We start from the raw sequence: 214,895 nt of genomic DNA, 5'->3' as shown, positions 1-214,895 counted from the left end.
GGGGGACAAGGAAGACAAGGGGGACAAGGAAGAGAGTTAGGATGTATGAACGGAACCTGGTAGTATCGCTCAACATCTCAAACAAAGGAGTTTATTTATGGTTGACGCAGCAAACGTCACTGACATCAAACAAGCCATTATTCAACAACTTGAAACAGCTTCTGTTGAAACTCTTAAAGAAATTCTGGAATTACTTCAAATTCGCTCTTCTGAAGATGAGGAAGACATTATTGAATCTCGTAAAGCGCTAGAAGAAGCAAGGGTAATTGGTACAATTCCTTGGTCTGAAGTCAAGAGACAAGCTGGGTTGTAAGCGTTGTGGCTTATCAGATTGAATTCACGCCCGCAGCGAACAGGCAGTTTAAGAAACTCCCTAAGGAAGTTCAACAACGAATAGAACGAAAAGTTAATCAGTTGGCCATTGAACCACTTCCCGATGGTGTTAAAAAATTAAAAGGCACTGATTCTCTTTATCGGGTTCCTGTAGGAAGCTATCGCATTATTTACCAAATTCTGGATGCAGTTTTACTGGTGACTGTTGTTAGAGTTGCCCATAGAAAAGAGGTTTACCGCTCGCGATTTTATATTGGTGGGCTTTAGCCCACCCTACGAACATCTCTTCTCTAAACTGCTGCCGACTCTTGAGGATTAACAATGCTCTTATTTTCTTCTGCATTGGCATCTGGAACAGCAGGCACACGCTCAATTTTAGCTCCCACTTGCTGCAACTTCATATCGAGCCTGTCATAACCCCGATCTAAGTGTCGCAATCCTTGAACGATAGTTTTTCCTTGTGCTGCAAGTCCGGCGATAACTAATGCTGCTGATGCTCGTAAATCCGTACCCAGTACAGGTGCGCCTGACAGCATGGGAACTCCCCGAACAAATGCAGTATTTCCTTTGACGCGGATGTCAGCCCCCAAGCGATTTAACTCCGAGGCATGGCGCAAGCGATTCTCAAACACGGATTCGTTAATGACACTGTCCCCCTCAGCAAGTGTGAGCAATGCCATAAAGGGCGCTTGCATATCTGTGGGAAAACCAGGATGCGGTAAAGTTTCGATGTCAGTTGCTCTCAGAGTTTCTGCTGGCAAAGTCCGCAGGCAATTGGGGGCTTCCTCAACAATTGTGACTCCGATCTCTTTCAGTTTGGCAATCACAGGAGTGAGATGCTCTGGAACGACTGGCGAGAGAAGAAGCTCCGAACGGGTAATGGCTGCTGCTACTAAAAAAGTACCCGCTTCAATGCGATCGGGAATAATATCGTACTCCGTAGAGTGCAACTCAGGCACGCCAACGATCGTAATTGTGCTGGTTCCCGCACCCTGTATTTTTGCTCCCATTGCAATACAGAAGTTTGCCAAATCGATAACTTCCGGTTCCCGTGCAGCATTTTCAATGATGGTTTCGCCATCTGCAAGAGTCGCAGCCATCATTAATGTTTCTGTAGCACCTACGCTAGGAATGTCTAAGTATATCTTTGCTCCCTTCAATCGGGGGTTCCTGCCAGGAACATAAGCATTACAAATACCATGTTCAATCTGAACTTCAGCCCCCATTGCTTGGAGTCCTCGAACATGGAGATCTACCGGTCTTGCTCCGATCGCACAGCCACCCGGTAACGGAACTTGTGCAACTCCCAACCGTGCCAGAATTGGTCCGATGGCAAAAAAACTTGCCCTCAATTGTGTCACCAGTTCATAGGGAGCCTTAGATGTTGTAATTTCTCTGGCGTTAATCTTTAAGATTTCTCCGTCTTGCGTCAAGCCAACGCCCAAAGCTGACAAAACTTGACCCATCCGTGCAACATCTGCCAGTAGCGGCACGTTGCGAATACGACATTCACCCGAACAAAGCAATGCACCAGCCATTATGACTAGTGCTGAATTTTTCGCCCCACTAATTTTTACATGACCGTGCAAACGATTTCCGCCCCATATTTGCAAGACTGAGGAGTCTGTTTCAGAAGATTTGGTATCTGGTAAACCAGTAGAAGGAATAATAAGCATGCTCTCCGTAAATAACTATTTTAATACGATATAAGTTGGTTTCGATTCTACACGATAGATTCTGATTGTCCACTATTATCTTGAAAATGGGAGTGGGTAGGGAGTAGGGGTAGGGAGTAGGGGTAGGGAGTAGGGGTAGGGAGTAGGGGGTAGGGAGTAGGGGTAGGGGTAGGGAGTAGGGAGTAGGGAGTAGGGGGTAGGGGTTGACAATTAGAAATAATTGAGTAATAATAAGCAATTGTGAGTAAAATAACAACAAACAAAACTACACGCGGAACTGCGGAATTGGCAGACGCGCTAGATTCAGGTTCTAGTGCCGCAAGGCTTCCGGGTTCAAGTCCCGGGTTCCGCATGAAATTATGAATGGTGAATGATGAATTATGAATTGCAAGTTCAACATTCATAATTCAACATTCATAATTCATCATTCATTAGATGTTAACGAGTTTACAAAACACCCTGGTAAAGCAAATTCGCAAACTTCACTCCTCTAAGGAGAGACACAAGCAAAATCTATTTTTAATAGAGGGAACGCATTTAGTAGAAGAAGCTGTAAGTGTGAATTATCCTCTTGATGTGGTGTGTTGTACTTCAGAATGGCAAGCAGCAAATTCTTCTCTATGGCAGCAGGCTTGCACTCTCAGCGCAAGAGCAGAAACTGTCAGCGAAGACGTTTTGAAAGCGATCGCGACTACAGTACAACCAGATGGTATCGTGGCAACAGCAAAAAGGGGCGATCGTACTCTGAAAGTTCCATTTACCAATGTGGTGTTAGCATTAGAAACAATACAAGATCCCGGCAACTTAGGCACAATCATTCGTACTGCGGCAGCCGCTGGTGTATCTGGATTGTGGCTGAGTGAAGATAGTGTGGATTTAGATAATCCAAAAGTTTTACGTGCTTCTGCAGGGCAGTGGTTCCGCTTGGCAATGGCGGTTAGCCCCGATTTAAAGACAACAGTACAGCAAAGTCAAAAAGAGGGGATGCAAGTTGTAGCCACTTTGCCAAACGCGACTTTAACTTACTGGGAGGTAGACTGGTGCAAACCCAGTTTGATTTTGTTAGGAAATGAAGGTGCTGGTTTATCAACAGAATTGACTGCAATGGCAGATGTACAAGTCAAAATCCCCTTACAGCCCGGTGTAGAGTCGTTAAACGTTGCGATCTGTGCTGCGTTAATGCTTTACGAAGCTCAAAGGCAGAGGAATTATAAATTATGAATGATGAATGATGAATGATGAATTATGAAAATAATATTCATAATTTATAATTCATCATTCATAATTTTTCTTTGCCATGTATTGCTCGATATCGGCAACGGCATCTTCAAAAGCTTCTAAATCAATCCCTAATGAATTGTTAGCTTCCTGTATTTCACCAATACTAGCACTGGGCAACTCTGTGGTTTCTTCATTTTCAACAGTGTCCTTATGGAGCATATCTTCCAACTGGTTGAGAGATTGAAGAAACTCCTTAGCAGCAGCACGACGGTGTTTTTGCTCATTTTGATCCATATCTGTTTACAATCCCCTTTGTTTCTACTCCTATACTGTTACAGCAACTGCACCTCCCCATAAAGTCAGACCTTTACAGGCTAAAGGTAGATCATACTCTATACCTACTGGTTCTGCTACCTCATGTATGATAGGTGGTATTTTTTCTGCGTCTACAGAGAAAGAAATGTACCAACCATCTGCTTGACGACTATTTGTAAAAGTCTGAGTGATGTATGATTCTGTTAACGCCTCTTGTAAGCGCAACGTACCAATCGTGGGAACTTTGATAGTTTTAAGTGCCGATACCAGAACAATACCATTGGAGTCGTAAACAGTAAAAGATTGACCGTTTGGAGTCTGATGCAATGCAAAGAGCGTTTACACTTTGCCAGAATAAGTCTAACCCGTAGTTGTAAACCCAGCGAGAGAAACCTGCGTGTTGAGCCATTAACGCTTCTTCTGACTTATTCAGTTTTAGTTTTCTCTTAATGGCAAACACAACAAGTTCTCCTTAGGTTGTTTACTTATTGTAATGCAAATAGAATTACACGACAAGTCTTATATGCCAAAACATATTTTAAACGTCAGAATTAATGATGAAGAAAGACAAATCCTGATTGAGTATTGCAATGCTCAGGAAAGAATACAGTCGGATGTGATTCGGGAGTTTATTCGTTCTCTAAAAAAGAAAACCAAGACGGAGCTAGATGTCACTTAATGTCTAATTTTGTCTGGTTAATTATGTACTAGGAGTCTCCTCTTTCATAAATAAAACCGCCATGCATAAGTGATGGACGGTCAATTTTTATTAATATTTTTTACAATTCAAATACGTATCTGCAAGAATTTTTCTTGCACAAGATTGGGGATTGGTCGGGGACGCATTGTTTTAACATCAACCCATACCCACAAAACTTCAGCAGTAACCAATAAATCTTCCTGGCTCTGCTTGCGAATTTCATACCGCCGATAGGTACGAGTCCCCCGCATTTCCTTTAACCAAGTTGTTACCTCAAGGGTATCACCTGCGATCGCCGGACGTAGGTAGTCAATTTCCACCCGTCGCATAACAAACACGCCACCCAGTTCTCGATACACATCCAACGTCAAACCTAAATATTCTGAATGTTCTATCGCGGCTTGTTCCAAGTAATTTTGGTAAACGGCATTATTAACGTGTCCCAAGGCATCCATTTCGTAGTGCCGAACCCGCAGTAATGTTTTAAATGGTTGCATGAGTGTTATGAGTTGCAGAAAGCAGATGATATTGTAGCAGCATCAATCCAATAATTGCCGTCACTTTTTGTTTATATTTTTACCACGAACAATAATCAGCATTAAGTTTTTTCTCAAAAAAGAGCGCTCGTGCAAGTGTAAAGCTTTACTTGTGAGAAAATAAAAAGATATACAGATAAGAAATATCTTTTCTGTAAATCGTGTTTATTTAACTAAGAAACTGGGTGAAAAAACCCATACCTTGTTCTCGTTCCCAGGCGGAGCCACCGGATCGAGGTGGGGGATGAAGTCGGGGAGCTTGGAGCCTCTCAGAATCAATGTGTTGACTTTGAAATTGGGTTAGTGGCGTCTGGTAAGAGCTACTAAAAATCGGAGGGAATCGATATGGCTACTCGTGAGAATTTAATAAATAATTTGTGGCATAAAGTACAGCAAGACTCCGTAGGTTGGGGTTCGTTAATGCTTTGGGTGGTTGGAATGTTTATGCTACTACTTATGATTGTTATGTTTTCTACTACCTAGTAGTACTTTGAACCTATGAATTTCTTGAGAGTTGTAGCAGCAACCATACTAGTGTTAACCACTACCAACGTAACTGCTCCTGTGAATGCACAAGATTCACCTGTGAATCAACCTACTCAAAGGAGCCAAGTTCCTGATGCTTGTGTCCGCAACCAAGCAGAAACCTTACCTATACCTTTTAGCGATGTGTCACCCGATCATTGGGCGTTTAAAGCAGTAATGACAATGTATTACTGTGGGGCATTTCGTCAAGCTACCCCACCCTCATTGCTGCAAGAACCTCAACCCTCTCAAAGCGAGCAGTTACCTCAAAAAAAACCTCAGTCGCAAACAGAGCAGCCTTAAAGGAACACTTATATTGAAATTCGTAAAAAGAGCCTGGTTTTGAAAAACTGGGTTTCTTTTTGTCAGTAAAAAAATATAAGCCGATCGCTAGAGCAAAAAAAACGGATTCGCAGCTAGTATGTAAGCACTCGTGTATCATACAACTGTGGAAAATCATGTTAAAATGAATTAGGAAAGAAGAATGTTTAGTTTCTAGGCTGTAGTCAGGGAATGCACGCAGCAAGGTTTAGCCTTGCCTATTAGATAGAGTATAGAAGGCAGCAAACCCACTAGAAGCCATTGCCAGCCAGAGGTTGGAAACAGAAGTGAAGCAATACCCCAAAATCGATCGTGAAAACACTTGTATCTTCTTATCAAGAAGGAAAACAAAAACTCAAAACTCAACTAGAGAATGTAGAGAAATCCGAGCAAGTCGTTCAGCTAATACAAAACGAGATTAACAGACTTGCAGACTTTAACAGTGAATACATCAACGGATTAACTCCACAACAAGCGCGTCTTGCAACAGTGATGTTAAAAATGCTCAATCAATATACAAGTATTTTGATATTGGTTGAAATGCAAAGCTCTACTCACAAGACTCCGGAAATTAGCAATGATGAGGTGCGATCGCAAAACCAGGAAGGCTTAACCAAGTTTAGCTTGAGTACTATACTGCCATTGCACAACATTGCTCATGTAGAGAAAAACTTGAGCGATCGCTTGCAAGCCATCTTGCAACAAATTCAACATAACCGTGAAGTCATCAGCAGCTTACTAGCTGGGGGTGTAGCAGGAACTTTAGCAGGAGATTCTTGGTGGGGATTAATAGGAGCAGTCACAGGAGGAATCATAGGAAAGATAGTTCAGGAAATCAAGTTACCTGAAAATTCAAACAACATACCACAGGTAGAATCTCAGAACGAGGTAAAAATAAATATAAACATTGAGAAGTTACTAGACAACCTTTATCAAGCTTTTCAGTCAATAGATTTGACTGTTGCTGCTTATGGAGTCAGAGAAGAAAAAGCATCCAAACTGGGGTTAGAAAATAATTTAGACTTATTAGAGTACTTACAAGACTTAATGGCAGAAGCCTTAGATAAACAAACTCAACTTCCAACTGCTGTACGCAGGCGCATTGAACAAGCAGCAACAATTTTAAGACACTATGGAATTGAGACTAGAGTTTATCAACCCTTGCAGGAAGAGAACTTAGGGATGGAAGCTTTCTCAATGTTTTACTTTGAGCCAAGCCTCGATCCACAAGTTACAGATTATATTACACTAAAACACGCCTTTGTTAAAGATAACCAAGTCCTGTTACCAGGAGCTGTTATTGAACCGGTTAGTGGTTAGTGGTTAGTAGTTAGTAGATAGTGGTTAGTAGTTAGTAGATAGTGGTTAGTAGTTAGTAGAAAATAATCAACAACCAACCACTAACCACTAACCACTAACAACCAACAACCAACAACCAACAACTAATAACCAACAACCAACAACTAACTACAATGCAAGATTATCAAGGAATTAAAATTATCGGGTTTGATTTGGGACACGGAGAAACAGCGCTGACTTGGGTGAGAGCCGATAATTCTGAGTCAGAACCTCAAAGCTTACTCATTAATAATAGAAAAAGCCAAATTACCGCTATTGCTCATCATCCAAAGAAAGGAATCATTATTGGTGAATTGGCTTGTCTAATGTCTGATGCGACTATCTTTGAAATAGCTTTTAAAAGTAGAAAATTTAATGTCATAGAGTACAAAAAAAGTCTTCAAGAGTTTGTCAAAGCTATCTACCAACATCTTATTGATACAAAACAAATTCAGTTAGATGACATCAATCACTTTTTTATAGGTTGTCCGTCAGGATGGTGGCAAGAAGAAATTGAAACATACAAGCAAATTCTTTCGGAAGAGGGATTGCCAAATCTAACAATCGTGAAAGAGTCACGAGCAGCTTTAATGCATTCTAAAGAAAGTGGCATATTCACTATCAAAGAATTGCAAAAGTCAGTTTTGATTGTCGATATTGGCTCTTCTACGACAGATTACACCCTCGTGAAAGGAATGTCTGATACTCCCATAGATTTCGGACACGATTTAGGTGCATCTTTGATAGATAAAGAAATTCTCAAGACAAGCCTGAAATGCCACAGACAATACAGAGAGGGACGTGAAGAAATTTTACAACTGGGAGAACTTCTCAGAGATGAGGAAATTTTACAACTAGAAGAGATTTCACAACTTGAAAGAATCTTTGAGCAAAGTCCGTTATACAAAAATCGCTGCGAACTCCGATGCCGAAAAGCTAAAGAAGAATATTTCACGTATGAGGAGTCTTATGAAAAGAATCTAGTGAATGTAGGTATTGAGGATATTCAAAGGAAATTTAAATTTTTGCCCATCGTGAATGGCAAAACTATGCACGCTATCCTCAATGAACCTTTGTCAGCACTTGGGAATAAAAGTTGGCATGATGCTTTCCGCACCCAATTGCAAGAAGTCAAAGAAAAATTGGAGCAAATCGGCATTCAACCTAGTTCGATTCTCCTAACAGGTAGTGCGTCTAAAATGGGCTTCATAGTAGAAATATGTCAGGAAGTCTTTCCCGACATATCTTGCAAGCGAGATGGAGAACCAGAACTTTCTATTGCCAGAGGATTATCGCGTTGGGGACGAGTTTATATTCGTACAGCAGGGTTTTTGGAAGAAATCGGTCAATTTCTTGACCGAGAATTGACAGGAATTGTGGGAAATCACATACCTGCTTTTCTGGAGAAGTTAGCAGAAGACTTGGCAGATGGTTTGGTAGACAAGGTGATTGGGCCTAGCGTAAAATTGTGGCGCGATCGCAAAATTGTTACTCTCTCTGCTCTTGAGTCGGAAATACAGCAGAAAGCCAAAACTTGGTTAACGGGAAGTGATGCCAATGACAAAATGGCTGCTAGTTTAGTTGAGTGGCTGTTAGATGTTCAAAACGAGGTGAGGGAAAAGACAGATTCCATTTGTCTCAAGTATGGTTTACCTATTGGTACATTTGGAAATAAAAGCATCGATTTGGGCGATCGCGCTGAAAAAGTCCCGACTTCCATATCGTTTAATGATTTTACAGGGCTTTCGGTCTTTGTTGGTCACCTTGTAGGTATTATTGTCGGAGTTATCCTAGCTGGCTTGTTTCATATCCTGTTTTTTACGGGAATCATTGCGCCGATTGTTGGAGTCTTAGCTTACTTTGTGGGTGAGTCCTTAATTAAGGATACAGACATACCCGCTTGGATACGCCAATTTGTTTCAGACGCTAGAATCGATGAACTTGCACGTCAGAAGAAACCAGAGTTACAGCAAAAAATTCAACAAACTTTCATACAAGATCCAACAATTGCTGTCAAACTTGGTAGAGAGCTCGGTGAATGGCTCAAAGAAAGCGTTCAAGAACAAGCTGATAAAGCTAGGTTGCTTATTGCATAATAATGAGAGTTGTTGGTTGTTGGTTGTTAGTTGTTAGTTGTTAGTTGTTAGTTGTTAATTGTGCCACTAACCACTAACCACTAACCACTAACCACTAACCACTAACCACTAATCAATTAATCAAACAGCCCAATACATTCATGCGTATCTCACTTAAATGGTTACAGGAACTAGTCGAGTTAAAACTTAGCCCAGAAGAGCTAGCAGAAACACTGACATTAGCTGGGTTTGAAGTAGAAGATATTGAAGATCGCCGCACTTGGGCAAATGGTGTTGTTGTGGGGAGAGTACTGGAGCGTCAACCCCATCCCAATGCTGATAAGTTGAGTGTTTGCCAAGTCGATATCGGTAAGGGCGAAAATCTCAATATCGTTTGTGGTGCATCTAATGTCCGAGCAGATATTTACGTGCCGGTAGCCACTGTGGGAACTTACTTACCCAACATCGATCTGAAAATTAAACCAGCAAAATTACGCGGTGTCCCATCTGAGGGTATGATTTGTTCTTTGAAGGAACTGGGTTTGCCTAACGATGTGGACGGAATTCACATTTTTACTCAAGATAACCTGCCCTTGGGTAGCGATGTGCGTCCGCTCTTGGGTTTGGATGATGTTATTTTGGATGTGACTGCTACTGCTAACCGTGCTGATGCTTTATGTATGGTTGGTATAGCTCGTGAAGTTGCAGCTCTAACTAATGCAAAGTTATTGCTAAGGGAACCGGGTGAAATATCTAGTTCTGAGGGTAAGTTTAATTTATCTCTCCAAATTGCAGATACGCAAGTTTGTCCGGCATACATTGGGACGGTTGTTGAAAATGTCAAAATTACAACATCACCGGATTGGCTGCAACAGCGATTGCGTGCTGCTGGAGTACGACCCATAAATAATGTTGTAGATATTACTAACTATGTAATGTTAGAATGGGGACAACCTCTGCACGCTTTTGACCGCGAACGTCTCTTGAGTGTTGCAGGTACACCGACGCGCCCCGGTACTTCTCTAGAAATTGGCGTCCGTTTTGCCAATGCTGGTGAAACTATAAAAACTCTGGATGGGCAAACTCGCACTCTATCAACTCAAAATTTATTGATTACTGCGGGTGATAAACCGGTTGCGATCGCAGGAGTTATGGGTGGAGAAGAGACTGAAGTTTATGATGAAACTCAGAATCTGATACTGGAAGCTGCACTGTTTGATTCCGTGGCAATTCGCCGTTCTTCTCGTAGCGTGGGTTTGAGAAGTGAGTCTTCCACTAGATACGAGCGGGGCGTAAACCGTGCTGAATTGGAGATGGCGACACGTCGCGCTTTGTCACTTCTCTTGGAACTGGCTAATGGTGCAATTGCACATCAAGAAATTTCTGACTCCCGCCCCGATCCTTCCACTTGGATGCGATCGATAGAATTGCGTTTGGACAGAGTGAACCAGGTTCTCGGTCCTACCGATTTAGGGGAAGATACAGGAGAACTACAAAGCCAAGATGTTGAACGTACACTCACAGCACTTGGATGCAAGTTAACTCCTATTGATGAGAATCGGTGGATGGTTTCCGTTCCTCCCTATCGTTACCGTGACTTGGAAAGGGAAATTGATTTAATAGAAGAAGTTGCCCGTCTCTACGGATACGATAAGTTCTGCGACACTCTACCAGAAACTGCAGAAGCAGGTTACTTGCCTGTTGATTGGGAATTAACGCGCAAGTTGCGATCTTCCCTTCGTGCTGCAGGATTGACCGAACTGATGCATTATTCCCTAGTAAAACCAGGGGAAAACAGGCAAATCGTTCTGAGCAATCCTTTGTTTGTAGAATATTCTGCGTTGCGAACTGACCTCATAGCTGGATTGATTGATGCGTTTCAGTACAATATAGAGCAAGGGAACGGTTCCCTCAATGGCTATGAAATTGGACGTATTTTTTGGCAAGACGAAGACGGGTTGAGCGAAGCAGAGACGGTTGCGGGGATTCTTGGAGGTGATATAACTTCCAGCAAGTGGGTAAGAAGCGGACGCGAGCAACCCATGACTTGGTTTGAAGCCAAAGGGATTTTGAATGGTGTCTTTCAGCACATGGGTTTGAATGTGGAATATCAACCCGATTGTAAAGATTCCCGCCTGCATCCAGGGCGGACTGCTTCTTTATGGATTGGGGGTAATAGATTGGGTGTCTTTGGACAACTGCATCCCCAGCTACGGAGAGAAAAAGGTTTACCTGATTCTGTGTACGTGTTCCAGTTAGATCTGGGTGTGCTGTTGACTTCTTTAGACGCTCATGAAATCCTCGTACCGCCCTTTAAGCCCTATTCCACTTACCCAGCTTCTGACCGAGATATCGCCTTCTTTGCACCCGTGAAGGTATCAGTTGCTGAAATTGAAAAAGCAATTACCAAAGCAGGTAAAGAGTTGTTAGATGGTGTAGAACTGTTTGACGAGTATCGTGGCGAACACGTACCTCAGGGACAACGGAGTTTGGCTTTCCGCTTACTGTATAGGGCGAGCGATCGCACTTTGACTGATGCTGAAGTGCAATCCGTTCATAATAAAGTACGCGAAGCTTTGGTTGAGAAATTTGGGGTAACTTTGAGAAGTTAATTGGAATTATTGAACCGCAGATGAACGCTGATGGACACTGATATGATCGTTATTATCTGCTTGCATCTGCGTGCATTTGCGGTTGTTACTAATTCTAAAAAAAATAACCATGCCTAAATATGTGATGTGGGGAAGTTACTGCGAAGATGTTCTAGAAAAACGTGCGCCTTACCGTGAAGCACATCTAGAAGGACTCGCAAAACAAAAAGAATCTGGTGTATTAATTACTATCGGACCTACCAAAGATATCACTAAAGTTTTTGGTATTTACGAAGCTGAAGACGAAGCCACAGTGCGTCAGTTAGTTGAAGCCGATCCCTATTGGCAAAACCGTATTTGGACTGAGTACACAGTTAAAGAATGGATTCAGGCTTTGTAAGTAGTTAGTTGTTAGGTGTTAGTTGTTAGTTGTTAGTTGTTAGTTGTTAGTTGTTAGTTGTTAGTTGTTAAGAGTAGTTACTAACCACTAACTACCAACCACCAACCATTACCCACTAACCACCAACCACTAACCACCAACCACTAAGAATGTGCCAATTATTAAAATGGCATACGACATATGGAATAATTAGCTAACTAATAGTAAGCCAAAAGATACATTTTGCTTTACGAATAAAAATTACGGTAATCATGAAAGCATTTTCATGCAAAAAAGTTTGCTTTTGTCTAGACTAGAGAAAGGAAAGAATGAAACTCAAATAATATCGTTCAACGTTTGAGGAGTAAATTATGAATTGGATTTTGAAGCGTACATTACTATCAAGCTTGATGGCGACTGGTTTAATTGGTGCCAGTTTTCTACCATTTCAATCTGCACTAGCTGACAGAAACGTGGGACGCGATGCTGCTGTTGGCGCTGGTGTTGGTGCAGCTTCCGGAGCTATTAGAGGTCGTGGTTCTGTCATCAATAACGCTGTTAAGTGTGGTGCTGCTGGTGCTGCTGTTAACGGTGCTAACGGTTTGAGAAAGAATCCTAGCAACCGTAGTTTAGCTCAAGATGTAGCCGTTGGTGCAGCAGCTGGTGTAGCTGTTGGTGCTATCACTCGTCCCGGTAAAGATACCCTTGGTAATGCTGTTGATTGTGGGGCTGCAGGTGCAGTTATTCACTTCATCAATAGAGGCAAAAAGTAGAGCCATAAGTTAGTCCTACTCTTGTAAAAGTATGATAATCAGAAGAAGGGGGAGAGGTATCTGAAGGCTGCTTCTCCCCCTCCTATTTCGATGATGATTTTGGGTTGACAGCTCTTTTTAGGTCAATGAACTACATCTTTTTTATCTCACGCAAAGGCGAGGCAGCGCGTTGCGGGGGTTTCCCCCGTTGAAGCGCCTGCCGTCGCAAAGGCGCAAAAGAATTAAGAGTATGGTCTTTAAGGAGCGCTCTCAAAATATCAGTAATCTCAATCCATATTAAAAGCGACTGGGATCGTCATCAAGTGCGAGCATGAAATTAACTAGATCTGCTTGCTGCTGTGGACTAAACCCAGCTTGTTCATCCACGTAAAAGTTATGACCTGTACCATCAAGGTTATTACTGACTAAAGCAGGGTTAGCCTTGTTAGCGGTGATAACTAAAGCGCGAAGTTCCCTATCGACTAAAGCACGCAAGCTGCTAGCTGCATCAGCACCTTTGGCTTGGCTGAGGGTGCCAGTTAGTCCCAACCCACTGTTGTCAACAACGGTAAAACTGCCATCCTGAGCAAAATCTAAACTTCCCTCACGCACGGCTACACCACCATCATGTAAATAGGGCGCACTTAAATAAAGACCTCGTAAAGAAGTGGTTTTGTAACCACCATTTGGTAATATGCCTTCGGGTAGGGTTGTGGGAGTATCGGAAATCCCTTCTGTTGGGACATCCAGTACTTGGGCGTTAGCAGGTATGGGAACAGGAGTATCAAGGGTATAGATTTTGGGTGGTACCAATAACTGATTCAGCCCCAAGCGAGACCGAGCACGGGCTGGGTTAGTACCGATTTCTTCAACAGAATGAATTTTGTTGTCGGTGAAGAAAGGTGGAATGTGGCAAGTTGCACAGTTTGCTTGCTGAAAGACTTTTGCTCCCCGTATAACAGAACCGCTCTTCAAGGCTCGCAAGTTTTCAGGAGTGCGGTTGGCTGGCGGAACTAAACTATTTTGGAAAGCAGACATGGCGTTGTTGGCGAATAGGAAATTGCCACTGGCAATATCATCTGGATTTCCGCTATTTGGGCTGAAAACCAAACCGTTGTAAGTAAACAAACTAGGTTGCAGGTTTGAATAGTTTCCTGTACCTGGAGCACCCACTTGATCTTCTAATTCTGCTTGTGTGACTTCTGGTGCAACCTTACGAAGCCATTGTGAGGGTTGTACAGGTTCTCCTGGTGGTAAACGGAGTTTGGGGTCGGCAGCATTCTGAAGAACTGTACCAAGATAAACTTCTGAGTCGATGTTGAGAGCTTTTTCGCTCAGTTGATAAGCTGCTAACAAGTTAATTTCCGAAGAGTGAACTGCATTATTAACCGAAGTGAGTCCAGCAAACGGACCGACTGCAAACTGACCATCCGCTAAATAAGGATTTGTTTTAAATGTGAAGATACTGGGAATTTGGGTCGTGTTGTTAATGCTATCTGGTGAACTCTCGAAGTGACCAAAAGGTACATCCAACACGGCTTCGTCGAAGGCTTGTTCAAACTTCTGAGGATCTGGTAGTTGTACTAATCGACCTTGGCTGTCAATGATAGTTTTGCCATTACCTTGATATTGCAGGTCTAAGGGGTTGAAGTTTAATCGCGCAAACCCTGCGGCTGTATTTGGTGATAAAGCAATCAATAGGGAAGTCCCTAGTAAGCCATTTGGTACTCCCGTGAGGCGATCGCCCCGATCGTTCAAGGTTACATGACACGCTGCACAAGTTACGTTACCATTGGGTGTGAGCCCTAAGGGAATAGTTCCTTTCTTTTCTACTTGTAAACCTGTATTAATGACAGTTCCTTGGGGAAAAGTCCTACTACCTATGGCTAAATCTTTCTGAAGGGTAATTTGTAAGTTTGTTGTTGGCTGACCGTCTAAATTAGCGATCGCTGCATTTATTTCTGGCAAGATCCGAGCCAAACCTTGTCCAAAACCAAACACTCCTTGTAAACCAAATGTATCGCCTATTTTTCGGTTGAAAAATATCTCTTCACCTTTGGCGATTAAGTCCTGAGTGATTTCAACCGCTCCTACTTGTTGATAGGAAGTTGGATGATTAGGATTGAGTCCCTGCTGTGCAACCAGTTCTGCTGCTTGTCGAGGATTCAGCAGTTTGCCAAAATAGTCATAATAACCTATTGGCTGAGTTGGTGCAGGTCTCAGTATATCCATGTGAGCGAAAGCTCTTTGGTCTACTGTCAACCAATGTGATAGTAAAATCCCAAAAAAACTCACGAAAAAAACGAATATTAAAAAGAGAAATCGTGCTTTAAAAGCAGACAATTTCCTCAAGAAAGCATTTTTAGAGTTTGCCGTTTGAGGTTTCATATCAGGTGAATTGAAACTTGTAGATTAGGTATATCACATAGAGAAGTGAACGGATAAAAAGTCGAATATTTTTTACATTTATTGATATGTTTCAAAGATGATATTTGGTGCTCAGCTATTTTGCTATTTCAACTGACTTTTTAATTGAATTCGCGATTTGCCACTTAACTTTTTTATGGCATCATGAAACCACAACTTAACTATAATTAGTAAGCTGTTGCGTTGATAAGAATATACGCTAGGACTAGCGAGGACGTAATGATGATTTGCACCAACTGACTTACTTAACGCTCGTATAACTAAGCTTTCTGAAAAAGGATATTTTTATTTACAAAAATAAATTTTTTGACATCAATTTCCCTATTTGAAGATATCATGGGAACAATAGCTCATACCAATTTAATATGAAGCTGCACATTATTTTTACCCCTCCTAACCTCCCCTTAAAAAGGGGAGGAAAATAAATTTCCTTAATCTTCCGTTTATAAGGGGGGATTAAGGGGGGTAAGGAGAGATGCCACAGATGGTGGAGTTTTTTCTATGCATCTTCATCTGAAAACGGTATTAGACGATTCTTAAGAAAATCTAGATTTTTTAGAAAATTTCTGTCTCAAGAGAGGGCTAATAAATTCTGGCTTATATAGACAAGCCACCCACCGTCCCTTCGATACTGACGGGTGTAAGCCTGAATATCCGCGTCACATCTGTCATTCCGTGCCAGATCCTTGTTGTGCTCTCCACTCTCCTTGTACCATACGGTAAAAACCTTAACTGAGGACACTTCTTCACTTAGGTCATTTAAGCATCAAGACATAAAGTGCTTCAATTTCCAATTCTTAATTAAGATGTGCGATGCTAATTCTAAGTAGAAATTTTCCTCAACGTAAAATTATCTACCTTTCCTTGTGAATTCATCAACCCCCCTGTAACGTATTCCATCGTGTCTAGCCATGAATTCTATTGCCAAACCCCATGCCAAGCGGAAACGCGGGCTTGTACTTAGCCCAGGTGGATTAAGACGGCTGAATCAGGCAATTCAGGTAATTGAAGCTGAAGAAAATGCCGGAAAGCGGTTTACATCTGAAGAATTGAGCATACGCACAGGTATTTCTACGAGTACCCTCAGCCGTCTCTGGGCATCCAAGTCAGGGATCGATCGCCGCACAATTAATTTATTATTTAACGCATTTCATCTCGATCTGCTAAGCAGCGATATTCAACCATTGACTGATGAGGTTGAAGCAATTCCTCCATCAACCAGGGTAGATTCGTCTAGAACCGTTTCCCAAATTCCCTACCCTAGTGGTCCTATTCCAGTCGATTCACCCCGTTATATCAGTAGACCTGGGATGGACAATCTCGCCTTCCAAGAAATCCTCCAACCTAGTTGCACGATCCGGATTAAAGCCCCTAGTGGATTTGGGAAAAGCTCACTCATGTTGCGACTCTTGCAGTCTGCCAATCAGCAAGGATACGCAACCGCCGCGATTAATCTACAGCAGGTAGATACAGAAACGCTGGCAGACCCCCGTTCCTTTTTGCGCTGGTTTAGCACGGTGTTGTCCCGCAAGTTAAAGCTAGATTCTAAACTGGATCAATATTGGGATGATCTGTTGGGGAGTAAAATCAGTACAACATTGTATCTACGAGAGGCGATTCTGCCACAATTGCACCGTCCGCTGGTGCTGGTCATTAACGAAGTTGAGCGGGCGTTTGAATGCTTCCACACGGCAAAGAATTTGTTGCCACTACTGCGATCGTGGCATGAGGAATCCCAGCATGATGACGTGTGGAAAGGACTGCGCCTCGTGCTTTCCTACTCAACCGATGCTTATTTACCGCTTGATATCAATCAATCCCCGTTTAATATTGGATTGCCCTTGTCCCTGCCAGAATTTAATCAGGAGCAGATACAAAAATTAGCTGAACTCTATTTGGTCAGTTGGAGCGATGCGGCGTGCGATCGCCTCTTTGCTCTAATTGGCGGCAAACCCTCTCTGGTGGGTTTCGCCCTCTACCACCTCCACCAAGGCATGGAATTAGATGAGCTACTGCAATCTGCCCCTACCCTGGAGGGCATTTACCGCAACCATCTACAACGACTGCTGGCTCAGATTAACACCTATTCCCACTTGATAGATCGATTAAAATTACTGGTACGGGATAAAAGCCCAACCTTCCTCGATCCCGTTCTCGCCTATAAATTAGAAGGGATGGGACTCATTAAATCCATGAGCGGCGGATGGCAACTCAGTTGCGAACTTTATCGGATAACGTTCCAAACCTATTTGTTTAACTTATAGTTATTTGTTGCCAGACGTTTCAGCAAGCAAAGCGATGATTTTGTCATTCTATGGTAAATTCATTTCGATATAAAGTCGGTGGATGTTTGCAGGCGGATGCGCCCAACTATGTGGTGCGGCAAGCCGATCGCGAACTTTACCAAGCGCTTCAATCCGGCGAATTCTGCTATGTCTTTAATGCACGGCAGATGGGGAAATCCTCATTGCTACTGCGGGTGAAGCAACAACTCCAGCGGGAAGGAGCACAGTGCGCCTATCTAGATATGACCCGCTTGGGCAGCGATCGTCTCACGCCTCAGCAATGGTATCGTGGCATCATGGTCAGCCTGCTGCAAAGTTTTCAACTGCTTAGTACTATCAATTATGGGGAATGGTTTTCGACTCGTGCTGAGCTACCATCGATTCAGTGCTTAACTGTATTTATTGAAGAAATTTTGTTTGTTCAATTTCCAAATAAACCTATTTACATCTTCATTGATGAAATTGATAGTGTGTTAAGTCTGGAATTTCCCGTTGATGATTTCTTTGCCTGGATACGCTCCTGTTACAACCAGCGATCGCACGATGCTCGGTATCAACGTTTCAACATTGCCTTATTTGGTGTCACCACTCCTTCTGATTTAATTGCAGATAAGCAACGGACTCCCTTCAACATTGGTCGTGCTATCGAGTTAAATGGGTTTACCATTGAAGAAGCAACCCCGCTTGCGATTGGACTCAACCGTGTTGTCGAACATCCCCTCACCATTCTACAGGCAATTTTGCATTGGACAGGGGGACAACCCTTTCTCACCCAAAAGTTCTGCCAACTGGTGGTTTATGTAGTTGAGCAGACCGGGGCAACCTCGCTGCATATTCCTCCTAATATGGAGATGTGCTGGGTAGATGAGTTGGTGAAAACCCATGTGCTTGATAACTGGGAGGTACGCGATGAGCCTACGCATTTGCGAACTATTCGTGACCGTCTGTTACGGAATGAAACCTGCACTGGGCGACTCATAGGCATTTATCAACAACTGTTGCAGGGAAAAGCGGTGTCTCTAGACGACAGTCGAGATCAAATCGAACTCCTGCTGACAGGATTGGTGGTGCGGCAGGAGAATAAAGTGGCGATCAAAAATCCTCTGTATCAACAGGTCTTCAACCAAGAGTGGGTCAACCAGCAATTAAGTTATTTACGTCCCTATGCCGCAGCCTTGGAAAATTGGATCGCCGCCAACCAAAAGGATGACTCCCGTTTATTGCGAGGTCAGGCATTACAGGATGCGCTGCTCTGGTCCCAGAGTAAGAGTCTGAGCACCATTGATTATCAATTTTTAGCGGCGAGTGAAGAGTTCAATCACCGGGAAATCCAAAGCCGCCTGGAAACAGAGCGCCTAAAAGCGATCGAGAAAACGGTCAAGACTCAGCGGCTGTTGCTCGGCGTATTCAGTCTGACGTTGGTCACCTTTACGGTGCTGGGAATTACTATATTCTACCAGTTTCGCCACGCGCTCAAGAGTGAGCACGAAGCCAGGATTAACGAACTACGAGCTAGGCTATCCTCCTCAACTGCCTTGTTTGCTTCCGATCGACGACTGGATGCCCTGCTTGATGCTCTGCAAGCGCAAACCCTACGGCAAAAGGTGGGGACGATAGATGCTGAACTGCAAAACCAGATCGATCAAACGCTGAAGCAAGCCGTCTTTGGGGCGATCGAATCCAACCGATTGCTTGGTTTCAATCAGGGAGTACATACGGTTACCTTCAGTCCCGATGGTCAACACATTGCCACGGGTGGCTTGGATGGAGTTGTCAAAATCTGGTACCGCAATGGTCAAGCCCTATTCACCCTAACGGGTCATAGCGATCGCATTTGGAGTCTAGCATATAGTCCTGATGGTGCGCTGCTAGCATCTGCCAGTGCTGATGGCACGATAAAACTCTGGCAAGCAGACGGCACTGTGCTAAGAACCCTTAAAGGTCATACCTGGGGTGTCTGGCAAATCCGCTTCAGTCCTGATGGCAAACTGATTGCTTCGGCAGGGTTAGATGGTAAAATCAATCTCTGGGGGAGTGATGGCACGTTGTTGAAAACCTTTACCGAAAAAGTTGCAATGTCTGGTGTCGCGTTCAGTCCTGATGGACAAATTCTGGCGTCTGGAGGAAACGATGGCATCATTCGACTGCGGCAGTTAAATGGTACATTGCTGGCGACATTTCCCACTATTGGGAGAACAGCGATCCAGCGTCTGGTCTTTAGCCCCGACGGTCAGATTATAGCTGCCGCCAAAGATAACGGTGACTTGGAGCTTTGGCAACCTGACGGCAAGTTACTGGCGATCCTCATCGGGCATACCGATTACTGTTTTGATGTTGTGTTTAGTCCCGATGGCCAGACCCTTGCCTCCGCCAGTCTTGATGGCACGGTCAAACTTTGGCAGCGGGACGGCTCGCAGCTGACTACCTTAGCGGCACACAATGGAGAAGTCAGAGGAGTGGCGTTCAGCCCGGATGGTCAAACTCTGGCATCCGCCAGTGTCGATAATACGGTTAGGCTATGGCGACCGAGAGGGATACCATTTTTGACGATTGTGCGACAAGCGGCAGGTGCGTCAGGACTTGCTATCACACCAGATGGCAATCACTTTGCAACTGGTAACCAGGATGGCTCGATTTACCTGTGGAATCGACAGGGAAACCTAGTGCATCATCTGACGGGACATAAAGCTGAGGTAAAGGGATTAGCCTTTAGTCCCAATGGTAAAACCTTAGCATCAGCCAGTCGAGACAAAACTGTGAAACTCTGGGATATGAATGGAAGACTGCTGAAGACGCTGGCTGGTCATATCGATAGAGTAGATGCAGTGGCATTTAGTCCAGACGGGAAAATCCTGGCAACTGCAAGTTGGGACGGCACCGTTAAATTATGGGATCGAAACGGCAGCCTGCTCAAAACTATTCAGACTTGCAGTGTAAACTTAAGCTTTGCCTTCAGTCCTAATGGGTTAATTATAGCGACGGGCTGTATTGACCACAGTGTTGTCAAGCTATGGCAGCGGTCAGGTCAATTCCTGACATCTCTGAAAGGGCATAAGGCTGCTGTTTTAAGCGTCAACTTCAGCCCGGATGGACAGACTATCGCATCAGCGTCTAACGATCGCAGTGTCAAGCTCTGGCGAAGAGACGGGACATTGCTGACTACATTGATGGGGCATAACTCAGGCATTTTAGATGTCGCCTTCAGTCCCAACGGTCAACTGCTGGCAACGGCCTCCACCGATCGCCAGGTAAAACTCTGGCAACTTTCCCGCAGTGGGGATCGAGAGGTTGTCATCCTGCTCACCACCCTCAATGGTCACAGGGACGCAGTTCAGCAGCTCGCTTTTAGCCCTGATGGAAAAACCTTGATTACCACCAGTAAAGATCGTACTACCCTCCTTTGGGATTTAGAGGTTGTTCTGGATAACCACAAGCTGCTGCAAGCTGCTTGCGATTGGGTCAGAGATTATTTTCAAAGCCATCCAACGATGAAAGCGGATGGAAAACATTTCTGCAATTCTCTTTAAAGTTCACTAGCCTTACGTGCCTCTATGAAACACATTCACCAATTTTTTATGACCTTTTTAATTGCGATCGCCATCTCTGTGCCCCTTCTATATTCCCCTATAAGAAACCTGTTTTTACGAGCGTGGTGACCTCAAAAATACCAATGGATTTTATGGCAATGAGAAATATTATTTAAATCAGTTAAGCAAAGAATGACATTCAGTAAAAATATCATATACGTCAGTTAAGGGATTTCTCAGAAATATTTGAAAGCATCTTACTAACAGAGTCAATTGAACAAATTTACGTTTAATGTGAATTAGAAACGCCTTCAATTTTATTCAGTTTTCTATAGCAATCCCAAATAATTTGTTAAAAAAAATAATTTTATAAATTCAAGAGACTTTCTATAGTAGAATACTTAATCAATACCTTCGCCAAAATAGAAGCCTAGACCAATTTTGCCATTTTTGCCTCGTACACAAACTTTTGCCATAAGAAGACGAAAATTTCTTATCTATGTGTATTCTTGAGGTTAAATGCTAGAATCTCAATGTCTTGGTGTGCAGGCTATTGAATAAAAAATTCCTTCCGGAAAACCTGAGGCTGTTTTTCAAGACTAATGATTTTTGCCTTGTCACAGAAGAATGGGCTTTCATGGTTAAAGCACTACCACTTTACCCTTCAAAAATGGCGAAGGTATTGATAATAAAATTCCACTTCTAAACATGATTATGTCTAAGAAATTTACAACCTTAAACTCTGTAATGACAGCGAGTTTGTTGATAACTACTCAGGGGCTGATAATGATGTCTAGCGCTTCTGCTGAAACTCTTGTCAGAGCACAAGGTCGCTGTAAGCTAACAAGCTCCAATTATAGAGTATTCGACGGTCACTGCATAGTGAAGCAGAAACAGCAGGGTAATACAATGGCGTTTGTCGTTGAACTAGACAACGATTCTAAATACCGTTTTTATGGACCGAACAAAGACTCACTTCAGGTTGAAGCCTATGACGGGATTCACAACGTCCGCTTTGATGAACAACCTGATAAGGGTGTATTTACTTGGCAAGTAGATCGAGAGACAAATCGCTTATCCGTCAGGCTTGACAGCCAACAGCCTGCTAATGTTACCCACGATGATCAAAAAACATCGGCAGGTACAGTGCTTGCTGGTGCAGCTGTCGGTGCGCTGATCGGAGCAATGCTAGGAACGCATCGTACTTCGTCATCCTCTTCAAATTCACCATTTGGTCGGCCTGTCAATGTTTCTTCAACAAACGTGCGAATTGGTGAACCCGTGGACAATTTAGCGGATTTTGTGGGTGCAAGAGCTGGACAAGCAGAGTCCGATCTCAGAGATCGGGGTTATGAATATCGCCGTGCCAATCAACAGGCTGACAGTGCTATCAGTTATTGGTTAGAAACCAGAACTAGAAATTGCGTTGCTATCAGAACAACAGATGGACGATATGCGGCGATTATTTACGCAGAAAAATTTAATTGCCGCTAGTCATAGTAAATTGAAAATTGTAAGGGAAAGACAATGCCTTCCCCTTACATATCACAAAACTATGCAGTTTCAAACATTAATTTTTTCTAGCACTATATTTCTTTAGTATAGGACTCCTATTTGATTTTTGAACTACACGTAGGGTGGGCAATGCCCACCAAAAGCTTTATATGGAAAAACTTCAGCAGCTACAACAATTTTTACAGTGGTTTTGGCAAGTAGCTAAACGCTACTGGGGATCTCAGGAGAGGTTTCGAGCATGGGGATTGTTAGCAGCAGCCGTTCTTTTTATCATCCTCGCTAACAACGCTAGTGCTTTACTGAATCGTTATCAGGGAGAGTTTACCACTGCACTAAGCAATAAGCAATTAGAGAGTTTCCAGAATTCTCTGCTCCTGTTCGGGGGAACGTTACTGGCGTTAATTATTTTCTCGTTTTTTGAGAATTTTATTCAAAATAAACTGCAACTCTACTGGCGAGAGTGGTTGACCAAAGATTTCCTCGATCGCTATTTTGCCGATCGGGCTTTTTATCAAGTTAATGCCAATAAAGCCATCGACAACCCCGATCAGCGTATTTCCGAAGATATCGAGTCTTTTATCAGTAGTTCCCTCACATATTCTCTTTCCCTCGGCAGTAATGTTCTGAGTGGTTTTCTCTTTATCAATATTCTCTGGAGTATCAACAAAAACCTCGTTTTTGTCGCTATTCTAACGGCACTGGTTCAAACCTTGGTCAGTTTTTTTATTGGTCGGATTCTCACACCGCTAAACTTCAAAAACCTGCAATATCAAGCAGACTTTCGTTATAGTTTAGTCCACGTGCGTAATAATAGCGAATCAATCGCTTTTTACAAAGGAGAGGAACAGGAAGAAGGAATAGTTCAATCGAAATTCTCCCGATTACTTGCCGTTCTTCATGCCAAAATCTTTCCTAGTAGTCTCTTAGATGCAATCAATATTAGTTTAGGTTTTACTGTTTTGATTATTGCCTATCTCATTCTTGCCCCACAATATTTTGCGGGACAAATTACCTTTGGCGATGTGACTCGTTCTATTCCCGCTTTTTTAACAATCGTGAATGTTTTTAGTTGGTTCGCCAGATCTTTTGAAGGATTAGCTCTTTTCGCTGCAGTCATCAAACGGCTAGGAACTTTTTCCGATTATTTGCACCAAAATCAAAAACCTGCGCCTTCGCAATCTGTTATCAATACCTTAATTGAACCTCGTTTTGCTCTCAGTCATGTTACGGTAAAAACTCCCGATCGAAAACGGGTGCTAGTGGAAGATTTCTCAGTAGAAGTTCCTCATAGTGAGGGAATTTTAGTGATGGGGGCTTCTGGGTCAGGAAAAAGTTCGATATTGCGAGCAGTTGCCGGTTTATGGAACACGGGCGAAGGCCATATTTACCGTCCCAACACCGCCGAGATTTTATTTATTCCTCAACGTCCTTATATAGTCTTAGGTTCATTGAGAAATCAAATTCTATATCCCTATACCAAGCGAGAAGTGAGTGATACAAAGCTACAGGAGGTTCTAGAACAGGTAAATTTGACTGATTTAGTTGCCCGTGTGGAGGGTCTTGACGTAGAACTCAATTGGGCAGATGTTTTGTCCTTAGGGGAACAGCAACGATTGGGGTTTGCTCGACTTTTCTTACATAATCCTCACTATGCAGTGTTAGATGAATCTACCAGTGCTTTAGATGTAGCCAATGAAAAACATCTTTATCATAAATTAAGAGAGGCGAATATTACCTATATTAGTGTCGGTCATCGTCCTACTTTAATTCCTTATCATCAATTAATTGTGGAGATTTTAGGACAAGGAAAATGGCGATTTTTATCTCCTGATGATTCCAAGGGAGCGGAAGCATTTTGATAGCCTTACAAAACACCTTAAGTGTAGATAAATTAGTTAAGCAAATTACAGCCAATTTGCTTTAGTGTACACCTAGATTTATCAGTAGCTCATGTGCGATCGATTTTTTAGCCTAGACACGCTACTACGGCATATCAAGCATTGAAATTGTAGAAGTCGATCCCTCTCAGATTCCCGCTCCCCCTGATGCCAATGTCGCGCTGGCATACGGCTTCAAAGCCTCAATTAATCACTTTTTAGCCAATACTCCTGGTGTACCAGTAGACAACCTGGCGACCATCATTGATATCAACAATGGCGATCCAATCAATCGGATTCCTTATGGTCAGGAATATTTAAAAATCTCTCAGCAGACGGATAGCAACTCTGAAGAGTATGCCACTCTACGTTCTAATAACCAAAGCACGACGCAGTCGGCTCTGAACCAACTCTTTGAAACCGCCAACATTGATGTCCTCATTAGCGATACTCAGGCGTTAATGACTGGTGTTATTCACCATGAATATAATCAGTTAAGAGCTGCGGTCCACCGATCTGAATATTATTTACTTCAAATGCCAACCGCACCCGCAGACGAAATTCTCGCCCCACGCTCCACTGCTGCATAGGTGTCGTCTGAATCCAGACTCGCATTAGCATTCCAGTTTGGGACATTTGATCGATGCCCAGGACTTCCGGTGGACTGGGCATACGCTCGCGCCATTCTGGTTCGCTGTAGAGTTGCTCTGCCACCTGATGCAGAACTGCGAGCACCTGTTTGGGATCGTTCTTATAGGCAACCTCGATCGAGAAATCTACCCGCGACCAGAGACGCGTCAAATTCTTTACCGCAATAATAGAACTATTAGGGATGGTAATCAGTTTTCCTTCCCCATTTCGCAGTTGGGTAACGCGCAGGTTGAGGGTTTCAACCAATCCGCTTTCATCTCCCACCTGAATCACATCGCCTACGGCAAACTGATCCTCTATCAAAATCAAGCAACCGTTGACCAGATCTTTAATCAGACTTTGGGAGCCAAAGGAAATTGCCAGACCGATGACAGCACTGCCTGCCAGAATTGAGCCAGTCGGAACATCAAACAAGCCCAGAGACCACAAGATACCCAAAGTAATGAAAACAAAGGTGATTAATCCTTTTAATGCCCCGGCAACTGTCGCTGCTCGCAGGGCAATCCGTTGGGTTTCACTCAACGGGAAATAGGGATGCTTTATCCAGGCATGGGTGAGGCGGTCTATTACGCTTTGGCTAATACGAATAGCAAGACTGATAAAAAACCAAAGAATGAGTAATGCGAGGGGAACAGCTAAAGCCTCTGTGTACCATCTCATGAGGAAAGGAACGCGAGACAAGATGGCGACAATTCCGATGTACCACATGAGAATAAGTGTCCAGAGCAGTAACCACTTGAGGAAGGAATAGATTTCCAGTTGGCGCTTGAGACTGAATTGCTGCCGGACTACTGCTAAAAACCGCGATCGCACATCAGCAATTGCTTCTGCCTCAGCCTCCTCTTCGTCGATCTCCATTGCCCGAGCATCAGTGGATGTTTCTGTCTTAGGGTGGGTGGCAGCCGCCGCTTCTGCCGCAGCTATCGCCGCCTGATGACGGTCTTGCAATGCTATCTTTTTGCGGGTTAGAGTTCGCCGCAGAAACCAGAGCACACCACTGCCCAACAATAATCCAATGCAGATTTGCAGTGCTTGCCCAAGACGTTGCAACAACATCTTAGGTGCGAAGAGTCGATCGATGCGATCCACTTCTGCTTGCAGTATTTTCTGCCACTCCTGGGTCAATTCCTCCAGCGTTTTCCCATGGTAGTCAGCATCTAGCTCTGTCACCGTCACCAGTTTTAACGGACGGCTCGTTCGATCGTCATTGAGCTCGAGGATTGGACCTTTATTTAGGGTGGCAATAGAAACGATGGGAGTTTGTTTAGTTTTGGAGACTCGATAGAGCACTCGCATCAACCGTTGCGTAATTTCTTCAGCACGCACCTCAACCGGAAGAGCTCCATCTGGGATCTTGTCGCGATTAAAAACAGTGGGAGAGACAACATCAAACAAACTATGGTTGTCCAAGGGTGACTTTACCGATGCAATTTCATATACACCCAGCCGGGTAACACTGCTAGGTGACTTGTGCGGATCGTTGGAAGTTCCGGTGGGTAACGAAGGTAGTTGACTGTGGGCGATCGTACCCCAGTTAAGCACCAGCGCGAGCGTTACCAGAGCGATCGACACAAACCGAATCGTGAGACGAAGGTATCGAATAAAAGAGAACATAACTCCATTAGTCACAGTGCAGCCCAAAGACCTCAAAAAGAGCCTTTCACCTTCTCTTAGCGAGATAGCAACTACTCATTACAATCAACTGGAGTTGCATAGACGATTGACTGGTAGCGTCCTTGCTCTGTTCGGATTGTTACACAGTAGTTAGTTTTGGCTTCCTGCCAATAGCTGTAGATAGCATCGCCTGAAGGAGAATCCGTCTTCACGAATCGATAGCCCCGTTTTTTCACCAAGTTTTCTGCCTGTCCTGCCCTAGCACCCACCAAATCACTCAAGCGTGAGACAGAAGTCCCAGCATCAGGGTAGGAACTAGAAGCAGAAGAACTTCCACCAGTCGTATTATCTGGATTTTGTCCCAACGGAGCGGTATCCCAGTAGACATAGATTGACTCATTGGCGAGGCGATAAATTTGCCCCTTGTCGCCCAGTCCAGACTGCCGATAAGCAGCACGACCATTTTGATCGCGATAATTACCTGGTTGATTCCCAACGGGGCGTAAGTCATAGCGTTTCCCGTTCTCTAACTGAATCCCGACGACCCCTTGTCGTTGCGAAAAGGTACAAAGACTGGAAGACTTGGCGCGATCTTCTCCTTTAGGATAGACATCGCAGCGAGCTTTGACTGTATCTGCTAAAGCCGCTACGGCAAACCCAACAGATGCGATCGCAACGCTGCCGAATACTGTCAGAGTATAGTTCAAATTTCGTTTCATAAAACCTCGTAGGAAGTCTGGAAACCCAGTGGTTGGTTGAAGCCCTGGGAGAAAACACGGCGCAAGTTCTTCTAGACAGTCAATATTTTTGAAATCCATTACATTGAAGTTGCTATGAACCCAGCTATTCCCGAATGTCCGTACTGACTAACCTGAGAATAGTGAGTAGAGGGTAGGGACTAGGGGTTAGAGAGTAGCGCTTTTCATTTTCTCATCACAGACGATCGCCTGTGAGAGTGTATCTTGAAAAGACTTAGAACTACTGCCATTAAACTCAAGGATAATACTACCATCAAACCAATTTCATTACTATAATGTGAGTGATAAATTTATTTACAAAATTTATTAGCTACTTGATGTAGCTAGATTATTCATTATATAAACATATTTAGCACCATAAAGCACTACAAAAACTATATGACTGTTTCACAGTCGTCTTTGACAGTTCTTCGCATATTGGTATGTATAGCTCAAGTAAGTAACGACTTACAGCCATTACAATATGCGATGCTGGCTCAAATATTACAGCAAATCTCTCCACATCCAGAAGGACTAACTGTGGAGAGATTGCTGGTTGAAAAAATTTCTTTGTCACCACTTTTAGAGGAGATTCAGAATCGAGATACTCAAATAGAAGTCTATAATACAGCTTGTTCTTTTGCCCACATCGCTCGAATTACTCCCAAACAACAGCGACTTTTAGAACAAATTCGGACTACATTCCAGTTACCTTCAGTAAGTGCTTTGCAAGAAAATGCTGATGCTGACAGAGAATTACTGACTGATAGTTTTTTGCTAAAACCTGCCGTTACTGGTATACGGATTATTATTCATTACAACCGCAAGATTCGGAATCTGATTCTAGACTATGCTATTGGTGCTGCCATTATTGGAGCGATCCCCATATCCGGCTTTTTAATATTGCAATTGCTAGCGACTAGCGTTTTGATTGGCAAAATGGTGTGGGATATTGATGCTATGTGGGGTTTTCCCAAAGGCTGGGATTTTTTAGCAACTGTTGGTAAGTTCTTTGGTAGCTTAGGGGCATTAGCAATCGCATTTATGTCGTGGTTAACAGTGTTTTGTATTGGGCTAATTATACCTTATGTTGGCAGACTAGCACTAGCAGCAGCCTTGTTTACTCTAACTTGGGTTGTGGGTCAAATCAACAATCAATACCACATTAGTAGTTATCGGCTAGACACAGCTGCTCTTTCAAAAGCATTGCACAGGTCAGCAAAACAACGCAAAAGACATTGGAGAGCGAGATAAACTATGGTTAGAATCAATCGTCGTCAAGTGTTATTAGCAGGACTCGCCACAGGAGTAGCCACAAATGTAACTACAGATTATTTACGCACTCAAGCAGCACGCGATCGCCAAGCCAAGTTAGAAACGTTAGCAGATGCACAGCTCAACTCTGAAGATTTATTAAAAGCCTCATTTGCTAGTGATTTGAAAACCATTAATGAGGGACGCGAAATTCGTGCTGCTCTCAAACTTCAACCGCCAAAAATTAACTACGATCGCGGAATGTCTAAGTTAATCATTCAGTGCAGTAAGTTAGCTACTCAGCAATACTTAAAGGGGAACTTAGAAAAAAATTATGATGGTTCCCTCGAATCTTTACCAGCTTATAGCGACAAGTTAAAAGTATATTCCCTATTTTCTACATTTAAAGGTAAAGAAGATGTGGTGGAAGAAACAGTTGCAGTTCGGGTTCCCGTTGACGAGATCTCTTCAACAACTTCTTACGACCAATTAAAACAGAAAACAGATATAGCTAAAAATAACGTTATCAAAACTGTCCAAGAATTTGTAAAACGTAAACGTCAAGTACCCGTTTATCTAGGATTTACTCTACTGGCTAAAACTCACAGCATCATCGTCTTTCGAGGAACGCAAAAAACCGTAGAGTGGATTCATGATTTTACTGCTTTTCAAGACGACTATCCGATCTCTAATTCCAATCAGACCTACGGTAAAGTTCACAGAGGCTTTGCAACTTTTTACCGAAACAACTTACAATCTCTTGTACGTGAAGTCATCAAAAGACTAAATCCATTTCTTCCTTGTTATATTTGTGGACATAGTTTAGGAGCCGCTTTAGCAACATTAGCAGCAATAGATATTGCTTTAAACTTTCCCCAACATAAACCTAATTTACGATTGTACACCTACGCGAGTCCCAGAGTTGGCGATCCTGTGTTTGCACAAACGCACAGTCAACTAATTCCCAACAGTTACCGTATAGTTAACCTAGCTGATACTATACCACTTGTACCTCCGACTAAAATCGGTGGAGTATATGTCCATGTTGGACAAGAGTGGTCATTTTTATCACAAAATGGGGACTTGTTACCTAACCATATTGTAGAAACATATCGAGTCGCGGTTGATGGAGAAGCAGAAAATCAATCTTCTAATAATTATACGAATTTAGGTGTAGTGTAAAAGAAGGCAAAAGTAAACAAGGTCAAGCGCTTTCCATGTTGCCACCCGTCGTTAAGCCGGATGTGAACATGGTCAATTGAGGATGCTTTATGTTGCCAAATGTCCGACGGTTTATCAAGATTTACAAGGGCTATGAGTGGTCTTTTTGGGTGTCACAAATTTTGCAGGCGATCGCGACGATTTTTACTCTGCTCATTCCCCTGATGACTCAGAGTTTGATCGATCGGGGCTTATCCCAGGGCGATCGGGATGCCACAGTGCAAAGTGTGCTTTGGATGGTGCTATTTGCCGTGTTGGCGGCGGTTTTTACCCTTGCTAATTCCTTTTATGCTGTCACGTTCGCCGAAAATACAGCCCATGCTGTGCGAATGTTTCTGTACCGCAAAATTCAAACTTTTTCCTTTGGCAACCTAGATCGTTTCCCCACCAGCGATCTCATGGTACGAATGACCAACGATGTCAATGCAATCAAAACGACCATTCAACTGATAATCCTATCTATAGCCCAAGTTCCAGTCATGTTTGTCGGCGCATTGGCACTGATTTATCTAAACAGTCCCAGTTTGATGTGGATTCTGTTCGTTGTTATCCCCGTGATTGTGGCGCTCCTCCTTGTCTTAGTGGTGAAAATAGGACCACTTTTTGAAATTCAGCAACAGAAGTTAGATGCTCTTAACAATGTGTTGCAGGAAAACCTGGCAGGGGTGCGGGTGGTTAAAGCTTTTGTGCAAAGTGACTTTGAAAATCGTCGGTACGATCGCGTCAACCGAGACTTACGCAGAGCCACCCTGCGTCCGATGCAATATGTGGCATTTCTGCCTCCGGGCTTGTATTTGGTCATCAACTTAGCATCAGCAACCGTCCTTTGGGTTGGAGGGTATAGTTTCGAACGGGGCGCTGTGACTGTGGGTGAAATGCTAGCCTTTATCCAGTACCTCGTGACCATTCTAGTGCCTCTAGTGATACTGGCAGCGATCGCGCCTCAGTTGACGGCAGCAGAAGCCTCTGCCCAACGGATGTTTGAAGTTCTCGATACCATCCCCACCATCCCCGAACCTACCACTCCCGCCAGATTAACCCCAGAGACTGTTAAAGGACGGATTGTATTTGAGGATGTTAGTTTCTGTTACCCCAGTCACAATGAGCGGGTGGGGCGACCCGTGTTACAAAACATCAATTTGACAATCGAACCGGGACAGACGGTGGCATTCCTGGGGACGACAGGTTCCGGCAAATCCACCTTGGTGAACCTGATTCCTCGTTTTTACGATGTGACGGCGGGACGAATTACCATCGATGGCATTGACGTGCGGGATATTCCCCTGAAAACCCTGCACCAAATCGTGGGTGTAGCCCTCCAAGAGTCGGTACTGTTTAGTGGCAAAGTGCGGGAAAACATTTGCTATGGCAAACCAGATGCGACTGAAGACGAGATGATTGAGGCAGCAAAGGCGGCAGATGCCCACGGGTTTGTGTCAGCCATTCCCGAAGGCTATGATGCCACAGTGGCACGACGGGGAGCCAACTTTTCAGGCGGACAGCGGCAACGCCTCTCGATCGCTCGTGCGGTGACCGTCAAACCTAAAATTCTCATCCTGGATGATAGCACCAGTGCTCTGGACATGGCCACAGAGGCGCGAGTGCAAGATGCTTTGAAAAGCCTAATGGCAGACACCACCATGTTGTTTGTCGCTCAACGAATCAGTACGGTCATCACTGCAGACACTATTTTCCTGCTGGAAGGTGGACAAATTGTTGACCGGGGAAACCACGAGCAACTCCTTCACAGCAGTTCCCTGTATCGAGAAATCTACAATTCGCAATTGGGAGGTGTCGCCGCGTGAACAAGCCTTTGCTGCACCGAAAGGTGAAATTCAAAGCTGGAGACCCGCCCCCAGCCCAGCCACGTCTGAAGGTGTTGGGACGGTTGCTCGGTTACGTCACTCGGTATGCCTTAGAGGTTGCCGCAGTTATTGCGTTACTGTTGTTGAGTACAGTGTTAAACCTGCTTATTCCCTATTGGCTGGGGGTAGGGCTGAACAATTTAAGCAGCACTCCCGATCTCAGGGTCATCACTCAACTGGCAATCGGGATAGCGATCGCAGCTATTTGCAGTTCCGGTACCATGCTCTGGCAAACTCTGATGCTGAATCGCGTGGTACAAAGGGCTCTCTATCGTTTGCGGCAGGATTTGTTTGAGCAGATGCAAACCCTGTCGCTGAACTTCTTCGATCGCCAACCGATTGGTGACTTAATGAGCCGTGTTACCAATGATACGGATGCGGTTGCCCAATTTTTTCGTAACAGCTTGAATTCAGTTGTTAGCGAAACATTGCAATTGGTCTTCCTTGTTTTAGCCATGTTCCTACTGAACTGGAAACTGGCGATCGCAACTTTGACAATTGCCCCACTGATTGTGCTGTTTTTGGGCTTCATCAGTCAGATTGCGGGACCTGTGTTTGCCAATCTTCAACAACAGATTGGTGAACTCAACGGCTTATTGGAAGAAACTGTCAGCGGGCAGAAGGTGGTAATTGCTTACGGTCGGCAGGAAGAGGCGATCGCAACCTTTGAGGATATCAGTCATCTAGTTCGGGTAGCAGGTGTAAAGGCACGCTTGCTGGCATTAGTAAGCGGTCCGGTTACCCTCGTGTTGACGAACCTGGATGTGGCGCTAGTAGCACTGGTGGGGGGACTACTGACCTTGCGAGGAGAGGCTAATGTCGGGGTTGTTGCAACTTTCTTGCAATACACTCGTCAGTTCTCGATTCCAATCGCGAGTCTTGCCAATAACCTGGATACTTTGCTGGCTGCAAGCGCGGCAGCTGAACGCATTTTTAGCATTTTGGATGAACGACCCGCCATTGTAGACCAGCCCAACGCTCCAGAAATGCCACCAATTCAGGGTCATGTAGTGGCTCGCGATGTAGACTTTAGCTATATTCAAGGCAGACCTATCCTGAAGCACAACAGCTTTGAAGCCAGACCGGGCGAAAAAATTGGCTTGTGCGGACCGACTGGAGCAGGGAAGAGTACCATCATCAACCTGATTACTCGGTACTACGATCTTGATGGGGGCGAAATTTTGATTGATGGGCATAACATTGCCACCGTCCAACAGGACAGTCTGCGGCGGCAAATTGGCATTGTGTTACAGGAAGCATTTTTGTTCTCTGACACAGTTATGAACAATCTGCGCTATGCCCGTTTAGATGCCACCGAGCATGACTGTATTGAGGCGACCAAACAAGCCAATGCTCATGAGTTCATTTTGCATCTGCCGGATGGTTACAATACAATGTTGACGGAACGGGGCAGTAATTTAAGCCAAGGACAACGGCAATTACTGACCATTGCTCGCATGATGGTTCAAAATCCCCGCATGGTCATTCTGGATGAAGCGACTAGCAATGTGGACACCCGAACGGAACAGAAGATCCAAGAAGCCTTAGATCGATTAATGCAAGGACGTACTAGCTTTGTGATTGCCCACCGTTTGAGTACAATTCGCAATGCCGATCGGATTCTGGTGCTTAATGCAGGTGAAATTATTGAGACTGGTTCTCACGACGAACTGATGCAAAAACAAGGATTCTACTATGACTTATTTATGAGTCAGTTCAAAGGTAAGAGATGATTTATAAAGTAAAACCCATCAATGAATTGATGGGCTTGAAATTGGAATATATTTTTTTAATGTTATTAATAAATTGAAGAGGCTCAATCCATATATCAACCTATTTTTCATCCTTTATCCTCTATCCTTTAAATAAGGGACGCACCCTGTTGCACATCTTGTACAAATAAATTCGCCAGACAGCATACTAAGTATCAACAAAAGTGACAATTAGCCGATTTGCGTCCAATGATTTGGTAGATCGACGTTTTCTGGTAGGCGAGTTGTCACATCACCAGAAGCTGCTGTAATCTGATGCGGTTCCAAATTTTTAACACCTGTGAGGATAGCTCCTTCAAGTTTGACATCACTTAAGTTTGTCATACTGAGATTGGCTCCTATAAGGTTTGCCCCACAAAGATTAGCTTCATCCAGAATGGCCATTTGTAAGTTTGTCCCCATGAGATTCGCGCCATAGAGATCGGCTTCCCGGAGACTCGCTTCCGATAGATTGGCAAAAAAGACTTCTGCGTGCTGTAGTTTCGCTGCATTCAAATTTGCTTGTTGCAAGTTCGCGCCATTTAAGTTTGCTTGTTGCAGGTTCGCGCCAATCAATCCCGTTCCCTGTAAGTTGGCTTTTCCAAGTTTTGCCCCTTGTAAATTAGCAAGAAATAGCTTTGCCCCTTGTAGGTTAGCAACTTTTAAATTGGAACCGCACAAATTAGCTTTATACAGATTCGCTCCTTGTAGGTTCGAGCCACGCAAACTGGTTCCTGAAAGATTGGCTGCGCGTAAGTTTGCCCCACATACCCAAGCACGATTTAAATTTGCCCCGGAAAGATTGGCTTCTGCCAAATTTGTTGATTGCAGGTTGGCTTCGTACAAAACAGAGCCGCAGAGTTTTGCATTCTCCAAATCTGCCTCGGCTAAATCCGCGCAGCGTAAGTCTGCTTCACTTAAATCGGCTCCCCGCAAGTCTGCTTGTTGCAAGTTCGCTTTGTGCAGATCGGCTCTTTTAATATCCGCATTCCGTAAATCAATTTTTTGGTTGGGAAGGTCTCTTTCTGCTTCCCGCCTACTTATAACAGTAAGCGCTGCTTGAATATCTGTACGAAGGTTTAATCTTTTCTCAAAAATTACTTTTTGGTGTTGCTCGACGGAATTTTCTCGCACAAAAGCAGTCAGTATCTCCATAATTGTCCAGTATTCTTTGGGACAATCCCGAGCCACTCTTTCTAAGGTATAAATAGCACCTGTTCTTGTGGCAACACTTTCATGCCCAAGCTGGGTGATTGCAGTCATAAATTTTTCCGCAATCAGCTTTTCTTTGGCTAGTTGAGTGTTTTGTGTCTCAATTTCATTACTTTTTTCTGCGGCGATCGCTCCTCTTCGGCTTGCTTCTAGGCGTTTTGCGGCAAAGTAAGCATTTACCATCACTGCCAATCCTAGAAAGAAGGTGGCAGTTGTTGATATTGCTTGTGTTCTGGTTTCTATTTTTTGTTCTGTTGACAAGCCCTCCATTTTGGTGAATGCCAAGCAAATAAGGATTGGCGATAAACTAAACGTCACTGCGATCGCTATCAACCAAATTTTTAAAGGGTCTGTTTTCCTGGCAGACATAGCGGTGGTATTTCTCACAACACGAATATTTACGTAGATTATAGGCGAAAAGAGTATACTATTTGTCTCAAAATTGCAAGATATTCTCCTTAAAAAAAAGTTACGCTGATTCTTCTTGACTCAATAATATAAAAACTCTCATTACTGAATAAAATAAATAAATTAGAAAATCATAAGTTAGCATAAGGTTTGGGGCATTGGGCATTGGGCATTGGGCATTGAAAAAGAATTATTTTCATACCCTCGTTGTGGGCAACCGTCTGTAAGAGTCTACAAGCTAGACACTCATGTGACTTATGAGACGTTTATTGACCAGCTAATGTTGCCTTCGCAAATTAAGAAGCTAGAAGTCCGAAGGCAAAGGGATTAACCTGCATTTCTCACAAGCTTGAACGAGGGGATCTGAGGGGCTGAGGAGCTGAGGAGAAAGAACTTGTACAAGAACTTTCCCATGCACCCCTGCACAAGTTTTGACAGATGTGGTGAGAAATCCGGGTTCAGTGCTGAATGATTTGGCGGATCTGAGTGGCTTCCTGTAAACTTTTTTCTACTCCTCCTTCTGCAATTCCTTTAACGTAATTAATTTTGATTTCTTCTAGTAAATCAATTAGTAGAGAGCGAATTTCCTGAACGTTCTGTTTGTTCTGAATTTCTATCTCTAATACAGCGCTGAAATTATCAATCAAACGATTAGATATTGCTGCTACCTCAGGGTCTTCTAATAAGATTGTCATAGTAGCGTATGCTGTTTGAGAAATATCTGTCACTAACTTCTCTGTTAACTGATTGGGTAATTGATTGAATCCTGGCACCTTTTGTAATTGTTGATAAGTAGGAGATTGACTGAGCATTGTGTGAATGCTACGATGCAGTAATGTTTCTAAGTCTGGCTGAATTTTCGGAACAACTTGATAGACTGATATCTGAAGGAGGCGTCTTGCGATCGCCTTGATTTCATTGGTATTATTAATATCAATATAATTATGGCGTGTTTGTGGTCGTAAGAACCAATTAATAATATTACCTTGTTGAATTGACTCTTGAATCTGAGTAATCAACCGGATGGCGATAATTTCAGTTAACTCCTCTGCAAAATTAGCGACAAGTTCGTGGTTGATTTGCTGGCGAACCTCATCGAGATTCAATAAATGAGCTTGGTTGAGGCGAACTATAACAGGAATAACTCGTAACCACTGCCAAAACGGTAGTAATAAGAAAATATCGTACCAACGCCTTACCATTGCTTGCTGCCAAGTTAATCCAATTGCTTGGCGACTCCTTAGGAAAGTTCGACCCAAAAAATCTAGGAAAAATAAAGCAACAAATGGTAAATCAATCTGCCAGAACCGATTAATAAACTTACCATTAATTCCAATTTTCCGATAGTAGTTTGTTTGAATTAAAGGTTGAATATGAGTCTTAAAAAATTGAATTTCTGGTTGCCAACCTGCTGTCTCAAAATGCGCCTCACTCCAAAATAACCTAAAGGCTTGATGTGCAGATTCAATCCCCATGCGATCGCGCATCAAATTCTTAATCCTTTCTAGAGTACCACTTTTATTAGCCCCAGCAAAAGGATTATCCTTAATCATCTCATCGCTCTTAACTCGTAATTCTTCTAATAAATTTTCTGTATTAGGCGAGCGCAGTCCTATATGAAAAACCTGCTCTTCTAATTGGTATACTTTATTGAGATAATTCTGCGTATCTCGATGAGGTTCAATGCCTTTAATTGGATCGTACAACTGAGTCAAGCTCGGAATTTCTAGTACGTATAAGTTACGCCAAGGGACGTAACTCAAATCAAAAAAGACTAAAAATAAATTCATTACAGCAATGATTGCTATTAGTCGATTAAACCAAGGGTTTTGACGGGTTACAGTTTGTTTAAGAGCAAGTTCTTCAGTGGATAGCATAGTTGAGTCATCAAGTTTCTTCCTTTAGAATAATTGAAAGTGCTATAATCAAGGGATTAATTTTCACTTCATAATGTCCGGTAGCATAACCATGCGGAAAAGTTTCTTAATTTCTTAGCGCCTTTGCGTCTTTGCGTGAGTATTATTCAGAGTATATAAGCGGACATGATATCACTACTTGTTCGTATCTTTTACCAGCAGTTTCCCAAGTAAATTCTGTTTCTACAAGTTGTCTGCCGTTCTGAGATAATTCTGCTCGTAACTGCGGGTTTTCAAATAATTGGCAGATGGCGTTCACATACTCGGCTGGTTGATTGGCGCGTAATGCTCTGAGTGGTAAACCAGCTTCATCGACAGCCAGCCCTTCTAAACCGCGATCGCTTGCAACAACAGGTACACCAGCTGCCATTGCTTCTAAGGTTTTATTCTTAATCCCAAAGCCAGTTCGCAGTGGCACTACGCAAACGGTAGATTGATGTAGATACTCTGCCATTGAAGGAACGCGACCTGTCACCACGACTCCAGGAAGATTCTTCAGTTCCAAAACGGATGCTGTAGGTCTGGCACCGGCAATAATAAAGGTGGCATCGGGATACCGTTTTTGCAGTTCTGGTAGCACTGTTAAAGCAAAAAAACGTGCTGCATCAATATTATGAGACGCATCCATTGCTCCCACAAAAATTAACTGATGTCCCCCTGGATCGTGGGAACGATAGGGAAATAAATCTAAATCAACCCCATTGGGAATTACCTTAATGTCAATATCTGGACGGAGTTTCAGGAATTCTTGTCGGTCGTCTTCAGTGGTGACGACAATGTTAGAAAATTTAGTACAGTAGCGTTTTTCGTAACGTTTTAGGACGAAAGAGAGATACAGGCGATCGCGTAAAGCATTCTGTGAAGCCCCCATCTCTAAATGGTCGCGTATCCAACCATAGACTGAACTGTGGACATCGACCACAGTATTTACACGGTTACGGAATTCAGGGCGAATATATATTTCGTTAACACTATGCTCGCAAGTGATGGCGTCACACTTTTGTTCCCGGACATAACCATCTACCAAAGCTTGAATTTCTGGTGAATAGCGGTATAAAACATTCGCTGGGATCGCCTTTGCCACTGAATTTGCGAAGCGTTTCGCTTTCGCCAACAAACCAGTTATGCCACTTCTGTTCTGGAGTTCTGGCGGTAGGGGAAAAACCACGAGTTCGCTAACCCATTTGCGTAGTTCTTCTACTTCTGCATCAGTGACTGCCTGATGACGTTGAGTCACAAGAGTTACCTCATGATTCTTCTGATGTAGATATTTAAGTAAGTTAAATGTTCTAATTTCTGTTCCACCGCGACTCGGAGGGTAGGGAAATGTGGACGATAGCATTAAGATACGCATATAATTTCTGTTATCCGTCTGGTTATTGGTATATTGTTATTGCAGTATAACCGGGCTATATTTGCATACATTAGAATGCAAAGGATTGTTGAGCCCAGGCTACAGTATTAGTTTTAACATCTTATTTTCAATTGTCTAATGACCCAAGTTGCGGGTTATAGCCTTTCTCAGTCTCATGAGGTACACCCCCCTTTCATCCCCCCTTGGTAAGGGGGACAGAGGGGGGGAATTTTTGTACCTCACCAGATTGAAATTTGCTGTATTAAGCTGTGGGTACTTTGCACTTGAAGAGTCGTGCGATACGGCTTAAGCCCCTCCTCATTTTTTCTGTGGAGAGGATTTTATTAATTATCCAATGCCATCCAAACACTTGCAAACATAAATAGCAATTTGGGTTAATATTTAATTGCCTTGAGTCTTTGTAGAAATAGAGTTAACACTGCAAGAACACAAAATGAGCAAACAACCATTCTTGACAATAGTGACTGCAACCAGAGGTAATTTTGATGATTACTGGTTAGAACAGTTATTAAAAATTAAGGGAGATATACAATTTATTTTAGTTTATCCTCCCAACGCGATTTTTAAAAAAATTGATGACTCAAGAGTAGAGTTTTTAACTAGTCCCTTTAAGGGTGAAGTTCTGCAAAGGTTTACAGGATTAATCAATGCTAAAGGCAATTATGTCATGGCATTAGATGACGATGACTTTGCACACCCCGATATTTTAGAATTAACAGTCAAGTATTTTCAGCGATTTCCTGATAGCTGGGTTTTAAGACTTAAGATACAAAATATCAATTATGATGAAAAATCACGTATCAAACAAAATTGGGAACCGATTCCTAAAGTAGAGCAATTAGAGATTTGTAAAAAAACTCCAGAGAACCCTTATCCTTTTAAACAAGGAAATTACAAAGGTTTACTAGAAGTTCCCATTGCTCCCCTAGATAAACCATTAGACATTCGCCATATTGTCTTTCCCTGGAAGCAAAGAACAGACCAAAATGGCATTCATTTTGAAAACTTTAATAACAGAGTCTGGAAAACAGAGCAGGTTAAAGCAGCACTTCACGAACTCTCAGAAGCCATGAAATTGGTGGGTGCTTTAACCTGGCTACCTGCATGGAGTTTAGATAGATTGTTAGGCTTGTTTGTGCAATCAAAGTTTTATCGAAAGGATACTATCATTGGTCACGCTCCGCCCAAGCCCGAACAAATTAGATATATTGTGAGAGACTCTTCTTTAAAAGAGACTAGGCTATATTTGATGGCAGACATACTATTAGTTAAATGTTATCCTCAATATGGATACTTGTGGAATTTAATATTTTGGCAATTATACACTATACCTAGGATAATAGGTAAGTCAGTAAAACTAAGATTGTTAAAATTGAAAAAGAATAAGACTAAAAATACTATAGCAATAGAGGGATAGTCTGGCTGCTAGTAGTTCATCGCATTAATTCTGATGGGCACCAGGCTATCTCGTTCCCAGGCTCCGCCTGGGAATGCCTTACGGGAGGCTCTGCCTCCTGTACTATACCTGGAGTGCGAAGCGGAGCCTCGTGACCTGCATTGCCAGGTATACTGTGAACGGCTAACAACTGTTCTTTTTTGAAAGGTTCCATGGCATTTGTAGGGGCGCAATGCCGCCGCGCCCCTACGATTTCAATACTACGTAGGTTTTGGGAAATAGTAGGTTGGGTTGAGCGAAGCGCGAAACCCAACAAATGCTGATAAATGTTGGGTTTCGTTCCTCAACCCAACCTACGTAATTTCGTATTTTTATGCAAAACCTACGCAGTATTGCCTACGATTTGGCAATTTTTGAAAAGTCAGATTTTAAACCGTTTTTAGTATACACTCATTTTTGGGTCAAATAGTACACTTGCACAAGTCACGCCTGATACTACGTTGGGGTCTGAAAGTTCTGTGGTGACACCGAATGTAGAGGAGCGGGGTGTGATGAGCGATCGCGTAAATGGAGGAGCAATTCGCGGGGCTAACCTGTTTCACAGTTTTCAAGAATTTAACGTGAGGGAAGGAAGCGGGATTTATTTTAGCAACCCCCAAGGAATTGAGAATATTCTCAGCCGGGTAACGGGGGCTAACCGTTCTGAGATATTGGGTAGGCTGGGTGTATTGGGGAATGCCAACTTGTTTCTGATAAATCCCAATGGGATCGTCTTTGGGCAAAATGCCAGCTTGGATGTTGAGGGTTCGTTTGTTGCAACAACAGCCAATGCCATTAGGTTGGGTGAGACAGGACTGTTCAGTGCCTCTGAGCCTGCATCTGGTAATCTACTAAGTATTAATCCATCTGCACTTTTCTATAACGTTCTTGCTAAAGAAGCAGCAATTGTCAATCGCTCTCAGGAGGGGCTAAGTGTTCGAGATGGGCGGAGTTTATTGTTGGTAGGGGGTAAAGTAAACCTAGAAAGCGGAGTTATTAAGGCTCCTAGTGGTCGAGTTGAGTTGGGAGGACTAGACGCTCCTGGAACTGTTGCATTCAATAAAGATGGTAATAATTTAGGGTTAAGTTTTCCTGAGGGTGTGGGGAGAGCAGATGTATTGTTGACTAAGTCCAGTAGTAGTAGCAATGGATCTGAGGTAAGTGTGCGTGCGGGTGGTAACGGGAGCATTGCCATTAACGCCAGAAATGTAGAAATTTCTGGAGGAAGCTCCCTGCGGGGTGGGATAGGAGAGGGGTTGGATCTGTTGGTGCTGTTGCGGGGGATATTACACTCAATGCTACCGGAACAATCGAGGTCAAACAACAAAGAAGTGTTATTGAAAATAGTGTTGGTACTGGAGCTACAGGCAAAGCGGGGAATATTTTCATTATAACAGGAGCATTATCAGTCAAGGATCGCGCCCTATTATCTTCCCAAAGTCAAGGCATAGGTAGAGCAGGTAATATCAGCATCAATGCACGCCGAACCTTCAATGCGAACAACAGCAATATTACTACATCTGCGACACAATCGAATGGAGGTGCGATCGCAATCACAGCAGGTAACATTCGCCTTTACGGTGATAGTGACATCACAACCAATGTCGAAACTGGGACAGGTGGCGGTGGTGACATCACGCTAACAGCTAATTCTATCATTGCTTTTAATGACAGCGACATCCTGGCGTTTGCGCGAGATGGCAAAGGCGGTAACATTAATCTTAATACCCCTGCGTTCTTTGGTCAAAATTACCGAAAAGCTCCTTTTGGTACCGATCCCAACACCTTAGATGGGAACAACCGTGTTGATATCAATGCTAGTGGTGCGATTTCCTCTGGTGTGGTTACCGTACCCGACACCAGTTTCATTCAAGATAGCTTGAGTGAGCTACCTGAGAATGCCATTGACACGGGTAGCTTGATTGCTAATAGTTGCATTGAACGCGGTTCTCGCCAGCAAGAGGGAACTTTCGTTATCACGGGTTCTGGTGGTTTGCCTACAGGTCCGGGAAACGTTTTGATGTCACAATATACTTTTGGCACTGCACGTACTGTATCTATTGCCTATTGGGATAAAGCGATCGCTTACTACCGCCAAGTAGGAGACGTACAGCAGGTAGGACGCATGCTTATAGAACAGTCTCAAGTATACAATAGCTTGGGGCAACCCAGAAAGGCGATCGCTCTGTTGTGTGGTGTCCTTCAGGGCGAACTGGAAGAGGAGCCATCAAAGGGGGTGGAAAAAAATTCAGATTGTCGCCAAGAAAGCGCATTGCTCCTGACTCGATTCTCGAAAGATCGAACGGGTGAAGCAGGTGCATTGGGAAGTCTTGGAGAAGCTTACCGTCTGGTGGGTTATTATAACCGAGCTATTCAGTATCTTGAAAGTGCTGAAAAAATTGCTCCCAAAGGTTTTGATTCTTTAGTACTCAATAGTTTGGGTAATGCTTATGTGAGTCGGGCGGAACTTTGGAATCTGCGTGCTGAGTCTGCAGAAAAAAGCCGCGTGCAAAAAGTTGATGAATTTAAACAGCAATCTAAAAGTGATTACCGGAAAGCGTTGAACAAGTTTCAGTCTAGTTTTGAAAAAGCAGGCTCTCAAGGTAACCAAGTTGCTCAAATACGAGTGTTGATGAATTTAATTCAGTTTTACTACCGCACTCAAGCCGAACCAACTCAGTTTGATAAAGCAGTGCAAAAAGCTTTAGCCTTGCGGGAGAAATTACCAGATTCTACAAGTAAAGTTTATATAACAGTCGATTTAGCCAATCTTCCAGTTGTGGCTAAACCCGTGAGTTCGCCTTTAACTCAGTGTCCTCTTCAGCGACAGCTATCAGATGAGCAAGCGATCGCACTCCTTCAAGATGCAGTAAAAGTTGCTGACAATATTCAAGACCCGCGATCGCAATCTTTTGCAAATGGAGCTATTTACTGAGAGATGGAGATAAAACAATAAGTGATGATAAGATTAAAAAAGCATCTCAAGAATTATACAGTAAAACTTTTCAAAAAATTGAAAAAAAAGCTAATTTAGCTGCTGAAAATATCAAAACTCTTGTTTTTATTCAAGATGGGTTCTTTCGTAGTATTCCAATGGCAGCGCTTTATGATGGAAAGCAATACTTAATTGAGAAGTATGCTATTGCTACAACTCCCAGTTTGCGTTTGACAGCATCTCAAAAACTAAACCGTCAACAAAGTCGAGCTTTAATCTTAGGCGTAACGACAAAAGTAAAAGTTGATGAAATAGATTATCCTGTTTTACCAAAAGTAAAGTCAGAGATTAATAACGTTCAACAACTCTTCCCAAATAGTAAAGTTTTAGTAGATAGCAGTTTTAACCGCGATAATTTAGGAAAAGAACTCAATAAAACTGCTTATCCGATTATTCACATTGCGACTCACGCTCAGTTTGGCATTATTGCAGAGGATACTTTTCTCGTTGCAGGAGATAACGACAAACTCACAATTAAGGAGTTAGAAAATACTCTGCGCCAAGTTAATGGTGGTCTTAACTCAGTGGAATTACTGACGCTGACTGCTTGTCAAACAGCTGTAGGAGATGACCGTGCGACTCTTGGTTTGGCTGGTGTCGCCTTGCAAGTTGGCGTCAAAAGTGCGCTGGCAACTCTATGGTCTGTTAACGACGACTCTACGTTTCACTTAATATCTGAGTTTTACGATCGCTTCCGCAAATCGGGAGTAAGTAAGGCAGAGGCTTTGCGTCAAGCTCAATTGAAACTAATTAACGCTAAGAAAATAGATAATCTTAATGACCAATATGATAACCCTGCTTACTGGGCACCGTTTATTTTAAGCGGTAACTGGCTTTAAATCGTAAGCTTAACCTCAATTGGTGAAGTTTCTTATGTGTTACATAAGAAATACATGAAGAGGGGGAATGTTGCCATGTATTACCCGGAAGCATCTAATTTCTCTTCTTCCAAGTATTACACGGTTAACCTAACTCAGCTTTTTCCAAGTATTACACGGGTTGGCTTTTAGCAGATCCACAATCCTGTTGAAACCTTACCCTGTCAGACATTAATTCCTCTTCCCCTTCAATCAGGAGCGAACGTACAGAGTTGAGCGGCAAAACTCCGAGTTCATACGCTTCACAGATACTAGCTGCGAGAATAGCCGCCAACTTTGACGAGATAAACAAGCAATTAGAAGATTTGGCGAACGCTGAAGGTGTTACCGTTGAGGAACTTACTCGTACCTGGGATGGAGATAATACAGGTGATTAATTTTTAAAAATTTATCAAACTATAAGTATGTTAGAAAAATTGGTAAATTACTATGACTCAAGCACAACCCCTTCAACGCTTATTTACCTACGATGAATTTATTGAATGGTATCCAAACGACGGCAAAAATTACGAGTTACACAAAGGAGTGATATTTGAAATGCCCCCTGCCAGTGGCTCACATACCGAGGTGATAGGTTTTTTAGTTATAGCACTAATCGAAGCTATTAAATTACAACAACTCTCTTACCGAACGTCTGAATCAACTTTAGTAAAAATAAACTCATCAACTACTTATAAGCCCGATTTAATAGTAATCAATCGCGAAAATCTTATCAATGAACCATTGTGGGAAAAAGAATCAACACTAAGTTGTCCTGACTCAATCCCATTGGTCGTTGAGATTGTGAGTACCAATTGGCAAGATGATTACGATGGTAAATTTAATGATTATGCTGCTATGGGTATTCGCGAGTACTGGATTGTAGATTATAAAGCCCTAGGCGGACGTAGGTACATTGGTAATCCCAAACAGCGTACAATTTTTGTGTGTGAATTGATAGACGGAGAATACCAAATGAATCCATTTAGAGGTAGCGACCGTATTGTATCGCCTACTTTCCCGCAATTAAACCTTACTGCTCAACAAATTTTTGACTCTGTAGCATAATTTTTTACCCGGTACATTCCGGGTAACTATTCATAACGGTATTTTCTCACTCAATCCATCTATATCAAGCGTTTCAGCAACTTCTTTTAATTCTTTTACAAGTTTCGGAATTGGTAAATATGTTTGCCTACCAATCTCTTTCGGTTCATCAAATTTATCACTAGCAAATAGATTATAAATTCTGTCTACTTGTTCTTTATTTTCAGTATTTACAATAGTATCAATGTAACCCCCATTCCGCACCCCCTACTGTCACAATCGGTTTTTTCGGATTTTTCTTTACCAGAAGGCTACATTTTATACATTTTTAGCGTTATTTGGGTTAGCGACGCCAACTCCAAATCCTCAAACGTCCAAAATTCGTATTGTGACACTTTAGGGTGCGGAAGGTGGGATGTAAATAAGTAATTTTACAACAGGCTTAACTCCAAATTCACCGAACATAACTGTTAGCACTGTTGGTAACATCTCAGACATTTCTAACGTTGTATATTCAGAGTTGTTAATACCTTTTTCTATTTGCTTAAATGTCCATCTTTCTCTTAAGATGTGAAACATCTTGTCTAAACTCCAGTAAGCGGTAACTGGCTTTAACACTGTACGTTCGCTCCCTCCTATTTTTTTTAGGAGGGAATTTTTGCTGTTTATTATGGTGCGGTTGTAGGCGGACTGCTACCACCATTAAGATAGAGAGGAAAGAATTGAGTAGCAAATAAAATCAATTAAATCCAACTTTCTACAGGAAATTCCCTGACTTGACGCATTCAAAGAAAATCGCTATCTGATGTAACGAGAATTAATGAATGGCGTATAGCTGTAGCAGCAATCCATAGGTCATTTTCACCAATACCAATTTCTTGTATTTGAGTTGTTTTGCGTTTACTCTTTTCTTTTGCAGCAAATCTTTTAATAATTTCAGACTTGAAATCGCCATAAATTTTGGCTGTTTCATCATCAATTGGATAAATATCTATTCTGTTGAGAAATGCCCGAACTCTGATAAGATTTGCAGTTTTTTGTTGGGAGTTTTGTGCCATGAATCTGAGTTCACCTGCGACGATGACACTAGTGGCGAGTGTAACCTTACCTAGTTCCCGAAAGTGATTGACAACTTTTGACTCACCTTCTATCAAAAAAGTGCAATGATTTGTGTCAAGCAAATACATTCTTAAAATTCCAGTGGCATACGAGTATCATGAACAAGCTGAAGACATTCTCTAATATCATCACCAGACCAAGTTCCTGCAAATTCTAGTAAATCTTCAGCTGTAGAACCGCGTAAGTTATTTTTATTGGACTGCTTTGCTATATGACTGGTTTTAATGTTTCGAACAAAATTAAGGGCTTCTGTTAGTAACTCTGGTGGTAAAGTTTCTATTTCTTGGATTAATAATTCTTTAATAGTCATATTTTATCCTTCTCACAGCTTTTTCATTTTCTATTTTACAAGCTGATGACTAACATAGCACGGCGGAAACTTTTTGTCCAAAGTCCAATAAAAAGATTTATGCACTATTAGTTGGCATTAATGAGTATCATCCTGACTCAAATCCAAGCTTGCGATCGCTTACAGGTTGTCTCAACGATATTAAAGCAATAGAATCATACTCGGAAAAAGAGTCCAAAATCCGATACTCTTGTAGAATTTTAATAAACTCATCGAAAGAAACCCAGAACGACACCAACAACTAAACCGATGAATTGACATACGATTTTAAAATTTTTCTCGAAAGCCTGAACGTTTACGTTATTCCAAGGAAGCTCAATCCAAGGAAGAAGCACAAAAGACGTCTCCGAAAAGTGTCAAAGGCTTGCTGTGCCTAGCTTACAAAGCACAAATGCAAGCATTGCTTTCTAGCTAGTCAATACTAATAAGAGTGAAGGCAGACCAGTCTTTTTGGTTTGGGTGTTTCTCCTTTATCACTCATGATTAAATTCCAACTCGCGCATCAGAAGCCGTAGCCAACACTAAAGTAAAACCCTTCGTCTTGGGCGTTGTCGCCGCGATCGCTCAAATCCACGAAAGGATATGCATAGTCAAGCCGTATTAAGAAGTGGGTGAGGGGTTCCCAAATCAATCCCAAACCTACGGATGCAAGAAAGGTTTGAGTTGACACTTTATTAGGATTGCCAGATGCATTCCAAACCTCACCTATATCAATAAAAGGTGCCAGTTGCAGGTTTGGCTGTCCGGTTGCATTTCGTTGTAGGGCGATGCGGTTCTCCACAGACAAGCGAAAGCCATTGTCGCCAGCACGGGCATTTTGCCGATAACCGCGTAAAGATTGACCGCCACCAATCACAAATTGTTGAGACGGTAGCAGGCTATCTGGTGTTAGTTGTACATCAGCTTGAGCAACTAATAAGTGATCTCTGCCCAAAAGTTGCACTCGCTGAATTTGTCCCAACCAACTGAAGAAGCGCCCATCAGGAGTCGGGTCGGAGTTAATAGTAGCATCTAACACGTCAAGACCAAAACTGAATTGAGAACGTATAGCCCAAGCGCCTTTTGAGTCGCGTTTGATGTAATCTTGCCCAAACTTCAGTACCCGTGTTTTGCTGTTACCTTGTTCATCAGGACCCTGACTAAAGGGTGTGGGGACCCCTTCCAAAAAGTTTTGCCCATCCTGCACGGCAAACCCCAAAGATAAAGCAAATTCATCACGGGGTGTCCTTATCAAAGGTTGACGATAACTAATTTCATACAATTCACTATCGCTAGTAATGTTAAATCTAGAAAATGAAGGTTCGGTGATTTTGCTATCAGTAGGAGCATATCGTAACTGCAATGTGCCATTCATTGCATTCACTGGTACCCTGTAGATGAAATCGAAAGAATTAGAACCACCAGTGGTAGAACGATAATAGGAAGCGCTCAATTCATCGCCAATTCCAGTTAAGTTACGGTAGCTAATAACACCACCAAAACGTTCTGAACCCACAGATGGGGGTGAGTAGTTGTCAACTCCTACAAATCCATTGATAGCTTTGGCTTCTGTAACTCTGACTGAGAGAATGCTTTGTCCTAAGTCCGTTCCGGGTTTTAAAGTTGCCTCAACGTTAGTCAATAGGGGATCGGCTTTGAGCAATCTTAGCTGGTCTTCCAGTTTACTTGCTCTTAGAGGTTTACCTGCACCAAGTTTGATACGGCGGCGAATGTAAGAAGAATTCAGTCTTCGATTGCCTTGCACCTCAATTTTTTCTAGAGAACCTTCTATTACCAAGATTTTTACGACACCGTTGGTTATTTCCTGGTCTACCAAAACGGCTCTAGAAGTAATGTATCCTTGATTTAAGTAAATTTGTGTGATAGAGTCTGCTACGCCTCTGAGGTCTTTAAGGGTGACGGAACGTCCTTCAAATGGTTTGGTAATAGTAGCAATTTCATCTTGGCTGAGAACAGTACTGCCAGTGACTTCGATTTGACGGACAGGAATGCTGATAGGTGGTTGTTCGGGTATGGGTGCTGGAGGTGATGGAGTAGGGATGATAGGTTGGCTGTCCCTAGGTGGTAGAGGTTGCGGTGTGGGTAAGGGTTGAGGAAAACGGTCAATGTTAGGATTTGGTTTGTCACCAGGTGGGACGGGTAATGTTTGAGCCTGGGCTGGTGAGGCAACTAGCAGCAATAGGTTGGCACTGCTTAGATTGGCATTTTTTAACAGAAATTTTGGAAGTTCAGCATCGCGCAGGAAGTATACAACTCTTGCTTGGTCACTTGACCCCAGTACTATAGTGCTAGCAATGACGATCCCCAAGCCTGACAACCAGTTTCTACGCACAGACACTCCAGCCATTGTACCTCCTAGGTTAAATTAATTTAGGTAGCGCATCCTCCATTAGATATATTGTTGCCATTCAAAGCAACTTATTCACTTGACTCAAAATTTCGCATAGCGGTCTTCTGTTGCCACTTTTTGCTGGTAGTATTGTAGTATTTTTGTACCGTTACTGTAGGGAGTCTTTGTTTTCCCGTATGAATCTCAGTCTGCCTCACCAATGAGAGTAAAAGCAGCCCAGTCTTTTGGGTTTGGGTGTTTCTCCTTAGTCTTGAGCATGGCGATGCGTAGCGCCTGCGCCTTGTCGGGATTGTGCTGCAGTTGACGGTAAAACTCGGTCATCAATAAAGCAGTAGGGCTATCTGGCACCGCCCACAAAGAGACAATGATGCTGGGGACTCCCGCACTGATGAATGAGCGGGATAACCCAATGACGCCATCGCCTGTAATTTCTCCTCGCCCTGTATCGCAGGCACTTAAGACGACCAGGAAAGCGTTGAGTTTGAGATTGGCAATTTCGCTAGCACTGAGCAGACCGTTATCCTGGGAAGAGGGAGCAAGTGCGATCGCACCCGGTACACCTGAAGATTGAACGTCGTTTAATAACCCGTGGGTGGCCAGATGAATCAGGCGGGCTTTGGGCATCTGTCGTAGGATGTCTGCTTTGGTGGCTTTGTCGCCGACAATGGCTTGGGTATTGAGAAGATTTGCGATCGCAATTGCTTCGTTTTCGGCATTTGGTAGAGGCGGTAACTGCTGGAGTGGTTTGCCTGGGTCAAGGGCAACTTTGGGCATGGTAGGATTACCAACTATCAGCACATCCTGGGCTTTGCCTTGAAGGCGTTGCTGTTGCAATTGTGTGAAATCTAATAACTCAATTGCTGGAGATGTGAGTATGGTATGCTTCTCAACTAAGTATTGACCCGTTGCATCTTGCAAAGCGGCAAAGGGAACTAGGAACAGAGATTCTTGTGGGATAAAGATGACACGCTCAAGAGGGTTTTTTGGCAAATCTGAAGCAATGGGTTTAATCAGGAGGTTGTAAAGTTGTTGTTGGCGTTGTTTTTGGTCTGTTGTTGGTGCCGTCAGGACTTCCACGGAGAACAAACCTCTGACACCAATGGACTCACGACTATTGGTAACGAGTTGTGCTATCGAAGTCTTTTGTTGCCAGAGAGGTTTGAGGTCAACTTGACGAAACACGACTTCACCTGTAGGTTTGACTACCCAAATAAACAGTTTTGATTCTCGACCTCGTAATTTGCCTTGAAACTTAAAACTGTCGTCAGGAACGATGGAATATTCAACAAATGTCGCCTTTTGCGCTTGGGCAAGTTGTTTAATTTTTGCAATTGTAATTGATTCTGTGTGAACGCTATTAATTCCGTTTTTCCGTTGCTTTTTTAAGTTTTCTGATAATCCCTTATCTAATAATGCCACAAAAGCTCTTGCACGTCCCTGCTCAGAAATTTCCAGGGCTGCTTCTGGTTTATTTTGAGCAATTAGGACTTGTTGCAACAGGTTGTAAGTGGAAATTTGCGTATCAAAAACCGATACATTGTAATTATCAGTTAAGCCAAATCTTAGAGATTTTAAAACCTCGATTGCAAGGCGTAGTTGTTTCTCTGCTTCTACAAGATTACTAGATACAAATAAGGTATGTCCTAGGTTGTTGAGAGCCAGTGCTTCTGCCTGTGGATTGCTAATCGCTCTGGCAATTGCTAAACTCTGCTGATGCAGTTCAATTGCACCTGTAAAGTTACCTCGATCCTCGTAAGCCATTGCTAAACTTGTCAAGGCTTCCCCCTCTAGCTGGCGGTTGCTGATAGTTCGAGCGATCGCTAAACTCTGATTGTAGTAATTCGTTGCCTGTGTTAAATTGTCCTCGATATGATAAGCTACTCCTAGATTGTTGAGGATATATCCCTCACCTTCGCGATTGTTAAGGGAGCGTACAATCTCTAAACTCTGCTTGTAAGACTCAATGGCTTTGTTATAATCTCCCAAACTGGAGTAAATGCCTCCCAAATTTCCTAAAGTTGTGCCTTCCCCAATGCGGTCATTGGTTTTCTGTGCAATTAGCAAGCTTTGCTGGTGGGACTCAATCGCTTGGTCATATTTGCCCAAAGATGCGTAAGCATTCCCTAAAATTCCTAGAATCTGCCCCTCTGCTTGGTGGTCTTTGATTATCCGCATAATCTCCAAAGCTTGAAGATTTAATTCAACCGCCTTGGCATATTTGCCTAAACCTCTGTGAGCAATTCCTAGATTTCCAAGAGTTTGCGCCTCAGCTTTGCGGTTCCCAATGGTTTGGGCGATAGTCAACAACGGCTGCAAATATTCAACTGCTTTGCTATAGTTTTGTTGAGCTAGATGGACAGCAGCAAGTTTCTCCAAGGTAGATCCCTTGCCCTGGATATCGCGAAGCGTTCGATAAATTGTGAGTGCTTGTTCCCAGGATTCAATGGCAGCTTCTAACTGTTTGCTTTGATATTGTTTAATTCCTTGTTGGAATAATTGGTCTGCTTGTAATTTGCGGTTATCTTGAATTTGCGCCCTTGCTAGTGCTGTTCCTAATGGCGCTGGCAAGCCTTCAGCAAAGAGAACTAAGAAAATAACCAGCAGGTTTATCAGTAGATGTGCTGCACGACGCAATCGTATTGAGCTGATTTTAAAAGGTTTCATTATTTAGAAGGTAACTGACTAGAATTCCCTGTTGCTTTGGGCACGCAAGAACCGATCAATTCTATTCTTCCATCACTATTGGCTTTCATCTCAGTAGCATTACATTGCTGAGAACTACTTGTTAGATTTTCATCAAGGGTGAGGTCAGCAGAGCCAGAGTTAGAGGAAGGTGAGGAAGAAGAGCGATTAACTTGGGCATTTTGCTGTATTTCCTCAATGGGTGCGTTGTTACCTATACTACTGTCTGTGCGATTATCATCTCGATTGCCACTGGGTGTACTATTGCTGTTTGAAATTGTAGCACTATCATTGCTACCAGTACCGCTATTACTGCCACCAAGCGAAGAAGAGGAACCATTAGTTGCCGTATTTTGCTGTATTATCTCTACTGGTGCATTGTTAGCTATACCACTGTCTGTTCCATCACCTTGAACACCACTGCTGTTGTTGCTAGGGATAGAAGTAGTAGTGTTGTTACCACCAACTGCGGTACTATTACCACTACTACTATTGCTAGGGATAAAATTGACTTGGATAGAAGATCTACTGTCTCTTTTCAAGATACTAGTACCCAATATAACATCTTGCAATGAAACTGGCATATATCCATTATTTGCATCATCAACAGCAATAGCGCCAGCAGTAAAGCTAATTCTGTTGGGATCTGTCAGATCGTTCAAAGTCAGGGGTTTGCTCAAATAAGTAACTTGAGATATAGAATATACCTTTTGATTTTCATCTTTGAATTGTTCATAATCCAATCTGCCATCGCGAATTTGTGGATACACCCTTAAACCTTCTTTGGTCTGATAAATTACTTCTTGTGGCCCAACTTTAAAAGAATTGCCTCCATGCTGGATGTCGATTTTAGCACCGTCATTCGTACCTGCAAATGCTTGGATGCTGGTTGGTATTTCTGAAACCTTTGTTGTCAATACTCCTCCATTATTTTGGTAATTATTGTTCCCATTAGAAGATGGGATAAAGTAACCTATTGCTCGGAAAATACCAGCAGCTTTGATAGTAATATCACCAGCAGTCGAGCTATTATTGCGGCTGCTATCAATCGTTTGAACTTGGATATCACCACCTGAAGAAAGATTTACATAACCACCAAGAAAGCCACGATGCTTATTAAAATCTTCATTAGATTGACCTTTAGTTGTAATCTTTCCAGTTATGATGTTACCAGTAGCAGACAAGATTATAGGACCTTTATTGGTGGTAATGTCACCGTTTACAGTGATACTTCCCGATGATGAAGAGTTGGCGGTAGATGTAAAGGTCGCTCCCCCTACTGCTGTTGTGGGAATACTGGGAGAGTTTCGCAATTCGGTCACACCTGCTCGTAAGATAAAAGCAGGACTATTAGCCAAAATGGGAATATCTTGGTCTTTTGCTAAAAGTGACTGACTTGGGTCTATGCTACCAAGAACAGAAGGATTTGATTCTGTGATTGTGATATTTCCTGTTGCAGTAATGCTTCCTCCTGCTTCCACCTTAAGCGCTGCACCCGTGTATTCGCCAAATGTAACATTTCCATGCGAACTGATAATGCCATTTGAGTTAATGGAGGTAATGTTAAAGCCTGTAGGTTCGCCTAACAGTTTGCGAGTTGAAAAATCACCGCTACTGGCAAAACGTCCATTACCTGTAATGACACCATCGCTGACCAAACTGAAGTTACCACCACTTTGAAACCATGAGAGTGGATTATTTAACGCATTGATATTGATGCCTTGCTTACCTTGAATAGACAAGTTTTTCTGTGCTCTAACTAAAGAAGTGTTTGATGCCGTGTCCTTCACTTGGACTGTATCCCGCGCTAGTAACTCTATTTTTCCAGAGGAACTCAGGTGGCTGTTTTCGAGAATTAAGTCTCCCTTTGGAGACTCTAAACGTATATTTCCAGAGGAACTCAATTGTTTGTCTTTGAGAATTAAATTTCCCTGTAGAGACTCTAAACGCATATTTCCCCCAGCTTCCAATTTGTTTTCGACGGTCAAGCTTTCCTGTGCCTGTAACTCCAAGTCTCCCTGAGTTAAAACTGAAACAATAGTAACAGTTTTGCCACTGATATTCACACGGTTGAGAGGATTCCTTTCGTTGCCACCAATGGTTTGGTTTACATTGACATTACCTGTTCCTGCTGTGATTTCTAAACTTCTTAGGGAATTCACGGAGTCGCTATTAATGGGTCCCACTACAGTGATGTCGCCCCCAACGTCTTTACCTGTACTGAGGGCAACATCATTAGTGAGAGTTACACTTCTAGTAGTGTTCAACGTGATATTTCCACCATTTGAGACAATATTTCCACCAAGCAAAATACCTGCATCAGTTTTATCTAGAACTTGGACAGCACCTCCTGATTTGCCTGGTAATGTACTTGAAGCATCGATAGTGCCAGATGATATGAGAGACTCGCTCTTCGTATATATTTTGACACCAGATCCTGTTAGAGATACTGTGCCATCGTTGTTTACCCGAATTCCAGTCGCATTCCCCACATTTCCACCTGTTAGCAATTCAGGTAGAGACAAAATCTGCAAAGCCCAGTTGGTGGGTCGATTTTCGGTTGGTAATGGCGATCGCACCTCCAAGCTCAACAAATTTCCCTCTTGGCGGATGCTTACCATATTATTACCTGGTATCGATGCCACAGTAATATTACCCCCTGGTGCTTTGAGTTGTCCGGTGTTAGCAACCGTACCGCCTAAGAGGGTTAAATTTTGCCCCTCACTAACTGCCAAGTTCCCAGCATTTACAATCGCCCCTGGTTGGGACATGGTAAAGGCAAAGGTGTTGGGAGTACCCACTAGCGCTGCATAGTTGTTGGTACCTGTGGCATTAAACCAGTTGGAACCAAAGCCAATACTGTTAGCGGTAGTTGCCATAAAGGAAGCAGGTACGTTCAAGCTGGCATTGGGACCAAACACAATACCAGATGGGTTCATTAGGAAGAGATTTGAATTCCCACCCGTCATCTGTATGATGCCATTGATCGTGGAGGCATCTCCACCGACGACACGACCTAAAATGTTGCGGACTTGTGGGTTGGAAAGAAAGTTAACTATTTGATTGGAGTCGAGTCCGAATTTCTCGAAGCTGTGAAAGAGATTAGTACCATCTCTGGAAAGTTTCCCACCAGTGATGTCAATGCGGTTGCCATCTGGTGTTACTAGGGTGCCAGTGCCATTAGCACCCGATTCAGCAGTAATGGATTGTGCAACGACTTGCTCACTTGCTAGGGTACTAATGAAGCTTAGCAGTGCTATTACGAGCAAAGCACAATTGGGGATTTGGAAGCGCTTACATACAGCTAGTTTGAAAAATTTTTCCCTGGTAGCTGGCAAGCCAATTAGCACTCTATTTTTCATAATAACTTCTCCGAAGTACTTCTTCTTACCAATTGCTACACAATTAAGTTTCTCCTAAGAAACACATTTTAAAACGCTTATTTACCAAGGCTTTTGGTAAATTGTGTTTCTTCCATATTTTACAGGCGCGTTCACCGCGCCTGTCAGAGGCTCACATCTTGCACCAAGAAAACTTATGTTATTTTGTTACTCAGTATTCAACATAAAATCCTTTATTTAGAGAGAAAAGTCAAGAAAAATTTATAGCTTTATTATACATATTTTTTGAATATACGGTTTTCTACGGAGAGGTGCAAGATATGAGCCTCCGACTAGCGGACTACGCCGCTAGTGATATATGGAAGAAACACAATATTCTGTAAACCTCGCTATCTATATATGGGTTTTAGAATGTGTTTCTTAAGAGTTATGGCTTTCCCAATTAGTCACAACATAATAAGATTTGCAAAACTAGAGCGTCGGTCGAGTAGAAGTAGTTGACATAAAACGCAAGATATGCAAGGAGTTAAAATCTGGGATTTTAGTATTCCGTCTTTATGCGAGCGCTAAAAATCAGACCCAAATATTTCACCAAAAATCGGGGTTTCACCTCAATACGCATGATTGTATTTTTGTCATGACAAAAAGGATATTATGTGTGGAACGGGAAAACGCTGATTTTGGACTAAATATTTGGCTTTGGTTTTTAGCGATTCTCCTTCGGAGACGCTACGCGAACGCATTAAAACATAACGCCAAAATCGCCGATTTTAATAACCCCCATATTTTGGGTTTTACGTCAAGCACTTCTACTGGACCGGCGCTCTAGTATTGTTTTCTTAGCAAAATTAGAAATTCTATATTGACGAAAGTTTGGTTTTGTGGATAAAACCTAAGCTTCTGTTGTGTGTTTACAATCAAGAGATCCCTATTAAGTGGAGCTTTTATCCCCATGCAACTATGGAAAATCAACAAATGTAGAAATGTTGGATTTACCCCAACGTATAAAATTCTTTTCCGTACACTGCTAGATCCATTTCCGATTTTTGACAAAAATACATAAGTTCAGCTTTCTAAAAGATATAGTTCAGTAAAATATAATGGAGAATCTGGAAATGAAGCCATTTCTCATGGTTTTATTTTTTACAGATGTGACACTTGATTTAGTACCACAGCAGTGGTTAGTAAAGCCAGTTCTATCCCAATTGCTGTAAACTCTAACCCCAGCCAATGAGAAAACTGGGACAAATGCTATGCAATATTAGTCAAGTTGTAGGGGGAGGGTAAAATATTGACAAGTATGACATCTAAATATTGGGTTTTGGTGGGACTTAATAGTTTTGGCAAGTGTCAAACTAAAGAAATGACTGATAATAAAGCTTTTTTTCAGCAACAGTTCCTAGAATTCGTTGAGGCTGAGGATGCGGCGCACCGAAATATCCAACGCCAACTTATGCACTGGTTTCAGTTTGATGACACTCGTCGCCATATGGCTGAAGCTTGTTTGCGCTGCTTTATTTCTAACCAGATTAAAGAACTTTGCTTGGGACTGGAACAGAAGTTTGGTGAAAAACACGATTTTACTAGCGCTGATTTGTTTCCAATGGTGTTGGACGCGTTCCCTAGGTCGTTACGTCAAGCTTCTTCTAGAACCCCGGTCAGGAACGAGTCTTTAACTACTCGAATTTTAAAGACTTTTGATCCAGAAAAAAGCAATTTATCGACTTGGACTAGCAGGATGTTGAAAAGCGATCGCTTTGTCAAACAATTTTTGCTAGAATGTGGGATCGAGCAGGTCACTAACTGGATGATTCTCAATTACGCGACTCCCGGACGTTTAAAGCGAGTTTTAGCGAGCTTTGAGCGCACGCATACTGAAATCGAGCAAGCGTTGCAACTACTGGATAGTTACCACCAAGTTTATCGAACACAACTATTGGAGAAGCGCAAGGATGGTTCTAGGGCTAGGTACCCAGACCCAACAGTTGAGCAACTCAATGAAATGGCTCAAAAATTATCAGACAGCCGTAGAATATCTGCTGAACAAGTCTTGGAAAAACTGCAAGAACTTGCTAGTTTGCTAAGAACAGCACGTATTCCTGGAAAAGTTACATTTCCTCCCCCTGTTGAAGCCAGTGAAGATAATGACGCATTAGACTTTTTAGGACAATATCGTCCTCAGTTTGAAGCTTGTTTAGCTTGTTCAGTAAAGCAGGTAATTCAAGCACGCTTTACTTATTTGCAAAGCAAAAAAACTGAGAAAACTCTTAAGAAGGCACAAAATTACCTCAAAGCACTCCATTTATTTCATTGCCAGGGAGTGCCTATGAAAGAAATAGCTTCTTTACTAGGATTCACAGACCAACCTCATTTAAGTCGCCTCTTAGATCTGAAAACCTTACGCAGCGATATTGGACGTGCAACATTACCTTGTTTGCAAAAGTATATTTTAGAACTTTTTTCCCATAAATTAAATTCAGAGCAACTAAAAATTTTAAACTCTAAAATACAAGAAGCATTAGTTGAAAATATTGAAGCTGTTATTAAAGAAGCAGAAAAAGAAGCTAGCGCGGGACAAAATCGTGTTATAAAGAGTCAATTGGCTCAAAAAATTTGTCAATATCTTAAAACGAGAGAGGAAATACAATGACTAATTATCTAAGCGAATTTACCAAGGATTTATTTGAGTTTCAAAGGAATTCAGAAATAATAGACCTGGAACCAGAACAGCCAGAAAAAGCATTAGATATTAGCCAAAAATTTCAAAACGTAAACCGGAGATGGCAGGTTTATTGTCAAGCTTTAGCTTTATTTGCTTTTGAAGAATGGCTTCATCAAAGAGAACCCAACCTTCATATTAATAAAGAACAATCTTCCCTCGCTCGATTGTACTATGCCAATGTCATTGATGCAGTATGTCATTTGAGAATAGGGGAATTTAAAGTTTGTTTGATTCCCAAGACATTATTGGTAGATGAAGAAGTGACTATTCCGAGGGCTGTGATAGATTTACCTGAATTTGCTGCTCACTTTTATGTTGTTCTTGGTCTAGAAGAAGAATTAGAATTAGCGACAATTCAAGGATTTTTAAACTATAATGAATTGATGTACTATCAGTCTGAATTCCTAGTTGAAGTGGACTGGAATTACCATCTACCCTTGTCTTATTTTCATCACGAATCTGATGATCTGTTGCTTTATTTACAAAGTTTAGTCTCTACGGCTATTCCTCTACCGGAAATCCCACAAAATCGTCAAGCTACTTTAGCTACTCTGCAAGCAACACTGTTAGATTTATTAACTCAAGCGCATCAGCGTCCTTTGTGGAAGGTTTTAAGTTGGGAACAAGGGGTAGCAGTCCTGACGAATGAGGATTTACTTTACTGGCTGTATAATTCTTTGACAAAGGATACTGCTTTTCTTAACAAGCATTTATCAGATTTACTAAAGATTTTAACTGAAAAAACGATAAATGTTAGAAGTTGGTTAAATAACCAAATAGATGAGGTAGCTCAAGCTTTATCTTGGCAAGTTTTACCACCGCTTACAGCAATACGCACAATAGAATCACCTCTCGTACAAGAATTAAGAACAGTTCTTGCAGAAATTAAACGCACTCATCAGTTCGATCTTCCTGATTTCGCTGGTCGCGCCTACCGAGACATACCACTTCAAAGTCGGTTAAGGCTATATGCGGTTAGTTGGTCTTTACCTAATGAAGAAAATGAATGGGCTTTACTGTTGATATTAAAGGTTATTCCCGGTCATCAGCTACCATATGCAGTGAAATTGCGAGTGAGTGACCAAAAGGATATACTGGTTGAAGAGGAACTGCAACCATCGAGCAGTCAAGACTATATTTTTACTTGTGTAGAAGGGAGTTGTGAAGATAAATTTTTGGCAACTATTACAACAGCAGATGGAGAAGAGCAAAGTTTACCACCATTTGAATTTTATCGAGCGCAAAAATGATGGAAATATAAAAATGGAGAGAAATCATTTGACTTTTGACTAATCAAAAATGTAAAATTTCATGATGAATGGAACAGCTTTTCATCTCAATGTTACCCAAATTGAATCAGTTTGTCGCTTTGAGTTGCGAGGAGAAGGGCGGACAATCGCTGTTAATGTGAATTATCCTCAGTCCTTGATGCAGAAGTACGAACGGTGGAGAGAAGCTTATTTAAACTATTACAGACAGCTTCGAGGACGGAAGGTCAGCAGTGGTGGTGGTAGTACCCCCCCTATTGACAGCGATAATCAGCTCGTTAATGCAGAAGTGGATCTGTTGCATGAATTTCATCGTTGGTTACTAAGCCCGGATCTGGAGAGAATTCGCAGTGAGATTGCAAAAGCTAAAGCTGCTAGCAAGCATTTAGAAGCAGGAAAGCACTGTTGTGAAGTCTTTCTATGTTGTACCCCCATAGAACTGGCGCGGCTTCCTTGGGAAACCTGGGAAATTGGTACAGATTTAGGGGACTCGGGTAAAATACGTATTGTTCGCACTCCAGCTAATGTTTCTTCTGAACCCGTCCGCTCGCTTCGGCGTAAAGTAAGGATTTTAGCCATCCTAGGTGATGACACTGGCTTGAATTTTGCAGCAGACGAAGAAGCAGTGCGTTCCTTACGTCGAGTTGCAGAGGTGAAGTTTATTGGTTGGGAAGCGGACAAGGAAAAAACTGAAGTTAATTGTGGGACGCTAAAAACAAGAATAGCTCAAGCGATCGCCAATGAAGACGGCTGGGACGTATTGTTTTTTGCTGGACACAGCAATGAAACTGTACTTGGTGGTGAATTTGGGATTGCACCGGGGGTTTCTCTATCGATTCACGAAATTGAGGAAGCACTTAAAATAGCGAAAAAGCGAGGGCTTCAGTTTGCCATTTTTAACTCCTGTAGTGGTATCAACATAGCAGAATCTTTAATTAACCTAGGTTTGAGCCAGGTTGCGGTGATGCGCGAGCCAATCCACAATAAAGTGGCACAGGAATTTTTATTACAGTTTATCAACAGTTTAGCTGAATACAAAGATGTCCATGAAGCTTTACTGGATACCAGCCAATATCTCAAGCAACAGGAAAAGCGCCTTCTTTATCCTTCCGCCTACCTTGTTCCTTCCCTATTTCGTCATCCTGATGCCGAACTATTTCGTATTAAACCTTTTGGTTTAGGGTCAATTGTCAAACAACTACTGCCAAGCCCAAAAGAAGCAGGGTGGCTCATAGCATTGCTACTTCTTAGTTTAGTTCCACAAGTACAGAGCTTGTTATTAGAGCCACGCATTTTGCTTCAAGCTGCTTATCGCAAATTTACTTTTCAAGAGCCGTCTAAAGTTGAACCTCCCTTAGTTTTGGTTCAAATTGATAATAAATCCCTTACAAAAGACAACATTGAACAACGCTATCCCATAGATTATAGTTATTTGGCAAGCATAATTCAAAAGCTATCCCAGTCAAATGCTAAGTTAATTGGTATTGATTATCTTTTAGATAAAGATAAAGAACAACAAGAAAGTGCTAAGGAATCCCTTATTCGACATATTAAGGATGCAAGAAACAAAGGAACTTTGTTTGTGTTTGCATATAAGGAATATGAAAACCCTAAAAAAGGTAGGGTGAATAATAAGCTCGCTAGATTAAACGGAACTTGGCACGGCAATATAGACTTTTTTGAATGGTATATTGAACTTTCAACATCAAGCACTCAACACAATAATTATCCCTTCAGCTATACTTTAGCATTAGCTTATTCTCATCAAATTCAAAATTTAAATTCTCCTGATTTATTAAAAGACTTAAACTTAAAAAGCCTAAGCGATTTGAGTCATTTAGCTTTACTAATTCCCAAAAATGCACAAGATAATCTCACAGGTTTTTTAAGCAAATTGCACCTTCACCCAATCTCAAACTTTGCTCAATGGTTTCATCCCATTATCGATTTTTCCATTCCTCCCGACCGTGCCTACACAACCATATCTGCCTGTGAATTACTAGGTTCCTGTAAACAGGAGAACACAAAAATACCAGACCTCAATAAAAAAGTTGTCATCATAGCTCCAGGGGGATATGAGGAAGCAGGTGTGGAAGGAAAAGGTGATGATAACTTTACTACCCCTTTAGCTGTTAGTTTCTGGCGTGGCTGGAATCAAGAGAAATTTACTGGTGGTAAAGCTCATGCATACATGGTTCACCACTTTTTGACACGGCGCTTGGTAGTGCCTGTACCAGATTTTATTATGATTTTGCTAGCAGCTTTATTGGGGAAATACATCGCAATGAGATTGCTTGATAATCCCAGCCAAAGGAAATTGCTAGTGAAGACGTTAAGAATTGCTTTGGTCGTTTATGTTATTGTCTCGTTGCAGCTTTACATATCGGCAGCGTTGTTATTACCTTGGTTTTTACCGTCTGTCACTATGTGGAATTACGTTCGCTTACCGTTTAGAAGGAACTCACACGGGTAAGGTCGAACGGCATTTTCTTTCCCAGAGTCGTGGTTATGTAAACGATGTTGTTGCAAAAAGCAGATGTTAAAGAATTTTATACATAAGTGAGTTGTCACAAAAGATATGAAAAAGCAGAAGATTAGGCTGAATTAACAAGAGCAAACTCTCGCTAATTCATAAACCTTAGTAATGAGAAGCTCATTGGAGGAATTTGCATAAATGAGTAAATTCGTGTCAGGAATGATGAAAGGATTAGGTTGTACTTTAGGTACGATCGTAGACAAACAGAATTTTGCGAAAAAACGCTTCGTTTATTTATAAATAAGTAGTGAGGTCGTTAAAATCATAGACAACAATAATGCTGACGAACTGTTTCAACGACTTTCTAAGGCTAGGTTACTTTCAAAGAGGTAATATCCCATGAAAAATCACCATTTATTGGAAGATTTGCTAGAGCCAATGGCAGCAGCATTGGACTACATTAAGCAGTCATTACACAGCCAAGAAATTAAATTAGACGAGGTTCCTAAACCCCTGCAAGATCTATTAGATAATCTTCTCAAAACCTTCGCATCTTTTAGACAAGGAGCAGATATTCAGGAAACGTTGCAAGTTTATCTTAACATCGCCAAGTTCATGCAAAGCAAGTTTTGTAAAAACTTACGAGTTTGTCTGGGTGCTACCTATATTCTCTGCGAGGAGTCTGAACCACAGCTACTCAATAAAACAGTAATCACAGATGAAGCAAAACAGCTAGCTGATGTAGCCAAAAACCTGATTCTGACTATTAAAGTCCATTACGAACCCATCAACGAAGAATTGAAGGAGTGTAACCGCAAAACAGAAATCTTTTTCACCAGCAATGACAAACCAACTGTTTTTCGAGTTGAGGAAACCATACCGTGGGATAACCTGCCTTCAGATGTGCGTGAGGAATACATCCGCTCGGGCAGCAAAAAACAAAGTTTCAAGCTGTATCCTAAGGAGAGATAAACTATCATGAATCCCAATTTTATCAAAGCGATCGCTACCATTTTTTTGATTGGTATTACTGCAGCAATTGCTTTTTGGAAGCAGATTCTACAATGGGCAGATAATATTTTATTCCCTTGGCTGGAACAAAACTTTAAAACAAGTGCCCAATGGGTAAGAGACGCCTTTGCTCGGGTAGATCGATATGTGGCAATTCCCATTCGTAATGCCATCAAGCAAGCGTGGCAAAAGCTTCGTCAGTTTTTGCTCAAACTATTAGTTCGATTTAAGAGAAACGTATCAGAGCAGTGGGTTCGGCAGTGGATATCCTGGGGAATTAAGCACCTTGAAAACGGCGAAGTTGTCCCTGTAAAACGCGAAGTCGAAGAAGTTGTGGAGTGGGGAGAACTGCCACCAGATGTTCGTGAAGAGTGGCTCCGTAAAGCTAAAGGTGTTTACGAGTTGGATTTCACTCAACTGCGCGATGCAGAAATTGCTGAAATGAGTATGTCCAATTAACATAAAGTAAACAATGAAAGGGTTCATCTGGTGAGGACTAGCTCGTAATGGTCTTGCTTACTACAACCGAACTATTGGCGAGCAGTTCCTACAAACTGGGCATCAGAAGGTGAATTGTTCTTGGGATTTTTCTTGGGTAAACACGGCAAACGCCTAGGAGAATTGTAATGGATTTTAGAACGATTGCGATACTTCCCGTACTTGTTGGTGCTGCTGTTATCGGACTGCTCGGAGGCGCGTATCTAATTTCCCGGTTCTGGAAAGATATTCGGGAGAACGTAGCAGCTTGGTTACGCAAAAAGGGCTTACAAAAAAGCGCTCTTATGGATGCATGGGTCATCCTTGACAAGCTGGCGACAGGTATTAAAAGCAGTATCTTCGTAAAAACACGGGATACAGGCACGCAGCAAGTATCTGAACAAGAGTACACAGAAGAAGAGCTTTATGACAGTGACCCAAATGTGTACGCTGAGTTTCAAAAACGGGGTTATCTCAAGAAAAATATCATGTCTTTGTTTCAATAAGGAGAGATAAAAATGCCTGCAAACTGGAAACGAATAGAAGATTCACCAGTATCTAAGCCACCTCAAGAACCAGTCTCTAAACCAGAGGCTGTTGAAATGGGACGCTTAGAAATGTTTGTTCCTGAGCAACCGAGCCACAACCTTGATGCTCTCATCTTACCTCCTGCTGTACGCAATCGACTTGAAGTAGCACTGAACTGGATTCGTTACCACGATGTGCTGTATCACAAATGGAATCTGAAAAAGATTGACCCTCAAGGGCGTCGGGTAGCGATTAATATGTTCGGTCCCCCCGGAACTGGCAAGACATTTTGTGCTGATGCGATCGCTTACTATCTCAAACAACCCATTATCAAAGTTAATTACGCTGAGATTGAGTCTAAGTACGTTGGCGAGACACCCAAGAACATTAAAGCTGCTTTTGAAAAAGCCCGCCAAACTGGTGCTGTCATATTTTTCGATGAGGCAGATTCTATCCTGGGCAAGCGCTTGACTAACGTCACTCAAAGTGCAGATCACGGCGTTAATGTCAGCCGTTCGGTGATGCTGCTGGAGTTGGATAAGTTCGATGGAGTAGTAATTTTCGCAACTAATTTGCCGGGAAACTACGATGGAGCTTTCGTGCGCCGAATTTTGGCTCATATCGAGTTTGAACTTCCCGATATAGCTTGTCGGGAGCAGTTGTGGAAAGCTCTGTTGCCAGAGGAAGTGCCTTGTGCCAATGACGTGACAGTAACCTGGTTAGCGCAGGAGTCTGAGGGTCTTGCCGGTGGCGATATTCTAAATGTAGTCAAAATAGCTGCCAGCCAAGCGGTAGCCAGAGAGGATAATCAGTGTAAAGTTATGCAGTCGGACATTCAAGAGGCGATCTCACAGGTTCGCAGTGGTAAAGAAAAAGTTGGCTCAACAGTAGGCATTGGAACAAAAGGGACAGTGGTTGTCAAAGAAGAGGTTGTGACCCCAAACCAACTTCCTCCTGCAGTTCTAGAGGATTATGAAAAAGCTGTCTCTAATATTAACCACCAAGCAGAGATTTTATCAACCAATAATGGCTGTAGTTAACTCTACAAGAATGAAAAGTGTCAGCGGTGCAGGCTACTCAATTGAAGTGGCTTGCAACGCTTTTTGAGCTCAATTTGCAGAATAGCTGATATCCAATCTACATGAGGCAAATTGTCAAGCCCATACCATAACATTTTCCTCTAGACTCTTGAAGTATGGAGTTTTCTTAAGACAACAGAGTTTTGTGTAAACTCTTCACCTCCTGATATCTTGCACCAGCATCAAAAACCGGGTTTCTTGCAAATCATATCACTTGGAAAGCTTAATATCTCGTTCAGAAACCCGGTTTTTTAGGTCTTGTTGAGAATGGTGCAAAATGTGAGTCACCCATCTTCAAAAAAGTAATTAGAGGACACATCAACGTATTGTCATAATTCCTACTTCGGCGTGGAGAAGAATTCTTATCGCTTGGTAGTGCGTCTTCTAAATGTCTTAATAATTTTGTTACTAGCTTTCCTGAGGAAAATATATCACAATTGTATTGTTCAATTGTATTGTTTAATAATCTTTATCAAAAGCAAAAAAAATCATATGGGTAAAGTGAGCAAGCAACAATTTCTCTTGTTGATAATTGCCTCTCTATTTGTTGTATCAACTTTGCCAATACAAGCTGCAACTCAACCTCAAGCCCAGGGTTTGTTAAGAAATATAAATATAATGTATTTAGCGTTGTCATGGGGTGATGTGGTCACACCTTTTCGCCGAAAGAAACGCTCAGGAGGTGGACGGGGGTCAATCTGCACGATTGCACCTCAAAAAATGGTCGATCCACAAAATTTGCAAAAGGAGGGGACACTGGAAATCTGGAATACACGTCCCCTTTTTCTTTGGAACATCCAAGGAGGAACAGCAAATTTAATTGAGCTATTTCAAAGGGGGGGGGACAAGGTTATCTGGAGTCAGGAAGTTCCCAAAGGAGAAACAAAGACCATTTATAATGGCAAACCTCTGCAACCAGGTCAGTTTTACGAATGGCGGTTAACTGCTTCAATGCCTTATCCAGTCAAAAGCCCTACTATACAGTTTCAGGTGATGGAGTCTCAAAAGCGCGATCGCATTACCAAGGAGTTAACGCAACTGGAAGCGCGACTCAAGAAACAACGAGCCAATGCAGAGAAAATAGCCTTGGAGAAAGCAAACTACTTTGCACAGCAAGAACTTTGGTCGGATGCGCTGTCGGAAATGTATGCAGTGCCAAATCCTTCGGCGGAGTTAAAAAGTATGCTCCAGCAAATCCCATCTTCTGACTACTGTGATGCGTCAGATACTACTGTAAGTCGGTAATAAAAATTATTTTTGTGGATAAAAATCTGAAACGGCGGCTAAAAGTGCTGTAAGTATAAATGGCTAAGAGCCTTTTTACATAGATTACCTTGTCCGAAAAATATATAAAAGCAGTTATTCTTGTGGTTACACTGGGACTCATCATGCAACAGAAAAGATTTGTCTTGATAGCGTTTGCCACTTCAGAATCACAAAATCAAGCTTCTGTCAAGTGTGTAATTGACAACTAAATCTAAAACCAAAATATAAAATTTTATGATGTCTCGTATTTCGCGCCGTCATTTCCTACAATTTGCTGGTTCAACTTTAGCCACTTTAGGCTTAAGCCAGCACCATATTATTCAACAGGGAAACCGTTACGCCCAAGTTCTCGCGCAAACCACTCCACGGAAGCTCGCCTTATTAGTTGGAATTAATCAGTATCCAAATAATAAAAAATTTGTTAGCCTGAATGGATGTAGCACCGATGTCTTCTTGCAACGAGAACTTCTCATCCACAAATTTGGCTTTAATCCCAGTGATATTATCTTCTTAACAAGTAACGAATCGGCAAGCAATCAACCTACTCGTCAAAATATATTACAAGCATTTGAAGAACATTTAATTAAGCAAGTCAAACCAGGTGACGTAGTCGTTTTTCACTTTTCAGGTCATGGTTCGCGCTTACTCGATCCTAAGCCTATCCAAAATTGTTCAAATCAAGAATTAAACGATGAGTACAATAGTACGCTAGTGCCAGGTGATGAAGGATTAAATGGCTTAAGACAGGATATCATGGGAAGCACTCTGTTTCTACTAATATCTGCGTTAAAAACAGAGAATGTTACAGCAGTGCTAGATAGCTGTTATTCTGGTGGTGGCACTCGTGGCAATTTTATAGTAAGGTCTAGAGATGGTGATAATCAAAAACCCAGCCCTGAAGAAATTTCTTATCAAGAACGCTGGATGCAGCAGTTACAGATGTCGGAATCGGAATTTCTCCGTCGGCGATGTGATGGTGTGCGTAAAGGGGTAGTTCTTGCAGCCGCTCAACGCGATGAAGAAGCTTATGATGCGCCTTTTGATAGCTTTTCTGCTGGTGCATTTACTTACCTGCTGACGCAGTACCTTTGGCAAGAAACAGACACTGTGAAAAATACTATTGTCCGAATTGGTAGTAATATAAAGTGGCTAAACAGACAAAAGCCTCTTGCCGATGGTAATCAGAAATTACCTGTATATTCTATTAATAAAAAAGTCCCGCCTGCTGATGCAGTCATTACTGAGGTAAAAGGAGAAGAAGCAACTTTGTGGTTGGGGGGAATAGATAATGAAAGCTTAGTAACTTTTGGGGCTGGTGCTACTTTTTCAATGGTGAACGATAAAGGACAAACCTCAGGAAAACTCCAGTTAGAATCCCGTGAAGGTTTAACTGCAAAAGCGAAGCTGGTAGAAAAAGGACAAATTACGTCTCTGAAACCGGGAATGCTGTTACAGGAATCGAAGCGTGTTGTACCAGCAGATTTGAAGTTACGTATCGGTTTAGATCCTTCGCTTGCAGGAGAAATAAATGTAGCTAAAGAAAAACTTTCCGAGATAAATCGCATAGAAACCATACCTGCACAAAGGGGAAACAAACCATATTCGGCAGAAGTGGAGTATATTTTCAGTCGAATGACAGCGGATTACCAACAAAGATTACAGCAGGAAAAAATTGCCAATATACCAGCTGTTGGTACTATAGGTTTATTCACCGCAGGACTAGAAGTCGTTCCAGAATCCTTTGGTGAATCAGGGGAAAAAGTCACAGCGGCGGTTTCCCGCTTAGAAGCTAAACTCAAATCCTCTGTAGCAGTTTACATTATCAAAAAGACCTTGAATGGGAGTTCTTCTACGTTAGATGTGGAAGTCTTAATGAATTTAGTGGAAGAACCAAATAATATCCTTGCCCAATCTGCCACTTTAAGGGGTAAAAGTAACAGTCATAAGCAGGAAAAAAGTTATCCTAACAAGATACCACTAGAAAAACTGTTTCAGTTTCGTGTTACAAACAACGACTCTAGACCCCTCCACTTAATGATTTTGCTTATTGACCCAACTGATGAGCAGAAAGAGTTAAATGTGATATTTCCTTATCAAGGTATGTTCAGCGAGGAGTCAATGCGCTTAGAACCAAATCAAACCAAACAAATTGGTGGTTCCCGTCAGCTAGCTGGCTCAAAGCAAACACAACTTGAACTAAAAGCGAAAAAAACGGGAACTGCGGAAATGTTATTTATTTTTAGTCTTAAACCGCTCACAACTGCTCTGAAAACATTACAAAGCTTAGCAGCCGAACAGAAGACTAGGTCTGGAGATCCAGTAGATCTGAAAGAACCTGTTGATGTCATTGGTGATTTGCTGGCTGATTTAAGTGGCGATCGCGGTGGTAGGACACAAGCCAAGGACGTTAGCGCTTCTGAAATGGCTACCTTACCTCTTACCTTGACAGTAGTTTAGAACTACATAGTGCCAAAGTACACAGTGATATCAAGTAAAGCGATCGCAATAGTTGGCAAAGAATTTCCCAAGCTAATCCTGATGTAATTATACCTCGACCATTTTTTTACATAAGTCATCCTTCTTGAAAATATAGTTATTTGAAAGCCGAACATTAAACAATCTACATCCGACGAGGTGAAACAACCAATGCTCCAGTTGAGGAAATAATCCGTTCAACTGAAGAAGCTACAGCTTATATTGCCGAGTATATTAACATTTTTGAGGCTAGGAGAAACGCTTAATGTTGTTCCCAATCCGATTGCGTTAATCAGCTTTTTTCTTAAGAATTTTGAATAACTTGAACTCAAGAATCAACCTTCTTTTTATACAGGACTATGGCAGAACCAATTCGTGTACTAGTTTTTGGTAAAACTGGATGTGGCAAAACAAGTATGTGCAACACTCTGGCTAATCTGGCTCCGGAAGACGATGGATATCAGCGAGTCGCCGCCTCAGCTAAGGGAGTCACTTTTGAGTGCCACACATATAAACAATTTTCTTACTCAAACGACAAAGGAAAGTCTATAGATGTAATTATTACTGACACTATTGGGCTTCATGAGCATAACCAAGGTACAGTTCCCGACAAGGAAGCTATTAAAAGGCTTCTTGAGTTTTTGGCTGAGTCCACGAAGGGTTATAACTTGTTTATTCATGTTGATGAACCCAGGATTATGAATACTCAGAAACATAATTATGATATGTTTTATGAAATACTGGGTCAAAGAAAAATCCCAATAATTTTAGTAGTAACTAAAATCGATGGTGATGCGGAAGTTACATTCCAAGAATGGCCAAAGGAGAACAAACATTACTATATAGAATTTAATTATAAAGAGATAGTTGGTGCTTGCTTTGCAAGGTCTCCAAAGCCGGATCTTGAGAATCTATACAAGAAGGACAGAGAAAAGTCGAAAAAATTAGTTTTGCAAGCTATTTTTGAACATGGGCAAGGAGAAACAGTTAATGTTGTTCCCAATATGCATACGTTAGTTAGAACATCTATAAATCTGTGGAATAAATTTCTCGAATTTGTAGGAGTTGAAAAAAACTTTATCATCTGGAATGAGCCTTTGGCTCAGATGTTACAAGAAAAATGGGGCATATCTAAGCAGGAGGCAAGAGAACGGGTTAATAATATGATGAATCCCTCTAAGAAATAGAACTTACTCGAAGTATATGTCAGGATATATATCTATAAGGAGCTATATGGATGGCAGATCCAATTAGTATTTTGGTTTTCGGCACTGCTGGAGTAGGTAAAACTAGTTTGTGCAATACTCTGTGCAATACTCTGATTGGTAAAGAGGAGAAGGTAAGCAACCAAGCTGTGGAATTCAACACTAGGCATCATATTCATAAACTATTTGACAAGAGAGACAGAGAAGTCGAGTATCATTTAATCGATACTGTCGGGCTTAACGCAGCAGGTAATGGGATCTCTTCAGAAGAAGCCTTCGACCAGTTTATTGAACTTTTAACAAATTCAGAAGGCTACAGTCTGCTGATTCATGTATTTCGCATCCCTCGAATTGCCCAGGTTGAACAATATTTCAAGCTTGTCGCTAATTCTCCAATCCCCACTGTACTTGTAGCAACCGGATGTGAAGCTATAGAACCAATGTCTAAATGGAAAACTGATAATTTCCATATATTTGAAAAGTTCGGCTACAAAGACTTAGTTTGTACTTGTTTTGCAAAGAGTAAAAGACCGGAGTTAGAGTCCATATATACTCCTTTAAGAGAAGAATCCCGTTCAGCAGTTCTTGAAGCGATTTCGACCTATGCAAAGAAACCAATATCATTTCCGCCTGAAAAAGTATCTATTTTTGCTGAAGAACGATCTCTATCACCTGAGTCTCCTACATCATCACAACTTATCAGCACTATCTTTCGGATAGTGGAACTATGGCTTATTCAGAAGTTGCGTCAATTATTTTCAGACTTTCGGATATTGCAACTATGGCTTATTCAGAAGTTGCGTCAGTTATTTTCAGATAAGAGGGAAAAGAAATGACAGAGCCAATTCGAGTGCTAGTTTTTGGAACTGTTGGAACTGGTAAAACAAGCTGTTGTAATACTCTTGCTGGTAAGAAGAAAGAAGTAAGCAATCAAGCTAGAGGCGTTACTTTTACGTCCCAGGTTTATGAAGCATTTGAGGCCAATGGGAAAAGTATCGTGCTTACGGACACTGCTGGATTGAATGAATCTGAGTTGGGAACTGTTCCTGCAAACGAGGCATTCATGCAACTGACTAAACTTCTTAAAAATTCAAATGAAGGCTATAACCTATTAATTCAAGTGTTTCGAGCATCCCGTCTTACCATACTTGAAAAAAATAATTACGATCTATTTGTCAAAGGAATTGCTAACTTAAAAATTCCGGTGATACTCGTGGTAACAGGATGTGAGGGATTTTTTCCGATGTCTCAATGGAGAGAGGAGAATAGAGAGTATGTTGAGAGCAGTGATCTAATCTACAAAGACATAATTTGTACGTGTTTTGCTAAGGCTGAGCAGAGAACAGAGTTAGAACCTATATATGCCCGTTTGAGAGATGAATCTCGTCAAGCAGTCCTTGCAGCTATTATTAAATATGCGACAGAAACTCCAGTCAAATTTTACGATAGTACAGGACAAGATTATGCGAAATCCTTTGCTGATATGTTGAAACAGGTCTGGGAATTTTGTCGTGAAAGGTTCAAATGGTATCTGCTGCTAGCGGCGTTTGAGGGAGTATTTGTCAGTTTTCTGGTAGATGTTTTAGAGTTTAGCGAAGAGGATGCTAGGAAAATAGTTGAGTTTTTTAATATCAACTAAACATCTAAAACCTCCTCAAACGAGGATTGAGAAAAAACTCATAGGCATTGCACCGAGATGGCTGTAAAAACCTGCAAGATGACCTCAAAAGGCTTGATTTCTCGTTACAAAACACGACTTTTTTTGATCCTAATGTAGCAAATTATCAAACCCAGACAGAAGAAGACTTTTCAGACTATTTTGCAGGAAATTACTCGGATCTCGGCTCAATACCAATATCTTCTAACGCATTTACTCATTGTATTGGAGGCAGATTTAGCAGGGCATACAGAAAAGTGTATTTCTAATACCCTATTTTGATATTTAACACAGCACAAATAGTTAATGCATTCTTTATTTTCCTTTTTGTATTATTAATTAAGCTTATTTATTCAAATTATTGGAAACAGAAAAATGAAAAAATTGAACCAGCAATATTTATCTGGCTCTCCTAAAAGTGACAATTTTGAACTGTTTACAAATGAAAGCAATTTACCTATGAACAACCAAGATTTTAAAGAACTAGCTCTAAAAATCCAACAACAACCATTAAATACAACAGCTAGACGAGTAGGTTTATCAAAGCTAATCTATGGTATTTACAGATCGGGCAAGATTCACTGTTCGTATAAAGGTCAATTTCAAAGAGCTTATCAAGACATTTATAACGAGGCATTACAAAATTTATTTTTATATATTTGCAAACATATTGATAAGTACGATCCCGATCGTAGTGAATTTATGACCTGGGTCAATATGTTATTAAACCAACGTTTTTTTAAAGAAGCTATTCTTAAAATTTTAGGAAAAGGTCGTGAGATTCAAGTAGAAAGCTCTTTTTTAGAAAACTTAGAAGGTTTGTCATGTGAGGAGAGTAACGATGAAGATGATTATGTTGCTGCTTTTCAAAAAATCAGACAATACATAGAAAGAGATCCAAAAGGGATTTTTCGACAAGCATGCATTAAAAAATACCCTAAAGTTAATTTCCGAGAAATAGCTATAAAAAAATGGTCTGGTATATCTTGGAAAGATATGTCGGATGAGTTTAGTGTCCCAATTCCGACGTTAAGTAACTTTTATCAAAGATGTTTGGAAAAATTTCGTGATGATTTAAGAGAAGTATGTAAGTTTTAAAAAAACAGTATTACTAGTAAATTGCAAGTAATAAGTCGGTTTTTTAGGCTTAAGAATTTTGAAATATTTATTTGATACTTTATCGGTTTTATAGCCATCCTATTCAATTTGTGAAAACTCACAGTATCCAGACCCCCAACTTCTTAAAGAAGTTGGGGGTCTAACTTTTCGGGAGAAGGCATTCCCAGGCGGAGCCACCGGATCGAGGTGGACGAGGTGGTTTAAATTATCGGTGTCAGGAATAGTTCAGCTTCAGCTTGTCTTCGTGCCAAAAGCCCTTTCTCAACGTTTGTTCCAGGATTGCGATACTTGATGAAAGTTTCGCGAATTTTATCCCAATCACGATTCTTTAAGACTTTAGTCATAGAATCAAAGCCAGGAGCGCCGTAGAATTTACTCCCCAAGTTGTAGCCAAAGCTGAGTAATGCTCCTTGTTGGTTGGGATTGAGTTCGCCCCAACAAGGTATTTTCGCTAAATCGGGTAAGTAATTTCTTTCTAACTGAAGAATCAAAAGCTCATCCGCTTCTTGTTGGGAAATACTCTCTCCAAGACGCCACGGACTACCGTCACGTTTCTTGGTCGATCCCCAACCAATTGTGATAGGTTCCCGTTTGGTTAAAGGATCGGGGTATGCATTGAGAAAGCAACCTTCAAAGCGTTTGATTAACTCAACTCCACAAATCGGTAAGCTCGTAGGAATTAAGACTATGGTATTGGGAACTTCTTTCGCTTCAATGAGCTTTTCTGCAAATACCGCATTTAAAAGTTCGGGTAAATCAAAGGCTTGGGCAAATTTCACCGTTGCTTGTCTGGTGATTGGTCCATAAGCCCCGTCAGCAACTCCCGAAAGTAATTTTAGATCGACAAGGCGGATTTGTACTTGCTGTGCTAACTCGCGGTCTTGACTTAAATAATCAAACTCAAAGGATTGATTCAGCTTGACAATGTCTTGAAGTTTCATTTTTCTCTCCTCTTAATAAGTGTAACCAACGAGGAGTTTGACTTCTTTTTGGTCTTTGCATTTTGCAGAGAAGACTTTTTCAAAATCCGCAAACTCACCGTCTGGAAGCACAATACAGCCCATACTTCCTGGCACATTTGCATCTCTATGAATCAGCAGATCGCTACGAGTGCCTCCATCTTTTGTTTTTACCTCGAAGGGTGTAATTGGATAACCATTGCCTTCGACTCCTTTGACGTGTTTGAGGTTGACAGGCTTGACTGCCACAGAGTAAAAAGGTAACGGCTGAGCCAGTTCGTAAGTTGGGGGTAACACTCCACCGCGAACATTCCAATCTTTGACGCCTTGCTTGTCTGTGGTGCTGGTTGTTGCCACCCATCTGCCGACAATCCCTTGAGTTTCATCAATGAGGAATAGTCTTCCTTTGTTCAACTGTGATGTTTCGTCGAGTGGCATGGTGAAAAATAAAAGCATACTCATACTTCTCCTTTTAGATTTGAATTTGAACTAATACCGTTTTCAGATGAAGATGCATAGAAAAAACTCCACCATCTGTGACATCTTTCCTTACCCCCCTTAATCCCCCCTTATAAAGGGGGGAAACAGGAAATTTATTTTCCTCCCCCTTCTAAAGTCAGATTTTCAACCGGTTTTGGTATAGATCTTTTACGTTATTTAATTGATGTACTCTACTTATTACTCAGGTGCCTGCAAGCCTATTTATCTCAAAAACAAAAGGTTTTTCTAAAATTTTAATAATTGGAGCAAACACATTAAACGTATTTTTTTGATTGTATACATTCTTCCAAACAAGAAAATAAATGCTCTAGAGGTTGTAATTCACTAATGTATAAGTAATTTCTTGTTGTTTTTTTGACAAAACCTAATAACTTTGCTTCTTGTAAATTTTTACTGATTTGTACAGCAACACAGCCAATTCTATTCGATTGAACTTCTAGCGGTATGTAGAATGATTGTGCATTTTCTAAAACAGGACGGCATTCTAATTTACCTAAACCTTTAATCGGTAGGTCTGCCACATCCATAAGAGTTTGTTGTGCTGGATTCCAACTGTCACTCGCTTCTATATCTGTCTCAAAACCCATACAATCCAGATAGAAATTTACGAAGGATACAGACAAGATATTGAGCAAAACTTGCTGTTTTTTTTTAGGTGTAGCTTGCTGTTTTGACCATTTTTCTGCCAGTCTACGGGAAACGGGAGATATAAAACTAGTAAATGTCAAGAGGGTTTCCATAGAATTTATAACTTCTTTGCCCTAATGTTAAGTTTTCAACTCACAAAAATCTCTGAATTCATAGCGAAATTTTTCTAAACTTCGCCGATAAAAGTTACTTAAAGTGGGAATGGGAATGCCCAACTCGTCTGAAATAGCTTTCCAGGATGTACCAGACCATCTTTTAATCGCTATTTCTTGAAAATTGGCTTTGGGGTGGTTTGTAATGTGTGTTTGTCTAAAGATTCCTCTTGAATCTTTTTCTATATATTCTCTGATTTTTCTAAACTGAGATATATAATTTTCTTCATCATTTTCTATTGTCAAATCTTCTAAATTTTCTAGAAAAGAATTTTCTAATTGAATTTCATTAGATTTCCCAACTATTTTGGGGATGGCTTCTTTAAAAAAACGTTGACTTAATAACATATTCACCCAAGTCATAAATTCACCACGTTGAGGATCGTATTTGTCAATATTTTTACAAAGATACAAAAATAGGTCTTGTACAGCCTCTTCATAAATATGTTTGTAAACTTTAGGAAATTGACCCCTATATGGGTGGCACAGTTTACTCGAACGGTAAATACTGTCAATGAGCTTTGATAGAGCTACTCGTCTAGCCATTGTACCTAAGGGATACTGTTGGGCTTTTAAAGCTAACTCTTTAAGCTGTTGCTCGTTCATATAGCTCGTTCTCCTACAAAAGGTTATCGGACAATTAACAAAGCTTTTATCTGAATGATTTTATAAAGTTTACAAAACTTTACGGATAGATTTGTCAGAATTCTTGGTTTAATGTTTGCGATCGCAAATTTTTCTAAAAACCTTACAAGCCCTCCCTTACAAGGCACGCAAGCGAGGGCTGAGGGCAGAAGGTCGGTGTGTTAGTCTATACTAAGTTTGTTAAGTCTTCTGCTTTTTCAATTCAACCCGGTTTTAAGCGAAAGCATAATGTTGAATAAATTCCTTTGCATTTAAGAACCGGAAATTTACTGACTTCTACACATTTAAAATATAGTTTTCCAGAGGAGTAAAAAAATTTTCTGCAAAAATCCATCATGCTTAGTAAAAATTTAAACCTACTGAAAAAATAGGCGCTGAAGTAGAAAGCACGAATCAAAACTTCATGCTAATGGTAAACGCTATACGCTACATATATATAGGTTATATTCGTGCTTACTTATGCACTTGTAATATTTGAAGTATTCACAATTACACAATTCAAAACTGCTGATTTTATTAAGTTTTGTAAATAAATTGTAATTTCAGAGATAAATGGGGTTGTAGCGACCAGAGTAATCAGTGAAGCATCTCAATTATCGATGCTGATTCAGGTGTTGTATTTAGTTGTAGCACCAGACGAGACGGAAAGACTTGGCGATACAGAGGATAACACATCCTTTATATTTGCATACCTGTCTCAAACTACACCGTTATTTACAACTTTCTATGATTCTTGTGTTGAGGATCGTAGTGAAAAAGCTTATGAAAAATTCAACAAAACATCTAGAAAAAATGAAGATTATCTTAGGAATTGATGAGAATTCTGAAAACAAAAATCTCTTAATGGCATCCTTAAAGACAGCAGGATTTGAGGTGATTGATACAGAGAATGGTGTTGTTGATGTTTATCTAGCACAGGAGAAATTATCTGGTATTAAGGAGAGCCAAAAATTCAAAGCTCCTCAGTCCATCTTTCCTTCTATTCCCCGGCTTAATAAGGTCTTTCAGTTTATTGAATTAAATTACAATCAACCTATTAAGCTAGATGATATTGCTAAAGAAGTCGGATATGCTTCAGCTTATTTATCCAACTTAATGCGTAATCTTACAGGAAAAACCGTAATTAATTGGATTATCGAGCGCCGCATGGCAGAAGCACGCATCTTGCTTTTAAAAACTAACAAATCTGTTAAGCAGATTGCTCTAGAAGTGGGCTATCAAAATACCAATCTTTTCTACTATCAGTTTCGCGATCGCCACAATTCTACTCCTCTAGTTTGGAGAAAGACACAGCGGTTTCAACTAGAGCAGATCCAGAGCAATGAGTTTTAACGGATGTGGAGATGTGTATTCTGTCAGGGAAATTCCAAGATAATTTTGCAGCTAAATAAAGCCTGAAATAAAGTTTAAAAATCGAACAAAGATAGACATCTAAAAATATTTCACTAATATTTCTTGATGACGCTAAAGATATTTCACTCAATCAAAAATATTCTATTGCATAATAATCTTTAGGAAGTCAAAAAAAGAAATTCAGTCACAAATAATAAACCAGCTAACTTTTCTAAAGAATTAGCTATTTTAGGATTGCTATAATACTAATCTTTTTCCTTGCGATCGCTTAGTATTCAAACCCAATGACTGACTAAATGACTCACACCATTTCTCAACATTAAGAGGTTTTTGACCATGAATCGCAACTTTATCAGATGATACGGGCGTAGGTTGGGTTGAGGAACGAAACCCAACACCTTAAAGCCTTGTGACTGTTGTGTTTCACTTCGTTCAACCCAACCTACCCGTCTCATTTTTTTCTGGAATTGGTATAAGCCATGTCCAATGATTGGCACAGGTATTAGCGTCCCTTGACTCAAAAAATCTCACTAGAACAGGAAAATTTTATTATGTCTCAATTTCTTGGTGTTGCTTTTCAGCCTTATGTCCGTCGCTGGACTGGAACCCCTCCAAATGCAACAACTCCGTGGTGGAATTCCTACAGCGTGCAAGATATTGTTCGGATGCTTGAGATCGTTGCATCTAAGTTCAACAAAATCTGTACATATGGGATGGGTTATGCTGGCTATCACCAACCCACGACACCTTGGGATCAAGTAGATTCTAACTGTCGTGTTGCTCTTGCTGCGGCTGAGTTGAATAAGCAAAGAGGTCAGCTTGTTATTGAGGTAGCTCAAGGAATTTATCAGCAACTGCCAAACGTTGCACTGCAACAGGCAGAAATCGAAGCTGCTTTTTCTGCAGCTAGGGCAGCAAACGCTATTTATCCTAACACGGTGACTTCTTTGGTTTTCACAAATGAGTATGTGGTTAATGCAGTTTCAACCAATGCTGTTAATGCCATGATTGTGAGTAACAAGCAGAAAGCACGCGATCTAAATGTTAAAGTGGGCGTGCGATCGCATACTTTTGGAGAAATCGCCAATCAAGAGAGCCATTTTCACAACGAGTTGAAAACCCTCATTCAGAACTGCGATTTTATCCTTTGCAATCTTTATCCAGGGGCAAATACAGCCACTCCTCAACAAGGTGTCAATGGAATAGCGCAAGCGTTCAATACCATTAAAACATCTGTTGCTGCAATCAATTCGCAATGCCAAGTTATGATAGGCGAGACTGGATGGCCTTCACAAGGAATTAGTTTTAACAACACAGCTAATAACGTAAAAAATCTGCTTGCTTATTACGAGGCGATTGACAAGTGGGCATTTGAGCAGCAAGTTACTACCTACCTTTTTGAGGCATTTGACGAACCTTGGAAAAGCAACCAAAACGCTCAAGTTCCCCCGGAAAACCCCTGGTCTGGACCTAACGGTGCTGAAGGACACTACGGTTTGTGGTATCTCAACGACCGAGGGGAGTATACGGAGAAAAGGGCATAACTTAATACGGTTTCTGGTCTTTTGACAACTTAATTCTTGAAAGGAGAAAATTATGGTAGATGCTCAAGCATCCAGTCAAACTTATACCGTCCAATCTGGAGACACGCTATTTTTGATAGCCCAAAAAGTTTACGGGGATGGCAATCGTTGGCGTGAAATTTATGAAGCTAATCGTGGTGTAATAGGAGGCAATCCCGAACAAATTCAAGTAGGGATGGTACTTGTTATTCCAGGGCTTGGTCAACCCAATCCCAATCCTTCTAACACATTAAATGTAGAAGCTACATTTTACAGTAGGGAAGAAACAAAAGGACATCCGCCTGCAACAGGCATACATGGAGCCACATTGCAAGAAGCCCTAAGCGGTAGAGGGCGCATACAATGTGCTGTAGATCCAAACGTTATTCCTCTACTAAAAGAGTTCACCATAATACTATGGGACGGTCGTCAGGTTCCTGCAACTGCGTTAGATAAAGGTACGGCAATCATCGGTAATAAAATTGATATTTTTGTCGATACCATCCAAGAGGCAATTCATTTAGGTAGAAAACAAGTTCAGGTCATTCTTTAAGCAGACATTTGAAAGGAGAAAATCATGGCATCTGGTCAAAATTATACTGTTCAATCTGGCGATACACTGTTTTTGATAGCTCAAAAATTCTACGGGGATGGCAATCGCTGGCGTGAAATTTATGAAGCGAATCGCGGTGTAATAGGAGGTAGTCCCGAACAACTTCAAGTGGGGATGGTACTTGTTATTCCTGGCTCCGGTGGAAATTCTGGTCCGGGTGGAAACCCTGGTTCAGGTAGAGGAAATTTCCAAGCTATGCTAGAAGCGCTGGGAGCATTTGAATCAGGGTTTCCATCAGGAGATCCAAGACAATACACCTCTGAAAACTCCCTCGGTTTCATGGGTAAGTATCAATTTGGAGAGCCGTTACTAATTGACCTTGGCTACTACAAAGCTGATGTTTATTATGGAAATGGTGCTGACAAGAACTACTGGCGGGGTGCTTGGACGGGAAAAAGAGGTATTAATAGTAAAGAACAATTCCAAAATTCCCGTGAAGTTCAAGAAGCTGCTATTCGTGAAGCTTTTAATCTCAACTTACAACGTATTAACAATACGCTTGGAGCGCAAGGACAGTCTCTCAACAATTACCTCGGTCAGCAAAAGACATATAACGATAGAGGGGTGTCAAAAACAGTTACTCTTACCCTTTCCGGTATTTTAGCCGGAGCACATCTGAGGGGTCCTTTTGGAGTTGCTAACCTTTTGTTAAAAAATGAAGTTTCTCAAGATGAATTTGGAACTTCTATACTCCGCTATATCGAAGAATATGGCGGTTACAATGTTTCGCCTGCTGATTTCTCTTAAGTACCACCTCGTTCCCAGGCGGAGCCTGGGAATGCCTCACGGGAGGCGGAGCCTCCTGTATAGCTCGGCAGTAGCCCACCTCAGATCTTGCATAGTGACAAATTCGTCATGACGGCTATTCTTCATTAACGAAAATGCCATCAAATAATGCGCTACCTCTCGTAAAAGGCGAAATTCTTTTTGGTGAAGAGATAAATTTGAACGAAATGCTTGATTTAAGTTATGAAAAGTAGAAAATTTTCACCTTTCTTGTCTGGAACTTGTACCGCGTTCTTGATAGTATCACTTTCACTCTTGCTCCTGTTTATTAATCCTCAAGGAGCGATGGCGCAAGATTCGTCAGCTACAAACCATACCACTCGATTATCAATTACCAATCAATGTGACTTTCCCGTGTGGATGGCAACAATACCTAACGCCAATATAGCTCCTCTACCGGATGCTACTGTTAAACTCTCCAAAGGTCAATCGCACGATTACTCCATACCCAGTAATGGTTGGGCGGGAAGATTTTGGCCAAAAGTTGGTTGTGACTCTAACGGTATGAACTGCGCTGCGGGAGAAGCAATCCCACCGTGTCCTCCTTCCGGTTGTCAGCCTCCAGCCGATACTAAAGTTGAAATTAACTTTCCCAATCTGTCTTCCACGGAACAAGCATGGTATAATATTAGCCTAGTCGATGGCTACAGCATTCCTCTTAAGATTAAACCCAGAGGAGGGGAATCTGGTTCTTGTATAACGACGAATTGCCATCTTTCTCTGAATAGCTGTCCTCAGAATGAAACACAGGGTTTAGGGGATCTTCGAGTCTTCAATCAAGGGAAAGCCGTGCAATGCTTGTCTCCGTGTAAAAAATGGAACTATCCCGCTCCTTTTGGTTTAGGAAAGCCTGAAACTGAAGCACCAGGTATCGATCTATGTTGTCCATATGATGATGTCGAACGATGTCGCAGGGGACCAGTTGTAGGAACAAATTTTGTCCGGACTGTACGCCAAGTTTGTCCTACTGCTTATAGCTATGCTTACGATGACGTAAACGGATTGCATAGTTGTCCAACGCAAAAAAGCTTTGATGTAACGCTGTGTCCGGCGGGACGTTAACAATGTCAAAAACTGGAATGAATAACAATACCCATAACCAATACTTGTTGGTTAAGATTAAACAATGAAATTACGTAGGTTAGGTTGAGGAACGAAACCCAACATTTACAAGCATTTGTTGGGTTTCTCGACGGTAAACCCAACCTACAAAAATTCTCAGCCCTTGCAGTATTGTACCCATAACTTAATACGGTTCAGTTAGAATTAAAAACCTGATTTTGGCTAGGTTGGATTTCGTTCCTCAATCCAATCTACGAATATTCGAGAGCCCTTGCAGTGCGATCGCTCATCACTGGTAACTCATGATTGTTGTTAAATATTCTGACTTTTCTCATCCCGTGAAAAGTCAGAATATTTATTTAATAGACATACAAGAAAGTATTTACATCCTTAAAATAATTAATTATTTTCTTGACTAATATCTAAAAATATTTAATTGTCACTTTTATGAAAAGAGCTACTATGGTTATTAGGAAATACGAAAATAATAAAAAGCAAATTATATTTTGTATTTTCACAAGTCTGCATTAGAGATAATTTGTAAATTTAATATTAAGAAACCTGTAGGTTGGGTTGAGGAACGAAACCCAACATTGAATTGAATTATTGGATGTCACTTTGCCCTACCCAACCTACATAGAACATTTAGTGTTTAATATTCGCTTTATGAATAACCTCTTAAGCAGATAAGAATCAGAAGAGAAGCAAAGAAAATATTCCTTCAAAAGGAAAGCTTTAAATGTGGACTATTTAAGAATATCAAACTCGAGATCTCTTCTTTTGTAGAAACCAATTAACCAATTTTTCGAGGTGTTATTATGTCTCAAATGGAAATTTTTTCAGATGCAAATTTCGCTGGAGCAGCTTCAGGTGTACTTACAGATTTAACAAGTGCCTACGTTGGAGATTTTTGGAATGACAAAATCTCATCAATTAAAGTCTACTCCGGTACTTGGCAGTTCTTTGAGCACACTAACTTTCAGGGAAGAAATTTTCAACTTCAAGCTGGTGAATACTCCTATGTAGGCGATGCTTTCAATGATACTATTTCCTCCTTTAGACCGATTACTGAAACTTCGAGTTTTGCTGAAGAGATTTTAAATGCTCATAACAAGTACAGAGCCGAAGTAGGAGTTCAGCCACTGCAATGGTCAAACGATTTAGCAGCAAGTGCTCAACAGTGGGCAAATCATTTGGCTCAAACTGGGAAGTTTGAACATAGCAGATCTGGAGAAAACCTTGCTCTTGGTACTACTGGTGCTTTTTCCGTCACCCAGCTAGTAGATATGTGGGGTAATGAAAAGCAACACTTTAGAAACGGTACTTTCCCCAATGTCTCCAGTACTGGGAAGTGGCAAGATGTGGGTCATTACACTCAAGTTGTTTGGAGAAATACAACTTTTGTTGGGGGTGGTTTAGCCCGTGGTAATGGCAACAATATTCTGGTTTGTCACTACAATCCGGTAGGTAACTTTTCGGGACAACCTGTTTTCTAATGATATTCAGCAAATGCTTCCCTTGGTCATTTATAAAGTAAATCTTAAATGACCAAATGTATTACATTTTTATTTTTTGAGTCCTTGCAAATAATACAGATGGCTAAGAACATTTATGCACTATTAGTTGGCATTGACAACTATCATCCTGACTCAAGTCCAAGCGTGCGATCGCTCACAGGTTGTCTCAATGACATTAGAGCAATAGAATCATACTTGCGAGATAGAATTTCCTTTGAAAGTGAATGGACGCTTGTAGAATCTACAGATGTCCCGTGGATTCTTACCAATGAACAAGCAACTCGTCAAGCAATTATTAATGGCTTTCAACAACACCTGTGCAAAGCAGATAACGATGATGTCGTGCTATTTTACTATGCAGGTCATGGTTCTCAACAAAAAGTATCGGAAGCTTTTGCTCATTTAGAACTAGATAAATATAATGAAACGTTAATTTGCTATGATAGCCGTACAAAAGGTAGTTGGGATATAGCAGATAAGGAATTGGCATATTTGATTTCTCAAGTGTCAAAAAACAATCCACATACTGTTGTTATTTTGGACTGCTGTCACTCCGGTACTGGAACAAGAGACTCAGAAATTGTGCGTCAGGCTCCTGGTGATGAACGCCAACGCCCTTGGGATAGCTTTATTTTTGCCAATGACTCAGTCGCATTAGAGAAATTGGCTTCTTTAAAGAACCAAGATAAGATGAAATTTCAGGGATTTCAGGGGAAACATATTGCGCTTGTCGCCTGTCGTTCTCATGAAACAGCGAAGGAGTACACCACAGAAGACGGTCAACGGCGAGGTGCTTTTTCCTATTTCCTCACAGAAACCCTGAAAAAAACCAATGGCGGTATATCCTATCGAGATTTGGTGAGGAATGTGAATGCTTTAGCAATTGGTCAAATCAAGGAGCAGTCACCGCAAATTGAAGCAACCGACGCTGAAGAACTCAACCAACCTTTCTTAGGTGGTGCTATTGACGAATGCTCTCAATACTTTACTTTAAGCTATAACATCAAGCAGAAAAGTTGGGTGATTGAAAGTGGTGCTTTGCACGGTATTCCAAATTCATCCAAAGGTGGAGATACCTTACTCGCTATTTTTCCCGTGGGAAGCAACGCTGAGGAATTACACCAATTAACCAATGCGATCGCCGAAGCTAAAGTGACGAATGTGCTACCACAGATGAGTATAGTGGAGATTACCCGTGACAGTGGCTTGTCTCAAAAGCAAACCTATTGGGCAGTTGTTACAAGCTTACCACTCGCTCCATTAAAAGTTTATCTTCAGGGTGATATGGGAGAAGAAGCGGTAAAACTGGCGAGCCTTGTCCATAAAGAAGCAGGTCCCAATCGAAACCCTTCGTTGTACGTCGATCTAGTAGACTCTCCTGAGGATGCATATTGCACTCTATCAGCTGACAACGGTCAATATTGGATTACAAAAGATGACCATCCTCTAGTTGCTCCCATTCCAGAACAACCAGATGGGGTAGGTTATACGAGCGATCGTGCATTAAAAGCGATTGGGAGGTTAGAACATATTGCTCGGTGGAATAATGTTCTGACACTGGAAAGCCCAGCCACAAGTTTCATTAAGCCAGATTTAGTGGAGATGTCCATTCAAATCCTTTCCGGACAAGATGTTTCTGCTTCTCCTAACGGAGTAGAAAAACGGGTGCAATACACCTATGAAGACGGTGAATGGAAACCGCCAATCGTACAAGTTAAATTGACTAACAACAGTTCAAGAACGCTCTACTGCAACGTACTAGAACTTTCAGAAAGTTACGGTATTTATTTACCCTTCTTTGAAGAAAGAAGTAGCATAAGTATCCCAGCCTACGCAAGTCTCGAAGGTGAAAACGAGTTTTACATACCAGATGATTTCTTAGAACGAGGGGTCACTGAGTATAAAGAGATATTTAAGCTGATTGTCAGTAGCGCAGAATTTGATGCAGGGTTGCTAGAACAAGATGGGCTAAATCCACCACCGCAGACTCGTTCGCTGGAATTACCTGACACTACGTTCAATCTTTTATTGGATCGGGTTAATACCCGCGAACCAGGTCACTCAAGCAGAAAGCTGGATGATTGGATGACAAAGAGCATTGCAGTTACGATTGTGTACCCCCCTTAATTCCCCCTTATAAAGGGGGGAAATGAAAAATCAAGTTCCCTCCCCAATGCATCGGGGAGGGTTAGGGTGGGGTAAAACTATTACCTCAGCCAGTACTGACAAGACGGCAATTCTCTGGAATTAAATATCGCTTTAGATTTGGATAAATTACTGACCAACCAAACAATCAAGAGGTAAAACAAATGAAAGAACTTATGAGCGAAAATACTTTTGAAGACATCAAAATCTGTGTAGAAATCCCACCAGACATGTCTGAAGAAGCGCAAAAAATAGCGTTTGAAGAGAACCCACTCAACGCAGAAGCGATCGATAATTCATCAGACAGAATAGCAGTCATTACTGGGAAAAAATGGCAATCCGGTCGCACTTTACGTGTTCGTTTTTTAGATGGTGACCCTGTCGTTCAGACGAAAATTGCAGCCATAGCCCAACAGTGGACTCAATACGCCAACATTAAGTTAGTTTTTGGAAATGACCCTAATGCTGAAATTCGCATTTCATTGCAACCAGGAGGCTCTTGGTCATTTCTTGGTACCGATGCATTAACAATTGCAAAAAACCAGCCCACAATGAATTATGGATGGTTAAAACCAGATTCATCCGACCAAGAATATTTGCGAGTTGTGCTTCATGAATTTGGTCATGCTCTCGGTTGCATCCACGAACACCAGCACCCACAGGCTGGAATTCCTTGGAATCGGGATGCTGTTTACCGTTACTATAAAGAGACCAACAATTGGGATACAGAACAAGTAGACAACAATATTTTCCGACGCTTCGGTACTGATATCACACAATTTTCACAGTACGACAGAGAGTCAATTATGCATTATGCAATTCCCAAGGAGTTAACAATTGGAGGTTTTGAAGTCCCTTGGAATACTCAACTCTCAGTCACGGATAAAAATTTCATGCGTCAAGCGTACCCTGGGGGAACGGTAGGGTCAAATAGAGTCGTGATTTACTCAGACAGTGACTTTCAAGGAAGAAGCCAAGAATTAGAACCAGGAAGATATGATGTCGGTCAAATTGCTATTGGAAATGACCACTTAAGCTCGTTAAAAGTACCATCAGGGCTTCGAGTTATCCTCTACGAACACGCTGGATTTCAAGGCAGATCTAAAGTGTTTGCATCTGACACCCCCTATGTTGGCGATGACTTTAACGATTTCGCCTCCTCCCTTGAGATACAAGTTGCATGAGTTGGGTTGAAGTCCGTTATGTAAAGTAGCTTTCAGCTAAATAAATCACGTTGGTAGGGGCGCAAGGCATTGCGCCCTTACGACTGTGGTCTATTTACCTGAATGGTAACAAAGAGCCAATTTTCAATCCCTTAGCGGGGCTTGTCGTCCTTGAGCTTAATGCAAAGCTGGCATTATCGCCATTGTCAACCGTGTTATTGTGGGTATTTTGTTCACAAGCTGCTGTCAAGAAACCTGTTATCAAAGTAGCCATAGTTAGGGCAAAGACCGCTAGACTTGCTCCCAATAAGATCGATAACAGCAGTGTTATGACAGATCTGCATAAGAGCGCTGTTACAACACCTATGTACTTAAGAAGCACGTCTGGTAAAGATGTGGCTTCTTAAAACCCCCTATTCCAGTTCCTTGTCCGGAATCCCTCCTTAAAACCCTCAAACGCCTAATTGTAAAGTTTTGTAACTTTTACCAGCTGATTTGGATAAAAGCCGTGCTTGTCTTGCGAAAAATTTTTATAGGAGTGCTTTTTACATGAAGGAGCCCGAATTTAAACAACTTGCCCTAGAAGCCCAAAAACACCCCCTAAATTCAACAGCTAGACGAGTCGCGTTATCAAAGCTAATCGAAGGTCTTTATAAATCGCGTAAACTTTGCTCCCCATACAAAGGGAGATTTTCTCAAGTGTATCAACATATTTATGAGGAGGCAGTACAAGACTTATTCTTATACATCTGTAAAAATATAGACAAATACGATCCCGAACGTGCCGAATTTACAACCTGGGCGAATATGTTACTCAGCAAGCGTTTCTTTAAAGAAGCCGTTGCCAAAGTCGTTGGGAAAACCAACGAAATCAAGGTAGAAGCTTCTTTTCTAGAAAACCTAGAAGATTTGGCACCACAAAACAACGAAGAGGACTGTACATCTGATTTTTTAAAAATCAGAGGATATATAGAAAAAGATCCACAAGGAGTGTTTCGACAAACCTGTATCAAAAGCTATCCAAAGGTTAACTTTCAAGAAATAGCCATCAAAAAATGGTCGGGTCTATCTTGGAAAGACATTTCAGAAGAGTTTAGCGTTCCCATTCCAACGTTAAGCAACTTTTATCAAAGGAGTTTAGATAAGTTTCGCCATGAATTCAAAGAATTGTGCGATCGCTATGTATTGTAAAATCAAAAAAAACAAGTAGTATGACAACTCTTTCAACATTTACTGGTCTGATATCTCCAGTCTCCCGGAGACTGGCAGAACAATGGTCAAAACAGCAAGCTACACCCGAAAAAGGTAAGCAGGTATTGCTGAATATCTTATCTGTATCTTTTGTAAATTTTTATTTAGAATGTATGGGATTTGAAACAGAACTAGAAGCTAGTGACAGTTGGAATCCAGTACAACAAACTCTTATGGATGTAGCCGATTTATGCATTAAGGATTTGGGAAAATTAGAATGCCGTCCCGTATTAGAAAATTCCCAAACTGTCTACATACCGCCAGAAGTTACATCACACCGAATTGGCTATGTAGCCGTGCAAATAAGCAAAACATTACAAGAAGCCAAGTTATTAGGGTTTATTAAAGAAGCATCAATGAATAATTTACCTATCGCTCGCTTAGAACCTCTAGAAAACTTGCTAGAGTATCTAGAAGAATGTACACAAGTACAAAAAGCTAAATCATCCAATCAAAATTTTGTGAATTTACAAAGATGGTTGGAAAACGCTTTTGAAGCAGCTTGGCAACCCATTGAATCCATTTTCCAGAATGAACCAGCTTTACAATTTAGAAGTCCTAAAGAAGGATTTAGCACCATTGTAGAAAGGGCTAAACTGATTGATTTTGGGATACAAGCCAACAGTACATCAGTAGGAATAGTTGTTAAGGTCAGTCAGGAGCAAGACAACAAAAATGAAATAAAAATTACTGTAGAGTTACATCCAAACAATGGTCAAGAATACTTACCCCCCTTACTTCATGTCATAATTTTAGATGAAGAAGAAACTGCCATTATGGAAGCTAAGGCTAAAAATGATAATAAAAAAATTCAATTACAGCTGAGTGCTTCTCCAGGAGATAATTTCAGCGTGAAAATAACCATGGGAGATGTCAGTGTCATAGAAAACTTTGTTATTTAAGAGAATGTTTGTAACATCTCAATCCATACTTACCTTTGCAACTCTTATGTCGCCGCTATACAAGCAAAAACTATCTACGTGGATTGCAGAATCTGGATTCTTTTTAAGTCCGCGCAGGCGGACTTCGTTTGTGTAGTAGCAAATTCCATTCTCCAAATTCGCCCAGGGCGATCGCCGACCGTGAATTCATCAATAATTGACAGGCTTAAAGTAGCTCGCAGCCCATGAAAAAATTAGTCGTTTTAAAGCTAGATGGGGATTTAGAAAATGGCGTACAAGTAACGTTAGAAATTGGTCAAGAAGATGAACGACCCTTTCGAGAAATCATAGGTCATTTACCAAAAGCACCAAAATTAGCTCTAGCGGTTCATAAATGGCAGTCAACCTATCGCAGTTTAGGTAACTCTAACCGTGCAGTCAAAGCAGTCAAAGTTACCTACGTTAATTCAATAACAAATGAAGTAGAAAAGTGCAATGATGCCGCTCACAAACTAAAAAAATCTTTAAATAATTGGTTGCTAGCCGACCCCTTTCGAACCGTGCGGGAGACTTGGATAAAATATTTATCCCCCAATGATGAAGCACAGGTACTAATTCGTACATCTTGCTCCCAATTGCATCAAATACCTTGGCATTTATGGGATTTAATTGAAGATTACCCTAAAGCTGAGATAGCTTTGAGTACATCAGAATATCAACAAACGGCAAGAGTCAAAGCACCAACGTATAGAGACAAAGTTAAAATTTTAGCAATATTGGGAAACAGTGTTGGTATTGATATTCAAAAAGACCAACTCTTCTTAAAAGAATTATTAGATGCCGAGCCGACTTTTTTGATAGAACCTCAACGCCAAGACATTAACGAACAGTTGTGGAACCAAAACTGGAATATCCTATTTTTTGCAGGTCACAGTCAAACCGAGAACGACAGCGGTCGAATCTATATCAATCAAACAGATAGTTTAACAATAGAAGAACTGAAGTATGCATTAAGAAATGCTGTTAGTCAGGGTTTGCAACTAGCAATTTTCAATTCTTGCGATGGTTTGGGATTAGCTTATGAGTTAGAAGCACTCCACATTCCCCAAACTATTGTTATGCGGGAACCAGTACCAGATAAAGTCGCACAGACCTTTTTAAAATATTTTCTCACAGCTTTTGCTTTTGATAGTAAACCTTTATACCAAGCAGAGAAAGAAGCAAGATTAAAACTACACGGTCTTGAAGATAAATATGCCTGTGCGTCTTGGTTACCAGTCCTTTTCCAAAATCCTGCGACAGCACAGCCAACTTGGGACAATTTAGGGCGTCGCTTCACAAACATCTGTCCCTATTGCGGTTTGTTCGCCTTCCGAGAAAAAGATGCCCAATTCTTTTTTGGGCGGGAAAGTTTTACTGACATCTTAGTAGAAGCAGTACAACATCAGTCCTTGGTTGCTGTCATCGGTCCTAGCGGTAGCGGGAAATCGAGTGTTGTTTTTGCAGGGTTGGTAAAACGCTTGCGAGATGCTGGTCAGTGGGATATTATTGATTTTCGACCAAGTTCAAGACCCTTGTTTTCTATAGCCTCTGCAATTGTTTCTCAGACAGAACCCAATAGAGATCGCATTAACCGTCTGGACTCGATTCAAAACCTTGTCACTCACTTACAGTTATTTGAAGATGCTTTGCGGAATGTGGTGGATGATATCATTAGAGAAAATCCTGACAAACGCCTGTTGCTCGTTGCTGACCAGTTTGAAGAACTTTACACTCTTTGCAGAGACCCACAAGAACGCAAAACTTTTTTAGATAGATTGTTAGAAGCGATCGCTCGCTGCCACAATTTTACTCTTGTTATCACCCTAAGAGCTGATTTTCTCGGACAAGCCCTATCTTACCGTCCCTTAAGCGATGCCTTGCAGTACGCCGACCTAAAATTAGGTCCAATGACGGACACCGAACTGCAAGATGCGGTAGAAAAACCTGCGGCGTTACTGGGAGTGACAATTGAGGAAGGACTTGTAGAACGTATTCTTTCCACAGTCAATACAGAACCGGGGAATTTACCTTTATTAGAGTTTGCCCTCACCCAGCTTTGGGCAAAACAACTTGATGCAAAACTGACACACACTGCGTACAACGAAATAGGGGGAGTAGAAGCAGCATTGGCTTGTTATGCAGAAGAAGCATACAAGCAGCTAAACTTTGAAGAAAAGGAAAGGGCGCAACGGATTTTTGTGCAACTCGTGCATCCAGGAGAAGGAACAGCAGATACCCGCCGGATTGCCACAGTAAGTTGGGATGGAACTGTCAAACTGTGGAACTCTTTGGGTCAATTCATGACGACTCTTGTGGAAAATAAAGACGCAATTTACAGTGTCAGTTTCAGCCCGGATGGTAAAATTATTGCAACTGCCGATATTGTCGGAAATATTCAACTTTGGACTCCTCAAAGGAAACAGATTGCAACTTTTAAGGCGCATAAGGGAGCAGTGTATTGTGTGAAGTTTAGCCCAAATGGCAAAACAATTGCTACTGCCAGCGCTGATGGGACTGCTAAACTTTGGAATCTTGATGGAAAAGAACTTCAAACCCTAAAGGGACATAAAGATTGGGTTTGGAGCGTTAACTTTAGCCCCGATGGTCAGACGATTGCAACCGCAAGTAGCGATCGCACTGTCAAACTTTGGAGTCTTGAGGGTAAGGAAATAAAAAGCTTGAACGGCCACAAAGATTCAGTCACGAGTATCAGTTTTAGCCCAGATGGCAAAACAATTGCGACAGCGAGTGCTGACAAAACCGCTATCCTCTGGAGCATTGACGGCGAGAAACTCCAAACCTTAACCGGACATAACAATTGGATCTGGCGCGTCAGTTTCAGCCCGGATGGTCATGCGATCGCAACTGCTAGTAAGGACAAAACCATTAAACTTTGGAAGATACTTGGTAAAGAACTCATGGTTCTTCCAGCCCACAACAAAGCGATTTACAGCGTGAGTTTTAGCCCTGACAGTCAAGAAGTTGCTACCGCCAGTGGGGACGGAACTGTCAAGTTTTGGGCGCGATCCGGTGAATTACTCGCTGTCCTTAAGGGGTATAATAGTGCGGTTACTGCGATCGCCTTAGAGGCGGTTCCCTCTGGGAGCATCGCCCTCCATCCAACCGCACAGACAATGGTGACCACAACTTCTGATGGCACTGTCACTCTTTGGAGTCGTAAAGGAGAGAAAATTACCACTTTCAAAGGACATGAAGATTGGATTTGGAGTGTAAATTTTAGCCCCAACGGTCAGACTTTTGCCACCACAAGTAAAGATAAAACCGTCAAACTCTGGAACCTTAATGGCAAATTATTGCGTATTATAAAGGCACATGACGATACAGTCAACAGTGTCAGTTTCAGCCCCGACGGCAAAACTCTTGCCACTGCCAGTTGGGACACAACTGCCAAACTGTGGACAACAAAAGGTCAATTAATCAGAATTTTCACAGGACATCTTGATGGAGTCCATAGTATCAGTTTCAGTCCCGACGGCAAAATAATTGCAACCGCCAGCGAAGATAAAACCGTCAAACTGTGGACAACAGAAGGTAAACTCCTCAAAACCCTCACCGGGCATAACGCTGGAGTGTTCCGAGTTCAATTTAGCCCCGATGGCAAAACAATTGCAACCGCCAGTTTAGACCATACCGTAAAACTCTGGAATCTTGACGGCAAAGAATTAAAAACATACATTGGGCATGATGATTCCGTGTGGAGCCTCAATTTCAGCCCTGATGGTCATACCTTAGCCTCTGGTGACAACGCCGGAAGATTGATTTTGTGGAATTTAGGCTTAGAGTCAGACGGGCTACTCGCCCACGCCTGCGATTGGGCGCGTGATTATTTAGAGAATAACCCTAATCTCAGTAAGAGCGATCGGCATCTTTGTCGTAGAATTGGTCAGAAAATAAATAGGCGCTGATGCAATACTTGTCGGGTTTTGCCTAAAAATGCGAAAACACGTAGGTTGGGTCTCCGCCGAGATACGTGCAAAAAGGGACAGGTTGTGAAGTTTTGTCAAGAAAATTTTTGAAACCCTTGATTTCCCGTTGCTTCATTGCCGAACTGTAAGGGATTCGATCAATGACAACATTCCCAAAATCGACCATTAATGGACAAGTTTAAGGCATAGGATAGCGTGAAGAGTTGATATTACCGTGTACAACGTTGATTGTCCCCCGATCATTTATGGGCAAGGCGCGTAAATCAACAAAACAAGTGTTGCAATTAAACTTTACAAGGTGTCCCGTTTTGCCGTTATCTCGGCAGGCACCCGTTTACAGATCCGATCGTTTGAAAAACCTCCTTTGTATTTTTGCTTATCAATTGCGGCTCGCTACCCGAAAAATTTGGTCAGCAGTCAAATTCAGGTCTGGGAATAGAGGTGAGACAATACGTTCGCTTCCTCTGAACTGGCTGACCTGATACTCGTCTTCGACCAGGTGGTACACAGAGAAAGTTGGCTGTTTGGGATTGCCGATAAACTTGCGCCCACCCAACGCGGCGTAATCTGCAATCCAGTACTCAGGAATACCCATTTCTTCATAATCAGCAAGCTTTTTGTGATAATCGTCACGCCAATTTGTGCTGACTACCTCAATGACTAAAGGAACTGATAAAGCAGAAGATACAGTTGACTCCTTTTTCCACAGAGGTTCATTGACTAAGTTAGGGCTGTTTAATAGCAGCACATCCGGCGAGTAAGCTGATTCGCTCTTGGTCGGCTTAACGAATGCTGTTTTAGGGATGAAATAAGGAAGATCTAATCGACTATATTCTAAAACGAGCTTGCAAACTAAAAATCCAACGACTTGTTCATGATCTCCTACTGGTGGGGGCATTTCAACAATTACTCCATCGTGTAGTTCATAGCGTCGTTGCGGGTTCTCTGGATACCAAGCGATAAATTCATCAAAAGTTACTTGTTTGGTTAAGGCTTGGGTCATTTCATTTGTCCTCCATTTTTTATCCTCGCCTATTTGTTGTTTGCTGTTGATGAGGCGGCTCGCTCAAAGCCTATAGCCGTTTTGATTAACCGGAGCACAAGGTTATTGACGCTACGATCTTCCCTTTCTGCCCAGTCACGGAGAAAGGTCAAATCCTCATCATCTATATATATTGTTATTCTTGGTTTTGCGCTTGGCATGGTAGTTGTACTTTACCCACATTTACCCACAACCACAATTTTACTCGCTCTGAAAATGTGACAGTTGCAATAGTGTCACACTGATAGCTGTACTTATGGGTACTTGTGGATAATCTGAAGTGTGGACGCAAAGCGAACAAACCTTAACGTCTCGCGTAAGCCCAAAAATTAAATTGTGTCAATACTGACTTTGAGCCGATCTCTGTGTAAAAACCTGCATTCCGGGTCGGAAAACACCTGCTATATCTATGTTTTAGCGATTTTGGCTGCTCTGTTTATAAGGTTGGCCACATGTTTGGTAGAGTCGATGGGCGGTATTATCCGCCGCACCTCTCTGTTAGCTCCGAACGTGTAACTTTCGCTACATTCGGCTCCCGACGTTCTTAGCTCGCGCTTTTGCTCATGTGCAGGTAATCATGACAGCTTTCATGAACTGCTATCAGATTTGTTTTCTTCCAGTTGGCATGGTTCCTATCGATATGATGGAGATGAACTCGTTCGTCTGTTAGGAACTTCAACCCACAGGCTGCACAGGTATGGTCTTGCCGTTTTAGGGCAGCAGAGGTTTCACCGTCGTAGAGTTTGCTATTACGCTGGCTCCAGTAGGTAGTGTCGCCGTCGAAGGGGGATTTATTTCCTTTGACGTTGACGTGTTTGTTTTCGGAGTAAGGGACTTTGGGGAACGCTTTATCCAGTAATTTCTTGCTAGAATGCCGCGTTTGTTTGGCTTCCTTATTGAATACCTTGAGCGCTCTTGTTTCAATGTGGTATAGCGAGAATCGTGAACCGTCCATCTTACAGTAGCGGTGGTAGTTCCTCCAACCTCTGACTATGGGCGCTAGCTTTTCAGCTTTTGCCTTAGCACCATAATTTGAGTTGTTGACGACAGCTTTAACTTTCTGACGGAACTTTTTGAAGTTATCCGTTGATGGGACACATCTAAACTTTCCGTTGGATTGCACTTTGAAGTGCCAACCGAGAAAGTCAAAGCCATCTGTCGTAGCGGTTAGCTTGGTTTTCTTTTCACTGACCTTCATTCCTCTGTCGGCAAGAAATTTGCTGATTTTATCAAGAATTAATTGCGCGTCATCCTTTGGTTTAAGTATAATCACCATGTCATCAGCATATCTGACGCATTGGGACACCATGCAGCGCTTACCGTCTATTTTGCCTTTGGTTTGGTGAATATCCTCTATGCCATTGAGCGCAATGTTCGCAAGTAGAGGACTCACCACTCCCCCTTGCGGGGTTCCTTGTTCAGGAAATTCTGGGTTGACTCCGGCTTTTAAGCATCGGAAGATTCCTTGCTTAACGCTACGAGTAGCAATGAGTCTGTCCATAATCGCTGAGTGGCTTATCCTATCGAAAGTGGGTAGCTAGCTAGCGAGGTTTCCAATTATTGGCTCCTTTTCCAACTAGCCCCCGCCGAACCGTGCTTACGAGTTTCCAGGTACACGGCTCTCCAGTATTCCATTATCATGAGACTTGTTTACCTGCGGGGTTACCTGCGTGTATAGCATCATGGCATTGAGGGCAGACCATCAAAGTTTTTCTCCTACGTGCGGACATGATTTGCATCCATTGCGGTTTTTCTTTTCTACCTTTGGTTTTGAGGTCTTTGAGGGCGCGAATATGGTGAACTTCAATATCACCTCTTGCCCCACAAATCTCGCATTCATCAGCTTGAAGCCGTTTAATCAGTTCATTTCTGAACGCGGGCTTTCGCGCTCGTGGCAGGTCTTCTATGATTGTTTTTAGGTTGCGTTTTAGTGGTATACCACCGAAACGAGCCACTAAGGGTTTCTTGCCTTCTCTTGGGACGGTGATTTCGACACACTTTCTTAGACCGTGTGGCAGTTTTACCGTCTTGTGATACTTCGCGCAAATTTTAGCCACGCTAGTTTTGTGTTTACAAGCAAGAGTTTTCATCAACGAACTCCACATAACCCATTGGAGTTTTTGGAGCCACGCGATGTTTTGAGCAAGGCTGTAGAATTGTACGTACCCTCTATATTCTGATTGGTAAATGTTGATGATAGTGAAATCATCATCATTTATTAATTCAGGGCGGTGAATGGGTTTCCCATTTCTCATATAGAGAGAACATTTTTCTTCTACAAAGCTTGTGGGAATTCTTAGTCCAGTAATTCCATTAATTGAGCGCTTACCATTGGTATGCTTAGTGTCGGAATATTGAACTAGAATTTCGTAACCTAAGAAGTTCGCTGCTTCGTTTCTAGCATGAGTAATTAAGGTCTTTTCTTTAGATAATTCTAGCTGAAGATTTTCCGCTAGAAATGTCTTCAATTTTTCCTTGATTTCTTTTGCCTCTTGAAATGAACCAATGAATCCAAGTAGAAAATCATCAGCGTACCGCACATAATTTAGCCTTCTGTATTTAGGGTCACGAACATCTTTGGAAGGCATTTGCTGGTATTGAATTTCCAGTTGACGCGCTTTTTCAATTTGTCCCTTCTTCCTGTAATACCAGGCAAGTTTTACGAGTTTTGAGTATTCCGGATTTTCTGCCCTTGCTTTACCTCTTGTATACTCTGGGATAAGTGTCCGTTCGATAAATTTATCGAATTTATCAAGATAGATATTGGCGAGTATGGGTGATACTATCGCGCCTTGCGGTGTTCCGCTGAGGGTGGAGTGATATCTCCATTGCTCACAATAACCTGCCTTGAGTAAGTTTTCAATCAATCTCAGGAAGCGGTTATCTTGGATTTTCTCGCACAGAATTGACATTAAGATTTTATGGTCTATGTTGTCAAAACAGCCTTTGATATCTCCTTCAATAAACCACTTGGTTCCTTGCCAAGTGCGGTCTATTACTGTTAGCGCCGTATGGCATCCGCGTTTTGGTCTGAAACCATGACTGTTGTCGGAAAATTGGGGTTCATAATACGCTTCTAATATTAAACGTACTACTTCTTGAACCAATTTGTCTTTCCAAGTAGGAATACCTAGTGGTCGAGTTTTCCCATTTTTCTTGGGAATATTAATTCGCCTCACTGGTGTCCATCGAAAGCGTTCATATCGAATCTCTTCGATAAGAGTTTCAATCTTTTTCATGGACATTCCGTCAGCAGTTTCCTGAGTTATCCCAGGCGTCATTGCTCCAGCATTTTTATAAATGCGGCTATACGCTAAAAGGTACAAGTCGGGATTGAACAACTGTCTGTAGACATCATCCAGTGGTAAACCCCGGTACCCCCTGTCTCGGATTACATTTAACACCGTTTCGGCGTTTCGCATCTCGCGTACCTCTCGGTAACAATGTAAGAAATACCTGTTCCCCTTTGCCATGTGGACGGCTTTCCCGCCCTCGGACTACTATGGGAACTCTGTAGTCATAGGACTCGCGTCCCATAGACCATCCCGCGCTTCATCAACTCGGTACGTATCAGTGTGATTTAGGTGTCCCACTCATTCGTTAAGCCATCTCATCGGTGGCTGACTTCGTTTAAAGAAGTTGTGTGGTTCAAATGCTTAAAACTACACACAAACGATTATTCCTTTTAGGCGTTGTAGGAATAGGTAATCGAGTATACCGTCAGAATTGGGCTTCAGATAGTTTAATCTTCACCTTGTCACACAAGTCTTGCCGAACAATGGTTTTAACGCCTTCTCTCCATTTCCGGCTTTACCAACATGCTGTTGTCCCTTTTGTCTTTCGACTCCAGGTAAGTTGGTTGACTTAGAGACATTCTTCTTAGTCTCTCCCAACTTGGTTGGGAATACCGCGTTAATCGTCGCGGCGCACGCACTTTTCTATATCCAATTCGATAACTCGCTTGGTTATTCCGTTTGCTTTGGAGCTTAAATTTAAGAACAGGAATTTCTGCGCGTCATGCGTAGATCGTCCCGGTCTGAACCCGTAGCTCCTTGCGTGGAACGTTGCTTCGTGCGCTGGTTCTAGTGCGTATTTGACGAGGCATTGCCACGCCCTATCCGCCATAGTAGGAACCTTAAGAATTCGCATCTTGCCATCTTTTTTAGGGATGGGGATTTCGCGCAGTCCTTGGTGTTGCCAATTTCTGCCGTGGCGTAGTAGTTCCTCTGCTAGGTCGAACCGTTGCGAAAAGGTGAGCTTTGCTATGCCATCGATTCCTGGGGTCTTTTTCCCAGCGTTCAACTGCGATACTTGACGTACAGCAAGCATTCGTGCCGAGGTGGATTTCAGAATCAGCTTTTGAAGTGACCGAGCTTTCCTTTTGTCACCAACACAAACAGCTTTGTAAATTCTTCTTTGCAGGCGGAATAGGTTTTGGCGGAATTTCTTCCACGGTAACGTTTTCCAGGATTCGCTAATATTGCTACTGCGTCTAATCATACTCTACTCCAATTCATTTACTCTGAACACCTCACAGCAATTACGCTGTGTCCTACCCGAATCGAAGGGGTTCCGCATCTCGTCCTGCCTACAAGGGGTTCGACCTCGCCCTTGACCTTCAATCCGTTTTTATTCGTTCCCTTAGTCAGATTGTTCGTTCCGTTAGGTGTAGCCAATTCAACCACTGGATTCCCTGGGCTTTGCCCTTTTCGACTCTTGCCTCTACGCCTAAAAAAGTGAGGCGGGAATACTCCAGTCAAGTCGGGGTTTGAGCGTTATGCCCCGCTTACAGATAGGTCGCTTTTGCAGGCTCGATTTCACCGTAGGAACTCCCTGTTAGCGCCAGTGTCAACCCATAACAGCCGTCTGATTGCGCCCTGTTCCCAGCTTCAGCCTCCGCAAACCGAGTGACGGTCACTGTGGGCAGATAAGGAGTTACATCTGAGTCTGATGAGTGGGGCTTGCACCCACATCCGACCAAGAGTTCAGGATTAATTTTGGGTTCATCCTAGGTAGCTTATGTCCGGACTGGATACCGGGATTCGGCTACCAACGAATCGCACTTCAGGCTCTGTTTCACCATAGGAACTCCCTATTAGCGCCAGTGTCAGCCCATAACGGCCGTCTGATTGCGCTCTGTTCCCAGCTTCAGCCTCCGTAATTCCGAGTACGGTCACTGTGGGCAGGTGAGGAGTTACATCTGAGTCTGATGAGTGGGGCTTTCACCCACATCCGACCAAGAGTTCAAGGTTACTCTAGGATTTCACCTTGGGTAACTTATTTGCGGACTGGTTACCGGGATTCAGCTACCAACGAATCGCACTATACTCTTTGGTTTGTACCCGCCACGAGCGGGTTTTTTGATGAGTGGGTGTCCTTGACCTTGGCACTCAGTAGAAACCATACATACACACAAGGGAGTACACTCAACGCTAATTTTTGTATCAAATCGCACACTGACCATCCTAGCGGTCTATAGGCTACTGTCTTTGAACCAGTTGCTTGAGAGATAAAATCAACTGAAACACTATTGCAATTAATCCTGTAGAAAGAGTCATCAAGACTAACCAATGCATGAAAACCATATATGTGATGAAATGAAAAATAAATATTTGATTGTTATATACAAATATTATCTCAACTGATGTGTATTCATCGCATTTATTTCTAATAAGAGCGTTAACTTTCGGTATCTTCAAACGCACAAAGCGCTCTCCTTTTAAGAGAGCGCCTTTTACCTACTTATTGATGCTCTTTAGCCGCGTCAAGCTATGATTAACCGTTGATAGCAGGAGCGCTGATTGCGACAGGAGCAACTTCAGCAGAAGCTAAGTCGAGGGGGAAGTTGTGAGCGTTGCGCTCGTGCATCACTTCCATACCCAAGTTAGCGCGGTTGAGGATGTCTGCCCAGGTGCCAATCGCACGACCTTGTGAGTCAAGTACGGATTGGTTGAAGTTGAATCCGTTGAGGTTGAACGCCATGGTGCTGATGCCCAGTGCGGTGAACCAGATGCCTACCACTGGCCATGCTGCCAAGAAGAAGTGCAAGGAACGGGAGTTGTTGAAGCTGGCGTATTGGAAGATTAAGCGACCAAAGTAGCCGTGCGCAGCGACGATGTTGTAGGTCTCTTCTTCTTGTCCGAACTTGTAGCCGTAGTTCTGAGATTCGGTTTCGGTTGTTTCACGTACCAAGGAGGAGGTGACCAGAGAACCGTGCATTGCACTGAACAAGCTGCCACCGAATACACCTGCTACACCCAGTTGATGGAAGGGGTGCATGAGGATGTTGTGCTCTGCTTGGAACACCAACATGAAGTTGAAGGTTCCAGAGATTCCCAAGGGCATACCGTCGGAGAAAGAACCTTGTCCGATGGGGTAGATCAAGAAGACTGCGGTAGCAGCTGCTACAGGTGCGCTGAATGCTACACAGATCCAAGGACGCATTCCCAAGCGGTAGGACAATTCCCACTCACGACCCAAGTAGCAGAAGACGCCAATCAGGAAGTGAAAAATCACCAACTGGTAAGGACCACCGTTGTACAACCACTCATCTAAGGAAGCCGCTTCCCAGATGGGGTAGAAGTGAAGACCGATCGCGTTAGAAGAAGGAACAACTGCACCAGAGATGATGTTGTTGCCGTAGAGTAAGGAGCCTGCAACAGGTTCGCGGATACCATCAATGTCTACTGGAGGAGCAGCGATGAATGCGATGATGAAGCAGATAGCTGCGGAGAGCAGTGTAGGAATCATCAGCACGCCGAACCAACCTACATAAAGGCGGTTTTCGGTGGAGGTGATCCAGTTACAGAACTGCTCCCATACGTTTGCGCTTTCGCGACGTTGTAAGGTTGCTGTCATGGTTTTATAATTGCGGTTATCTTTATGGAAATCAGGCTTTTCTTGCGCCCGTATCTTTAATTTACAATCGTTTACTTAAATTTACAATACCCCTCTCTTTATTAGAAGTGATTTGAAGTATAAGCTTGAGTTATGATTCATGAGTTGGCTGAGGCGTCAGCCACAGACTCATAAGTAACAGCTTTACAAGCGATCGTTTCTAATTGCCTGTAGAACTTATCAAAGAGGAAGGCGCGGGGAATAGAATTGACTTTCCATCTCTAGAAAAAAACTACCAGTACTCAATGCTGTAACGATCTAATGATAATGTCAGTTCCCTTATCAGCAATCATCATGGTTGCTGCTGCTGTATTTGCGGTGATTGACAGCGGAAACACGGAAGAGTCAATGACACGCAGTCCTGATGTACCGCGCACCCTGAGTTCTGTGTCCACTACGGAATCTTCATCAGTCCCCATCCTGCAAGTCCCGCAATAGTGCTGTGTTGTATCGGCTGTTTCTCTGATGTAACTCTCTAAACCTGCGCCCGTTTCTGGAGCAATTTGCTTTGACCGCCATTGGCTCAAACCGAGTTGATTGCCAATGTCGATGCCTAACTGAAGCGCCGTTTTACACATTTGGAGATCTCCTGGTGCTGTCAGGTAGCCCGGATCGATCGCAGGAGCGTCATCAGGAGCGCTTGAGCGCAGGGTAACAGTTCCCCTACTCTTGAGGTGCATGATGTTTGGCCACAACCAAAAAGAACGTTCTGGACCTGGGAAACCTTTCAGTGTTCCAACGCCTACTGAGGATTCTATATCGATCGCTGAACTACTATTTTCTGTTGAACCGAAGATGACGGTTGGGGCTAGACCATAGGAATAGAATGGCACATCTTTGTTTTGGGGAATAAAAAACCGGGCACTGACAAAAAGGTCGTCGTATAAATTACGACCTACTTCTGGAACGTTTGCAACTACAGAAATATCAAATTTTGCTAATTCGTTTTCGTCACCGATACCTGAGAGCATCAAGATTTTTGGACTGGCGATCGCACCTGCACTTAGAATAATTTCATTTTGTATATAAGCAAGCTGTTGTTGACGATCTTTGACATATTCAACACCAATTGCTTTAGTCCCCTCGAATAAGATTCTCTTTACAAAAGCGCGATCGTGGACGGTTACATTCTGATATCGTTCTGGCTGGAAAGTGCTGTATGTGGTTTCTCGAATCAGATTGGATGCTTTCGTTATGTTAAATTGAAATAGAGCGTATCCATATTGACTTTCGCTGGTATTGTAGTTGGAATTATGAGGCAAGCCATATTGTGCGAAGATGTACGGCTTGACTCCGCGAGAAGCTGAAATTTGGTTTCTTTATCGCTCCCGCTGTAGCTACAAAGAGATTGCTGAACGGTTGTATATTTCTGTGAATACGGTGAAGAAGCACATGAAAAATATTCATTCTAAGCAGCAATCTAGTCTTAACCAGGATTTGGAATAGTACCGTGCTACTAGGGTACGCAGTTGTTCTCTAGTTTGCCAATTCCAGACTTTGAGGATGTTGTCAGCAATTTCTGTGTAGGTTATGGGACACCTAAAATTTAAAAAATATATAAGTTCTATAAAAATAGAGATACAAACCAATATAATAACTAGCGAGTCCCGTTAGATCTTAGTTTAGCCAGTTTTCTTTAATGACAACGGGCAACCGATCGCCCTGATAGTTATCTTAGTTTCCACCTATCTACTTAGTGCTCTTGCCTCTATTTTTGCAACCCGATGAACAACAAACTAAAACCAGACTGGGCCGGAGAAAATATGCTCTCCAAGTTCGTCAATCTCCTGATCCAGACTAAACCCATCTATAAATTGATGAAACATCAAGCAAGGCTTGTACTCATCAAAACTGCAGAGAAAAACGGCATTCCCTGGCGCAAAAACTACGAAGCACTCAAATCATCGTCCGTCAAACAACAACTGGCAAAGGTGACTAACCCCGATGTTGTTTATCCTGACTACTACAAAGTTCCTTTCCATGCCTATACAGAGGGCAACCTTTGCTGGGACGCGGCTTTTGAAACAGAGTCAGCTACCTACTCAATGGCGTTGCGGGTTTGGCCGAAAGAAAATTTGACTTGCTCGGTTGCCCATGGACGCTTACGAGGTAGCTTTCATCAAGTTCTTGCAACCTATGGGCCTTCTGAAGTACGGGATATCCTGGACATCGGTTGCTCTGTAGGTATTTCTACCCTAGCACTACACCGTTACTATCAACAAAAGCAGGAGCATCCTGTACGTACAGTGGGTCTTGATTTGTCACCGTATATGCTTGCCGTTGCTCGCCATCTGGATGCCAATGGTGAGATAGCGGAGTGGATTCACGCCCAAGCCGAAGATACAGGACTGCCAGATAACTCCTTTGATTTGGTGACACTCCAGTTTGTTACCCATGAACTTCCAGGCTATGCTAGCAAAGCAATTTTCGCAGAAGCTCTGCGACTGCTGCGACCTGGTGGGGCGATCGCATTAGTAGATAATAACCCGAAATCCGAGGTGATCCAAAACCTGCCACCAGTTCTATTTACGTTGATGAAAAGCACCGAACCCTGGAGCGATGACTACTACACTTTTGATATTGAAACAACATTGCTAGCTGTAGGTTTTACTCAACCCATTACCGTGGCTAGCGATCCCCGTCATCGTACTATTGTCAGTAGAAAGCCAGATTGAGAAAGCAGAAGTAGTTAGGGCAGATGATGAGGTACTGAGGTGGACAGGTTAGGTATTTTGAATTTTTACTCCATTTTTTGATACAGTGGTGCTTTGTCCAGCGCTCGAATCTCTATGTCTCAGGTACTGCTCCCCCGATCGCTCCATCCAGACTTACCCCTGACCGCTCTTGCGCCCATGCAGGATGTGACAAACCTCTGGTTTATGAAAGTCATTGCCCACTACGGTAGCCCTGACTACTTCTTCACTGAGTATTTCCGCGTGAATGAGACCTCACGCCTCAATCCTAATATTCTCTCAGCAATTACTGAACACGACACGGGTCGTCCCGTTTTTGCTCAAATGCTTGGCGAAAGCATACCAGATTTAGTCAGAACAGCGCGGGAACTCTGCAACTATAATATTGCTGGCATTGACTTGAACATGGGTTGTCCGGCACCTAGAATTTATCGCAAAAATGTTGGGGGCGGATTGCTGCTCTCTCCCCAAAAAGTGGATCGGATTTTGGGAGAACTACGCTCGGCTGTCAACGATCGACCTTTGACCGTCAAGATGCGCGTGGGGTTTGAAAATACGGATACCTTTGAGAAAATTCTCTATCTAATCGATCGCCACAGTATTGATTTGCTGAGTTTGCACGGTCGCACGGTGAAAGATATGTACCACGGAGCAGTGAGATACGATCTGATTGCTGAAGCAGTCAAACGAGTCCGTTGTCCGGTGCTTGCTAATGGCAATATCCATTCTGCGACAACTGCCCTTGAAGTTCTTTCTCAAACAGGTGCGGCGGGTGTGATGGTAGGACGTTGGGCTATCGGAAATCCGTGGATTTTTCATCAAATTCGGCAGGCTTTGCAATCTGAGCCTATCTCGCCCGTTCCTTTAGCAGAGGTACGCAACTATATCGATCGCTTGTGGCAAACCCCCACAGTGGCAACTATACCTATGCGATCGCGCTTGGGCTACCTCAAAATGTTCCTCAACTACATTGCTCCAAGTGTTGACACTGAAGGTCATTTCCTGCGACAGATGCGACGGACTTCTACCGAAGCAGAACTGTTTAACCTGTGTGATAGGGTTCTCCTTGCCGATCGACACGAAAACTTTAGCCCAGTACCTTACTCAATCCTGTAACTCTTGAAACCCCCCACAACTGTACGTCGATGTTTGAAGGAATTCTTCATGCTATCTTGTCGAACTCAATATACAAGTGCTTCAGTGACCGCATAAGTATGTTCGGTGAGTACTGGTAATCTTGTGCCAAACGGATGTTCTTCAGCCGTAGCAGCAAACGCTCATAAGCAATCTGCATTTCCTTACGAGCCAGCATCGCGCCCAAACAAAAATGAGTGCCATAACCAAAAGATAGGTGGTTGCTGGCATTATGACGGCGCACATCGAAACGCTCGCCCTCTTGAAATTTTATGGGATCGCGGTTAGCCGCATCGAAGCGAACCATGACTAAAGACCCTGCTTCGAGATCGACATCTCCTAGTTTTGTATCTTGCGTCACCACGCGCCACATTCCTGCTGTCGGACTTTCCATCCGCAGAACTTCTTCAACAAAGTTCTCTAATTGGGAAAGGTCTGTTTGTAACAATTTCATCTGCTCTTGATTTTTTGCCAGCAACAACATTCCACCCGCAAGCGCACTGGTGACGGTCTCATTGCCTGCTACTAGTATTTGCTGAATTATACTCAGCAGCTCTGCAGTGTTGAGCGATCGCTCTCCTAGCACCTTTGCCTGTACCAAATCGGAGATCAGATCGTCTTGAGGCTGTTTTTTGCGTGACTCTATGACATCATGAAAATAATGCTGGAAAGCTACAACATCTTTAGCACACTCGATCTCCTGTTCTCTAGAGAGTCTGTGACCCAGGCGTGCAATAAAAGCATCAGACCATTGCTTGAACTGCGGCAGGTCTGTTTGCGGCACACCTAACTGCTGAGCAATAACTTTGATAGGTAGGGGTACAGCAAACTCACTGACAAATTCACACTGATTCTGCCCGATAAAACTGTCAATGAGTTCATCAACAATCTGCTGAATTAAGTCATGCATTTTATTGATCCGCGAGGACGTGAATGCTTTATTCACTAGCGCTCGGAATCGCTCGTGTTCTGGAGGATCTGCCGTTAGCAGGGTGTTTATCTGAGGCCAACCTTGAGCATAGATTTTTTGCAACTCATCATCACTTTCTTCTTTGCCAGCCAGTAAAGTAGAGAAATTGCTTGAGAATACTTTTGTATCCTTCAAAATTTCTATCACCAAATCATAGCGGGTCACGAGAAAGAGCTTGGCGTCAGTCCTGGGACTGGGTAACTCCATAATTGGTGCTTCCTCCCGTGCCAGCTTATAGAATTCATAAGGGCACACAAGTAGTTCGGGGTCAAAGAAGTTGTAGTCCGACAGTTGCTTCATGCTTCTATTAGAGATTGGCAGTGATGGGAGTGTATATTCGTCAGCGTGCAGCCAGTATCATTTTAACATTCCTATACCAAAGTCAATCGGGAATCTCATGACTTAAGGTTCCACATCTGCCTTTTAATCAACCATTCCCCTGATACTTCTCTATGCAGAAGCCAGGTCTTGGTGGCTTTGAATGAATTCGTCGTCCCATCAGCATGGGCAACAGTAGTTACATCGACGTGCGCGATCCCGCATATCCATCGCTCGTCAATCTGGAGAACATCAATGGGTCTAGATTGGATACTCCATTTCGCGATGTCATAATCCTTTTGTTCATTTTTTAAAATCTCGTCTGGGCCGTGCTCGGGCTCTGACCCTGGTGGAATCCGAATCGCGTCGGCGGCAAATAGCTTTGCATAGGCTGCCGAATCGTTAGCATTAACGGCTGCCTGATACTTCTCACACATCGTCTTGAGAACATCGTTTGCATCAATCATGGTTTGTGCTCCGACTTCTTGCACAGCAATTCTTATTATGAGAATACTTATCAGTAGAATCCAGATCCAGATGATAATCTCTAGTATACTATGTATTGTATCGCTCTGTGTAAAAAGCAATGGGATTTTGTAAAATTGAATAAAAATTCTTAATTATTTTCAACCCACACCTAAACAATACGGGAAGCAGGTAGCCCCGAAGTATAAGTATCAAGAAAATAAATGAATTGATACTTATACTTCATTTATGTCGGGGCAGAATGCTGACACGGCCCGATTTATCGGGCGTGACACTCTCTTATCAACTGTTCGAGATACTCACTACAACTTATCCCAGTTTTAGCTGCTGTTTCTTGGACTAAGCTCCAAGCAAGGTCAGTTAAATAAACGCCACGCATCTTTTTCAATCCTTCATGTAAAACGGGTTTATTCTTTACTCTTTTTATGCCTTTACCTGTTGACATTTTTAGAACCATTAGTTATACTAGATTTAGTTTAGCAAAACTAGGAGGTGATTGTAAATGGCTCGGAAAAAGACTCCATCTTTTATCACAGAAATTCCATTGATAGTAGACAGTTCTCAAGAAAAAGAGTTGTTGTCTAAATTTGAAGCGGCAAGGCAACTATATAATGCGTGTCTGAATGAAGCGATGGTTAGGATGGAGTTAGTACGCAATTCCGAGGCGTTTAAATTAGCTAAAAAAATTCCCAAATCTAAGAAAAAAGAACGAACTGATGCTTTTAGTGCAGCACGCTCTGCTTACAGGTATTCTGATTATGACCTTCAAGCTTATGCAACAATTGTTGCCAATTTATCAAAATGGATTGCTGACAAGATTGACTCCAACACTCAGCAGACAATTGCTAAACGAGCATTTAAGGCTTCCGTTCGAGTTATATTTGGACGAGCAAAAAAGGTTCGTTTCAAAGTATCAAGTCGTTTTCATTCTGTTGAAGGTAAGACTAACAAGCAAGGACTCCGTTGGAAAAATAATGAATTAGTTTGGGGGAGTCTCAAATTACGTTCCATTATTGATGAGAGCAATCCTGTAATTATGCATGGACTGCAATCTCCTGTTAAGTATGTTCGGATATTGTGGAGGGAGTTAAATGGTAAGCGTCGTTGGTACGCACAGCTTATTAATGAAGGTCTACCTTACCAAAAAGAAAAGAATTATGTTAGCAATGGGTTGATTGGACTTGACTTAAACATCTCTAATATTGCTTTTGTTGGAGATGAGAAAGCAGGGCTGCTACCATTTGCGAAAAAAGTTCCTACCTATGAGCGTGAGATTACTGCACTTCAAAGAAAGATGCAGCGCTCTCAACGGGTGAACAATCCAAACAATTACGAGTCTGATTTTGAAATTAAGAAAGGACATCATACTGTTAAGAAAAAAGGTAAGGTCAAAAAGGGTAAGCGAGAATGGAACCGCTCTAAAAATTATCAAAAGACCGCTCAAAAGAAACGTGAGTTACAACGTAAAAAGGCGGCATATGCCAAAAGCCAAAACCGCAAGGTAGTTAATGAAATTTTGCGGAATGGTAAAGATATTAAAACTGAAAATGTTAGTGTAAAAGGTTGGCAGAAGCGCTACGGTAAAGCCATTTCTGCCAAATCTCCAGGATTTGTATTAGCAGAACTTATTCGCAAAGCTGAAAATGCTGGCGGAACTGTTCATAAGTTTTCTACTCAAAAAACAGCGTTATCTCAGACTCATTTAGACGGTAGTCGTACCAAGAAATCTCTGTCTGAACGAGTTCATCATGATGCAACGGGTATTAAAATGCATCGTGATTTAATGAGTGCTTACTTGAGTAGATTTGTTAATCAGGATGATACGCTGTCAGTGCAAGATGCCCGTAATGGGTATCGTGGGGCGGAGCCGCTCCTATTGGAGGCTTGGCAGCAATCCAAAAACCGCGAACAAGTAGGCTCGTCTGAAAGTGGGTTGATTGCCCCAGAGCGGTTCTCCGATAAGCTGAGACAGGTTAACCAGATAGCTGACTGCTTGCAGTCCGAGCGAAAAGTTAACCCCAATTCTCAGCCAGAATCCGCGCAGCTTTAGCTCGCGGAGTGGCTCAATTAAAAGTGTAAGTTAATTCTGCCCTCTGCGTGCCTTTAGCATAGCAAATTCTGTAGTAGCGATCGCCATGCCTGGAAAAACTTGATCGACGCCATGGCGCTAGAGGTATTAGAGACACTCTCGACTTAAGACAAGTTGCCCCGAACTCAGTCGATACACACCCAGTGGTTCTACAATTGGATCTTCCTTTTGCCAAGGACGCGATGCATTCTCGGTTTGTACGTTACGGACATCACCCGTGGGATAAGATGAAACTCCAGCATCCCCAGGACGGTTAGGTAAACCGCCAGTACCCGTGATGGTGAAAGTCCCTTCAGATTTATTACCACTACGGGCAATGCAGCTATTGGCAATGAGGGCGTTGGTGTCAATTGGAGTTTGCAATAACTCGCTTAGGTTGTTTTGAATGTAGCTGGTATCAGGGATGAAGATGTTTCCGGATGAGATTGCTCCAGTTGCGTTGACATCTACACGGTTATTGCCGTCGAGTGTTTGCTGACTAGTACTTCTTCGTGCAGCTTGATAGCCAGAACCGAAAAAAGCAAGAGTGTTGAGAGCTATATTACCGCCTCTGCCATCACGAGAAAAGGCAAGGATGTCACTATCATCAAAGGCGATGATGGAGTTGGCGGTTAGGATGATATTACCACTGCTTGCATCACTGAGAATACTACTAGTGCTGATATCGCTGTTACCGTAAAGGCGGATATCTTTGGCAGTAATATTTATGGTACCACCTGAAGAACGGATGGAGGTAGTAGAAATTTCGCCATTGTTGGCTTGCAGATTATTAAGAACCTTGATACTAACATTACCTGCTCTTCCTTGTCCCTCACTGCGACTAGTGAGAAGTGCCTTATCCATAAGTCCTAACTGCCCAGCTTCAATTATCAAGTCTCCTGCATCTCCGGTACCTTGAGTTTCGACTGATAAGCCACTGGGAAAACCATTCACTGACTTCCCAATCACTTCCAAAGATTCTAAGGCAGTGACAGCTAAAGTTCCTCCATGACCAAAGCCAAAAGTGCGAGATGTTATCACCCCCCCATTCCGGACAATCAAGTTCTTAGTGTTGATTGACAAATTGCCAGCAGATCCATCACCTTTAGTGTCGGTAGCTAAGCCACTAGGAAACCGAAGATCTGATACTTCCCCAATCACTTCCACAGAATCTAAGGCATTTACTACCAAATTGCCTCCCTTACCTCCACCAGATGTCACAGATGATACTGCTGCCCCATCTTGAACAATTAACCTTCCAGTGGTGATGGTCACATTTCCAGCAGATCCATTACCTTGAGATGTAGCAAGTAAACCACTGGCAACTCCACTTGGGACTGCTCCAATCAGTTCTACAAGCTCGGAGGCTCTGATGACTAGATTTCCTCCATTCCCTCTGCCAAAGGTGCCAATTCCTACTTGTGCTCCATCTTTAACACTCAAGTACTTAGTCTCGATAGTCAGATTTCCCCCTCGACCTGTAGCTTTTGCTGAGACAACATCAGATCTCAAAAAACTGGGCGTTCCAAATGTATTTGTGCCTACCACGTCCACTGAGTCAGTAGCCTGTATAAACAAGTTTCCTGCATTACCCTCATTAGAAGTAGAAGTCGATACTCTTGCACTATTCCTAATACTCAGCTGTCTGGTTTCAATGATCAAATCCCCTGCATTGCCTTTACCAGAAGTACTGGTAGTGACTATAGCCCCATCTCTAAGGCTTAATCTACCAGCAGTCACCCTTAAGTTCCCAGCATTTCCAGTACTAGCAGATCCATCATACAAACCGCTTGAATATAACAGACCTGTCCCTACCAATTCCACAGAATCATCTACCTGTATACTAATATTACCGCCTCTTCCTCGGGAGTAGGTATAACTTGATATATACGCTCCTTCTGTAGCGTTTAACTTTCCTGCAGTCATCTTTAAATCTCCTGCTGCTCCAGTACCTTGAGCTTCAGTAAATATACTGCTAGCATACTGACCATCTACTGATTCTCCAATCAGTTCCACTAACTCCAAGGCGTTGACACTAAGGCTTCCCCCTGACTTTGACCCAGAGGTTATTGACAAAATAGATGAGCCATCACGTAGAGATACTCGTCTACCCTGTACTTGAATCTCGCCACCGCCCTCACCACTAACATCTGCTGAGGCTTTTTTGGATAATTGAATCTCTCCGAAATTCTGCACACCCGAATATCCCACAGCAAAACCAGAATTCGTTTGGGTAAAGCTTACCAGACTTGGTGAGGCAATACTCCCTAGTTCAATACGTCCCGACTCTGCTTTCAGATTGCCGCCCTCTAGTACTACATCACCACCAACTAGGGCTAGGGTTTTACCGGGCTGTACTTGAAGTCCTGAACTATCCGTCCAAATAGTCGAGCTAGTATCTGAATATGTTAGATTATGACCAGTTCCCTGCACGAGAATTCTTTCCGGATTCTGCCCGAATTGCAAGCCCACGGGAACACTAATGCTCAGCAGGGGTGTTGTTTGAGGAGCTGTCGCCTTGAACGAAGTACCATCCGCAAAGTTCAAGCTTGTCGCTGTCGTAGCGAGAAAAGAACCTCCCACATCCAATCTGGCATTTTTTCCAAAAACAATTCCATTGGGATTTATCAGCAATAAATTGGGTTGAGATTCGCCAAAAGTACCAAGTAAACCCTGAATGGACGAGCGATCGCTACCCGTAACTCTTGCTAATATGTTTTGAATATCTGAACTTGGGCTGAAGAAATAAGCGCCTCTTCCTTCACCCACATTGAATTCTTGAAAACTGTGGAAGAGATTTTGACCCCGAATAGCACCACCAGTAATGACTTCAATTGGTAGTCCGCCGATGTTAGGAATAACCCTAGAGTTTTCAGCATTGAGAGTATCGTCAGGAACTATGTTGCTTTGAGCGATAGCCTTACTGCTGCACTTTGTACAGAAATCGCAATTCCTATAAACCAGTAGCCCCAAGCCTTATTCCACGACATTGTTCCCCCAAGCGTCCCCATCGCTCAAAAATGAATCGTACAGCATCTCTAGATCGATAAAACCATATCTGCTAGGGTCAGTCGTTCTAAAATTTACAAATAGTAACGTTGCTCATCGTCATGTATAAAACCAAATTGCACGATTTCGGACAAGACTTACTCTACAAACAAATGACCGAACAACTTAAACTCCTGTCTCACAGGAATCTGAATCACAAATTTCGTTCCCTCTCCAAGACTAGACAAACAGTTCAATTTGCCATTATGCTTATCAACGATAATTTGATAGCTAATTGACAGACCCATACCTGTACCTTTTCCTACAGGCTTCGTTGTAAAAAACGGCTCAAAAATACGTTGCTGAACATCCTCTGACATACCTAATCCATTGTCGGCGATCGCAATTTCTACCCAATCTAAATTGATTGCTGAGGTACGAATTGTAATTTGGCTGGTATTGTGTTTAATTTCTTGAGAAGTTGGTTGAGCTTTAAGTTGTTCTATCGCATCGATTGCGTTGATTAAAATATTCATAAATACTTGGTTGAGTTGTCCTGAGTAGCACTCTATAAGAGGTAAGTTGCCATAATCCCGAATGACTTCAATTTCTGGATGTTTGGTGTTGGCTGCCAAACGATGCTGGAGAATTAGTAATGTAGTTTCAATTCCTTCATGAATATCAACTTGCTTGACCTCAGCCTCATCTAAGCGTGAAAAGGTTCTTAGAGATTTGACGATTTCTCTAATTTGTTCAGTACCAACTGTCATAGATGAGAGTATCTTCAATATATCTTCATTCATAAATTCTAAATCGATCTCATCAATTTTGTTTTGAATTGCAAAAGTGGGATTGGGAAATTCAGTTTGATAAAGTTGTAGCAACTCCAGCAGATTATGTGTGTAATCAGAAAGGTGATACACATTTCCATGAATAAAATTAATAGGGTTATTAATTTCATGAGCTACTCCAGCCACGAGCTGTCCCAAACTCGACATTTTTTCGGCAATCATTTGAGCTTGGGCGCGTTGGAGGTTTTGGAGAGTGTTTTTTAGCTCAGATGTTCGTTCTTCAATTCGTTGTTCTAATTGGTGATTAGTTTGTTCCAAAGTAGTAAATGATTCTCGCAACTGCTGTGCCATACGATTAAATGAACGAGCTAGAACACCTAACTCTCGAATATGAGGAATTTCTACATTTTGGGATAATGCCCCTCTGGCAATGGCCTCAGATGCTCGACTTAAAAACATGATGGGTCGAGCAATCCACTGTGAAGTATAAATTCCCAAAACTATTGCAACAGCCAGTGCAGCTAGGCATAACAAGATTGTTGTGCGTGTATTAGCATGGATTTGTGCCATAAAATCAGACTCAGGAAGTACTACCACACTCAGCCAATCAATTCCTCGCCCGTCTTGAATTGGTGAAACTTGCACAAATTGGCGTTTGCCGTGAAGTAGAAAATCAAGTTGTTGGTTATCCTTTATAACGCTAAGATTACCAAAGCGTTTAAATAAAGCTTGTGCTGTAAACCTAATCGCAGGATTTTCAATTTTGTTCGCGGGGATCTGCTCTAGTTTCGAGTCCTTAATCTTGTAGGGTTGTTTGATAACGGAACTGGCAATTAAATTTCCCGCTTTATCTATAATAAAAGTTTGTCCAGTATGACCAACCTTGACGCTTTTGAGAAATTCATGGATCTTTGAGACACGAAAGTTACTATTTTGTACTCCCAAGAATTTTCCTGTTGGGCTGTAAATCGGCTCAGACAAAGCAATTGTCGCTTTTGATGAACCTGTAGAACCTAAAAAGATTTCACTCCAAGTTGGTTGTCCTGCTTTTAATGCCGCTTTATACCAAGGTCGGGTATGGGGGTCAAACGTTTGAATTTTCAATACTTCAGCTCGTTGACCTTGATTGTTAAGGCGGTAACTTTTACGATTGGGCAAAATTGATTTGTCTGCGGTTCGAGCTACAATAAATCCTTCTTCCAAACGTTCAATTAGAACACTGCTTCCTTCAAAAGTAGCAATCTGGAGAAAATCTACGGTGTTTTGGTTCACTAAACGCCAGAAATAATGCTCCAATCCTTGAACATCAGTTAAATTGATTTGTCCTTCTGAAATTGCAGATGCAAGGGTTTGATTAACAATGTAGGGTTTTTCTAAATAATTGAGAATTTGTTGATTAATACGAACGCTGATTTCATTGCGTAGTTCAGATGCAACAGTATTAACTGCTTTGTAACCATTACTGATAGTTAAATAACCAGTTAATCCAACAATTGCGAAAATTTGCAGTACGAAGGGAATAATGAGAATCAGGTGTAGTGGCAACTGTTTGGATACAGAATGCCTTTTCACAGCTTTTAAAAACATAACTACAAAGAAAATACGATCGTTTGTTTTAACCAACATTTAACTTTATAGTTCCCCTTTATGGGGCAAAAGTAACTAACATGAAATTTATCGCACTCCTAAGACTTGGAAAATAATGGTATACGTTACCTATCTATTTCTCTAAAAAAATTATGAGAATCTCAAAATGAAATCTCCCTCTTCCAGTTATTAGTGCTTACATAAAAACTTAATAATGGATCGGTCTGATGGCAATACTTGTCGGTTAAGCCTAAAAATCCGAAAACACGTAGGTTGGGTTGAGGAACGAAACCCAACATTTATCAGCATTTTTTGGGTTTCGCACACGGGTTTACCCAACCTACAATTTCTACAATTTCCGAGAGTCCTTGCAGTATCGATCGCGATTCATCAGATCGAGTACTAACTCATATAAAAGCATACTCAGGTATCGGATGAGTTCGAGTGCATTTCATTTGGAATAAACACATAAGCTAAGTAGTCATCGTTAAACTTCGTACCTCAGAAGGAGGTTCAAGGGACTCTTGATACGTCATAGTTAACAGAGTACTTGTATCTAGAGTAGATAGCGCACTTAGGTAGTAATAAGTAATAAATGAATGTAAAAAATATGACACTTATTGAAAAGAACGACCTAGTTGAATTGAAGCGCGATGTTAGCCATGAGTTGTCAGAAGGTCTTGTGGGAATGGTCTTACAAAGTGATTCTGAAGAGGTAGAGGTTAAATTTCCTCTCCCCGGCAATAACGTGTATGCCCAACTGCCTCAAGAAGACGTCAAGTTTTTAGTCGCAGTAGATCCACCCAAAGACTAGCCAGTTTCAACTTTGTTGCGCTTATTTGAATGGGCAATTAACTGTGAAGTTTTAAAACCGCGCCATCAATCGGGCGGAAACAAAAAGCTCATTTTCTTCGCGAGGTAGGCTCGCGAAGAGATTTGGGATGTTTTTTTATGCCCCGACCAACATCAAACAATATTGAACTTGATAAGTTAGCTCGCTTTACCCGGTGTAAACAAGCCATTTCTGTGTTATAAAAACAACAGAAACAACTGTTAAAACTCGGGGACTTGGCACCAAAAGATGCTTGGATAGCGCGTTATCAAGTCCGGCAGAACAATAAGAAATACTAGTACTATAAATTACAAGTTCCACACCCATACTTTCAATGCGTCACCTCAAAAAAATTAAGTAAATACAAGCATTTGGGGAATTGGGTACGACATCTCATATTGATGCCGTCATGTCCGTCATGAGACGTAGTGTTTGGGATGAGATCCAAAAAGTTATTGATACCCTTGATGATTGCTTGCTAGATATTAGTTCTGGCTCTGAGCAAGAGTCGGAAGAACTTGAGGATTAAATCTCCTATTATTCGCGATGACATCTCGCAAATAATCTATTTTTTCCAAATCGGGATGCTCCCAGTTTTGGTCTGGTAGTTACGCTATTATTAGCGTTGGCGCTCAAGCCCCTTTAGAAAAGCTTATTGAATACGTACAAAACCAAGAAAAGCCAGATTAAGAATAAATGTTACTTCGTGTTTTATATTGGTTTCGCTTACCCCACCTAAAAGTAGACATCTTTATAGTCTTTTTAGGTGGGGACTGCGCTCAACATTCTTGTTGATGACAACCCATAGCGGAACTCTAATTGCTTAGAAATTTCGCTTTCAAGCTGACGCTTAGTTTTGTTGGTCTTTGCGCCAATGCTGTTAATTCTTTAAAAAAATTCATAACTAGAGAAAAAAGTAGTAAAGTATAGTGCTTTCTTCAGTATTTTTCCGGATGTTCTTACGTCTTGCGGGCGTTTAAAAAGAACAAGATGAGAAATACTATCTTGCAATTCTTTAATTGCGTGTCTCTCATGTTAGAGGTGGCTTATAAAGTAAATCATCTTAAGTAGGTTGGGCACACTCTTGGAGAAACCCCTGTAAATGTTGGGTTTCGTTCCTCAACCCAACCTACAGAATCATCTCTCAGCTCTTAATCAAGGTATTATTATGACTAGTATCGGTATTTACACTCTTGCCAATGATAAAGTTTACGACCAACTCGTAGCATTACTGAATAGTATTGAGGTAAATGTTAGCCCGGATATACCTATTTGCGTTATTCCTTATGATGACAAACTAGATCTTGTTAAGCAAGAAATTCAATCTAGAAAAAATGTGACCATTTTTGATAATTATGAAGCCCTTCAGCGATGGGATGATTTTGTCAATCAAGTATGGGATGCTCACCCGAGAGCTAGGGAATCTAAATTACAGCGTCCGGGATGGTATAAAGGATTTGTTCATAGAAAAATGGCGGCTTTTGACGGAGAATTTGAAAAATTTGTCTTTTATGATGCTGATAGTTTAGCTATGAAAAACTTGAATGATGTATTTGCTAAATTAAATAGCTACGAGCTAGTTTTTGATGATTGGGAACACGTTAAGCCTCAAAGAATTACAGATCTCAATTTAGAACATATTGCCAGTGTTAAGAAGTGTACAGAAGACAAATTACGCTCTAGAATTCACTGTAATAGTTTTGTAGGTTCGCATCAATATCTCTTTGGTATTTCAGAGTTAAATGATTTCAAAAAGCGTCTGTTCGAACAACAGGAAATTGAATGGATTAAAAGCAAATTTTGGTGGGCGAGTTCGGCTTTATTTAATTATATGACTCTTGATGATAAGTACTCTATGTTCAACTATACCCAGAGTGCTAATAGTCAAGATAGAACTGGTAACTGTGCTAATGCGGATAAGTTTGTGAATATTAACAATGTTCTTTACAACCAAGACGGATTAAAACCGATTTACCGACTTCACTACATGAGTTACTCTTCCGTAGATTTTGCTAGACTGTGTCAAGGTGAAGATGTTAATATTTGTTATAAGAATGAGTTTTTGCACTATCGCTTTCTCAAACAGCCAGAACTAAAACCACTAGAACTAAAACCACCTGGAGTATGGTCAAAAACTCAACGATTCTTCAAAAAAGCTGTTAATAAAACTAAAAGAACCATAACCTAATTTTTATCAGAGTGCATATGCCTAAAATAAGTGTTTGTATACCAACCTTCAATCGCATGAATTTATTGCCTTATGCTATTGAAAGCGTACTCAAGCAAACATATCAAGACTTTGAATTAATTGTTTGTGATGATGGTTCTCAAGATAACACCCCCAATGTTATGTCGCAATATACAGATAGCCGTATTCAGTATATTCGTCATTCGCAAAATATTGGTAAAAGCAATAATATGCAATCGGGTTTTAATGCAGCAACAGGTGAATATTTTATTAAATTTGATGATGACGATCGCTTAACTCCAGAATTTCTGTCACGAACGGTTGCTATTCTCGATAGGGATTATAGTATAGATTTTGTTGGTACAGATCACTGGATTATAGATATCAACAACTTGCGTGATGAAACCGGAACTCAAGAAAATTCTCGCCGTTGGGGTAGGACGAATTTACCAGAAGGTGTAGTTGATAATTTACTAGAAGTTGTCTTTGTTAACCAAAGTTTCCAAATAGGAGCAACTTTATTTCGGCGTGCTCTCTTACAGGAGTTGGGATTTGTGCAACTCCATGTGCAAAATTGTGAGGATAGCGATTTGTTTGTCAGGTTAGCTTTAGCAGGAAAAAAGGGCTATTATTTACCTGAATTGTTGATGGAATATCGTATCCACTCAGAACAGCAAGGGATTGCTCGCGCAATTCCCTATTTCACTGATAAAATTCGGTATTTGCAGAATTATAAATTTGAGAATGAAAAATTAGAGAAAATTAGGAGACAGCGTCTTTTAGAAACTCAGTTGTTGTTGGGATTGCGGTTAATTGAAACGGGTGAAACTCTTCAAGGAAGAGAGTTACTTTTGGCTAGTCAATCTTTTTCTACCGCTAAAGCATGGCTCGGATTAACTTTGTCGGTTTTACCTGTTGGGTTGCGTCCTTGGGGATTTGATTTGTTAAGAAGGGTGAGTTCATCAAATCTTTGGAATATACTTCAGTACTCTCCCTGATGTTACTGAGTGCGAATATCAAGTAAAAAGAAATAGAAATAGATAACTAAAACAATTATTATGAATATTATTTTAATGGGTTATTATGGATTTAAGAATGTTGGTGACGATTTGTGTATTCAGGAACTCATTAAGTATTTTTCTGGAAAAGAAGTTATTACAAAAATATTTGTGTTTTGTGAAGACAATTCTTATGAAACAATGAATAGTAAAGTTGTCTTTTGCAACACTCGTAAATTATCAACCATTCAAAAAGCTTCTATACTTTTTCAAAGCGATTATTTAATTTGGAGCGGTAGTACTTATAATTTAAAAGAGAATTCTGGTAAATTGTTGATGGCGCAAAAATTTGCAAAAATGACGGGTAAGCGTTTCAGTTATATAGGTGTAGGTTTAGAATCTTTTAAATCGGAAGAATTAGAAACGAAAGCAAAGTTTTTGAAAAATGCAGATGTACTGTACCTAAGAGATAAAAATTCCTATGAATTGGCTGTTTCTAAGCTAAAATCTGTTAAATCTTATTTAGGAGGTTATTTAGCATTTTTAAACGTGGATGGATATGACAAGTTTATTAGAAGCGATTGCTCAAGTCAATTAAAAAATATTTCATTTACAGGAAACTTCTGGTGGGGTGAAGGAAGGGCTGAGTTTTATTCACAACAGCTACTCCCATTGATTGAAAAGTTTAATTCGGTGATTCATTTATTACCCGCTCAACTATGTGTGGAAAGAAATGATAATAAATTTCATAAATTGCTGAAGAATTATTTACCTGATGAAAATTGCAAGCTGCACTCGTGGAATCAGCCACAAGATTTTGTGGAAATTCTCAGCCAAATGGATTTTCACTTTGGCAATAGGCTTCACTCTATCATACTTGCCGATCTTCTTGGAATACCCAATGTAGGAATTGATGAATATATTTCTAAAAACTCTAAAATCAAAAACTACATTGATAAAACAGAAATGTTACCCCTACAAAGGATGTTGAATTTCATGGAGCCAATCCATATTTGTGCGATCGAACAAATCTTCCATGAATATCAAAGACCAAGCAAATTTATTTTGAATGAATCGAAGACAGCAAAAGAAAGTGTGGACTTGGTTTTGCAAGAGCGATCGCAAACTAGTGTAGCAATATCTCCTGTACCAGTTGAGTTGCGTTCTTAAATAACATCTGAAATATTTCCCACTTTCTAAGAACCAAACAAATTCTTAAAATCTCAGAATTTCTCGCTCATAGTTTTCCGGGAAAGGCGTTATTTCCCAGACTATCCCTTCTTGTGGTTCTAGAGCAACTTCCACAAACAGTTGTTTGACTGTAGTTGTAGCTACATCTTCATTATCAGGGAATGGCTGCAAGTCTTCTGTCAGGAGCCTCAGTGTAAAACCACCAGGAATAGCTAATTCCTCCACAGCATTACGCAACTCAAAGCGCCAAATGATAACCTCTTCTTGTAGTTTTGGTAATATCCTCAGTTCGTAGGATTGACCCGCAATCTGTAATTGCCGCAGAAAAAATGTATCTAATTGTGTTGCTTCTTCCGTACTTCGCGCTCCTGCTGCACTGTGTTGTAAATTGAACCTTTCCCATCCAATGGCTTCAACTGCTTGGGAAATACCCTTTTCCAACCAAGCTAAAAGCGACCATTCCTCTTGTAGTCCCAAGCGTCGGTGGTATAAGCTTTTACGCCAACCTCCATGTTCCATCAATCCACCCCAAAGTTGAAAAGGGATTTCCATTCTTGGTGAAACAATCTCGCTTGTTTCCAAACGGGAAATAAGGTTCTGTGCTTGTTCTTGCGATAAAGTTGGCAATGCTGGGATGCTACTCCGTATAACTTCTTGCGGGCAAAGTTGATACGCAACTGCTAAAGTACTGATATCCCCAATGATATCTGTTGCTTCTAAAGAATAAGTGCGATCGCTTGCGTCATAACTTCCCTTACTTTTCAGTTGTGCGTGAGTACAGTAGCCCCAAACTTTAACGTATTCATCATCTGGTTCGACTTGTACTGCTAAATAATAATCCCCTGCCCAACTTGGTATATCTACCCATTCTTGTGGAACCCTCAATTCACTCATATCCATGTCCTCACTTGGAACCAAAATCAAGCGAGTTGTGTCAATCGTGATGGCGGTTCCATTGACAAATTCCCAAAAACTTGGTAAAGCAGCACTACCCAACCAAGGCTTTGCTTGGGATGCTAAATCTTCTTGCAACCAGGGTAAGACAGCAAAAAGGGAAATTTTATTGATATATGCTTGATAGCGAGCAGTCTGGTTAGAAAAAGACGTATTTTCTTGCCAAATCTGATTTTGAACGTTTTCTGGTACATCTAAAATCAGGTGAGTCGGTGAAGCAACGGTAAAAACGGTAGGGTTTCCAGTCATGGCGGTTATTTTAGGGATTCAGTGATTTTACAGAGTCAGAAAAGGTTAAACAGCTTTTTGATTTTTGTCTTGACTGTAGTAAAGTTGCAGCCATTCCTCCATCACAGTGCTGGTAGTTTTAAGTATGTCTGGTGTAATAGAAATATGCAGGTTTTCTTGACTCCAATTAGCTAAAGACTTCAGCAATGTTTCCCTAGTTTTAGTCAACCGTCGCGAGACAGTGTATTGCTGAACTTGTAGTTGTTTGGCAATTTGTTGTTGAGTTAATCCTTCAGCGTAGTAGAGCTGCAAAATTTCTCGGGCTTGTGGATCTAATTGGGTAAGCGCTTGTATCAAAACCTGATTAATCTGAGATTGGTGAGAGACCCTTAACTGTTGTTCTTCTTGGGCAATAATGTAGGTGAGGGGAGAGTCTAGTTCATTTGCTGGTATATTATCTAACCACTCACCGGAATCTTCTGAGTTAACGGGAGCGTTGAAAGAACTCACATTGGGGTAAAGGTATCTACGTACAGCTCTAGCACAAGCAAGTAGCCCGGTTTCTAAAGTTTGGGGGTTAACTTGCTGATGGGTTTGTGAGTTGTAAGCTTTAGCGATCGCCTCCCAAGTTTGATTATCGGGTTTGGACAACTGACGACTGTGATGAGCTTTATTTGGTACGTAAAGCAACTTGAAGCAGCTCCAAGCAGTCACATAAGCAACAATAGTGTCCCTAGGTAAGTTCTCAGCTTGCAATGACTCTTCCAAACGCTTTTTAGTAATTTTTCGCAAGAGACCCCAATCCGTACAAATATCTATTTCATGACGTTGCCTGAAAGTTTCACGAATAGCAAGCCCGAAGACTGTACTGGCATAGTTTTTTAAACGAGAACCACTATTAGGGTTAAAACCTTTGAAGATTTTATCAACTTGGGTAATTCCTATCTGAAAACAGTCTGATAGCTTGTACTGAGTTGTGGCAAAGCTAGCAACAATTTTTTGTGCTGTCCAGTAGCAGGGTTCTTGTAAGTAAGCGATGGTATGTTCTTTGGCAAGTCTTACTGATGAAGATTTGTGTATCTGATGATATAAAAAACTAATCCAAAAGTCTTCGTCCGTTTCTTGTGGGATTTGCTGTAGTGCCTTTTCCATACTGCGACGGAGCTTAGCATCCGTTACCCAACGACAGAAGCGATCGTTGCCAAATACCAAAAAAGTCGAAAAGATTTCAATAAGGTTGTTTCGAGGGTGCATAAAAGTACGCAAGCTGACCTAAAGAACAAGTGGGTCAAGCAAAGACGCTTCCCCAAAACTTTACTACAAACATCTCGTAATTTGTTCCGCAATATAGCAGTTCTATAGAAAAATAATGTGTCCACGCGCAGTTGGTACCAGTCGCTCAACCTACACTCAACAAACAAGTGCTGCTAAACTTTGGTTACTGCTGGTGGGAGTCAACCAATACCAAGATGAGCGACTCCCAAATCTGAACTACTCAGCAGTCGATTGTCAGGGGTTAGCGAAAGCTTTGGTTGGAGCAACCGAGCATTTTCCGCAAAAAGAAATAAAAATTTACCATGATTTTGCTCCACAATTACCTTACTTAGACACTGTTCGTGCTAGCCTTCAAGAAATCTCCACGGCTGCTCGCCCACAAGACACAATTTTATTTTATTTCTCCGGTCATGGAATATTTGTGCCAAACACTTATCAAACATTCCTATGTTTGGCAAATACTCAAAAAGATGACATACTCAACACGGGTTTAGCCATACAAGAACTGTTGCAATTATTGGGGAAATGTCCGGCACAAAATCAGCTAGTCTGGCTTGATGCATGTCATAGTGGTGGAATGACACTTAGGGGCGCAACTGTAGTAGAACCTTCACTAAATGCTACACGTCAACTGGTGGAAGTTTTGCAGAAAGTCGCCGCGATGAGTAAGGGATTCTATGCCTTGCTTTCTTGTGACACCGATCAGCAATCTTGGGAGTTTCCAGAACTAGGACATGGGGTATTTACTTATTATTTGATGCGCGGCTTGCAGGGAGAAGCAGCAGATTTACAAGGAGCGATTTCTGCCGATGGTCTTTATCGCTATGTTTATCACCAAACCCTACAATATATAGATAAAACGAACCAACAACTGCGCCTGATCAATCAGCAGAAACGGGGTAAAGGGGACACTCAGTTGTTTCGGGAATATCCCTTACAAACTCCTAAACGAATTGTAGAAGGTGTTGGGGAACTGATTCTTGGTTCAATTGGGACTATTGAGGAATCACGTCCCAAAAGGCAAGCGCTTGTCGTAGAAGGATGGAGCGGTACTCAAACAACACTTGCTTTTTGTAAAGTTTTGCGTAGTGCTGGTGGCTTTGAGTTGGAGTATTTACCCCGACAGGGGAAAGCAACTGCTAAAGAAGTTCGAGAAGCCATTCAAGAATTTTTGTATTTACCTCAACACAAGACTGAAAAACCAGCAACAGTGTTGTTGTATTTGCGCGGGCGACTGGAGGAAACCCCTACAGGAGAAGTTGCTTTAGTACTGTCTGAAGATATTTGGTTGAGCCGCGCTTGGTTGAGACAACAGTTACGGCGCTCTCAAGCAGCCCAAGAGATTATCATTTTAGATTTTTTGGCGGGGCAGAGCGATCGCATAACCCTACAAGAATGGATTGAAGATTTGCAAGTCGGTTCTGAAAAAGCACAGTGTATTATTGCTGCCAACTCGCCCCGTCACAATTTAGAACAATTCGCAGATGCTCTAGTCAGTACTCTCACAACAGCTTCTAAACCAACTGGCTTATCGATAGCTGGTTGGATTACTCAATTGCAAGTCTACTTGGCAGGAGCTTTTCCACTCCATATTTGGCTATCAGGGACACAAGGTATCATCGAAATTCTACCAGCATTTACCGATACACGCAGTCATAAGAAAGCGGCAGCATTGGACTTAGGAATTTGTCCATACAAAGGTTTAGAAGCCTTTGGTGAAGAAGATGTTCAGTATTTTTACGGTAGAGAAACCTTAACCCAACAGCTGATTAACGACTTAGCACGCAATTCATTCCTAGCGGTGGTAGGAGCTTCTGGCAGTGGGAAATCTTCCGTGGTGCAGGCGGGATTAATGACTCAACTGCGTTCTGGTAAACAATTACCAGGTAGCGAAAATTGGTGGCTCAAAAGTTTTAGACCTAGCGCACGACCTCTAGAAGCTTTATCGCGACGATTGGCTGCTTCGGGACAAGAGGATAAGGGGATAAGGGGACAAGGGGAAGTCGGGGGAGAAATGACCTCTTCATCTCCTAATCTTATACTAGAAGGGTTACTCTACCAAGGGGTAGAGGGTTTTGTCTACTGGGTGCGTAGCCGCCCGGAACCAATGGTGGTTTTGGTGGTGGATCAGTTTGAAGAACTTTTCACTCTTGCTCCTGATGAAGATAGAAAGCGATTTTTAGAACTTGTGTTGGGTGCAATACAATATGCTTCTGACAGGTTTAAATTGGTCATCACTTTACGAGCTGACTTTATCGCCCCCTGTTTGGAAGTACCAGCACTGGCTGTGCTCCTGCAACAATCGAGTGTACTGGTTCCCCCCAGATTGAATAATGATGACTACCGCCGTGTTATTGTTAACCCAGCCGAACAAGTTGGTCTAAAAGTAGAATCTGGACTCGTAGAAATTCTTTTACAGGAGTTAAACGACTCTGTAGGAAATTTGCCGCTCTTAGAATTTGTATTACAACAGTTGTGGGAATACCGTCAGGAGGGTGAACTGACTTTAGCAGCGTATCAGCAGCATCTTGGGGGGATTAAGGGTGCGCTAGAACAAAAAGCACAAGCAGTTTACGATGGTTTAGATGGTCTTGCACAAGATTGCACTCGCTGGATTTTTCTGTCGCTGACTCAGTTAGGAGAGGGTACGGAAGATACCAAGCGAAGGGTGTTGAAATCAGATCTGGTTGTGAAAAAATATCCCGCTCCTTTGGTGGAAAGAACATTGCAAGCTTAACTGCGGCGAAGCTTATAGTGATGGATTTGGAGGATGAGGGGGATAGGGGGATAGGGGGACAAGGGGACAAGGGGGACAAGGGGATAGGGGGACAAGGGGATAGGGGGGACAAGGGGGACAGGGGGAAATATTACCTGCTTTGTCTCTACCTACAAATGCGGTGACTATAGAAGTTGCTCATGAAATTCTTATTCGTCATTGGTCAACTTTGCGTTGGTGGTTGGAGGAAAATCGCAGTAAATTGCGCCTACAACGTCAAATTGAGCAAGCAGCCGTTTTGTGGAAGCACAACGACGAACAATCTGATTTTTTATTGCGGGGGGTGCGTCTGGCTGAGGCGGAAGAAATTTATGTCAAATATACTGATGAATTGTCGCATGATGTCCAAGGGTTTATTGCGGCTTGTCTGGAGGAAAGACAGCGACAACAACTCGCGCAAAAGAAGCGATTGCGACAAGCTCAAACGGCTGTTGCAGTTATTAGCGTACTTGGAGTGACAGCAACGGGTTTTGGTGGATTGGCTTATTTCAAACAACAAGCAGCTCAGGTGAGGGAAGTTGCTGCTTTGAATGCTTCTTCTGAAGCTCTACTGTTATCAAACCGACAGATAGAAGCATTAATCGCAAGCGTGAAAGCTGGGGAACAGTTGAAGCAAGTTTTTGCACCTGCAAAAGATGTGGATTTAGCAACTGTGGCTACTCTCCAGCAAGCAGTTTACCAAACTCAAGAAATTAACCGCTTGCAAAGTCACGCTCAACAAGTGAATGCTGTGAGTTTTAGCCCTGGGGGTAAACTTCTCGCCTCTGCTAGCGATGACTCTACTATAAAAATCTGGCGTGAAGATGGCAAATTAATTTCTACTTTTCCAGTCCAGCAAGGCAGAGTGACTAGTCTCGCTTTTAGTCCGGATGGGAAGTTTATCGCCTCTGGAAGTACCGATCGCACCATCAATATATATTCTATTGATGGCAAGGTAGTGCAAATTTTAACAGGACATAGTGATGTCGTTACGAGTGTTAGTTTTAGTACAACCCTTATCATTGTATCTGGTAGCAGAGATAAAACTGTGAAACTCTGGCGCATGAATGGCGGCTTAATTAAGACATGGAATGCCCATAACGGTTGGGTGAATAGTGTTACCTTTAGTCCGGATGGGAAGTTTCTTGTTTCTGGTGGTGAAGATAACTTTGTCAAGCTTTGGAATGTAGCAGATGGTCAGTTAATGAGAACTTTTAGCGGACATAAAGAACGGGTTACCTGTGTCAAATTTAGCCCGGATGGTAAAACTATTACTTCTGCTAGTGGCGATCGCACTATAAATCTATGGAAGCTTGATGGTCAATTATGGCAAACTTTGGGGGGTGAAAAGGGTCATACTCAGCAAGTCAACAGTATTAGTTTTAGCCCGGATGGCCAACTTGTTGTTTCTGGTGCGGCTGACGGTATGATGAAGCTTTGGAGTGTAGATGGTACTTTGTTGGCAACTCTTAAAGGGCATGATGAACCAGTTAGAGATGTGAATTTTAGCCCGGATGGGAAAATTTTGGCTTCTGCCAGTGATGATAAAACTATTCGGCTTTGGAACTTAACTAATATTAGAAAATCGCAAGATAAAAGTGTTTATAGTGTGAGTTTTAGCTCTGATGGAAAACTTTTTGCCTCTGCTGGATGGAATGGAGAAATCAAATTATGGCAGCAGAAGCAAATTGCCAATGCGTCTTTAGTTAAAGCTTTTAAGGGTGAGCAAGATATCATTTATGCTGTGATTTTTAGTCCTGATGGGAAAACTTTAGCAACAGCTGGTGACAATGGAAGTATTAAAATTTGGAATCTCAGAAATCAGCAGTTAATTAAAATATTAACGGGGCATGAAAAAAGAGTGACTAGTATCAGTTTCAGCCCAGATAATCAAATCATCGCTTCTGGAAGTGCAGATAAAACAATTAAGCTATGGCGTCTTGCTGATGGCAAGTTATTAAAAACGCTGTCAGGGCATAATGATGAGGTGACAAGTGTGGGTTTTAGCCCAGATGGTAAGATGTTAGCTTCTGGCAGCTATGATAATACTGTGAAACTTTGGCGTGTGGATGGTACTTTTGTGAGAAATTTGAAGGGTCATAGTTTAGCGATCGCACACCTGAGTTTCAGTCCAGATGGCAAAACCATAGCTTCAGCAAGTTGGGACAACACCATCAAACTTTGGAAGGTAACAGATGGTGGGTTAATAAGTACGCTAACAGGACATACAAACGGTGTAAAGAGCTTGAGTTTTATTTCAAACAGTCGGATACTAGCTTCTGGTAGCGCTGATGGTACTATCAAGCTATGGAACACCATTGATGGTACTTTGATGAAAACGCTATTGGGATATACGGGTGAAGTGAATAGCGTCAGCTTCAGTCCAGATGGTAAACTGTTGCTCAGTGGTGGGAGTGCTGGCGTGATGCTGTGGAATTTAGACTTAGACGATCTCATGCAGCAGGGATGCACAAAGCTAAAGAATTACCTAAAAAATAATCCGAATGTGAGTGAGAGCGATCGCAACATTTGCCAGCCATCCAAATAGCCGACATATTATACAAAATAAGGTGCGTTTACCCTGCTACTTATTTTACAAACCTTGAAGGCTACCAGCTTAATTCCTCTTTAAATAAGGGAATTACCACCCCAACTGCTTAATGATTTCATCGGCAAGATGCAAAACATTGAACGGCTTGAAGATGACTCCAGCAAGGTTGAAAGGGCACAATTCTAGCCGATCGTCTGATAGGTCGGTTGCAGTGAACAAAATCACTGGGATCGACCGCGTGATGGGGTCGGTCTTTAAAGTTTGCAGCAGAGCCAGCCCCTTCCCATTCAGATTGAGATCCAGCAAAATCACGTCAGGATGCTGCCCTTTTGCTTGCTCTAGTCCCGCTTGTACAGACTCAGATGTTAGAACCGTCCAACCCTTTAGTCGTTCTAGCGTAACTTTAACAATGCGGCTTAGTTCAGGTTCGTCGTCAACAACAAGAATGCATCGATCGCCATAAGAAGAGGACATTATATTTAGGGTTACTCCATCTAGTTGGAACACGTTTTATCATGGAAATTTAGTCTGGTATTAGCAGCGTGAAGTAAAATTTGCTGCCCCTCCCTAATTCACTCTCTGCCCAGATGCGTCCGCCATGCAGTTGCACAATCAGACGACAGATTGACAGCCCTAATCCTGTCCCCCCCTTTTGGCGAGAATCAGACATATTAACCTGTTGAAACTGCCCAAAGATGGTTTCTAGCTTCTCACTTGGAATGCCCCGTCCCTGGTCGGTCACTCGAAATAAAACCTGCTGAGGTTGTGGTTCTACATTAACGGAGACGGTGGTTCCGGCAGGAGAAAATTTGACGGCATTGTTAATTAAATTCACCAGTACTTGCACTAGCCAATCCGGATCTGCCCAAACCTGAATGTTGCCAGTGGACGATCGCAAATCAACCTGGTTCGCTTCTGCCAAGCTTCGCACATTGGAGAATGCCTGTTGCACGAGAGTCGCCGCCTCACACCATTGCTTTTTCAGTTCCACCTGTCCTGACTCCAGTCGGCTCAGTGCCAGAACATCGTTAACCAGTCGCACCAATCGCTCGATATTGTTGTTGGCAATGCCCAGCATCTCTTTCGCCGTTTGGGGATCGTCATCCAAAACTCCGGTTGCCACGAGTCCCAGCGCCCCCCGGATTGAGGAAAGCGGTGTGCGAATTTCGTGGCTGATGATGGAAATAAATTCACGCTTCATCCGTTCTAGCTCACGCTGTTGAGTGACATCCTGCACCATCAGCAGCCCGCCGTTATGCGTCTCACTGCCGCCGTTGAGCGGCGAATAGTGGGCTTCCATCCACTGGTGCTGTCTGGTTTTGAGGTGGGTAAAGTGAAAGTCGAAGGTCGTGACGGTTTTTTCTATGCCGGGATGAAAGCCTTGCAATGTTTTAGCGTCCAGGAGAACGGAAAACACATCTACTCCACGTCTGCTCATGACATCTTCCTGCCGCAGTCCGGTCATCTGTTCCATTGCAGGGTTCCAGAGGGTGCAACAGCCGTCAGCATCAAAGGCAACAATGCCGTCTACGCTGCTGGTGATTAGCTGGAGCGATCGCTCCTGTTCTTGGCGCAGGGCATTTTGCAACCGCACCTGGGCAGAAATGTCACGCCCCTCAACAATCACCCAGAGGATTTGATGGGTCTCGATCGCATAGACGGGTTTTGCGGATACATCAAAGGTGTGGAGGTTGTTACTGGCATCGAAAAGGTTGACTTCTTGATGGAAAAGCTGTCCGGCGGCAGCCTGAGCGACTAACGTTTTGGCAATTTCCTGAAGTTCGGCGGTGGCATTCCAGGAGGGGAATTCCCAAAACGGTTTGCCAATGACAGCCTCATGCTCAACGTCCGCGAAGATGAGTGGATTTTGATTGGTTTCCAGCAACATTCCATCGGGGGTGAGCAAGCCGACAAACTGATACATTTGGTCGAAAGCAGCCCGGAATTTGACTTCGCTTTCCTGGAGGGCAATTTCTGCTCGTTTGCGATCGCTGATATCCACCACCACTGCAACCGTAGATTGAACTTGACCGAATGCATCCCGAACGGGTGACACACTGTTGCTTACCCAAACTTCAGAACCATCCTTGCAGATGTAACGCTTTTCAATGGTAAAGTCAATGCCTTCACTGGCTAGGCGCTGGTATAGCTCAATGTTGTGAGATAAATCGTCAGGATGGGTAATGCCCTGCATCCGCTTATATAACAGCTCGTCCCTGGAATACCCTGTGATCTCGCAATATTTCTGGTTGACCAGGATGAATTGACCTGACAGATTGCATTGGGCAATGCCTGCGGTTGCCTGATTGACGATCGCACGGAACCGCTCTTCGCTCTCGCACAGTGCTTCCTCTGCTTTTTTGCGATCGGTAACATCCAAGGCAAGTGACAGGATAGATATTAACTCACCTGCCTCATTCCTCAAGACGGAGTTATACCACTCGCAGTAAACAATTGAGCCATCTTTAGCATAGTTGCGGTTGTACATCGTTTTGGATTGTTTATCCCCATTCACCAGGGGTTCAATGACCTCTCGGCGAGCGGCTGCTTCATCTTCAGCATGGACAAATCCCATATCGATCGGGCGTTTGCCAAGCACCTCCTGGCTTTTCCACCCAAAAACGTTTTCCGCCTGCGGTGACCACTGCACGACACGCGCTTCAGAATCAAACTCCATCACAGCGAGTGGAGAGTTCATGACGTGATACGTCAGGCGTTGGTGAGCGACACGCAGTGCCTCCTCAGACTCCTTGCGAGCGGTGATATCTCGATAGAAAATGCCAAGCCCCTCCTCAGAAGGGTAGGCGTGAATCTCCAGCCAGACATCAAAGCTGGGCGGCAAGTAGTAATGATGCTCAAAGTGAACCGGAATCTGCTCCGCCATTGCCCGTCGGTACTGATGCTCTAGTTGGCTACCGACTGATGCGGGCCATTCCTCCCAGTGTGTTTTTCCCAGCACTGCTGTAAGTGGTTTGCCGTTGATTCGTTGCGCTGCCGCGTTTTGGTGGATAATCCGCCAGTCGCAATCGAGAGCAGTAAACGCATCCGTCATGCTTTCCAGCAACTGATTAATGCGGTCGTAGGCATCTTCAGCCTGCTGTTGAGCCGCCTCACTAATCAGCCGCAATTCCCGCTCTTTCTGCGCCGTTTCTTGACGCATCCGAGTCATCTTGAGCGTTGCTTCAACTCGCGCCAACAGTTCCCGCGCCGAAAAGGGCTTGATCAAGTAATCATCCGCTCCGGCTGCCAGTCCTTCAATCCGCGATTCTTCTCCAGCTCGGGCAGACAGCAGAATGATTGGAATTTGTCGAGTGTCTGGGTTCGCCCGGAGCGCTTGTAACAATCCAAAGCCATCGAGGCGAGGCATCATCACATCGGTTAAAACCAAATCGGGCATCTGCTGCCGAATGGCGGCTAATGCAGCGACTCCATCAGACACGACTTCTACCTCATACTGTTGATTCAATAAACGCCTCATATAGTGGCGGATATCGGCGTTATCGTCAGCGAGGAGGATGCGAGCAGGGAGGGTAGGTGAGTAGGTGGAAGATAAGTGGTGTTCTGCTTCACTCATCCACTCATCTTCCCGTTCACTCCTTTCGTCTGGTAGCCAGCGCAGCGCTTCTGCAATATAAGGGGTAGCTCTTGTCTCTATTGAGGCAAATGAACGCTCTGCACCAATGAGTTGGGCTTCGCCGTGGTGTAGTTGTAGACGATCTCCTGGCAAATGACTGTATCCCGTGGGAATTGATATCGTGAAGCAGGTTCCTTGACCCACCACGCTATCAACCCGAATGCTGCCACCATGCAGTTTCACCAACTCCTGCACTAAGGACAATCCAATTCCTGACCCTTCATAGCTCCTTCCTGCTGCCCCTTTTACCCGATGGAATCGCTGAAAGATATGAGGCAGTTCTGCGGCGGGAATGCCCGTACCCGTATCTCGCACTTCTAGAATGACATGACTCGACGTTTGAAGCATTCTCCTCTCTTCCCATCGCAGACTGATGACAATTTCACCCTCAAAGGTGAACTTGAAGGCGTTAGAAAGCAAGTTGAGGACAATCTTTTCCCACATTTGGCGATCGACATACACTAGCTGAGGCAGTGGGGAGCAGTCTACCCGTAACCGTAAACCTGCACACTCGATCGCAGAGCGGAATACCCCTGCCAAATCGGTTGTTAACATCGTCAGGTCTGTTGGCTCGTATACTGCTTCAATCCGCTCTGCCTCAATCCGCGTGAAATCTAGCAGTGTATTGACCAGTTTCAGCAAGCGTTGGGCGTTACGATGGGCAACCTGGAGTTGGTGTTTTAGAGTTGGTGAGTCGGCGGGTAGGTAGGGCGATGGAGTCTCATCTATCCTCCCACTCCCCTGCTCCTCTAAACTCGCCAGTGCATCTTCCAAGGGACCGAGCATGAGTGTCAGGGGTGTGCGAAATTCATGACTGACATTACTGAAGAAAACGGTTTTAGCGCGGTCTAGCTCCGCCAATGCTTCTGCCCGTTTCCGTTCTGCTTCGTAAGCCTCCGCATTGGCAATACTGGCTGAGATTTGCCCTGCAACCAAATCGATGAATCCTCGATAGTTGCCGTCAAACAACCTGAACGGATTTAACCCAACGACCAAAATGCCCGCTTTTCCGGTCTGACCTGATGCAGCAATGGGTATGGAAACTGCTTGATGCAGTATTTGCTGCCAAGCACCCGTGGGTAAGTTGTCAAACGATGCTTCTAAATCCGTAATCAAGCAGGCTTTTGAGGTTCTGACAACCTCTGCAAGCTGCCAAACAAAATCATCGTCAAACGCAACGGCTTGAGGAACGGCAGGGTGGTCTCGATCAATACTAGATGTCCCTGCCAGAACAATCTGTTGTTGCTCCGGCTCGATGAGATAAATCATCGCAAAGGGAAGATCGTAAGGATTAGTTTCCAGGCAGCTTGCACTGAGAGTGCAGACTTCATCGAAAGTACGGGCATCTGCCGTTCTGGCTGCCAGTTCCTGCAACAGCGCTAACTGTCGCTCACCGATAATGCGCTGGGTATCGTCCGTACAGGCGCAAAAGATACCGCCTGTGCCGCCACGATCGTCGGGGATGGGGCTGTAGGAGAACGTCACATAGGTTTCTTCTAGATAGCCTTTCCGCAACATGATGAACAATAACGCTTCGTCAAACGTTCCTTCATTTTTGCGAATTGCCGATTCTATCCGAGGTTCAAGTTGATCCCAAATCTCATGCCAGACGAGGGAAGCGGGAAGCCCCAGGGCTGCCGGATGTTTGTTTTGGAGGAAAGAACTGTAAGCGTCATTATAGAGGTTAATTAAGTCTTCGCCCCACCAGATAAACATAGGTTGGCGTGATGTCAGCACAATGCGAAGAGCAGTCTTTAAGCTTTGTGACCAATGCTCTGGTAAACCTAACGAGGTTTGCAACCAGTCGGCGTTACCTTCGGTACACGCGAAGCGTGCTCGCATCAGCGCACCCATTTCACCGCCGCCTGCAAACAGTTGGTCTAACACAGCCTGTTCATTGGTCATGGCATGGCTCCTATTGTGAATACAGCTTTTCTCAGTTCACTTGTTTTCTCCTCAGGGTCTGCTCTTTTCAACGGTGAATGAATCAGATAGTTGTCTAGTTGTCCCAGTCGTTTCAATATGCGCTGAATCAAATCGGCTTCTACAATTGGCTTCAAGACATAATCATCTGCTCCTACGGCTAATGCCTGATGTAGAGTATTAGCATCGGAATGCGCGGAAAGGAACAACACAGGTAACTTACTCCAGTGCGGATCGCTCTTGACCACCTGGCATAGTTCAATACCATTGAATCCTGGCATCGAGACATCCAGCAGCAGTAGATCCGGGCAGGTCACTTCCAGGAATTGCCAAAACAGAGTTGGGTCTGCTAAAGCCGTTACTTGAAACCCTCTCGGTTCCAGGTTGGCTTGCAGCCGTGTTAATAAGACTGAATCGTCATCCACAATCAGTAGTTTAGCAGCGATCACCTCGCTCCGGTTGAGAAGCTGAGTGACGACCTGGAACACTTCAGAGGGCATTGCGGGTTTTTGCAAAAAGGCATTTGCTCCCAGACGAGCCACTTCCACGCGCTTGCTCAAATCACCCTGCCCGCTCAGCACCACTACCGGAATCGTCGGGAACTGACGCTTAAGCTGTGCCAGTAGGGTTAACCCGCTTTCCGTGGTGTTAGAAAAGGTAAGATCCAGCACGATCGCATTAGGCATAGGGGATTGCAGCCGCTCACGGGCACCGATCGGGTTGCTAGCCGTTTCCAGATGAACAGCCCAGTTAGGGGCCTCTGCCTGCATTGGCTCAAGCATGGTTGGGTCGTCGCCGATCATAAAGACTATAGAGGACGCGGCGAGTACTTCTCGATTCCCTGTATCCCCGTACCCCCGTGGCGACCTGTCCTCTTCTATCTCCATATCTCCGTGGCGACCTGTCCCCGTGCCTTCGCTACTTGGCACAGCAAACATAGGCGATCGTTGGGTAATGCACCGGAGTTGCTGAAGCAGCGTTTCGAGTTGAACCGCTGACTCGGATTGCAACACAGCCGTTGAGGAGTTTAGAACACGTTCGATCTGACGGGCAAGCTCTGCTGCGTGTGGAATGCCAAATGCTCCCAAAGAGCCGATGAGCCGATGAGCAATGGTTTGGGCATGCTGCCGCTGGTTGGGGTCAAGAGAGTTTGTTGTAAGGTGGGCGATCGCCTGCTCTAGCGTTGCGAGTTGTGCCTGCAATCGCTCCTGAAACCCTTGCCACATCTGCTGAATCGTTGCTACTGCTGCGGTATAGTCAGCATCCATACCGCTAGTACTATCACACTGGGAATGGTCAGACTGGGAATGGTCAGACTGGGAATGAAGAGTGCCATTCCCTTCTTTTCTCATCTCTTCATCGTCCTGCCGCTCCTCAGGCAATGATCTCAATCGATATCCCAAACCATATAAGGTTTCGATCGGATTAGACGTTAGCCCTGCCATTTGGAGCTTTCGCCGCAATCCACGAATCTGGGTGGTAACTGCCTCTTCGCCCGGACATTCATCAATCGACCAAATGCGATCGAGCAGCGTTTGTCGATCGAAAATTCGACGTGGGTGCCGTAAGAATAACTCCAACAGTTTGTATTCCTTAGGCGTGAGGTGCAGAGGTTTACTCTGGCAAGTTACCTGACAATGATTTGGGTCAAGCTGCAACTCGCCCCAGCAGAGTACCTCCGTTAACTCAGTGTGGCCTCGTCGTAACAACGCGCGAATTCGGGCAAGTAGCTCCGATCGCTCATAGGGTTTGGTGACATAATCATCGGCTCCTGCCTCAAAGCCTGCCACACGGTCTGCCGGATCATCCTTCGCGGTCAGTAGCAAAATGGGGACACGCTGATTCTGCGTTCTCAGTTGCCGACAGAGGCTAATGCCATCCAATCCTGGCAGCATTACATCCAGCACAATCAGGTCATACTGGCTCGTCTCAGCTAATACCAGTGCTGATTTGGCATTATGAGCCGCATCGAGCGTAAACAGTTGAGCTGACAAAAAGCTGACGAGGGCGGCTACTGTATCTTGATCATCTTCAACAATCAGAAGTCTCATACAACGAACCTTGCAGATTGCATCTTGCAAATCCCTAAGCTGAAGGAATACGCCAAGTTAGAGATTTCAGAGTTAACTGAGGCACCTGCCATCTTAATCTGGTTGCTATCAATTCCTCATCCTCCCAAAGGCTCGAAATATGTAAATTTTTATGAATAATTTCATTAGCAAATGACTATGATTTCCTCAGAAAGCCCTTAGGTTCTCTTTCTAAGGTGTAGAAGCATCCAGATTCAAGCAGTGTGGAATTGTTTCAGCAACTCATCCAGCTACTTGGTGGATGCACCACTTGCTCTAGCGGTGTTTTGTGCTGCAAAATATCTTTTAACTGGAAATCAATCTGCCAAATGGGGATTCCCAAGGCAGCGCTGGCATTTCCCTGGGGTCGATATCAACAATTAACACCCGCTGCTTTTTAAACTTGACCAACCCAACAGCCAAGTTATAGACAGTGGTCGATTTTGCGACCCCCCCTTTCATATCGAAAACAGCTAATTTTGTAGTTACACTTTAGGAAAGCCGTCTCTATACTTTACGGCGTTCATTATACATTCAATAATCTAGATTCTTGATTATTTTTTATTTAATCTTGATTATTTTTAATACCTTGTTGGCGGTAGACCATTCGTAATTGCTACATTAAAGTCAAAAAAGCCGTTATTTACAAAGTAAAATCAAGTGTTTTCAGGTCATATTGCAATTTGTTGGTCAGATATCGGCTCAAGACTTACATTACAACCTCCTACTCCTGCTCAGTTATACCCATACTTTTTGACAAACCAAGTCTTCACAAGTTGAGTGAGGACACAATAACTGGACAAAATCAACGCTAACCAGAGGAAGTATTTAGCAGGTAGGGGAACGAATCCTATTACAGGGGCGATCGGTGAAAACGGCAGATAGATAACAACTGCCATGATGCTGAGAGTAACCAATAGCATGGGTAGAGATGGACGACTTTGCAAGAAGGGAATTTTGGGAGTCCGAATGATGTAAACAATTAATGTTTGGGTCATTAGACTTTCGACAAACCAGCCTGTTTGAAACAAGGCTTGCTGCTCGACCGTATTGGCTTGAAAAACAAACCACATCAACGCATAGGTCGCATAGTCAAAAATTGAACTCATTGGGCCAATGTAGAGCATAAATTTTTGAATATCACCAACCTGCCACTTCCGAGGTTTTGTCAGATATTCCCGATCTACATGGTCAAACGGAATTCCAGTTTGGGAGAAATCGTAAAGTAGATTATTGACTAAGATTTGCACAGGCTGCATCGGCAGAAATGGTAGCAATGCGCTAGCACCTAAAACGCTAAACATATTGCCAAAGTTAGAACTCGTACCCATTTTGATATACTTAACGATGTTGCCGAAAGTTTTGCGACCTTCGAGAAGTCCTTCTTCCAGCACCATCAAACTTTTTTCTAACAAAATGATGTCAGCAGATTCCTTGGCAATATCCACGGCTGTATCCACGGATATACCGACATCCGCTTCTCGCAGTGCAGCGGCATCGTTGATGCCATCTCCCATAAACCCGACAATATGACCTTTACGACGAAGAACCTGGATAATTCGCGATTTTTGCAGAGGAGATAGTTTGGCAAAAATGGTAGTGGTTTCAGCAAGATCCGTCAGTTGTTCATCCGATAGGGACTCAACCTCGCTGCCCAATAGGGTGTGGTGAACATATAAACCCACATCCTTACAAGTTTTGAGGGTAACGATGTGGTTGTCGCCAGTTAAAACTTTTACCTGCACCCCACTTTTGTTAAGAGCGGCGATCGCCCGTGCTGCCGAGTCTTTAGGAGGATCGAGAAACGCAATCAAACCGATCAAAATTAAATTGTGTTCATCGGCAACGGAGTAACTGCGCTTGTCCAGGGGTAATTCTTTATAAGCCACTGCGATTACTCTTAGCCCATCTTCATTAAGTTCCCGATTTAACTGTGTGACTTGCTTGAGGATCGAGTCATCAACGGACAAAATCCGATCATTCGCTTTAACCTGCGTGCAAATTTGGAGAATTTCTTCAACGGCTCCTTTGCAAATTAGCTCATGGTGATGATTTTCTTCTTCAACCACAACAGACATGCGACGACGGAGAAAATCAAAAGGAATTTCATCAATTTTGAGAAACTTATGTTCAACTTTTAAGGATTCGTGGAGTTCAATATGTTCCAGGACTGCCACATCCAGCAGATTCTTTAAACCCGTCTGGTAGAAGCTATTGAGATAGGCAAATTCTAAAACCTCTTCATTTTCTTCCCCATAAATGTCTAAGTGCATTTCCAAGACTATTTTGTCCTGGGTGAGGGTGCCCGTTTTATCGGTACACAGAATGTCCATCGCCCCAAAGTTTTGAATAGTATCGATATTCTTGACGATCACCTTTTTCTCAGACATGGCGATCGCCCCTCGCGCCAGGTTTGCAGTCACGATCATCGGCAACATCTCTGGGGTTAACCCCACGGCTACCGAGAGAGCAAAAAAGAAAGCCTCTCCCCAGTTCTTTTTGATCAAACCATTGATCGCAAAAACAACTGGGGCCATCACCAGCATGAAGCGCAGTAGCAACAAACTGACATCATTCACGCCCTTATCAAAGCTGGTCATCGTCTTGCGACCGACCACGGTTTTCGCCAGAGAACCCAAGTAAGTATTGCTACCTGTTTGGATCACAACAGCAATTCCTGTACCGCTGATGACGTTTGTGCCTAAGAAACAAAGATTTGCCAGTTCCAACGGATTTTGGATCTGTAACTGATCGTTGGGCAACGTGGGCTGTTTCTCAACAGGCAAAGACTCTCCGGTCAAAGTACCCTGGCTCACAAACAAATCCTTCGCCGTAATCAAACGCACATCCGCTGGAATCATGTCTCCAGCCCTAGGAAGACCACATCACCCGGAACCAAAAATTTAATTGGGATTTCCTGTCGGCTTGGAACATCAAGATTGAGCGTCAAGCCCATATCCTGTGCCAAACTGGGAGAAATATCTTTACGGGGATCTTTACGGCTCACGGTGGCAGTAGTATGCACCATCTCCCGTAGTTTTTCTGCTGCTTGACTGGAGCGAAATTCTTGAGAGAAGCGCAGAATTACACTAAAAACCACCATACTGAAAATAATCACAGCAGCTCTGATATCTCCAGTCAACAGAGCAATAACTGCCAGAATAATCAATAAAATCGCTAGTGGATTTTGAAACGTCTTTAACAACTGAATGTACCACTTCGGCGGTTTCTCATGAGCAATCTCGTTCAGCCCAATTTTGTGCAAACGCAGATCGGACTGGAGTTCGCTTAACCCCTCGGAGGAAGTATTTAGTATTTTCAAAACCGCTTCTACATTGTTGTGAGCAAGTTGAATCAATTTTGTGGGTAACGCTGGCGGAACAGAGGAGGCTTTCTGGAGTAGATGACTAGATTTTCCCTTCCATCCCCATATACTCCTAAATATCGTTTTGTTGTGAGAGTCGGGTTTCATAGCGATCGCATCCTTTTTTGATGCATTGGAACCATAAGCTTACCAAAAAAAAGGTAATCTTGAAGAAGGCAGAGGGCAGAAGGCAGAAGGATTTGTTATAGATGGGGATTCAAACCCTTTACTCCCTTCGGTCGTGAGAAGTACGAGGGCATTACATAGCTGCCCTCTGCCCTCCTACTTCTGCCTTTTTGTTAAAATTTGATTTTTAGGTTGTGTCTGAGATGGTTAAATACTTATGCAATTAGGGTTGTAGCTCAAATATCGGAAGTGGCTGCTCCGATACTATTTCACTCAAGCGAGAATCGGTATAGTTAAGATTTTGAAACAGCAGTAATGGTTTTTTCTAAAGACTGCAATGCTGTCATTAATTTCTCTTTTTGGGGTTTAGAAGCTTTGAGTTCTCCTGTAACCTCATCCAGATTTGTCTCTATAGTTTCATAATTATTACGAGATTTAGCTTTGATACCGTCCTCAACTTCTTTCCAAGCATCCTCAAATTTATCAAATTCTTTTTTAGCCTGAACAAAGTCGCCAGATGTAACTGCGGTTTTAGTCTTGGATACTATAGTTAGTAAACTATTATTACCTATAGTGGATGTTGTTGTTGGGGCTGATGCTACGCTAGCATTAGGAGTCACAGATGGGGGAGTTTGGATAGTAGCTTGTTCGGGACTAGTGCAGCCTACCAAAGCTAGTAAGCTTATACCTGCAACGCTCGATATTAGTTGAAAATGCTTCATTGTAAAACTCCTCGATTAATTAAGCTGTAATTTACACAAGTGAATATTTTCCTGTTTGCCAGCACTAATAGCAACATTTATGGGGTTAGTTTCTACCAGATAAATATATTCTTAACCCTAAACTTCTTCCTAAGAATAAGGCCGCAAAGGTAAAGAACTCGTAAAGATTTATCACCAAGCTGAAAATGCTCATATACTTCATTAGTCATTACTATTTAAAATAATAAGGAAAGCATTGATGGGTATAGTTTTGAGAGAACAAAGGAGTTGAGGGTGGGGAAAAAGATGCAGAAGTGGGCAGAGATAGAATTACAACATGCTGAGTTAGGGGATGCACGGAGAAATAAGCGGTTAATAAAGCTTGTAGAGGACTTAGCATCTCAGCCATCAAGTAGTGTGCCACAAGCGTGTGGAAATCTGGCGGCCACCTGTGCCGCCTACGATTTTTGGAGTTCACCATATAGTTATTAATATTTATATGTGCCGTTATGAAATTTTTATTAGTTGAAGATGATAAATGGATTGCTGCATCTCTTACAGAAGCCTTAACTGATAATAATTACGCAATTGATGTAGCTGGTGACGGTGAGGAAGGATGGGACTTCATAACGGCATTTGACTATGATCTAATCCTTCTGGATGTGATGCTACCAAAATTGAATGGTATAGAATTGTGTCAAAGATTACGTCAGCGTGGTTATGGGCTGCCAGTGCTGATGTTGACTGCGAGAGATAGCAGTACTGATAAAGTACTAGGTTTGGATGCAGGTGCAGATGATTACGTCATCAAACCTTTTGATTTAAAAGAATTACTAGCACGTATTCGGGCTTTGCTGCGACGTGGAAATACGACAATATCGACTTTTTTGGAGTGGGGCGGACTGCGGCTTGACCCAGCCAACTGTACTGTTACTTATAAGAATAAATTGTTATTAATGACACCTAAAGAGTACCAATTACTAGAACTTTTTCTGCGTAATAATGGGCATGTTCTCAGTCGCCATCAAATTCTTGACCACCTGTGGCCATCTATTGACCCACCTGGACAAGATACAATCAAGGTACATATTCGAGGAATACGTCAAAAACTCAAAGCCGCAGGAGCAAAAGATGATTTTATCGAAACTGTTTACGGGCTTGGGTATCGGCTTAAACAAAACTTATAGGAACAAAAGTAGGTTTGCGGATAGAAAATTTATCGTACCTTGGCGACGGGTAGATATTTTAACTAACCCCCAGTTTCGCGCTACCGGCTGGCGATTACTGTTATCTTATTTAATGGCGATGATGGTGGTGATGGGACTGTCATCGGTAGTAGTGTATCATTTTTTTGCTTATAGTCTCAGTCAGCAATTAGATAGGCAGTTGTTGACATTGGCGGATGCGGCTGCTCATAATTTATCGGCTATTCAGGCGGATAGGACGGCTGTGCATCGCAAAATGCCGCGAATTTTAGATAATGATGGGGATTTGGATATTCCTTGGCAAGATTTGCGGCTGTATGGTCAGAGTGTAGAATGGTTTGACGCTGGGCAGCAATTATTAGGAAAGGCAGGAAAGCAATTTCCCGAAACACCATTTCTGACTAATTTTCACTCGTGGCAGCAAAATGGCATCAGGATATTAACTATTCCGGTTTATTCTTCAGGAAAAAATCAACAACTTTTAGGTTATGTGCGTGTCAGTGCATCAACAGTGGAAGTACAAAAAGAACTGGAGAGACTGTTGATGGGTTTGGGTATTGGTGGTGTTTTGGGGACGGTTTTAATTAGTGGTACAGGTTGGTGGTTAACGAGTAAAGCCTTGCAACCGATTGAGCAGAGTTTCCAGCAATTACAACAGTTTACGGCGGATGCGTCCCATGAATTACGCAGTCCTCTGACGGCGATTAAAACGACTGTAGAAGTTATCCAAAATCACCCAGAACGTATTCATCCCAGTGATGTCAAAAAAATCGACATCATAGAGGGCGCAACAAAGCAGATGACGCACTTGGTAGAGGATTTACTGTTGTTAGCCAGAAGTGATTCTGCACCTATAAGTTTGCCTAAAACCGCAATTCCCATACCCATAGATGAAATTTTAATTGATTTAATTGATACCTTACAGCCGCAGGCAGAATCTCAAGAAATTACTTTAGATGCTAACTTGATTGATGCGGTGTGGGTAAAGGGGGATGCACATCAGTTACAACGACTATTTGGGAATTTATTAGAAAATGCTCTGCAATATACGTCTAATGGCGGTTTAGTCAGAGTGGAAATCGTTAAAAGGGATGATTTTGTGGTGATTGAAGTGGCAGATACTGGTATTGGTATCGCACCTGAACATTTACCCTTAGTATTTAACCGCTTTTGGCGTGCGGAAAAAGCTCGTTCTCGTCGTCAAGGTGGTTCGGGTTTGGGTTTAGCTATTGTCCAAGCTATTACTCAGGCTCATGGTGGTGAGATTTTTGTGACGAGTAGAGTCGGTGTGGGAAGTTGTTTTCGGGTGAAGTTACCGATAGTTGAGTAATCTCTTTACTAGTTCCTTACTTTCTTTGTTTTACTCTATGAGTTGTGTAGAGGTAAATCGATGTTACCTGATAACTCGGCATACCTAACTCTGTTGTTAGTTGTGGCGTAGGACTAAATAAATAGCTTTGCACACTTAATTCTGCTTTTGCATCTATCTATAGGAGAGTTCCGTCATGAGTTTTCCAGAGAAAGTGCGATTTTTTAAGACTGTTGCTATATCTGGAGCAACTGCACTGAGTATTCTAGGTTTAAATGGTTGCAGTCCAAAAACTCCAGTGGCGATTGTTGAACCATCTGCGCCTGTTGTTCAACCTGCTACCCAAGCTAATACTAAGCCTGAGTCTACCACAGTCAAAAATCTCATCTCTGCTTACAATGGGGAATCTAACGCCCATGTAATGTATCTGGCTTTTGCACAAAAAGCTGATGGGGAAGGTTACAAGGAGGTTGGTAGTCTCTTCCGCGCCGCCGCACGGGCAGAAGCGATTCACCGAGATAATCATGCTAAGGTGATTCAGGGAATGGGCGGCACACCGAAAAATAATATTGCTACACCTGTAGTCAAATCTACTGCTGAAAATCTGACACAGGCTATTAAAGGTGAGTCCTATGAACGCGATACTATGTATCCCAACTTTATTAAAGAGGCGAAACAGGTTGGTAATCAAGCTGCTGTCCAAACCTTTAACTACGCTTTAGAAGCAGAAACGGAACACGCCAAACTTTACACCACAGCTAAGAATCACCTCGCTTCTTGGAAACAGGCAAATCGTCCTTTATATGTCTGCCCTGTATCTGGTTATACAACACTTGATGCAAATAGTAAAAATTGTTTAAAGCCTTTTGAGAAGGTTAGCTAGGTTATGAATCGACGTGAATTTTTTGGCTGGGTGGGTTTAGGGGCAATTTTTACTTCCTTACCTGTGGCCATAGCCGCCTGTTCTTCTCAATCTACACCTTCTAAGTTAAGTAATGCTCCACCTCGTTCTGATGGCTTTAAAGCTATAGGGACTGTAGCAGAGTTAGACCAAAAAGGTCATATTCTCAATCAGGATGTAATTATCATACGTAATCCCACTGAGAATAATGGTCTGATTGCTGTCAATTCAACCTGTACTCATGCAGGTTGTGCTGTAAATTGGGAAGCAAATCAGAAATCTTTTGTTTGTCCCTGTCACGAGTCGAAATTTGCACCAGATGGCAAGGTTTTGGGAGGCCCTGCAACAAAACCATTACAAACTTACACAGCTAAGTTGGAAGGTGGGGATGTGTTGGTAATTCGTAATTCGTAATTCAAAAAACAGCGTTGCTGATTGACACAATGAAAAATTCACGCAGAGTCGCAAAGTCGCAGAGGGGAAAATGGCTGATAAAATTGAACTCGAATCTATCACGGGGCTGTCTGCATCAGCTGTAGGCGATCGCCTGAAGCAAGAAGGGTATAATGAGCTACTATCTACCCAAAAGCGTACTGTCTGGGGAATTGCGCTGGAAATCTTCCAAGAGCCTATTTTCCTACTTTTGCTGGGCTGTGGTGTCATTTACTTGTTTCTGGGTGATGTTCAGGAAGCGTTAATCCTATTAGGCTTTGTTTTTTTCATTGTTGGCATTAACTTATACCAGGAACAGAAAACTGAAAAATCACTGGAAGCGTTACGTGACCTCTCTAGTCCGCGTGCATTAGTGATTCGTGATGGAGAACGCCAACGGATTACGGGACGGGAAGTGGTGCGTGAAGATGTGATTGTTTTGTCAGAGGGTGATAGAGTTCCTGCGGATGCTGTGGTGCTGTGGTCTACGCATTTGAGCGTCGATGAATCTTTGTTAACAGGTGAATCTTTACCTGTACGCAAGCAATCAGTTAAGGACAGCACAGATTTAGCAAACACCATAAGAACTGCATCCCAGCACCGTCCTGGTGGTGAGGATTTGCCCTTTGTCTATTCGGGAACGCTGATAGTCCAAGGTCAGGGTATTGCTCAAGTCTATGCCACTGGTATGCAGACAGAAATGGGCAAGATTGGTAAAGCTTTGCAGACTGTGGAACCGGAACAGACGGTTCTGGAAAGGGAAACTCGACGGATTGTTAGTAAGCTGACCTTTGTAGCGATCGCTATTTGTGTGGCTGTAGTCGTAATTTATGGCGCATCTACGAGCAATTGGCTACAAGGGGTTCTGGCAGGGTTGGCGCTGGCGATGGCTATTTTGCCTAATGAAATTCCCGTAGTATTGGCGATTTTCTTGGCGTTGGGTGCTTGGAGATTTTCTTTAGCTAGGGTGTTGACTCGTCGTGTCCCTGTGGTGGAAACACTGGGTTCTACTACGGTTCTGTGTGTCGATAAAACTGGGACACTGACTTTTAACCGGATGTCGGTGCAGCAATTATTTGTATCTCCCAGTTTTTATGATGTCGCTCTGCACGAACAGGAAGCACTCCCAGAAACTTACCATGAGTTAATCGAATTTGGGATTTTAGCCAGTCGCAAAGACCCCTTCGACCCGATGGAAAAAGCCCTCAAACAAGTGGGTGATGACTATTTAGCCAGAACTGAACATTTACATCAAGATTGGGAGATATTACGCGAGTATCCCCTGTCTGGTGAATTATTGGCGATGTCTTGTGTTTGGCGATCGCCAGAAAATAGATTAGTCATTGCTACCAAAGGTGCGCCAGAAGCGATCGCCGATCTATGTCACTTTAATGCCGAACAAAAGCGAGACTTAGAACAGCATATCAATACAATGGCTGCTGCTGGTTTGCGAGTTTTGGGTATCGCTAAAGCGATCGGGCGACATCAAACGGACAATCAGCCAAACTCTCTTCCTGAAAAACAACATGACTTTGTATTTGCATTTTTGGGACTGGTAGGCATGGCTGATCCAGTGCGCCCTACCGTAGCGCCAGCCATTACTGAGTGTTATACTGCCGGGATTCGGGTTGTGATGATTACAGGTGATTATCCAGCAACAGCCCAAAATATTGCCCGTCAAATCGGACTGACACCCGCTACTGAAGTCATCACAGGAGCAGAATTAGAAAAGATGCCAGAAGGCGAGTTGCTTTCTCGGATTCAAACTGTGAATATCTTTGCACGGGTTGTCCCAGAGCAAAAATTACTGATTGTTAATGCCTTGAAGCGCTCAGGCGAAATCGTGGCGATGACTGGAGACGGGGTAAACGATGCCCCAGCTTTGAAAGCCGCCAATATTGGCATTGCAATGGGCGAAAGGGGTACAGATGTGGCGCGGGAGTCTGCGGATTTGGTATTGCTAGATGATGATTTTTCTTCCATTGTCAAGTCCGTCAGGCTGGGGCGACGAGTATTTGACAACCTGAAAAAAGGTATGGCTTATACCTTAGCGGTTCATATCCCCATTGCTGGGATGTCGTTGATTCCTGTAATCTTTCATTGGCCTTTAGTGTTATTACCTATCCACATTGCCTTCCTACACCTAATTATTGACCCAGCTTGTACCGTAGTGTTTGAGGCAGAACCAGAAGAAAGTAATGTGATGAAGCGTCCACCCCGCAACCCAAAGGAGCCATTATTTAGCCGTCGCACTTTGAAATTAGCATTGTTGCAAGGATTAAGTGTATTAGTAGTGCTAGTGGCTGTCTTTGCTGTGTCTTATTATTCTGGAAATGGAGAATTTGATGCCCGCGCTCTTGCTTTTACCACCTTAATTGTCTCGAATTTGAGTATGATTTTGAGCAATCGCTCTTGGTCGCGTACCATTCCAGAGATGTTACGCACTCCCAATCAAGCACTGTGGTGGGTAATGGGTGGTGCAGTAGTTTTTATGGGACTCGTGCTTTATTTTCCTGTATTGCGCCATCTATTCCGTTTTTCTTTTCTGCATTTTGATGATTTAATAATTAGTCTCGCCTCTGGAGTATTCAGTATTTTGTGGTTTGAGGGACTGAAAATTGGGCGGCGAAAAAAAGATAATACACGACGGGCATTTGACTAATTTGTGATGCAGGAGAAAACAATTTTAGACGTTGCTTCCTTCGAGGGATGAATTGGTAGCTGTAACTATCTAAATTGCAATCTATATTGGACTAAATCATCCCATGATATGCCTAAAGCCAAGCTGCGCTAACAGCAACGTCCAATTTTCATAAACACTAGGTAAAAATAATAATTTTTCCGGCGGATTATTATAAAACGGTTATTTCGCAAGTATCATTACACCAATTAAGGTTTGATTTCTGACGCAAGAGTTTGAAAGTGAACGATATGTTTTCCCGTTACAAAGCTGCGAGCGATCGCAAAAGACATAAAAGTAAAAGATACCGCATATCGGGTTATCATCCCATCCGAAAGCTCAAAATTATTCTGGTAGGTCTTTATGTCGCTGTTATCTCTGACTTTAGCGTTGCCTACAAAGTTGTTTTATCAGTTCCAGTTTTGGGCTTCTCATTTATCTTTCGGCAATGGGTCGATGTCACTCTGATTTTACTAGCAACGGGGATGATGCTGGTTGCCGAATTATTTAACAGTGCGATCGAAATCTTATGTGATTTTGTGGAGGAACGGGAAGATACCTGAATTGGTGTGATTAAGGATATTGCAGCGGCGGCGGCTGGCATCAGTATCTTTGTGTGGGCTGTCACACTTATCCTTGAAGGCAGTCACTTCTGGCAATTGCTAAAAATTTGACTATCAATTTTGCAGCATTAGATTTACAAATAATTTTTTGGGTAAATTACTATGAAACGAGCATTTCGCAAGTATCATCGCACCATTGGTATCATCATTTGTCTACCTTTGATATTAACTGTATTGACTGGAATGTTGACGACTATTGTCAAGGAATGGCCAGTTTACACTGGAATTTCTTCTAATCTACTGTTAAAAATCCATACAGGAGAAATATTACATCTAGAAGCAATTTACCCAATTTTAAATGGATTAGGACTGATTGGGTTGCTGGTGACAGGAATGAGTATGTCTGGATTGTTTGATCGCAAAAGACGGCGTAACATCAATAATTAAGATTTATTTAATTGAGATTTCAGAGGGTTAGCCAAGGAGCATTTATAACAATACCCCCAACACTTGTCCGTTGATAAAAAAAGGAAATGAAAGTATCAAATTTTATTTTTTAATACATCTAAAACGAGTTTCAAGACTACGGTTAAATGCTATTCTCTAATAAATTTCTAGAGCGCCGATTCAGTAGAAGAGATTGACAAAAAAAGATAAATATGTAGGAAAAATTGAGAGGGGCAAATGGATTTGGGCGTTGCATAATAGAAGGATGAATTGAGGCAACCTACTGTGCATTGTCCATACTGTGAGTCTACTGATGTCAGGAAGAATGGTAAGCGAAGAGGTAAACACGCATCACATTTGTGTAAACTGCGCTCGCCAATTCATCGATATCTATAACCCACCAAAAGGTTATTCTGATGAAGTTAAACAAGAATGTTTGAAGTTGTACGTTAACGGTATGGGATTTCGAGCAATTGAGCGTGCTACAGGAGTTCATCATACAACAATCATTTATTGGGTTAAACAAATTGGTCAACAACTTCCAGATGCACTGCCAGAAGATGAAATTCCAGAAGTAGGAGAGTTAGATGAACTAGAAACCTTTGTCGGGTCAAAAAAAACAAAATTTGGTTGTGGCGTGCTGTAAATCATTTTCAGGAAGGAATTTTGGCATGGGTCTTGGGAGACCATAGTGCAGAAACATTTCAACCACTATGGGAAATTGTTTGCTGTTGGCAATGCTATTCCCAAGTACGGATGGATGGAAAGTTTACCCCAATTTTATTGAGCCAGGAGACCATATTGTGAGCAAAACTTATATGACTAGAGTTGAAGGAGAGAATACACGTTTACGTCATTACTTAGCACGACTGGGGCGAAAAACATTGTGCTATTCCAAATCAGTGGATATGCTGAAATATTCACTTAGATTATTACTTCATTATTTAAAGTATTGGGAAATACCAGTATTTAATTGATTCATCCCGCATTTATGCAACGCCGAAAAACTTATATAGGACTCTATTAAGACTCAATGCCTGAGTCTGGTTGCGCTTATTGATACGTTGAAGACTTGTACTAGATATGTAATATATAACGAAGTATATAACCAGCTTATAGTACGTTGATTACATCAAATAATGGAAATTACCAAGTACGTATAAGCGCATGAACCCACATAGAAAATTGACAGACCACTAGCTCGTGTTGAGTCCTTTCAACACAACCTATAAATAAATTCAATGCTCTACCATGTATTACACCGAAGAACTCGACGTAGGCTCTACCATGTGTTACACCGTTAATCTCTGACCTCTTTTCCAAGTATTACATGGTGTCACTACCATCAGATCCAGAATTAAGTTTTTGCCTTACCCTGTCAGGCTTTAATTCCTCTCACCCTTCAATCAGGAGCGAACGTACAGCTTCTAGTGACATCTCCCTCATATACATTTCTGTTAATTTGTCAACTCCCTCTACTGAACCGGCGCTCTAGCTCACCAATAAAACCGAAAGTTATTTCAACAAATTAGTCAATAGTTAACAGTAAACTGTTTTTCAGTTGGGAGTCAAAGTTCCCCACCACTATTGCGTGCTACGTTTGAGTTGGAGATTTAGACCCCAACTCAAACTTTGATAACTGATAACTGCTTTAAACTCTTGCCCTATGGTCAAGAAGACTACGAGAAGCTAATGAAAGCATGATCATCCAAAGGCCCGTCAACAAAAAATTAATCCCTACAAATACTCCCAATACCCAAACTGTGCTGATAGGCCATTGATACAGAATCAAAATCCCTAGAATAATAGCCATGATACCGCTAAATAGTACCCAACCCCAGTTTGGATCTCGACGCATTTGAAATGCTGCAATCACCTCCAATACACCCTCCATAAAAATGATAAATCCAAAAGCTAAAGTGAGAGAGAGCGCAGCACCAAAGATGTTGCTAATCAACAAAATTCCACCAATTACGTATAGAATACCAACTACTAGTGTTGTCCAGAAGCCTCGTTTGTGACGTGATTGAAATGCATGAACAATTCGGACGATGCCAGCAATAATTAAAGTCCAGGAGAATACGATTGTAATGGCAATAGTGGCAATAAATGGTTCTGCGATCGCTGCAATTCCCAGCAGAATCATCAAAATACCTAAGACAATTGGCAATGCTGAATTTGTTCTGGTTTCTCTAAAATCTTCAGGAGTCATAGCTTTTCCAAAAATGTTTTGATATGTTGTTAAATCTTGAAAGAGAGACGCGATTAACCCAAGTCTTTCCAAGAGTTATCTCTCCCTTGTGCTCCTCTGCCCTCTCTAAGCGTTGACCAGTTCAGATGATAAGCGCTTCAACACCAGTCGTTCATGTTCCACATGGACGTAGATTGTGTCGCCTTCGTGGAACTCGCCGCGTAGAATCGCTTTGGCAATCGGAGTTTCTAGTTCTCGCTGAATCGCCCGCTTCAGGGGACGAGCACCGTAAACTGGGTCATAACCGACCTGAACAATCCAATCGAGAGCCTCGTCGGAGATTTTGAGCAAGAGTTTACGCTCGCGCAGTCGCTCCTCTAAATGCTGCACTTGTAGTTTGACAATTTCGCGCAACTCGTCCTTCCGCAAGCTATGGAAGATAATGATTTCATCAATGCGGTTGAGGAATTCGGGGCGGAAACTTTCTCGAACTGCTTCCATGACGCGATCGCGCATTTGTTCGTACTTGCTATCGTCTCCTGCCACATCCAAAATGTATATTGAACCAATATTGCTGGTCATAATCGCGATCGTATTTTTAAAATCTACTGTGCGTCCTTGAGCATCAGTTAGGCGACCATCATCCAGGATTTGCAGCAGGACGTTGAATACATCAGGATGAGCTTTCTCAATTTCGTCAAACAGAATTACAGAATAAGGTCGGCGGCGAATCGCTTCGGTGAGTTGTCCGCCTTCTTCATAGCCCACGTAACCTGGAGGCGCACCAATGAGACGGGCAACAGCGTGTTTCTCCATGTATTCGGACATATCGATCCGCACCAGTGCATTTTCGGTATCAAACAGATATTCCGCTAAAGCTTTTGCCAGTTCTGTTTTTCCCACCCCGGTCGGGCCTAAGAAAATAAAGCTAGCAATGGGACGATTCGGGTCTGCCAACCCAGCACGGGAACGTTGAATTGCATCAGCAACCGCTCTTACAGCTTCGTCCTGACCAATCACACGTTTATGTAGCTCTTCTTCCAGATGCAAGAGTTTTTGCATTTCCGATTCAACCAGTCTGCTCACCAGAATACCCGTCCACTTGGAGATAATTTCGGCAATGTCAGCTTCGGTGACTTCTTCGCGCAACAGAGATTTACTGCTAGTCTGGATTTGAGCTAGTCGCGCTTCGGCTTCTTTTAGTTGTCGTTGCAGCTCAGTGAGTTTGCTGTATTTCAGTTCTGCTGCCCGGTTGAGGTCGTAATCGCGTTCGGCTTGCTGAATTTCTACATTGACACGCTCAATCTCTTGTCTAATTTGGCGAATGCGATCGATGATTTGCTTCTCTGCCTGCCATTGAGCATTGAGGGCATCTTGGCGTTCTTTTAACTCTGCAAGTTCTCTCTCCAGCCGTTCTAACCGCTCTCTGGAAGCACTGTCTGTTTCTTTTTGCAGTGACAGCCGCTCCATTTCCAGTTGCAGAATTTTGCGATCGATTTCGTCTAATTCTTCTGGTTTGGAAGTAATTTCCATTTTTAGTTTAGCCGCAGCTTCATCCACCAAATCAATAGCTTTGTCGGGTAAGAAGCGATCGCTAATATATCTCGCAGACAGAGTAGCTGCCGCAACTAACGCACTATCAGAAACCTTCACGCCGTGGTGTAACTCGTAGCGCTCTTTCAAACCGCGCAGAATTGAGATGGTATCTTCCACACTGGGCTGATCGACATACACCTGCTGAAAACGACGTTCCAAAGCCGCATCTTTTTCAATGTACTTGCGGTATTCATCTAGCGTGGTGGCACCAATACAGCGCAGTTCGCCGCGAGCAAGCATTGGCTTGAGCAAGTTGCTAGCATCCATCGATCCTTGCGTTGCACCCGCACCAACTACAGTGTGAATTTCGTCAATGAACAAGACGATTTGTCCCTGTGCTTCTTGGATTTCTTTTAAGACAGCTTTCAGGCGTTCTTCAAATTCTCCCCGGTATTTGGCTCCGGCAATTAACGCACCCATGTCTAAAGCTATTAGTTTGCGATCGCGCAATGATTCCGGGACATCACCACTGACAATGCGCTGCGCTAATCCTTCTACAATTGCCGTTTTACCGACACCAGGTTCACCAATCAGCACGGGGTTATTTTTAGTCCGACGAGAAAGGATTTGAATCGTGCGACGAATTTCTTCATCTCGTCCAATCACTGGGTCGAGTATGCCCTCATGTGCCAATTGGGTTAAATCGCGTCCGTATTTTTCTAGCGCTTCATATTTAACTTCCGGGTTTTGATCTGTCACTTTTTGACTCCCTCGAATCTGTTGAATGATGTTGCGGAGTTTTTTTTCATCCAGTGCAAATTCTTGAAACAACTTTTTACCAAAGCGATCGTCTTTGGTAAAAGCTAGTATTAAATGTTCAATAGAAATATATTCATCACCAAACTCTTTGCAGTATTGTTCGGCGCGATCGAGCAGCGTCTCTAAACTGTGTCCGATGTATACCGAACCACTGCTAGCCCCCGATACTTTGGGCTGACGGTTGATGAAGTCGATAGTGCGCTCGTGTAGTTTTTGAACATTTACCCCGGCTTTGTTGAAAATAGAACTGGCGAGTCCTTCCTGTTTCAGTAGCGCTGGCATCAAATGTTCGCTCTCAATCTGCTGATGCTGAAACTGCTTGGCAATTTCGGGAGTCCGAACAAGGGCTTCCCAGGCTTTTTCGGTAAATTGCTCGGGATTGGTTGGTTGCATAATCGTGCCCCTTAGCTGAGAAATAAATTATTTTGTTAACGCTCTTAATTACGAATTTGTAATTCAGCACGGTAGGCGTCCAGTTGCGCCTTGAGTTGGGAAATTTCAGTTACCATATCTAGCACCATTGCTGCTCCAACCCAATTCAAGTTCAGATCGCGGTGCAACCTTTGAATCTGCACAACGCGAAATATATCCTGTCGGCGCAGCATGATTCCTACAGGTTCAATTAATCCCAGGCGGGCAAATCGTTCTAGCAATAAAACCGAGGTTTGGGTGAGGTAGGCGGCTTGCTCGAAACTATAGAGGCGATCGCCTGTTTCTGTCCACACCACGCAAGACAAACTCAGGTTAGAACTCATAACCGCACCTCCGTTAAGCCCTGACGGGAATTAAAACTACTAACCTGCCGCAATTTTTCATAGCACTCTCTTTCCTTAAGACTCAAATCTTTGGGTGTCACAATTTTTAACCGCACGATCAAAGCGGTACGATTACCTTTTGGATCGCGCCAGCCCTTGCCACGTAACCGGAGTGCTTGTCCGGAATCCACACCGGCTGGAATCGTCATCGTTACCTTGCCATCGGGAGTAGGAACATCTATTTGTGCGCCAAGCACTGCTTCTTCTGGGCTGACAGGTACTTCACAGGCAAGATTATCGCCCTCAAATTTGAAGAAAGGATGAGGCAATAATTCAATCGACAGATAAAGATCGCCGCGTTGCTGGTTAAAAGGACTTATCTGTCCTTTGCCTTTTACCCGAATGCGGCTTCCCGGTTTCACACCGGGCGGAATACGAACAGTGATGGTTTCTCCATCAATTTGTAGCCGCTTCTGTGTACCGTGAAACGCTTCAGAAAAAGTGAGAGCGATCGCCGCTTCTGTATCCTGTGCGGGAACATCAGTGAAGCCGCCGAAAAGGTCTTCTCCATAGCCAAAGTCGGCGTATTCCCGGAATCCTTCTGGTCTTCTTGTAGTGCGATAATTAGCTGTGCGCTGTTTTGTACGACCGCCACTGCGACCTAACCCTCCCAGCAATTCATCAATGAAATCATTAAAGTTGTCATACTGGCTAAAGTCATAACCTTGTGTACCCGCCCCTCTGGGTGGAGGTACACCCGCCGCAGCCTGTTGCCAGTACTGACCATACTGGTCATACTTCTGGCGTTTTTCCGGGTCGGACAGCACTTCATTAGCTTCGTTAATTTCTTTGAACCGCGCTTCGGCTTGCTTATCGTTAGGATTTAAGTCCGGGTGATATTTCCGTGCCAATTTCCGGTAGGCTTTTTTGATATCCTCCGGAGTGGCGTTCTTACTGACACCCAGAATTTCGTAATAATCTTTGAAATCAGTTGCTGCAACCATCAGCACCTCTTGAGATTAACGCGATGGGACGGGTGGGCAGAGGAGCAGAGGGAGATAAAACTCCTCACTCTTATACAGGCAAGGGTTCATCGCGTCTCTACTTCTAATTCTTGTACAGACAAGGGTTAATCGCGTCTCCTGGCTTCTGCCCTTTTCGAGGAATCATCTGGTTTAACGACTTCGGATACTCGGTTGAAGAAACTAGAGAATTGTTCCTGAAGCTTGGCAAATGCACCTGTTGTGTTCTCACGTGCCTTAACTTGCCGCTCTAGATTTCTAATTGCTTTGTCAAATCCTGCATACTCGCGATCGCCTCTGGCATATCCTAGTTCTTGAGCTAACTTGAGTTGGGCACGAGCATCTTCTAGCAACCTCTGTGCTGCGTCGCGATCCTTCTCTGCTAAAGTAACCGCAGTCACTAGATCGGTATGGGCTTTGACTAGCGGCAGGGGTCGAGCTTGTTCTGTGACCACTAAAGTTGAGAGCGCAAGTTGCAGCACGCCTTTGGCTTCATCAATTTTGCCTTCGTTCAACAACCGAGCTGCCTGCTTGGTAGCATCTGGATATCTCTCTAATGGCAGATTGACGATTGCTGTGCGAATCTCGCTCATCAAGTTGTTCAACAGTTCGCGAGCCGCCGGAAAATCTTCTGCATTTACAGCAGACTTAACTTGTTTGCGAATTCGGTCAACCAAATTAAAATCCTGAGGGGCAAAATCGATGATCGCTACCTGAGCCGCCACCGGAATTAGAGCTAGTTTAGGGTATTGTGCTACTAGAATGTCAATTTTTCCAGTTGCTCGTTCTAGGGCAGCAATTGCTTCTTGAGTCTTTCCCCGCTCAATGGCAGCGATCGCTTTTTTAGTTTCTTCGATTGCGGCGATCGCTTCTCGATCCAGTTTACTTTCAGCCTCAGCTGTTGCCTGTTGCCTCTCCTTTTCAATCTCCTGCTGAAGACTAGTCTCAAGCTGATTTAATGTTTCAGGAGATACCGCAGCAGAGCTAACTGCATGAACGGGAGCGATGAATAAAAGCGAGGAGAAAAGAATACCCACTAACAGGACTTGCAGCCTTCTAAAGAATCTGTGATATCGGTTCATGATTATTCTCCTGGTTTGTAAACTTGTTTTGCACCTGGGATAGATGCCTTTTTCGTCGCGATCGAACATCTGTACCTTTTTGGGTCTAAGGATTATTCAGGTTTTCCCCTACAATGCCACTTGACGCCAGTCGCTACAACGCGCTTAACCCGACGCTAGGTGCTTTATGCCGGGAAACCCGTCCACCGCACTAGCTTTGCAACGCACTGGCTCCTTTATGCCGGGAAACCCTTTCGGCAGTTCCTTCTGGGAGAAACCCCCAAGAACGGACTGCCTCACCACCGCAGTGGCTCCCCCACACCCCCATACCCTTATACCCTTTCTTTGGTCACAAGCGTGCTGTAGAGAGCTGACTTTGGGTTTGCTGACTTTCATGAGATGGTCTGTTGACTCTGGACACCCGGTTGAAGAAACTAGAGAACTTTTCCCGGAGTTTGGCAAATGGACTTTCTGTTTTCTCCTTTGCCCTGATTTGCCGCTCAATGTCTCTGATTGCCCGGTCAAGTTCTTTGTACTCGGGATCGCGTCTAGCATAGCCCAGTTCTCTCGCCAGCTTGAGTTGGGTGCGAGCATCTTCCAGCAACCGCAGTACTTGGTCCCGATTTTGCTGGGCCTGATTTTGCTGGTCCTGATTCTGTTGATCCTGTCCCTGAGCGGCTAAAGCCATTGCAGCAGCTAGTTTAGTAAGGGCATTAATCAGTGGAATGGGTCGAGATTGTTCTGTCACCACCAGAGTTGAGAGTGCCAGTTGCATTATCGCTCTGGCTTCATCGGTTCTCCCTTGATGCAACAATCGGGCGGCCTCCTTCATGGCATCAGGATACGTCTCAAGTGGCAGATTGACGGTTGATGTGCGAATCTCACTCACTAGGTTGTGCAACAATGCACGCCCAGTCGGAAAATCTTCCTCATTCACAGCCCTCTTAGCTTCATCGCGAATTGGCTCAATCAAATCAAAATCCCGAGGGGCAAGATCGATAATAGTTATCTGAGTTGACACAGGAACCAGAGCCAGTTCAGAGTAGCGTGCTAGGAGAATATCAAGTTTTCCAGTTGCCCGTTCCAAAGCTTGAATGGTTTCTTGAGTGTTTTCCCGATCGATGGCGTTGATTGCATTGCGAGTTTCTTCGAGCGCGGTAATTGCGTCCCGATCTAAGGAACTTTGAGCCTCATTCGTTGCCTTTTGCCTCTCCTGTTCAATCTCCTGCTGAGATTGAGGATTGGGCTGATTCAATGTCGTAGAGTTCATAATCTTCTCCTTGTTTGTTAATTTGTTTTGGGTTTAGAATAGGTGTTTTTTTCATCGAGATCGAACAATTGTTCGATCTACTTCTAAGCCTTCACTAGCCCATTAGTTTTTCCTTTGGTCTTGTACCAGAGGCTTCTCCCCTGCTCCACTCGGACTGCTCCCTTGCCCTTTCGTTGGTTGCAGGCGAGCTACAGCATTGGAAGCACGTGGGGACGGGGACCAGGCAGGAAAGCTTTATCGATCTGATCGAGCTCGGCTTCGGTCAACTGGAGATCCCCAGCCCCGGCGTTTTCGACTGCGTGCTCGGGGCTAGAAGCCTTGGGGATTGCAAAGAGCAAGGGCCGCCGCACTAAGAACCGAAGCGCAACCTGGCGAGGGGTCGCGTTGTGCGCGGCGGCGATTTCCTGCAGCACCTGGCCTCCGGTCGTGTGCGGATCTGGGAAGTGCCCGTGACCGAACGGGCTGTAGGCGACCACGGCGACGCCATGCTTCTCACACCAAGGAATCACGGCATGCTCGATTGCGCGCTCTTTCAAATGGTAAAGAACTTGGTTGCAAACAAAACGACCCTCGCCAGCGATCGCCTGGGCCTCTTCAAGGTCGGGCAGATCGAAGTTGCTCACTCCCCAAGAAAGAATCTTCCTCTCGTGCTGAAGCTGCTCGAAGGCGGCAATTGTGCCCTCCAACGGGTGCTGACTGCGCCAGTGCAAGAGGTAGCAGTCCAGTCGATCAGTTTTGAGGCGAGCAAGCGACTTCTCGCAAGCCGCCATCGTCCCGCGCCGAGAGGCATTCTCGGGAAGTACCTTGGAGACCAGGAAGACCTCATCGCGTCGCCCGACGATCGCCTCGGCGACCACTTCCTCGGCCATGCCGTACATCTCGGCGGTGTCAATATGGGTCATGCCGAGATCGAGACCTCGACGCAGCGTGGCGATTGCTGAGGCGCGATCGCTGCGATCGATGTACCAAGTCCCTTGACCGATCGCAGCGACCTCACGCTTTGTGGAACCAAACCGACGCTGTTCCATGCTTGTTCTCCTGATTAGATTCTTTTCTTTTGCAAGTTAGCAATTATACTTTGTGTACACTGCGCGATTACACTCTGTGTACGCTGCGCGAACGCGCCGATGCGATCCTCAGGCTCGTTCCTGATGTCCTCAGGAGATCTCACGTTTATGCGCCGCTACGATACACTGGCTTTTTCGGCGGCAGCGTGTATAGTAATGTCAATCCCACGCATAACACCAATCCGGCGATACCGTTCCACAACGACAGCACAAGCGCTAAGAAGTACAACACGCTAGTTAATATGTACATGCGGGTGAGGTAAGCGATGAATTTATCGTCGAGATGTCTGTTGAGCAATCGATGATTGCGGCTGGCATATAGCCAGATGAGCAGCCATGTCAACACTGATAAGAACAATACCAACGCATACAAGACGACTACGGTTTGCAGCTGCTGTGCGTCAGTAATGCATCTAGCCAGGACCGCCGTTGGAAACGGCAGAAACGAAATACACATCAGAAACAAGAGGTTGAACAGCCTGAATACTTGATCGCTCCGTTCGTAGAGTTGGAAAACGTAGTGATGATTTGCCCAGAAAATTCCAATTACCACGAAGCTGAAAATGTAGGCGAAGTAGGACGGCCACAACGCGAACAATCCTGAAACAAGACTCGGTGTTCCCTCCGTAGAGTTCAACTCTGGCACGCGAATTTCCAGTATCAGCAGCGTGATGGCAATGGCAAACACGGCATCGCTAAACGCTTCAATCCGCTGGGTGTCCGACTCTGCTGCCGTTCGTGATTTTTGCATAGTTGACTTGATTCTGTGTTCCACCATACCTTTGTGTCTGCTTCGATGATAGTAGAGGCGGCCGTTCTGACGGTCAGGCTTAGGGCGAGATCGCGATCCAGTTTTCCACCGAGGTGATTCCTGGTGCCGACCACGCTGCCCGCTCCGCCTCTTGCTTCTCAGCCCAGGAGCGCACCGACCCCCTCAGGATGGCCTTGCTCCCCTCCACCTCGACCGTGATCCGCAGCGCGTCGGTCTCCGCGCTGCGCACCAGCGCCTGCTCAATTTTCTGCTTGAGTTCTGATGGGGTCACGCGGGGCTTGATGGTGAGCAAGTTGGTCACCCCCTTGACGCCTTTCAGGCGGCGAACCACTCGCTCAGCGTCCATTTTCTGGTACTGCCACTCGACCTCACCCTTAAGCGTGACCCAGCCCTTAGAAACTGTGATGTCGAGCTTATCGATGGACACGCCGGCATCCCACTCCAGCGCATGAATGGCGGCTGCGGCAATGTCGGCGTCAGTGCGCTCGGTAGAGACCGGCAGCCGAACCTCGATGTCGTTGGCCACAGCCAGTACGCCACGGACGCGGTGGGCGGCTTCTTCGGCAGCCCCGCGCTTGTAAAAGGAATCAACCCAGCCTGTGAGCGTAACAACACCGTCTTTGACGGCCACGCCGATTTCGGTAGAGTGGACGCGGGAATCCCACTTCAACTCATTCAGCACATCCTTTTGGATTTGCTCGTCAGTTCGGATTGCGGTTGCAGTTGTCATGGTTGTTTCTCCTTTGAGCTACTCTTATGGTTTAAAACTGCTAAACTTCATTTCAAAGACTCTAACACCTGCTTCTGCCACAGGATGATCCTGCTCTATGCAGCTTTCTTGGTGCTGTTGTGCGGGTCGATGACGAACTTTTTCGGTGCCCCTTGGTCGAATGTCCGGTACGCCTCTGGTGCTTGGTCGAGCGAGATGAACTCGATGTTTGTGACCTCGCTCAGGTATTCCATCCGGCCCCCGAGGATGGCCTGCATCAGGAGTCGGTGGTACTTCATCACCGGGCACTGCCCCCACATGGCGAACTGCGACTTGATCCATGCGTTGCCGAAGTCGAGGATCAACTTCCCCTGCTTAGCCAGGTCCGTGGGACCACCGGGGTCGGAGCTAGTGTAAATGCCAGGGATGCCCATTCCCCCGCCGAAGCGAACCACCGACATCAGGTCGTTCAATACAGCCTCCGGCTGCTCGCCAGCGTCTTTCCCATGGCCGTGGGCTTCGAACCCCACGGCGTCCACCCCGCAGTCCACTTCGCGAACGCCAAGGATCGACTCGATCTGATCGGCCAGCGGCACGTCTTGCGTTAGGTCTACAGTCTCGTAACCCGACTTCTTCACCAGCTGCAATCGGGTCTGGTTCACGTCCCCGACGATGATGGCGGAGGCCCCTAGGAGGCGGGCACTGGCGGCGGCACACCGACCCACCGGTCCTGCCCCTGCAATGTACACCGTGGAGCCCGTTCCAACTCCCGCAATGACACACCCATGGTAGCCCGTGGGCAGAATGTCCGAGAGGAGGGTGAGGTCATAAATGCGCTCCATTGCCTGGTCTTTGTCAGGGAACTTCAGCAGTTGGAAGTCAGCATAGGGGACCATGTGGTACTCGGTCTGCCCACCTGGCCAGCCGCCCAGGTTGAAGCCGTAGGCTCCGCATGGGAAGTCAGGGTTGGTGTTCATGCAAATGTCGGTGTGCCGTTCCTTGCAGTTGCGGCAGCGGCCGCAGGCGACGTTAAATGGAACCGAGACGAGATCGCCGACCTTAATAAACTCCACGTCCCGGCCCACCTCGATGACCTCACCAGTAATCTCATGACCCAGCGTCATCCCCTCTGGAGCGGCGAAGCGGCCCCGGTAGATGTGCTGGTCGCTACCGCAGATGTTCGTGGTGACCACCTTGAGAATGACACCGTGCTCGCACTTCTTGCCACGAGGGTCAACTAGTTTTGGGAAGTCAATATTTTGAACCTCGACTTTCCGAGGACCTATATAGACTACTCCACGATTGCTTACCATAGCTTGTTCATCCTCTTTTTATGGTTTGAACTACTAAATTTCATTTCAGGCCCCCTCAGCTAGTTTCACGGGGCGCAACAACATCGCATTGGCTGCCACAAGTACTCAAGGGAGGAAAAAAGAAAGCTCACGATCAAAACTTGCAGCCCTTTAAGGAGTCGGTTTAAGGAGTCGGTGATATTAGTTTATGATGGTTCTCCTAGGTTTTTAAGTTGTTTTGAGACTGGAATAAGTGCCTTGTTCGTCGCGATCGCAACTTTGGAAATTTACGATATGACTTTAGACTTGGAATAAGTGCCTTTTTCGTCGCGATCAAACATCTGTTTGACCCGATCCCAAGCCTTCGTCAAGGCATTATCTTTTCCATTGGCTTCTCTGAACGACCGATTGTAGGTATCAACAAAAGTTTTTTGCGCGTCGTCCGACAGATTTGCTCTAATTTCTGGTGAAATCTGCTCATCATCTGCCAGTTCACCTTTTGGTTGACGGGGAATTTTCATGTCAGTGATAGCGACTTCTTCCGCACCCGCACTTTCTAACAGTGAGACAACTTCGTCTGCTTGTTCTTGTGGCACTTCCGCGACCAGTAAAAACTCACCTGTTTTCAGGCGTGTTTCGTAAACAGCAGCTTTGTCCTCCGGCATTCCCATTGCGATTAAGGCAGATCCAATGCCTGCTCCCAAGGAACCATATAAAGCACCGCCTGCCGCTCCTAATAATGCTGCTCCCAAAGGGCCTGCTGCTACTACGGTTCCCAAAAAGGGAATGAACAACACGCCCACGCCCGTAAGTAAAGCCAAGATAGAACCAAATAGCGATCCAAAAATCGCTCCGGTGGCGAGTCCATCCAAGATCACATCTTGTTTAGTCACAAATCCGGAGATACGAGTTTCGGTGTGGAAGTCGCGACCAATAATCGAAATGTTATCTTTAGGAACGCTGCGATCGATTAGACGCTCAACCACTTCTTGCATCTTCTTCTCATCATTGAAGATAGCAGAGACACTTTTGAGGGCGGTTTTTTCAGATGTAGAAGTCATAAAAATTACTCCAAATTAAAAAACTAGATAACATCACGAAATGTGGCGCAGATTTAAGGACGCGGGGATAGGAAGAGAGTATTTGAGAATTTCACTGCGTCACCCAGGCTCGCTAAAGCAGTTCCTTTAACTCTGAGAACTAGAGCAACGGACTGCTCGCTGCGTCTTGTTACTTTTGTTCCACAAAGTCTGCATCGATGATATCTTCACCGCCGCCTTGACGGTCTGTAGAAGTACCACCGTTTGAAGATGCACTTGCTTGTGAGTAAACTGCAGTGCCGATTTGCATCAGGGCTTGTTGAATTTCGTTGGTGAGAGACTTCATGCGATCGATGTTGTTCTGCTCAATTGCCTGACGCAAGTCTCGAATTAAGCCTTCCACGCGGGACTTGTCTGCTGGTGGCACTTTGTCGCCCAAATCCTGAAGTTGTTTCTCGGCTTGATAAGCAACAGAATCTGCTATGTTTTTGGTATCAATTTGTTCGCGCCGCCTACGGTCTTCTTCCGCATTGCGCTCGGCTTCTTTCACCATCCGTTCTACTTCAGATTTGTCGAGGGTAGACGCACCTGTGATGCTAATGGACTGTTCTTTACCTGTGGCTTTTTCTCTGGCAGTTGCTGACAGAATCCCGTTAGCATCAATGTCAAAAGTAACTTCGATCTGTGGCATACCTCTGGGAGCTGGAGGAATCCCATCTAGTCGGAAGGTTCCCAGGCTCTTGTTGTCGGATGCCATTTCGCGTTCACCTTGCAGAACATGGATTTCTACGTTTGTTTGTGCGTCAGCCGCCGTTGAGAACACCTCAGACTTCTTCACTGGGACAGTGGTATTGCGCGGAATAATCTTGGTCGTCACACCACCTAGAGTTTCAACACCCAGCGACAACGGCGTGACATCTAGGAGCAGTACATCTTTTACCTCACCCCCAAGCACACCCGCCTGAATTGCTGCACCCACTGCTACGACTTCATCCGGGTTGACACCCTGGTGTGGGTCTTTGCCTATTATCTGCCGTACCAGTTGCTGGACAGCCGGCATCCGAGTTGCACCACCCACTAGGATGACTTCGTCAATATTTGCGGGACTCAGTTTAGCATCGCGCAGAGCTTGTTCGACGGGAATGCGGCTGCGATCAAACAAGTCGGCGCACATTTGCTCGAACTGTACCCGCGTTAAGGTCATATCTAGATGTTTCGGGCCCTCCGGAGTTGCGGTAATAAAAGGTAAGTTAATGTTCGTCTGTGTTGCGCCTGACAGTTCAATTTTGGCTTTTTCTGATGCTTCGGTGAGGCGTTGCAGGGCTTGTTTGTCTTTACGGAGGTCGATGCCTTCGTTACGCTGGAATTCGGTTGCTAGCCAGTCTACGATTCTCTTATCAAAGTCATCACCGCCCAAGTGGGTGTCGCCACTGGTAGCTTTCACTTCAAACACACCATCACCCACTTCTAGGATAGACACGTCGAACGTTCCACCACCTAAGTCAAAGACTAGGATGGTTTCATTGGTTTTCTTGTCAAGTCCGTAGGCGAGGGCAGCCGCTGTTGGCTCGTTAATAATTCGCAGAACTTCAATCCCGGCAATTCTACCGGCATCTTTGGTAGCCTGCCGTTGAGAGTCATTGAAATAGGCAGGGGTGGTAATTACCGCTTGCCTCACTGGTTCGCCCAGATATGTGCTGGCATCATCTATCAGCTTGCGGACTACCTCAGCCGCGATTTCTTCGGGTGAAAATTCCTTGTTCAGAGCGGGACAGTGTAGCTTGACATTGCCATTACTGTCACGTACTACTTTGTAAGTAACTTGTTTTGCCTCTTGGGTGACTTCATCATACCTGCGCCCGATGAACCGCTTCACAGAATAAAAAGTGTTTTCTGGGTTCATTACACCCTGGCGCTTGGCAATTTGCCCGACAAGTTTTTCGCCCTTCTTGGTGTAAGCAACTACAGACGGAGTTGTGCGACCGCCTTCTGTGTTCGGAATAACGACGGGTTGTCCGCCCTCTATTACAGCTATACAGGAGTTGGTAGTTCCTAAATCAATACCAACGATTTTTGCCATCGTTAGCAACCTCCTTCAAAGATTAAGATAAAAAATTAAGAGTCTGAATTTAGGACAAGTTGAATAAATGGTATTAAGAAGGCAGAGGGCAGAAGGGGAAACCCCATAAATAAATTTAGGGGATTTAACAACGGCTTCTGAAAGTAAGGATTTCCCGACTTGAGCAAACTGACGTGGGCTTGTGACCTTTTGGCAGAAGGAAGAATCTATCCTTGAACCTTCTGCCCTCTGGCTCGTTAGCACTCAGGATTCGGCTGCGTTTTCAATCGCGGCTGACAATGAGCGGAGGTCGTAAGAGCCATTGTGGCGCACACCGTTGATGAAAAAAGTCGGCGTGCCGTTGACCCCGCTCTGGATTCCGCTGAGTAAGTCTTCGCGTATCTTGGCTACGTGGGCGTGCTCGGCGAGTTCGTGACTAAACCGAGGCACATCAAGACCGAGGTTAGCGGCATATTCTATTAGATGTTTGCGATCGAGCGCCTGTTGATGTTCAAAGAGATAGTTGTGCATCTCCCAGAACTTACCTTGCGCCCCAGCTGCCTCTGCTGCTTCTGCTGCCTGCTCGGCGTGGGGATGCATGCTAGTTAACGGGAAGTGGCGGTAGACAAAGCGCATGAGATCCCCGGTCAACTGCTGGAGTTCTTTGACGATGAAATGGGCACGACCGCAATAGGGACACTCATAGTCGCCGTATTCCACGAGGGTGACAGGTGCGTTTTTTGGCCCTCGGATATGGTCGCGTTCACCTTCAGGTGTGCCGAAGGCATCGCTAACTGGGAGGCTAAGTTCGCCTGTTGCTGTTGTAATCATGTTGTCACCTCCTGCTCTTAAGGGAGTGCTTTGGAAAACATTGCGTCACTGCCCTTGCCCGTTGCTCCTGTGCTCGTCACCTAAGTTTACTTTCACAACCTTGTTCCTATCTTCTTCAGCCTTGGGCAGCCTCAGCTTGAGAATGCCATCTTTGTATTCTGCTTGCACCTGATCGTGCTGGACACGGGTAGGCAACGGAATTACGCGCTGAAACCTGCCATAGCGGAATTCGGTGCGGGTGATGCCTCTTTCTTCCGTTTTGATTTCTAATTTCCGCTCACCGGAAATAGACACTGCCTCTGGCGATACCTGCACATCTAGGTCTTTGGGGTCTACACCGGGAATTTCTACCTTGAGATGAACCGCATCGGGGGTTTCTTGAATCTCTGCAGAGGGAATAAAGGCAATGCCTTCTTCTTCTCTACGACCTGTCGGTGCTATCTCATCAAACAAGCGGTTTAACTGCCGCTGCAAACTTTCAACTTCTCGGAAAGGTTCCCAACGAACGAGTGCCATAATTTTAAGTCTCCTGATGATCTATACTTGGGTGTTTAGAATTTTGCATTAGACTGGGTTTTGTCAGTCGCTGAAACAGCGTTGCTATCATGCCAGTGCTGAATTCTGTTCACACTATAAAGAAGAAATCTAAGGGCTTTCTGAGGAAATTATGATGATTGGGGATTGGGACAAGGCAAAATTGTAAGGGGAAAAGAAAAGTAAAGTGTATTTGCGATCGCTCGTGTCTTCTACTTCGTGCTATCCCTCAATCTGAGTAATAGTTACTATTCCATTTTTTGTTTTTGCGTTAGCGGAGCTTACCGTAGGTATCGCCTGAACTAATATCCCCAAACTAGATCACCAAAAGTGGACAAGACCCATCATCCTGGCTGAAGCGTAATTATAGTTGCAAATAATCCTGGTTTGTAAATGTCATGATTGCAGGTTTGAGCGATTAGCATTGCAGGTCGCTACACCTGACCTTCAGGATGGGTCAGATGTTTGGTCCTAAGTATATTCCCAAGTTAGTGGAGCATGTTTTGAACGGCGATGTTGACCCCTCGGCTGTGTTGACGCATCGCTTGCCTCTAACTGAAACAAAACAGGGCTTTGAGATGTTCAAGCACAAGAAAGACCAGTGCATCAAAGTGATGTTGCAGCCGGACTAGGCTCATCTCACTTAGGAATACGTGAATAAGAATAAACAATGGGGGTTGTGTCGTACTTGTGACACAACCCTATTTATTAGGTGCCTAGATCCCAATTTAAAGCAGATGCGATCGCCCGGTGCAATGTCAGCGGGTCAAAAGGTTTGGCTATGATTCCTTTAACTCCTAGTGTTTCATAATGATGGGGTTCGAGTAATCCAGCCTGTGCAGTCAAAAACACCACAGGTATAAACTGCATTTCCGGCTTAGCCCACAGTGCATCCAGAAACATATAGCCATCCATTTTTGGCATCATAATGTCCAGCAGGATCGCATCTGGTTGTTCAGCGATCGCCTTGAGTAACCCTTCTTCTGCCGATGTCGCGGTAATGACAGTCCATTGGGCTATTTTTTCCAAGCAGGTTTGCACTACCCGTTGCACATCGGGTTCGTCGTCAATTAACAAGATGCGCTTTGATGCAGAGGTCACCATCATCGTCTGTAACGGCACTGTGCCGCCTCTCTTAATAGAAAAGACTATAAACCATTGAAGTAACTACCTATGAAAGATTAATAATTCAAGGAAATTGTGAGGAGATTCTGAGCGATTAGCATCACCAGGCTACAACTCTGTTCTACGCTCCGTTCTAAAGATAGGTTACTACCAATATCGTGTCTGGTTAAGTGCTTATAAAACCCAAAATGCGAAAGCTACACAGCTTTCATTCTAAATAAACTCGGAATTTTTTGTGAGATAGATGAGGAGTGTAGTTGAACAGGCTCATTAAGATGCGATCGCGACTCAACAACTCCTGCGAATTCACCATAATTTCCTCAGAAAGCCCTTAGATTTTCCCTCTAGGGTGTCAATCATCACTGAGGATACTTCTATGACATTACCTTTATTATTAAGCCAACAAGATGATTTCGAGCAGTTAAAATCTGCGGCTCCAATTGATTTTGGCTCTCTCTTCATCTGGAAGGTCGTTGCAATTGCATTGCAAAACCAACCAGATAGGTTGCTTGAAACCACCGATGAAAAACATCTCCTGAACAACACAACAAAATATAAACGTCACGAGCAGTCGTTTTCTAGACTGCCTCAATCAAACTGCAACTTTGCTTTGAACGGTGCGTTCATTGATGTTGCTCAAGAAGTTGCTAAGCTACTTCAGCAATCTCAACCCTTTCATTCTGAGGGTATCATCAACCATTCTGCTAAGACGATCGCCATTCGAGCGATCGAGCCAGAGTACAAGCAAATCATTAACGTTGAGCCGTTAACTGAACGGGAGCGAGAGGTGTTGCAACTGATTATTGACGGTCTCAACAACCTGGCGATCGCCCAGAAGCTTCACATCACTACGGGTACGGTGAAAAGTCATGTTCGCAATATTTTGAAGAAACTCTGCGTTCATAACCGCACTCGGCAGCAATTCGAGCACTGCGTGCGGGTCTTGTCCACTAACAAACAAGAATGAATTAAAAATTAAAAGTGGCTGCCAGCCTGGGGTTCCCATTTTTAATTTTGCATTGTCTGAAATCAGGAGAAACAAATCATGTCAAGCAATCGTGGAGTGGTTTATATGGGTTCTGGGAAGGTCGAGGTGCAAACTATTGACTTTCCCAAACTCGTTGATCCGCGCGGCAACAAATGCAATCACGGCGTTATTCTCAAGATTGTTTCCACCAATATTTGTGGCAGCGACCAGCATATGGTGAGAGGACGTACTACAGCGCCGATTGGCATAGTGCTGGGTCATGAGATCACGGGTGAGGTGATCGAATGTGGGAGCGATGTTCAATTTATTCAGCAAGGGGATCTAGTTTCTGTGCCATTTAACGTGGCGTGTGGACGCTGCCGCAACTGCGAGGAACGTCATACAGATGTGTGCCTGAACGTGAACCCGGATCGCCCCGGTGGTGCCTATGGATACGTTAATATGGGCGGATGGATTGGCGGTCAAGCAGAGTATGTCATGGTTCCCTACGCCGATTTCAATCTCCTGAAATTCCCAAACAAGGCTCAAGCAATGGAAAAGATCCCGGATCTGACCTGCCTGACTGACATCTTGCCCACGGGTTATCACGGTTGTGTGACCGCAGGAGTCACAAGTGGCTCAACGGTATACATTGCTGGTGCAGGTCCGGTTGGTCTGGCAGCCGCCGCATCAGCACAGCTATTGGGAGCGGCTGTCGTGATTGTTGGAGCAGGCAACCCAGCTCGCTTAGCTCATGCTAGAAGTATCGGCTGTGAAACGGTTGATATCTCCAAAGATGCCTTGATCGTCGAACAAATCGAACAAATTCTCGGTGTGCCGGAGGTCGATTGTGCAGTCGATTGCGTCGGCTTTGAGGCGCACGGGCACGGCAAAGACTATGATCCGAAGAAAGGTGTACCCGCGATCGTATTAAACACCATGATAGAAGTCACTCGCGCTGGCGGAGCGGTGGGTATTCCTGGATTGTACGTAACCGAAGATCCGGGAGCAGAGGACGAGGCAGCGAAGCTCGGTTATCTGACCATGCGCTTCGGGTTGGGTTGGGCAAAGAGCCTTTCGTTATACACAGGTCAAACCCCTGTCAAAAAATACAACCGTGGCTTGATGATGGCAATTCTTAACGACAAGATCCAAATCGCTAAGGCTGTCAACGTTCAGGTGATTCCCCTAGAAGAGGCTCCCCAGGGCTACCAAGCGTTTGACAAAGGAGCCGCCAAAAAGTTTGTGATTGACCCCCACGGCAGCTTGAAGTAAGCCTCCTGGAGCAAGGGAGGAATCTTGTTATGGATGCTCTCAATGGTTTTCGGGTTCTAGTCGTCACCGATGTTGCTCAAGAAACTCAACATCAGGCGTTAGCAGCAGGATATCAAGCATTTATCGCCAAACCCTTTGATATAAATGAGTTGTTATGGATAGTGGCTGGCGTTAAAGCCGATAGGCAATGCCTGTAATTTTGAACTTGTTGTTTTGAAATCATTAACTGAATTGAGGAGAAGTAGATTTTATGGCTAACAAAAAAGCGTCAACTGATCATCCAATTCATGCACTTCTCGCTGAACGCTGGAGTCCCTATGCCTTTCAAGACCGCTCTGTTTCGGATGACGATCTGCGTTCACTGTTTGAAGCAGCTCGTTGGGCACCGTCATCCTATAACGAACAGCCCTGGATCTACATCGTTGCGAAACGGGAGAATTCCGCTGAATTTGAGAAACTCCTGTCCTGTCTGGTAGGCAAGTGGGGAAAGGTGTCTTCAATTGTATCGTGATCAAGAACGAGGATTTCAATCATGGCATTAGAGCATCACCCGATCGCTTTTCCCAAACTCGACGATGAACAGATCGCGGCATTGGGCAAATTCGCCAAACTTAAAGCATTTCAGGCAGGCGAGACACTGTTTGCGGAAGGCACACCGGATTACCAATTCTTCGCGATCAAGCGTGGCGAAGTTGCGATCGTCGATCGTTCCTCTGGTCACGATCAGATCGTCACAATCCACGAGCCGGGGGAGTTTACGGGGGATGTGGATATTTTGACAGGTAGACCGGCTGTTGTTAGGGCGATCGCCCACTCCAACTGTGAGGTGTATGAGATTGCAGCAGACGATCTACGACGGATTTTGAATGAAATGCCACGACTGAGTGATGTCTTACTCCGGGCATTTCTGATGCGCCGTCAGTTGCTTGAGGAATCCGGCTTTGTAGCCGTCAGGGTGGTCGGTTCACGCTATTCCCCAGAAACTCATCGAATTCGCGAGTTTCTGGCGAAAAATAAGGTTCCTTTTACCTGGATCGATCTGGAAAACGATCCTCAAGTTGACACACTGTTGACACAGTTCAGGATCGGTGAAGATGAAACCCCAGTTGTGATTTGCGGCAACAATAAGCTACTGAAAAATCCTTCGATGGCTGAATTGGCTGACTGCCTCGGCATTAAAAAACCGCTCGAACACACCATCTATGATTTGGTAGTCGTGGGGGCGGGTCCAGCGGGGTTGGCGGCAGCGATTTACGGCGCATCGGAGGGCTTGAAAACCCTCGTATTGGACAAAATGGGTCCGGGTGGGCAGGCGGGCAGCAGTTCCAAAATCGAGAATTACATGGGCTTTCCAACGGGTCTTTCCGGTAGCGATCTGGCAAATCGAGCCGCGATCCAGGCTGAGAAATTTGGGGCTATATTAACGGCACCAGCGGAAGTAGTTCAACTGAGCTGTGAAACTGGGTACTACGCGCTGCGACTAAAGAGCGGCGAAGAAATCTCTGCTAAATGCATTCTAATTTGCGCGGGTGCGTCCTATCGCAAACTTGCCGTTGAGGGCTACGATCGCTTTGAAAGCTCCGGCATTTACTACGCAGCAACAACGGTGGAAGCTCTGCTGTGCCGGGGTGCCCAGGTGGTCGTCGTGGGTGGCGGCAATTCTGCGGGTCAGGCGGCAGTTTTCCTCTCCGAACAGACTCAAAAAGTCTTTTTGCTAATTCGGGGCGGTGATCTGGGAAAAACCATGTCTCATTACCTGGTGCAGCGGATTGAGCAAACGCCCAACATCGAAGTGCAATGCTACACCGAAATCTGCAAAATGTACGGCAACAAGTGGCTCGAAGCCGTTGAGGTGTTTTGCAGTCAAACCGGACAAGCTGACACGATTAAATGTTTGGCAGTCTTTGTCTTTATCGGTGCTGTGCCGCATACGAAATGGTTGCCAGATGCCATTCAGTGCGATCGCAACGGGTTTGTCAAGACAGGTCTGCGAGTGATGGAGTCAGGCGAGTGGACGCTGCGTCGTCAACCCTTTCTGCTGGAGACCAGTCTTCCCGGCATTTTTGCAGCGGGAGACGTGCGGCTGGGTTCCATCAAGCGGGTGGCTTCTGCCGTCGGAGAAGGGGCAATGGCAGTGCAGTTCGTTCATGAGTACCTGGCTTCCAGTTAAATGAACTGGGGATTACAGAATCGATCGGAGGATGACATGGTAATACAATGCACACATCTCAATCAAATTCGGAGAGTGACACCCAGCACAAGAGGGTGTAGAGAGTGTCTGATGCTGGGAGACCCTTGGGTACACCTGCGTGTGTGCTTAACCTGCGGTCATGTTGGTTGCTGCGATGAATCTAAGAACAAACATGCCACACGGCATTTTCTTGCGACGCATCATCCCATCATTCAGTCGTTTGAACCAGGGGAGGATTGGATGTGGTGTTATGTCGATGAGGTGTTCATGGACTAACAGCGTTAACCGAAATCGGAGGTATTAGAGTTGAAAGCACTCGTGTCACTTCTACTTGCCGTTACCCTGTCGTTGTTAATCATGCGTATTGCTGCCGAAGCCCTGATCCTGACTGGGCTATCTCGTGAGACGGCTGAATTTCAGGCACATTCAGCGATTACGGGTTCGGGCTTTACCACCAGCGAATCAGAACAGGTGGTTACCCATCCCGTGCGGCGACGTATCCTCATGTGGTTGATGTTGCTGGCGAATGCCGGATTGATTACCGTGATTTCCTCCTTAGTCCTTACATTCATCAGCGCAGCTAAGCTCAGCGATTGGCTGCCTCGTCTCGTGCTGCTGGTGCTAGGAATAGCAATTCTTTGGATCGTAGCAATTAACCGTTGGATCAAGCATTTCCTCTCCCATTGGATGCAATGGGCGTTGCGCCGCTGGACTCGCCTGGATGTGCGAGATTATGCCAGCCTGCTGCACCTATCGGATGGCTATGCGGTGATGGAACTGCAAGTGGATGCAGGAGATTGGATTGCTGACAGACCGCTGCGGGAAACCAACCTCCGTCAAGAGGGGATTATAGTGTTGGGGATTCTCCGCCCTGATGGAGCATACCTTGGCGCACCTAGAGGAGCAACCTTTATCCGTCCTAACGATGTGGTGCTCTTGTATGGTCGCCTGGATGCCTTCAGTGAGTTGGATTCGCGTCAGGCGGGGAGTACAGGTGAACAGGCTCACCAGGATGCGATCGCCGATCATCAACAACTCCTTTTAGAACGCGATCGCCAAGATGCAGCCAAGTAAAGAACATACCCTTTGTGAATTCACCATAATTTCCTCAGAAAACCCTTAGATTCTCCCTCTAAGGTATCAACAGAGTCCAGCACTTAGGGGGATGCCTCGGCGACTTACAAAACTCTCACTATCACTGGATTTTAAACAGCGGAGTCTAGATAAAGAGACAAACTGATGAGTCGTGATTCGCAATACTTTTACTCCACTCGCATCGATATTCCTGAAATGTTGCAGACTCAAGTGGTTGAGTTGCTCAATCAAACCCTGGCTTCAACGCTAGATCTGAAAACTCAAGTTAAACAAGCTCACTGGAATGTCAAAGGGAAAGACTTCTACCAATTGCATGAACTGTTCGATGAAATCGCAGCGGAAGTGGAAGAATTTATCGATCTGGTGGCAGAACGCATCACTGCATTAGGAGGCTACGCTCTGGGAACCGCCCGCATTGCTGCCCAGCAGTCGGAGTTACCCGAGTATCCGTTTGACCTGGTAGAGGGGATGGATCATGTTACGGCTCTCGCCGATCGCTTCGCCATTTATGCTAAATCCCTACGGGATGGGATTCAGAAAACCGACGAGCTCAATGAGATGGATACCAATGACCTCTACATTGAGATCTCGCGGGCGATCGACAAGCGCTTATGGTTCCTGGAAGCGCTTCTGCAAACTGCAACCAATACTTCAGGAGCGGCTACCGCAAACACCCAATCCCATGCCGTAAAAGCTGGTGCAAAGGAAGCTAAAGCTCTTCGATGAACCCTCACAAATCAAACAATTACACGCTTTTCTGCCTTGTTTAGCAACCGCAAAGATGGCAAGGGACGGGGACACGGGGATTGAAAAAGACCTCTCCGCATCCTCCTTATCTCCCCTCTCCCTCCCCTCCCCTACTTCCCCCACCAAATACACCAGGAGAAACCATTATGACCTCCCAGATGATCCTCCAGCAACAGTCCGTATCTCTGGACGATGCCCGACGAGTTTTCGCCGCTGGAGAAGAGAGAGCCAGAGCGATCGGACAACCAATGAACATCGCCGTCGTTGATGCAGGCGGCAATCTCGTCGCCCACATCCGCATGGACGGTGCGTGGCTCGGCAGCATCGACATCTCGATCAACAAAGCATTCACCGCTCGCGCGTTTAACCTTGCCACCAAAGCGTTGGCAGAGAATGCTCAGCCTGGAGAACAATTTTTCGGCATCCATGCCTCCAATGCAGGACAAGTGATGATCTTCGCAGGCGGCATCCCACTACAGAGTGGCGGTCAAATCGTCGGTGCAGTCGGCGTTAGCGGCGGTAGTGGCGAACAGGATCAGACCGTTGCTGAGGCTGCTGCCGCTGCATTCTAACCTGCAAATGTAAACCGCTATAAAAGCGATTGTAACGAACAGACTTATTGTCGTAACGAACGGACTTGTGATCCTAACGAATGGACTTGTGATCCTAACGAATGGACTTGACGAATGGACTTGCTGTCATAACGAATAGACACAGCACAACGTTATACAGACCCAAATTAAGTATCAAAAGGAGATAGAAGCATGGCGAATGAGAATCTCAAAGGACTGAAGGTCGCAATCCTAATCGCGGACGGCTTCGAGCAGGTCGAGATGACCGAGCCACGGAAAGCCCTCGACCAGGCTGGTGCCGAGACTCGCATCGTGTCGCCCCAGAGCGATCGCGTTCGTAGCTGGAACTTTACAAATTGGGGTGACGAGTTCCCGGTCGATGTGGCTCTTGACCAGGCACAATCTCAGGACTTCGACGCATTGCTACTACCAGGTGGTGTGATCAATCCCGATTCACTCCGAATCCAGGCGAAGGCGATCGCATTTATCAAGTCCTTCTTCGACGCTAGCAAACCAGTGGCATCCATCTGCCACGGACCCTGGACGATCATTGAGACTGGTGCTGCACGCGGGCGGCGGATCGCTGCGTGGCCTTCGCTCAAGACGGATCTGCGGAATGCAGGCGCGGAGTGGGTGGATCAGGAGGTCGTGGTGGACAGCAACCTTGTAACGAGTCGTATGCCCGACGACATTCCAGCGTTCAACCGGGAAATGATTGGGCTGTTCAGCCACGCGGGACAGGCGCAGCCAGTATAGGAGAGTTAAAAGCGATCGCCGCACGTCATGGTGTTACGCCGACCCAAGTCGCTCTCGCATGGCTACTGCATCAGGAGGTGATCGCCATTCCCAAAGCCAGCAATCCAGCGCACGTTCGGGAGAATCGCGCGGCGTTGGATCTAACACTTACAAGTGCAGATTTGGCGGAACTCGATCGCGCCTTTCCGCCACCTCGCCATAAGATGGCACTCGCAATGAGATAAATACGAGGAATGACATGAAAATATTAATGGTTTTGACTTCCCATAATACACTCGGCAACACGGGTAGAAAAACCGGGTTTTGGTTAGAGGAGTTTGCCGCCCCTTACTACGTCTTCAAAGACGCAGGCGCAGAAATTACTCTGGCATCTCCCAAAGGTAAACAACCACCACTCGACCCCAAAAGCGATGCTCCAGATGCCCAAACTGAAGCGACCCTCCGCTTCAAACAGGATACCCATGCTCAAACCGTTTTAGCCAATACCCTAACGCTATCGAGTGTCTCTGCCGATGATTATGATGCGGTGTTTTATCCCGGTGGTCACGGTCCATTGTGGGATCTGGCTGAGGATGCCAATTCGATCGCGTTAATTGAAGCTTTCTATGCCGCTGGCAAGCCTGTAGCTGCCGTGTGTCATGCTCCCGGTGCATTGCGCCATATTAAAGCTGCCGATGGTTCTCCTCTCGTGCAAGACAAGTCCGTGACGGGCTTTGCCAATACAGAAGAAGCAGCGGTTGGGCTGACCAATGTCGTGCCGTTCCTGGTGGAAGACGAATTGAAAAAGAATGGCGGCAAGTATTCCAAGACCAATGACTGGCAGCCCTATGCAGTGAGTGATGGCAATTTGATTACCGGACAGAATCCCGCGTCGTCCGAATCCGCAGCAAAACTACTGTTGCAACAACTGAGTACAGCCACATTCGCTCCAAGAGCCATATCATGACACGGGTTGTTCGTTTCCATCAGATCGGAGGTCCTGAAGTCCTCCAAATCGAAGATCTCGAAGTCGGTGCGCCCGGCCCTGACGAGATCCACAGCCGCGTCGAGGCGATCGGTCTCAACCGAGCAGAAGCGATGTTTCGATTAAGAACCTACCTGGAAGAACCGCATCTGCCTGCTCGTCTCGGCTATGAAGCCTCCGGTATTGTTGAGGCGTTGGGCAGCAATGTACAGGGCTTTGAGGTCGGCGAAGCTGTCAGCGTGATTCCGGCTTTTTCCATGAACCAGTATGGGGTTTATGCCGAGCAAGCGATCGTGCCCGCTGCGGCAGTGCTGAAGCGTCCCGCAGGACTCAGCGCGGTCGAGGCAGCGGCAGTCTGGACGCAATATCTCATACCAAATCCGGGTTAGCTACCCCGGACTATCTAAACAAGAAGATATAGAACCGATTATTTCTTTACTACGAGAAGAGAGTCGAATGATTATTGCTCTTATTAAGAAGCTAGAATAATGGTCTCTTTTCCCTTATTCCCTTTTTCCTTTCTTCCCTGTTCCCCGTTCCCTCTACCAAACTATTAATTTAGCATAACAAGTACCGGAGAACCGATAATTCTTGGGATGCATCTTTTAACATTCTTTCTATTTCTCAGAGAGTACAATTCCTTTGGACGCAACACTGTGTATATCTTTTTCTAAAACGTCTTGTATTATTTTCCGAGCCAACCAAAAGTTTTGCCAGGAGTAAACTTGAAAACCAATACCAACTCTTCGAGTACAGTATAGGAAGATATCACGTCTCATTAGGATTATGCCAACCGCCGTCGGGGGGAATCATATGATCCGCCAAAGGAGGCCCCCAGCTATGAGGTGCGTATTCGTAAACAGGGGTTGCTTGATCTAGGATAGGAGCGACAATTTGCCACTGTGCTTCCACCTCATCTTGGCGAGCAAACAACATGGAGTCGCCTTTCATGGCATCTTCAAAAAGCCGCTCGTAGGGATTCATCTCATTGCCATGCTCGACTTGAGCGACTAGTCCGACTTCGCTACCCACCATTCCGTCGCCTGGGGTTTTAGAGCGAATGCCGATCGCAGTCAGCACATTTTGACTAAGACGAAAGTAGAAATAATTTGCTAATCCAAAGGCACGCTCGCCAAAAACATCCTGCGGCGGACGCTTGAGCCTGACCACAACTTCAGTAGTTGTACTCGGTAAACATTTGCCTGCACGAATGTAAATCGGAACGCTAGCCCAGCGCCAAGTATCAATGTTGAGCTTAACCGCCGCGAAGGTTTCGACCTTGGAATCAGGAGCTACACGAGGTTCTGAGGCATAGCCCTTGTACTGCCCGCGCACTACATTTGAGGGTTCGATTGGATCTATGGATTTGAGCAATCGCGCTCTTTCATCTCGGATGGCTTCATGCTGCTCGTTGATGGGCGGATCCATCATTAAACACGCTGTCACCTGAAGTAGATGATTTTGCACTACATCCCGAATAGCGCCTGTCTCTTCATAAAACCGTCCCCGTCCATCGATGCCAAATTTTTCAGCCATCGTGATTTGGATGCTGGCAATACTGACGCGATGCCAAATCGGTTCGAGTAATGAATTGGCGAAGCGAGTGTAGAGAAGGTTTTGGACTGGTTCTTTTCCCAAGTAATGGTCAATCCGAAAAATATGACTTTCGGGAAAGATAGAGTGCAGAATGCAGTTCAGTATTTTAGCCGATTTTAGATCGCGTCCAAAGGGTTTTTCTACCATAACGCGACCATTCTTTACACAACTTGATTGACCTAACCCTTCGACAACCGTCGCAAACAAACTGGGAGGAATGGCTAAGTAATACAGAGGAGCTTCAGCTATTTGGAGTACCTGGCATAATTTATCATAGGTGGCGCGATCGCTATAATCACCAAAAATATAGTAAAGTAATGAACACAGTTTCTGGAAAGCTGGTTCATCAACGCTGGCCTGTTCCTCCAGGCTCTTACGCACATAAGATTGTAATTGTTCGATGCTCCAATCTCGCCTACCCACTCCAATAATTGGAATGTCAAAATGACCGCGCTGAATCATCGCCTGTAAGGCAGGAAAGATTTTTTTGTAAGCTAAATCACTTGTGATCCCAAAAAATACCAGGGCATCGGAGAGTAAAGCTGTCATGATTAACCTCCATATCGACGCGGAGAGGGGAAGCAGGGGAGCAGAGGGGAAGAAAGCTGATTAAAATCCCCGCGTCATTGTTCCAGATGCCCACCGAACTCATAGCGCAACGCAGAAATGAGTTTATTGGCAAAGTCTGATTGACCGCGAGAGCTAAATCGTGTGTAGAGGGCTGTACTAAGGACGGGAACAGGAACTCCTTCTTCAATTGCTGCCATTAGTGTCCATCGACCTTCTCCAGAGTCAGATACGCGCCCCTCGAAGTTGGCTAAGTCGGGGTCTTTGAGAAGGGCGATCGCGATTAAATCAAGTAACCAAGAACTAATCACGCTACCCCTACGCCACACCTCTGCTATATCTCCGATATTAAAGTCGTATTGGTAGAATTCCGGATTTCGCAACGGAGCCGTTTCTGCATCGACTTGATGCAATTGTTTCCCAATATTAGCATGGTGAAGAATGTTCAACCCTTCGGCATAAGCTGCCATGATGCCGTATTCAATGCCGTTGTGAACCATTTTGACAAAGTGCCCTGCACCGTGAGAGCCACAATGCAAATATCCCTGTTCAGCCGTTCCCCCCATTAACTCACGACCAGGGGTGCGCGGTGCAGTTGATACACCAGGAGCCAGCGCTGCAAAGATGGGGTCAAGATATTTCACCACCGTCAATGCACCACCAATCATGAGACAGTAGCCGCGTTCTGCCCCCCAAATGCCACCGCTAGTTCCACAATCAATGTATTCAATTCCTTTGACTTTTAATTGATCTGCACGACGAATGTCATCAATGTAGTGAGAATTGCCACCATCAATGATAATGTCGTCAGCGTCTAGAAACGGCATGAGAGTCTGTAGAGTAGCATCTACTGTCGCGGCGGGTAGCATCAGCCAGACGGTGCGGGGTGGCGTGAGTGCTTCGATGAGTTCAACGAATGATGTTACACCACGGGCGATCGCTCCTTCCTGAACCAGCACCTCTGCTTTTTGTGGCTGACGAGTGTAGCCAATGACGGTATGTCCAGCCTGGGTTAGACGGTGTGCCATGTTAGCTCCCATTCGTCCTAGTCCTATCATTCCCAGTTCCATAACATGCCCTGTATTCAAGTGAGAAAAATTGGAAGTATCCATCCCAAAATAGCACCAATAGCGCAAATAGCTGTTAGAATCAGGAAAACCTCAGTTCGGCTAAACTCTATTTCCTGCAAATTTTCGACGGACTGGTCTAATGCCATATCCAGGGTAAAAATGCCAATCCAGGATAGAGCGATCGCTATTGCCCAGCCGAAGAATCCGCTTGATATCGATGCTCCAGTTAGAATCCATGCAGAACCGAATGTGAGAGATAACAATCCCGCCCAGACGGGAAAGCCAGTGAGTATGCATACACGGACTGCGGCAATTGCCAAAATGAACATTGGTATTGCAATCGTCGAGAAAGGGCGATTGAGCCAGAGAGTCCATCCCAATCCTCCATATCCCAGCATTAGCACCGTCAGCCAAACTAGACTATAGAGAAAATATTTCCAATAAAATTCTTTTGTTTCTGGTCGGTTATGGTCTTGTTCAAATGTAGTTACAATTTTGTTAACCATAAGTCTTATACCTTTCTACAAAGACGAATCATTTCACCAAGCCTGAATCTAGGATTTGTCCAATTTTTCCCATTTCCTTATCTTCCTAACGAATCTGCCCTAACCTTAGTTGGCAAATCTAAGGAAAATCTGAGCAGATACTGATACTAAATTACGTTTAGAAACACTTATCTCTGCTTTCACAAAAGCATTGCTCTTTAAATGTCCTCATTTTTTGCTTAGATTATCTTGCTACAATTCCCACGTTGATCTAGTAATTAGCTCATGCTACAAGAAGAACCCTAGGGAGTGAGATCATGACTAAACCGATTCAAATTCTGTTACAGACAACAATTCCCAGCAATGAAGATGATTGGTATATTGGGCGATTCTCTTTGCTAAAGGACTATTTAGCTTCGTTAAAAAGTGACACTGGGGAACCCCTGTACCAGGTAACAGCAAGGGATCGAGAAAATACTGCTGAAAAAAACGATCCAGTTTTAAGTACGCTAGATAATTCAGATTTTGATGAACTGTGGCTGTTTGCTGTGGATTTAGGGGATGGCATAACTCCACAGGAGTGTCAGAGCATCAGTGCCTTCCGTCAGCGCGGCGGCGGTTTATTGGTCAGCCGTGACCATCAGGATGTAGGTTGTTCGGTTTGCAATCTTGGTGGTGTCGGCGCAGCCCATTACTTTCACAGTAAGAATCCCGATCCCGATCCCTGGCACCACTACCCTGATGACATCTACACTAAGTATATTTCCTGGCCCAACTTCCATTCTGGGTTAAATGGTGACTACGAGAAGATTATTCCCATAGAACCTATTCATGACTTACTCAAGAATCCTACATCACCTTCTGAGGAGATTGAATTCTTTCCGGCTCATCCCCATGAAGGAGCCGTAGGTGTGCCTGCAAACGAGAAGAATGGACGAGTTATTGCCTTGGGTACAAGCTCAGTCTCCGGTCGGAACTTTAACTTAGTAGTTGCTTTTGAAAGTACTCAAGATGAACAAGGAAATATTTTAGGACGTGCGATCGCTGAATCAAGCTTCCACCATTTCGCCGACTACAATTGGGATGTTAATATGGGCGCACCTAGCTTTGTAACCGAACCCCCTGGAGATGGGATGAAGCAAAACCCACAAGCCCTTGAACATATTAAAGCCTATGTGCGAAACTTAGCCCTCTGGCTGGCTCCTACCTCAAGTTAAAAGAAAGTCTCCTATCCTTAACATATTCGCGGAATTCCCCATCCGCATTTTGATATCAGTTTAGCAACCGTTTGACGGGCTGATTTTTTATGTTTTAGTATTTTTTTGGCTAGCTCAATTGCCTCATTTATACCCTTAATTGATTTTGTTACATTTTCATCATCGGATGGCATAGATTTCGTGATTTTTTCATTCTCCACAGAATCTGATTCTATGATTCAATCCAAATTCTGCAAGTTTGATTTAGTTACAAAATCAAATTTCTCCAGAATCAAGTTTGCGAGCAAGTTCCATTACAGTTGCTGCAATAATTTTTGGCACACGGATTGTAATTGTGTCTTTATTATTCCAAGTTGCTTTTCTTCCCGCATTTTCTCGTTTTCCTCCCCGTCTGCCTATCTTAGATGATTTCATACGATTGAATTTCTTAATGAATTAATCACATAATCATGCTGCCGCTACTTAGCCGCCAAATCTCCGACCACCACACAACCTATATATACGTATTTTTGTCAAGTTCATTCTTATCAATTTTTAATGCGTTTGCCCTAGAATTAAGGGTGAAATAGAAATATAAAAACTGGAGAAGTTAGTCTATAAACGATGGATTGTAGTTTAGCAAATCCTAAAGATAAATGAGGAATAGGAAAAACTGAAAGCCAAGGCTGAATTAAATTAAATAGGGTAAAAGGTTGAAGGATGAGACGGAGATTATTGAGAATATTCTTCCAACCTTTACCATTATCCCACCCAGAATGAGAAGCGAACTCTGATTGAGGTTCTGGGGGAGAAGGACGTATTTGTTCTGAATGAAGACTAACCATCAGGTAGGCACTACATACAATCTCCCACCAGCTTAAACTTTTATCGGGGTCAAGCACTTGCGATATCCATGCCCACAACGTCACAATTGGCGTGTAGACTGTTTGGCGATAGGCGACCCCTTCCTGTTCCAAAATTTGTTGGAGCACCTCTTTTGGTAACACCTGCTCCAACGGCAGTGCTAGACTGTCCTGGAACTTTTGCTTGAGTATTTCGGCACGATTCGGCATAGTAGGGAGATAGTTAAATGCGGTCTCCAAAGCTCTGATTCTCTCATATCAGCCCTTGGAGCCTTTTTTTATCCCCTTATTTCAGTGCCATTCGTTCTATGAATAATTTCATTGGCAAATGACTATGATTTCCTCAGAAAGCCGTTAGGTTCTTTTTCTAAGGTGTAGAAGTATCCATATTCAATCAGTGTGGAATTGTTTCAGCAACTCATCTAGCTACTTGGTGGATGCTAAGTAACAAGATCCTTCTTTTTTAGATGTAACAAATAACTGTTGCATCTAACACATGAGGGATCAGCGTACAAATAAAATTCTAGGTTAAAGGGAGTAGATGAATGATTCATGCCAGCAGTTTGATTAGATACAAGCAAGTAATTGGTTTCTTTTCTCGTCGTGATTATCTAGAGAACGCAATCAAGGAACTGAGGCAAGCAGGCTTTTCTATAGGACAACTTTCTCTGGTTACTCAGGGCATTGCACGAGATGGAACATTTGCCAGCCTGGAGATTTTTGATTATTTAGATAATAAACTGCTCCACTTCCCAACTCACCGAATTAACTTTTTGCAAAACCGAGTTAAACAGGGAGATTATCTGCTTATTGTCCGAGGTACACCGACTGAAATTCGACGAGCAACAAATCTCTTGAGTTGCTGCGGTCTTCAAGAGATGAGCATTGACTCTATATCAAAATGAACGCAGCAAAACTAATTTGCAAACCTGTGTTTAACACCCTACAAAAACACATCAGCCCAAGATGGTTGATGGTTATGATATTTCCAATCCTCATTCTAAATGCTTGGCTAGCGATCAAAACGCTCCAGTACTTTCAACCTCTGGTGGCGATCGTGATTCTGGCAGCACTTCTAGCATTCATCCTGAACTATCCCGTTCAATTTCTTCAGCAGCATGGTAATAGACACAGTGTTGCAGTGGTTGTCGTCTTTCTCCTCACCTTATTGATCCTGATGGGGTTGGGGATTACATTAATACCTCGTTTGATTGAAGAACTCAGCCAGATCGTGGTAACAATTCCAGATTGGATTGAAGCCAGCAACCAACGGCTTGAGAATTTGCAAGCTTGGGCAGAACAGCGACATTTACCCGTGAGCTTGAGCCTGCTTGATACTCCGATTACAAAATTATCCTCGAATGGTTTACAATTCATCGCCAATCCCCTTTTATCCTTAACCATGAGTACAGTTGGGAGCGCCACCGATATTGTTTTCACGATCGTTCTAACCTTCTATTTTCTACTGGATGGGGAAAGCATTTGGAAGGGTATTTTTCAATGGATGCCTAACTACGTTACTACATTGTGTGAACAATCCCTTGAGCAAAATTTTCAGAACTACATCATTGGACAAATCACGTTAGCTTCTCTGATGGGAAGTTCCATGATGGTGTTATTTCTGCTGTTGAAGATTCCATTTGCTCTCCTGTTTGGATTGGGTATTGGCGTTTTAACCTTGATTCCATTGGGCAGTTTTTTGGGCATATGCTTAACAGGTCTGATTATTACTATCCAAGATCCTGTCCTGGGTTTGAAGACGTTTGCTTTGGCGCTTTTAATTGACCAAATCATCGATCAGGCGATCGCTCCCCGGCTACTCGGTCGCTTTACAGGACTAAGACCGGCTTGGATTTTAATTGCGCTATTCATTGGCACAAAACTATTTGGATGGTTAGGGCTCATTGTTTCAGTTCCCTTGGCTGGTTTTGTGAGAGACACCCTGCACGAACTTTGGAACGCTTCTGTGGATACCGTTATTGGCTTAGAAGCACCTGCAACATCAGATCGTTCACCTCTGGAAAAACAACAAGTGCAGCAACTCTGAAGGAAAAACAAGTTTGATGAGTAATGCTTCAAATACCTAAAACTGCTCGAAAGAAGAAAATCATAGCGAGCTTGATGAGTCGCAACCGTCAAAAGATTAGTACGCAAGAGCGCATCAAACAATTAGACCAACTGCTCGACTGGTATGATGACCTGACTCTTGCGGACACAAAAACTGCACAAACTATCCGTAAAACCTTTTTGCTGACACTGGAATACGCACCAGAAATCATTCGGGAAGAGCGGTTTTCCCAATTTTTGGCCGATCGCATTGAATCAGAAGATTTTGCGGAGTTAGAGTGGGAAACGCCGGAAGCAGTGATCAATTATTGTGAATTGCTTTACAGCGTTCGCTTTCACAGCGATTCAATGGCAAAGCATGTCCATTGTCTAGAAGAAATCCTGTTGCGTTACGCATTGCAGCAGTATGAGCGGCGAGGGGCACACGAGAAGATGTTTCGGCTGTTAAAGTTAGCACCCACGTCTCCATCGATGACCGATGCAGAACTCCGTCGGCTTAAAAACCGCACTTACCTTTATGAAATGCGACGAGTCAATCAAAATCGCCGCTGTCTCTACACTTATCTCGTCTTCCAAATTGTACTGATTGGGGTTGTCTTTCCCCTTCTATTTATTCACGCTGAAAATGAAGCACTTCAACAACACATTGGGCGATCGGCTCAGTCTATATTTCAGAGCCAGCCACAACAATTCCTCTCGTACCTCGATGGGTTATATTGGGCGGTCGTTACAGCCGTGGCAATCGGGTATGGTGACATCACACCTGTAACCGGGCTAGGAAAGCTTCTTGCAGGAATACTGGGTATTTTAGGTGTACTCACCATCGGCGTTATTGCAGGACTGATTCTAAATTGGTTATCTGAACGCAGCCTCGATTGAGGCGGCTGCTAACTCATCTATAAGTCAGTAATTGTTGTTTATTTGGTCAAAACACTGTAGTAATCACGTCTTTTGGAGAACATCAAACCATGCGCGTTAATTGTGTAGCTAAACCAATGTTTCATAAAGGTCAAACAATTCGTTTTGTGGGTGGAACTGGCATCATTCGTGACTATCAACTTCAGTCAGGAACTTGGAATTATTTAGTAGAGATGGAGATGGAGCCAGAGCTAGAAGTGGGTAGGATAGGATATGAAACCATGATCTGGCTTTCCGAAGTAGATATTGACTCACTAAATCAATCATGAAATTTCTAAATGGTTTTCGTTTTTCATTAGCGATCGTAGGATGTGTTAGCGTAGCGTAACGCATTGCCCATTGTCGTTTTGGTGCGTTACGTTATCGCTAACAGTACCCTTCCAATCAGTTTGAAAGCTCGCCCCTAGCAAATGCTTCTAGCTGTTGGAGAAGTCGAGCGAGATTTTTTGTTGCCTCAAAATCACCGTGAGAACGGCTCAGATCTCTCGCTTGCTGGATATGACCAATTCCCTCCATCTTTCTGTTTAGCTGAAGCAATACAATGCCTAAGTTAAAATGTGCTTCAGCAGCCTCCGGAACAATCTGAATAACTTCGGTAAAAGCCTTCTCAGCACCAGCAAAGTCACCTTGGTTACTCAATATGAGACCTCGATCAAAGGCATTATGAGCTGTTTCAAGGTTGGTTGTTCCAATGTCGCTAGTTAACCTTGAAGCCGTATTTTGGGCTACATTCTGAATTAGTCCAGTAATAGTGGAAACATCAAGCTTTAATGCCTTAAAATCAATACTGCATACTTGATTTTTTCTGTCAATGAGCAAGTCCTATCCACTTGATTTTCTATCCACTCTTTAAACATCTGATTCAGGATTCCTTGATACCTTTGGGGAGTTAATTGATCTGGGATGAATTCTTCAACTATTAATATATGGCTTCCTTGTTTTGTTGTCATTGGATCAATTAACTCTCCTGTATTAGCACTAAACACAACAGCTGCTTTGTCTGGTTTTAAGTGCCAACGGTAAAGCTTGCCTTTATAACCGCAGTGGTACCGACGTCTCTCATCAATGTCATAAAAGTGAGCAGCCTCATAAAAACTGATTTCTTCCTCTTCAATTTTATAGAGGATATCGTGGGCAACTCTCTCGTAGGGAACAATAATTTGATAGAGTATGACTTGGTCAGAATGAGGGCGATTTTGATCAAAAAAGTTTTCTATTTTTGTGGGAAATAAAGACTCAGCTAATTTTTGAGCCAGAAGGCAATCCCGAATCCCAGCCTTCCAATCCTCTACAGCTAGCCATGCTTGTGTATTGGCTAGGTTCTCTCGACGCTGTTCATCCCGCAACCGAATTGCCTTAATATCAACTTCCTCAGGTGTTACAGTTATCCCCCTTTCCTGAGCAGTTTTGTTAATAATTATTTGCGATAAAATCTTCTGACACACATTTTTGAAGTGCAAATTTCTTAGCAAAAAACTAATAAGCTCAACTGACTCAAGAGAGACACCTGAAAAATTAACAATATCGCTTTTTTGATGTAAAAATAAATGCAACATTACTCTAAAAAATAAAGTTTTGAAGAAAGTTGAAAAGACTCCCTATCAACATATTTGTACGCCGTCGCGACTTACGTTTACTAGAAACAGGCACACTAAATGCAAGGGTGGTTTGGAATGACTTATATCCAGTTCTTGACGAGGAAGAAACTTTAGGATTTCCTCGATTTGCTGAAAGAGTGGTTTGATCATCTGCGAAAGATTCTATAGCTGTCTGTTGGAAGAAAAAATAAGCAAAATCATCTAGTGAAACTCCGCCAGTCACTGCCTGTTGTTCCTGCTCGGACAAATCTGTGAGCAGTTCGGTATCTGTAGTTTTGATATGCTCAGACATAGTCATACCTTATCTTTATTTTGTTAAGCTGATAAAAACTTTAAGTGGTCTCCAGGGATAGAATACAAATCTGATAGAGAACCTTGGATTTTCAACTGGCCTTTATCCAGTAGCACAACCCAATCGGCTCGTTTGATCACGCTAGGGCGGTGGGTAATCATAATTGTGGTTTTGTTTTTGCGGTAATTCAACAGCCGCTCCAGCACTTGGGATTCACTCACTGGATCGAGTCCAGCTGTCGATTCATCCAAGATCAGTACCGACGGGTCGTTGACAATGGCTCTGGCGATCGCCAGTCGTTGCCGCTGACCGCCAGAAAGATTCGCCCCAAATTCCCCTAAGACGGTTTGATACTTATTCGGGAGCTGACTGATAAATTCATCGGCATCGGCAATTTTGCAAACTTTAACGATCTGCTCAAATGGAACGTAGGGATTTCCTAAGCGGAAGTTCTCTATAATCGAGCGACTCCAGAAGTGAGGTTCTTGAGGTACGAGTACCACTTGTTGTCGCAGGCAATCGAGAGAAATATCTTGCAAGTTATAATCACCAATGCGAATATTCCCCGACTGCGGCTCATATAAGCCACCGATCAGCTTTGCCAGAGTGCTTTTGCCACAGCCGGATTGTCCGATCAGTGTAATCACTTTTCCTCCAGGCAGAGTGACGGAAAAATTTTCTAGTAAGTCAACTCTACCCGTATGGTGAAAGTTGAGATTAGTACAACAAATGTCAGCATCGCCAGGAATTTCGGCAAACGGTTTTTGGGCATCCCCGACTGCTTCCGGCGTAGCGTCGATCACTTCTACCAGACGAGTGATTGCCGTTTGGGAGCGAAAATATTCATCCGATAAGCCGAGTAACAAGCCAAGTAAGCCCAGAACATTACCCTGCATGGCGTTAAAGGCTAGCACTTGACCGATGGTTAGTTCATTGCTTATCACCAGTATGCTCCCTAATCCGAGTAAACTAATGCCGCCGATACTGCCAACAAGGTGCGTAAAAGTGCCATTAACAATGCCGATTTTGATGGTACTGAACGTCAGATTCGCCAGACGACCGAAGCGACTTTGAAATTCATCCCAAAATTGGGGAGCAGCCCCCGTGGTTTTCATCACCATTGCGCCTTTAAACGTTTCGACCAGTACCCCTTGATTTTCGGCTGCTAAGACTAAGAGGCTGCGCGTTTTTTGTTGCAGAATCGGCAAGAACGGCAAGGTTGCCAGGGTCATTATCGTCCCGATCAACATGACCGCTAGTGTTAACTTCCAGCTATAAAACAGCATGAAGCAAAAAGAAATGACTGCCACAAAAAACTGGCTGGGCAAACGAACAACAACCTGAGAGACCAACTGGTTAATTTCATTGATATCGCGTAGGCGGCTGGTGATTTCGCCGCTGCGACGAGCTTCGTAGTAATTCAAAGGCAGGTGTAAGAGTTTTCGCCCAAATTCCAAGACTAGCCCTAACTGTAGCCGTTGACTAAAGTGAGCAATCATAATAGTTTGCAGTACTTGTAGGGTAGTACTAAACAAGGTCATGACAACAACGGCAGCGATCACAACGGTAAGCAACTCAATATCCCCCCGAACAAGTACCTCATCTGTGAGAATTTGAACCAAAAAAGGGCTACCGAGGGAGAGTAAGCCCAGGACAATGTTGATGACAAAAGCTTGCGCCAGCAATATGTGATAAGGCCAGACGCGCCTAAAAAAGCGACCGAAGCCACTAACAGAATCTTCTTGGAACTGCTCAAAAAACTCCTCTGAACCTGGTTGCAACAAGAGCATGATGCCATTCCAACCTGCCGTTAACTCGCGTTTGTCAAGATAACGGATGCCCGCTGCTGGATCTGCAATGACATATTTCCTGCCCCGCTTCCCGTATAAAACAACCCAGTGATAGCCCTTCCAATGAATAACCGCAGGCAAAGGGATTTCTTTGATTTTGTCTACGACCTCCTGTGAGGCTTTAACTGACCGGGCATTGAAACCTAGGGTTTCAGAGCCACGCTTCAGACCCAGCAGTGTTGTCCCTAATTGCCCAGTTCCTACTGCTTCGCGACTGCGAGTGATGCTCAAAATCCGTCCATAATGTCTGGAAATTGAAGCTAGGCAAGCTGCCCCACAATCTTCCTCGCTTGCTTGTAAAACACATTGATAACCTTTACGACGTTTGAGTAGATTAACCATAGTGATTTTTGATTAAATTACAAATCTGTTAATAATCTTGCTTTTCTGAGAATGAATTTAAGCACCGTTTCAGAGCGTGAAATAATATCAGCTGTACCCTCCATCCCAGGTTGAAGAAGACACTGATGATCTTCATTTCCTACAAACCGAGTTTCGGGTTGAATTATTACCTCATAAGAGGCACGTGAGGCGCGTGCTTCCGTCTCGTTACCTGCCGCTGGCAGGGCATCTGGTGCGACTGTGGTGACTGTACCTTTGAGCGTGCCATAGTCTGGATACGGACAAGCAGACACCTGCATCTGGACCTTTTGTCCTGGTTTCACTTTGTCAATATCTTTAGCCTCCACATTAGCCTTAATCTGCAAAGGGGCATTCATAGGTGCAATATAAGCAATAGCTTCTCCTGGTTGTACCACCTGACTTGCGTTTCGCAGCTCCAATTTGAGGATTGTGCCATTAATTGGGGCAAGAATAAATGTCTTACTAAGTTCAATTTCTATTTGTTGGAGTTCTTTCACATCGCGCCCCAGAGAGTTTTGAATTTCAATTTGACGCTGAAGCAGGTTCTCTCGTTCTTTGTGCAATGCAGCTAGGGTTGCCAAACCTCGTGCCCTTTCTTGGGCAATGCGCTCAGTCGCTATTGTTACTGATGCATTACTTGGATTGAGGCTTGCTTGAGCTTCTTTGAGTTTCGCTTCAGACGCTTTGAATGCTTGTTCTTTCTCCTTGACTTGTAGTTCAGCAATAGCACCAGTGTTAGCCAATTGCTGATATCGCTTCATCTCCTCCTTTGCCAGCGCTAAAGAGGCTTCCACTGCTTGCACTTGTGCGGAAGTTGTGATTTGCTTGTCTTGATAGTCCTCTTGGTGGAGAACAAGGTCAGCTTCAGCAGCGGCAATGCTGCGGTTCATTAATATTTTTTCAGCGGCTATCTGATTATCGAGGGCATTGAACTGAGCATCGATTTGAGCAAATTGTAAGCGGTTGTGCTGGATATTTCCTTGCAGTTGTTTCTTTCTGGTTTGGAGTTGAGAATTGTCAATAGAGGCGATCTGCTCGCCCTTCCTGACAACTTGGTTCGCTTTCACTTTAATGCTTGTGACTATTCCCTCAGTTGTAGCCTGAGCGATTCGCAATTCTCCCGTCGGACGGATAGTCGCAGGGACTTTTACCGTGGCGTTGTACTTGAGAACGCCACCCAGAGCAACCGCTCCACTAAATATGCTAACCAGAAACATTGTCCCTATTGTTGTCCAGGGACTAATAAGGGGGAGAAACTCGTCGCCTTGAACGAGATTGAGTTGGTCTGGATCAGGTGTACTCAGCATGGCTACAAAATCTTAAAATTGACAATGACCCTCGCTCCTCAAACATTCAAAATTCAAAGTATGCCCTATACCTGCAGCGTGCCGTGCCTCCTTTAGGAGGAGCTTAACGCGCACGGTGTCCGTAAGTCCTACAGACAGGCTGAGTCCCTTGCGGGACACGCTCCGCGAGGCACGCGCAGCGAGGAGCTTACACGCTTGGCAGACCTTACGCCAACGCGTAGCGTGCCCGCAGGCTTAGGATCTAAGCATAGGGCTTAGGGGTTGACGGGGGCTGTAAACGGACAAAAAAATAAACCTCTCCAGAAATTTGATTTCAGTCCACCTATTAAAAGGGTTTCAAATGAATTTGCCCAGATATGTAATGTGAGCCTCCTCTTTAAAATGAGATGAAAGATCAAAGGAGAGGCTATAGTTTTGACTTATCCTTCCATCCTTATCTTAGGCGGAAACGCAGGGGAGACCTTAAGGAACCCAGAGGAACAAGAGGCATCAAGTCATCACTATCAAAAGGATCATCGGGTTCTTCTGTGCTATTATCTCCACCTTCTGTGCCATTGTTTACGCCATTTTCTTCTTTGCTATGGTCTGCAAAGTTGACTTCGTTAGTATATCGGTGTTCAGTCACGTAGGAATTGGATTCGCCACCCGCTACAGTCTCCTGTTGCTCCTCAGATAAATCCACCAGCAACTCTGAGTATGAGAGAAAGGCCATATTTATACCTCACTGGTTATTACTTATACTAAATTGGTTGTGTAACTCCTTTTTTGTATAGAGCGTGTAGGTAATACCCTCCGGGAAGCCCTTCGGGTAAGACCTTCGGTCACGCTGCGCGTATGCCTGCGGCACGCTTTGCGCTTACGCAGTCGCTGTGAGTTTGGAAAACCCTCCAAAGAGCGCTGTCTCACCGCCTCCGGCGTCTATGTTTGTATAGCCCCTAGGCTTCGGTCCTATCCCTATAATTCCTCCTCGATGATTTCGACCAATTCCTTGGCTAGGTCTTTTTCCTCGCTGGCTAGCTGTTTTGCTTCGCTGACCTCCAGGAGGAATGCTTCGGGGCTATTCGTTCCGGTCTCATTCCCACTCGTTCCGGTCTCATTCCCACTAGTTCCCGTCTGATTCCCACCTCTGTTCAGGAACCCATTTACCCCTTGCCCAATCAAGGGAAGGCTGGATAGTGGCCGCAACCTCCCTATAGATAACCCGCCCGATATAGCAGCGGCGGAGTCATCTGTGAGTTCTTCTAGCAGTAGAGGAATGTCTTTTAATCTCATCATATTTTTCCTCCTGCGGAGTTAATGAGTATGCTTTCAATTGAGCATAGAGCACCGTTATGCATGCCCGCTTTTGACTCTCCAGCTTTAATGGAAGACGACCAGAGAAGCTTGTATAAACTCTCTTTTTGATTTGAGCAAGTCATACAAGTTTCCTTCCCCTCCCGTTAAGAATTCCAGAGTATTACTTCCTTGCTAATCTCTTACTTAGGCATAGAGCTAAAAAATTAGGTCATGCCAAGTAAGAACTTCTAGGAAAGCTCTGGAATTCGTTGCAAGGGAGTTTGTGCTGTTGGTTGAATTAATTAGCCAACCTCATGACTCAGCCTAAAGCTTACTAGACAATGTCAGCCGTCGCCTCAGCGTCACCAGTAACGTCATCGCCACCGATACCAGTGACCCGTCCTGGTGCCTCAAAGCCTAGCTTGAGATCATCGTAAGCTTCGGTGAATACAAAGTCAGTCGATAATCTCTTGCGAACGCTAGAGCCATTTCTACTAGAAGTGATATCCTTCTGAAAATCCACTAATTGATTTTCGAAGTTAGTGTAATTTAACTCATTAAGCGTGTCTAGTTTTCCGCCTCCAGAAACAAGTTCCTGCTGCTCTTCAGTTAAATCCACCAAAAATTCGTGTGACATTGTATTTCTCCTTGTGATTTTTTATTTGAAACACCCTTTATCGGTTGTTATAAATAATCTAGCTAAAAAAAGCAATTTTAAGGATGCCATCTTGCCACATTTTTATTTGTAAAAACATCCCATTACACTGCAATTAAAATAGCGAAAAAATAATTTAATGCTGCTGAATGAAAGGATGGTTCATAGACGGACAGAAAGAATAACATATTGTAAATTATGCCAGAGACGACGAATTGATAGTTTGAGCCTCTCCTTAGATTTAAAGTGGTAAATAATCTGGGAGTGTATTTGAGTTAGATAATGACTGAGCCGGGTATTTTATCCTTACACTCAATCCATGTACGTCTTACTCACTATCTGTCTAGCTTCATTGATTAATAAGGTAAAGACAACATAGCGAGCAGCAATGCACTAAAAGCATTTTCAACGCTTGATGGTTCTCCACAAGCGTTTGAATGTCTTGCACTTCTATAGTAGTCCTATCTGATTTGTGAAATTTTTAAGTAATGCCTACAAATCTCCTAAAAGTGAGCATTATGCACACTAAAAAATCATCATTGTTTAGCGATGATTTAGGGTTCTTATATTGTCTAAAACGTAAGCATAATGCCTGGAGCGCTCTTGCTGAGTACTGTCTACAACAAAATTTTGTTTTTTAGCCAATAAAACTTTCTAATTCATCTAGCGATCGCCCGTATCTGCCTCAATAAGCGGAGCTTGTTGAGGTACAGAGCGCGCTAGGCGATTGGGCAAAGCCCAGCGACCACCAAACAACTCATATACGAGTATTTTTGTCAAGTTCATCATTGACAAATTTTAATGCGTTTGCCCTAATTAACTAGGGGAGTTGCGGTCTGTTTTACCCACTGAATAACTGTGGTGTGATGAACCCCACTTACTCGTTCAATCTCACGAAATCCCATACCATCAACATACATTTTTAAGCATTGTTCCTTAGTTTCATCGGTATATCCTTTGGCAGAGTAAAACTCAATGAATTGTCGTCCGCAGTTACGGCAAAGGTAGTTTTGTTTCCCCTGACGATGACCGTTTCTTCTAATTTGACTTGAAGAGCAGTGAGGACATTGCATCCTGATATTATGCAGATCCGTTTCATCCCTCAAACACTGCTCCAAACTGCCACTATCTATCTGTGTTTGTTGCTGGCAAGTAGCTTCTAGATAATCAATATCAGATGTTCGTTGCTCACGAACTATCTCTAGATAATTACCCTCAAATTTTCTGCTTGAATCACTCTGGCAAGATGTCCTATCACTTTGATATTTGCTGACTCTACAATCTTCGCTGTTTTCTTTTACCAATCGCTTATAAGTACGGTAAGGAATGTAGTGTAAGGGCTTGTAACCAGCAAAACGAAGAATCAAAACACAAGCCCAGGAATATTTACCGTCAAGGATTGCTGCAACGACCTGCTCAAATTGTTCTAAACTCATTACTTTGTTAAGTGTTGTATTACAAGAATTGGTATGTTTAGTCATGGTATTCTCTCTTGTCTAAGTGAAACAGGCTATGAATGCAATATTTTTATCTGGCTAAAGGTAGTTATATACAGGAATCCCATTTTATTTGTGAAATTTTGTGTTTGTTCCGTTAGTAGTTAGTCGGTAGTTGTTAGTTCTTCTCCACTACCTACTATCAGTCATCACGGGCAAGTTCACTATTTATTTAAGATTGCTGTAAATCGATATTGTTGTGTCAAATTAGATTTAAACGGTATACTTGTCTTCACAAAATTTTTTAGGCTACAAATCAAAATATTATTGTGTCCTTAATCCAATTAAGGCTACTAAAGTTGAATGGAAAAACTCTTAAGCTAACGTAGGAAAGCCGCGAAAAATATGCAATACCCTCTAGTAGAAAAGGCTAGAAGCAGAGCTAGGCATCAATTTTAAAGCTGTTTTTGAGGCGTTTGGCTCTCTACTCCATCACGATCTACTGAAAAGATTAGGTCACGGCAGGGTAAACCCTGCGTCGTGGCTTTCATCCCTTGGCTGTTCGCGCAGCGTGCCGAAGGCATAGCCGAAGGGTTTTCAGCCTACTTTCTTATAAAGTCATAATCAACTCTTTTCGCCCTATTTTGTCTTAAGTTTCGCAAGCGCCTGTTTAACAGCTTTGCTCATAGCTTTGAAATGAAATTCACTTAACCCATTGCTGGCACATACGCAAATAACCCTGCTCAGTTGAGTAGGAGACAGGTGCATGATTTTCATTGCAATGTTATTCACTATGTCTTGAGGCTTGCTCGTTTCCTTTGTGGGCGCAGAGTGAAACTCATCTTCAGGCTGTGGGTGTAAATCGGTTACAGATTGTTCATCGAACAGCTGTACCTCGTCGGGTTCTTGAAAGCTGAGAGTTTGGTCATTAATCACAACGCCCGCACTACTATCAGATCGCTCCCCCTGACTCTGTTGAGGGTTGCCTGTGGGCATCAGTACTCGACCGCATTCATCCTCTCCATATAGCTTTGGAGATTCTGGAATTTGTGCCGATGTCGTACCCTCGCCAATATTAGCGGTCTCAAGCGTGTAAGTTTTTCCTTGACGTTGTGCAATTCGTTTGCTATTATTTGCGATTTTATCGCAGATAGATTCACGCATTTGGCGAACCATAAATTCAGAAACCCCACAACGTTTGGCAATCTCCCGATTACTCCAACGACTCCACTCTTCATCTCGTAGCATTATATCCACCGCACGACGCTTATCTGCGTTGGTACGTCGTAAACCGTGGTTGGCATTCGCTCCCACCGAGTACAGCAAAGCGTCGCGACGACTACCTTGGCGTACTTGTGGGGCAATCACCTGACGCCCAGCTTTCTTCGTTGCATAAAGCCGATGGAAACCATCTGCTAGCCAATAGTTTTTGCCGTCGTAAAATACTAGAATCGGGGGAAAAATGGCATTTAACTCTATCGCTTCAGCATATTCTGCAATGACATCCCAATTAAGTTTGACCCGTGACTGAGTACCGCCGTCGATGCGAATTTGTGCAATGGGAAGGTACTCTAGTGTAGGAGCAGATGTAGTCATAGGTAATGGAGATTTTTCAAAAGTTGTAGTAGACATAGGCTAAGCCAAAACTACAATTGAAGAAGGCAGGAGGCAGAGGGCAGAGGGCAGAAGGAACAATTGGATGGGGATTCAGACCCCAACCAATTGTGAGCACCGCGTAGACGGTGGGGTTTTAGACCCTTGTTCCCTTCGGTCACGGGCAGAGGTCAGGAGGCAGAAGGGAATACTGGCTCCTGACCTCTGCCTTTCTGATAAATAATATAAAAGGCTTTTTGATTCTGACTCCTGAGTTCTGAATTCTGAGTTCTTTTTTAAAAGTGTAGTTAAAAATAAATTACTGATGTTCTTTCAAAAGTTATAGTTAATCAAGATTTTGCTTCTCAGAAGTAACAATTGCTATCTCGGATATTTGTATACAGGAATACTTTATTAAGAGACCCCGGTGTTATTTCATGGAATGAACAGTCCCCAAAACACTTTCTTAATGTGGTTTCAAAAATGTGTCGGTGTGACGATAATATTGCCAAAGCTGAAACCATAATATTGCCGCTACAAAGGCTGAAATACCAATGTTTCTAATCACTCACTACCAAAATTTGGCGAAGGTCATGATAATATTGCCGGAACCACAAAATAGCACTATAAGCTTGCCAAAATAGTTAAGTTAAGTAAAATGTCTGGAATGTTTTTGTAGCAATGGATAGCATTAATACAGTTGAGAATTTATGGATTTAAGTTAACACAAAATTTGCCAAAAATAACGTAATTACGTGCTAAAAAATGAAAGTATAACTTTGCCAAAGTCAATTAGACCCAATAGATTTGCACCTCTTTTTACAAAACTACAAATCACCCCATTAAACAACACCTTGAAAGGGCTAGTTCTATAAATGCTACAGTCGTAACATCCACTTCAGCTAAATCTTCTGCTGAAGCTGTGTCGTTGCTTTCATTCAGAACCCCAAAACATATCTGAGGAATCTGGATCGCAAAAAACACCAGTTTCATTTCCTCGATCGCTGTAAACGATCAAGAAATTTGATAGATAGTCGATTGGTGGTACTCGATGAACAAAGTAGTAATAAGTGATTGGATAATCTCTCGTCATTACATCTTCATCCTCTGGAAATTCGATACGTCCACCGGATAGTTCGTAGCTCTGTTGCCTCCATTCTTCCCAAGTTATGCAAGTCATGGTTATTGAGCCTAAACGGGTTAATGAATTTGATCTAACTTAGCGAGCAATCCTAAGCAGAATCTGATGGAATACTGAGATTTTTAAGTTCGTTCCCTGACCCTCAAGCATCGGTTCTTCTGCAAGCAATCACAATTTCCTCGAAAAATCCTTAGATTTCTTCTCTATTGTTTCAACAGGATGTAGCACTAAGGAATTTAACCAGGAGGACAAGCAGATGCAGGAATGGTGGGAGAAAAATTTTACCAACTGCGAGTTGGGAGACAGGCGATTGGGCGTTTCCTCCCCAGTCTGGTCAATGTAGGTTTGCGCGTCGCCGTCAATTGACGACACAGTAACGTTGCGATCGCACAAGTTCTGCTCATCTTTGTGGATGAACTGAGTGATCGGTGAACTAGTACCAAAAGTCTTTTGGTCTTCTTGAGAAAGAAAAAGTATTTGTGCAACCCCGTGGGGCTGCTCTGCATCTGGTATGATACAATCAATGCCATCAATTGCCGCAAAGATACTACGGTTAGGAGCCAACTGAAGCAAGCGATACTGATATCAACCAGGGGCACGAGCGATCATTACTTTTAACAACTAGTTTTAAAAAAAATACATATATTTCACATATTTTTGTAACTAGCAGAGCCGCCTAACGCACTGGCTCAGCTTCACAAACAAAGCCTGCGAAGTTTTACCAGCGTGCTTTTGTATTCGCGATCGCATCTAGATTTAGCACTAATTTATTCCTTTAGACAATCCAATAACTTAGGCATCATCTACCAACGATAGAGGATAGATTAGTACGGTGCTTTTTATACTTATTCGCGTGTTCAAAATTCAAAACTTAAGTTAGTCTATTTAAGCATATAGTAAAATCTTGATTCAAGAGTTTGTTATAGTCTTTGGGTCAAATTCTGTAGTAATTGCCCAAGAGTGTACACACAACGCGCATCAGGAAAGAAGGATTCTCTAGGACTTTCCATGAACATGAAATTAGAAAATGGAGTAGCGGACATCTCAGCTTCGTTGCCCTCGAAGACTTTAATTACTCTAAAAGTTAATGGCACAGAAAAACAAATGGAGATCGCGCCTTGGACAACTTTGCTCGACGCTCTGCGCGAGTATCTTGATTTAACCGGGACGAAAAAAGGATGCGATCACGGACAATGCGGAGCTTGCACGATTTTAGTGGATGGCAAGCGCATTAATTCCTGTCTGACTTTAGCAATCATGAAAGATGACGCCGAGGTGACAACAATTGAAGGACTTGCTCAAGGGGAAGTACTTCATCCTTTGCAACAAGCGTTTATTGAACACGACGCTTTTCAATGCGGATATTGCACACCTGGTCAAATTTGCTCCGCTGTTGGTTTGATGGCTGAGGGTAGAGCAGAAACGGCAGATGACATCCGCGAGTTGATGAGCGGCAACATCTGTCGTTGCGGTGCTTACCCGAATATAGTCGCAGCGATTCAAGAGGTGATACAAACGGGGGAAAGGAAGGCGGAACAATGAAAAGTTTTTCATATACAAGAGCCGATGATGTGGCAACAGTCGTGAATGAGATTGGTGTGGACAACGCGGCGAAGTTTATCGCAGGCGGCACAAATCTAATTGATTTGATGAAGGAAAATGTCGCACGCCCCTCGCGTTTGATTGATATTACGCGCTTACCTTTAAACAAAATTGAAAACACCGAAGACGGCGGTTTGCAGATCGGCGCACTTGTGACAAATGCCGAAACCGCCTATAATGGACAAGTCGAAAAGCGTTACCCACTGCTTTCAAAAGCAATTTTGGCGGGTGCGTCGCCGCAACTGCGCAACATGGCGACGACGGGAGGAAATCTTTTGCAGCGAACGCGCTGTTATTACTTTTACGATACAGCGACACCCTGCAATAAACGCGAACCTGGAACAGGCTGCCCCGCGATTGATGGTTTCAACCGCATTCACGCAATTTTAGGCACGAGCGAACACTGTATCGCCACCCATCCGTCGGATATGTGTATTGCGCTTGCAGCGTTGAAAGCGGTTGTTCGCGTCACAGGGAATAATGGCGATCGTACAATACCATTTGCCGAATTTCATCGTTTACCTGGTGATACGCCGCACATTGACACTAATTTACAGGCGGACGAAATCATTACGGCAGTTGACTTACCCGCAAAAGGCTTTGCCAAAAATTACACTTATCTGAAACTCCGCGATCGTACATCCTATGCATTTGCCCTTGTGTCGGTTGCTGTTGCGCTAGAAATGGATGGCGATCAAATTAAACAAGCACGCCTCGCCCTTGGCGGTGTGGCGCACAAGCCTTGGCGTAATACGGAAGCCGAAGCAATGCTCTTAGGTAAAAGTGCTAATCAGGAAAACTTCCAGGCATGTACAGAAGCTATTGTGCGCGACGCAAAAGGCTTTGGTCACAACACGTTCAAAATAGAATTGGTGAAACGTGCGATCGTTCGCGCTCTCAAGCAAGCCGCAGAAATGGAGCAATAATATGACTACGAGCTATATTGGACAACCGACTAGTCGTGTTGACGGACATGCCAAAGTAATCGGCAAAGCGAAATACGCCGCCGAATTCAATGTTCCCAATCTTACCTACGGTTACGTCGTTTCCAGTCAGATTGCTAAAGGGAGAATCACGAAAATTGACGCTAGTGATGCGCTCAACCTTGAAGGCGTGTTGCAAGTGTTCACTCACGAAAACGCACCTAATACTGCGTGGTTTGACAGCAGTTACAAGGACGAAACTGCACCGCATGGTTCACCGTTTCGTCCCCTTCATGAAGATAAGATTTTGTATAGCGGACAACCCGTTGCGCTTGTCGTCGCCGAAACCTTTGAGCTTGCGCGTTATGGGGCGACACTCGTCCGAGTCGAGTACGAACGTGAAATCCACGTCACTGATTTGGATGCAAAGCGCGAACAAGCCTACAAACCAACAATGAGACCGGGCAGCGAACCACCACCAAAACCGCGCGGCTATGCCGAAAAAGCTTTTGCCAACGCTGCCATTCAACACGAAGCTGAATACGCTTCGCCTGTGGAACATCACAATCCGATGGAGTCCTTCGCCTCCACCGTCGTCTGGGAAGATGATGGCAAAAAAATTACTATTTATGACAAAACCCAAGGAGCGCCAAACAGTTATCAATACGTCTGCAATGTTTTCGGATTTTCCAAAAATAATGTGCGTGTCATCTCGCCCTATGTCGGCGGGGCGTTCGGTTCAGGTTTGCGTCCGCAGTATCAGTTATTTTTAGCGGTGATGGCGGCACGTGAACTTAAACGCTCGGTGAGAGTGTCACTGACGCGCCAACAGATGTTCACCTTTGGCCATCGTCCCAGCACTGTGCAGAAACTTGCCCTTGGCGCTGCGCCCAATGGTACGCTCGAAGCTGTCATTCACGAAGCGATCGCCGAGACTTCGCAGTTTGAAGATTTTACCGAAAATGTTGTTAATTGGTCAGGTTTACTCTACCAGTGCGATAATGTCAAGCTTGATTACAAACTTACAAAGCTTGACCTTTACACGCCGATAGATATGCGAGCGCCAGGAGCTGTCTTAGGCGTGTACGCGCTCGAATGCGCGATGGACGAACTCGCATATAAAGTTGGTATCGATCCACTTGAACTGCGTCTGAAAAATTACGCTGAGCGCGATCAAAACGAAAACAAACCTTTTTCAAGTAAAGAACTGCGCGAATGTTACCGACAAGGCGCCGAGAAATTTGGATGGGTAAAGCGAAATCCCGAACCGCGTTCAATGCGTGAGGGTGATAATCTGATTGGTTGGGGCATGGCAACTGGCATTTGGGACGCGCAACAACAAAAAGCAAGTGCGAAAGCAGTTTTGTTCCCTGACGGCAAACTCATCGTCAGTAGCGCGACGGCTGATATTGGCACTGGAACTTACACGATCATGACGCAAATCGCCGCCGAAACTCTCGGGTTGCCGATTGACGATGTGACATTTAAACTTGGCGATTCATCATTGCCAGAAGCGCCCATTGAAGGTGGTTCTTGGACAGCATCTTCAGTCGGCTCAGCAGTCAAGGTCGTCTGCGATGAAGTGCGCAAAAAGTTATTCAAACTCACGCAAAAGATGGACAATTCACCCCTCGCCAATGCTTCAATCGAAGACCTTTGTTTTGCCGACAAGCAAATTAAATTGAACCATGATCCAACACAGGCTGTTTCAATTACTGAAGTAATGCGACATGGCGAAGTCAACAGTATTGAAGAAGAAACTACCAATCAACCCAACTCCTCGAAGCAAAATCAATACACACGGAATTGTCATTCGGCGGTGTTCTGTGAAGTGAAAGTTGACGAAGAGTTGGGCACGATTCGCGTCACGCGGGTTGTTAGTGCGATCGCAGGTGGACGCATTTTGAATCCTAAAACGGCGCGAAGTCAGATTCTCGGTGCAGTTGTCTGGGGTATCGGCATGGCTCTGGAAGAAGAGAGCGTGATCGATCAGAAATTCGGACGGTTCATGAACCACAATCTGGCGGAGTACCACGTTCCTGTCAATGCCGACATACACGATATTGACGTAATTTTTGTACCAGAAAATGATTCAATTGTCAATCCCCTCGGAGCAAAAGGTTTGGGCGAAATTGGCATTGTCGGTGTCGCAGCGGCGATCGCCAACGCGGTTTTCCACGCCACCGGAAAACGTATTAGAAATTTGCCGATTATGCTCGACAAGTTGCTTTAGTTTGTACTTAATTATACGCAGTTGGGACTAAACCCGGATTTCTCACAAGTGGAAAAAAATCAATGGCACAAGCAAAATGTAGGATGATTTAATTAATACATCAGTAAACAAGATGAAAAAATCAGATAAATTTAAGTAGAAATCGAAAGCATACAGATGCATAAATAACAATAAATCTAGTAAGTGTTGAAAGAAAAACACTTGAGTCGGAAAATTAGATATGCCAAAACTAGGGTTAAGTCAAGTAAACCCAAACTACAAGCTAATAAATAGAATTTCAACCAAATAATTGCAAATCAACCAATACAAGGGAGTCGAGATAAACAACTGTAAGCAGTTGCAAAAATATTTTGGTAGGGACAACCACTACTAATTGCAATCAAAATCTTTTGGGTATTAACAGTGATAATTGCCCCTAACTTCAGTAAATTGCCACGAATAGTTCCGACTTGAGCATTTTTTAGTTCGGTGTTAGCTAAACACTGCTCTCGTAAAGCATTCATCAAAATATAAGCAATCGAGGAAAACCGACATGCTTTTCATGATGTTGGAGCAGCATCTACCGAATTAGCTCTCCAAGGGACCGCATTAGGGCTATACATTCACCAAATGGCAGGGTTTGATGTCCCACTAGCGCGACAGATATACGGTATTCCTGAAGACTATGAACCAGTAGCGGCGATCGCATTGGGTTATTTAGGAGATCCAAAAACCCTGTCCGAAAGGTTGCAGCAACGAGAGAATTCTCCGCGCACCCGCAAGCCCTTAGAACAGTTTGTTTTTTCTGAGCAATGGAACCAAACCTCGCCAATAGTCAAGAGCTAGGGCTGAGGTGAAAGCATACGAACGTATTTGACCTAGCGTTAACTCCTGAAGAAGGAGAGTAAACATAAACATCGACTGACAAAAGTACTTAAGTGCACAACTGAAATGTTGAAACCGATAAGGCAAATTTTCCGATGACAACCACAACTCCCAACCGCACAACTAACTCACATCCTAATTCACCCGCTCCCTACACGGGATTTGATCGCCTATTCATTGGCGGACGTTGGGTCACAGGTCGTTCCGAACACAAATTACAACCCATTAACCCATTCCGCCAAGACGTGATTATGGAAATTCCGGCGGCGGACAAACGAGACCTCGAAGATGCTTATCAAGAAGCACAACGTGCTCAAGTAGCGTGGGCAGAAAAACTACCCAGCGAGCGAGCGCTGATTATGCGTCGTGCGACTGACATTATGGATGCCCGTCGCGAGGAGATTATTTCGTGGTCGATTCGGGAGGCAGGTAGCCCGCGCAAGAAGGCAACCCTGGAATGGAAGGCGGCGCGTGATGTGATGGAACAGGCTGTTTCTGTTCCCTATGGTGCCCAGGGGCGGATTCTGCCGTCTGACATACCAGGTAAAGAAAGCCGAGTCTATCGCCGCCCTGTAGGTGTAGTCGCTGTAGTCAGCCCGTGGGACTTTGCCCTTAATCTTGCCAATCGCTCGGTTGCCCCTGCCTTGGCGCTGGGAAACGCGGTCGTGCTGAAACCACCCTCGAATACTCCCGTCACGGGTGGTCTGATCTTTGCCAAGATCTTCGAGGAAGCGGGACTTCCCCCTGGCGTGCTGAGTGCTGTGGCGGGTCCAGCCCACAAGATTGGGGATGCGTTCGTGAGCCACCCCATCCCGCGCGTCATTACCTTTACCGGATCGACAAAAGCAGGTCGGCATATTGGGGAACTGGCGATGAGTAGCCCCATCATAAAACGGGCTTCGCTTGAACTTGGGGGTAACAGTCCGTTTGTCGTTTTAGACGATGCCGATCTGGAACTGGCGGTAAAGGCTGCTGTGTTTGGTAAGTTCTTAAACTCAGGTCAGATCTGCATGAGTATAAATCGGCTGATTGTCGATGAGCGCGTGTATGACGAGTTTGTCGATCGCTTTGTCGATCGCGTTCGCAATCTAAAGATGGGTGACCCGAACGACCCCGATACGGATATTGGTCCCATCATTGATGAAGCTCAGTTGAATTCACACCTCAAGCACATTCAAGCCGCACATGAGGAAGGTGCTTGTCAACTGCTCGGTGGCGACCCTGATGGACTGATGCTACCGCCGCACGTCTTTGTGGATGTCAACAATCAGATGACGGTAGCGCGTGAGGAGATGTTTGGACCGATCGTCTCCATCATTAAAGTCCGCGATCAAGCAGAAGCCTTGCAGGTTGCGAATGACACCGAGTACGGCTTATCGAGTGCAGTGTTCACCCGCGATGAGGGACGTGGACTGCGCTTTGCACTAGGGATGCAAGCGGGAATGACGCATATCAACGATCAGACGGTAAATGACCTACCGAATGCTCCCTTTGGTGGCGAGAAGAATAGTGGGATCGGACGTTTTGGTGGTAATTGGGCGATTGAGGAGTTCACCACCGACCATTGGATTACCGTGCAGCAAACTCCGCGCACCTACCCATTTTGAAACAGTTATCAATTATCAGTAATCAGTTACCACTCACTACTCACTTGAAATCATGAAATATCGTCAACTTGGCAATAGCGATCTGAATGTGTCTGAAATTAGTTTAGGCTCTTGGTTAACTATGGCGGTGGAGTCGAGCGCCAAAAAGCAGAAGCTTGCGTTCACAAAGCCTTTGACGTGGGGATTAATACGATCGACACGGCAAATGTATACGGACGCGGTGCGGCTGAATCGCTGTTAGGTGAAATTTTGCAGGGGATCGATCGCTCGTCCTACATTTTGGCGACCAAAGTTTATTTTCCAATGTCGGATACCGACCGAGGATTATCGGCGGCTCAAATTTACAAACAAATTGATGCATCGTTACAACGCTTACGCACAGATTATGTCGATCTCTATCAGTGCCATCGCTACGACGAGAATACGCCATTAGGAGATTTTAAATGATTAAGAGTATCGGATACGCATACCAGTAATCAGAATTTCCTCGAAAAACCCTTAGATTTCTTCTCTATTGTTACAACAAGTGTTTCAACAAGATGTAGCACTCGAACTGAGACCACGTCGTAGTGGGATTCTGTTGGTGAGTAGATCCCAAACCAGACCTATCAAGTAATTGAACAAGGAGATCACAAAGATGGCAAATCAAGACCTTAGCACACTAAAAGTCGCAATTCTGGTAACAGATGCTTTTGAGCAAGTAGAAATGACGCAACCCCAGCAAGCTCTAAAGCAGGCAGGTGCTGAAACTCATATCGTTTCCCCTAAGTCCGACCGCGTTCAGGGTTGGAATCATTTTGATAAAGGCGATTTTTTCCCTGTAGATGTCTCTCTAGAGCAAGCTAATCCGTCTGACTATGATGCCCTGCTGCTTCCAGGTGGTGTGGCTAATCCCGATCAACTGCGAGTGAACGATCGGGCGATCGCCTTCGTCAAATCTTTCGTTGAAGCTGGCAAACCCATAGCTGTAATTTGCCACGGACCCTGGACACTGATTGAGACAGATGTTGTGCGCGGGCGACGGCTTGCATCGTGGCCCTCCCTCAAAACCGATCTGCAGAATGCCGGAGCAGAGTGGGTAAATCAGGAGGTTGTGGTGGATGGCAACCTTGTGTCAAGCCGCAAGCCCGACGATATTCCGGCGTTTAATCGGGAAATGATCAAATTGTTCAGTCAGTCAGGAAAAGTGCGGCAGATGGCGTAACGGTCATAATTTCCTCAGAAACCCCTTAGATTTCTGCTCTATTATCTCGACAAGATTTAGCGCTCACATGCTGAGACTGGCAATCTCTAGGATGTGTTTAAAAACCATGTGATCCTCCCTAACCCTCCTAAGCCCCTCCGGGGATGCGCCTAAGGCGTAGACAAAGGAGAGAACCGGACCGCTCAAAGTCACCCTTTTCAAGGGGGATTTAGGGGGATCGCCCCAGTTATCAATTCAATACCTCTGGTTTCCAGTACTCAAACGATGGGTAAAAAACAGCCATATTTCATCTGAGAAAAAAATTGATATTCGCCATTGATAGAACACAGTGGCGCTCACAAAATGTATTTATAATCAGCTTAATTGAACAGAAAAGAGCAATACCAGTTTACTGGATATTGTTACCAAAAAGAGGATGTAGCAATTTGGGTGAGCAGAAAAAATTAATACGCCCATTGTTACGGTTATTCAAAGGATATCGAATTCTGCTACTGGGAGATAGAGAGTTTCATAGTATAAAACTGGCTCATTGGTTACATAGCAAGGGGATTGAGTTTGTGCTGCATCAAAAACAAGGCACGTATATTCGCCAAGAAAATGAATCATATCAACGGTTACAATCTTTAGGATAAAATCCTGGTATCTCGTTCTTTCTGATGGGTATTTAAGCTACCAAACACAAAGGTTTTGCTAAATTCAATTTAGCCGGATATTACAAGCGAAAATATCGTGGCAACCTAGAGCCTGCTAGCTGGTTTTTACTCACTAACCTTGACAGTCTCAAAGATGCAATTAAAGCATTTAAGTTACGAAGTGGTATTGAGGCGATGTTCCGTGATTGCAAGACTGGGGGCTATAATCTCGAATCTACTTAAGAGTAATGGTCAACGCTTGATAGCATTAATTTTATTAATTGCTATTGCCTATACTTGTGCTATTTTAGCTGGTCGTAATTCTCGCTCTTTGGGATTCCAAAAATATGTTGGTCGTCTGAAAGAATTAAAGCGATGACACCGCCGACATAGCGCCTTTTGGGTTGGTTTGTATGGTTGTCTATGGGTGGGAGCAATGGAATTTTGGGCTGATTTAGCCCATGAATTCATGCTTTTAAAGTCTGATAAGCTACCTCTAACTGAAACAAAACAGGGCTTTGAGATGTTCAAGCACAAGAAAGACCAATGCATCAAAGTGATGTTGCAGCCGGACTAGGCTCATCTCACTTAAGAATATGTGAATTCGATAAAGGGGTGCCGCGCGACGCACAGCGTCCTTAATAGCCCAGTTTTCCCTGTCCTTCGCCCACAGAAAGCTGGGGATCAAACTGGTGTTAAGAATAAACAATGGGGGTTGTGTCGTACTTGTGACACAACCCTATTTACTAGGTGCCTAGCTCCCAATTCAAAGCAGATGCGATCGCCCGGTGCAATGTCAGCGGGTCAAAAGGTTTGGCTATGATTCCTTTAACTCCTAGTGTTTCATAATGATGGGGTTCGAGTAATCCAGCCTGTGCAGTCAAAAACACCACAGGTATAAACTGCATTTCCGGCTTAGCCCACAGTGCATCCAGAAACATATAGCCATCCATTTTTGGCATCATAATGTCCAGCAGGATCACATCTGGTTGTTCAGCGATCGCCTTGAGTAACCCTTCTTCTGCCGATGTTGCGGTAATGACAGTCCATTGGGCTAATTTTTCCAAGCAGGTTTGCACTACCCGTTGCACATCGGGTTCGTCGTCAATTAACAAAATGCGCTTTGATGCAGAGGTCACCATCATCTTCTGTAACAACACTGTACCGCCTCTCATAAAAGAAAAGACTATAAACCATTGAAGTAACTACCTATGAAAGATCAATAATTTAAGGAAATTGTGAGGAGATTCTGAGCGATTAGCATCACCAGGCTACAACTCTGTTCTACTCTCCGTTCTAAAGATAGGTTACTACCAATATCGTGTCTGGTTAAGTGCTTATAAAATCCAAAATACGAAAGCTATACAGTTTTCATTCTAAATAAACTCGGAATTTTTTGTGAGATAGATGAGGAGTGTAGTTGAACAGGCTCATTAAGATGCGATCGCGACTCAACAACTCCTGCGAATTCACCATAATTCCCTCAAAAAGCCCTTAGATTTTCCCGCTAGAGTCTTGGAAAGAGTCAGACGGGTCTTGCGACCTCTAGTCGAACAGATAGACTTCAATCTGGTTCAGGAATCAGATAACTACTTAAGAAGCGCAACCAGACTTAAGCATTGAAACCCAACACAAGCGAGAATTCATGTTGGGTTTCGTTCCTCAACCCAACCTACACGTCGTCCCTACCGGTATTCTTCAAAACTTTAAACCTCCGGGTGCAGCAGGCGTACATTTAACCGAAAATGTTGCTTTGTTGGAGACGGCTTCATAGGTTTTGCCATCACTCCCTTTCCACTTAACAGTCATGACAGCCCAACCATTGTTTGTTGAGTTTGGCTTGCTGTCAAACTTACGACTTACCGTAGAGGTAACAGTCTGTCCTTTCTTGGCACTCCAGTTAAAGGTGTTTGATTTCTCACCGTTCTCATAACTGAGAAAACCAGTGCCTGTTACGGTATGCTTCATATCAATTGTTGCATCAAGCTTGACTGTTGTTGGACAAGCTGAGACTATCTCTTTCTGCACTGGCTTGAGCGACAAATTCTGAACTGATGAGCCGTCGATTTGATCGGGACGTTCCACCGTGATGATGAAATTGCTACCCTGGCTGGTTACTTTTGTAATTTGCCACTTGGGATCGATAAGGTTGCTAATACCGGGTGCATTCCTGACAGCGTCTGCAACGCTTTGTTTCATTTTGGATTCATTGAGAGCATTTTTCATCTGGCTTTCAACTTGCGGAGTCATTTTGTTTGCGATCGCGCCTTCGATTCCTTCACAAATTTGCTTGATGGGTGGGAGAACAGACTTGCACAGTTTGTTAGCAATTCTGACATCAGTTTTGAAAGTGACTTCCGGATTGGCGTAAGAGATCGAGCCATTATAGGCGACAGGAATGAGCGATATGGAAAGATTGGTGTTATCTAAATGAATGTCGCGCTCTATATCAAGCGAACACTCACCCCATTTGCCAGCGAGTTTGCGGAAGCACTTTGCTTGAATTTCCTCACCTTGGTTTTCAAAATACATATCTGCATTGATTCTGTCACCGTTGACTGTGGCTTGGATAGACTGTGTGTTGAAATCTTGGAGAGAGTAATCAATGTGCCGAGCAATGCCTGAAAATTTGTAAGTATATATGGGGTTAGAAAGTGGAATTGATTTCTTAGAACCGTTAGGCATTAAAATATAGTTGGCGTCTTTGTGAAGATGTACTTTAGTCGAGCTAAATGCTGCATTAAAAGCCGTGGCTACAGCTGCTTTGGGGACGGGAATGTTTACGGTTTCTGCACGTGCAGACGAACTGAGCAAGGAAATGTTACCAAACATCATGGTAGCAACCAGCAGAGTACTACGGGTCATTTGAGCGATTCTCAACATATTTAAGTGGTTCCTAGTTTTCGTTTTTATAGTTTGTGTGGGTTTGATTTAACCCCTTCATTTGCTTCTATGTCTGGGTTATATTTTTTATGCATCCCCAACAAAGCACTCTTGGAATTTTTTGATATTTGTGGAATTTAGGGAGGCTATACTGCGTAGGCTTTGGGTAAAAATACGAAAGTAGGTTGGGTTTCGTTTCTCAACCCAACATTGAAACCTTATTGTTGGGTTTCGTTTCTCAACCCAACATTGAAACCTTATTGTTGGGTTGAGGAACGAAACTGTGGAGTTGCGATACATACGAAGACAGCGCAACTACGAACAGAAGAGGGATATTTTAGAGGATGTTTGAAAAGTTATGATTGATGTATCAAATATTTATAACCTAACCCTCCCTTAGAAAGGGGAGCCACTGCGCCATCGGGGAATGCCCGACTTGAGGCATATGGTGAGTCCACCCTTGTAGGCGGGTTTCCCGCCGTAGAGGAGTGGCGAACCCGTAAGGGCGTGAGGGAACTGAATTTTTCTTGTTTCCCCCCTTTTTAAGGGGGGATTAAGGGGGGTAATAATGCAATAAAAATCACAGCCAACCACTTTTCAAACATCCTCTTAGCTCGACTTTATCCATTTCTTTCGCCACGCGATCGCTACAGATGAAACCTTTGTGGGGCAGTAGTTTTACTTTTTGAACTTCAGCGCTCGTCTATGACGTGGAAAAAGTATTTGCCAAAAAGCCAAGGTTTTTGCCCGGTAGAGAAAACCGAGTTCTTAATTTTGGATAAAGTCGAGTTTAGGTTTCGTTATATAGTTTTTTTCTGGGCGACTGACTTAAGTTCTTATTTAAAATAAAATTTTGTATAGCTTGGATAATTATAATTTCTAACTATAGATTTGCAAATCTTAACTATAAAAATCAACTAATATAGTTTGTTTTATACGGGTAGCACCGCTTTCTCGACGCTTTGGAATACCACAACCACAGTTTATAAGTCTTCGAGCTTGCATTTGGTTTAAATTAACAATTCCAGGTGTTTTATCTGTGTTTTTTGAAAATTGAAATGAACTGTATTTGTCTGAGCGGTTAGCAGATATAGTCATGATTCCTATAACTACTATCGAAGCAATTAAGTATTTATATCTCATGTTTCCTTAGAAAAAACTAATTGCACTAGACCAATACCGATTTATATGTGCCTTTCTGAGGAAATATGCAGTTTCGATTAAATAACAATATATCAATCGATTCCGTTAAGGATTTTTGGTAAGAATTCCGTAAGATATACTCACACGTGCTATTAAAATTTACAATTTAGAGCAACTTCTATACGTAGGATTGGATTTCGAGGCGAAAAATCAACCGGAGCAAGCAGAGCGCTATATCCAAAAAGCAGTCAGCGAAAAAATTGATGATTAAATGTAGGGACTACGGTTCTTGAAAAATTGCGGAAACTTGGCAAGACGATTAGTGTAATCTGGCTCCCCAACCTACGTGTTTTCGTATTTTTAGGCTTAACCGACAAGCATTGGTAGCGAACTGGAAAGATAAATCGTCAAATTAACTATTTATGTTGGTAGACCGCTACAATTATATGTCACACGTGAGAATAATAAATTAATTATGAAATCTTACGCAAACGCACAAGAAAAAACTCAAATTGAGAAGTTGTCCAAACCATTTATGGAAAAGGTGGCGGTTATTGGTGCCGGACTTGGAGGTTTAGCTGTTGCTATAGCACTCCGGAAACTTGGGTGTGATGTTCAAGTGTACGAAAAAGCACAAGATTTTCGTCCTATTGGTGGTGGCTTGGGATTGTTACCAAACGGTTTAAATTCCCTTGATGCTATTGAACCTGGAATTGTAGAAACTATAAAAAATTCAGGTTGTGAAGTTAGCACAACTATTTTAAAGAATACTCAATGTGAAACAATTCGCACTAGCCCAGCTAGAATGTATCAGGATAAATACGGTCAGCCCTTCATCACCGTTTGGTGGTGGCGTTTGCAACAAATTCTGGCATCTAAACTGCCGTCTGAGAGTATTCATCTTGACCATCGCTGCATCGGTTTTGAACAAGACGATCGCTGTGTGTCAGTATATTTTGAGAATGGGGAACGGGTTAGTGCAGATTTACTGATTGGAGCTGATGGTATCAATTCGGTGATTAGAGAAGCTTTAATTGGAGACGGCAAACCTCGCTATTTAGGAAGTATGTCTTGGCGTACTGTTATCAATTGCAACCAAGAGGTACTTAATCCGGGTGAACTTGGATTTGTTAACGGTCATGAAGAATTTATGTACCTGCTGAATGTCGGTGATGGGTATATTTCGTGGCTATATCGTAAGTTATTACCAGATTGTACTCTTTCCCAAAATGTGGCTGAGGTTAAATCTAGGGTTCTCGATCGAATAGCGGGCTGGGGAGAATCATTGCGATCGCTTGTGGAAGCAACTCCAGCCGAGCAAATTTTGGAAGCACCGATTTGCGCTACTCAAAACTTGGGCAAACTTAAGGATTTACGCCCTTAAGGACAAGAGAACCGATAGCGCAAGGTTTTTTGAAAATATGAGGGAGCATTATGCTCTGGACGTAATTTGCCGTGGCGTGCCATCCAGCGAACAGTTAGATCGCGCCTGTTTGTGTTTCACCCTAAAAAGGTAAAATTTATGACGATTAAAACCGCCGCGAATGTTTACCTTTTTAGCAACCCGTTTCCACGCTCCCGACTTTAACTTGTCCTCTGGCTTTTTAAAGTAAGAATCGAGGGAACTAGGGATGCTTTCAGTCCGATTCTGACCGCGACGTGCAATGACCAGTGCAGCTGCACAGCCAGAGTTCAGACCTAATCGCGCCATATATTTGGTAACACCAATTACCGAAGTATAGGCAGCGTCAACTTTAATCAGTTCTATCCCAGATTTAAAGCATTTAGACTCAATCATTTGGGTAAACTGACTGTATGCCATATTAGAAAGCATCCGAGCGTACTTTGCGCTTTTCTCCTTCATAGATGCTTTCTTTTGGGCAAAATCTAAATCTTCAATAACTATGGGTACGCCGTACTTCAATGCAATTCTAACTATTTCAGATACAGCCTTACCAATAATGTATGATTGTTTGCGCCGAGCGCTTATCCTGAACATTAATCTTGATAGTTCCGTGGCGCTTTAAATTCCCATGACGATCTATTAAACTCCAGTCAATACTATTAGGATTAAAGTCAATGCCTAGAGCACCCTGTTCTAAGGATGTTTGGATTACTGGATCTACTGTTTCGAGGGTTGCATTAACATAAAAATTCCCATCTTTGTTCACTATTTCATAAGTGACAGGCTGAAGGCTTCCGTTCCTAGATGTCTCTTTCTTCTCCCCGTCTTTTCCTTTCCGGGTAGAGATACGTTTCACTGGTTCTATAGCAGCTAGTAACCAATCTTGACCGTAGGGAAAATTAATGTTATGAAGGGTTACAGTATCACCATACTTCGCTCTTAACTTAGGGGTAACAGTCAGGATCAAGGTATGTAAATTAGCATCATATCTAATTAACTGATTTCCACTTTGATAGTTTTTTGAACCGATAAAGAATGAACGATTAGACCGTTTTGAGCGCCAGTCTTCAAGCCATTCCTGCTTGTTGTTGTACCCATTCTTTTCTAAAGAGTGCTGCTTTTCAAATAATTTAGACGAACCAAAAGTTACTGTAAAATGTCCGGTAGCTTTCGCCTCTTTTAGACGGTGAATTTTAGCGTCTAGCTTGTTAATTTTCTGTTGCTTGAAGTGAATTCTCTTTTTTAATTTTTTAGCTGTGGTTTCCTGCCCCAACACAACAGCTTTGTTTAGCTTAAACTCTAATTTCTTAATAGTCCGTCGAATCTCTTTGATACAGTCGTAGTTGTCCTCTATGTATAGGTCTACTAACTCAGCTTGCGAGCTATAAGTAGCCGTCGCTTTATTGTAAGCGTTTTTAGCCTCTGAATTGGAAATACCAAGCCTTTTTTCAAGCTCCTTGCAAATTGTCTTTTCTAATTCAGATTCCTTGGTTGTTGTCTTACCAATTCGATTTCGTAGTGCAAATGCTGTTCGGGTAGCTTGTCCGAAAACTATCCCGTAGTCTTCTAGATAATCTAGCGCTAGCTTATTTTGATTAGTGCTGATTGCAATTGTTTGGATAGTTACGACGGACAAGTTTTATCACCCCCTTAAATTTTTTAGCTTCTTGTCATTATACACCAGATTCTAACTCAATCCGTTTGTTTGCTGATATTTTTTTAGCGCTTTTATCTAACTCCTCAATCAACGACTTATTTTGATGACTTCTCAACCTATACAATCGGGCAGAAAACACGCTTGTTGACTTCTAAAACGTCTGGCACTAACTCTTGTTCTCTTGAGGCGTTAACATGGTGGTTGATGATTATAACTTCAACGTTTAATTGTTTGCATAAAGAAAAAATTAACTCGGCTCCAAACCTTAATAAACGGTCTTTATGTGTAACAACTAGCCGCCGTACTTCACTCCTCTAGAAGAAGTTTTACCAACTTCGATAAACCACGTAAGTTGAGCGTTAATTCCTGAACCTATATCAGTGATTATTTCGTACTTCCAACCTTGCTTCTCGCAGTACGATCGCAAGCACAAGTCCCTGACAAGCGCAAATCAACGCGTGCTGTGGGCGCGTGCTCAACGAATGCATAACAAATTGTTTTTCCTTCACGCTCAGATGTACCCAGGAGCTTAGCAACATCATACCGTCTATGTCCGCCATTGGTGCGTTCTGCAACGATTTTGCCTTCATCCTCCCACATAGCTCAAAGTGTCGGGGTGTACACCTAACAGGTCACTTGCATCTTGAATCGAAATCTTTGGCATAGTTCAAATATACTTAACTATACTTAGATTAACCTAGAATTTTCGCAGTGGAACTCACCTGATCGCTTACCGCTCAACTCCTGGGGTCAAGGAAGAGTGACTCTGTTGGGTGATGCAGCTCACCCAATGGCACCTGCTTTGGGACAGGGAGCAAATAGCACTTTTGAAGACGCCTATGAACTAGCATTGTGCTGTTCCCAAGCATCCAGCATTCAAGAAGCTTTGGCTACTTACGAAGAACGCCGCATCCCCCGTACACATTTAATACAAACCCGCAGTGCATTGGGCGAAATGCGTTATTATACAACCGATACAGAGACTGCCGATCGGCAAATGCAGGAGCAGTCACAGATGAGCCGTGAAGAATTTCAAGATTGGATTTTTAATTACAAGCCGTATTGGTCGAAATCAGCGCTAATTCCCTAATGAATCTCAAGAATAACTATATCTTGTCTATTTATACCTAAAAATAGGTATAATGCTTAAATTTGCAATATAGCAGTTTTCACTTGAATAAAGTACAGATTTATCCGCGTTCGTCTGCTACGGGCTGCGGTTCCATAACTTTTTTATGTATTGCACCCAATTGAAAACCACTCTATCATACTGTTTTTATATAAAAATGCATACAAAGAACCCCACCGCCTACGGCACCTCCCCTTGGTAAGGGGAGGCTCGGAGGGGTAAAAATAATGTGCTTAGAAGTTAAAAGTTGTACGAATAGCTCCGACAAAAATATCGTCGTTTCCAGAAATATGTCCGGGGTCGGTAACAATAAAAAAGCCAGGGGTAATTGCTATGTTTTCGTTTATGAGAAAGCGGTAAAAAACTTCATAGTGAGTTGAATTTCCAGTATCAGCTTGTTCAATTAAATAACCAGCATTTAACTTTGGAGGTAGACCGAATAAAAATCCAAACAAATCTCCTCTTCTACCAAAGGGGTCGTATACGCCTAAGGATAACAAATAAGTGCTACTTAATACAACAGCATCTGACTGTAAGGAGTTGGTCACCATTAAACCGCCCCAAGCACCAAGAATCAGTTGATCTGTTAATTGCCATCTTAGACTCGTGTTGATAGCGTGAATCTGAGAAGGTTCGTTGATTCCCCCAGAAGTATCAGCATTGCTGCTACCTGTACCCGTGTCTAATTGACCATCACGAGAATAAGCGTTTACATAAGCTAAACCAGCAACTAATGAACTTGTTGGTTTGTATAAAACTTGCACTCCTAAAGCACTGTGATCTGCACCAAATAATCCTTCTCTACCACTGTTGCTATTCCTAGTACCATAAGCAAATTGCAAGCGCATTTGATCGGAAACTAACCAGTCAAAGCCCAAACCAGCATCAAGACTCCCAATTTTAAAGACAGGAGTTGAACCACCAAACAGGGAAAGCGCTCCCAATCCAGCATCTGCGTAGGGTGAGGAGTTGGGGGTGAGAACACTACTTAAACTAAAGCCTACAGGCTTGAAGGTGAATACGACGCGATCACCCAGTGCAGCAAATCGGTATTCTAAAGAATCCAATGATACATCGTTGTTATAATCTGCTTGCCAAGAAAGCCTTGCCATGTTGGTGTTAAATGCATCAGGATTTCCAAAACCATCATTAGCAGTATTACCTGTGACCAACCCTACACGAAATAGGTCTTTTCCGGTGAAAGAGGAAACAAGTTGTAATTGTGTCAAGTGAGTGAGAATTGTATTTGCTTCTCCTTTCCCTGGTGGATCGCCTCCAGAACCTGTTGCGAGTCCAAAGATAACTTGTCCTCCCAACCGGGCTGTGGTTGAAAATTGTTGTGCTTGTATATTTGCAGTATGAGCTTCAAGAGTATCTATACGACTGCGTAATGTGGCTAATTCTGGTGCAAATTCTGCTTGCAACTGTTGTAGTTTTTCTAAATCTTCTTTTTTAACTTTTTCTACTAACCCAGCTGCAACTAATTCATTGACTTTATCCAGTACTGCGTTTAATCCAGCAGCGAACTCATAACGAGTTAAGGTACGATTGCCTTTAAAAGTGCCATCAGAATAACCAGCAATGACACCGTATCGTTCTACTAAAGATTGCAATGCCGCAAAAGCCCAGTCATTAGGTTGCACATCAGATAATTGCGATACTGATGTTAAACGTTCCATGCTGCTTGTATCTGAAGCTTTTGATTCTTCTCCACTTTGAGCGACTTCACTGAAATTCTTTATATTATCCTCGGAAGTTATTGGAAGTGAGAAATTAGGTTCAAATTGTTCTGGTTCAGTTATTTGAATGGTATTCTGCTGTGGGGTAAAAGAGTCAGAATTTGGCAAATTTTCCTGGATGAATTTGTTATTATCTTCTCCATCTTCATTTGTATTGGCTGCTATGACTGGTGTAGATAAACAAAATAGAGCCACTCCTGATAGGAGTAATAAATCTTTTCTAACCACAATGATACCCCTCACACCTAAGATTTGTTATGAAAAATAAGAAATTAGCGATCGCGTATAACTCCAGTTGTTAAACTTCCACGAAAAGGAGCGCCCACAGCAGGTTCTTCACCGTTTACACCAAAAACTTCTATGCGCCTAGCTTCACCATTACGTTCAATCACTGTGCCACTTGCGTTGTTCCCACTCAAACCAGCATTATTTGATATACCTGTACTACCATTGATGTTAATAGTCTGCTTGTCAAAATCTACTCCAATGGGAATTGGAGAGTTCGGATTATTATCAGGTATAAATACCGCAGTATTATTGCTAGTTCTTCTAAAAATACCAGTGAGGACTTGTGGGTTTCTAATCCTAACTGTTGCTGGTTGGCGAGGATTTAAGTCACCTTCTGTACCACCAAGTGCATCTCTTAAGAACGAGCTCTTAAATCCCCTCATTCTTTTGGCTTGATTTTTGAGTGCTGCCAAAGTTTCAATCCGAACGGCTTTGAGTGTCTGCTGTACTGGAGGAGATTCTTGTGCTACCAGGTTTTCTTCCCCTGCGCCAAGACCATCTGTTAGCGCAATGATTTGATAAAATCCCTGCAAGTCGAATTCCTGAACATTTCCTACCAATCCATTTTTGACTGCTACTGTCTGCCCGCCAAGGAGAGAAACGGTTTTTTTCTGTTGGCGATCGGATATTTTGATGTCCCCGTCAGTCAGAGCAAAAACTTGTGTGGTGTTATCGGTGGCGTTATGTACAACCATAACCGCACTCCCCTTTTGTGCTGGTAGAAAGAGATTGGAACTGGTTGATGGCGGTGTAACAGAGTTGTTATTTTGACTTAATTTGATGCTTTTGTTGGCGGCGAGGCTGACAATCTGTGCTGGTACTGAGAAATTTGAAGTTGAGGATAATGTGGTTGCGGGGCGTGCTGCTAGGATGCTGATTTGGCTTTGAGGTGTTGCGACTTCAGTTCCAACACTACCTGGTGGACTCAAAATCAATGCTGTGCCATTCTCAAGCTTAAATATCATTTCATTTAAGGCGATGCGATTTGGCACCTGAAAGCGGCGTAACCCAGGTACAAACTCGAAGGTGGTACGTTCATCAACTCTAGCTACAGTCTTTTCATTGAAGAGAAGTTGCGCCTCAGAATTTGTTCCCGTCCGGATTGCATCTTGAGGAGCGATCGCATCTTTCAATACGGCTCGACGTGGAGACTTGTTTTTCAGTAACAACTCCGCAATACCCATACGTAACAGTTTGTCAACTTCTGCACGGGTTAGCTCGGGGTTATTGTTAGCCAGCACGGTTGTTGTCCAACATAGTGCTAGCAAAATGCTGACAACTAACTTTTGAGCCAATGGCGAAACTTGCAGCCCCATAACAGCCTTCCTTATGGAAAATACTGGATAGATTTATGTTTTGATATGGTGTGATTCATTTAAATATAGTTATATTCCGCATAAAGTTTATAAAATTTTTACTAAACTCAGTATAAGTCGTGTGTGATATCAGCGCTGAATGACACAAATTATCAAGAAGATAAATCATTTATTACCCCACCCTAACCCTCCCCTTAGAAAGGGGAGGGAACTGAATTTTTCTTGTTTCCCCCCTTTCCAAGGGGGGACTAAGGGGGGTACAATGTGATTAAAATGACAACCAACCACTTTTCAAACAACCTCTAAGTATGTCTGAAAATATTGTTTCTCTGTTTTCAGGAGCGGGAGGTTTATCGCTGGGTTTCGCGTTAGCTGGTCTTAAACCGGGGCTGGGTGTTGATATTAATGATGATGCGTGTAGCACTTACGAGAGCAACCTTGGAATACCTTGTCACAATCTTGACTTAAATGCTTCTGACAAGTGTTCTTTGATAGACCTTCTGACTCCCTATAAGGAAGTATTTGCAGTGATAGGGGGACCACCATGTCAAGGATTTAGCACTGCGGGAAGCAGAAATGAACTCGATTCGCGCAATCAACTTATTTTTAATTATTTTGCTATTGTTGAATATCTCAAACCAAAATGGTTTTTATTTGAGAATGTAGAAGGTTTACTCACGTCCAATAGTGGGAAGAGTGTCTTTGAACTTGTGCGTCGGTTCATTAGTTTAGGGTACTTGCTTCGACTTGAAAAGGTGAATTTTGCTGCATATGGGCTTCCTCAGTCACGAAAACGGGCGATAGTTATCGGCAATCGAATCGGTGCTTTCTTCCACTTTCCCCCAGAGACACATTCATTTAATGCGGGTAAGCATAACAAGGTACTACCCCTTTTTCCCAATTCTCCAACCCTTGATGAAGCTATCTCCGGTCTTCCTGAAGCAGTTTCCCAGGAATGCTTTCTACCATACACATATGCTGAGACAAGTAGCGAGTACGAGCACTTCATACGCTTGGGTAACAATTCCGGTGGTGTGAGACATCACTTTAGCACACCGAGTGCCAATGAATTGGAGCGATACAGGTTGTTAAAGCCCGGTCAAACGATGAAAGACTTACCTGAAAGTTTGTGGCATCCAAGCTTCCGCAAGCGGGCTTTTAGAAGAGTCAAAGATGGTACACCAACTGAAAAACGCGGTGGAGCACCTGCTGGTATCAAGCGGTTATATTCACATTTGTGTTCACCAACAATCACAAGTGCATCATCCCGTGAGTTTATTCACCCTTCAGTTGATCGTGCATTAACTTTACGCGAATGCGCTCGTCTCCAATCTTTTAGCGATAGCTACGTGTTTTCAGGTAACACATCATCCATAGCCATCCAGATCGGAAACGCATTTCCGCCCCTTGTGGCTATGAAATTTGCACAACATCTCATGCAAATAGAAGGCAAAGCTGGTTCTGGGTTAACATCTCTTAAAGAACGGAAGGCTCAATTAATTGGCTACCGTTTGACAGACGCGAGTGGAATGAGTCCTGCTCTCATGCATACTGAATCTTTACTCAAATCCCTGATGTCTAACCTTGGTTAAGCGCTATTTTTGCAGGAGAAAGTTATGGGGAGAGACAAACGGCTTACACTTGAACAATCCCAACTGCTCTCACGAGCACGAACAATGGGAACAGCAACCGCGATCCCCATCTTTCTGGAAGATTCAGAACTTGCACGACTGGCTGCAGTAATACTTCATGACGTTGGGCAAGAAAACTTAATTCCCAGCGCTATCGAAATTCCACCCAGTGCTAGCTACTACAATCGACCATTAGAATGGTTTACTCAGGAAGTGCAAGGTATAGATTTTGTTACTCTGTATCTTACGTGCCTTCAGAATGTTAAGGACTTTGAGACTTATTTCAAGTGTCTGTGTGAAATCCATAAACGAAGGCGAAAGTATGAAAAAATTCTCTCAGCTCAACCACTTCCTACAATGGCTCAAATTTCGCCACGTGTACTACTTGAGTTTGGAATTATTGCTTCCCCCGCCTTGGCTTCATGGATGACCTGGCGGAAGTGGTTTTATGACATAGACAATCGAGCTGCTCAAGAAACTGGTTACTTATTTGAGCCGATTCTTGCTAGTGTTCTTGGTGGAGTCTCCTACGGCTCGCAAAACTCACCTGTACGTCGTCGAAATAACGCTAAAAAGGGACGACAGGTTGACTGTATTGTTGATAAGCTTGCTTATGAATTTAAACTTCGTGTAACTATTGCAGCAAGCGGGCAAGGTCGATTTTCAGAAGAGCTAGATTTTGCAGAAGATTGCAAACAGTCGGGTTTTCATCCGGTTCTTCTTGTACTAGACCCTACACCTAGTACACGCTTGGAAGATTTGAGCAGAGAGTATTCTCGTGTTGGTGGTGAAGCTTACATCGGAGATAGAGCTTGGGAACATTTAGAAGAACAAGCAGGAGAAACGATGGCAAGATTTGTAGAGCATTACGTAAGGCGTCCAATTGCAGAAATAGATGCTTGCGCTACTGAACTACTGAATTTGTCTATTTCAAATGTGCCAGAAGATTCAAACTTCTCAATTATGTTATCCAACAAGCAGTCGTCTTATACCTGGAAATTCTCTCGTCAGGAGGAACAGGCATTGGCTGATAATGGAGACGAAGAAGAGTAAGACTTGGAAACCTAGCTATAGCAAATTGCGCTCGTACTGTTTCCACTTGCAAACAAATTGATTTTCAGAACGAGTTATTACCCGAAATACTAGAGCGCCGGTGCAGTAATGCCAAAAACCCAGTTTCTTTAAGTTGGGACAAGGAAAAACTAGTACTCCCAGGCACAGAAACTGGTTTTTTTATGCCCAAATTGGATTTCTGTACCGATGCTCTATTCAATAATATCTGCAACTTCTTTTAGCTTATTAAAAGTCTTTTCTCCAAAGTTTTTAATTTTATGT

General features: G+C 43.5%; 174 protein-coding genes, 1 tRNA gene and 10 pseudogenes. 101 read left to right on the top strand and 84 right to left on the bottom strand.

Translation table 11 applies throughout. From position 1 onward, the window contains the following. Positions 1–97 precede the first annotated feature (97 nt). Together F7734_RS02295 and F7734_RS02290 are read left to right on the top strand one after the other, a co-directional pair. The gene (locus F7734_RS02295) at positions 98–313 is read left to right on the top strand and encodes a hypothetical protein (RefSeq protein WP_155743187.1); all 216 of its coding nucleotides are present in this window, start codon (positions 98–100) and stop codon (positions 311–313) included. Positions 314–318: 5 nt separating this feature from the next. Next, the gene (locus F7734_RS02290) at positions 319–600 is read left to right on the top strand and encodes a type II toxin-antitoxin system RelE/ParE family toxin (protein WP_166481681.1); all 282 of its coding nucleotides are present in this window, start codon (positions 319–321) and stop codon (positions 598–600) included. Positions 601–623: 23 nt separating this feature from the next. Here F7734_RS02290 and murA read toward each other — a convergent pair whose 3' ends face one another. Next, positions 624–2,009, bottom strand: a complete 1,386-nt coding sequence (gene murA, locus F7734_RS02285) for a UDP-N-acetylglucosamine 1-carboxyvinyltransferase (RefSeq protein WP_155743186.1) — start codon at positions 2,007–2,009, stop codon at positions 624–626. Positions 2,010–2,280: 271 nt separating this feature from the next. Here murA and F7734_RS02280 point away from each other — a divergent pair. Together F7734_RS02280 and F7734_RS02275 are read left to right on the top strand one after the other, a co-directional pair. Then, positions 2,281–2,361, top strand: a tRNA-Leu gene (locus F7734_RS02280). Positions 2,362–2,444: 83 nt separating this feature from the next. Beyond that, complete coding sequence (locus F7734_RS02275) at positions 2,445–3,230, top strand: RNA methyltransferase (protein ID WP_155743185.1); 786 nt, start codon at positions 2,445–2,447, stop codon at positions 3,228–3,230. A 54-nt stretch (positions 3,231–3,284) separates the two neighbouring features. Here F7734_RS02275 and F7734_RS02270 read toward each other — a convergent pair whose 3' ends face one another. Beyond that, a complete protein-coding gene (locus F7734_RS02270; RefSeq protein ID WP_155743184.1) occupies positions 3,285–3,524 on the bottom strand; it encodes a hypothetical protein in 240 nt (79 codons plus the stop codon). Positions 3,525–3,554: 30 nt separating this feature from the next. Further along, positions 3,555–3,872: a hypothetical protein gene (locus F7734_RS02265; RefSeq protein WP_155743183.1), complete on the bottom strand. Its 318-nt coding sequence runs from the start codon at positions 3,870–3,872 to the stop codon at positions 3,555–3,557. Between the two features lie 196 nt (positions 3,873–4,068). Between F7734_RS02265 and F7734_RS02255 the strand changes: the two genes are divergently transcribed. Next, positions 4,069–4,224, top strand: a complete 156-nt coding sequence (locus tag F7734_RS02255) for a CopG family transcriptional regulator (RefSeq protein WP_155743202.1) — start codon at positions 4,069–4,071, stop codon at positions 4,222–4,224. Positions 4,225–4,331: 107 nt separating this feature from the next. On the opposite strand, the gene F7734_RS02250 is transcribed toward F7734_RS02255, so the two are convergent. Next, entirely contained in the window at positions 4,332–4,742 is a 411-nt protein-coding gene (locus F7734_RS02250; RefSeq protein WP_155743181.1) for a thioesterase family protein, read from the bottom strand. A 384-nt stretch (positions 4,743–5,126) separates the two neighbouring features. Between F7734_RS02250 and F7734_RS60510 the strand changes: the two genes are divergently transcribed. From F7734_RS60510 to F7734_RS02220, 7 genes are all read left to right on the top strand, one after another. Next, a complete protein-coding gene (locus F7734_RS60510) occupies positions 5,127–5,264 on the top strand; it encodes a hypothetical protein (protein ID WP_166481680.1) in 138 nt (45 codons plus the stop codon). A gap of 15 nt (positions 5,265–5,279) precedes the next feature. Beyond that, positions 5,280–5,609 (top strand): S-layer protein, encoded by a 330-nt coding sequence (locus F7734_RS02245; RefSeq protein ID WP_155743180.1) that lies wholly within the window; start codon positions 5,280–5,282, stop codon positions 5,607–5,609. Between the two features lie 330 nt (positions 5,610–5,939). Next, the gene (locus tag F7734_RS02240; RefSeq protein ID WP_166481679.1) at positions 5,940–6,947 is read left to right on the top strand and encodes a hypothetical protein; all 1,008 of its coding nucleotides are present in this window, start codon (positions 5,940–5,942) and stop codon (positions 6,945–6,947) included. A gap of 152 nt (positions 6,948–7,099) precedes the next feature. Next, positions 7,100–9,061, top strand: a complete 1,962-nt coding sequence (locus F7734_RS02235) for a hypothetical protein (protein WP_155743179.1) — start codon at positions 7,100–7,102, stop codon at positions 9,059–9,061. A gap of 140 nt (positions 9,062–9,201) precedes the next feature. Next, entirely contained in the window at positions 9,202–11,652 is a 2,451-nt protein-coding gene (gene pheT / locus F7734_RS02230) for a phenylalanine--tRNA ligase subunit beta (RefSeq protein WP_155743178.1), read from the top strand. A 109-nt stretch (positions 11,653–11,761) separates the two neighbouring features. Next, complete coding sequence (locus F7734_RS02225; protein WP_155743177.1) at positions 11,762–12,031, top strand: YciI family protein; 270 nt, start codon at positions 11,762–11,764, stop codon at positions 12,029–12,031. 350 nt (positions 12,032–12,381) lie between these two features. Continuing rightward, positions 12,382–12,783, top strand: coding sequence for a hypothetical protein (locus tag F7734_RS02220; protein ID WP_155743176.1), 402 nt, complete (start codon positions 12,382–12,384; stop codon positions 12,781–12,783). Between the two features lie 276 nt (positions 12,784–13,059). Here the strand turns inward: F7734_RS02220 and F7734_RS02215 are convergent, their stop codons facing one another. Further along, entirely contained in the window at positions 13,060–14,994 is a 1,935-nt protein-coding gene (locus F7734_RS02215; RefSeq protein ID WP_243146631.1) for a di-heme oxidoredictase family protein, read from the bottom strand. Positions 14,995–16,100: 1,106 nt separating this feature from the next. Here F7734_RS02215 and F7734_RS02210 point away from each other — a divergent pair. The 4 genes from F7734_RS02210 (at position 16,101) to F7734_RS02195 (ending at position 24,375) form a co-directional block, all read left to right on the top strand. After that, on the top strand, positions 16,101–17,453 hold the full coding sequence (locus F7734_RS02210) for an AAA-like domain-containing protein (protein WP_155743174.1): 1,353 nt from the start codon (positions 16,101–16,103) through the stop codon (positions 17,451–17,453). 50 nt (positions 17,454–17,503) lie between these two features. Then, on the top strand, positions 17,504–21,001 hold the full coding sequence (locus F7734_RS02205) for an AAA-like domain-containing protein (protein WP_155743173.1): 3,498 nt from the start codon (positions 17,504–17,506) through the stop codon (positions 20,999–21,001). A 714-nt stretch (positions 21,002–21,715) separates the two neighbouring features. Then, positions 21,716–22,495, top strand: a complete 780-nt coding sequence (locus tag F7734_RS02200) for a hypothetical protein (RefSeq protein ID WP_207713988.1) — start codon at positions 21,716–21,718, stop codon at positions 22,493–22,495. 170 nt (positions 22,496–22,665) lie between these two features. Next, entirely contained in the window at positions 22,666–24,375 is a 1,710-nt protein-coding gene (locus tag F7734_RS02195) for an ABC transporter ATP-binding protein/permease (protein ID WP_155743171.1), read from the top strand. A gap of 489 nt (positions 24,376–24,864) precedes the next feature. Here F7734_RS02195 and F7734_RS02190 read toward each other — a convergent pair whose 3' ends face one another. Then, the gene (locus F7734_RS02190; protein ID WP_155743170.1) at positions 24,865–26,658 is read right to left on the bottom strand and encodes a mechanosensitive ion channel family protein; all 1,794 of its coding nucleotides are present in this window, start codon (positions 26,656–26,658) and stop codon (positions 24,865–24,867) included. Between the two features lie 71 nt (positions 26,659–26,729). Beyond that, positions 26,730–27,476, bottom strand: a complete 747-nt coding sequence (locus F7734_RS02185) for a hypothetical protein (RefSeq protein WP_207713987.1) — start codon at positions 27,474–27,476, stop codon at positions 26,730–26,732. A 318-nt stretch (positions 27,477–27,794) separates the two neighbouring features. On the opposite strand from F7734_RS02185, the gene F7734_RS61655 reads away from it, so the two are divergent. The 4 genes from F7734_RS61655 to F7734_RS02165 all read left to right on the top strand — a co-directional run bounded on the left by F7734_RS61655 (position 27,795) and on the right by F7734_RS02165 (position 33,468). After that, a complete protein-coding gene (locus F7734_RS61655) occupies positions 27,795–28,649 on the top strand; it encodes a hypothetical protein (RefSeq protein ID WP_207713986.1) in 855 nt (284 codons plus the stop codon). Positions 28,650–28,652: 3 nt separating this feature from the next. After that, positions 28,653–29,831 (top strand): Mbeg1-like protein, encoded by a 1,179-nt coding sequence (locus F7734_RS02175; protein ID WP_155743169.1) that lies wholly within the window; start codon positions 28,653–28,655, stop codon positions 29,829–29,831. Positions 29,832–29,920: 89 nt separating this feature from the next. Then, complete coding sequence (locus F7734_RS02170; protein ID WP_155743168.1) at positions 29,921–31,675, top strand: ABC transporter ATP-binding protein; 1,755 nt, start codon at positions 29,921–29,923, stop codon at positions 31,673–31,675. Then, a complete protein-coding gene (locus F7734_RS02165) occupies positions 31,672–33,468 on the top strand; it encodes an ABC transporter ATP-binding protein (protein ID WP_155743167.1) in 1,797 nt (598 codons plus the stop codon). The genes F7734_RS02170 and F7734_RS02165 overlap by 4 nt, the downstream gene beginning before the upstream one ends. Before the next feature lie 210 nt (positions 33,469–33,678). Here F7734_RS02165 and F7734_RS02160 read toward each other — a convergent pair whose 3' ends face one another. The 3 genes from F7734_RS02160 to F7734_RS02150 all read right to left on the bottom strand — a co-directional run bounded on the left by F7734_RS02160 (position 33,679) and on the right by F7734_RS02150 (position 38,376). Next, positions 33,679–35,067, bottom strand: coding sequence for a pentapeptide repeat-containing protein (locus F7734_RS02160; protein WP_155743166.1), 1,389 nt, complete (start codon positions 35,065–35,067; stop codon positions 33,679–33,681). A gap of 497 nt (positions 35,068–35,564) precedes the next feature. After that, positions 35,565–36,983: a hypothetical protein gene (locus F7734_RS02155; protein WP_155743165.1), complete on the bottom strand. Its 1,419-nt coding sequence runs from the start codon at positions 36,981–36,983 to the stop codon at positions 35,565–35,567. A gap of 142 nt (positions 36,984–37,125) precedes the next feature. Beyond that, positions 37,126–38,376: a glycosyltransferase family 4 protein gene (locus F7734_RS02150; RefSeq protein ID WP_155743164.1), complete on the bottom strand. Its 1,251-nt coding sequence runs from the start codon at positions 38,374–38,376 to the stop codon at positions 37,126–37,128. A gap of 454 nt (positions 38,377–38,830) precedes the next feature. Between F7734_RS02150 and F7734_RS02145 the strand changes: the two genes are divergently transcribed. From F7734_RS02145 to F7734_RS02115, 7 genes are all read left to right on the top strand, one after another. Further along, entirely contained in the window at positions 38,831–39,814 is a 984-nt protein-coding gene (locus F7734_RS02145) for a glycosyltransferase family A protein (protein WP_155743163.1), read from the top strand. A 431-nt stretch (positions 39,815–40,245) separates the two neighbouring features. Next, entirely contained in the window at positions 40,246–41,226 is a 981-nt protein-coding gene (locus F7734_RS02140) for a filamentous hemagglutinin N-terminal domain-containing protein (RefSeq protein WP_347566114.1), read from the top strand. Positions 41,227–41,307: 81 nt separating this feature from the next. Further along, the gene (locus tag F7734_RS02135) at positions 41,308–41,475 is read left to right on the top strand and encodes a hypothetical protein (RefSeq protein WP_155743161.1); all 168 of its coding nucleotides are present in this window, start codon (positions 41,308–41,310) and stop codon (positions 41,473–41,475) included. Between the two features lie 197 nt (positions 41,476–41,672). Further along, positions 41,673–42,767, top strand: coding sequence for a tetratricopeptide repeat protein (locus tag F7734_RS02130; RefSeq protein WP_155743160.1), 1,095 nt, complete (start codon positions 41,673–41,675; stop codon positions 42,765–42,767). Further along, complete coding sequence (locus tag F7734_RS02125) at positions 42,734–43,666, top strand: CHAT domain-containing protein (RefSeq protein ID WP_166481686.1); 933 nt, start codon at positions 42,734–42,736, stop codon at positions 43,664–43,666. Before F7734_RS02130 ends, F7734_RS02125 begins: the two co-directional genes overlap by 34 nt. Positions 43,667–43,917: 251 nt before the next feature. Continuing rightward, the gene (locus tag F7734_RS02120; RefSeq protein ID WP_155743158.1) at positions 43,918–44,082 is read left to right on the top strand and encodes a hypothetical protein; all 165 of its coding nucleotides are present in this window, start codon (positions 43,918–43,920) and stop codon (positions 44,080–44,082) included. Positions 44,083–44,134: 52 nt separating this feature from the next. Then, complete coding sequence (locus F7734_RS02115) at positions 44,135–44,752, top strand: Uma2 family endonuclease (RefSeq protein WP_155743157.1); 618 nt, start codon at positions 44,135–44,137, stop codon at positions 44,750–44,752. Positions 44,753–44,782: 30 nt separating this feature from the next. Here F7734_RS02115 and F7734_RS02110 read toward each other — a convergent pair whose 3' ends face one another. From F7734_RS02110 to F7734_RS02080, 7 genes are all read right to left on the bottom strand, one after another. Next, positions 44,783–44,995: a hypothetical protein gene (locus tag F7734_RS02110; RefSeq protein ID WP_155743156.1), complete on the bottom strand. Its 213-nt coding sequence runs from the start codon at positions 44,993–44,995 to the stop codon at positions 44,783–44,785. 132 nt (positions 44,996–45,127) lie between these two features. Continuing rightward, a complete protein-coding gene (locus tag F7734_RS02105; protein ID WP_155743155.1) occupies positions 45,128–45,349 on the bottom strand; it encodes a hypothetical protein in 222 nt (73 codons plus the stop codon). 167 nt (positions 45,350–45,516) lie between these two features. Further along, positions 45,517–45,918 carry a type II toxin-antitoxin system VapC family toxin gene (locus F7734_RS02100; RefSeq protein WP_155743154.1) on the bottom strand — a complete coding sequence of 134 codons (402 nt, stop codon included), beginning with the start codon at positions 45,916–45,918 and terminating at the stop codon, positions 45,517–45,519. A gap of 2 nt (positions 45,919–45,920) precedes the next feature. After that, a complete protein-coding gene (locus F7734_RS02095) occupies positions 45,921–46,160 on the bottom strand; it encodes a DUF2281 domain-containing protein (protein WP_155743153.1) in 240 nt (79 codons plus the stop codon). Between the two features lie 541 nt (positions 46,161–46,701). Continuing rightward, a complete protein-coding gene (locus F7734_RS02090; RefSeq protein WP_155743152.1) occupies positions 46,702–48,546 on the bottom strand; it encodes a ShlB/FhaC/HecB family hemolysin secretion/activation protein in 1,845 nt (614 codons plus the stop codon). A gap of 186 nt (positions 48,547–48,732) precedes the next feature. Then, entirely contained in the window at positions 48,733–51,213 is a 2,481-nt protein-coding gene (locus tag F7734_RS02085; RefSeq protein WP_155743151.1) for a CHAT domain-containing tetratricopeptide repeat protein, read from the bottom strand. Continuing rightward, positions 51,213–54,593, bottom strand: coding sequence for a filamentous hemagglutinin N-terminal domain-containing protein (locus F7734_RS02080; protein ID WP_155743150.1), 3,381 nt, complete (start codon positions 54,591–54,593; stop codon positions 51,213–51,215). Before F7734_RS02080 ends, F7734_RS02085 begins: the two co-directional genes overlap by 1 nt. Before the next feature lie 1,279 nt (positions 54,594–55,872). Between F7734_RS02080 and F7734_RS02075 the strand changes: the two genes are divergently transcribed. The 13 genes from F7734_RS02075 to F7734_RS02015 all read left to right on the top strand — a co-directional run bounded on the left by F7734_RS02075 (position 55,873) and on the right by F7734_RS02015 (position 71,834). Continuing rightward, positions 55,873–57,222, top strand: a complete 1,350-nt coding sequence (locus tag F7734_RS02075) for a hypothetical protein (protein ID WP_155743149.1) — start codon at positions 55,873–55,875, stop codon at positions 57,220–57,222. Then, positions 57,219–58,544 carry a DUF1822 family protein gene (locus F7734_RS02070; protein WP_155743148.1) on the top strand — a complete coding sequence of 442 codons (1,326 nt, stop codon included), beginning with the start codon at positions 57,219–57,221 and terminating at the stop codon, positions 58,542–58,544. Before F7734_RS02075 ends, F7734_RS02070 begins: the two co-directional genes overlap by 4 nt. A gap of 61 nt (positions 58,545–58,605) precedes the next feature. After that, positions 58,606–61,035 (top strand): CHASE2 domain-containing protein, encoded by a 2,430-nt coding sequence (locus tag F7734_RS02065; RefSeq protein ID WP_155743147.1) that lies wholly within the window; start codon positions 58,606–58,608, stop codon positions 61,033–61,035. 402 nt (positions 61,036–61,437) lie between these two features. Continuing rightward, entirely contained in the window at positions 61,438–62,010 is a 573-nt protein-coding gene (locus F7734_RS02060) for a hypothetical protein (RefSeq protein WP_155743146.1), read from the top strand. A 6-nt stretch (positions 62,011–62,016) separates the two neighbouring features. Further along, complete coding sequence (locus tag F7734_RS02055; protein WP_155743145.1) at positions 62,017–62,508, top strand: hypothetical protein; 492 nt, start codon at positions 62,017–62,019, stop codon at positions 62,506–62,508. 167 nt (positions 62,509–62,675) lie between these two features. Further along, positions 62,676–63,032, top strand: coding sequence for a hypothetical protein (locus tag F7734_RS02050; protein ID WP_155743144.1), 357 nt, complete (start codon positions 62,676–62,678; stop codon positions 63,030–63,032). 12 nt (positions 63,033–63,044) lie between these two features. Continuing rightward, entirely contained in the window at positions 63,045–64,094 is a 1,050-nt protein-coding gene (locus tag F7734_RS02045; RefSeq protein ID WP_155743143.1) for an ATP-binding protein, read from the top strand. A gap of 531 nt (positions 64,095–64,625) precedes the next feature. Next, positions 64,626–65,378 (top strand): DUF928 domain-containing protein, encoded by a 753-nt coding sequence (locus tag F7734_RS02040; protein WP_155743142.1) that lies wholly within the window; start codon positions 64,626–64,628, stop codon positions 65,376–65,378. A gap of 255 nt (positions 65,379–65,633) precedes the next feature. Continuing rightward, complete coding sequence (locus F7734_RS02035; protein WP_243146630.1) at positions 65,634–67,856, top strand: caspase family protein; 2,223 nt, start codon at positions 65,634–65,636, stop codon at positions 67,854–67,856. A 377-nt stretch (positions 67,857–68,233) separates the two neighbouring features. After that, positions 68,234–69,061, top strand: a complete 828-nt coding sequence (locus F7734_RS02030) for a GTPase domain-containing protein (protein ID WP_155743141.1) — start codon at positions 68,234–68,236, stop codon at positions 69,059–69,061. Positions 69,062–69,111: 50 nt separating this feature from the next. Beyond that, positions 69,112–69,915: a GTPase domain-containing protein gene (locus tag F7734_RS02025; RefSeq protein ID WP_155743140.1), complete on the top strand. Its 804-nt coding sequence runs from the start codon at positions 69,112–69,114 to the stop codon at positions 69,913–69,915. Then, positions 69,912–70,718 carry a GTPase domain-containing protein gene (locus F7734_RS02020; protein ID WP_155743139.1) on the top strand — a complete coding sequence of 269 codons (807 nt, stop codon included), beginning with the start codon at positions 69,912–69,914 and terminating at the stop codon, positions 70,716–70,718. Before F7734_RS02025 ends, F7734_RS02020 begins: the two co-directional genes overlap by 4 nt. A gap of 393 nt (positions 70,719–71,111) precedes the next feature. Continuing rightward, a complete protein-coding gene (locus F7734_RS02015; RefSeq protein ID WP_243146629.1) occupies positions 71,112–71,834 on the top strand; it encodes a sigma-70 family RNA polymerase sigma factor in 723 nt (240 codons plus the stop codon). A 221-nt stretch (positions 71,835–72,055) separates the two neighbouring features. Here F7734_RS02015 and F7734_RS02010 read toward each other — a convergent pair whose 3' ends face one another. The 4 genes from F7734_RS02010 to F7734_RS01995 all read right to left on the bottom strand — a co-directional run bounded on the left by F7734_RS02010 (position 72,056) and on the right by F7734_RS01995 (position 74,721). Continuing rightward, a complete protein-coding gene (locus F7734_RS02010) occupies positions 72,056–72,796 on the bottom strand; it encodes a glycoside hydrolase family protein (RefSeq protein WP_155743138.1) in 741 nt (246 codons plus the stop codon). 12 nt (positions 72,797–72,808) lie between these two features. Further along, on the bottom strand, positions 72,809–73,276 hold the full coding sequence (locus tag F7734_RS02005; RefSeq protein WP_243146628.1) for a hypothetical protein: 468 nt from the start codon (positions 73,274–73,276) through the stop codon (positions 72,809–72,811). A 293-nt stretch (positions 73,277–73,569) separates the two neighbouring features. After that, on the bottom strand, positions 73,570–74,055 hold the full coding sequence (locus F7734_RS02000) for a DUF1822 family protein (protein WP_155743137.1): 486 nt from the start codon (positions 74,053–74,055) through the stop codon (positions 73,570–73,572). A gap of 27 nt (positions 74,056–74,082) precedes the next feature. Further along, positions 74,083–74,721: a sigma factor gene (locus F7734_RS01995; protein WP_155743136.1), complete on the bottom strand. Its 639-nt coding sequence runs from the start codon at positions 74,719–74,721 to the stop codon at positions 74,083–74,085. 801 nt (positions 74,722–75,522) lie between these two features. Here F7734_RS01995 and F7734_RS01990 point away from each other — a divergent pair. After that, entirely contained in the window at positions 75,523–76,092 is a 570-nt protein-coding gene (locus tag F7734_RS01990) for an AraC family transcriptional regulator (protein ID WP_243146627.1), read from the top strand. A 296-nt stretch (positions 76,093–76,388) separates the two neighbouring features. Here the strand turns inward: F7734_RS01990 and F7734_RS01985 are convergent, their stop codons facing one another. After that, the gene (locus tag F7734_RS01985; RefSeq protein WP_155743135.1) at positions 76,389–76,610 is read right to left on the bottom strand and encodes a hypothetical protein; all 222 of its coding nucleotides are present in this window, start codon (positions 76,608–76,610) and stop codon (positions 76,389–76,391) included. Positions 76,611–76,664: 54 nt separating this feature from the next. On the opposite strand from F7734_RS01985, the gene F7734_RS01980 reads away from it, so the two are divergent. The 11 genes from F7734_RS01980 (at position 76,665) to F7734_RS01930 (ending at position 91,061) form a co-directional block, all read left to right on the top strand. Beyond that, entirely contained in the window at positions 76,665–77,657 is a 993-nt protein-coding gene (locus tag F7734_RS01980; protein WP_155743134.1) for a glycosyl hydrolase family 17 protein, read from the top strand. Positions 77,658–77,709: 52 nt separating this feature from the next. Continuing rightward, positions 77,710–78,228 (top strand): 3D domain-containing protein, encoded by a 519-nt coding sequence (locus tag F7734_RS01975; RefSeq protein WP_155743133.1) that lies wholly within the window; start codon positions 77,710–77,712, stop codon positions 78,226–78,228. Positions 78,229–78,252: 24 nt separating this feature from the next. After that, a complete protein-coding gene (locus F7734_RS01970) occupies positions 78,253–79,035 on the top strand; it encodes a LysM peptidoglycan-binding domain-containing protein (RefSeq protein WP_155743132.1) in 783 nt (260 codons plus the stop codon). A gap of 222 nt (positions 79,036–79,257) precedes the next feature. Beyond that, on the top strand, positions 79,258–80,136 hold the full coding sequence (locus F7734_RS01965) for a thaumatin family protein (RefSeq protein WP_155743131.1): 879 nt from the start codon (positions 79,258–79,260) through the stop codon (positions 80,134–80,136). An 818-nt stretch (positions 80,137–80,954) separates the two neighbouring features. Further along, entirely contained in the window at positions 80,955–81,632 is a 678-nt protein-coding gene (locus F7734_RS01960) for a CAP domain-containing protein (RefSeq protein ID WP_207713984.1), read from the top strand. A 99-nt stretch (positions 81,633–81,731) separates the two neighbouring features. Further along, positions 81,732–83,780: a caspase family protein gene (locus tag F7734_RS01955; protein WP_155743130.1), complete on the top strand. Its 2,049-nt coding sequence runs from the start codon at positions 81,732–81,734 to the stop codon at positions 83,778–83,780. Positions 83,781–83,962: 182 nt separating this feature from the next. Beyond that, positions 83,963–84,982 (top strand): beta/gamma crystallin-related protein, encoded by a 1,020-nt coding sequence (locus tag F7734_RS01950; protein WP_155743129.1) that lies wholly within the window; start codon positions 83,963–83,965, stop codon positions 84,980–84,982. Between the two features lie 50 nt (positions 84,983–85,032). Continuing rightward, positions 85,033–85,368 (top strand): hypothetical protein, encoded by a 336-nt coding sequence (locus F7734_RS01945; RefSeq protein WP_155743128.1) that lies wholly within the window; start codon positions 85,033–85,035, stop codon positions 85,366–85,368. Between the two features lie 142 nt (positions 85,369–85,510). Next, positions 85,511–86,152 (top strand): sigma factor, encoded by a 642-nt coding sequence (locus tag F7734_RS01940; protein WP_155743127.1) that lies wholly within the window; start codon positions 85,511–85,513, stop codon positions 86,150–86,152. Positions 86,153–86,172: 20 nt separating this feature from the next. After that, the gene (locus F7734_RS01935; RefSeq protein ID WP_155743126.1) at positions 86,173–87,114 is read left to right on the top strand and encodes a DUF1822 family protein; all 942 of its coding nucleotides are present in this window, start codon (positions 86,173–86,175) and stop codon (positions 87,112–87,114) included. Between the two features lie 224 nt (positions 87,115–87,338). Beyond that, positions 87,339–91,061, top strand: coding sequence for a CHAT domain-containing protein (locus F7734_RS01930; RefSeq protein WP_155743125.1), 3,723 nt, complete (start codon positions 87,339–87,341; stop codon positions 91,059–91,061). Between the two features lie 400 nt (positions 91,062–91,461). On the opposite strand, the gene F7734_RS01925 is transcribed toward F7734_RS01930, so the two are convergent. The 7 genes and pseudogenes from F7734_RS01925 to F7734_RS01895 form a co-directional block, all read right to left on the bottom strand. Then, on the bottom strand, positions 91,462–92,085 hold the full coding sequence (locus F7734_RS01925; RefSeq protein ID WP_155743124.1) for a Uma2 family endonuclease: 624 nt from the start codon (positions 92,083–92,085) through the stop codon (positions 91,462–91,464). Positions 92,086–92,114: 29 nt separating this feature from the next. Beyond that, the gene (locus F7734_RS01920) at positions 92,115–92,285 is read right to left on the bottom strand and encodes a hypothetical protein (protein ID WP_155743123.1); all 171 of its coding nucleotides are present in this window, start codon (positions 92,283–92,285) and stop codon (positions 92,115–92,117) included. A gap of 383 nt (positions 92,286–92,668) precedes the next feature. Beyond that, positions 92,669–93,652: pseudogene (locus F7734_RS01915) on the bottom strand (reverse transcriptase domain-containing protein); the annotation flags it as partial. A gap of 109 nt (positions 93,653–93,761) precedes the next feature. Then, complete coding sequence (locus tag F7734_RS01910) at positions 93,762–95,546, bottom strand: reverse transcriptase/maturase family protein (protein WP_166481678.1); 1,785 nt, start codon at positions 95,544–95,546, stop codon at positions 93,762–93,764. Between the two features lie 508 nt (positions 95,547–96,054). Then, positions 96,055–96,624 (bottom strand): annotated as a pseudogene (locus F7734_RS01905) (reverse transcriptase N-terminal domain-containing protein); the annotation flags it as partial. Positions 96,625–97,899: 1,275 nt separating this feature from the next. After that, positions 97,900–98,982: a photosystem II q(b) protein gene (gene psbA, locus F7734_RS01900; protein ID WP_155743121.1), complete on the bottom strand. Its 1,083-nt coding sequence runs from the start codon at positions 98,980–98,982 to the stop codon at positions 97,900–97,902. 281 nt (positions 98,983–99,263) lie between these two features. Beyond that, the gene (locus F7734_RS01895; RefSeq protein ID WP_243146626.1) at positions 99,264–100,283 is read right to left on the bottom strand and encodes a GMC oxidoreductase; all 1,020 of its coding nucleotides are present in this window, start codon (positions 100,281–100,283) and stop codon (positions 99,264–99,266) included. A gap of 13 nt (positions 100,284–100,296) precedes the next feature. Here F7734_RS01895 and F7734_RS01890 point away from each other — a divergent pair. From F7734_RS01890 to F7734_RS01880, 3 genes and pseudogenes are all read left to right on the top strand, one after another. Beyond that, a pseudogene (locus tag F7734_RS01890) lies at positions 100,297–100,467 on the top strand (LuxR C-terminal-related transcriptional regulator); the annotation flags it as partial. A gap of 278 nt (positions 100,468–100,745) precedes the next feature. Beyond that, on the top strand, positions 100,746–101,696 hold the full coding sequence (locus F7734_RS01885) for a class I SAM-dependent methyltransferase (protein ID WP_155743119.1): 951 nt from the start codon (positions 100,746–100,748) through the stop codon (positions 101,694–101,696). Positions 101,697–101,810: 114 nt separating this feature from the next. After that, entirely contained in the window at positions 101,811–102,830 is a 1,020-nt protein-coding gene (locus F7734_RS01880; RefSeq protein WP_155743118.1) for a tRNA-dihydrouridine synthase, read from the top strand. 46 nt (positions 102,831–102,876) lie between these two features. Here F7734_RS01880 and F7734_RS01875 read toward each other — a convergent pair whose 3' ends face one another. Both F7734_RS01875 and F7734_RS01870 read right to left on the bottom strand, forming a co-directional pair. Beyond that, the gene (locus tag F7734_RS01875) at positions 102,877–104,118 is read right to left on the bottom strand and encodes a cytochrome P450 (RefSeq protein ID WP_155743117.1); all 1,242 of its coding nucleotides are present in this window, start codon (positions 104,116–104,118) and stop codon (positions 102,877–102,879) included. Positions 104,119–104,213: 95 nt separating this feature from the next. Next, complete coding sequence (locus F7734_RS01870) at positions 104,214–104,603, bottom strand: nuclear transport factor 2 family protein (RefSeq protein WP_155743116.1); 390 nt, start codon at positions 104,601–104,603, stop codon at positions 104,214–104,216. 521 nt (positions 104,604–105,124) lie between these two features. Between F7734_RS01870 and F7734_RS01860 the strand changes: the two genes are divergently transcribed. Then, positions 105,125–106,672, top strand: coding sequence for a transposase (locus F7734_RS01860; RefSeq protein ID WP_155743115.1), 1,548 nt, complete (start codon positions 105,125–105,127; stop codon positions 106,670–106,672). A 126-nt stretch (positions 106,673–106,798) separates the two neighbouring features. Here the strand turns inward: F7734_RS01860 and F7734_RS01855 are convergent, their stop codons facing one another. Next, positions 106,799–109,663 (bottom strand): S-layer family protein, encoded by a 2,865-nt coding sequence (locus F7734_RS01855; protein ID WP_155743114.1) that lies wholly within the window; start codon positions 109,661–109,663, stop codon positions 106,799–106,801. A gap of 173 nt (positions 109,664–109,836) precedes the next feature. Further along, positions 109,837–112,095, bottom strand: a complete 2,259-nt coding sequence (locus F7734_RS01850) for an ATP-binding protein (protein ID WP_155743113.1) — start codon at positions 112,093–112,095, stop codon at positions 109,837–109,839. A gap of 571 nt (positions 112,096–112,666) precedes the next feature. Between F7734_RS01850 and F7734_RS01845 the strand changes: the two genes are divergently transcribed. From F7734_RS01845 to F7734_RS01820, 5 genes are all read left to right on the top strand, one after another. Next, positions 112,667–112,870, top strand: a complete 204-nt coding sequence (locus F7734_RS01845; RefSeq protein WP_155743112.1) for a hypothetical protein — start codon at positions 112,667–112,669, stop codon at positions 112,868–112,870. A gap of 397 nt (positions 112,871–113,267) precedes the next feature. After that, positions 113,268–113,417, top strand: a complete 150-nt coding sequence (locus F7734_RS63015) for a hypothetical protein (protein ID WP_155743111.1) — start codon at positions 113,268–113,270, stop codon at positions 113,415–113,417. 639 nt (positions 113,418–114,056) lie between these two features. Then, positions 114,057–115,076, top strand: a complete 1,020-nt coding sequence (locus tag F7734_RS01830) for an Npun_R2821/Npun_R2822 family protein (protein WP_155743110.1) — start codon at positions 114,057–114,059, stop codon at positions 115,074–115,076. A gap of 17 nt (positions 115,077–115,093) precedes the next feature. After that, positions 115,094–116,074: a glycosyltransferase family 2 protein gene (locus tag F7734_RS01825; protein WP_155743109.1), complete on the top strand. Its 981-nt coding sequence runs from the start codon at positions 115,094–115,096 to the stop codon at positions 116,072–116,074. A gap of 60 nt (positions 116,075–116,134) precedes the next feature. Continuing rightward, complete coding sequence (locus F7734_RS01820; RefSeq protein ID WP_155743108.1) at positions 116,135–117,244, top strand: polysaccharide pyruvyl transferase family protein; 1,110 nt, start codon at positions 116,135–116,137, stop codon at positions 117,242–117,244. Between the two features lie 45 nt (positions 117,245–117,289). Here the strand turns inward: F7734_RS01820 and F7734_RS01815 are convergent, their stop codons facing one another. Beyond that, the gene (locus F7734_RS01815) at positions 117,290–118,468 is read right to left on the bottom strand and encodes a DUF1822 family protein (RefSeq protein ID WP_155743107.1); all 1,179 of its coding nucleotides are present in this window, start codon (positions 118,466–118,468) and stop codon (positions 117,290–117,292) included. 45 nt (positions 118,469–118,513) lie between these two features. Beyond that, positions 118,514–119,701: a sigma-70 family RNA polymerase sigma factor gene (locus tag F7734_RS01810; RefSeq protein WP_155743106.1), complete on the bottom strand. Its 1,188-nt coding sequence runs from the start codon at positions 119,699–119,701 to the stop codon at positions 118,514–118,516. Between the two features lie 115 nt (positions 119,702–119,816). On the opposite strand from F7734_RS01810, the pseudogene F7734_RS01805 reads away from it, so the two are divergent. Further along, positions 119,817–125,025: pseudogene (locus tag F7734_RS01805) on the top strand (caspase family protein). Between the two features lie 93 nt (positions 125,026–125,118). Here the strand turns inward: F7734_RS01805 and F7734_RS01800 are convergent. The 6 genes from F7734_RS01800 to F7734_RS01775 all read right to left on the bottom strand — a co-directional run bounded on the left by F7734_RS01800 (position 125,119) and on the right by F7734_RS01775 (position 136,866). Next, on the bottom strand, positions 125,119–125,502 hold the full coding sequence (locus F7734_RS01800) for a response regulator (RefSeq protein ID WP_155743105.1): 384 nt from the start codon (positions 125,500–125,502) through the stop codon (positions 125,119–125,121). A gap of 49 nt (positions 125,503–125,551) precedes the next feature. Beyond that, positions 125,552–130,567 (bottom strand): PAS domain S-box protein, encoded by a 5,016-nt coding sequence (locus F7734_RS01795; protein WP_155743104.1) that lies wholly within the window; start codon positions 130,565–130,567, stop codon positions 125,552–125,554. After that, a complete protein-coding gene (locus tag F7734_RS01790; RefSeq protein ID WP_155743194.1) occupies positions 130,564–132,636 on the bottom strand; it encodes a response regulator in 2,073 nt (690 codons plus the stop codon). The genes F7734_RS01795 and F7734_RS01790 overlap by 4 nt, the downstream gene beginning before the upstream one ends. 752 nt (positions 132,637–133,388) lie before the next feature. Then, positions 133,389–135,515: a magnesium-translocating P-type ATPase gene (mgtA, locus tag F7734_RS01780; RefSeq protein ID WP_243146625.1), complete on the bottom strand. Its 2,127-nt coding sequence runs from the start codon at positions 135,513–135,515 to the stop codon at positions 133,389–133,391. Next, positions 135,512–136,126 carry a cation-transporting P-type ATPase gene (locus tag F7734_RS63010; RefSeq protein ID WP_243146624.1) on the bottom strand — a complete coding sequence of 205 codons (615 nt, stop codon included), beginning with the start codon at positions 136,124–136,126 and terminating at the stop codon, positions 135,512–135,514. Before F7734_RS63010 ends, mgtA begins: the two co-directional genes overlap by 4 nt. Positions 136,127–136,437: 311 nt before the next feature. Further along, on the bottom strand, positions 136,438–136,866 hold the full coding sequence (locus F7734_RS01775) for a DUF4363 domain-containing protein (protein WP_155743103.1): 429 nt from the start codon (positions 136,864–136,866) through the stop codon (positions 136,438–136,440). 285 nt (positions 136,867–137,151) lie between these two features. On the opposite strand from F7734_RS01775, the pseudogene F7734_RS01770 reads away from it, so the two are divergent. The 9 genes and pseudogenes from F7734_RS01770 to F7734_RS01730 form a co-directional block, all read left to right on the top strand. Further along, positions 137,152–137,328 (top strand): annotated as a pseudogene (locus F7734_RS01770) (transposase); the annotation flags it as partial. Between the two features lie 26 nt (positions 137,329–137,354). Further along, positions 137,355–138,032 (top strand): response regulator transcription factor, encoded by a 678-nt coding sequence (locus tag F7734_RS01765; protein ID WP_155743102.1) that lies wholly within the window; start codon positions 137,355–137,357, stop codon positions 138,030–138,032. After that, positions 137,977–139,380 (top strand): HAMP domain-containing sensor histidine kinase, encoded by a 1,404-nt coding sequence (locus F7734_RS65940; protein ID WP_155743101.1) that lies wholly within the window; start codon positions 137,977–137,979, stop codon positions 139,378–139,380. Before F7734_RS01765 ends, F7734_RS65940 begins: the two co-directional genes overlap by 56 nt. A 175-nt stretch (positions 139,381–139,555) precedes the next feature. Continuing rightward, positions 139,556–140,242, top strand: coding sequence for a rubrerythrin family protein (locus F7734_RS01755; protein WP_155743100.1), 687 nt, complete (start codon positions 139,556–139,558; stop codon positions 140,240–140,242). Between the two features lie 3 nt (positions 140,243–140,245). Next, positions 140,246–140,674 carry a ubiquinol-cytochrome c reductase iron-sulfur subunit gene (locus F7734_RS01750; RefSeq protein ID WP_155743099.1) on the top strand — a complete coding sequence of 143 codons (429 nt, stop codon included), beginning with the start codon at positions 140,246–140,248 and terminating at the stop codon, positions 140,672–140,674. Positions 140,675–140,744: 70 nt separating this feature from the next. After that, positions 140,745–143,354: a cation-translocating P-type ATPase gene (locus tag F7734_RS01745; protein ID WP_155743098.1), complete on the top strand. Its 2,610-nt coding sequence runs from the start codon at positions 140,745–140,747 to the stop codon at positions 143,352–143,354. 269 nt (positions 143,355–143,623) lie between these two features. Next, complete coding sequence (locus F7734_RS01740; protein WP_243146635.1) at positions 143,624–143,935, top strand: diacylglycerol kinase; 312 nt, start codon at positions 143,624–143,626, stop codon at positions 143,933–143,935. Between the two features lie 162 nt (positions 143,936–144,097). Then, positions 144,098–144,382, top strand: coding sequence for a peptidase (locus F7734_RS01735; RefSeq protein ID WP_155743097.1), 285 nt, complete (start codon positions 144,098–144,100; stop codon positions 144,380–144,382). 285 nt (positions 144,383–144,667) lie between these two features. Beyond that, a pseudogene (locus F7734_RS01730) lies at positions 144,668–145,359 on the top strand (IS1 family transposase). A 674-nt stretch (positions 145,360–146,033) separates the two neighbouring features. On the opposite strand, the gene F7734_RS01725 reads toward F7734_RS01730, so the two are convergent. The 15 genes from F7734_RS01725 to F7734_RS01650 all read right to left on the bottom strand — a co-directional run bounded on the left by F7734_RS01725 (position 146,034) and on the right by F7734_RS01650 (position 162,462). Next, positions 146,034–146,594 (bottom strand): HdeD family acid-resistance protein, encoded by a 561-nt coding sequence (locus F7734_RS01725; protein ID WP_155743193.1) that lies wholly within the window; start codon positions 146,592–146,594, stop codon positions 146,034–146,036. A 105-nt stretch (positions 146,595–146,699) separates the two neighbouring features. Then, positions 146,700–149,321, bottom strand: a complete 2,622-nt coding sequence (clpB, locus tag F7734_RS01720; RefSeq protein WP_155743096.1) for an ATP-dependent chaperone ClpB — start codon at positions 149,319–149,321, stop codon at positions 146,700–146,702. A gap of 44 nt (positions 149,322–149,365) precedes the next feature. Further along, positions 149,366–149,683, bottom strand: a complete 318-nt coding sequence (locus F7734_RS01715) for a chaperone modulator CbpM (protein WP_155743095.1) — start codon at positions 149,681–149,683, stop codon at positions 149,366–149,368. After that, on the bottom strand, positions 149,680–150,687 hold the full coding sequence (locus F7734_RS01710) for a DnaJ C-terminal domain-containing protein (RefSeq protein ID WP_155743094.1): 1,008 nt from the start codon (positions 150,685–150,687) through the stop codon (positions 149,680–149,682). The genes F7734_RS01715 and F7734_RS01710 overlap by 4 nt, the downstream gene beginning before the upstream one ends. A 125-nt stretch (positions 150,688–150,812) precedes the next feature. Further along, the gene (locus F7734_RS01705; protein ID WP_155743093.1) at positions 150,813–151,787 is read right to left on the bottom strand and encodes a YfdX family protein; all 975 of its coding nucleotides are present in this window, start codon (positions 151,785–151,787) and stop codon (positions 150,813–150,815) included. A gap of 328 nt (positions 151,788–152,115) precedes the next feature. Continuing rightward, positions 152,116–153,036 carry a YfdX family protein gene (locus tag F7734_RS01700; protein WP_155743092.1) on the bottom strand — a complete coding sequence of 307 codons (921 nt, stop codon included), beginning with the start codon at positions 153,034–153,036 and terminating at the stop codon, positions 152,116–152,118. Positions 153,037–153,224: 188 nt separating this feature from the next. Further along, a complete protein-coding gene (locus F7734_RS01695; protein WP_155743091.1) occupies positions 153,225–154,064 on the bottom strand; it encodes an aldo/keto reductase in 840 nt (279 codons plus the stop codon). A gap of 145 nt (positions 154,065–154,209) precedes the next feature. Then, positions 154,210–154,854: a TMEM175 family protein gene (locus F7734_RS01690; RefSeq protein ID WP_166481677.1), complete on the bottom strand. Its 645-nt coding sequence runs from the start codon at positions 154,852–154,854 to the stop codon at positions 154,210–154,212. 79 nt (positions 154,855–154,933) lie between these two features. Continuing rightward, complete coding sequence (locus tag F7734_RS01685; RefSeq protein WP_155743089.1) at positions 154,934–155,605, bottom strand: BON domain-containing protein; 672 nt, start codon at positions 155,603–155,605, stop codon at positions 154,934–154,936. 95 nt (positions 155,606–155,700) lie between these two features. Continuing rightward, a complete protein-coding gene (locus tag F7734_RS01680) occupies positions 155,701–156,897 on the bottom strand; it encodes an alcohol dehydrogenase catalytic domain-containing protein (RefSeq protein ID WP_155743088.1) in 1,197 nt (398 codons plus the stop codon). 266 nt (positions 156,898–157,163) lie between these two features. Next, positions 157,164–157,937 carry a ChaB family protein gene (locus F7734_RS01675; RefSeq protein ID WP_155743087.1) on the bottom strand — a complete coding sequence of 258 codons (774 nt, stop codon included), beginning with the start codon at positions 157,935–157,937 and terminating at the stop codon, positions 157,164–157,166. Between the two features lie 169 nt (positions 157,938–158,106). Then, complete coding sequence (gene dnaK / locus F7734_RS01670; RefSeq protein ID WP_155743086.1) at positions 158,107–159,996, bottom strand: molecular chaperone DnaK; 1,890 nt, start codon at positions 159,994–159,996, stop codon at positions 158,107–158,109. 243 nt (positions 159,997–160,239) lie between these two features. Then, positions 160,240–160,806: a DsbA family protein gene (locus tag F7734_RS01665; protein WP_155743085.1), complete on the bottom strand. Its 567-nt coding sequence runs from the start codon at positions 160,804–160,806 to the stop codon at positions 160,240–160,242. A 45-nt stretch (positions 160,807–160,851) separates the two neighbouring features. Beyond that, positions 160,852–161,322, bottom strand: a complete 471-nt coding sequence (locus tag F7734_RS01660) for an Hsp20/alpha crystallin family protein (protein ID WP_155743084.1) — start codon at positions 161,320–161,322, stop codon at positions 160,852–160,854. Positions 161,323–162,048: 726 nt separating this feature from the next. Then, positions 162,049–162,462, bottom strand: coding sequence for a response regulator (locus F7734_RS01650; protein ID WP_347566111.1), 414 nt, complete (start codon positions 162,460–162,462; stop codon positions 162,049–162,051). Between the two features lie 379 nt (positions 162,463–162,841). Here F7734_RS01650 and F7734_RS65025 point away from each other — a divergent pair, with 379 nt between their 5' ends. The 12 genes from F7734_RS65025 to F7734_RS01585 all read left to right on the top strand — a co-directional run bounded on the left by F7734_RS65025 (position 162,842) and on the right by F7734_RS01585 (position 171,421). Beyond that, positions 162,842–163,432 carry a response regulator transcription factor gene (locus tag F7734_RS65025; protein WP_207713979.1) on the top strand — a complete coding sequence of 197 codons (591 nt, stop codon included), beginning with the start codon at positions 162,842–162,844 and terminating at the stop codon, positions 163,430–163,432. A gap of 78 nt (positions 163,433–163,510) precedes the next feature. Continuing rightward, complete coding sequence (gene fdhA / locus F7734_RS01640; RefSeq protein ID WP_155743083.1) at positions 163,511–164,707, top strand: formaldehyde dehydrogenase, glutathione-independent; 1,197 nt, start codon at positions 163,511–163,513, stop codon at positions 164,705–164,707. A gap of 29 nt (positions 164,708–164,736) precedes the next feature. After that, positions 164,737–164,904, top strand: a complete 168-nt coding sequence (locus F7734_RS01635; protein WP_155743082.1) for a hypothetical protein — start codon at positions 164,737–164,739, stop codon at positions 164,902–164,904. 53 nt (positions 164,905–164,957) lie between these two features. Continuing rightward, positions 164,958–165,218 (top strand): nitroreductase family protein, encoded by a 261-nt coding sequence (locus F7734_RS01630; protein WP_155743081.1) that lies wholly within the window; start codon positions 164,958–164,960, stop codon positions 165,216–165,218. 21 nt (positions 165,219–165,239) lie between these two features. Then, the gene (locus F7734_RS01625) at positions 165,240–166,877 is read left to right on the top strand and encodes an FAD-dependent oxidoreductase (RefSeq protein WP_155743080.1); all 1,638 of its coding nucleotides are present in this window, start codon (positions 165,240–165,242) and stop codon (positions 166,875–166,877) included. Between the two features lie 378 nt (positions 166,878–167,255). Further along, on the top strand, positions 167,256–167,972 hold the full coding sequence (locus F7734_RS01615; RefSeq protein ID WP_155743079.1) for a TrkA C-terminal domain-containing protein: 717 nt from the start codon (positions 167,256–167,258) through the stop codon (positions 167,970–167,972). A 165-nt stretch (positions 167,973–168,137) separates the two neighbouring features. Further along, a complete protein-coding gene (gene dps, locus F7734_RS01610) occupies positions 168,138–168,719 on the top strand; it encodes a DNA starvation/stationary phase protection protein Dps (RefSeq protein WP_155743078.1) in 582 nt (193 codons plus the stop codon). A 167-nt stretch (positions 168,720–168,886) separates the two neighbouring features. Then, positions 168,887–169,312, top strand: a complete 426-nt coding sequence (locus tag F7734_RS01605) for a heme-binding protein (RefSeq protein ID WP_243146623.1) — start codon at positions 168,887–168,889, stop codon at positions 169,310–169,312. Positions 169,313–169,504: 192 nt separating this feature from the next. Next, the gene (locus F7734_RS01600) at positions 169,505–170,068 is read left to right on the top strand and encodes a type 1 glutamine amidotransferase domain-containing protein (protein WP_155743077.1); all 564 of its coding nucleotides are present in this window, start codon (positions 169,505–169,507) and stop codon (positions 170,066–170,068) included. Beyond that, a complete protein-coding gene (locus F7734_RS01595; protein ID WP_347566113.1) occupies positions 170,065–170,292 on the top strand; it encodes an aldo/keto reductase in 228 nt (75 codons plus the stop codon). The genes F7734_RS01600 and F7734_RS01595 overlap by 4 nt, the downstream gene beginning before the upstream one ends. A gap of 14 nt (positions 170,293–170,306) precedes the next feature. After that, entirely contained in the window at positions 170,307–171,014 is a 708-nt protein-coding gene (locus tag F7734_RS01590) for a type 1 glutamine amidotransferase domain-containing protein (RefSeq protein ID WP_155743076.1), read from the top strand. Then, a complete protein-coding gene (locus tag F7734_RS01585; protein WP_207713978.1) occupies positions 171,011–171,421 on the top strand; it encodes an alcohol dehydrogenase catalytic domain-containing protein in 411 nt (136 codons plus the stop codon). Before F7734_RS01590 ends, F7734_RS01585 begins: the two co-directional genes overlap by 4 nt. A gap of 379 nt (positions 171,422–171,800) precedes the next feature. Here F7734_RS01585 and zwf read toward each other — a convergent pair whose 3' ends face one another. The 3 genes from zwf to F7734_RS01570 all read right to left on the bottom strand — a co-directional run bounded on the left by zwf (position 171,801) and on the right by F7734_RS01570 (position 174,771). Then, the gene (zwf, locus tag F7734_RS01580; protein WP_155743075.1) at positions 171,801–173,177 is read right to left on the bottom strand and encodes a glucose-6-phosphate dehydrogenase; all 1,377 of its coding nucleotides are present in this window, start codon (positions 173,175–173,177) and stop codon (positions 171,801–171,803) included. Between the two features lie 74 nt (positions 173,178–173,251). Then, positions 173,252–174,307 (bottom strand): phosphogluconate dehydrogenase (NAD(+)-dependent, decarboxylating), encoded by a 1,056-nt coding sequence (gnd, locus tag F7734_RS01575; protein WP_243146622.1) that lies wholly within the window; start codon positions 174,305–174,307, stop codon positions 173,252–173,254. Then, entirely contained in the window at positions 174,280–174,771 is a 492-nt protein-coding gene (locus F7734_RS01570; RefSeq protein WP_155743074.1) for a hypothetical protein, read from the bottom strand. Before F7734_RS01570 ends, gnd begins: the two co-directional genes overlap by 28 nt. A 296-nt stretch (positions 174,772–175,067) precedes the next feature. Here F7734_RS01570 and F7734_RS01565 point away from each other — a divergent pair, with 296 nt between their 5' ends. Next, on the top strand, positions 175,068–175,967 hold the full coding sequence (locus F7734_RS01565; RefSeq protein WP_155743073.1) for a hypothetical protein: 900 nt from the start codon (positions 175,068–175,070) through the stop codon (positions 175,965–175,967). Positions 175,968–176,222: 255 nt separating this feature from the next. Here F7734_RS01565 and F7734_RS01560 read toward each other — a convergent pair whose 3' ends face one another. Further along, positions 176,223–176,381, bottom strand: coding sequence for a hypothetical protein (locus F7734_RS01560; protein WP_155743072.1), 159 nt, complete (start codon positions 176,379–176,381; stop codon positions 176,223–176,225). Between the two features lie 140 nt (positions 176,382–176,521). After that, positions 176,522–176,821, bottom strand: a pseudogene (locus F7734_RS01555) (IS701 family transposase); the annotation flags it as partial. Between the two features lie 533 nt (positions 176,822–177,354). Here F7734_RS01555 and F7734_RS01550 point away from each other — a divergent pair. The 4 genes from F7734_RS01550 (at position 177,355) to F7734_RS01535 (ending at position 180,063) form a co-directional block, all read left to right on the top strand. Beyond that, positions 177,355–177,714, top strand: a complete 360-nt coding sequence (locus F7734_RS01550) for a hypothetical protein (RefSeq protein WP_155743071.1) — start codon at positions 177,355–177,357, stop codon at positions 177,712–177,714. Next, positions 177,711–178,856, top strand: a complete 1,146-nt coding sequence (locus tag F7734_RS01545) for an AI-2E family transporter (protein ID WP_155743070.1) — start codon at positions 177,711–177,713, stop codon at positions 178,854–178,856. The genes F7734_RS01550 and F7734_RS01545 overlap by 4 nt, the downstream gene beginning before the upstream one ends. A gap of 23 nt (positions 178,857–178,879) precedes the next feature. Next, positions 178,880–179,755, top strand: coding sequence for a potassium channel family protein (locus F7734_RS01540; RefSeq protein WP_155743069.1), 876 nt, complete (start codon positions 178,880–178,882; stop codon positions 179,753–179,755). Positions 179,756–179,844: 89 nt separating this feature from the next. Further along, positions 179,845–180,063, top strand: coding sequence for a hypothetical protein (locus F7734_RS01535; RefSeq protein ID WP_155743068.1), 219 nt, complete (start codon positions 179,845–179,847; stop codon positions 180,061–180,063). A 115-nt stretch (positions 180,064–180,178) separates the two neighbouring features. On the opposite strand, the gene F7734_RS65020 is transcribed toward F7734_RS01535, so the two are convergent. The 14 genes and pseudogenes from F7734_RS65020 to F7734_RS01475 form a co-directional block, all read right to left on the bottom strand. Next, positions 180,179–180,613, bottom strand: coding sequence for a tetratricopeptide repeat protein (locus F7734_RS65020; protein ID WP_155743067.1), 435 nt, complete (start codon positions 180,611–180,613; stop codon positions 180,179–180,181). Further along, a complete protein-coding gene (locus F7734_RS01525; protein ID WP_347566110.1) occupies positions 180,562–181,239 on the bottom strand; it encodes a peptidylprolyl isomerase in 678 nt (225 codons plus the stop codon). Before F7734_RS01525 ends, F7734_RS65020 begins: the two co-directional genes overlap by 52 nt. Positions 181,240–181,354: 115 nt before the next feature. Then, positions 181,355–181,690, bottom strand: a complete 336-nt coding sequence (locus F7734_RS01520) for a hypothetical protein (protein WP_155743065.1) — start codon at positions 181,688–181,690, stop codon at positions 181,355–181,357. Positions 181,691–181,707: 17 nt separating this feature from the next. Then, positions 181,708–183,876, bottom strand: a complete 2,169-nt coding sequence (locus F7734_RS01515) for a peptidase domain-containing ABC transporter (RefSeq protein WP_155743064.1) — start codon at positions 183,874–183,876, stop codon at positions 181,708–181,710. Between the two features lie 17 nt (positions 183,877–183,893). After that, on the bottom strand, positions 183,894–185,204 hold the full coding sequence (locus tag F7734_RS01510) for an HlyD family efflux transporter periplasmic adaptor subunit (protein ID WP_155743063.1): 1,311 nt from the start codon (positions 185,202–185,204) through the stop codon (positions 183,894–183,896). 433 nt (positions 185,205–185,637) lie between these two features. Continuing rightward, positions 185,638–185,916: a hypothetical protein gene (locus F7734_RS01505; protein ID WP_155743062.1), complete on the bottom strand. Its 279-nt coding sequence runs from the start codon at positions 185,914–185,916 to the stop codon at positions 185,638–185,640. A gap of 242 nt (positions 185,917–186,158) precedes the next feature. Then, entirely contained in the window at positions 186,159–186,479 is a 321-nt protein-coding gene (locus F7734_RS01500) for a hypothetical protein (protein WP_155743061.1), read from the bottom strand. 334 nt (positions 186,480–186,813) lie between these two features. Continuing rightward, on the bottom strand, positions 186,814–187,116 hold the full coding sequence (locus F7734_RS01495) for a CTB family bacteriocin (RefSeq protein ID WP_207713977.1): 303 nt from the start codon (positions 187,114–187,116) through the stop codon (positions 186,814–186,816). Between the two features lie 681 nt (positions 187,117–187,797). After that, a complete protein-coding gene (locus F7734_RS65015; RefSeq protein WP_279239646.1) occupies positions 187,798–187,923 on the bottom strand; it encodes a hypothetical protein in 126 nt (41 codons plus the stop codon). A 47-nt stretch (positions 187,924–187,970) separates the two neighbouring features. Continuing rightward, positions 187,971–188,207, bottom strand: a pseudogene (locus tag F7734_RS62995) (IS1 family transposase); the annotation flags it as partial. 228 nt (positions 188,208–188,435) lie between these two features. Further along, positions 188,436–188,615: pseudogene (locus F7734_RS65010) on the bottom strand (HetP family heterocyst commitment protein); the annotation flags it as partial. A gap of 594 nt (positions 188,616–189,209) precedes the next feature. Then, positions 189,210–190,202 (bottom strand): ParB/Srx family N-terminal domain-containing protein, encoded by a 993-nt coding sequence (locus F7734_RS61645; protein ID WP_207713976.1) that lies wholly within the window; start codon positions 190,200–190,202, stop codon positions 189,210–189,212. A gap of 895 nt (positions 190,203–191,097) precedes the next feature. Further along, a complete protein-coding gene (locus F7734_RS01480) occupies positions 191,098–191,343 on the bottom strand; it encodes a hypothetical protein (protein ID WP_155743060.1) in 246 nt (81 codons plus the stop codon). 129 nt (positions 191,344–191,472) lie between these two features. Next, positions 191,473–191,868, bottom strand: a complete 396-nt coding sequence (locus F7734_RS01475) for a hypothetical protein (protein ID WP_155743059.1) — start codon at positions 191,866–191,868, stop codon at positions 191,473–191,475. Positions 191,869–192,318: 450 nt separating this feature from the next. Between F7734_RS01475 and F7734_RS01470 the strand changes: the two genes are divergently transcribed. Genes F7734_RS01470 through F7734_RS01460 form a run of 3 tightly spaced genes read left to right on the top strand, consistent with a single transcriptional unit; the run spans position 192,319 to position 196,062 of the window. Then, positions 192,319–192,846 carry a (2Fe-2S)-binding protein gene (locus tag F7734_RS01470; protein WP_243146633.1) on the top strand — a complete coding sequence of 176 codons (528 nt, stop codon included), beginning with the start codon at positions 192,319–192,321 and terminating at the stop codon, positions 192,844–192,846. After that, positions 192,843–193,832, top strand: a complete 990-nt coding sequence (locus F7734_RS01465; RefSeq protein WP_155743057.1) for a xanthine dehydrogenase family protein subunit M — start codon at positions 192,843–192,845, stop codon at positions 193,830–193,832. The genes F7734_RS01470 and F7734_RS01465 overlap by 4 nt, the downstream gene beginning before the upstream one ends. A gap of 1 nt (position 193,833) precedes the next feature. Continuing rightward, the gene (locus F7734_RS01460; protein WP_155743056.1) at positions 193,834–196,062 is read left to right on the top strand and encodes a xanthine dehydrogenase family protein molybdopterin-binding subunit; all 2,229 of its coding nucleotides are present in this window, start codon (positions 193,834–193,836) and stop codon (positions 196,060–196,062) included. Between the two features lie 296 nt (positions 196,063–196,358). On the opposite strand, the pseudogene F7734_RS01455 reads toward F7734_RS01460, so the two are convergent. After that, positions 196,359–196,586, bottom strand: a pseudogene (locus F7734_RS01455) (transposase); the annotation flags it as partial. Between F7734_RS01455 and F7734_RS01450 the strand changes: the two are divergent. The 6 genes from F7734_RS01450 (at position 196,579) to F7734_RS62985 (ending at position 200,748) form a co-directional block, all read left to right on the top strand. After that, positions 196,579–196,887 (top strand): nitroreductase family protein, encoded by a 309-nt coding sequence (locus F7734_RS01450; RefSeq protein WP_166481683.1) that lies wholly within the window; start codon positions 196,579–196,581, stop codon positions 196,885–196,887. The pseudogene F7734_RS01455 and the gene F7734_RS01450 sit on opposite strands and share 8 nt — an antisense overlap. A 134-nt stretch (positions 196,888–197,021) precedes the next feature. After that, on the top strand, positions 197,022–198,533 hold the full coding sequence (locus F7734_RS01445; protein ID WP_155743055.1) for an aldehyde dehydrogenase family protein: 1,512 nt from the start codon (positions 197,022–197,024) through the stop codon (positions 198,531–198,533). A gap of 111 nt (positions 198,534–198,644) precedes the next feature. Further along, positions 198,645–198,980 (top strand): aldo/keto reductase, encoded by a 336-nt coding sequence (locus F7734_RS01440; RefSeq protein WP_243146621.1) that lies wholly within the window; start codon positions 198,645–198,647, stop codon positions 198,978–198,980. A 190-nt stretch (positions 198,981–199,170) separates the two neighbouring features. After that, positions 199,171–199,737: a type 1 glutamine amidotransferase domain-containing protein gene (locus F7734_RS01435; RefSeq protein ID WP_155743054.1), complete on the top strand. Its 567-nt coding sequence runs from the start codon at positions 199,171–199,173 to the stop codon at positions 199,735–199,737. Positions 199,738–200,162: 425 nt separating this feature from the next. Beyond that, on the top strand, positions 200,163–200,369 hold the full coding sequence (locus F7734_RS60495; RefSeq protein WP_166481673.1) for a hypothetical protein: 207 nt from the start codon (positions 200,163–200,165) through the stop codon (positions 200,367–200,369). A 154-nt stretch (positions 200,370–200,523) separates the two neighbouring features. Continuing rightward, the gene (locus tag F7734_RS62985) at positions 200,524–200,748 is read left to right on the top strand and encodes a hypothetical protein (protein ID WP_243146620.1); all 225 of its coding nucleotides are present in this window, start codon (positions 200,524–200,526) and stop codon (positions 200,746–200,748) included. Positions 200,749–201,115: 367 nt separating this feature from the next. Here F7734_RS62985 and F7734_RS01420 read toward each other — a convergent pair whose 3' ends face one another. From F7734_RS01420 to F7734_RS01410, 3 genes are all read right to left on the bottom strand, one after another. Beyond that, complete coding sequence (locus F7734_RS01420) at positions 201,116–201,544, bottom strand: response regulator (RefSeq protein ID WP_243146619.1); 429 nt, start codon at positions 201,542–201,544, stop codon at positions 201,116–201,118. Between the two features lie 523 nt (positions 201,545–202,067). Further along, the gene (locus tag F7734_RS01415; protein WP_155743052.1) at positions 202,068–203,234 is read right to left on the bottom strand and encodes a hypothetical protein; all 1,167 of its coding nucleotides are present in this window, start codon (positions 203,232–203,234) and stop codon (positions 202,068–202,070) included. Between the two features lie 918 nt (positions 203,235–204,152). Next, complete coding sequence (locus tag F7734_RS01410; RefSeq protein WP_155743051.1) at positions 204,153–204,350, bottom strand: hypothetical protein; 198 nt, start codon at positions 204,348–204,350, stop codon at positions 204,153–204,155. A 520-nt stretch (positions 204,351–204,870) separates the two neighbouring features. On the opposite strand from F7734_RS01410, the gene F7734_RS01405 reads away from it, so the two are divergent. Then, positions 204,871–205,779, top strand: coding sequence for an FAD-dependent monooxygenase (locus F7734_RS01405; protein WP_243146618.1), 909 nt, complete (start codon positions 204,871–204,873; stop codon positions 205,777–205,779). A gap of 48 nt (positions 205,780–205,827) precedes the next feature. On the opposite strand, the gene F7734_RS62980 is transcribed toward F7734_RS01405, so the two are convergent. The 3 genes from F7734_RS62980 to F7734_RS01395 all read right to left on the bottom strand — a co-directional run bounded on the left by F7734_RS62980 (position 205,828) and on the right by F7734_RS01395 (position 208,057). Then, complete coding sequence (locus F7734_RS62980; protein ID WP_243146617.1) at positions 205,828–206,394, bottom strand: IS200/IS605 family accessory protein TnpB-related protein; 567 nt, start codon at positions 206,392–206,394, stop codon at positions 205,828–205,830. Further along, entirely contained in the window at positions 206,348–207,436 is a 1,089-nt protein-coding gene (locus F7734_RS62975) for a PspA/IM30 family protein (protein ID WP_243146616.1), read from the bottom strand. Before F7734_RS62975 ends, F7734_RS62980 begins: the two co-directional genes overlap by 47 nt. A 405-nt stretch (positions 207,437–207,841) precedes the next feature. Then, positions 207,842–208,057: a hypothetical protein gene (locus tag F7734_RS01395; RefSeq protein WP_155743050.1), complete on the bottom strand. Its 216-nt coding sequence runs from the start codon at positions 208,055–208,057 to the stop codon at positions 207,842–207,844. Positions 208,058–208,148: 91 nt separating this feature from the next. Here F7734_RS01395 and F7734_RS01390 point away from each other — a divergent pair, with 91 nt between their 5' ends. Then, a complete protein-coding gene (locus F7734_RS01390; RefSeq protein ID WP_347566112.1) occupies positions 208,149–208,547 on the top strand; it encodes an FAD-dependent monooxygenase in 399 nt (132 codons plus the stop codon). Between the two features lie 272 nt (positions 208,548–208,819). On the opposite strand, the gene F7734_RS01385 is transcribed toward F7734_RS01390, so the two are convergent. Both F7734_RS01385 and F7734_RS01380 read right to left on the bottom strand, forming a co-directional pair. Beyond that, positions 208,820–210,559 carry an iron uptake porin gene (locus F7734_RS01385; RefSeq protein ID WP_166481682.1) on the bottom strand — a complete coding sequence of 580 codons (1,740 nt, stop codon included), beginning with the start codon at positions 210,557–210,559 and terminating at the stop codon, positions 208,820–208,822. A gap of 38 nt (positions 210,560–210,597) precedes the next feature. Then, complete coding sequence (locus F7734_RS01380; RefSeq protein ID WP_155743049.1) at positions 210,598–211,929, bottom strand: FecR domain-containing protein; 1,332 nt, start codon at positions 211,927–211,929, stop codon at positions 210,598–210,600. Positions 211,930–212,237: 308 nt separating this feature from the next. On the opposite strand from F7734_RS01380, the gene F7734_RS01375 reads away from it, so the two are divergent. Then, complete coding sequence (locus F7734_RS01375) at positions 212,238–213,521, top strand: DNA cytosine methyltransferase (RefSeq protein ID WP_155743048.1); 1,284 nt, start codon at positions 212,238–212,240, stop codon at positions 213,519–213,521. Between the two features lie 24 nt (positions 213,522–213,545). Beyond that, entirely contained in the window at positions 213,546–214,613 is a 1,068-nt protein-coding gene (locus F7734_RS01370; protein WP_155743047.1) for an ApaLI family restriction endonuclease, read from the top strand. Positions 214,614–214,895: the final 282 nt, after the last annotated feature.

The sequence above is a fragment of the Scytonema sp. UIC 10036 genome (genome assembly GCF_009725235.1).
Note: the sequence above shows the minus strand (reverse complement) of the source record. Positions and strands in the feature narration are given on the sequence as shown.

Bases quoted from the DNA above. Each gene is read 5' to 3' on its own strand.
- F7734_RS01735 (WP_155743097.1), top strand. From the start codon at position 144,098: ATGAAACGAGCATTTCGCAAGTATCATCGCACCATTGGTATCATCATT.
- F7734_RS01605 (WP_243146623.1), top strand. From the start codon at position 168,887: ATGACCTCCCAGATGATCCTCCAGCAACAGTCCGTATCTCTGGACGAT.
- psbA (WP_155743121.1), bottom strand. From the start codon at position 98,982: ATGACAGCAACCTTACAACGTCGCGAAAGCGCAAACGTATGGGAGCAG.
- F7734_RS01565 (WP_155743073.1), top strand. From the start codon at position 175,068: ATGACTAAACCGATTCAAATTCTGTTACAGACAACAATTCCCAGCAAT.
- F7734_RS02160 (WP_155743166.1), bottom strand. From the start codon at position 35,067: ATGTCTGCCAGGAAAACAGACCCTTTAAAAATTTGGTTGATAGCGATC.
- F7734_RS01880 (WP_155743118.1), top strand. From the start codon at position 101,811: ATGTCTCAGGTACTGCTCCCCCGATCGCTCCATCCAGACTTACCCCTG.
- F7734_RS01845 (WP_155743112.1), top strand. From the start codon at position 112,667: ATGACACTTATTGAAAAGAACGACCTAGTTGAATTGAAGCGCGATGTT.
- F7734_RS65940 (WP_155743101.1), top strand. From the start codon at position 137,977: ATGATTTTATCGAAACTGTTTACGGGCTTGGGTATCGGCTTAAACAAA.
- F7734_RS01690 (WP_166481677.1), bottom strand. From the start codon at position 154,854: ATGCAAAAATCACGAACGGCAGCAGAGTCGGACACCCAGCGGATTGAA.
- F7734_RS02020 (WP_155743139.1), top strand. From the start codon at position 69,912: ATGACAGAGCCAATTCGAGTGCTAGTTTTTGGAACTGTTGGAACTGGT.
- F7734_RS01885 (WP_155743119.1), top strand. From the start codon at position 100,746: ATGAACAACAAACTAAAACCAGACTGGGCCGGAGAAAATATGCTCTCC.
- F7734_RS01980 (WP_155743134.1), top strand. From the start codon at position 76,665: ATGTCTCAATTTCTTGGTGTTGCTTTTCAGCCTTATGTCCGTCGCTGG.
- F7734_RS01370 (WP_155743047.1), top strand. From the start codon at position 213,546: ATGGGGAGAGACAAACGGCTTACACTTGAACAATCCCAACTGCTCTCA.
- F7734_RS01925 (WP_155743124.1), bottom strand. From the start codon at position 92,085: ATGACCCAAGCCTTAACCAAACAAGTAACTTTTGATGAATTTATCGCT.
- F7734_RS02275 (WP_155743185.1), top strand. From the start codon at position 2,445: ATGTTAACGAGTTTACAAAACACCCTGGTAAAGCAAATTCGCAAACTT.
- F7734_RS01695 (WP_155743091.1), bottom strand. From the start codon at position 154,064: ATGGAACAGCGTCGGTTTGGTTCCACAAAGCGTGAGGTCGCTGCGATC.
- F7734_RS02150 (WP_155743164.1), bottom strand. From the start codon at position 38,376: ATGCGTATCTTAATGCTATCGTCCACATTTCCCTACCCTCCGAGTCGC.
- F7734_RS01875 (WP_155743117.1), bottom strand. From the start codon at position 104,118: ATGAAGCAACTGTCGGACTACAACTTCTTTGACCCCGAACTACTTGTG.
- F7734_RS01615 (WP_155743079.1), top strand. From the start codon at position 167,256: ATGCGTATTGCTGCCGAAGCCCTGATCCTGACTGGGCTATCTCGTGAG.
- F7734_RS02170 (WP_155743168.1), top strand. From the start codon at position 29,921: ATGTTGCCAAATGTCCGACGGTTTATCAAGATTTACAAGGGCTATGAG.
- F7734_RS01755 (WP_155743100.1), top strand. From the start codon at position 139,556: ATGAGTTTTCCAGAGAAAGTGCGATTTTTTAAGACTGTTGCTATATCT.
- F7734_RS02035 (WP_243146630.1), top strand. From the start codon at position 65,634: ATGATGTCTCGTATTTCGCGCCGTCATTTCCTACAATTTGCTGGTTCA.
- F7734_RS01420 (WP_243146619.1), bottom strand. From the start codon at position 201,544: ATGAGAGGCGGTACAGTGTTGTTACAGAAGATGATGGTGACCTCTGCA.
- F7734_RS01505 (WP_155743062.1), bottom strand. From the start codon at position 185,916: ATGGCCTTTCTCTCATACTCAGAGTTGCTGGTGGATTTATCTGAGGAG.
- F7734_RS02095 (WP_155743153.1), bottom strand. From the start codon at position 46,160: ATGACTATTAAAGAATTATTAATCCAAGAAATAGAAACTTTACCACCA.
- F7734_RS65025 (WP_207713979.1), top strand. From the start codon at position 162,842: ATGACATTACCTTTATTATTAAGCCAACAAGATGATTTCGAGCAGTTA.
- F7734_RS01380 (WP_155743049.1), bottom strand. From the start codon at position 211,929: ATGGGGCTGCAAGTTTCGCCATTGGCTCAAAAGTTAGTTGTCAGCATT.
- F7734_RS01910 (WP_166481678.1), bottom strand. From the start codon at position 95,546: ATGCGAAACGCCGAAACGGTGTTAAATGTAATCCGAGACAGGGGGTAC.
- F7734_RS62980 (WP_243146617.1), bottom strand. From the start codon at position 206,394: ATGTTCAGGATAAGCGCTCGGCGCAAACAATCATACATTATTGGTAAG.
- clpB (WP_155743096.1), bottom strand. From the start codon at position 149,321: ATGCAACCAACCAATCCCGAGCAATTTACCGAAAAAGCCTGGGAAGCC.
- F7734_RS01535 (WP_155743068.1), top strand. From the start codon at position 179,845: ATGCGCGTTAATTGTGTAGCTAAACCAATGTTTCATAAAGGTCAAACA.
- F7734_RS01950 (WP_155743129.1), top strand. From the start codon at position 83,963: ATGAAAGAACTTATGAGCGAAAATACTTTTGAAGACATCAAAATCTGT.
- F7734_RS01395 (WP_155743050.1), bottom strand. From the start codon at position 208,057: ATGTGGGAGGATGAAGGCAAAATCGTTGCAGAACGCACCAATGGCGGA.
- F7734_RS01495 (WP_207713977.1), bottom strand. From the start codon at position 187,116: ATGTCACACGAATTTTTGGTGGATTTAACTGAAGAGCAGCAGGAACTT.
- F7734_RS01970 (WP_155743132.1), top strand. From the start codon at position 78,253: ATGGCATCTGGTCAAAATTATACTGTTCAATCTGGCGATACACTGTTT.
- zwf (WP_155743075.1), bottom strand. From the start codon at position 173,177: ATGACAGCTTTACTCTCCGATGCCCTGGTATTTTTTGGGATCACAAGT.
- F7734_RS01965 (WP_155743131.1), top strand. From the start codon at position 79,258: ATGAAAAGTAGAAAATTTTCACCTTTCTTGTCTGGAACTTGTACCGCG.
- F7734_RS01705 (WP_155743093.1), bottom strand. From the start codon at position 151,787: ATGAACCGATATCACAGATTCTTTAGAAGGCTGCAAGTCCTGTTAGTG.
- F7734_RS02220 (WP_155743176.1), top strand. From the start codon at position 12,382: ATGAATTGGATTTTGAAGCGTACATTACTATCAAGCTTGATGGCGACT.
- F7734_RS62985 (WP_243146620.1), top strand. From the start codon at position 200,524: ATGCAATTAAAGCATTTAAGTTACGAAGTGGTATTGAGGCGATGTTCC.
- F7734_RS01700 (WP_155743092.1), bottom strand. From the start codon at position 153,036: ATGAACTCTACGACATTGAATCAGCCCAATCCTCAATCTCAGCAGGAG.
- F7734_RS01460 (WP_155743056.1), top strand. From the start codon at position 193,834: ATGACTACGAGCTATATTGGACAACCGACTAGTCGTGTTGACGGACAT.
- F7734_RS01545 (WP_155743070.1), top strand. From the start codon at position 177,711: ATGAACGCAGCAAAACTAATTTGCAAACCTGTGTTTAACACCCTACAA.
- F7734_RS01800 (WP_155743105.1), bottom strand. From the start codon at position 125,502: ATGTCCTCTTCTTATGGCGATCGATGCATTCTTGTTGTTGACGACGAA.
- F7734_RS01550 (WP_155743071.1), top strand. From the start codon at position 177,355: ATGATTCATGCCAGCAGTTTGATTAGATACAAGCAAGTAATTGGTTTC.
- F7734_RS01540 (WP_155743069.1), top strand. From the start codon at position 178,880: ATGCTTCAAATACCTAAAACTGCTCGAAAGAAGAAAATCATAGCGAGC.
- F7734_RS02225 (WP_155743177.1), top strand. From the start codon at position 11,762: ATGCCTAAATATGTGATGTGGGGAAGTTACTGCGAAGATGTTCTAGAA.
- F7734_RS02040 (WP_155743142.1), top strand. From the start codon at position 64,626: ATGGGTAAAGTGAGCAAGCAACAATTTCTCTTGTTGATAATTGCCTCT.
- F7734_RS61645 (WP_207713976.1), bottom strand. From the start codon at position 190,202: ATGTCTACTACAACTTTTGAAAAATCTCCATTACCTATGACTACATCT.
- F7734_RS01930 (WP_155743125.1), top strand. From the start codon at position 87,339: ATGAAAAAATTAGTCGTTTTAAAGCTAGATGGGGATTTAGAAAATGGC.
- F7734_RS01665 (WP_155743085.1), bottom strand. From the start codon at position 160,806: ATGATTACAACAGCAACAGGCGAACTTAGCCTCCCAGTTAGCGATGCC.
- F7734_RS01660 (WP_155743084.1), bottom strand. From the start codon at position 161,322: ATGGCACTCGTTCGTTGGGAACCTTTCCGAGAAGTTGAAAGTTTGCAG.
- F7734_RS01920 (WP_155743123.1), bottom strand. From the start codon at position 92,285: ATGCCAAGCGCAAAACCAAGAATAACAATATATATAGATGATGAGGAT.
- F7734_RS01795 (WP_155743104.1), bottom strand. From the start codon at position 130,567: ATGACCAATGAACAGGCTGTGTTAGACCAACTGTTTGCAGGCGGCGGT.
- F7734_RS02030 (WP_155743141.1), top strand. From the start codon at position 68,234: ATGGCAGAACCAATTCGTGTACTAGTTTTTGGTAAAACTGGATGTGGC.
- mgtA (WP_243146625.1), bottom strand. From the start codon at position 135,515: ATGATTCCAGCGGATGTGCGTTTGATTACGGCGAAGGATTTGTTTGTG.
- dps (WP_155743078.1), top strand. From the start codon at position 168,138: ATGAGTCGTGATTCGCAATACTTTTACTCCACTCGCATCGATATTCCT.
- F7734_RS01600 (WP_155743077.1), top strand. From the start codon at position 169,505: ATGGCGAATGAGAATCTCAAAGGACTGAAGGTCGCAATCCTAATCGCG.
- F7734_RS02255 (WP_155743202.1), top strand. From the start codon at position 4,069: ATGCCAAAACATATTTTAAACGTCAGAATTAATGATGAAGAAAGACAA.
- F7734_RS02055 (WP_155743145.1), top strand. From the start codon at position 62,017: ATGAATCCCAATTTTATCAAAGCGATCGCTACCATTTTTTTGATTGGT.
- F7734_RS01410 (WP_155743051.1), bottom strand. From the start codon at position 204,350: ATGACTATATCTGCTAACCGCTCAGACAAATACAGTTCATTTCAATTT.
- F7734_RS01935 (WP_155743126.1), top strand. From the start codon at position 86,173: ATGACAACTCTTTCAACATTTACTGGTCTGATATCTCCAGTCTCCCGG.
- F7734_RS02250 (WP_155743181.1), bottom strand. From the start codon at position 4,742: ATGCAACCATTTAAAACATTACTGCGGGTTCGGCACTACGAAATGGAT.
- F7734_RS02205 (WP_155743173.1), top strand. From the start codon at position 17,504: ATGGTAAATTCATTTCGATATAAAGTCGGTGGATGTTTGCAGGCGGAT.
- F7734_RS02295 (WP_155743187.1), top strand. From the start codon at position 98: ATGGTTGACGCAGCAAACGTCACTGACATCAAACAAGCCATTATTCAA.
- dnaK (WP_155743086.1), bottom strand. From the start codon at position 159,996: ATGGCAAAAATCGTTGGTATTGATTTAGGAACTACCAACTCCTGTATA.
- F7734_RS02175 (WP_155743169.1), top strand. From the start codon at position 28,653: ATGGTTAGAATCAATCGTCGTCAAGTGTTATTAGCAGGACTCGCCACA.
- F7734_RS01570 (WP_155743074.1), bottom strand. From the start codon at position 174,771: ATGGTTAACAAAATTGTAACTACATTTGAACAAGACCATAACCGACCA.
- F7734_RS01510 (WP_155743063.1), bottom strand. From the start codon at position 185,204: ATGCTGAGTACACCTGATCCAGACCAACTCAATCTCGTTCAAGGCGAC.
- F7734_RS01635 (WP_155743082.1), top strand. From the start codon at position 164,737: ATGGATGCTCTCAATGGTTTTCGGGTTCTAGTCGTCACCGATGTTGCT.
- F7734_RS01435 (WP_155743054.1), top strand. From the start codon at position 199,171: ATGGCAAATCAAGACCTTAGCACACTAAAAGTCGCAATTCTGGTAACA.
- F7734_RS60510 (WP_166481680.1), top strand. From the start codon at position 5,127: ATGGCTACTCGTGAGAATTTAATAAATAATTTGTGGCATAAAGTACAG.
- F7734_RS01710 (WP_155743094.1), bottom strand. From the start codon at position 150,687: ATGGTTGCAGCAACTGATTTCAAAGATTATTACGAAATTCTGGGTGTC.
- F7734_RS01995 (WP_155743136.1), bottom strand. From the start codon at position 74,721: ATGAACGAGCAACAGCTTAAAGAGTTAGCTTTAAAAGCCCAACAGTAT.
- F7734_RS01515 (WP_155743064.1), bottom strand. From the start codon at position 183,876: ATGGTTAATCTACTCAAACGTCGTAAAGGTTATCAATGTGTTTTACAA.
- murA (WP_155743186.1), bottom strand. From the start codon at position 2,009: ATGCTTATTATTCCTTCTACTGGTTTACCAGATACCAAATCTTCTGAA.
- F7734_RS01815 (WP_155743107.1), bottom strand. From the start codon at position 118,468: ATGACTGGAAACCCTACCGTTTTTACCGTTGCTTCACCGACTCACCTG.
- F7734_RS02025 (WP_155743140.1), top strand. From the start codon at position 69,112: ATGGCAGATCCAATTAGTATTTTGGTTTTCGGCACTGCTGGAGTAGGT.
- F7734_RS01955 (WP_155743130.1), top strand. From the start codon at position 81,732: ATGGCTAAGAACATTTATGCACTATTAGTTGGCATTGACAACTATCAT.
- F7734_RS02210 (WP_155743174.1), top strand. From the start codon at position 16,101: ATGAATTCTATTGCCAAACCCCATGCCAAGCGGAAACGCGGGCTTGTA.
- F7734_RS01810 (WP_155743106.1), bottom strand. From the start codon at position 119,701: ATGCACCCTCGAAACAACCTTATTGAAATCTTTTCGACTTTTTTGGTA.
- F7734_RS02235 (WP_155743179.1), top strand. From the start codon at position 7,100: ATGCAAGATTATCAAGGAATTAAAATTATCGGGTTTGATTTGGGACAC.
- F7734_RS01940 (WP_155743127.1), top strand. From the start codon at position 85,511: ATGAAGGAGCCCGAATTTAAACAACTTGCCCTAGAAGCCCAAAAACAC.
- F7734_RS02195 (WP_155743171.1), top strand. From the start codon at position 22,666: ATGGAAAAACTTCAGCAGCTACAACAATTTTTACAGTGGTTTTGGCAA.
- F7734_RS01790 (WP_155743194.1), bottom strand. From the start codon at position 132,636: ATGAGACTTCTGATTGTTGAAGATGATCAAGATACAGTAGCCGCCCTC.
- F7734_RS02010 (WP_155743138.1), bottom strand. From the start codon at position 72,796: ATGAAACTTCAAGACATTGTCAAGCTGAATCAATCCTTTGAGTTTGAT.
- F7734_RS01860 (WP_155743115.1), top strand. From the start codon at position 105,125: ATGGCTCGGAAAAAGACTCCATCTTTTATCACAGAAATTCCATTGATA.
- pheT (WP_155743178.1), top strand. From the start codon at position 9,202: ATGCGTATCTCACTTAAATGGTTACAGGAACTAGTCGAGTTAAAACTT.
- F7734_RS02085 (WP_155743151.1), bottom strand. From the start codon at position 51,213: ATGAAACCTTTTAAAATCAGCTCAATACGATTGCGTCGTGCAGCACAT.
- F7734_RS01820 (WP_155743108.1), top strand. From the start codon at position 116,135: ATGAATATTATTTTAATGGGTTATTATGGATTTAAGAATGTTGGTGAC.
- F7734_RS61655 (WP_207713986.1), top strand. From the start codon at position 27,795: ATGACTGTTTCACAGTCGTCTTTGACAGTTCTTCGCATATTGGTATGT.
- F7734_RS02080 (WP_155743150.1), bottom strand. From the start codon at position 54,593: ATGAAAAATAGAGTGCTAATTGGCTTGCCAGCTACCAGGGAAAAATTT.
- F7734_RS01465 (WP_155743057.1), top strand. From the start codon at position 192,843: ATGAAAAGTTTTTCATATACAAGAGCCGATGATGTGGCAACAGTCGTG.
- F7734_RS02145 (WP_155743163.1), top strand. From the start codon at position 38,831: ATGAGCAAACAACCATTCTTGACAATAGTGACTGCAACCAGAGGTAAT.
- fdhA (WP_155743083.1), top strand. From the start codon at position 163,511: ATGTCAAGCAATCGTGGAGTGGTTTATATGGGTTCTGGGAAGGTCGAG.
- F7734_RS01675 (WP_155743087.1), bottom strand. From the start codon at position 157,937: ATGACTTCTACATCTGAAAAAACCGCCCTCAAAAGTGTCTCTGCTATC.
- F7734_RS02090 (WP_155743152.1), bottom strand. From the start codon at position 48,546: ATGGCTGGAGTGTCTGTGCGTAGAAACTGGTTGTCAGGCTTGGGGATC.
- F7734_RS02155 (WP_155743165.1), bottom strand. From the start codon at position 36,983: ATGCTATCCACTGAAGAACTTGCTCTTAAACAAACTGTAACCCGTCAA.
- F7734_RS01680 (WP_155743088.1), bottom strand. From the start codon at position 156,897: ATGGTAAGCAATCGTGGAGTAGTCTATATAGGTCCTCGGAAAGTCGAG.
- F7734_RS02005 (WP_243146628.1), bottom strand. From the start codon at position 73,276: ATGAGTATGCTTTTATTTTTCACCATGCCACTCGACGAAACATCACAG.
- F7734_RS01375 (WP_155743048.1), top strand. From the start codon at position 212,238: ATGTCTGAAAATATTGTTTCTCTGTTTTCAGGAGCGGGAGGTTTATCG.
- F7734_RS02200 (WP_207713988.1), top strand. From the start codon at position 21,716: ATGTCTAAGAAATTTACAACCTTAAACTCTGTAATGACAGCGAGTTTG.
- F7734_RS01630 (WP_155743081.1), top strand. From the start codon at position 164,958: ATGGCTAACAAAAAAGCGTCAACTGATCATCCAATTCATGCACTTCTC.
- gnd (WP_243146622.1), bottom strand. From the start codon at position 174,307: ATGGATACTTCCAATTTTTCTCACTTGAATACAGGGCATGTTATGGAA.
- F7734_RS01975 (WP_155743133.1), top strand. From the start codon at position 77,710: ATGGTAGATGCTCAAGCATCCAGTCAAACTTATACCGTCCAATCTGGA.
- F7734_RS02135 (WP_155743161.1), top strand. From the start codon at position 41,308: ATGCACGCCGAACCTTCAATGCGAACAACAGCAATATTACTACATCTG.
- F7734_RS01500 (WP_155743061.1), bottom strand. From the start codon at position 186,479: ATGATGAGATTAAAAGACATTCCTCTACTGCTAGAAGAACTCACAGAT.
- F7734_RS02190 (WP_155743170.1), bottom strand. From the start codon at position 26,658: ATGTTCTCTTTTATTCGATACCTTCGTCTCACGATTCGGTTTGTGTCG.
- F7734_RS63010 (WP_243146624.1), bottom strand. From the start codon at position 136,126: ATGAAACCCGACTCTCACAACAAAACGATATTTAGGAGTATATGGGGA.
- F7734_RS02245 (WP_155743180.1), top strand. From the start codon at position 5,280: ATGAATTTCTTGAGAGTTGTAGCAGCAACCATACTAGTGTTAACCACT.
- F7734_RS01870 (WP_155743116.1), bottom strand. From the start codon at position 104,603: ATGATTGATGCAAACGATGTTCTCAAGACGATGTGTGAGAAGTATCAG.
- F7734_RS01715 (WP_155743095.1), bottom strand. From the start codon at position 149,683: ATGAGTTCTAACCTGAGTTTGTCTTGCGTGGTGTGGACAGAAACAGGC.
- F7734_RS01520 (WP_155743065.1), bottom strand. From the start codon at position 181,690: ATGACTATGTCTGAGCATATCAAAACTACAGATACCGAACTGCTCACA.
- F7734_RS01560 (WP_155743072.1), bottom strand. From the start codon at position 176,381: ATGAAATCATCTAAGATAGGCAGACGGGGAGGAAAACGAGAAAATGCG.
- F7734_RS01470 (WP_243146633.1), top strand. From the start codon at position 192,319: ATGAAATTAGAAAATGGAGTAGCGGACATCTCAGCTTCGTTGCCCTCG.
- F7734_RS01750 (WP_155743099.1), top strand. From the start codon at position 140,246: ATGAATCGACGTGAATTTTTTGGCTGGGTGGGTTTAGGGGCAATTTTT.
- F7734_RS02045 (WP_155743143.1), top strand. From the start codon at position 63,045: ATGCCTGCAAACTGGAAACGAATAGAAGATTCACCAGTATCTAAGCCA.
- F7734_RS65015 (WP_279239646.1), bottom strand. From the start codon at position 187,923: ATGATGAACTTGACAAAAATACTCGTATATGAGTTGTTTGGTGGTCGC.
- F7734_RS01585 (WP_207713978.1), top strand. From the start codon at position 171,011: ATGACACGGGTTGTTCGTTTCCATCAGATCGGAGGTCCTGAAGTCCTC.
- F7734_RS02270 (WP_155743184.1), bottom strand. From the start codon at position 3,524: ATGGATCAAAATGAGCAAAAACACCGTCGTGCTGCTGCTAAGGAGTTT.
- F7734_RS02215 (WP_243146631.1), bottom strand. From the start codon at position 14,994: ATGGATATACTGAGACCTGCACCAACTCAGCCAATAGGTTATTATGAC.
- F7734_RS02070 (WP_155743148.1), top strand. From the start codon at position 57,219: ATGACTAATTATCTAAGCGAATTTACCAAGGATTTATTTGAGTTTCAA.
- F7734_RS01445 (WP_155743055.1), top strand. From the start codon at position 197,022: ATGACAACCACAACTCCCAACCGCACAACTAACTCACATCCTAATTCA.
- F7734_RS02000 (WP_155743137.1), bottom strand. From the start codon at position 74,055: ATGGAAACCCTCTTGACATTTACTAGTTTTATATCTCCCGTTTCCCGT.
- F7734_RS01850 (WP_155743113.1), bottom strand. From the start codon at position 112,095: ATGTTGGTTAAAACAAACGATCGTATTTTCTTTGTAGTTATGTTTTTA.
- F7734_RS02100 (WP_155743154.1), bottom strand. From the start codon at position 45,918: ATGTATTTGCTTGACACAAATCATTGCACTTTTTTGATAGAAGGTGAG.
- F7734_RS02185 (WP_207713987.1), bottom strand. From the start codon at position 27,476: ATGGATTTCAAAAATATTGACTGTCTAGAAGAACTTGCGCCGTGTTTT.
- F7734_RS01765 (WP_155743102.1), top strand. From the start codon at position 137,355: ATGAAATTTTTATTAGTTGAAGATGATAAATGGATTGCTGCATCTCTT.
- F7734_RS02115 (WP_155743157.1), top strand. From the start codon at position 44,135: ATGACTCAAGCACAACCCCTTCAACGCTTATTTACCTACGATGAATTT.
- F7734_RS01990 (WP_243146627.1), top strand. From the start codon at position 75,523: ATGAAAAATTCAACAAAACATCTAGAAAAAATGAAGATTATCTTAGGA.
- F7734_RS01625 (WP_155743080.1), top strand. From the start codon at position 165,240: ATGGCATTAGAGCATCACCCGATCGCTTTTCCCAAACTCGACGATGAA.
- F7734_RS02060 (WP_155743146.1), top strand. From the start codon at position 61,438: ATGAAAAATCACCATTTATTGGAAGATTTGCTAGAGCCAATGGCAGCA.
- F7734_RS01745 (WP_155743098.1), top strand. From the start codon at position 140,745: ATGGCTGATAAAATTGAACTCGAATCTATCACGGGGCTGTCTGCATCA.
- F7734_RS02015 (WP_243146629.1), top strand. From the start codon at position 71,112: ATGAAAAAATTGAACCAGCAATATTTATCTGGCTCTCCTAAAAGTGAC.
- F7734_RS01960 (WP_207713984.1), top strand. From the start codon at position 80,955: ATGTCTCAAATGGAAATTTTTTCAGATGCAAATTTCGCTGGAGCAGCT.
- F7734_RS01480 (WP_155743060.1), bottom strand. From the start codon at position 191,343: ATGACTTGCATAACTTGGGAAGAATGGAGGCAACAGAGCTACGAACTA.
- F7734_RS01405 (WP_243146618.1), top strand. From the start codon at position 204,871: ATGAAATCTTACGCAAACGCACAAGAAAAAACTCAAATTGAGAAGTTG.
- F7734_RS01740 (WP_243146635.1), top strand. From the start codon at position 143,624: ATGTTTTCCCGTTACAAAGCTGCGAGCGATCGCAAAAGACATAAAAGT.
- F7734_RS01725 (WP_155743193.1), bottom strand. From the start codon at position 146,594: ATGACTCCTGAAGATTTTAGAGAAACCAGAACAAATTCAGCATTGCCA.
- F7734_RS02065 (WP_155743147.1), top strand. From the start codon at position 58,606: ATGATGAATGGAACAGCTTTTCATCTCAATGTTACCCAAATTGAATCA.
- F7734_RS01825 (WP_155743109.1), top strand. From the start codon at position 115,094: ATGCCTAAAATAAGTGTTTGTATACCAACCTTCAATCGCATGAATTTA.
- F7734_RS02075 (WP_155743149.1), top strand. From the start codon at position 55,873: ATGACATCTAAATATTGGGTTTTGGTGGGACTTAATAGTTTTGGCAAG.
- F7734_RS01685 (WP_155743089.1), bottom strand. From the start codon at position 155,605: ATGACAACTGCAACCGCAATCCGAACTGACGAGCAAATCCAAAAGGAT.
- F7734_RS02050 (WP_155743144.1), top strand. From the start codon at position 62,676: ATGGATTTTAGAACGATTGCGATACTTCCCGTACTTGTTGGTGCTGCT.
- F7734_RS01830 (WP_155743110.1), top strand. From the start codon at position 114,057: ATGACTAGTATCGGTATTTACACTCTTGCCAATGATAAAGTTTACGAC.
- F7734_RS01415 (WP_155743052.1), bottom strand. From the start codon at position 203,234: ATGACCCGTAGTACTCTGCTGGTTGCTACCATGATGTTTGGTAACATT.
- F7734_RS01590 (WP_155743076.1), top strand. From the start codon at position 170,307: ATGAAAATATTAATGGTTTTGACTTCCCATAATACACTCGGCAACACG.
- F7734_RS01775 (WP_155743103.1), bottom strand. From the start codon at position 136,866: ATGAAGCATTTTCAACTAATATCGAGCGTTGCAGGTATAAGCTTACTA.